Annotated in this window: 143 protein-coding genes, 4 tRNA genes and 1 pseudogene; 92 read left to right on the forward strand and 56 right to left on the reverse strand. The window is 52.1% G+C overall.

Annotated elements, in window-relative coordinates:
- Positions 1-418 precede the first annotated feature (418 nt).
- A tRNA-Arg gene (locus tag NAI64_RS05940) sits at positions 419-495 on the reverse strand.
- A 220-nt stretch (positions 496-715) separates the two neighbouring features.
- On the opposite strand from NAI64_RS05940, the gene NAI64_RS05945 reads away from it, so the two are divergent.
- Together NAI64_RS05945 and NAI64_RS05950 are read left to right on the forward strand one after the other, a co-directional pair.
- Positions 716-2,494, forward strand: coding sequence for a tetratricopeptide repeat protein (locus NAI64_RS05945; RefSeq protein ID WP_269298732.1), 1,779 nt, complete (start codon positions 716-718; stop codon positions 2,492-2,494).
- A gap of 30 nt (positions 2,495-2,524) precedes the next feature.
- Complete coding sequence (locus tag NAI64_RS05950; protein ID WP_269298734.1) at positions 2,525-3,013, forward strand: dihydrofolate reductase; 489 nt, start codon at positions 2,525-2,527, stop codon at positions 3,011-3,013.
- A 42-nt stretch (positions 3,014-3,055) separates the two neighbouring features.
- Here NAI64_RS05950 and NAI64_RS05955 read toward each other — a convergent pair whose 3' ends face one another.
- Positions 3,056-3,367: a BON domain-containing protein gene (locus NAI64_RS05955; protein ID WP_269298736.1), complete on the reverse strand. Its 312-nt coding sequence runs from the start codon at positions 3,365-3,367 to the stop codon at positions 3,056-3,058.
- 535 nt (positions 3,368-3,902) lie between these two features.
- Here NAI64_RS05955 and NAI64_RS05960 point away from each other — a divergent pair.
- Positions 3,903-5,531, forward strand: a complete 1,629-nt coding sequence (locus NAI64_RS05960) for an AAA family ATPase (protein WP_269298738.1) — start codon at positions 3,903-3,905, stop codon at positions 5,529-5,531.
- 116 nt (positions 5,532-5,647) lie between these two features.
- Positions 5,648-5,923 (forward strand): hypothetical protein, encoded by a 276-nt coding sequence (locus NAI64_RS05965; protein ID WP_269298740.1) that lies wholly within the window; start codon positions 5,648-5,650, stop codon positions 5,921-5,923.
- 135 nt (positions 5,924-6,058) lie between these two features.
- On the opposite strand, the gene NAI64_RS05970 is transcribed toward NAI64_RS05965, so the two are convergent.
- Entirely contained in the window at positions 6,059-7,555 is a 1,497-nt protein-coding gene (locus NAI64_RS05970; protein WP_269298741.1) for a leucyl aminopeptidase, read from the reverse strand.
- Positions 7,556-7,590: 35 nt separating this feature from the next.
- On the opposite strand from NAI64_RS05970, the gene lptF reads away from it, so the two are divergent.
- From lptF to NAI64_RS05985, 3 genes are all read left to right on the forward strand, one after another.
- Positions 7,591-8,724: an LPS export ABC transporter permease LptF gene (lptF, locus tag NAI64_RS05975; RefSeq protein ID WP_269298742.1), complete on the forward strand. Its 1,134-nt coding sequence runs from the start codon at positions 7,591-7,593 to the stop codon at positions 8,722-8,724.
- Positions 8,721-9,869 (forward strand): LPS export ABC transporter permease LptG, encoded by a 1,149-nt coding sequence (gene lptG / locus NAI64_RS05980; RefSeq protein ID WP_269298744.1) that lies wholly within the window; start codon positions 8,721-8,723, stop codon positions 9,867-9,869. The genes lptF and lptG overlap by 4 nt, the downstream gene beginning before the upstream one ends.
- A 113-nt stretch (positions 9,870-9,982) precedes the next feature.
- Entirely contained in the window at positions 9,983-10,924 is a 942-nt protein-coding gene (locus NAI64_RS05985) for a CysB family HTH-type transcriptional regulator (protein WP_269298746.1), read from the forward strand.
- A 14-nt stretch (positions 10,925-10,938) separates the two neighbouring features.
- Here the strand turns inward: NAI64_RS05985 and hrpA are convergent, their stop codons facing one another.
- Positions 10,939-14,850: an ATP-dependent RNA helicase HrpA gene (gene hrpA, locus NAI64_RS05990; protein ID WP_269298748.1), complete on the reverse strand. Its 3,912-nt coding sequence runs from the start codon at positions 14,848-14,850 to the stop codon at positions 10,939-10,941.
- 117 nt (positions 14,851-14,967) lie between these two features.
- Between hrpA and argA the strand changes: the two genes are divergently transcribed.
- The 4 genes from argA to NAI64_RS06010 all read left to right on the forward strand — a co-directional run bounded on the left by argA (position 14,968) and on the right by NAI64_RS06010 (position 17,680).
- Complete coding sequence (argA, locus tag NAI64_RS05995) at positions 14,968-16,272, forward strand: amino-acid N-acetyltransferase (RefSeq protein WP_269298750.1); 1,305 nt, start codon at positions 14,968-14,970, stop codon at positions 16,270-16,272.
- Between the two features lie 48 nt (positions 16,273-16,320).
- On the forward strand, positions 16,321-16,593 hold the full coding sequence (locus NAI64_RS06000) for an oxidative damage protection protein (RefSeq protein ID WP_269298752.1): 273 nt from the start codon (positions 16,321-16,323) through the stop codon (positions 16,591-16,593).
- 80 nt (positions 16,594-16,673) lie between these two features.
- The gene (locus NAI64_RS06005; protein ID WP_269298754.1) at positions 16,674-17,159 is read left to right on the forward strand and encodes an Hsp20/alpha crystallin family protein; all 486 of its coding nucleotides are present in this window, start codon (positions 16,674-16,676) and stop codon (positions 17,157-17,159) included.
- Positions 17,160-17,197: 38 nt separating this feature from the next.
- Complete coding sequence (locus NAI64_RS06010) at positions 17,198-17,680, forward strand: YbhB/YbcL family Raf kinase inhibitor-like protein (protein WP_269298756.1); 483 nt, start codon at positions 17,198-17,200, stop codon at positions 17,678-17,680.
- Between the two features lie 79 nt (positions 17,681-17,759).
- Here NAI64_RS06010 and lon read toward each other — a convergent pair whose 3' ends face one another.
- Positions 17,760-20,171 carry an endopeptidase La gene (gene lon, locus NAI64_RS06015; RefSeq protein WP_407946916.1) on the reverse strand — a complete coding sequence of 804 codons (2,412 nt, stop codon included), beginning with the start codon at positions 20,169-20,171 and terminating at the stop codon, positions 17,760-17,762.
- A 10-nt stretch (positions 20,172-20,181) separates the two neighbouring features.
- Entirely contained in the window at positions 20,182-20,589 is a 408-nt protein-coding gene (locus tag NAI64_RS06020; RefSeq protein WP_269298758.1) for an Hsp20/alpha crystallin family protein, read from the reverse strand.
- A 342-nt stretch (positions 20,590-20,931) separates the two neighbouring features.
- On the opposite strand from NAI64_RS06020, the gene NAI64_RS06025 reads away from it, so the two are divergent.
- From NAI64_RS06025 to NAI64_RS06035, 3 genes are all read left to right on the forward strand, one after another.
- Positions 20,932-21,585, forward strand: a complete 654-nt coding sequence (locus tag NAI64_RS06025; RefSeq protein WP_269298760.1) for a phosphatidylserine decarboxylase — start codon at positions 20,932-20,934, stop codon at positions 21,583-21,585.
- Positions 21,586-21,645: 60 nt separating this feature from the next.
- Complete coding sequence (gene pssA / locus NAI64_RS06030; RefSeq protein WP_269298762.1) at positions 21,646-22,455, forward strand: CDP-diacylglycerol--serine O-phosphatidyltransferase; 810 nt, start codon at positions 21,646-21,648, stop codon at positions 22,453-22,455.
- 311 nt (positions 22,456-22,766) lie between these two features.
- Positions 22,767-24,284: a 2-isopropylmalate synthase gene (locus tag NAI64_RS06035; RefSeq protein ID WP_269298764.1), complete on the forward strand. Its 1,518-nt coding sequence runs from the start codon at positions 22,767-22,769 to the stop codon at positions 24,282-24,284.
- 69 nt (positions 24,285-24,353) lie between these two features.
- Here the strand turns inward: NAI64_RS06035 and NAI64_RS06040 are convergent, their stop codons facing one another.
- Positions 24,354-24,932, reverse strand: a complete 579-nt coding sequence (locus NAI64_RS06040; protein ID WP_269298766.1) for a hypothetical protein — start codon at positions 24,930-24,932, stop codon at positions 24,354-24,356.
- Positions 24,933-24,965: 33 nt separating this feature from the next.
- Complete coding sequence (locus tag NAI64_RS06045; protein ID WP_269298768.1) at positions 24,966-25,448, reverse strand: hypothetical protein; 483 nt, start codon at positions 25,446-25,448, stop codon at positions 24,966-24,968.
- A gap of 159 nt (positions 25,449-25,607) precedes the next feature.
- Between NAI64_RS06045 and rpsO the strand changes: the two genes are divergently transcribed.
- The 4 genes from rpsO (at position 25,608) to NAI64_RS06065 (ending at position 29,391) form a co-directional block, all read left to right on the forward strand.
- A complete protein-coding gene (gene rpsO, locus NAI64_RS06050; protein ID WP_269298770.1) occupies positions 25,608-25,877 on the forward strand; it encodes a 30S ribosomal protein S15 in 270 nt (89 codons plus the stop codon).
- A 186-nt stretch (positions 25,878-26,063) separates the two neighbouring features.
- Positions 26,064-28,187, forward strand: coding sequence for a polyribonucleotide nucleotidyltransferase (gene pnp, locus NAI64_RS06055; RefSeq protein ID WP_269298772.1), 2,124 nt, complete (start codon positions 26,064-26,066; stop codon positions 28,185-28,187).
- Between the two features lie 95 nt (positions 28,188-28,282).
- Positions 28,283-28,414 carry a hypothetical protein gene (locus NAI64_RS06060; RefSeq protein WP_269298773.1) on the forward strand — a complete coding sequence of 44 codons (132 nt, stop codon included), beginning with the start codon at positions 28,283-28,285 and terminating at the stop codon, positions 28,412-28,414.
- Positions 28,411-29,391: an NAD(P)H-quinone oxidoreductase gene (locus NAI64_RS06065; RefSeq protein WP_269298775.1), complete on the forward strand. Its 981-nt coding sequence runs from the start codon at positions 28,411-28,413 to the stop codon at positions 29,389-29,391. The genes NAI64_RS06060 and NAI64_RS06065 overlap by 4 nt, the downstream gene beginning before the upstream one ends.
- Before the next feature lie 15 nt (positions 29,392-29,406).
- On the opposite strand, the gene trmB is transcribed toward NAI64_RS06065, so the two are convergent.
- From trmB to NAI64_RS06080, 3 genes are all read right to left on the reverse strand, one after another.
- Positions 29,407-30,135 carry a tRNA (guanosine(46)-N7)-methyltransferase TrmB gene (trmB, locus tag NAI64_RS06070; RefSeq protein ID WP_269298986.1) on the reverse strand — a complete coding sequence of 243 codons (729 nt, stop codon included), beginning with the start codon at positions 30,133-30,135 and terminating at the stop codon, positions 29,407-29,409.
- A 191-nt stretch (positions 30,136-30,326) separates the two neighbouring features.
- On the reverse strand, positions 30,327-31,685 hold the full coding sequence (locus tag NAI64_RS06075) for a sodium/glutamate symporter (protein WP_269298777.1): 1,359 nt from the start codon (positions 31,683-31,685) through the stop codon (positions 30,327-30,329).
- Positions 31,686-31,962: 277 nt separating this feature from the next.
- Positions 31,963-32,047, reverse strand: a tRNA-Leu gene (locus tag NAI64_RS06080).
- A 194-nt stretch (positions 32,048-32,241) separates the two neighbouring features.
- Here NAI64_RS06080 and rnr point away from each other — a divergent pair.
- From rnr to NAI64_RS06105, 5 genes are all read left to right on the forward strand, one after another.
- On the forward strand, positions 32,242-34,626 hold the full coding sequence (gene rnr / locus NAI64_RS06085; RefSeq protein ID WP_269298779.1) for a ribonuclease R: 2,385 nt from the start codon (positions 32,242-32,244) through the stop codon (positions 34,624-34,626).
- 27 nt (positions 34,627-34,653) lie between these two features.
- Complete coding sequence (gene rlmB, locus NAI64_RS06090; RefSeq protein WP_269298781.1) at positions 34,654-35,400, forward strand: 23S rRNA (guanosine(2251)-2'-O)-methyltransferase RlmB; 747 nt, start codon at positions 34,654-34,656, stop codon at positions 35,398-35,400.
- 74 nt (positions 35,401-35,474) lie between these two features.
- Positions 35,475-36,224, forward strand: a complete 750-nt coding sequence (gene cysE, locus NAI64_RS06095; RefSeq protein WP_269298783.1) for a serine O-acetyltransferase — start codon at positions 35,475-35,477, stop codon at positions 36,222-36,224.
- A gap of 209 nt (positions 36,225-36,433) precedes the next feature.
- Positions 36,434-39,697, forward strand: coding sequence for a DUF748 domain-containing protein (locus tag NAI64_RS06100; protein WP_269298785.1), 3,264 nt, complete (start codon positions 36,434-36,436; stop codon positions 39,695-39,697).
- A 43-nt stretch (positions 39,698-39,740) separates the two neighbouring features.
- Positions 39,741-43,445 (forward strand): DUF748 domain-containing protein, encoded by a 3,705-nt coding sequence (locus tag NAI64_RS06105; RefSeq protein WP_269298787.1) that lies wholly within the window; start codon positions 39,741-39,743, stop codon positions 43,443-43,445.
- Between the two features lie 5 nt (positions 43,446-43,450).
- On the opposite strand, the gene NAI64_RS06110 is transcribed toward NAI64_RS06105, so the two are convergent.
- From NAI64_RS06110 to NAI64_RS06120, 3 genes are read right to left on the reverse strand one after another with little or no spacing between them, the layout of a single operon-like run.
- Positions 43,451-44,044, reverse strand: a complete 594-nt coding sequence (locus NAI64_RS06110) for a DNA-3-methyladenine glycosylase (protein ID WP_269298789.1) — start codon at positions 44,042-44,044, stop codon at positions 43,451-43,453.
- A gap of 32 nt (positions 44,045-44,076) precedes the next feature.
- On the reverse strand, positions 44,077-44,844 hold the full coding sequence (locus NAI64_RS06115) for a UDP-2,3-diacylglucosamine diphosphatase (protein ID WP_269298791.1): 768 nt from the start codon (positions 44,842-44,844) through the stop codon (positions 44,077-44,079).
- A 26-nt stretch (positions 44,845-44,870) separates the two neighbouring features.
- Positions 44,871-45,359, reverse strand: coding sequence for a peptidylprolyl isomerase (locus NAI64_RS06120; RefSeq protein ID WP_269298793.1), 489 nt, complete (start codon positions 45,357-45,359; stop codon positions 44,871-44,873).
- A 277-nt stretch (positions 45,360-45,636) separates the two neighbouring features.
- Between NAI64_RS06120 and cysS the strand changes: the two genes are divergently transcribed.
- From cysS to NAI64_RS06155, 7 genes are all read left to right on the forward strand, one after another.
- Positions 45,637-47,025 carry a cysteine--tRNA ligase gene (gene cysS / locus NAI64_RS06125; RefSeq protein WP_269298795.1) on the forward strand — a complete coding sequence of 463 codons (1,389 nt, stop codon included), beginning with the start codon at positions 45,637-45,639 and terminating at the stop codon, positions 47,023-47,025.
- Positions 47,026-47,670 carry a DNA-3-methyladenine glycosylase family protein gene (locus NAI64_RS06130; protein WP_269298797.1) on the forward strand — a complete coding sequence of 215 codons (645 nt, stop codon included), beginning with the start codon at positions 47,026-47,028 and terminating at the stop codon, positions 47,668-47,670.
- A 53-nt stretch (positions 47,671-47,723) separates the two neighbouring features.
- The gene (locus NAI64_RS06135) at positions 47,724-48,698 is read left to right on the forward strand and encodes an acetyl-CoA carboxylase carboxyltransferase subunit alpha (RefSeq protein WP_269298798.1); all 975 of its coding nucleotides are present in this window, start codon (positions 47,724-47,726) and stop codon (positions 48,696-48,698) included.
- A gap of 11 nt (positions 48,699-48,709) precedes the next feature.
- On the forward strand, positions 48,710-50,143 hold the full coding sequence (gene tilS / locus NAI64_RS06140; RefSeq protein ID WP_269298799.1) for a tRNA lysidine(34) synthetase TilS: 1,434 nt from the start codon (positions 48,710-48,712) through the stop codon (positions 50,141-50,143).
- 82 nt (positions 50,144-50,225) lie between these two features.
- The gene (locus NAI64_RS06145) at positions 50,226-51,479 is read left to right on the forward strand and encodes an aspartate kinase (protein ID WP_269298801.1); all 1,254 of its coding nucleotides are present in this window, start codon (positions 50,226-50,228) and stop codon (positions 51,477-51,479) included.
- Between the two features lie 84 nt (positions 51,480-51,563).
- A complete protein-coding gene (locus NAI64_RS06150; protein ID WP_269298803.1) occupies positions 51,564-52,403 on the forward strand; it encodes a universal stress protein in 840 nt (279 codons plus the stop codon).
- A 295-nt stretch (positions 52,404-52,698) separates the two neighbouring features.
- Positions 52,699-53,943, forward strand: coding sequence for a nitronate monooxygenase (locus tag NAI64_RS06155; protein WP_269298805.1), 1,245 nt, complete (start codon positions 52,699-52,701; stop codon positions 53,941-53,943).
- Between the two features lie 97 nt (positions 53,944-54,040).
- Here NAI64_RS06155 and NAI64_RS06160 read toward each other — a convergent pair whose 3' ends face one another.
- The 6 genes from NAI64_RS06160 to NAI64_RS06185 form a co-directional block, all read right to left on the reverse strand.
- Positions 54,041-54,454 (reverse strand): rubrerythrin family protein, encoded by a 414-nt coding sequence (locus NAI64_RS06160; protein WP_269298807.1) that lies wholly within the window; start codon positions 54,452-54,454, stop codon positions 54,041-54,043.
- 245 nt (positions 54,455-54,699) lie between these two features.
- On the reverse strand, positions 54,700-55,962 hold the full coding sequence (rho, locus tag NAI64_RS06165) for a transcription termination factor Rho (protein ID WP_269298809.1): 1,263 nt from the start codon (positions 55,960-55,962) through the stop codon (positions 54,700-54,702).
- 111 nt (positions 55,963-56,073) lie between these two features.
- The gene (gene trxA / locus NAI64_RS06170; RefSeq protein ID WP_269298811.1) at positions 56,074-56,400 is read right to left on the reverse strand and encodes a thioredoxin TrxA; all 327 of its coding nucleotides are present in this window, start codon (positions 56,398-56,400) and stop codon (positions 56,074-56,076) included.
- A gap of 326 nt (positions 56,401-56,726) precedes the next feature.
- Complete coding sequence (locus NAI64_RS06175) at positions 56,727-58,184, reverse strand: efflux transporter outer membrane subunit (RefSeq protein WP_269298813.1); 1,458 nt, start codon at positions 58,182-58,184, stop codon at positions 56,727-56,729.
- The gene (locus tag NAI64_RS06180; protein WP_269298815.1) at positions 58,177-61,377 is read right to left on the reverse strand and encodes an efflux RND transporter permease subunit; all 3,201 of its coding nucleotides are present in this window, start codon (positions 61,375-61,377) and stop codon (positions 58,177-58,179) included. Before NAI64_RS06180 ends, NAI64_RS06175 begins: the two co-directional genes overlap by 8 nt.
- A gap of 20 nt (positions 61,378-61,397) precedes the next feature.
- A complete protein-coding gene (locus NAI64_RS06185) occupies positions 61,398-62,711 on the reverse strand; it encodes an efflux RND transporter periplasmic adaptor subunit (protein ID WP_269298817.1) in 1,314 nt (437 codons plus the stop codon).
- A gap of 214 nt (positions 62,712-62,925) precedes the next feature.
- Between NAI64_RS06185 and NAI64_RS06190 the strand changes: the two genes are divergently transcribed.
- On the forward strand, positions 62,926-63,558 hold the full coding sequence (locus tag NAI64_RS06190) for a TetR family transcriptional regulator (RefSeq protein ID WP_269298818.1): 633 nt from the start codon (positions 62,926-62,928) through the stop codon (positions 63,556-63,558).
- Positions 63,559-63,567: 9 nt separating this feature from the next.
- Here the strand turns inward: NAI64_RS06190 and NAI64_RS06195 are convergent, their stop codons facing one another.
- The 3 genes from NAI64_RS06195 to pgi form a co-directional block, all read right to left on the reverse strand.
- Positions 63,568-66,147, reverse strand: a complete 2,580-nt coding sequence (locus tag NAI64_RS06195; protein WP_269298819.1) for a cation-translocating P-type ATPase — start codon at positions 66,145-66,147, stop codon at positions 63,568-63,570.
- 135 nt (positions 66,148-66,282) lie between these two features.
- Positions 66,283-67,218 carry a transaldolase gene (gene tal / locus NAI64_RS06200; protein WP_269298821.1) on the reverse strand — a complete coding sequence of 312 codons (936 nt, stop codon included), beginning with the start codon at positions 67,216-67,218 and terminating at the stop codon, positions 66,283-66,285.
- A 210-nt stretch (positions 67,219-67,428) separates the two neighbouring features.
- Complete coding sequence (pgi, locus tag NAI64_RS06205; RefSeq protein ID WP_269298823.1) at positions 67,429-69,072, reverse strand: glucose-6-phosphate isomerase; 1,644 nt, start codon at positions 69,070-69,072, stop codon at positions 67,429-67,431.
- Positions 69,073-69,406: 334 nt separating this feature from the next.
- On the opposite strand from pgi, the gene NAI64_RS06210 reads away from it, so the two are divergent.
- The 15 genes from NAI64_RS06210 (at position 69,407) to NAI64_RS06280 (ending at position 82,568) form a co-directional block, all read left to right on the forward strand.
- Positions 69,407-69,483, forward strand: a tRNA-Val gene (locus NAI64_RS06210).
- Between the two features lie 357 nt (positions 69,484-69,840).
- Positions 69,841-71,748: a threonine--tRNA ligase gene (thrS, locus tag NAI64_RS06215; RefSeq protein WP_269298825.1), complete on the forward strand. Its 1,908-nt coding sequence runs from the start codon at positions 69,841-69,843 to the stop codon at positions 71,746-71,748.
- 46 nt (positions 71,749-71,794) lie between these two features.
- Positions 71,795-72,316, forward strand: coding sequence for a translation initiation factor IF-3 (gene infC / locus NAI64_RS06220; protein WP_269298988.1), 522 nt, complete (start codon positions 71,795-71,797; stop codon positions 72,314-72,316).
- A 144-nt stretch (positions 72,317-72,460) separates the two neighbouring features.
- The gene (gene rpmI / locus NAI64_RS06225; RefSeq protein WP_269298826.1) at positions 72,461-72,658 is read left to right on the forward strand and encodes a 50S ribosomal protein L35; all 198 of its coding nucleotides are present in this window, start codon (positions 72,461-72,463) and stop codon (positions 72,656-72,658) included.
- 29 nt (positions 72,659-72,687) lie between these two features.
- On the forward strand, positions 72,688-73,047 hold the full coding sequence (gene rplT / locus NAI64_RS06230; protein WP_269298829.1) for a 50S ribosomal protein L20: 360 nt from the start codon (positions 72,688-72,690) through the stop codon (positions 73,045-73,047).
- 89 nt (positions 73,048-73,136) lie between these two features.
- A complete protein-coding gene (gene pheS / locus NAI64_RS06235) occupies positions 73,137-74,153 on the forward strand; it encodes a phenylalanine--tRNA ligase subunit alpha (RefSeq protein WP_269298831.1) in 1,017 nt (338 codons plus the stop codon).
- A 39-nt stretch (positions 74,154-74,192) separates the two neighbouring features.
- Positions 74,193-76,622: a phenylalanine--tRNA ligase subunit beta gene (pheT, locus tag NAI64_RS06240; protein WP_269298833.1), complete on the forward strand. Its 2,430-nt coding sequence runs from the start codon at positions 74,193-74,195 to the stop codon at positions 76,620-76,622.
- Positions 76,623-76,658: 36 nt separating this feature from the next.
- Positions 76,659-77,036 (forward strand): integration host factor subunit alpha, encoded by a 378-nt coding sequence (locus NAI64_RS06245; protein WP_269298835.1) that lies wholly within the window; start codon positions 76,659-76,661, stop codon positions 77,034-77,036.
- A gap of 24 nt (positions 77,037-77,060) precedes the next feature.
- Positions 77,061-77,468 (forward strand): MerR family transcriptional regulator, encoded by a 408-nt coding sequence (locus NAI64_RS06250; protein ID WP_269298837.1) that lies wholly within the window; start codon positions 77,061-77,063, stop codon positions 77,466-77,468.
- Between the two features lie 90 nt (positions 77,469-77,558).
- A complete protein-coding gene (surE, locus tag NAI64_RS06255) occupies positions 77,559-78,296 on the forward strand; it encodes a 5'/3'-nucleotidase SurE (RefSeq protein ID WP_269298839.1) in 738 nt (245 codons plus the stop codon).
- Complete coding sequence (locus NAI64_RS06260; protein ID WP_269298841.1) at positions 78,293-79,090, forward strand: protein-L-isoaspartate(D-aspartate) O-methyltransferase; 798 nt, start codon at positions 78,293-78,295, stop codon at positions 79,088-79,090. Before surE ends, NAI64_RS06260 begins: the two co-directional genes overlap by 4 nt.
- Before the next feature lie 34 nt (positions 79,091-79,124).
- Positions 79,125-79,946: a peptidoglycan DD-metalloendopeptidase family protein gene (locus NAI64_RS06265; protein WP_269298843.1), complete on the forward strand. Its 822-nt coding sequence runs from the start codon at positions 79,125-79,127 to the stop codon at positions 79,944-79,946.
- Between the two features lie 71 nt (positions 79,947-80,017).
- A complete protein-coding gene (gene rlmD, locus NAI64_RS06270; protein ID WP_269298845.1) occupies positions 80,018-81,373 on the forward strand; it encodes a 23S rRNA (uracil(1939)-C(5))-methyltransferase RlmD in 1,356 nt (451 codons plus the stop codon).
- A gap of 133 nt (positions 81,374-81,506) precedes the next feature.
- Positions 81,507-81,935: a peptide-methionine (R)-S-oxide reductase MsrB gene (msrB, locus tag NAI64_RS06275; protein WP_269298847.1), complete on the forward strand. Its 429-nt coding sequence runs from the start codon at positions 81,507-81,509 to the stop codon at positions 81,933-81,935.
- Positions 81,936-81,944: 9 nt separating this feature from the next.
- The gene (locus NAI64_RS06280; RefSeq protein ID WP_269298848.1) at positions 81,945-82,568 is read left to right on the forward strand and encodes a septation protein A; all 624 of its coding nucleotides are present in this window, start codon (positions 81,945-81,947) and stop codon (positions 82,566-82,568) included.
- A gap of 49 nt (positions 82,569-82,617) precedes the next feature.
- On the opposite strand, the gene NAI64_RS06285 is transcribed toward NAI64_RS06280, so the two are convergent.
- The 6 genes from NAI64_RS06285 to NAI64_RS06310 form a co-directional block, all read right to left on the reverse strand.
- Positions 82,618-83,445: an enoyl-CoA hydratase/isomerase family protein gene (locus NAI64_RS06285; protein ID WP_269298850.1), complete on the reverse strand. Its 828-nt coding sequence runs from the start codon at positions 83,443-83,445 to the stop codon at positions 82,618-82,620.
- Positions 83,446-83,455: 10 nt separating this feature from the next.
- On the reverse strand, positions 83,456-86,302 hold the full coding sequence (gene ppc / locus NAI64_RS06290; RefSeq protein WP_269298851.1) for a phosphoenolpyruvate carboxylase: 2,847 nt from the start codon (positions 86,300-86,302) through the stop codon (positions 83,456-83,458).
- Positions 86,303-86,768: 466 nt separating this feature from the next.
- Positions 86,769-87,668 carry a tetratricopeptide repeat protein gene (locus NAI64_RS06295; RefSeq protein WP_269298853.1) on the reverse strand — a complete coding sequence of 300 codons (900 nt, stop codon included), beginning with the start codon at positions 87,666-87,668 and terminating at the stop codon, positions 86,769-86,771.
- A 277-nt stretch (positions 87,669-87,945) separates the two neighbouring features.
- Entirely contained in the window at positions 87,946-90,669 is a 2,724-nt protein-coding gene (gene acnA, locus NAI64_RS06300; RefSeq protein WP_269298855.1) for an aconitate hydratase AcnA, read from the reverse strand.
- A gap of 72 nt (positions 90,670-90,741) precedes the next feature.
- Entirely contained in the window at positions 90,742-91,188 is a 447-nt protein-coding gene (locus NAI64_RS06305; RefSeq protein WP_269298856.1) for a hypothetical protein, read from the reverse strand.
- Between the two features lie 240 nt (positions 91,189-91,428).
- Positions 91,429-92,403 carry a 2-dehydropantoate 2-reductase gene (locus tag NAI64_RS06310; RefSeq protein ID WP_269298857.1) on the reverse strand — a complete coding sequence of 325 codons (975 nt, stop codon included), beginning with the start codon at positions 92,401-92,403 and terminating at the stop codon, positions 91,429-91,431.
- Between the two features lie 140 nt (positions 92,404-92,543).
- Here NAI64_RS06310 and NAI64_RS06315 point away from each other — a divergent pair, with 140 nt between their 5' ends.
- Both NAI64_RS06315 and NAI64_RS06320 read left to right on the forward strand, forming a co-directional pair.
- Complete coding sequence (locus NAI64_RS06315) at positions 92,544-93,419, forward strand: LysR family transcriptional regulator (RefSeq protein WP_269298859.1); 876 nt, start codon at positions 92,544-92,546, stop codon at positions 93,417-93,419.
- Between the two features lie 72 nt (positions 93,420-93,491).
- Positions 93,492-94,388: a 23S rRNA (adenine(2030)-N(6))-methyltransferase RlmJ gene (locus tag NAI64_RS06320; protein ID WP_269298860.1), complete on the forward strand. Its 897-nt coding sequence runs from the start codon at positions 93,492-93,494 to the stop codon at positions 94,386-94,388.
- A gap of 29 nt (positions 94,389-94,417) precedes the next feature.
- Here the strand turns inward: NAI64_RS06320 and NAI64_RS06325 are convergent, their stop codons facing one another.
- Both NAI64_RS06325 and NAI64_RS06330 read right to left on the reverse strand, forming a co-directional pair.
- Positions 94,418-95,179: an SAM-dependent methyltransferase gene (locus NAI64_RS06325; RefSeq protein WP_269298862.1), complete on the reverse strand. Its 762-nt coding sequence runs from the start codon at positions 95,177-95,179 to the stop codon at positions 94,418-94,420.
- Positions 95,176-95,793, reverse strand: a complete 618-nt coding sequence (locus NAI64_RS06330) for a Maf family nucleotide pyrophosphatase (protein WP_269298864.1) — start codon at positions 95,791-95,793, stop codon at positions 95,176-95,178. The genes NAI64_RS06325 and NAI64_RS06330 overlap by 4 nt, the downstream gene beginning before the upstream one ends.
- 100 nt (positions 95,794-95,893) lie before the next feature.
- Between NAI64_RS06330 and NAI64_RS06335 the strand changes: the two genes are divergently transcribed.
- From NAI64_RS06335 to NAI64_RS06455, 25 genes are all read left to right on the forward strand, one after another.
- Positions 95,894-96,394: a YceD family protein gene (locus NAI64_RS06335; RefSeq protein WP_269298866.1), complete on the forward strand. Its 501-nt coding sequence runs from the start codon at positions 95,894-95,896 to the stop codon at positions 96,392-96,394.
- Positions 96,395-96,483: 89 nt separating this feature from the next.
- On the forward strand, positions 96,484-96,666 hold the full coding sequence (gene rpmF / locus NAI64_RS06340; RefSeq protein WP_269298869.1) for a 50S ribosomal protein L32: 183 nt from the start codon (positions 96,484-96,486) through the stop codon (positions 96,664-96,666).
- A 118-nt stretch (positions 96,667-96,784) separates the two neighbouring features.
- The gene (gene plsX, locus NAI64_RS06345) at positions 96,785-97,894 is read left to right on the forward strand and encodes a phosphate acyltransferase PlsX (protein WP_269298871.1); all 1,110 of its coding nucleotides are present in this window, start codon (positions 96,785-96,787) and stop codon (positions 97,892-97,894) included.
- A complete protein-coding gene (locus NAI64_RS06350; protein ID WP_269298873.1) occupies positions 97,891-98,877 on the forward strand; it encodes a beta-ketoacyl-ACP synthase III in 987 nt (328 codons plus the stop codon). Before plsX ends, NAI64_RS06350 begins: the two co-directional genes overlap by 4 nt.
- 33 nt (positions 98,878-98,910) lie before the next feature.
- On the forward strand, positions 98,911-99,843 hold the full coding sequence (gene fabD, locus NAI64_RS06355) for an ACP S-malonyltransferase (protein WP_269298875.1): 933 nt from the start codon (positions 98,911-98,913) through the stop codon (positions 99,841-99,843).
- Positions 99,840-100,592 (forward strand): 3-oxoacyl-ACP reductase FabG, encoded by a 753-nt coding sequence (gene fabG / locus NAI64_RS06360; protein WP_269298877.1) that lies wholly within the window; start codon positions 99,840-99,842, stop codon positions 100,590-100,592. Before fabD ends, fabG begins: the two co-directional genes overlap by 4 nt.
- Positions 100,593-100,740: 148 nt before the next feature.
- Positions 100,741-100,980: an acyl carrier protein gene (gene acpP, locus NAI64_RS06365; RefSeq protein ID WP_005875666.1), complete on the forward strand. Its 240-nt coding sequence runs from the start codon at positions 100,741-100,743 to the stop codon at positions 100,978-100,980.
- Positions 100,981-101,017: 37 nt separating this feature from the next.
- The gene (gene fabF / locus NAI64_RS06370) at positions 101,018-102,256 is read left to right on the forward strand and encodes a beta-ketoacyl-ACP synthase II (protein ID WP_269298990.1); all 1,239 of its coding nucleotides are present in this window, start codon (positions 101,018-101,020) and stop codon (positions 102,254-102,256) included.
- A gap of 70 nt (positions 102,257-102,326) precedes the next feature.
- A complete protein-coding gene (locus NAI64_RS06375; RefSeq protein ID WP_331282611.1) occupies positions 102,327-102,821 on the forward strand; it encodes a protein YgfX in 495 nt (164 codons plus the stop codon).
- Positions 102,822-102,943: 122 nt separating this feature from the next.
- A complete protein-coding gene (gene rpoE, locus NAI64_RS06380) occupies positions 102,944-103,486 on the forward strand; it encodes an RNA polymerase sigma factor RpoE (RefSeq protein ID WP_407946917.1) in 543 nt (180 codons plus the stop codon).
- Between the two features lie 182 nt (positions 103,487-103,668).
- A complete protein-coding gene (locus NAI64_RS06385) occupies positions 103,669-105,126 on the forward strand; it encodes a DegQ family serine endoprotease (protein WP_269298882.1) in 1,458 nt (485 codons plus the stop codon).
- Positions 105,127-105,242: 116 nt separating this feature from the next.
- Complete coding sequence (ndk, locus tag NAI64_RS06390; RefSeq protein ID WP_269298884.1) at positions 105,243-105,668, forward strand: nucleoside-diphosphate kinase; 426 nt, start codon at positions 105,243-105,245, stop codon at positions 105,666-105,668.
- 63 nt (positions 105,669-105,731) lie between these two features.
- Complete coding sequence (rlmN, locus tag NAI64_RS06395; protein WP_269298886.1) at positions 105,732-106,895, forward strand: 23S rRNA (adenine(2503)-C(2))-methyltransferase RlmN; 1,164 nt, start codon at positions 105,732-105,734, stop codon at positions 106,893-106,895.
- 92 nt (positions 106,896-106,987) lie between these two features.
- The gene (locus NAI64_RS06400; RefSeq protein ID WP_269298889.1) at positions 106,988-108,001 is read left to right on the forward strand and encodes a helix-turn-helix domain-containing protein; all 1,014 of its coding nucleotides are present in this window, start codon (positions 106,988-106,990) and stop codon (positions 107,999-108,001) included.
- Between the two features lie 42 nt (positions 108,002-108,043).
- Entirely contained in the window at positions 108,044-109,276 is a 1,233-nt protein-coding gene (gene ispG / locus NAI64_RS06405) for a flavodoxin-dependent (E)-4-hydroxy-3-methylbut-2-enyl-diphosphate synthase (protein WP_407946918.1), read from the forward strand.
- Positions 109,277-109,294: 18 nt separating this feature from the next.
- Positions 109,295-110,659 (forward strand): histidine--tRNA ligase, encoded by a 1,365-nt coding sequence (hisS, locus tag NAI64_RS06410; RefSeq protein WP_269298893.1) that lies wholly within the window; start codon positions 109,295-109,297, stop codon positions 110,657-110,659.
- Positions 110,660-110,670: 11 nt separating this feature from the next.
- Positions 110,671-111,318: a YfgM family protein gene (locus tag NAI64_RS06415; protein WP_269298895.1), complete on the forward strand. Its 648-nt coding sequence runs from the start codon at positions 110,671-110,673 to the stop codon at positions 111,316-111,318.
- 4 nt (positions 111,319-111,322) lie between these two features.
- Positions 111,323-112,480, forward strand: a complete 1,158-nt coding sequence (gene bamB, locus NAI64_RS06420; RefSeq protein WP_269298897.1) for an outer membrane protein assembly factor BamB — start codon at positions 111,323-111,325, stop codon at positions 112,478-112,480.
- 3 nt (positions 112,481-112,483) lie between these two features.
- Positions 112,484-113,821, forward strand: coding sequence for a ribosome biogenesis GTPase Der (gene der / locus NAI64_RS06425; protein WP_269298899.1), 1,338 nt, complete (start codon positions 112,484-112,486; stop codon positions 113,819-113,821).
- A gap of 144 nt (positions 113,822-113,965) precedes the next feature.
- A complete protein-coding gene (gene hfq, locus NAI64_RS06430; protein ID WP_269298901.1) occupies positions 113,966-114,205 on the forward strand; it encodes an RNA chaperone Hfq in 240 nt (79 codons plus the stop codon).
- Between the two features lie 26 nt (positions 114,206-114,231).
- The gene (hflX, locus tag NAI64_RS06435) at positions 114,232-115,371 is read left to right on the forward strand and encodes a GTPase HflX (protein ID WP_269298903.1); all 1,140 of its coding nucleotides are present in this window, start codon (positions 114,232-114,234) and stop codon (positions 115,369-115,371) included.
- 27 nt (positions 115,372-115,398) lie between these two features.
- On the forward strand, positions 115,399-116,643 hold the full coding sequence (hflK, locus tag NAI64_RS06440; RefSeq protein WP_269298906.1) for an FtsH protease activity modulator HflK: 1,245 nt from the start codon (positions 115,399-115,401) through the stop codon (positions 116,641-116,643).
- Complete coding sequence (gene hflC / locus NAI64_RS06445) at positions 116,643-117,515, forward strand: protease modulator HflC (RefSeq protein WP_269298907.1); 873 nt, start codon at positions 116,643-116,645, stop codon at positions 117,513-117,515. Before hflK ends, hflC begins: the two co-directional genes overlap by 1 nt.
- Positions 117,516-117,577: 62 nt before the next feature.
- Positions 117,578-118,741 (forward strand): ATP phosphoribosyltransferase regulatory subunit, encoded by a 1,164-nt coding sequence (locus tag NAI64_RS06450; protein WP_269298908.1) that lies wholly within the window; start codon positions 117,578-117,580, stop codon positions 118,739-118,741.
- A gap of 8 nt (positions 118,742-118,749) precedes the next feature.
- Positions 118,750-120,051 (forward strand): adenylosuccinate synthase, encoded by a 1,302-nt coding sequence (locus tag NAI64_RS06455; RefSeq protein ID WP_269298910.1) that lies wholly within the window; start codon positions 118,750-118,752, stop codon positions 120,049-120,051.
- Between the two features lie 55 nt (positions 120,052-120,106).
- On the opposite strand, the gene NAI64_RS06460 is transcribed toward NAI64_RS06455, so the two are convergent.
- Complete coding sequence (locus NAI64_RS06460) at positions 120,107-121,240, reverse strand: serine hydrolase (protein ID WP_269298912.1); 1,134 nt, start codon at positions 121,238-121,240, stop codon at positions 120,107-120,109.
- A gap of 236 nt (positions 121,241-121,476) precedes the next feature.
- Here NAI64_RS06460 and smc point away from each other — a divergent pair, with 236 nt between their 5' ends.
- Genes smc through def form a run of 5 tightly spaced genes read left to right on the forward strand, consistent with a single transcriptional unit; the run spans position 121,477 to position 129,576 of the window.
- Complete coding sequence (gene smc / locus NAI64_RS06465; RefSeq protein WP_269298914.1) at positions 121,477-125,010, forward strand: chromosome segregation protein SMC; 3,534 nt, start codon at positions 121,477-121,479, stop codon at positions 125,008-125,010.
- A complete protein-coding gene (locus NAI64_RS06470; protein WP_269298916.1) occupies positions 125,007-126,116 on the forward strand; it encodes a cell division protein ZipA C-terminal FtsZ-binding domain-containing protein in 1,110 nt (369 codons plus the stop codon). Before smc ends, NAI64_RS06470 begins: the two co-directional genes overlap by 4 nt.
- 2 nt (positions 126,117-126,118) lie before the next feature.
- The gene (gene ligA / locus NAI64_RS06475) at positions 126,119-128,176 is read left to right on the forward strand and encodes an NAD-dependent DNA ligase LigA (protein ID WP_269298917.1); all 2,058 of its coding nucleotides are present in this window, start codon (positions 126,119-126,121) and stop codon (positions 128,174-128,176) included.
- On the forward strand, positions 128,160-129,044 hold the full coding sequence (galU, locus tag NAI64_RS06480; protein ID WP_269298919.1) for a UTP--glucose-1-phosphate uridylyltransferase GalU: 885 nt from the start codon (positions 128,160-128,162) through the stop codon (positions 129,042-129,044). The genes ligA and galU overlap by 17 nt, the downstream gene beginning before the upstream one ends.
- Before the next feature lie 7 nt (positions 129,045-129,051).
- Positions 129,052-129,576 (forward strand): peptide deformylase, encoded by a 525-nt coding sequence (gene def, locus NAI64_RS06485; protein ID WP_269298921.1) that lies wholly within the window; start codon positions 129,052-129,054, stop codon positions 129,574-129,576.
- A 39-nt stretch (positions 129,577-129,615) separates the two neighbouring features.
- Here def and NAI64_RS06490 read toward each other — a convergent pair whose 3' ends face one another.
- Genes NAI64_RS06490 through map form a run of 3 tightly spaced genes read right to left on the reverse strand, consistent with a single transcriptional unit; the run spans position 129,616 to position 133,771 of the window.
- Positions 129,616-130,362 (reverse strand): pseudouridine synthase, encoded by a 747-nt coding sequence (locus tag NAI64_RS06490; RefSeq protein ID WP_269298923.1) that lies wholly within the window; start codon positions 130,360-130,362, stop codon positions 129,616-129,618.
- Between the two features lie 20 nt (positions 130,363-130,382).
- Positions 130,383-132,953: a [protein-PII] uridylyltransferase gene (locus tag NAI64_RS06495; RefSeq protein WP_269298924.1), complete on the reverse strand. Its 2,571-nt coding sequence runs from the start codon at positions 132,951-132,953 to the stop codon at positions 130,383-130,385.
- Positions 132,950-133,771 carry a type I methionyl aminopeptidase gene (gene map, locus NAI64_RS06500; RefSeq protein ID WP_269298926.1) on the reverse strand — a complete coding sequence of 274 codons (822 nt, stop codon included), beginning with the start codon at positions 133,769-133,771 and terminating at the stop codon, positions 132,950-132,952. The genes NAI64_RS06495 and map overlap by 4 nt, the downstream gene beginning before the upstream one ends.
- A gap of 150 nt (positions 133,772-133,921) precedes the next feature.
- Here map and NAI64_RS06505 point away from each other — a divergent pair.
- Positions 133,922-134,012: transfer RNA gene (locus tag NAI64_RS06505), tRNA-Ser, on the forward strand.
- A gap of 751 nt (positions 134,013-134,763) precedes the next feature.
- Here the strand turns inward: NAI64_RS06505 and NAI64_RS06510 are convergent.
- The 4 genes from NAI64_RS06510 to NAI64_RS06525 all read right to left on the reverse strand — a co-directional run bounded on the left by NAI64_RS06510 (position 134,764) and on the right by NAI64_RS06525 (position 138,340).
- Complete coding sequence (locus NAI64_RS06510; protein ID WP_269298928.1) at positions 134,764-135,120, reverse strand: hypothetical protein; 357 nt, start codon at positions 135,118-135,120, stop codon at positions 134,764-134,766.
- Between the two features lie 402 nt (positions 135,121-135,522).
- On the reverse strand, positions 135,523-135,855 hold the full coding sequence (locus tag NAI64_RS06515; protein ID WP_269298930.1) for an MOSC domain-containing protein: 333 nt from the start codon (positions 135,853-135,855) through the stop codon (positions 135,523-135,525).
- Positions 135,852-137,240, reverse strand: a complete 1,389-nt coding sequence (locus tag NAI64_RS06520; RefSeq protein WP_269298932.1) for a DUF389 domain-containing protein — start codon at positions 137,238-137,240, stop codon at positions 135,852-135,854. The genes NAI64_RS06515 and NAI64_RS06520 overlap by 4 nt, the downstream gene beginning before the upstream one ends.
- Positions 137,241-137,407: 167 nt before the next feature.
- Positions 137,408-138,340: a transporter gene (locus tag NAI64_RS06525; RefSeq protein WP_269298934.1), complete on the reverse strand. Its 933-nt coding sequence runs from the start codon at positions 138,338-138,340 to the stop codon at positions 137,408-137,410.
- 388 nt (positions 138,341-138,728) lie between these two features.
- On the opposite strand from NAI64_RS06525, the gene NAI64_RS06530 reads away from it, so the two are divergent.
- The 5 genes from NAI64_RS06530 (at position 138,729) to NAI64_RS06550 (ending at position 146,663) form a co-directional block, all read left to right on the forward strand.
- The gene (locus tag NAI64_RS06530) at positions 138,729-140,144 is read left to right on the forward strand and encodes a DEAD/DEAH box helicase (protein WP_269298936.1); all 1,416 of its coding nucleotides are present in this window, start codon (positions 138,729-138,731) and stop codon (positions 140,142-140,144) included.
- A 58-nt stretch (positions 140,145-140,202) separates the two neighbouring features.
- On the forward strand, positions 140,203-143,667 hold the full coding sequence (gene dnaE, locus NAI64_RS06535; protein ID WP_269298938.1) for a DNA polymerase III subunit alpha: 3,465 nt from the start codon (positions 140,203-140,205) through the stop codon (positions 143,665-143,667).
- Positions 143,668-143,734: 67 nt separating this feature from the next.
- Positions 143,735-144,829 (forward strand): lipopolysaccharide heptosyltransferase II, encoded by a 1,095-nt coding sequence (gene waaF, locus NAI64_RS06540; protein ID WP_269298940.1) that lies wholly within the window; start codon positions 143,735-143,737, stop codon positions 144,827-144,829.
- Complete coding sequence (locus tag NAI64_RS06545) at positions 144,826-145,590, forward strand: glycosyltransferase family 2 protein (RefSeq protein ID WP_269298942.1); 765 nt, start codon at positions 144,826-144,828, stop codon at positions 145,588-145,590. Before waaF ends, NAI64_RS06545 begins: the two co-directional genes overlap by 4 nt.
- On the forward strand, positions 145,587-146,663 hold the full coding sequence (locus NAI64_RS06550) for a glycosyltransferase family 4 protein (protein ID WP_269298944.1): 1,077 nt from the start codon (positions 145,587-145,589) through the stop codon (positions 146,661-146,663). Before NAI64_RS06545 ends, NAI64_RS06550 begins: the two co-directional genes overlap by 4 nt.
- On the opposite strand, the gene rng is transcribed toward NAI64_RS06550, so the two are convergent.
- The 7 genes and pseudogenes from rng to NAI64_RS06585 all read right to left on the reverse strand — a co-directional run bounded on the left by rng (position 146,650) and on the right by NAI64_RS06585 (position 152,457).
- Complete coding sequence (gene rng, locus NAI64_RS06555; RefSeq protein WP_269298945.1) at positions 146,650-148,113, reverse strand: ribonuclease G; 1,464 nt, start codon at positions 148,111-148,113, stop codon at positions 146,650-146,652. The genes NAI64_RS06550 and rng overlap by 14 nt on opposite strands.
- Positions 148,110-148,730, reverse strand: a complete 621-nt coding sequence (locus NAI64_RS06560; protein WP_269298947.1) for a Maf family protein — start codon at positions 148,728-148,730, stop codon at positions 148,110-148,112. The genes rng and NAI64_RS06560 overlap by 4 nt, the downstream gene beginning before the upstream one ends.
- A gap of 6 nt (positions 148,731-148,736) precedes the next feature.
- Positions 148,737-149,207, reverse strand: coding sequence for a 23S rRNA (pseudouridine(1915)-N(3))-methyltransferase RlmH (rlmH, locus tag NAI64_RS06565; protein WP_269298949.1), 471 nt, complete (start codon positions 149,205-149,207; stop codon positions 148,737-148,739).
- Between the two features lie 87 nt (positions 149,208-149,294).
- Positions 149,295-149,648: pseudogene (rsfS, locus tag NAI64_RS06570) on the reverse strand (ribosome silencing factor); the annotation flags it as partial.
- Positions 149,648-150,301, reverse strand: coding sequence for a nicotinate-nucleotide adenylyltransferase (gene nadD / locus NAI64_RS06575; protein ID WP_269298951.1), 654 nt, complete (start codon positions 150,299-150,301; stop codon positions 149,648-149,650). The gene nadD and the pseudogene rsfS, both read right to left, overlap by 1 nt.
- A 77-nt stretch (positions 150,302-150,378) precedes the next feature.
- Positions 150,379-151,671: a phosphoribosylamine--glycine ligase gene (purD, locus tag NAI64_RS06580; RefSeq protein ID WP_269298952.1), complete on the reverse strand. Its 1,293-nt coding sequence runs from the start codon at positions 151,669-151,671 to the stop codon at positions 150,379-150,381.
- Positions 151,672-151,728: 57 nt separating this feature from the next.
- Positions 151,729-152,457, reverse strand: a complete 729-nt coding sequence (locus NAI64_RS06585; protein ID WP_269298954.1) for a YebC/PmpR family DNA-binding transcriptional regulator — start codon at positions 152,455-152,457, stop codon at positions 151,729-151,731.
- Between the two features lie 202 nt (positions 152,458-152,659).
- Here NAI64_RS06585 and NAI64_RS06590 point away from each other — a divergent pair, with 202 nt between their 5' ends.
- On the forward strand, positions 152,660-153,673 hold the full coding sequence (locus NAI64_RS06590) for a glucokinase (RefSeq protein WP_269298956.1): 1,014 nt from the start codon (positions 152,660-152,662) through the stop codon (positions 153,671-153,673).
- Here the strand turns inward: NAI64_RS06590 and ispH are convergent.
- Positions 153,666-154,586: a 4-hydroxy-3-methylbut-2-enyl diphosphate reductase gene (gene ispH / locus NAI64_RS06595; RefSeq protein ID WP_269298958.1), complete on the reverse strand. Its 921-nt coding sequence runs from the start codon at positions 154,584-154,586 to the stop codon at positions 153,666-153,668. The two genes, NAI64_RS06590 and ispH, sit on opposite strands and share 8 nt — an antisense overlap.
- Before the next feature lie 140 nt (positions 154,587-154,726).
- On the opposite strand from ispH, the gene radC reads away from it, so the two are divergent.
- From radC to NAI64_RS06625, 6 genes are all read left to right on the forward strand, one after another.
- Complete coding sequence (radC, locus tag NAI64_RS06600) at positions 154,727-155,401, forward strand: RadC family protein (protein ID WP_269298960.1); 675 nt, start codon at positions 154,727-154,729, stop codon at positions 155,399-155,401.
- Positions 155,402-155,638: 237 nt separating this feature from the next.
- A complete protein-coding gene (locus NAI64_RS06605; RefSeq protein WP_269298962.1) occupies positions 155,639-156,430 on the forward strand; it encodes a competence/damage-inducible protein A in 792 nt (263 codons plus the stop codon).
- Between the two features lie 216 nt (positions 156,431-156,646).
- Positions 156,647-158,062, forward strand: coding sequence for a type I glutamate--ammonia ligase (glnA, locus tag NAI64_RS06610; RefSeq protein WP_269298963.1), 1,416 nt, complete (start codon positions 156,647-156,649; stop codon positions 158,060-158,062).
- Between the two features lie 83 nt (positions 158,063-158,145).
- The gene (glnL, locus tag NAI64_RS06615; protein ID WP_269298965.1) at positions 158,146-159,213 is read left to right on the forward strand and encodes a nitrogen regulation protein NR(II); all 1,068 of its coding nucleotides are present in this window, start codon (positions 158,146-158,148) and stop codon (positions 159,211-159,213) included.
- A gap of 33 nt (positions 159,214-159,246) precedes the next feature.
- The gene (gene ntrC / locus NAI64_RS06620) at positions 159,247-160,725 is read left to right on the forward strand and encodes a nitrogen regulation protein NR(I) (protein ID WP_269298992.1); all 1,479 of its coding nucleotides are present in this window, start codon (positions 159,247-159,249) and stop codon (positions 160,723-160,725) included.
- A 225-nt stretch (positions 160,726-160,950) separates the two neighbouring features.
- The gene (locus NAI64_RS06625) at positions 160,951-161,487 is read left to right on the forward strand and encodes a C40 family peptidase (protein ID WP_269298967.1); all 537 of its coding nucleotides are present in this window, start codon (positions 160,951-160,953) and stop codon (positions 161,485-161,487) included.
- Between the two features lie 6 nt (positions 161,488-161,493).
- On the opposite strand, the gene NAI64_RS06630 is transcribed toward NAI64_RS06625, so the two are convergent.
- The gene (locus tag NAI64_RS06630; RefSeq protein ID WP_269298969.1) at positions 161,494-163,113 is read right to left on the reverse strand and encodes an NAD(P)/FAD-dependent oxidoreductase; all 1,620 of its coding nucleotides are present in this window, start codon (positions 163,111-163,113) and stop codon (positions 161,494-161,496) included.
- A 173-nt stretch (positions 163,114-163,286) separates the two neighbouring features.
- Here NAI64_RS06630 and NAI64_RS06635 point away from each other — a divergent pair, with 173 nt between their 5' ends.
- Positions 163,287-165,800 carry an ABC transporter permease gene (locus NAI64_RS06635; RefSeq protein ID WP_269298970.1) on the forward strand — a complete coding sequence of 838 codons (2,514 nt, stop codon included), beginning with the start codon at positions 163,287-163,289 and terminating at the stop codon, positions 165,798-165,800.
- 47 nt (positions 165,801-165,847) lie between these two features.
- On the opposite strand, the gene NAI64_RS06640 is transcribed toward NAI64_RS06635, so the two are convergent.
- The 8 genes from NAI64_RS06640 to NAI64_RS06675 all read right to left on the reverse strand — a co-directional run bounded on the left by NAI64_RS06640 (position 165,848) and on the right by NAI64_RS06675 (position 175,812).
- Positions 165,848-167,383: an amino acid permease gene (locus NAI64_RS06640; RefSeq protein WP_269298971.1), complete on the reverse strand. Its 1,536-nt coding sequence runs from the start codon at positions 167,381-167,383 to the stop codon at positions 165,848-165,850.
- 57 nt (positions 167,384-167,440) lie between these two features.
- Positions 167,441-168,391: a glutaminase A gene (gene glsA, locus NAI64_RS06645; protein ID WP_269298973.1), complete on the reverse strand. Its 951-nt coding sequence runs from the start codon at positions 168,389-168,391 to the stop codon at positions 167,441-167,443.
- A 54-nt stretch (positions 168,392-168,445) separates the two neighbouring features.
- A complete protein-coding gene (locus NAI64_RS06650) occupies positions 168,446-169,840 on the reverse strand; it encodes a glutamate decarboxylase (protein ID WP_269298974.1) in 1,395 nt (464 codons plus the stop codon).
- 410 nt (positions 169,841-170,250) lie between these two features.
- Positions 170,251-171,783, reverse strand: coding sequence for a lysine--tRNA ligase (lysS, locus tag NAI64_RS06655; protein WP_269298975.1), 1,533 nt, complete (start codon positions 171,781-171,783; stop codon positions 170,251-170,253).
- A gap of 42 nt (positions 171,784-171,825) precedes the next feature.
- Positions 171,826-172,930, reverse strand: a protein-coding gene (gene prfB, locus NAI64_RS06660) for a peptide chain release factor 2 (protein WP_269298976.1) whose coding sequence is annotated in 2 segments (ribosomal slippage) — positions 171,826-172,848 and positions 172,850-172,930 — 1,104 coding nt in all. Because the reading frame shifts where the segments join, the coding sequence is not laid out codon by codon here.
- Positions 172,931-173,064: 134 nt separating this feature from the next.
- Complete coding sequence (locus tag NAI64_RS06665) at positions 173,065-173,985, reverse strand: AEC family transporter (RefSeq protein ID WP_269298978.1); 921 nt, start codon at positions 173,983-173,985, stop codon at positions 173,065-173,067.
- Positions 173,986-174,068: 83 nt separating this feature from the next.
- Positions 174,069-174,836, reverse strand: a complete 768-nt coding sequence (xth, locus tag NAI64_RS06670) for an exodeoxyribonuclease III (RefSeq protein ID WP_269298980.1) — start codon at positions 174,834-174,836, stop codon at positions 174,069-174,071.
- 28 nt (positions 174,837-174,864) lie between these two features.
- Positions 174,865-175,812 (reverse strand): YeiH family protein, encoded by a 948-nt coding sequence (locus NAI64_RS06675; protein WP_269298982.1) that lies wholly within the window; start codon positions 175,810-175,812, stop codon positions 174,865-174,867.
- Between the last annotated feature and the right edge of the window lie 310 nt (positions 175,813-176,122).

The following is a 176,122-nucleotide window of genomic DNA, read 5'->3' on the forward strand; positions in this document are numbered from 1 at the left end:
GAGGCTATAGCTATCGTTTTCGGATCCTTTTTGTACAAGGAGAGTGATGTTTTTAATTGGTTTTATCGGGGAAGCTTTTATTTGAATGGAAAATCATGTGTCGATGATACTGAGATCAATCGATTTATGATGGCAGTTAGTTTTTTACTTGATATGCCAGTGTACACAGATCAGTAAGAAGCATTTGTGAAGTAATTGTGAAAGTCTCCGTTCATGGTTCGCATACAGAACAGGACCCAATGTGTGGATGATGACAGATTGGCTTTCTGCAAGACAATGAATCGGTGTGATTTGCAAGTCTGGATTGACGGTTGTTTGTGTCGCGAAACGGAAATGGAAATGCCGGATTGTTCTTGAAAGGGATGAGTCGTGCGAGAAGAATAAAAAAGGACCAGTATGAACTGGTCCTTTCTGAAACTGGCGCGGCTGGCAGGAATCGAACCCACGACCCCTTGGTTCGTAGCCAAGTACTCTATCCAGCTGAGCTACAGCCGCGAAAGATTTAATTATACCCTATTTTTTGATTTTGAGAATAGTTTTTTTCATTGTCGACGCAAAAAAAGAAAATTTTTTGTATGTTGATTGAAAGAACGGCAGGTAAAATGACGAGGATTGGAAAACGTTTTCGTCGATCTGGATTATGCGAACATTATTATATGGATGGAATTGTCGGCGCGTTATTTTCGTAGCCTTGTTAGGTTGGTTTGTTGTTACCATGCCTTCATTGGCCGGCCCTGCAGATCAGGATGGCTTGCAGACGGATGGCCAGCTTGTGCCTTCTGTACAGATGCCGCAGGATGTTGTGCCGCAGGTCGGTGATATTGTGGATACAAAGGAACAGGTTGAAGAAAAGTTGCCTCAGACGCGACTTACGAACGATCTGATGTATCAGATTTTAAGTGCGGATATTGCAGAACAGCGTGGTCTCGATATTTATGCTTACGAAACGATGCTGGATGTTGCCAAGGAAACGAAGGATCCGCGTTTGGCAAGACGTGCAGCCGAAATCGCGGTCAGCCAACGAAAGGCGGAAGAAGCATTGCGTGCTGTTCGTTTGTGGCATCGTTTGGCACCCGAATCACAAGAGGCAGAAAAGTACCTGTTCGGTTTCCTGGTTCTGGATAACCGACTGGATGAAGTCAAGGAAATCTTTGCATCCAAGTTGGCGGAAACGACTTCCTACGAAAAACGCGTCAGTTTGTTTTTCCAGCTTCAGCAGGTTTTGGCAGGTACGAAAGACAAGTCAGATGCTTTTGTTGTAATGGAAGATGTACTGACACCCTATCTGAATATGCCTGAAGCACATGTTTCGCTGGCGATTTCCGCATTGCTGAAAAAAGATTCCGTTCGCGCACAGGATGAGGCAAAAAAAGCGCTGGTATTGAAGCCTGATTCGGAAATGGCGGTCCTGACATACGCTCAGGCTGTGTCCAATACCACTGAGGCGTCTTCAATATTGTATGGGTTTCTTGAGAAGTATCCGGAGTCAAGGGAGGTCAGGACATCGCTTGCACGTTTGCTGGTCGGGCAGAAGATGTATGATCGGGCAAGACATGAGTTCGAGATATTGCTGAAAACGGATCCCAGCGATTTGACGGCCTTGTATTCGTTGGGGTTGTTAGCAATACAGCAAAACGATTATTCAGCTGCAGAGGGTTATTTTCAGTCATATCTGGAGAATGCCGGCAAATCACAAAAGGCAACTGAACACAAACAGCCAGAAGGGACACAAGTGATGTTCTTGTTATCGCAGATGGCTGAGGAACAACATCAGTATGACAAGGCACTTCAGTGGCTTTCGCAAATCACACTTGACGAGGATGATGAAGTTACGCTCGGTGTTGAAATACGCAGGGCATTGATTTATGCGAAAAAGGGTGATATCAAGCGCGCACGTTCGATTATTGCCGAACTTGAAAAGGAAAATCCCTATGAGCACGAAAGATTGTTGCTCACGGAAGCCCAGATTTTAAGAGAAGTCGGCAAGTTGCAGGAAGCCATGACGGTGTTGAAGGCAGGCTTGGATCAATTTCCTGACAATACCAGTATTCTTTATGATTACGCGTTGACTGCGGAAAATCTTGGGCAATATGAGTTGATGGAGGATCTGTTACGGCGGATCATTGCGATCGATTCTCATCATCAGCAGGCTTATAATGCGCTGGGGTATTCACTTGCTGATCGCAATATCCGTCTGGATGAAGCTTATGCCCTGATCGAAAAAGCGCATAAACTTGCTCCCGACGATCCGTATATCACTGACAGTATGGGATGGGTCCTGTTTCGACAGGGCAAGCTGGACAAGGCGGAACAGTATCTGAGACAGGCTTATGCAATCCGGACGGATAGCGAGATTGCGGTACATCTTGCAGAAGTGTTGTGGGCCAAGGGAGAATGTCAGGAGGCCAGGGCGTTACTCTGGCAGGTCAGGAAGAAGAATCCGGAAAACAAGTTGTTGCGTGAAACCTTGTCTCGTTTGGGAATCAGATTTTAGTCGGATGACTGTATTGCATCGGGGAAATAAATGGAGATAGCACATGTCGTTGCCATGGCGGAAAATCGTGTGATCGGGAAGAACGGTCGCATGCCATGGCATATACCTGGTGAACAGAAAATTTTCCGTAATCTGACGGTCGGCAAGGCATTGATTCTCGGACGTAAAACGCATGAGTCGATCGGACGGGTTTTGCCGGACAGGACGACGATTATTGTGACGCGCCAGCCTGATTATCACGTAGATGGTGCTTATGTCGTGCACAGTGTACAAGAAGGGCTCGATCTGGCAGGCAGGCTGGGATTCGATCAAGTCGTCATAGGCGGTGGAGGCGAACTGTTTGCACAGACATTGCAGGCGACAGACAGAATTTATCTGTCTGTCGTACATGCCGTTTTTGAGGGGGAAACATATTATCCGGAGTTGCCTGACAATATGTTTGCCGAAATATCGCGCAAGGAAATCGATGCATCGATTCCTTATGCTTTCGTGGAGCTCGAAAACGTCAGCAAACGGTAGGCCAGGGTTCCTTATACGTCTGTTTCATCCTGATGCATTCGTTCAGTTGACCTGAAGACTGCTTTTGACGTTTTTGACGCCGTCCACTTTCTTGACGACTTCGATGGCACGTTGTATCTGACTGGCCGACGGTACGAAACCACTGAGCAATACTTCTCCATGATATGTTTCGACATGAATGCCGGAAGAGCTCAGGTCATGAGTATCGAAAAGCGCCGCTTTTACTTTGGTAGTGATGACAGTGTCATCGATATATTCCGATGCACTCTGGTGTTGCCGTGAAGTGGCGCAACCTGTCAGGCCTGCCAAAAAGATTGCCATGCAGAGAACGGTAATCGGTCTGGAAAGTTTCATAAAATCCTCATTGTGTTTGATTGGTTGGTTGTCGGGGATGGTTTCGTCCGGTTATGGGGTATGGGTGTTGTGCATAATGTATCATCTGTCCAACCGGAACAGTGTTTTGCTTAAACGGACGGTTTTGCCGACTGTATGACCGTAGTTGAAGCAGATGCCCCGCCGATTGGAGACTTACGATCTGTCAATATGCATATTATCCTTTATTCCGGCAGAAGCATACTGTCAAAGAAGATACCGTTTCCGGAAACGGTTCGTTTGAGAATGCGCAAAAGCAGCGCATCATGACGAAACGGTATTGTCCCGTGTGAAATGATGTTCGTGAAACCGATCATTCATCGCAAGAAAGTGTCTTGTACCGACAGATTATGCTTTCACTGCAGGTTTCCGGAGAGATATCCCGGGCCGGCAATGGCTTTTTTCTTGATGTGCAAAAACGGAAAGGCATGAAAAGTCTTGTTAAAATAGGGATTGCCGGAAACCTGATGTTTTTCGGTCCATGTCCAACACGCTACATCAACTCTGGAGTGTCTGAATGAATTATGAAGAATCATCCCGCGGTATTTCCATCACGATTTCAGCAGCGATTGCAAGGGAAGCAAAGGAAAGTTTTGCACATGCCGACTGGGCCAAGAACATTCCGACCTATCTGCTTTTGAGAGGGGATGACGAGATCACGATTTCATACAATGATCTTGACGATATCGCCAAGGACTGGGTACTGGAAAAGTTGACGCAAGGTGGTCATCGTGCCATGGCGGGAACTGTGGCCAGTCTGAGAGCCGCGTCGAAGGATCCTGCCAATATTGTGATTTTCGATTTGATGGTGTTGGCGCAGGCGTTGGGTGAATATATCAAGCAGGATGCCATCGACGGCTGGTTGTATACCATTGGTGAAGACGGAGAACATTTGCCCTGGCTGGTGACCGATGTGGCTTATCAGGAAGCATCCAATGCTCCGCCTTGTGTTGCTGTCTATCTGACTGCCAACAGTATTCCGACAAGAAAGGACGATATGATCCGGCCAGCAACCAGGGTATCGTATTTTTTTGCGGAAGATGTGCAGTTCAAGAAAATTGCCGATGTACTGGCAATGAAGGGATATATGAAAGAATCGCCTGAATTGAAGGCAGCTTATCAGCAATCCCTGAAAGTGTTTTCTGAAATTTTGCCGAAGATGAACAGCCAGTTCTGGGCAACCGGGAGCGGCATGGAAGTCGATATGGATGAAAGAACGCATCATCCGGAGAGGGTGGTGTTCGATGCACCATGCCGTGTCATCAATGATGAAGGACTGTTGCACCGGAAATTCTTTACAAGAACCAATTCACCTTTCTGGGAAAGTTTCGGACTTGATTTCAATGAGATTCCCGTTCATCCGCAGATATTGTGTTTCAATCTGGAAACGCATACCAATATGTGGATTCACGTGGATAACCTGAAAGCGTACCAGTATGATGCCTCGCTCCGGGAAAAACTGATCTTGCCGGAAGAACATCGCGATCTGATCGATATCCTGACGCAGGATATGGATATCCTGATGGATGATATTGTGGCTGGCAAATCCGGAGGAACCACGATTTTGTGCAAGGGCGCTCCGGGTTTGGGCAAAACCCTGACGGCCGAAGTGTATTCTGAAGTTGTCGGAAGACCCTTGTACCGTGTGCATTCGGGACAGCTGGGCGTTATGTCTGAGAATGTCGAAAAGAATCTCGAACGAGTGCTGAAACGTGCACAGCGATGGGGAGCGGTCATGCTGATCGATGAGGCGGATGTCTATATCCGTCGCCGTGGCAACGATATCGATCATAATGCTGTAGTCGCGTCGTTTCTGAGAACGCTGGAATATTTTCACGGTTTGCTGTTTTTGACGACCAATCGTGTCGATGATGTGGATGATGCGATTGCATCGCGCTGTATTGCCACGATTCGCTATTCCGTTCCGAAAAAGGAAGACGCAAAACGTATCTGGAATGTATTGTCCACACAGTTCCAGTTTCCGTTGTCGGAAACGCTGGTAGACAGTCTGGTTGCACATTTCAGTGGTATTTCCGGTAGAGATATCAAGGAGTTGCTGAAGCTGACGGCCAAGTGGTGCCGTCAGAAGAATGTTGCACCGACGCTGGACGTGTTCAAGACATGCGCACAGTTCAGGGGAATGTAGCGGACTTGTTGAGTGTTTATTGCGGAGTATCAAGCAGGCATGCCGGGTGTTTTCTTATTCTGAGCTTGTTGTGTCACGGCAGGCACACATAACGTGAATTAATTTTTATGGAGCTCATGATGAAAAAAATATCCCATTCCGCACTGTTTGCCGTATTGTCGGTAATGGCTGGCGTCGCTTTTTCTGCCACCTATTATCCGCCGTCCGAAATTGTGGAAACCACCGATCCGGCAGCAGCGCAGGCCGTTATGCAACAGGCGCAGGAAATCCGGACGCAGGAATCCGGATCGGTGCCTCCCGCCAAACAGAAAGTGAAAAAGAGCAAACAAGGCAAGAAAAAAGCTGCAGCCAGACAGATGCAGCAGGATATGGATGATATGTCCGGCGAGTGATTGTGTTGCATGAGGGTGGCAAGGCATGAATCGGAAGGCGGGTGTCGAGGATACTTGCCATAGCAGGACAGAATGAACCGGCTGCTTTTTCAAAATATCGGATGTGGCTTCAGGCAAACGCCTGAAGCCATTTTTTTACTGTTCCCGCATGAACAGGTATGCACACAATAACGGGACCGGACGACCAGTTGCGCCTTTGGCGGATCCGCTTTTCCATGCTGTGCCGGCAATGTCCAGATGTGCCCAGGTGTATTTGCGTGTAAACCGTTCCAGAAAACAGGCTGCAGTGATGGAGCCCGCCGGCTTTCCACCGATATTGGCCATGTCGGCGAAATTCGATTTCAGCTGTTCCTGATAGGCGTCTTCGATCGGAAGACGCCAGACAGGATCGTTGAATTGTCGTGCAGCGGCAATTAAATCGTCGGCTAGTTTGTCGTGTGCTTCATCATGCCGCGTGAACAGGCCACTGTTGATGTGTCCCAGTGCGACGATACATGCGCCGGTCAGCGTGGCGATATCGATCACGACAGCAGGATTGAATTTTTCCGCATAGGTCAATGCATCGCACAGGATGAGGCGACCTTCGGCATCGGTATTGAGAATCTCAATCGTTTGACCGGACATGGATGTCACGATATCGCCCGGTTTGTTGGCATGTCCGGACGGAAGATTTTCACATGCGGGAATGATACCGATGATGTTTTGCCGTAATCCGAGTTCACCGATTGCCTTGAATGTCCCGAGAACGGCTGCAGCGCCACACATATCGAATTTCATTTCGTCCATGCCTGCGCCGGGTTTGAGCGAAATGCCGCCGGAATCGAACGTGATACCCTTGCCGACCAGAACGACAGGCAAATCCTTGGAATTGCCGTGCATATGCTTGAGAACAATGAACTTGGGTGGTTCGTCGCTTCCCTTGGCGACTGAGAGGAAACTGCCCATTTTCAGTGATTCAATCTGTTTTTTGTCGAGAATTTCAAGCTCGAACTTGTAGGTCTGCGACAGATCACGAGCTTGCTTGGCAAGATACGATGGTGTGCAGATATTGGCAGGCAGGTTACCCAGATTGCGGGCCAGTGTCATGCCAGCCATGACGGCTTCGGCACGGCGCAGCGCTTCTGTTGCCGTGGCTTCCTGTTCCGAAGGGATGTAAAATGACACCTTCCGGAGTGTTGCGGGTGGTTCTTGCGTACTTTTCAGTGCATCGCTGCGGTAAAACTGGGTGTGCAGTTCAGCAAGGATGTTGTAAATCGACCAGGACACGTCGCGACTGGATACCAGGTCAAGCGGCAATGCCAAGAGCATGTCGCCGACATTGAGCGGTTTGACGGTTTTGATCGCTGTATCGATAGCTTGTCTGAAATCTTTTTCAGCGGTCGGCTTTTTGCCGAGTCCCAGCAAAAGCAATCGTTTTGCTGCGATTTTTTCAGGAAAACCGACAAGCAGTGCAGAACCCGCCTTGCCGCTGATATCGCCGCTTTCCAGTGCGCGTGTAATGACACCGTTCGTGTCAAGTGCAATGGCAGCGTCGGTCAGCTTGTGGTCATCGTATATGCCGATAACGATACAGTCGGTATCGATCATGTCCAGAGAGTTTTTTTTGTCAGCTGTTTTTATGCTAAAGTCCATTTTTTGAAATCCTCCATGCTCCATTATAACTTCTCATGATTTTCCAACGTGCGCTTAAACGTGAGCTGTTCAGTACGGCAGGCGGCGTATTTTTGACATTGTTCACAATTACCATCACGATGATGCTGATTCGCATACTGGGACAGGCTGCGAAGGGAAGAGTTGCATCGGAAGATGTGATTGCGTTGATCGGTTTCACCGCTTTGAACTACATGCCGATCATCCTGATTCTGACAGGATTTGTTGCGGTATTGCTGGTTGTGACGAGAAGTTATCAGGATTCCGAAATGGTCGTCTGGTTCGCATCCGGACAGAGCTTGACGAAATGGTTACGGCCAGTACTGGAATTCGCATTGCCCATCGTGGTGCTGGTCGCGTTGCTGGGGTTCGTCGCGACACCATGGGCCTATCGGCAAAGCGCCGAATTCCGGGAAAGGTTTGAAAAACGTGAGGATATCGCCAGAATTTCTCCGGGAAAATTCCAGGAATCTGCAGCGGCACAAAGAGTTTTTTTCGTCGAAAAAATGTCTGACGATCTGAGTACGGTCGGAAACGTTTTCATCAACTCGATCAAAAACGGCGAAGTGATTACGGTGGTTTCGCAACACGGAACGATCGAAACGAATGATCAGGGTGAAAAATTCGTAGTGCTGGAAGATGGGGTGCGCTATGACGAAACGTTGGATCATTCAGATTTCCGCATCATGGAATTCGAGAAATATACCGCGTATATCGCCCCGAAAGGCGATGTTACCGTATCGGACGGATCGACGCGTTCCATGACGACGCTGGAGCTGTTGGAGGATACGAACAGCAAAAAACAGGGTGAGCTGGTATGGCGTATCGGTTTGCCGTTCATGTCGGTATTGCTTATGTTGCTGGCGATCCCGTTGGGATTCGTCAATCCGAGAGCCGGACGCTCTTTCAATTTGATCGTTGCGGTATTGCTGTACATGACGTACAGCAATCTATCGAGTTTCATGCAGGCTTATGTAGGGCAAAACAAACTGGCTTTTGGCCTGGGATGGTGGCCGTTGCATCTGGTGGTGGCACTGATCGTCGTCATGCTGTTCGCACTGCGTCTGGGAGTCAATAGCCGGTATCATCCCTATGCATTGCTGGCTGCCATCAAACACCGACGTTTGCAGGCGAAAGGGAAACGGTCATGAAAATCCTGCAACGTTATTTTCTGTCCCAGATCGTCAAGTCTGTCGTATTCATTCTGGTCGCTTTTCTCGGGTTGTTCGCTTTTTTCGACCTGATCGGCGAATTGTCGTCTGTCGGTCGTGGTGGATACCAGTTGCATCATGTATTTATCTATATCCTGCTCGGGTTCCCGGGATATATTTATGAACTGATACCGTTTGCCGTTTTGATCGGTACGATTTATGCCATGGCGCGGTTTGCGTCCAACTCAGAGTTCACGATCATGAGAGTGTCGTCCCTTTCGACAAGGGATGCCTGTGTGATGCTGGCCAAAGTAGGTGTACTGTTTCTGGCTTTCACCTTTCTGGTCGGTGAAATCCTGACACCGGTGTCCTCGCGAATGGCATCCGAATTCAGGAACGGCCTGATCGGCAAGAATATTTCAGACAAATTCCGTACCGGTATGTGGAGCCGCGATACGATTCGTGAAAACGGCCATGATGGAGATGTCGTCGGATCACGGTTCATCAACATAAAATCCATGCAAACAAATGGAACGATCGAGCAGATCAAGTTGTATGAATTCAATATGGATATGGAGCTGGTCAGAATCATTGCCGCGGACAAGGGTGTCTACCTGGGCAATCGGGAATGGCGGTTCGATGGCGTGACGGAATCGTGGGTCAAGTCTTCGCAGCGGAAGAAAGATGCACGTTTCCCGGACTCGGCCCCTCGTCTGGATATTCAAAAGTACGATACCATCAAGGTCATATCCGATGTAACACCGGATATTTTGTCGGTCATATCGGTCGATGCCAACAAAATGTCTGCCTATGAACTGGCTGTTTACAATCAGCATCTTGTTGAAAACAAACAGGATGCAACCAGTTATCAGATAGCATTCTGGAAAAAAATCATATATCCTTTCTCAGTCTTCGTCATGATGGCACTGGCATTGCCATTTGCGTATCTCCATTTCCGCTCGGGTGGGGTCAGCCTGAAAATCTTTACCGGTATCATGATCGGGGTGGCTTTTATTCTGATCAACAACCTGTTCTCTCATGTCGGGTTGCTCAATACATGGCCGCCATTTTTGACAGCTGTCATCCCAAGTCTGTTGTTCCTGATACTGGCTGTTTTCGCACTCTGGTGGGTGGAACGACATTGATTTTTTTGAGCCCGTTTACATGGATGGCATGGTCGCTGGTGTGACGCCGTCCCCGTAAGTCGGAATTTGGAGGTGTCAATCTGTGACCCGATTTAACCATAACGAGACTCAAAATGAATTTGCATCAGTTACGTTTTGTTCGTGAAGCGGTTCGTCAGAATTTCAATCTGACCGAAGCAGCCAAGGCGTTGTTCACATCCCAGCCGGGAGTTTCCAAGGCGATTATCGAACTTGAAGATGAGCTCGGAGTTGATATTTTCAGACGTCATGGGAAGCGTATTCGCGGATTGACAGAACCGGGCCGCATGATTTTGAATTCCATTGAACTGATCATGCAGGAAGTGGATGATCTGAAACGGATCGGCAAAGAATATGCCGCGCAGGATTCCGGAAGCCTGACAGTGGCGGCTACCCATACGCAAGCCCGTTATTTCCTGCCGAAAATCATTCCCGATTTCATGCAGAAGTATCCAAAAGTCAAATTGTCCCTGTTGCAGCGAAAAACGGATGATATCGCCGAAATGGTATTACTGGATCAGGCCAATCTCGCAGTCGTGACCGATTATGTTGCAGATCAGGACGGATTGATTACCTTGCCATGCAACCAGTGGGAATTTCATCTGGTCGTCAAACCCGATCATCCCTTGAATGATGTGAAGATGCTGACGCTTGAAGAAATCGCGAAGTATCCCATCATCACCTATGACAAGATTTTCTATGGCAGAAGCCGTATCGAACATATTTTTCAGCAACGCAATGTCAAGCCGGATATTTTGCTGGAAGTCATTGATGCTGATGTCATCAAAACCTATGTGGAACTGGGGTTGGGTGTCGGGATCATCGTCGGAATGGCATTCAATCCGGAACAGGACGTCAACTTGCGTTCCATTCCCGTCGGTCATCTTTTCGGAACCGGCCGTTCCAGCATCCTGATCCGGAAAAACGCTTATTTGCGCGGATACATCTATGCATTTATCGAGATGATTTCACCCAATCTGACGCGAAAACTTGTCGAAAAGGCCTTGCTCGACGAAACGGAAAATTACGAACTCTAAGCGAAAAACGGGGATTAACGTGCCAGTGTGTCCCAGATTTTCAGCAAGCGTTTGACTGAAACAGGATAGGGTGTGCGCAATTCCTGAGCAAAAAGCGAAACCCGCAATTCCTCAAGCTGCCAGCGATATTCTGCGATTTTTGGATCGTTTGTCGAGGGTTGCTGCCGGTGCTCTTTCAGAAACCTGAAATAGGGCGCAGCTGCCTGATGCCAGCTGGAGAGCTGGTTTTTGTCGCGTTGCGGATCATTGCGGCATTTGTCGATGCGGATGCTGCATGCTTTCAGATAACGCGGAAAATGTTTGAGCCGTTCCAGCGGATTGTCCGTGATGAATGACTTGTTGATCAGTCGCGCCAATTGTTCGTTCATATCAGACAAGGCCAAGTCATGCGCACGGATTGACGACAACTTTTTCTGGATGGTCTGGTATTCCGTCAGAATTTGTTGTACGACACGTGCGATTTCATTGCAGATCAGGCCGACGCGCGCCTTGCCGTCGTTTTTTCTTTTTTCAAATTCGGATGCACGGTCCGGCAAAGGCTGGTAAAGAAAAGCGGCGTCCAGCGACGCTTGCAAAATCTGGTCGCGTAATTCTTCCTGAGTGCCCAGCTTGATAAATTGCATGCCCATCTGGGTCAGTCCGTTGATATTTTTGCCAAGGAAACGTAGCTGGTCTTTTAGCTGCAAGGCGAACAGCCTGCGTAAACCGGCACGATGCAGGCGGATTGCAACGGCGGGTTCGTCGAATACCTCGATTTCGCAATGCGTGGTTTTATCCACCAGCGCCGGATACCCGATCAGGGATTGTTTCCCTCGTGTGATTTCAAGCAGTTCCGGCAGTGGTTCGAAATTCCATGTCGTGATTTTCTCGGCAGAAGACAATGTTTCAGCAGGTGTGGTTGCAGGGGAAATCGGTTGGTTTTTTCTTTGTGCAGCCGTTTTTTCTTTTGTAGCTGATGCGCGCAATTCCGCCAGTTGCTGGAATGCTGTACGTGCCTGCTTGCCAAGACCGGATTGCAGTGTTGCCAGATTGCGTGACATTTCCAGCATACGGCCATGTTCGTCCACGACCCTGAAATTCATGAACAGATGCGGTGGCAGCGTTTCCAGTCGGAAATCTTCTCTTTTTGCGACCGCATTGGTCTGTTCGCGGATATCGGCCATGATGGCATCGATCAGTGTGCCGGAGCCGAAAGCGCCTTTTTCGCGGATACGTGCGACAAACGAGGCGGCATAATCGGGTAGCGGAACGCAGTGTTTACGCAGTTTTTGCGGCAGAGACTTGATGAGCAGTTGTGTCTTTTCTTTCAGCATTCCCCACACCAGCCATTCACAACGTTCCGCACTGATCTGGTTCAGTGCATAAATCGGAATGGTCAGGGTGATGCCGTCCCTTACATTGCCGGGTTCGAAATGGTAAGTCAGCGGCATATCGATACCGGCCAGATGTAATGTTTTCGGGAACAGGTCTGTCGTGATGCCGGCCGCTTCATGGCGCATCAGATCGTCACGATTCAAAAAAAGCAGGCGAGGATGGTCTCTTGTGGCATCGCGGTACCATTTTTCAAAAGAAAAGCCGTTGATGATGTTTTCCGGCAGATGGCGGTCGTAAAAAGCGGCGATCAGGCTTTCGTCGATCAGCACGTCAGTACGTCTGGACTTGTGTTCCAAATTCTCGATTTCACGCATCAATCGCTGGTTATGAGCGAAAAACGGTGCACGTGTTTCAAAATCTCCGTTGACCAGCGCTTCGCGAATGAAAATATCGCGTGCTTCCCCGGGATGAATCTGGCCGTAGTGGATACGGCGCTGGTTATAGACCACCAATCCGTAAAGTGTTGCGCGCTCGAAAGCGGAAACCTGTGCTGGGCGTTTTTCCCAGTGTGGGTCGCTCCAGGATTTTTTCAGAAGATGGCTTCCGACACGTTCAAGCCATTCCGGCTGGATCTGTGCGATGCAGCGTGCATACAGGCGGCTGGTATCGACCAGCTCTGCGGCCATGATCCAGCGCCCGTTTTTGCGTGCCAGTGGCGATCCTGGCCAGATATAAAAACGGATACCGCGTGCACCGAGAAAAACGGCGGCGTCTTCCGTTTTGCAGCCGATGTTTCCCAAAAGACCGGTCAGCAATGCCAGATGCAATTGTTCATAGGTAGCATCCGATTCATTGAGTCGCCAGCCACGCTCGCGCACGATGGTCAACAGTTGCGAGTGAATATCACGCCATTCACGCAATCTCAAAAAGGAAAGAAACTGGTTATGACAGCTTTCGCGCAGCAGGCGGTTGGATTGTTTGTTTTTAAGCGCATCATCAAACCATTGCCAGATTTTGAGATAGGTGATGAATTCGGAACGGCTGTCGGCGAATTTGCGATGCGCGTTATCGGCGGCATCCTGTGCGTCGATCGGACGTTCACGCGGATCCTGAATGGACAATGCCGATGCGATGATCAGGATTTCTTTCAGGCATTGATGATCGCGAGCGGCCAGAATCATCCTTCCGATGCGAGGATCCAGCGGCAACATGGACAACTCGTGTCCGACCGGTGTCATCTGGTTGCGCTCGTCGAGTGCACCCAGCTCCTGAAGCAATTGGTAACCGTCTGCGATGGCGCGTTTGAGCGGCGGTTCCATGAACGGGAAAGTGTCGACATCACCCAGTTTCAGGGATTTCATGCGCAAAATGACTGAAGCCAGGGAAGAACGGAGGATTTCCGGTGCAGTGTAAGGTGGCCTGAGGGCGAAATCCTGTTCATCGTACAGCCGGATGCATATGCCTGATGCGATACGACCGCAACGGCCTGCACGCTGGTTGGCAGCCGCTTGTGAGATCGGTTCGATATGCAGCTGTTCGACTTTGTTGCGGTAACTGTATCGCTTGACACGGGCCAGCCCGGTGTCGATCACGAAATGGATGCCAGGAACAGTCAGGGACGTTTCCGCGACATTGGTCGCCAGAATGATCCGGCGTCCATTGGTCGGCCTGAAAATCTTTTCCTGTTCCTGAGCGGAAAGTCTGGCATAAAGCGGCAGAATCTGTACATGCGGGGGATGGTGTTTTCTAAGCGCTTCCGCCGCTTCCCGTATTTCCCGTTCGCCCGGCAAAAAAACGAGAGTGTCTCCCGAACCGGTACGGAACAGCTCATCGACGGCGTCGACGATGGCATCCATCAGGTCGCTGGTCTGGCGTGCGTCGGATTTGTCTTTCGTTTCATCCGGACGGCTATCCAGAATCGGGCGGTAGCGGATTTCGACAGGATACAACCTGCCGGAAACCTCGATCACCGGAACGGTTTCATGCTCGTTGGAAAAGTGACGAGCAAAGCGTTCGGCATCGATCGTCGCCGAAGTGATGATCAGTTTGAGATCGGGGCGTTTTGGCAACAGCTGTTTGAGGTAGCCCAGCAGAAAATCGATGTTCAGACTGCGTTCATGAGCTTCGTCGATAATGATCGTATCGTACTGTTTCAGCAGTCGGTCGTTCTGGGTTTCGGCCAGCAAGATACCGTCTGTCATCAGCTTGACGGATGCACCGGGACCGATTTTGTCAGTGAAACGTATTTTGTAACCGACGATTTCACCGGGAGGCGAATTCAGTTCGCGCGCGATACGGTTGGCCGTGGTGCTGGCCGCGATACGCCGGGGCTGGGTATGACCGATCAGACCTGTCTGCCCGCGGCCGAGTTCAAGACAGATTTTCGGCAGCTGGGTGGTTTTCCCGGAACCGGTTTCTCCGCAAACCACAACGACTTGATGATCGCGGATAGCTTGCGCGATTTCCTCACGCCGTCCAGAAACAGGCAGATCTTCTGGATAGACAATCGGCGGAACTGGGGTGCGTGTGGCTCTGTCGGGCACAGGCCTCGATGGACGGGAAGAACGTGGTTTTTTGGATAAAGATTCGGGAGCACTCATGTCGGTGCGCATTATAATCGTAAAGATGAGCGATTGTCTTTAAAAGGCAATTCGTTCCGGTTGCCGTCTGTCATATGGGCAGGCCCGTATCATGATGTACCGATAATCTGTTTGCTGGATGATCCGTTTATGGAAGAACAATTCGTTAAGTGGTTGCGTTCGGTTGCCCCCTATATTCATGCTTTTCGTGGGCAAACGTTCGTCGTTGCGTTTCCGGGTGAGTTGGTGAAAGCCGGAATGTTGCCGGTTCTGGCGCATGATATTTCGTTGTTGCATGCACTGGGAATCAAGGTCGTCATCGTGCACGGTTCTCGTCCGCAAGTGGAAGAACAGCTGGATTTGCGTCATGTCAAGAGCCGGTATTATAACGGGACGCGCATCACCGATCCGGAAGCGCTTGAGTGTGCGAAAGAAGCGGCCGGTGAACTGAGACTGGATATCGAAGCGGCTTTCAGCCAGGGTTTGCCCAATACACCGATGGCACATGCGGAAATACGTCTGATTTCAGGTAACTTCGTAACGGCAACGCCGCTCGGTATTCTGGAAGGTATCGATCTGCAGTGGACCGGCAAGGTCAGAAAAATCGCTTATGACAGCATTCATCCGATTCTGGCATCAGGCGATCTGGTGCTGCTTTCGCCTTTGGGTTATTCGCCGACTGGTGAAGCGTTCAATGTTCGCATGGAAGATGTTGCCGTTTCCGCCGCGTTGGCATTGCACGCGCACAAACTGATTTTTCTGACGGAAACGCCACTGGTTCATGATGCCGACGGCAATGAGGTTCGGGAAATCACATCGCAGCGCGTGGAGGGGTTGTTGAAGACAGGACATCTCTCGCAGGAAGCGGCCTCGTATCTTCGGTATGCCGCCAAGGCCTGTATCGGCGGTACGCCAAGAACACATATCGTTCCGTATGAAACGGATGGCTCGATCCTTTTGGAACTGTTTACTCACGACGGTATCGGTACCATGGTCACTTATGAGAATGTGGAATTCCTCCGGGAAGCGACAATCAAGGATGTCGGTGCGATTCTCAAACTGATCGAACCGTTCGAGGCCAACGGCACGCTGGTCAAGCGCGGTCGTGAATTGCTGGAACGGGAAATCGAATATTTTTCGGTTATCGAGCATGACGGCGTGATTTTCGGATGTGCGGCACTGTATCCTTTCCCCGCCGAAAAGATGGCGGAAATGGCGTGTCTGATCGTCGATCCGGAAATTCAGGGTGAAGGCGATGGCGAACGGATTCTGAATCATATGGAAGACAGGGCGCGTTCGCTGGGCTTCGACAAGCTGTTCATTCTCACGACCCAGACCGCACACTGGTTCTTGCGTCGTGGCTTTGTCTATGCCAGTGTCGAGGAGCTGCCGAAAGACCGACAGCGGATGTATAACTGGCAGCGCAAATCGCAAGTACTTATCAAGAAACTTTGACGGGCCGATCGGGCTCCAATACAAAACATATCATTTATGGAGGAGTGTATGACGCGAATCGTGCATTGCATCAAATTGGACAAGGAGGCGGAGGGACTGGATTTTCCACCCTATCCCGGAGAACTGGGAAAAAGGATCTACGAAAACGTGTCGAAAGAAGCATGGCAGGCATGGGTTCGTCTTCAGACGATGCTGGTTAACGAATATCGTCTGAACATGGCCGATCCCAAAGCGCGTGCCTATCTGAAAGAACAGATGGAAAAGCACTTTTTCGGCGATGGCGCCGACCAGGTTGCGGGATATACGCCTGAAAAGCAGTAAAACGTGGCCGGATTGCCGGTAAAGTACGTTATGATTGAATGGCAACAAGCGTTTTCTTGTAATGAGATCAGGAGGGATTTATGCTTGATTCTTTGAGGGAAGCCGGAAAAAGTATCGGACGCGAGCTCAATCGTGCCTGGGAAAGTCTTTCTGATGGCTGGCGTGAGTTGCTGAGCCGATGCAGTAATGCACTGGTTCATTTCGAACGCTCGGGAAACGGCAATGACGACCAGTTTCCACGCTGGAGCCTGATGAACGCCGAGGTCGAGGAAACACCGGCGGAGTTGGTCGTCAGGCTGGAAATGCCGGGAGTCGGCAAGGAAAGTTTCTCGATCAGGATCGTCGGCAACACGCTTTTCATTCGTGGCGAGAAACGGTGGTTGCGTGAAAGCGAAGGAAGCACTTACCATCTCGTCGAACGCGCCTATGGCACGTTCGAACGGACGATCGTATTGCCGAAAAATGTCGATAGCGAAAAATCGCAGGCAAGCTATGTCGATGGCATTTTGTCGGTTCGCTTGCCAAAGGCAGTCAGTGAAACTGTCAGAAACATTCCGGTGGAATGAATGGCAGGCCGACTGGTATGACAAGAAAGGAGTCACAGATGACAATGACGATAAGTTCACCTGCATTTGCACATAACGAAATGATGCCGGCGCGTTATACCTGCGAAGGAGACAATATTTCGCCGCCACTGGCATGGACGGCACCGCCTTCCGGTACGAAAAGTCTGGTCATGATTTCAGATGATCCGGATGCACCGGATCCGGCTGCGCCGAAAATGACCTGGGTGCACTGGGTGTTGTACAATTTGCCGCCGGTAGCCATGACCTTGCCGGAAGGTGTGGCAGACAGTGATTTGCCCAAGGGGACAGGTATCGGGATCAATGACCGTCAGTATGCAGGATATAGCGGTCCTTGTCCGCCGATCGGAACGCATCGCTATTTCTTCAAGCTGTATGCACTCGATACGGTATTGCCCGATCTCGGCAATACGACCAAGGCCGAAGTGGTCAAACGGATGGAAGGACACATACTGGCACAATCGGAAGTGATCGGGCTGTATGTCCGCAAGGAAAATGCCTGAGCGGAAAATATTCCCGCAAGGCAATGAAAAAGGCGTTTCCGTGATAACGGAAACGCCTTTTTCACTATGAACTAACGACTCATTTTTTTTCGGATGAGGCGCTTTTTCCGTTTTCGATCAGACCGCAGCGGATAGCGTCATCGACGGTTTCCAGAAATATGAATTGCAACTGGTTGCGCGCATCTTCTGGAATATCGTCGAGATCACGTTTGTTTTTGGCCGGAAGCATGACGGTACGGATACCGGCACGCAATGCAGCCAATACTTTTTCGCGGATGCCACCGACTGGCAATACCAGACCGCGCAAGCTGATTTCTCCTGTCATGGCATGATCGCTGGCAATCGGTTTGCCCATCATGACGGAAGCCAGCGCCAGAAACATGGCGACGCCGGCACTGGGGCCGTCTTTCGGAATGGCACCCGCTGGAACGTGGACATGGATTTCACTGTTTTCAAACTGTTCCGCGGGAATGCCGAGGCTTTCGGCATGTGCCTTGACAAGCGTCAGGGCAGCTTGCGCGCTCTCTTTCATGACATCGCCGAGCTGGCCGGTCAGTGTCAGTCTGTTGCGTCCGGGAACGCGGCTGGCTTCGATGAAGAGAATATCGCCGCCAACCGGTGTCCATGCCAGTCCGGTCGCGATACCAGGCATGCTGACCCGCATGGCGGTTTCACTGTCATAAACAGGCGCGCCGAGAATATCAGTGATATCGCCGGAATCGATAGAAACTTTTTCCGTATCACCTTCCGCGATTTTCATGGCCGCATGGCGAAATACGCTGCCGATTTGTCGTTCCAGCTCGCGTACGCCGGCTTCACGCGTGTAATGGCCGATAATATCGCGGATGGCTTGTTCAGTGATCTGGCAGTTTTCCTGTGTCAGACCGTTTTCGGAAAGTTCACGCCGGATCAGGTAACGCAAGGCGATCTGGGTTTTTTCCTGTTCCGTATAACCCGGGATCTGGATCATTTCCAGTCTGTCGCGTAAAGGTCCCGGGATGGTATCTGGCATATTGGCGGTGCAGATGAACATGACCTTCGACAGATCGAAAGGCACGCCCAGGTAGTTGTCACGGAATGTATTGTTTTGTGCCGGATCCAGCACTTCAAGCAAGGCTGCAGAAGGATCGCCCTGGACACCGCTGCCCAGCTTGTCTACTTCATCCAGAAGGACAACGCAGTTGTTGGTTCCCGCACGGCGGACCGCCTGCATGATATTGCCGGGAAGCGCACCGATATAGGTACGCCGGTGGCCACGGATTTCCGCTTCGTCATGTACGCCCCCCATGCTGACCCGCACGAAACGGCGTCCTGTCGCTCGGGCGATACTTTGTCCGAGCGAAGTCTTGCCGACGCCCGGAGGGCCGATGAAACACAAAATCGGGCTTTTGCCTTCCGGATTGAGCTTGTGGACGGCCAGAAATTCCAGGATACGTTTCTTGATTTTTTCAAGACCGTAGTGATCCTCGTCGAGAATACGGCGCGCTTCGCGGATATCGGTCCTGTCTTCGGAAGATACAGACCATGGCAATTCCGACAGATATTCCAGATAGTTTTGCAGCATGGAATATTCGCTGGCCGAATCAGGCATGTTTTTCAGACGGTTCAGTTCCTTGAGCGCATGGGTATGTACCTCTTCCGGCATACCGGCTTTTTCGATTTTTTCTGCCAGCGCTTCGGTTTCGGATGAAGAATCATCTATTTCACCAAGCTGTGTCTGGATGGTTCTGAGTTGTTCGCGCAACAGTGCTTCACGCTGGCGATCATCAAGCCGGTTACGTGTTTTTTCGTCAATATCACGGCTGACGCGAAGTACCTCGAGCCGGTAGGACAGTCGGGATAGCAGTTTGTCGATCCGTTCTTTCAGATCAACAGTTTCCAGAATGTCCTGTTTTTCCGCAGTCGTCAGATCCATCAGTCCAGTCATCAGATCGGCCAGCAGTGCAGCCGAGGTGACATTGCTGATGGAATCCGACAATTCCTGCGGAATTTGCGGCAGCATTTGCAAAATATCGAGAGCGCGTTGTTTGAGTTGAACCATTCGCCCTTCGATTTCCACATTGTCTTCCGGTTCTTCCGGCAGTTTCTCGATACGCGCGACAAGAAACGGGTACCCCGGCAGCAATTCAAGCAACCGGAAGCGGCACTCGCCCTGACAGACGATATGGTGTGCCTCGGAAGAGGCCGCCACATAACGCAGGATACCTGCGGTTGTGCCGACAGGGTACAAATCTGCCTGTGCTGGATCGGCGGTTTCCGGGTTGCGCTGCAAGACGATACCGATCTGGCGATCCGCCTTCATGGCGGCCTGTGCCGCCAGCAGCGATTTTTCGCGTGCGATGGTGACCGGGACGACCATACCCGGAAACAGCACCATGTTCCTGACAGGAATGATGATAATGGCATCCTCAGGGACGGGAGGTATTGTGCTTGTCGTACCGGAATGATCTTCAGGTAACGGAGATAGAGTGTCGATTTCTGGCATAGTCATGATATAGGGATTATCCGAGTTTGTTCAATGTCAGGCGCAGGCAGCCGTTTTTGACGACGTTTTCCAGCAATTGGAAATGTCCATCCGGCAGGTCGATCCTTTTTTCGAAACGGCCGTAAGGGATCTCAAGCCGCCGGATGATGGTGTTTGCAGGCAGGCTTGCCTGTCGTGCTCCTATGACATGGATACGGTTGTTTTCGATGGAAACCGTAATGTCCGATGCATCCACACCCGGAAGGGCAATGAGAATTTGCAGGTAACGGCCGGTTTCAAGTATGTCGGCTGGCGGTTCCCAGACCGGTCCTTGCGCAGCCGGTTTTCCCAGCTGGAAAAAGCGTCGGTGGAGCTGGTCGGCCTGTTCCAGCATTTTCAGTGCCTGAAGCCACATGGCGCCGGCCGGATCGCGAAACTTCGTCATCGTGTTTTCCGTTCAGAGAAATGATATGAAAAAGAAAGGGACGTTTTGCAGGTGCGAAATCACGATTGTCCGGATAGTTTCCGGTCATGGAAAAAGATATGCCATCCGGCAAAGGTTTTAATCATGAATAAAAAACGCCATAATGCATTGTATGGCATCATATTTTGCAAGTCGTCCTGTTTTCAGGATATATGGTTCCATTTTATGATTTATCAAGGGCCGTGTGTTGTGCCAGACCGGATAAACCGTGCAGGCCTGATCGAATGGCTGCTTGCTGGTTTCAACGCAGGAAGTTTGATACTAGAATACGCATCTTGATTGTTTGGCGTTCCGGAGTCGCGATTGAAAAATTATCCTCATCCCGTTATTGCACGTGAAGGCTGGTTTTACATTTTTCTTTCCTTTGCCGTTACGGTAGCCGTTACCTGGCTGTGGGGTGTCTGGTCGTTGCCGTTGTGGCTGATCAGCCTGTTTGTCCTTCAGTTTTTCCGTGATCCGGCACGGACGGTCCCCGATATCCGCAATGCCGTCGTGTCTCCCGCAGACGGACGCATTGTCGTGATCGAGAAAACACAGGATATCTATGGACAGCGCGAAGCCTTGAAAATCAGCGTTTTCATGAATGTGTTCAATGTCCATTCCAACCGTTTTCCGGTCGACGGAAAAGTGCAAAGCGTCCATTATTTCCCGGGCAAGTTCGTCAATGCCGATCTGGACAAGGCATCATTGGAAAACGAACGCAATGCCGTCATTATCAGGGCGGAAAACGGTCAGATGGTGACCTGTGTCCAGGTGGCAGGCCTTATTGCACGACGGATTCTTTGTTATGTGAAGGGTGGTGAACAGTTGCAAAAAGGGCAGCGTTTCGGTTTCATCCGTTTCGGTTCACGGGTGGATGTCTATTTGCCGCTGTCGGCCAGACCTTTGGTGACAGTGGGTGACAAGGTGTATGCGACGGAAACCGTATTGGCGGAATTGTCGCAATCGGCAGACTGAACCGATGCACGATGTTTTGAAAAAGCGATACACTGTTTCCATTCTTGTCGGAGAAGGTGCATGACACAGCAGGAACAACCCGTAAACGATATCAATTCAACCCGCGCGAAATTGCGTCGTCGCGGGATTTATCTGTTGCCGAACGCCATTACGATTTCTTCGTTGTTCTGCGGTTTTTACGCCATTGTCATGTCGCTGAATCTGGAGTTCAAGCAGGCGACGGTCGCCATTTTCATATCCATGGTGCTTGACAGCATGGATGGCAGGGTCGCGCGACTGACCAGAACGCAAAGCGAATTCGGTGCGCAGCTCGACAGTCTGGCAGACATGGTGGCATTCGGTGCAGCACCTGCACTCGTGGTCTATGAATGGTCGCTGAAGGGAATGGGGCGTATCGGCTGGGTATCGGCTTTCGTTTTTTGCGCCTGTGCGGCATTGAGGCTGGCGCGTTTCAATACCAATATCGCCATTGTGGACAAGCGTTATTTCCAGGGCTTGCCCAGCCCGGCTGCGGCTGCACTGGTAGCAGGTTTTATCTGGCTGATGGATGATGTCGGTTTTTCAGGCAGCGATTTTTACTGGACATCATGGATTCTGACGCTGTATGCCGGCCTCACAATGGTCTCGAATGTTCCGTTTTACAGCTTCAAGGTGATGGATATCCGTAAATCGGTACCGTTCATCGCCGTCATTCTGGTGGTGCTGATATTTGTCACGATATCGTTCGATCCGCCCAAAGTGCTGTTCGGCTTGTTCGTGATTTATGGCGTTTCGGGTTATGTCGTGTATATGTGGCGGAAAATAAAAGGAAAACCTGTCAGCATCGTCCAGACGAAAGAAGATCATCATGAGCAGAAAAACAGGGAATGATGTACACTTTGCTTTTTGATGGCAGTGCTGCATATTCCCGGCATGGAACCTGCCCGAAAAATATTGCATGAATTGAAAAAGGGGCTTATAGTTTTTCCCATGAATGTCAAAATGTTCAATTCCTTGTCCCGTTTCTGTGGCGATATGCCGTCCGGCCTGTCGCTACTGTTCGTTCTAGCGCGCCAGGCGTGCTGATATCTTTTGTCCACATATCCGTTGTTTTTTGGTCTTTGCCCACGAGGCAGAGACAACCGGAGGCGTTTCCGGTCTAACTGAATGAAATCTAATCGAATTATCCAAAGGAGCACATCATGGTCGGCACACCGGCAGACTCGGCAGAAAAAATCATCATATTTGACACCACATTGCGCGATGGCGAACAGGTTCCTGGCAGCCAGCTGAACACGCTTGAAAAAATCGAAGTTGCCAGAGCGCTGGAAGATCTGGGTGTCGACGTTATCGAAGCCGGTTTTCCGATTTCCAGCCCGGGTGATTTCAAGTCGGTTGTGGAAATTTCGAAAGTGGTTGAAAAACCGGTGATTTCCGCTTTGACCCGTGCGATCGAGAAAGATATCGATGTGGCTGCCGAAGCGCTGAAATATGCCAAGAGGGGACGTATCCATACCGGTATCGGCACATCGCCCTACCATATTTATTCCAAGTTGAACTCGACGCCGGAACAGATTCTGGAACGTGCCGTCAAGATGGTGAAATATGCAAAAAAATATGTCGATGACGTCGAATTTTTCGCCGAAGATGCGGGACGAAGCGACAATGAATATCTGGCACGGGTTGTGGAAGCCGTCATTGCAGCCGGCGCCACAGTCATCAACATTCCGGATACGACCGGTTACTGCACGCCTTACGAATACGGTGCCAAGATCAAGTATCTGAAAGACCATGTCGCCAATGTCGATCGTGCGACCCTGTCTGCACACTGCCACAACGACCTGGGTATGGCGACGGCCAATGCGCTGGCCGGTATCATGAACGGTATCCGTCAGGTTGAATGTACGATCAACGGTATCGGTGAACGCGCCGGCAATACCTCGCTGGAAGAAATCGTCATGATTCTGAAATGCCGCAAGGATATTCCGGCCTATACCGACATCGACACGACCAAGATCATCCGGACATCGCGTCTGGTTTCCAATCTCATGCGCATGCCGGTCCAGCCGAACAAGGCGATTGTCGGTCGTAACGCATTCGCGCACTCCTCGGGCATTCATCAGGATGGCGTGCTGAAAAACCGTGAAAACTACGAAATCATCGATCCGGCCGATATCGGCGTGAGCGATTCTTCGATTGTGCTGACCGCACGCAGTGGCCGTGCCGCACTGGATCATCATCTGCGTCGTCTGGGATATGCGCTCTCGCATGCCGAACTGGATGTGGCATACAGCAAATTCCTGGTGCTGGCCGATGCGCAGAAGTCCGTTTCCGATGAAGACCTTCGCCATCTGGCAGGCACCGGAACCGTCGAAGATGCACGGCGTATCAAACTGGACTACCTGCAAGTCGTTTGCGGCAAGGATGCCATCCCGATGGCGACGGTTCGCCTGATCATCGACGGTGAACCCTGTATCGCCACTGCAGCAGGCAACGGTCCGATCGATGCCTCGATCAATGCAGTCCGTCAGTTGATTACCCAGAAAGTCACACTGGAAGAATTCCTGATTCAGGCATTTACCCGTGGTACGGACGATGTTGGCAAGGTCCATATCCAGGTGGAAAACAAGGGCAAGGTTTATTACGGCTTTTCGGCCAATACCGATATCATTACGGCATCGGTCAACGCCTATATCGATGCGGTATCCAAGATCATCTAAAATCCGGATACTCAGGATATCCGATAAAAAAAGGATGCGTTTTACGCATCCTTTTTTTTACCGGTTTCTTCAGAATCCGATACCGATTCCGGCGCCGCCTCCGACGCCCCGCGTTCCGCCACCGATTCCGATACCGAAACCGCCGATGCCGCCGAAAAAGCCATTGTCACGCAGATACATTGGATCCTGGCCGTTTTCAATACCACGCACGATACCGCTGGAATCGAAATAAATGTGCATCATGGAATTCCAGATGCCTTCTTCCCTGTAGCGATATGACCAGACTTCCTGTTTCTTCAGCGGAAGATAATCGGTTTCCGTCGGGTGGCCGACCGTACGCAACACATCGTTTTTGTTGAACTGGTTGACCTGGATGGTTCCGAATTTTTCACGTGTCCGGACGTTTTCATAGGAAATCAGTTTGCCATCCGGTCCGACTCGTGCCATGTAGGCGTATTGTGACCATTCACCGACAGGCCACTCCAGCAGCCGTGTATTGCCATCCGGATATTCGATGGCGGGGGGACCGTTGTAGGCGATGACCTGTTCGACCGGCATGCCGGGTGTGAATTGCGGCCCCATGAGAGAGGCACAGCCTCCCAGCGTCAGCAGTCCGGCCAGCGCCAGCGCGGAAAATGAACGTTTCATGACAGCCTCCTTTTTATTGTCCTGTCAGGGCAGTCAGTTAGCACGAAGATACATGGGATCCATGCCGTTTTCCATTCTCCTGACGATGCCTTGTGAATCGAAGTAAATGTACATCATGGAATTCCAGATGCCTTCTTCCTTGTAGCGGTAGGCCCATACTTCACGGTCGATCAATGGCAGATAATCGGTTTCCGTCGGGTGGCCGACCGTTTGCAGTACATCGAGTTTAGTGAAACGGTCAATCGGAATGGAACCGAATTTTTCGCGCGTCAGTACCTGTTCGTAGGATACCAGCTTGCCATCCGGTCCGATTTTTGCCATATAGGCGTATTGTGACCATGCGCCCACAGACCATTCCAGAAGTCTTGAGTCACCGATCTGATAGACGGCATCTGGTTGACCTTTCAGCGCGATCACTTCCTGCTCGGATATGCCGGGTTGCGGTGTGGTGAAAATGGATGCACAGCCAGAAAGCAGCATGGACAGGGAGAATACCAGCAATATCAGTCGTTTCATGATCATCATCCTGAAAAAAGAAGCGGTTACAGTACTTATTGTACAGAAAACACTTTTCCGTTATACTGCCCTTCCTGTCGATTCGACAGGAATTTTTTGTAACGTATTCACGGCAAGAGGGGTCAAGACTCCATTTGTCGCATGTGAGAGGTTAATATTATGGCATTGCTCAAAGAAGACAAAGCGGCTATCGTGTCCGCAAACGCACGCAGCCAGAACGATACCGGTTCGCCGGAAGTTCAGGTTGCATTGTTGACCGCCCGTATCAATGATCTGAACGGTCACTTCAAGGTTCACACCAAGGATCATCATTCCCGTCGTGGATTGATCAAGATGGTGAACCGCCGCAAGAACCTGCTGGCGTACCTGCGCAAGAAGGATATCAACCGTTATCGTGATCTGATTGCGAAACTCGGCCTGAGAAAATAATCGTTGTTGCGAGCCGGAAGTTTTTTGTGAAATGCCTGCGCCAGTGTCTGTCGCGGGCATTTCGTTATGAGCGTCACCTGCGGTAAAGTATGAAAAAGCGGAAGATTGTCGTTATCGAAAGTTGTTTGTCGTTATGAGGCGAACGGCAGCGCCTGAAAACCTGCCGGAAAAAATGAAAGGAATTACATGTTCAATAAAGTAAGCAAGACATTCCAGTACGGTCAGCATACCGTGACGCTGGAAACAGGTGAGATTGCGCGCCAGGCCAGCGGCGCTGTGATGGTATCGATGGACGATACCGTAGTGCTGGCAACCGTTGTCGCCAAGGATGATATCAAGCCGGGTCAGGATTTTTTCCCCCTGACGGTGGATTATATTGAAAAGAGCTATGCCGCCGGCCGTATTCCCGGCAGCTTTTTCAAACGTGAAGGTCGTCCTTCCGAAAAAGAAACCCTGACCTCGCGTCTGATCGATCGTCCGATTCGTCCGCTGTTCCCGGACGGCTATTTCAATGAAGTCCAGGTCATCATCCATGTATTGTCGGTCAATCCGGAAATCGATCCCGATATTCCGTCCATGATCGGTGCATCAGCAGCCTTGTGTGTTTCCGGAATTCCTTTCAATGGGCCGCTGGGTGCCGCTCGTGTCGGTTATATCGATGGTCAGTATGTCCTGAATCCGAATGCATCCCAGCTGCCGCTGTCGCAGCTGGATCTGGTCGTCGCCGGTACCGAACAGGCGGTTTTGATGGTCGAATCCGAAGCGAAAGAATTGCCGGAAGACGTCATGCTCGGCGCTGTCGTATATGGTCATGAACAGATGAAAGTCGTCATCCAGGCCATTGACGAACTGGTACGCGATGGAGGAAAGCCGGAAGTCGAATGGGAACCGCCGGCCAAAAACGAAGCACTGATCGCTGAAGTCACGCGGATTGCCGAAGACGAATTGCGCAAGGCATATCAGATTCGCCAGAAACAGGCACGTTCGACCGAATTGCGCCATATTTATGAAAGGGTCAACCAGACGCTGGCCGCCGAAGCTGAAGCAAAAGGCGAAGCGGCACCGGATACTGTCGAAGTCGGCAATATCCTGTTCGAACTGGAAGCACGGATTGTCCGTTCCCAGATTCTGGACGGCGAACCCCGTATCGACGGACGTGATACCCGTACGGTACGTCCGATCACCATCCGTACCGGTGTGCTGCCGAGAACGCACGGATCTGCGCTCTTCACGCGTGGTGAAACGCAGGCATTGGTCGTCGCTACACTGGGTACTTCACGCGACAACCAGAAAATCGATGGACTGATGGGCGAATACAGCGATGCATTCATGATGCATTACAATATGCCGCCGTTCGCAACCGGTGAAACGGGCCGTGTCGGTACCCCGAAGCGTCGTGAAATCGGTCATGGTCGTCTGGCAAAACGCGCACTGGTCGCCTGTCTGCCTTCTCAGGAAGAATTCAGCTATTCCATCCGTCTGGTATCGGAAATCATGGAATCCAACGGTTCCTCGTCGATGGCATCCGTTTGCGGCGGTTCGCTGGCATTGATGGATGCTGGCGTTCCGGTCAAGACGCATGTCGCCGGTATCGCCATGGGGCTGATCAAGGAAGGCAACAAGTTCGCGGTTCTGACCGATATTCTGGGCGATGAAGACCACCTCGGCGATATGGACTTCAAGGTCGCCGGTACGGAAAAAGGCGTGACAGCCTTGCAGATGGATATCAAGATCCAGGGCATTACCAAGGAAATCATGCAGGTCGCGCTGGCACAGGCACGCGAAGGCCGCATGCACATTCTGGGCAAGATGCAGGAAGCGATGCCGCACTTCAAGACAGAATTGTCCGACTTTGCACCGCGTCTGATTACGATGCGTATCAATCCGGAAAAAATCCGTGATGTGATCGGCAAGGGCGGTGCCGTCATCCGTGCGTTGACCGAAGAAACCGGCGCGCAGATCGATATCAGCGATGATGGTGTCGTCACGATTGCATCCGTCGATGCGGCAGCCGGTCAGGAAGCCAAACGCCGTATTGAAGAACTGACGGCTTCTGTTGAAGTCGGCAAAATCTATGACGGTACTGTCTTGAAATTGCTGGATTTCGGCGCTATTGTTCAGATATTGCCCGGTCGTGATGGCTTGTTGCATATCAGCCAGATTGCAAACGAACGTGTCAATGCCGTATCGGATTATCTGGAGGAAGGACAGTCGGTTCGTGTCAAGGTTCTTGAAACGGATGACCGTGGCCGGATCAAATTGTCCATGAAAGCCGTCGCTGCAGAAGAAAACAACGCTTCGGCAGAATAAGGATTGCTCCGTTTCTGGCGCATGTGCCGGACGCAGTCCTGAAAAATCCTCCCGGTATTCTCCGGGAGGATTTTTGTTTGACCGGAAACGGTTTGATGAATGAAATCGAAAGAAACACGGTAAAAGGGTATATTGCCATGGCGACGTCCTGTATCCGGAATATCATGTCGGGCGTTTGGGTATCGGGTTTCTTTCAGGATATCCCGAAAGGGGAAAAGAACAGATGAAAGCGATTGAAATTATCGACCAGGGGTCGAAGGGTTATCTTCAACTGGCAGAAAGACCGGTTCCGGTAGCGGGGCCCGGTGAAGTATTGATCCGCGTGCATGCTGCCGGCATCAACCGTCCTGATGTGTTGCAGCGTATTGGCCGTTATGTAGTACCGAAAGGCGCACCGGATATTCCGGGTCTTGAAATCGCCGGTGAAATCGTCGGCGGCGATCTGTCAGGCAGTGACTTCAAGGTCGGCGATATGGTTTGTGCGCTTGTACAGGGGGGTGGGTATGCCGAATACTGTACAGCCTGCACCAGACTGTGTTTGCCGATTCCGAAAGGACTGACACCGATCGAGGCGGCATCGTTACCGGAAACCTATTTTACGGTCTGGAGCAATGTCTATGATTTCGGTAGATTGAAGGAAGGTGAAAGTCTGCTGGTTCAGGCAGGCGCTTCTGGTATCGGCGTTACGGCTATCCAGATGGCGCAGGCGATGGGGCATCGCGTATTCGCCACGGCACGGACGGAAGACAAATGCCGTGCCTGTGAAAAGCTTGGTGCCGAACGGTGCGTCAACTCGACCACGGAAAATTTTGCCGAATATATCAGGCAGGCGACGAATGGCAGGGGTGTCGATGTCATTCTGGATATTATCGGCGCGGCCGTTCTCGACAAGGAAATCGACTGTCTGGCCGATGAAGGACGTCTCGTTCTGATCGCGTATTTGGGCGGCCGTCTCGGTACTGTGGACCTGGCACAGATCGTACACCGGCAGTTGATGGTCACCGGTTCGACACTTCGCCCGCGTTCAAATGACTTCAAAGCGGAAATCGCGGCCAATCTGAGAAAACATGTCTGGCCACTGATCGAAGCAGGGAAGATCAAACCGGTCATTTACCGGGTATTCCCGCTGGCGGAAGCCATGCAGGCCCAGAAACTGATGCAGTCCAATACCCATTTCGGGAAAATCGTGCTGCAGGTGATCTGAAACTGCTGATTTGTTTCAGGCAGGATGGCGTTTGCGGAAAACCAGATCCCAGACGCCATGTCCGAGCCTTAAGCCGCGTTTTTCAAATTTGGTCACCGGCCGGTAATCGGGACGCTGTGCGTATCCGGATGCCGTATTTTGCAGGCCGCGTTCTCCACCCAGTACTTCCAGCATTTGTTCCGCGTAATTCTGCCAGTCTGTCGCACAATGCAGGTAGCCGTTGTCTGCAAGACGGCTGACGAGCAGGCGGACGAAATCCGGCTGTATCAGACGTCGTTTGTGATGGCGAGCCTTGTGCCATGGATCCGGGAAGAAAATATGTACGCCATTGAGTGAATTTTCGGCAATCATGTTTTCCAGTACTTCGACGGCATCATGCTGGATGATCCGTATGTTGGACAATCGTTTTTCCCCGATCTGTTTGAGCAGGCTACCGACACCGGGTGTATGGACTTCCACGCCGATAAAATCCAGCTCCGGCAGGCTTTCGGCGATTGTCGCGGTGGTCTCGCCCATCCCGAAACCGATTTCCAGAATGACCGGCGCCGTTCTTCCGAATGTTTTTGCGTAATCGAGCGTTTCCCTGGCAAATGGCAGACAATATGCAGGTCCAAGTTCACGAATGGCGCGTTCCTGTCCTGTGGAAAGGCGTCCGGCACGCGTGACGAAACTTCGGATGCGACGTGTTTCCGGATCGAAAAACATGGGTTTCCCGGAAGAATGCATAACAGGCTGGTCTGGCATAATCGGCTGTGTCATCAGGTAAAACGGAATGAGAGCGTCATTTTACGCAGGTTTGAAAAGCTTGGGAACCGACATTTCAGGCTGTCTGGCGTTTGGCAGACGCATCGGAAACATGTCGCTACTTCCGGAATGCCATATATGGATCGGAAACCGTGCGGGATACTGCACGGTACATATATGGATTGGCGGAATCAGCGTTTTTTCGTATAAAAAAACAACAGCCAGCATGCCAGAAAGAACAGCAACAGTACGATGGAGAGACACCATACCACCATGCCTTGCCCCAGCATGACCAGCGGAACGGCAAGTGATGTCCAGAAACCACCGCCCATGATCGGTTCATGAAGCAGTTGTTTATAACCGAAAGCTTCCGCAGCGACGGTTTTGTTGTCGGGATCGACTGTACGTAACAACATCAGCCCGGTGGCGGTTACACCGGTTGCCTGTCCCAGTTCGGCGATCGAACGCTCGAACCATGCCTGATCGAAAATGCGTGGACCGATGATCAGGACAGCGCAAATATTCCAGAGCATGCCAAAAGCGATCAGAATACACAATGGAGCCCAATAGGAAAGGACGAATTCCACACGGATGGATGCGATGGCGGCGACGACCAGAAAATCCAGCGCGGCACCAGTGACACGTTGCATCTGGCCATGATCGGCCAGTTTGTCCAGTCCTGTTTTTCTCAATGCGATCTGGAGCAAAACGCCGCCGATCATGCATAATGGGAACAGCGGCAGACTTTGCATGATTTTCATCTCATGAAACGATGCCGGCGTGATATGTTCGGTCAGGATCAGCGCTTCCTTGATGCCGTATCCGATCAGTATGGCGATACCGACGAGCGCGATATGCAGTGCCAGAGAATCGACAGAAGCGGAATAGACGGTCTGCCATCCGGCCGGCGGACGTTTGTCGCAGGGATAGATGCCGATACGTTCCATCCGTGTTTTGTCGGCGAATGTCCGGATATCGCTGATGTCACCGCGTCGTACGGCAATATTGATGAGAATCATGCCGGTGACAATGCCCAGTACCAGACCGCAAGTCGCCACCGTGTAACCCAGGTCGGCGCCTGCAGGCCAGCCAAGTTCTGCGAAAGTTTCCGACAGGCCGCCGACTGTTCCATGACCGCCTTCAAAGCCGATTTCCAGCAGATTGCCGAAAACATCCGGTACGTTGAAAAACGGTGCCAGCAGAAAAAAGACCAGTCCCAGGCCGACGACATATTGCCCCCAGGCAATGATTTGTCCGAAACAGAACTGGGGTGCGGTCAGATGCCATATTTTTTTCAGGGATGTCGGAGATATACCGAGAAACAGGCCGGCAAAAACGATGTTTATCAGAAATCCCGGCAGCTTGCCGAAAGCGATGAACCAGTCAGGTGAAATGACGTGTCCCAGCGTATTGATCGCTGCCAGTCCGATGAAACCGCCGATGACGGAAGACGGGATGAAAAGGCGCTGGAAGATCGGAAAAAAGGACCGGATGGCCATTCCCGCTGCCAGAAGAACGCAGATGGCGCAAAAAGACATGATGGCTGTCATGAGAGGCTTTCGTATCGGATTCGTCCGGAAACAGGGTCGCCGGCGGAAAAACACGGTGACAGGTGATGCCGGCCTGGATAATACAACAGCGGCAGTCAGACGAGACCGTAAGGAAATAATGCATCATCGGAATCATTTTCTCATGATACGGATCAGTTATCATGCGATTTTCGGTATATGAGGGCATGCGCTGTCGCGTACAGGAGACGTGCTCGTATTGCCTGTATGAGACAGGCAACAAAAAACCCGCCTTGCGCGGGTTTCGTTTTTGCGGATCTGGTGCCCACGGAGGGATTTGAACCCCCACACCTCGCGGCACATGGACCTGAACCATGCGCGTCTACCAATTCCGCCACGTGGGCATTTGCTGTATCTGCTATTATACAAGTTTTCGACCGTTTTGACCAGTCATTCCGACTGTGAACTCAACTGCCGAAACAGGTTTGCTATTATAACGTGATACAAAGATATGTCAACAGTCTTGCGTAATCCGGCAAAAGAAAGGATGATGAGATTGTTGTATTGCCGCGATGAACCCTTTTGATCAAGAAAACTTTTGAAAAAATATCCTTACCCCATTCCCAGTCGGGAAGAAATTATCGAATCCCTGCGTCAGACAAGCAGGGGACGGAGTGCCAAAACCATTGCACGGGAACTTCATGTCAAAAAAGCAGGCATGGAAGGCCTGTTGAAACGTCTGGAAGCCATGGAACGTGATGGCCAGCTGATGTGCGATGCCAAGGGCAATTACAAGATCAATACCGCAACCCATTTCATCACCGGTTATGTCCATTCGCATCCGGATGGATACGGTTTTGTGATCCGAGATGACGGCGGGGAAGATATTTTCCTGTCCGAGAATGAGATGCAGAAGGTCATGCACAATGACAGGGTGCAGGTTCGTGTCGTGAATACGGATCGCAAGGGACGTCAGGAAGGCGTCATTGTTTCTGTGACGAATCGTGCACATACCCATATTGTCGGGCGGTTGGTCAATGAAAACGGTGTCTGGCTGATCGTTCCGGAAGACCGTCGCATCGTTCATGACATTCTGGTGGATGGTTCTCCCGGCAAGGCCAAAGCCGGCCAGATCGTCAACGCGCAGCTGGTTTCGCAACCGTCACGCTATACCCAGCCGGTGGCGCGGATTGTCGAAGTCCTTGGTGATATCGATGATCCGGGAGTGGAAATCGAAATCGCCGTGCGCAAGTTCGGCCTGCCGCACATATTTTCCCATGAAGCCTTGTCGGAAGCGGAACGTCTGCCGGATCAGGTATTGCCGGAAGACTTCGAGGGACGTGTCGATTTGCGGGATATTCCACTGGTGACGATTGACGGAGAGGATGCGCGCGATTTCGATGATGCGGTGTATTGCGAGCCTGTGAAACTGGCGGGTGCTGATGCCTACCGGCTGATCGTCGCGATTGCTGATGTCAGTCATTATGTGAAACCGAATGCTCCGCTGGACAAGGATGCGCTTTTGCGTGCGACGTCGGTGTATTTCCCGCGCCGTGTCATTCCGATGTTGCCGGAGAAATTGTCCAATGGCTTATGTTCGCTCAATCCGGATGTGGATCGGCTTGTTCTGGTTTGTGATGCACTGGTCTCATCCGAAGGGGAAGTGAGCGCTTACCAGTTTTATCCGGCGGTGATGCATTCGGCTGCACGCATGACCTATACGGAAGTCGCTGCGATTCTTGCCAACCAGAGAGGACCTGAAGCCGCGATTTATGCCGGTCTGGTGCCGCATCTGATGGATCTTTACGGATTGTACAAAGTACTGGCGGCTGCACGCGAAAAACGGGGGGCGATCGATTTCGAGACGGTCGAAACCTATATCGTCAGCAATGAAGCCGGAAAAATCGAGAAGATTTTGCCGCGTGTGCGTAACGATGCGCACAAGCTGATCGAAGAGTGCATGCTGGCGGCCAATGTCTGTGCGGCCGATTTCATGAAACGTTCCCATCATCCTGGGACTTATCGTGTACATGCACAGCCCAATGAACAGAAACTCGAACAGGTCAGAACGTTTCTTGCGCAGATCGGGTTGTCGCTGGGAGGCGGCGATTCACCGGCTCCGTCCGATTATGCAGCACTGATCAAACAGATCGAGTCGAGGCCCGATGCACCGTTGTTGCAGACCATGTTGTTGCGTTCGATGCAACAGGCCATGTACAGCCCGGACAATATCGGCCATTTCGGTCTGGCATATGAAGCATATACGCATTTCACGAGCCCGATCAGACGGTATCCTGATTTGCTGACGCATCGTGTCATCAAGGCAGTTCTGGCAGGAAAACGTTATGTCCCGCAGGGTATCGACCGACGCATGCTCAATACCCAGGTTCCGGGTTCGATACGCAAGCAGATGTTGCAGGAAAAGACAGGCAAGGCAAAAAAAGCCAGTGCGGAGGAAGCCATCTGGGAGGCGCTGGGTTTGCATTGTTCAGCCAATGAACGACGTGCCGATGATGCCTCTCGGGATGTCGAGGCATGGCTCAAATGTTATTTCATCCGGGACAAACTGGGTGAACATTTTACCGGCACGATTTCCGGTGTGGCCGGTTTCGGTATTTTTGTCCAGCTTGATGATTTGTTTATTGAAGGGATGGTACATGTTGCTGATCTGGGAAGCGACTATTACCATTTCGATGAAATACGTCATGAATTGCGTGGCGAACGTACCGGTGTCCGTTATCAGCTGACGGATCGTGTGATCGTACAAGTCAGCCGTGTCGACATGGATGCACGCCAGATCGATTTGCTGATCGTCGATGGACCGTTCAGGGCTACGGATGCTGCCGGCGAAAAAGGACCGGCCAGCCAGCCCGGACAGCATGTCATATTCGACAGGTACAAAAAACGGAATATCGCTGCGTTGACCGACAAGGATGCCAGAATAGAGCCTGTGCATGCGGGACGACGCCAGCGGTCGCGGTGAACGGAATTTTGCAATATCGGAAACAAAATGAAAAACAAGGTTATATTCGGTTTTCATGCCGTGACATCACGTTTGCGTCATGAAGCGGCATCGGTGGAAGAATTGCTGGTCGATTCGGAACGCAATGACCGACGCATGCAGGATTTGCAAAAGATGGCGAAAGAAGCCGGTATCCGTATCATTGCAGCGGACAGTGCAAGGCTGGACAAAATGGTGGGGACGCGGCGTCATCAGGGAGTGGTTGCGATCGCCTCGCCGTTGTCGCTGGCGAAAAATCTCGATGAATTGCTGGATGCGATCGAGGGGCCGCCACTGCTGCTGGTACTGGATGGTATTACCGATCCGCATAATCTTGGCGCCTGCCTGCGGGTGGCAGACAGTGTAGGTGCGCATGCAGTCATTGCGCCGAAAGACCGTTCGGTCGGGATCAACGCCACAGTGGAAAAAGTGGCAAGCGGTGCTGCGCAGACTGTGCCCTATATTACCGTTACCAATCTGGCACGGACGCTTCGCCAACTCAGGGAACGGGATATCTGGGTCGTCGGAACTTCCGACGATGCAGGGAAAAGCCTTTATGAGGTGGATTATGCAGCCGGAACCGCTTTCGTGATGGGATCGGAGGGGGAAGGCATGCGGCGTCTGACCCGGGAAACCTGTGATGAGCTGGTCGCGATTCCGATGTTCGGTTCCGTCGAGAGCCTGAATATTTCCGTAGCGTCCGGTATCTGTCTGTATGAAGCACGCCGTCAGCGGCTCCTGAAAACACCATCATAAAGCCGGCAGGCTGTGTACATTTTTCCGGAAACGGTTATCATCTTGTTCCCGGATTGTTAATTATTGTCTTGAACATGTTTCGTCATTTACGCGAAGATATCAAAAGTATCATTGAACGCGATCCTGCCGCGCGCAATACCTGGGAAGTGTTGACTTGTTATCCGGGATTCCAGGCCATTCTCGTTCATCGCGTTTCGCACTGGTGCTGGAATCACGGGCTGAAATGGTTCGCCCGTTTTTTCTCGCATCTGGCGCGTATCGTGACGGGCATCGAAATTCATCCCGGAGCAGTCATCGGCAGGCGTGTTTTCATTGACCATGGATGTGGTGTCGTCATCGGTGAAACGGCTGAAGTCGGAGACGATTGCACGATCTATCAGGGGGTGACGCTGGGTGGTACTTCGCTCAGTAAAGGTAAAAAACGGCATCCGACGCTTGAACGGGGTGTCATTATCGGTGCTGGCGCCAAGGTACTGGGCAGCTTTACGGTCGGCGAGATGGCCAAGGTCGGTTCCAATGCGGTAGTCGTCAGACCGGTGCCAGCCGGTGCGACGGCTGTCGGCAATCCGGCACGGATTATCCAGAAAGATGAAAAACGCGATAAAACCGATGCCGCCAGCGTTCTTTTTTCCGCTTACGGCATTACGCCAAACGAGGATGATCCGCTGATCAAGGCCTTGCGCGGGCTGATCAATAATGCGGCGGCTCAGGAACATCAGCTCAAAAATATCATCGCCGCACTGGAAGCTGCGAAAATTCCGCTTGAAACATTGCCTGAAGAAGACAAGGTCAGTCCGGAACAACTTAACAAGCTGGTGGAATAAGTCATCATCTGAATGACTGTTTTGCCGGAATTTGGCAAACAATCCACGCTGTTGCAAGTTTTACATCTTTTTCCTTCCGAACGGTTTATTTCGTCGACAGATTTATTTAACATGAACGCAAGGCCCGTCATGTGATGGTCGCCATGAAGACTGTTTGTCATTGTCGATGGCACGACAGCCGGAATTTCCCTGTCGGAAAGGAGAAGGCGATGCAGAATCCCCTGAAAAAAGTGAATCTGGCCCATTATTGGCGAAAAGCGTTTGTCAAATGGGGTGTTGCGATTATTGCGTTGCTGATCGTCGTTTATGGCGTGGTCGGTTTTTTCGTCGTGCCTGGCATATTGCGTGACAAGGCTCAAGCGTTTGTATACGAAAAGTTCGAACGAACGCTGGCGATGTCGGATGTGTCGTTCAATCCATTTACCCTGACGGCAGAAATCGACGGCATGCGACTGTCGGAACACGGGCGTGACGATCCTTTCCTGACGTTCGATCATTTGACACTCAATGTATCGGCGCAGTCGATTTTCCGGATGGCGCCTGTCATCGAGGAAATCAGGCTGGTCAATCCTGTGGTACGTCTCGTTCGGACGGACAGCCATCATTACAATATCGATGACTTCGTGGCTTTCGCCATGGAGCCGAAAGAAGACGATTCGCCGGCACGTTTTTCCATCAACAATATCCAGATCGAAAATGCGACGATCGAATTCGACGATCAGCCGAAAAAGAAACGGCATGTGCTGAATGAACTGAATGTAACCGTTCCTTTTGTCTCATCCATTCCGTCGCAGGTCGATATTTTCGTCGATTTGGCGGTCAGCGGAAAATTCAATAACGAAAATATCGCGCTGACCGGCAAGGCACGTCCCTTTTTCAGGGAAAAGGACGGGATGTTTACGGTCAATCTGGACCGGATCGATTTGCCCGTTTATGTGGACTATTTGCCGTTTACCCCGAAATTCGCGCTGAAAGACGGAAAAGTTTCCATTCATATGAATGTCGGTTTCGGGCAAGCGGAAAGTGGCAAGCCCGGCCTGACGATGGCGGGCAATGTGCTGCTCGAGTCGCTGGTGCTGGACGGGGCAGACGGCCATCCGGTTGCCAGAATTCCTTCTCTCGGCGTTGATCTGGCTCAAAGCGATATTTTGTCGGGCAATATCGGTATTGACCGTATCGAACTCAAATCGCCTGAACTGTATCTGGACAGAAATCGTGCTGGCGTATGGAATGTTTTGCAGCTGGCCGATTTCCCGCAGGATAAAAAGACGGACAAAGCGGTGAGTGCCGGTGAAGACAATGCAGACAAGACCGGTATTCCCTGGCATGTCACCCTGAAACAATTTGTTGTTAGGGATGGTATGTTCCGTATCAATGACCAGATACATGTCGTACCGGCGAATTTCTCGGTCGACCATTTCGGCCTGAATGTCGAAGGTGTCGTACTGGATGTTCCGGGACGTCATGTGATGGTGGAAAAAGTCGCATCAGAAGGGACGGATATCCGTTTCTTGCACGGAAAACTGAAATGGCAGCAGCAAGCACGTACACCAGCAAAGGCGCTTCGCCAGGCAGCCAGTGAAGCGGGTGAAAAAACGGGTTTCGGTTTTCAGGTCAATCGTGCGGAAATCAGGGACTGGTCCATTCATTTCGAGAACCGTGATGCCGGCATGAAGGTCGTCACCGATGTCGATGGACTCACGGTCATCGTTGACAATCTGTCCAGCGAGCAGGACAGGACGGTACAAGTGGCACTGGATGCAAAAGTCAACCAGCGTGGGACATTATCGCTTGCCGGAAACCTGAATCTGTCGCCGCTGAAAGGAGATATCGACCTGGACTTCCGGAATGTAGATGTCCGTTTCGTACAGCCTTATATTGAGGATTTCGTCAATTTGTCGGTCAGACAGGCGGATTTGACCCTTCAGGGCAAATTGCAGCTTACGCAGACGAAAAACCAGAACTTGCAGGCACGTTTTACCGGCAATGCCGGTATCGGTAGGCTGGTGACGGTCGATCAGTTGAGCAAACAGCCCTTTGTCAGCTGGAATGATTTGTCCCTTAAAGGTATCCGGTTTGATCTCAAGCCATTGTCGGTCGTTGTCGATCAGGTCAGACTGAACAACCTGGCTGCGCGCGTGATCCTCGGTTCCAACGGTCGTCTGAACCTTCAGGACATTATGAGGAGCGAGACGGGAGGCAGAAAAAGTCTGACTGATGCAGAGGAAAAAGGCATAGCGACGACAGCGCAGGCAGCATCAGCCGACACAAATGCGGAGACTGCACGGAAAAAACGGCCGGATTATTCTGTCAGAATCGGAAAATGGTTGATAAACAACGGAAAAATCCGTTTCTCGGATAATTTCATCCGCCCGAGATATACGGCAAACCTGGTCAATTTGCAGGGGTCGGTTTCAGGGCTCTCGACGGCCGTGAACAGACAGGCTGCCGTCAATATTCGTGGACGTGTCAACGGCGCGCCGCTGGTGATCGCAGGATCGTTCAATCCGTTCGGCAGTCTGGCGCTCGACATCAAGGCAAAAGTCAAGGGAATGGAACTGGCACAGTTCAGTGCCTATTCCGGAAAATATATCGGGTACGGTATCGAAAAAGGCAAGTTGTCTTTCGATGTTGCTTACAAGGTGGAAAACGATCAGCTTTCCGCAGAAAATTCTTTGATTCTCGATCAGCTGACGCTGGGCGAGAAGGTGGAAAGCGAGTCTGCTGTCAATTTGCCGGTCAGTCTGGCGTTGTCTTTGTTGAAAGACAGAAATGGTGTGATCGATATCAATTTGCCGATCGGTGGTTCGCTCAATGATCCGGAATTTTCAGTCAGTGGAATCGTTTTGCGTGTTATCGTCAATCTGATCCAGAAAACGGTGACTGCGCCGTTTTCACTGCTTGCTTCGTTGATCGGCGATTCCGAAGAACTTTCGTGGTTGCCGTTTGATCCGGGAAGCTATGCTATTTCTGCCGATGGTGAAAAGAAACTCGGTTTACTCGCCAGAGCACTGGAAGAACGTCCCGGACTGAGTCTGGAAATCGCGGGAAGATACGATCCCGCTATCGACAGCGAAGGACTGGGCAAAATGACGATCCTGCGCAAGATCAAGACCGAAAAGGCGCGCAAAATGGGACAGACGGTCGCCGTGAAAGATATCGTTCTCAGCGAAAAGGAATATGCCGATGGTGTGAAACGGCTGTATGGTGATGAGGATTTCGACAAGCCGAGGAACTGGATCGGGTTCAGCAAGTCGCTGCCCCTGCCGGAAATGGAAAAACTGTTGTCGCGGCATTATGCGGGCAAAAAAGACGACATGATCCGTTTGGCGGACAGACGGGCACAGGCTGTGAAAAACTGGCTGGTGGAACAGGGCAAGGTTCCTGAAGAAAGACTTTTCGTGATGGCAAGCAAGGCACGGGAGAGTGCCGGGGATGAATCGGGCAATCGGGTGGATTTCTCCCTGAAGTGACAGTGGCATTCTGGCGGAAACACAATAACGGGTGGCGGAACCGATGACTGAACAAAAAACAAATGCAGACAAGACCGGAAAGCGTGTCTGGCCAAAGCGCATACTGATCGGCTTTTTGTCGGTTCTGGTATTGCTGGTGGTGGTCGTGGGTGCCGGTATCGTGTTTCTTCCGGATATCGTCCAGTCCAAAGCACGCGATTTCATGGCCGAGAAGTTCGATCGAAAACTGGTGATCGGCGACATGAGCATGAATGTGTTCAGCCTGAAGATGGAAATGAAAGATGTCAGTTTGTCCGAACCTGGCAGCGACAGGACATTTGCGTCATTCGATTATTTGCTCGTCGAACTTTCGCCCGAAACGTTGACTTCATTCAAACCGGTGGTCAGACAGATCCGCCTGACGAAACCGGAGGTTCATATCGTTCGCGATCGTGATCGTGTTTTCAATATTGCCGATATGGTGGGCTATTTCTCGCAGAAGGATGAAAAAGATACCGGAAAAACGCTGTTTTCCATCAACAATATCCAGGTCGAGAACGGGACGATTCGCGCCGATGACGAAGTGCGGAACAAGCATTTGCTGGTCAATGACATGAATATCAGTTTGCCGTTCATCGCCAATATGCCGTCAGATGTCGATATATTCGTCAATTTTGCAGTCAGTGCACGTATCAACAAAGACAAAATCGAGCTGATCGGCAAGTCGAAACCGTCTCGTGATCGGAAAGGTGGCAGGATCGGTCTCAAACTGGAACGGTTCGATTTGCCGACTTATCTCGGGTATTTACCGTTCGATCCGGGATTCAAACTCAAAAGCGGCAAGTTTTCAGCCGATCTGGATATTGTGTTCGCCAAAAGGGAAGGAGATAAGCGTCCGGTTTATGTCGAAGGAAATGTGACGCTGGATTCCGTGTGGCTGACCGAACCGGATGGCGCAGATATACTTCGTTTTTCGGAACTGAAAGTCGATATTGCCAAAAGCGATATTGTGTCCAGACAGATCGCGATAGATCGTATCGGCCTGAAAAATCCCGGTGTTGTCCTGGATCGCAATGCAGCAGGCCAGTGGAATGTTTTGCGCTTGCTTAGCGGTTTGCCGGGGAAAAAAGCATCACAAACCGGCGAGGCAGACAAGGCTGGTCAGGCTTCGGCAAAACGTCCACTTTCCGTAGATGTCGGCGAACTGTTCATTAATGGCGGGAAAGTCAGGCTGACCGACCGTATATCGGGTATTCAGCTCGACAGCGGCAATATGTCGACGAAGCTTGGCGTGCATCTGGATGTGATACCAGATGAAATGCCGAGGCTTGTCGTCGGTGGCCATGTGACGTTGAAGGGAACGGGCCTTTCCGGACTGAAAAACCGTACATCCATATTCCGGTTGTCGGAATTGAAAATGGATGTCGGGAGAAGCGATATATTGTCGGGCAAGATCGGAATAGAAAATATTGGCCTGAAAAACCCGCAGGTTTTTCTGGCGCGTGATCGTGCAGGCCAGTGGAATATCGGTTCGCTGCTGAATGCAGGGAAAGGATCTTCGCAAGGATCGGATGCATCGGGCAGTCATTCGACAACCAATGGTATGCCGCTGATGGTAACGCTGGGATCGTTGACGGTCAGTGGCGGACAGTTGCAGTTTACGGATCGAGCCTATGCGAAACCGGTCAGTATAACAGCCGGCGGTTTTGGGCTGAATGTCGAGAAACTGTCGCTGGATATGAACAGCCGTTACCTGTCTGCGGACAAAGTCGTTTCTTCAGGCACACAAGTGCAGATGATCCACGATTTGCCTGAACTGATCGCCAGCTTGCAGGATAGTGACAAGGCAAAAGCGACTGAAAAAGTGGTGGATGCGGCATCAAGGCATACCGGTTTCCGTTTTATGGTGAAACAGGCGGGTATCAAGGGATGGTCGTTGCATTTCGAGAATCGGCATGAACGACAGCCAGTCGTGACGGATATCAGACAACTGGATGTGATGCTGGAAAATTTGACAGAGGCCATGGATAAACCGGTTCCGTTACGCTTGCAGGCCAAAGTCAATGATCGGGGATCGGTTGCGGTAAAAGGGAAAGTGACGGTATCGCCCCTGAAAGCCGAACTGGATGTAGATGTCAGGGATGTGGATATCCGTTTTGTGCAGCCATATATCAACGATTATGTGAACCTGAAGTTGCGGCAGGCGGATTTGTCGGTTAAAGGAAAACTGCAAGCCCATCAGAACAAGGCAGGCGTTCTCCAGGGACAGTTCAAGGGCGGGGTGTCATTAGACAGACTGGCTGCGGTTGACCAGTTGACTGGACAACCGTTCGTCAGCTGGAAAGAGCTGGCTTTCGAAGGGGTTACGGTGGATCTGTCTCCGCTTGCCATTATCGTGGACAAGGCAAAGATGAGCGATATGTCCGCAAGGATTATCCTGTCCTCTGAAGGACGGCTGAATCTGCAGGATATTCTTCGCAGCAAGGCAGGTGGGCAAAAGAGTCTGACCGATACCGAGGGAATACAAAAAAACCGTGGACATGCCACAACGGCGAAGTCCACCGGTAAAAAACGGAAACAGCATCGTTCGATTGCATCGGATAAACCGCCGTTTTCTGTCGTCATCAAACGCTGGCTCCTTCGTAACGGAAGTGTTCGTTTTACCGACAATTTCATCAAGCCGCGTTATACCGCCAATCTTCTCAATTTGCGAGGCGGTATGCGGAATATTTCGAGCAATCCGTCCACACAATCTCGAATGTGGCTCAAGGGACAGGTCAATGGCGCGCCGCTGGTGGTTTCCGGTTATATCAATCCGTTGAGCGATTCGCTTTCGCTTAATATCAAGGCACAGGTAACGGGCATGGAACTCGCCCAGTTCAGTGCTTATACCGGAAAATATCTGGGTTACGGAATCGAAAAAGGAAAATTGTCATACAAGGCATCTTACCGGATCAGCAATGGCAAACTGGCGGCAGAGAACTCGCTGGTTCTCGATCAATTGACGCTGGGTGAAAAGGTCAAGAGCGACGAAGCAACCGATTTGTCCATCGAGCTCGCACTGGCATTGCTGAAAGACAGTAATGGAGTAATTGATATCAATGTCCCGATTTCCGGTTCTCTGAGTGATCCGAAGTTTTCGCTGGGCAGTATTATCGGTACAGTGATCATGAATGCCCTGAAAAAGGTCGTGACGGCACCGTTCTCTTTCCTTGCGTCGCTCAACGAAAAGGAAAAGGAACTTTCCAGCATGACATTTGCGCCAGGTAGTGCGGAATTGACGGAAAAAGGTGTGCAGCGTCTGGAAAGGATGGCACAGGGACTGGCGAAACGACCGCATATCAAGCTCGAACTCACGGGACGTTATGATGATGTCGCAGACCGTGCCGGATTGGGTGAAATGGTACTGAACTGGAAGTTGCGTGCACTCAAACGGAAAAAACAGTCGATTCCTTCTTTTGAAGAAGTGACGGTGTCGCCTGCCGAATATCCGGCGCTGTTACATGAGGTTTACCGGAACGAATCTTTCGCCAAGCCGGAAAATGCGTCCGATGCAGAGATGGAGAAACTGTTGGTACAGCATTACGCCAAACGGGATGACAATCTGGTCTTGCTGGCGAACCGGCGTGCGGAAGCTGTCAAGAACTGGCTCGTTCTGAAAGGCAAGTTGCCGGATGAGCGGATTTATTTGCTGGCAAGCAAAAAAGGCGAGGCGGAAAAAGACCGGCCGGCCCACAGGGTTGACTTCAATTTACGCTGGAAAAATTGAGCGTTTCAGCTGCGAGAGTCGGTAACCGGTCGTCGGGAAAAAGTTTTGCTCAGAAAAGGGGAACCGGCCAGACCGAATCGCCATGGCGTTTCTTTTGCGCGTGAAATGCCGATACGTGGACCTGAGACGATGGTAAGGTGTCGTGGTGCCGGTTCAAGATGGCAAAAGGCTGAATCCAGCGACAGGCCGTTTTCGTTTTTTGTGATGCCGAGTGCCTGACACAACCGTCCGGGGCCTGCGCATAACAGGCGTATATCGGTCATATTGCGTCGCTTTTGCATGAGCGGAATACCTTCAATGGGTTCGATGGCCCGAATCAGTACCGCAGCGCCATGCCCGGACTGGCGACAAACGAAATTGACACACCAGTGAATGCCGTAGGAACGGTAAACGTAAAGGTGTCCCGGCGGGCCGAACATGACGGCGTTGCGCGTCGTCGGACCGCAAAAACTGTGCGATGCCGGATCGTTTTCGTCATAGGCTTCGGTTTCGACGATAATACCGCCCGTACCCCGATAGGAGAAAAAAGTGCCGATCAACCGTTGCGCCAGCGTTTCAGGCGGCACGGAAAAGTCGATTCCGCCAAAAACGTGTGTCATGCCAGATCCCGACGGAAATTGGAAAAGTCGGTTTAGCAGGAATGCCGGATGAGCGCGCCATCCGGTGTCAGTTCGATCCAGTCGCCACGTTTCGGTTCTGCATCCAGATTCCAATCTGACAATACCATCCGGGTACAGTCGATGTTATTCGGGCGGTGAACATGATCACCGGGATGATGGGTGTGTCCGTGAATCAGGACGGTCGCGCCGGTTTGTGTGAACAGCGCATCGATGGCGGCAGCATTGACGTCCATCATTTGCATGGATTTTTCACGGTTGCCCTTCTGGCTATCTTCGCGCATACCGGCGATAAGCGCCTTGCGCTGTGCCAGCGGCATGCCGAGGAACTGTTTTTGCCAGAGCGGATTGCGTACCATTGTCCTGAATTGCATGTAGGCCTGGTCGTCGGTGCATTGGGCGTCGCCATGCACCAGCGCGATTTTTTTCCCGGCAAGATCGACGACGGCCGGTTCCGGCAAGGCTTGCGCACCTGTGGCCTCGAGAAATCGGTTGCCGGTCAGGAAATCGCGGTTGCCGCAAATCCAGAAAACAGCCGTACCGCTGTCGGCCAATGAACGAAGCGCGCCGACAATGGTTTTCAGATATTCCGAATCCATATCATCATCACCGGCCCAGTATTCGAACAAATCGCCGAGAATATAGAGCCTTTCGGTCTGTTGTCCCTGCGTTTTCAGAAAATCCAGAAAAGCACGTGTCGTTTCCGGCAAGGCCGGTTGCAAGTGCAGATCGGAAATGAAAATGGCTTTTTGCCGGGTATTCGTTTGAGCTGGCTGGTTCATGGATGGATCCGGAATGGTTGAATAGGTCAGAGTTCTTCGGCTTTCTCGATGATGACGTCTTCCAGCGGTACATCGGCATGCATGCCGGCCCGACCGGTTGCCACTCTTCTGATACGATCCACGACGTCTTTTCCGTCCGTTACCTTGCCGAATACGCAATATCCCCAACCATCTTGTCCGGGATAGTCCAGAAAGTCATTGTTGTTGACGTTGATGAAAAATTGCGCGGTCGCGGAATGCGGATCGGGTGTTCTGGCCATTGCGATGGAATATGTTTCGTTGGACAGTCCATTGTTGGCTTCGTTTTCGATCGGCGGGTTGGTTTTTTTCTGTTTCATGCCGGGTTCGAAGCCACCGCCCTGAATCATGAAGCCGTCGATGACCCGATGGAAAATGGTGTTGTTGTAAAAACCGGAGCGGACATAAGACAGGAAGTTGTCGACGGTTTTCGGTGCGTTGGCCGCGTCCAGTTCAATCTTGATCGTGCCGAAATTGGTATGCAATGCGACGGTCATATTTTTCCTTTGATAGGTTAGAAAGAATCGGTATGCCAGTTGGCCCGTTCGGGCAACGGCGCCACCCCGATAGCGGCAAGTGGCGAAAAAAAGCACAGTGCGCTTTTCCATACGGGAAAACATTCTAGCAAACTCTGGATGGACGGGGGATATTGCTGTGGATTCAAATGCCGGTGTTTTGACGCAGTTTATTGTTTTTCTTGTGCCGGACAGACATGTCAAAATGGCGGTTACACAGTAAAATAACTGTTTATTTGTTTTCATTTCAAAGTCGAAGATGGACGAACTCCAGATATACAACAGCCTGACGCGCAGCAAGCAGGTATTCATTCCCATCGAACCGGGCAAGGTACGTATGTATGTATGCGGTATGACGATTTATGATTATTGTCATATCGGGCATGCCCGCATGATGATGTCATTCGATATCGTGTACCGCTGGCTGAAGGCGCTGGGTTATGAGGTGACCTATGTTCGCAACATTACCGATATCGATGACAAGATCATCCGGCGAGCCGGTGAAAACGGCGAAACCATATCGAGTCTGACGGCACGGTTTACACAGTACATGCACGAAGATACGCAGGCGCTGGGCATATTGCCGCCGGATCATGAACCGCGTGCCACCGAGTATGTTCAGGAAATGCTGGAGCTGATCGGCAAGCTGGAACAAAACGGGCTGGCGTACCAGTCCGATGACGGGGATGTGAACTATTCCGTCCGCGATTTCGAGGGATACGGAAAACTTTCCGGCAAGTCGCTGGACGATTTGCGCGCCGGCGAACGGGTCGATATCAATACGGGCAAACGCGATCCGCTGGACTTCGTGTTGTGGAAGTCGGCCAAACCCGAAGAACCCGAAGAAGCCAAATGGCCTTCCAAATGGGGTGTCGGTCGTCCGGGCTGGCATATCGAGTGTTCGGCCATGTCCAGCAAATTGCTGGGAGACCATTTCGATATCCATGGCGGAGGTGCCGATTTGCAGTTCCCGCATCACGAAAACGAAATTGCCCAGTCGGAAGGTGCAAGCCATCATCCCTTCGTCAATTACTGGATGCATAATGGTTTTGTGCGTGTGGATAACGAAAAGATGTCGAAGTCGCTCGGCAATTTCTTTACGATCCGTGACGTATTGCAGACCTATGATGCCGAAGTCCTGCGTTTCTTCATCGTCCGTTCACATTACCGCAGCCCATTGAATTATTCGGACGCACATCTCAATGATGCACGTTCGGCGCTGACGCGCCTTTATACGGCATTGAAAGATGTGGACGTGCAGGAAGGGCCGGTCAATTGGGAAGAAGCGCATGCCGTACGTTTTGCCAAAGCCATGAACGATGATTTCAATACGCCGGAAGCCGTGGCGGTATTGTTCGATCTGGCCAATGAAGTGAACAGGACACATTCGCCGGAAATGGCACGTCAGCTCAAGGCGCTCGGGGGCGTGCTCGGACTGCTGGAACGCGATCCGCGCCAGTTTCTCAAAGGAGATGGCAGTATCGATGCTGGCGAGGAACAGTGGATCGAACAGCAGATTCAGGCACGGCTTGAAGCACGGAAAGCAAAAGATTTCGCGACTGCCGACAGGATTCGTGGCGAATTGCTCGAAAAAGGTATCGTGCTGGAAGATCGTCCAGGCGGCAAGACGGAGTGGCGGCGTCAGTGAATGACTGCCATGCAGCGGGTATCGCTCGACAATGCGTCCGTATGGGATTTGGCCTGCAAGGAGCTTGCGCGGCGTGATCCGGTGATGGCGGAAAGGATCCGTCAGGCAGGCAGTGAACGCTTGACCGGCAAGGGTGATCCTTTCAGGACGCTGGTACGTTCGATTGTAGGGCAGCAGATTTCCGTCAAAGCTGCGGATGCGATATGGCGGCGCCTGATGGTGGTTTGTCCTGATTGTCGGCCGGCAGGCATTGCGGCGGCCGGTGAAGCTTCACTGGCTTCTTGCGGGCTGTCTAAACGGAAGATCGATTATCTTCAGGATTTGGCGTTTCATTTTCTCGCGCGTAAAATCCGCATCGATTGCTGGAAAGATATGAGCGATGAGGAAGTGATCGCCGATCTGGTGCAGGTGCGCGGAATCGGACGCTGGACGGCGGAAATGTTTCTGATTTTCAACTTGCTGCGTCCCGATGTGCTGCCGCTGGATGACGTCGGTTTGCAAAAGGCAGTCAGTGCGCTTTACTTTTCCGGGCAATCGGTTTCACGCAGTGAAATACGGAAAATCGCCACAAACTGGGTTCCATGGCGTACTGTCGCGACCTGGTATTTGTGGCGCAGTTTGACACCACTTCCGGTAGAATACTGAAAAATTCAATTTTGCGACTGCAAAAGCCCTGCGGTCGGTAAAAAGGAGATAGTGTGGCTAAAACAACTTTTCTCAGTTTCGAACAGCCTATTGCGGAACTGGATGCCAAGATCGAGGACTTGCGTAATGTCCAGGATGATTCGGCTGTCGATATTTCTGACGAAATCGCCAAACTGGCGCAAAAAAGCCGGCAATTGACCAAGGATATTTATTCAAAACTGACGCCATGGCAGGTTTCACAGATCGCGCGTCACCCGAACAGGCCCTATACACTGGACTATATCAAGGGCATTTTTACCGATTTTCATGAATTGCACGGTGATCGTGCTTTTGCGGATGATCCGGCCATCGTGGGGGGGCTGGCACGTTTCAACGGTATGCCTTGTGTCGTGATGGGACACCAGAAAGGGCGCGATATCAAGGAAAGAAGTTTCCGCAATTTTGGCATGCCGCGTCCGGAAGGCTATCGCAAGGCGCTTCGTCTGATGCGGCTGGCGGAAAAGTTCAATTTGCCGATTTTCTCCTTTGTGGATACTCCGGGCGCATTTCCGGGGATCGATGCGGAAGAACGCGGACAGTCGGAAGCGATCGGGCGCAATCTGTTTGCCATGGCCGATCTGAAAGTGCCGATTATCGCCACCATCATCGGGGAAGGCGGTTCCGGTGGTGCACTGGCGATAGCTGTGGCCGATACCGTGCAAATGTTGCAGTATTCGGTATATTCCGTCATTTCGCCGGAAGGTTGCGCCTCCATTTTGTGGAAGACGGCGGAACGTGCCAATGAAGCGGCAGAAGCATTGGGACTGACGGCGCAACGTCTGAAGGAAATCGGCATGATCGACCGGATCATCGAAGAACCGCTGGGTGGCGCGCATCGGGACATGAACGGCATGATCGCCATTCTGAAACAGGCACTGGCCGAATCGTATGAACAGCTCAGGAATGTGCCGCTGGCCGATTTGCTGGAAGCGCGTCGTGAAAAATGGCTGAATTACGGCAAATTCAAGGATACGGCCCAAACGAAATAATCGAGGCCATTTTGCACAAGCTGGAAAACGAATTCGAACGCGCATTGGAATCTGTTCTGATGCGCGTTTTTTCAATGGAAAAGGGTATCGGTATATCTTCCGGTGAAAAACTGCGTGAGAATATGCCGCCGGTAGCCGTCGCGTACAGCGGCGGGCTGGATTCGACAGTTTTATTGACACTGTCGTCACGTATTGCCGAAAAAAAAGGCTTTCCGTTGCTGGCTTTTCATGTCCATCATGGACTGAATCGTGAGGCAGATGCATGGCTTGCGCATTGCCGCAAAATCTGTGCGGAACAGAATATCGGTTTTGACAGCTGTCGCGTTGTCGTTGACCGGAAAAGCGGACAGGGGATTGAAGCGGAAGCCAGACGGCAACGTTATATCGCGTTGAACACATTATGCAGGCAACATGGAGTTCAGTTGCTATTGACGGCGCATCATCAGGATGATCAGGTCGAAACGGTGTTGCTGCAGTTGATGCGCGGTACCGGTATCGCCGGTATGGCAGGCATGGCACCGGTTGCGAAAATGCCTGAATCCTCGTCCGAAAACAGATATCTGGGGCGCCCGCTGCTGTCGATTTCCCGGGAAAGGCTTGCGCAGTGGGCGCATGCAGAAGGCTTGACGCATGTCGAGGATGATTCCAATGACGATGTGCACTATACACGCAATGCGATCAGGCATGAACTGGTTCCGGTTCTTTCCCGAATTTTTCCGGGATTCGGCAAACGTCTGGAACAGACGGCACAGCATATGCGTTATGCGTTGGATATCCTGAACCATACCGGTATGCTGGATTTGCAGGCATGTACGACAGAAACCGGAACGCTGGATCTGGCAAAAGCGTCAGTGTTCGATGTCGGCAGGATGGATAATTTGCTGCGTTGCTGGTTAGCGGCAAACGGATTGAACATTCCGTCGGTGGCATGGTTTGAGCAGATGAAACGACAGCTGCTGTGTGCGCGTCCGGATGCCGCGATCGAATTGCCGCTGGACAGGAAAATCATCAGGCGATACAGAACGGAAGCCATTGTCGGCATGTCCGCAGAAGAAGATGACGACGGCAATAAAACAGTTGATATACGCTGGAACGGAGAAGAGGTTTTCGTTCTGGCTGCCTGGCGTGGAAAGTTGTTCTTCGATTCTGGAGAGAGCGGGATCGATCCGGTATGGCTGAAAAAGCAGACTTTGCAAGTGCGGCCTTATTCAGGTAACGCGATGCTGAAATTGCCGAAACGTCCGACGCGGAAACTGAAACTGTTGTGCCAGGAAGCAGGGATCGCACCATGGCAACGAAAAGAAATGCCACTGGTTTATATCGGGGATACACTGGTGTTCGCAGCCATGCTGGGCCAATCGGTCAAATATGCCGAAAAGGGGAAAAAAGGTATCCGGTTACGTTGGGAATGTCAGGAACAGGTGTCTTTTAAACGCCAATCCTAAGCGATGCACTTGTGCATTTCCAACCCAAACTGTAAAGTTAAAAACAGGACTTTTATTTACTTTTCAACACAAGAATAATTGTATGGCTTTAGTTGTTCACAAATATGGCGGCACGTCGATGGGTTCTGTTGAACGCATCAAAAACGTCGCACGACGCGTCGCCAAATGGCATAACGCAGGGTATCAGGTTGTCGTCGTTCCGTCGGCTATGGCGGGCGAAACCAACCGCCTGATCGCGCTGGCACGTGAAATCATGCCTGAGCCGGATCAGCGGGAACTCGATATGGTGACATCCACGGGCGAACAGGTTTCGATCGGACTGTTGTCGATGGCATTGATGCAGCTTGGAAAGGAAGCGGTTTCCTTTACGGGCTGGCAAGTACCGGTCAAAACGGATGCATCGCATACCAAGGCGCGCATCCAGTCCATCGATGATAAAAGAATCCGTGAATGTCTTGATCAGGGCAAGATCGTCATCATCGCCGGTTTCCAGGGAATCGACGAGGCAGGCGACATCACGACGTTGGGGCGTGGCGGTTCCGATACTTCGGCTGTGGCGATGGCGGCCGCGCTCAAGGCTTCCGAATGCCTGATCTATACGGATGTTGACGGTGTCTATACCACTGATCCGCGTGTGGTATCGGATGCAAAACGACTGAAAAAAATCACTTTTGAAGAAATGCTGGAAATGGCGTCACTGGGCTCCAAGGTATTGCAGACTCGTTCGGTGGAACTGGCAGGCAGCTACCATGTGCCAACACGGGTACTGTCGTCACTGACCGATCCGGAAATGCCGCTGGACGAAGAAGCACGCTCCGGCACACTGATTACTTTTGAAGAAGAAAATACCGATATGGAACAAACTGTTATTTCCGGAATTGCATTCAGCAGGGACGAAGCGAAGATTACGGTGCTGGGTGTGCCGGATCGTCCGGGTATCGCTTTCCAGATTCTGGGTGCGATCGCCGATGCCAACATTGAAGTGGATATGATTATCCAGAACCAGTCGGTAGGCGGAAAGACCGATTTTACGTTTACCGTACCGCGTCCGGATTATAACCGTGCGATGGATGTGCTGACCAACAAGGTCAAGGCGGAGGTCGGGGCGACCGATATCATCGGGGATGCCAAAGTTTCCAAGGTATCCGCCATCGGTATCGGGATGCGCAGTCATGTCGGTGTGGCATCCAAAATGTTCGGTACACTGTTCGAGGAAGGTATCAATATCCTGATGATTTCGACGTCCGAAATCAAGATTTCGGTCATCATCGATGAAAAGTATATGGAACTGGCCGTCAGGGCATTGCACAAGGCTTTCGGGCTGGAAAAAGTGTAATGCGGAATGCATGTTCCGGCGAGTAGGCCGGCGGGCAGCGGTACTGGCGAGATGATTCGGCATACAACGAATTCGGAGACGAACATGTCATACAAATCGATACTGGTTCATCTGGACAAGAAAACGATTGCGGAACGTCGGATACGTATCGCTGCCAATCTGGCCAATGCTGAAGAAGCTTGCCTGCTCGGCGTTGCCATGATCGGTATTTCGACACAGACATTCCAGCAGGCACAGATAGACAAAAAAGACCCTGTGCTGGCATCGCACCTGAAGTTTCTCCATGAGCGCGCCGCCCGTTTCGTGCGCGAATTCGAGACGATTGCCAAAAGGATGGGAGTCGAGTCCTATGAAGGCAGGGTTGTGGATGAAGAAGCCAATCAGGGGGTCAGTCTGCTTGCGCGTGTGGCCGATCTTGTCGTGATCGGGCGTACCGATCTGAATGCGAGGTCGCCGATCGTCTCTCCGGATTTTCCGGAATATGTCATGATGAATGCCGGGCGGCCGGTATTGATCATTCCGCCGGAATATGACAAGGATGTTGTCGGCAAAAGGGTTATGATTTGCTGGAATGCCAGTCGCGAGTCGATACGTGCTGTAGTCGATGCCATTCCGATTCTCCGCCGCGCTGATCTGGTACAGATCGTCATGTACAATGTCGACAATGAACCGGATGTCAATGCCGAACTGGCAGGAAGCGATATCGCGCTTTATCTGGCGCGTCACGGTATCAACGTGGAAGTGTTGCCGCCTCAAAAGAGCAAACGTATCGGCGATGCATTACTGGCTTTCGCAAGGGAACATTCGACGGATCTGCTTGTCATGGGCGGATACGGCCATACACGATTCCGTGAGTTTTTGCTCGGTGGTGTAACGCGAACGGTTCTTGCTGAGTCCGATATTCCGATTCTCATGTCGCACTGACCGGCAGACAGATGGCAGATACACACAACCGGAACAGGGATATTTTACGTGATGTTGCGTATTTCATGGTTCTGTCTTGCAATATCACAAGGTAAAATTATAATGGTGCAGTTTGGCTTGTCGTGCCTCGATCAGGAAGGGCAATGTGCGTGTTTTCAAGACGGAATGCGTGCGTTTTTCCGAAAATTAGGGCTATTTATGCACAAGTTCGACGCAGTTGAGTATTTTTGGCTCCATTTTCTCCAGAAGAAACGAAAGCAAGGCGCCCAACTTTAACAGTAGTCCAAGGATAGCGATGAAATGTGTTGATGATTTCCGGCTGGTTTTTAACGGGAAGGAGTATGTCCCGATCATTATTGGTGGAATGGGGGTCGATATTTCCACTCCACAACTGGCGCTGGAGGCTGCCCGGCTGGGCGGCATAGGACATATTTCCGATGCCATGGCAGTGGATACTGCCGACCGTTATTTCGGTACGCATTTCACTCGTGATAAAACACGCCAGTACAAGGATTTTATCAAGATTCAGGACAAGACAGATATCCACTTCGATCTGGGTGCGGTCGAGGAAGCGACGAAGCTGCATGTCCGGAACGTCATGGAGAAAAAACGCGGTGACGGTCTGATCTTTACCAATTGCATGGAAAAGCTGACGATGAACGCATCGCGCGATACCTTGCGTGTCCGCTTGCGTGCTGCACTGGATGCCGGAATCGACGGGATTACGCTGGCAGCCGGATTGCATCCCAATTCATTCAGACTGATCGAAGATCACCCTCGTTTTCGCGATGCCAAACTGGGTATCATCGTTTCCTCGCTGAGAGCGTTGCAAATCTTTTTGCGACGTAATGCCAAGCTGAATCGTTTGCCGGATTATGTCGTCGTCGAAGGGCCACTTGCCGGCGGGCATCTCGGTTTCGGTATGGACTGGGCGAAATATGACCTGAAAACGATTGTGGCGGAAATTCTCGAATTCCTGAAAAGAGAAAATCTTTCCATTCCGCTGATTGCAGCTGGGGGGATTTTCACCGGTTCCGATGCGGTTTCGTTCCTCGAAAACGGTGTCGCGGGTGTTCAGGTCGCGACACGCTTTACCGTATCGAAAGAAAGCGGATTGCCTGACGATGTCAAACAGGAATATCTGAAAGCCAATGCGGATGATATCGAAGTGAACCAGATATCTCCGACAGGCTATCCCATGCGGATGCTGAAACAGTCGCCCGCAATCGCCAAAGGGTTGCGTCCGAATTGTGAATCCTATGGCTATATTCTCGAAAACGGGAAATGCGAATATCTGAAATCGTATTATCGTGAGCTGGAAAGTCATCCTGATGGCAAGAATATCTGCATCAAGGACAAGACCTGTCTGTGTACCCACATGCGTAATTACAATGTCTGGACATGCGGGCATTATACTTACCGTCTGAAGGATACGACCCGGAAGTTGCCCGACGGAACATACAGAATTGTCAGTGCGGAACATATTTTCCGTGATTACCAGTTCAGCAAGAATCAGGAAATCATGCTTCCGGAAGAGTGAGGCATTTTCAAACGAGGTTGTTTGCCATAACAGAACAGGCCGCAAGATTGTTTCTTGCGGCCTGTTCTGTTATGTGGGGAAAACGATGAATGGGATTTCAGTCCAGGAGCGTTTTCAGGGCTTCTTCATACAGTTTCGCTTCCATACGTTCTGCCTTTGCCAGGGTATCGAACCAGTTTGCGATGTCTTCCAGATTCTCGTCACGAGCCGTTTCCGCCATTTTCGGGTAAACATCATGGTAAAGGCGGGTAGCGTTTGTAATAGCCGATTGGAGGTTCAGGCGGGTGATATTGTTGCGCAATCCTGTTTGCGGATTTTTTCCCAGCAATTGCATGTTGCCCATGGCGTGCCCACGACGGATGGATGCGCTGGCACGCAGTTTGGTGATGATGTCGTTGTGTCCTTCAACATCGGCACGATAGGCCGCATAATCGAAAGTCAAGGCTGACTGGGTTTCATTGAGAATAGCCTCGATAATGTTTTTTTCAGTTTTTGTTCCCTTGATATCCATATCATTGACTCCCTGATTGATTTTATGGCAGGTATTCCGGCTGATTCACAATAGCAAAATCCCGTGCCTTTTCATAACGATGATTCTATTATCTGCTATCTTCGGAACGGAGAAAACCTTTATTACAAAATAATAATCCGGTGAACCTTGCAGGATTGATTATGCGTTTTTCAAACGGAAAACGGTTATCGCTTTGCTTGCGATAACCGTTTTTGAAAGGAAAACCGAAGGATCTGTTTTCGGGACTAGCCGCCACGACGCATCAGATCGAAAAAATCGGCGTTGTTTTTGGTAGCTTTCATTTTGTCGAGGATAAATTCCATTGCCTCGATTTCATCCATGCCGTAAAGCAGTTTGCGAAGGATCCAGATTTTCTGCAACTGATCCGGTTTGATCAGCAATTCTTCACGACGTGTTCCCGATTTGTTCAGGTTGATAGCGGGATAAACACGTTTTTCGGCCAAACGGCGTTCGAGATGGACTTCCATGTTGCCGGTACCCTTGAATTCCTCATAAATGACGTCATCCATACGGCTGCCGGTTTCGACCAGTGCTGTGGCGATAATCGTCAGAGAACCACCTTCTTCCACATTGCGAGCCGCACCGAAAAAACGTTTCGGGCGCTGGAGGGCGTTGGCATCCACACCGCCGGTCAAAACCTTGCCGGAAGCGGGAATCACGGTATTGTAGGCACGTGCCAGACGGGTGATGGAATCCAGCAGGATAACGACGTCCTTTTTCATTTCCACAAGCCGTTTGGCTTTTTCAAGCACCATTTCGGCTACCTGGACATGTCGTGTCGCCGGTTCGTCGAATGTGGAGGCGATCACTTCTCCACGAACCGAGCGCTGCATTTCCGTCACTTCTTCAGGACGTTCATCGATCAGCAAGACAAAGAGGGTGACATCCGGGTGGTTTGCGGTAATGGCATGGGCCATATGTTGCAGCATGACGGTCTTGCCGGATTTCGGGGATGCAACCAGCAAACCGCGTTGTCCCTTGCCGATCGGTGCGATCATGTCGATGATACGGCCGGTGATGTTTTCCTGTGCACTGATGTCACGCTCCAGTTTGAGCGGTTCATCGGGGTGCAAAGGGGTCAGGTTTTCGAACAACATCCGGTGCTTGGAGGCTTCCGGCGGTGCACCATTGACCTTGTCAACCTTGACCAGTGCGAAATAACGCTCACCATCCTTGGGGGTTCTGACTTCGCCCTCGATCGAGTCGCCCGTGTGGAGATTGAATCGGCGTATCTGTGACGGGGAAATATAAATGTCATCCGTCGATGCCATATAGCTGGCATCCGGCGAACGCAGGAAACCGAAGCCGTCCGGCAGGATTTCAAGCGCACCGTCACCATAGACCTGTTCTCCGGCCTTGGCACGTTTTTTCAGAATGGCAAACATGAGTTCCTGTTTGCGCATGCGGGCGGCGTTGTCGATATCGAGATTGAGTGCCATGTCCAGCAGGGCAGACACGTGCATGGACTTTAATTCGGATAAATGCATAATCTAAAACTTAAGGGTTCACAACCAGAGAAAAACGAGATGTGCGTTGCAGCTGATAGGCGATGACGGTGTATGGCATGGCGGCAGGATATGCCGCCATGTGGCTGGCGGTCAGATGTTGCTGTCGATAAAAGCGATTAACTGGCTTTTGCTCAGTGCGCCCACTTTCTGGGCGGCAACCGTGCCGTTTTTGAACAGGATCAGTGTCGGAATGCCGCGAATACCGAATCGGGCCGGAGTCGCCTGGTTGGAATCGACATCCATTTTGGCGAAAGTGACTTTACCTGCGTATTCTTTTGAAACTTCGTCGAAGATCGGCGCAACCATTTTGCATGGCCCGCACCATGTCGCCCAGAAATCGACCAGAACCGGTTTGTCGGACTTGAGTACATCTGCATCGAAAGATGTGTCGCTGATAGTCTTGATAGTGTCTGTCATAATATCTTCGGTAAGTGAAGGGGATATCTGTCAAAAAGCCGTCGTATCGGATAAATGCATCTGCAAAACCTTGCCTGTGCCAGTTCAAGTGAACGGATGAAGGATGAGTGCGGCAAATGAATACCGGTAGTGCAAAAAATCGCTGTATTTGAATAAAGCGGTATAGCGCATTATTTTAACGGATACCGGATGCAAAAGATAATGCCGATATCAATAAACAGCGGATTGATTATAACCAAAAACAGGGAAGATGATATATCAATGCGTTTTTTTCTGCAGCGTTCAGGCCGCCTTCTGGATATATCGCCAAAAGGCGGCCCGGGTTTTCATTGAGCGAAATCCTGCTGTACTTCCTGTGTCGCCACGGTTTCTTCCGGTGTGCTTTCCGGTTTGACCAGTCCACCACCCAAGGCACGATACAGCTCAACGGCATTGACCAGTCGCATCAGCCGTGCATCGACCAGTGACTGTTCGGCGGCAAACTGCTGACGTTGTGCATCGAATACTTCCAGCGAGCTGGCGATACCGTTGTCGTAACGAGCCTGCGACAGTCTCAGACGATCCGTTTCAGAAGCGAGGACGGCAGCTTGCGCCTTGACCTGCTCATTGAGCCAGTCGCGTGCCATCAGGGCATCAGCCACTTCGCGGAATGCGACCTGAATAGTTTTTTCATATTCGGCGACGGCGATGTTCTTGCGTGCTTCGGCAAGATCAAGGTTGGCGATATTGCGGCCTGCGTCGAAGATCGGCAGTGTCAGTGCGGGCGTGAAGGTCCAGGCACCGGTACCGGCGTCGAAAAGACCTGACAGGCTCGGGCTGGCGGTACCTGCGAATGCCGTCAGTGTAATGCGCGGGAAAAAGGCAGCACGGGCAGCACCGATATTGGCATTGGCCGCTTTCAGAAGTTGCTCGTATTGCCGGATGTCCGGACGGTTTTCCAACAGGTCGGAAGGCAGTCCTGCAGGAATGTCCTGGAGGATGTCGTCTTCAGATAGGTCATGTGCCGGCGGCAAATTTTCGATACGTTTTCCACCGATCAGCACGACCAGCGCATTTTCAGTCTGTGCACGTTCCCTTTGCAGGGCAGATAGCGAAACCATGGCGGATTGCATCAGTGTCTCGTACTGACGTAATTCCAGCGCGGATGATGCTCCGACTTCATAGCGTTTCTGCATCAGTTCATACGATTGCTTGTACGATTCGTACGATTTTCTGGCCAGCTCGATCTGCTTGGACTGAGCGCGTTCGGTCAGGTAGGTTTTTGCGACTTCGGAAACCAGACTGATATAGGCGGAACGCTGCGCTTCTTCGGTTGCCAGATATTCGGCCAGTGCGGCATCGGTCAGGCTTTTGACGCGGCCGAAGAAATCCAGTTCGAACGCAGAGATACCCAGTCCGACGCGATAATTGCCCTGGGTGATCATGGCATCGGCATCTGAAAGACCACCGAGCGTTCTGGAGCGTGCGGCTTCGCCTTCGACCTGGAAAGTCGGCAGTCTGTCGGCCCATTGTACGTTATATAACGCACGGGCTTCTTCAATGCGCAGTGCGGCAATGCGCAGATCGCGGTTGTTTTCGATTGCGGCCGCGATCAGGGCACGCAGCCGGGGTTCATGAAAAAATTCGTTCCAGCCGATTTTTGATGCAGGTGTCTGTGCGGAAGCATCGGATTTTACGGGGAACTGTTCCTCGACTGGCGCATCCGGACGGACATAAGTGGGTGCCATACTGCAACTGGAGAGAATACCGGCGGCAAGCAGGGCCAGCGTACACTTTTTAATCATCTGTTTTGTCCTTCTTGTTTGCGCGAGTCAGGAAATCCAGTGCGACTTTCCAGGGTTTTTTCCGGTCTTGTGTATTGTTCCGTGCGTACATGGCCTGCTGGCGTTTGTTGTCGCTGAAAATGGAACGTACCACGATAAAGAAGATCGGTACCAGGTAAACAGCCAGTACGGTTGCCGTGATCATGCCGAACAGCACACCGGTACCGATGGCCTGCTGGGATGCAGCACCGGCGCCGGATGCAATGGCCAGCGGAATGACGCCCAGAATGAAAGCCATGGATGTCATGATGATCGGACGGAAACGCAGACGTACGGCCTCCAGTGTCGAGCGGATCAGCCCTTTGCCCTGAGCCTGGAGATCTTTCGCGAATTCGACGATCAGAATGGCGTTTTTCGCGGACAGACCGATGGTTGCGATCAGACCGACCTTGAAGTACACGTCATTTGGCATGCCGCGCAAGAACATGCCAGCCAGAGCGCCGATGACGCCAAGCGGTACCACGAGCAGGACGGCGACCGGAATCGTGGTGCTTTCATAGAGTGCAGCCAGACAGAGGAACACAGCCAGAAGCGAAAGTGCATAAAGCATCGGTGCCTGTGAACCGGAAGTCTGTTCTTCCAGTGACTGACCTGTCCATTCGTAACCGAAACCGGACGGGAGCTGTTGCATGAGCGATACCATTTCATTCATCGCATCACCCGTGCTGTACCCATCTGCAGGCATACCGGTGATACGCATTGCAGGATAGCCGTTGTAACGGATCAACTGGATCGGTGCCTTGTCCCATTCCGTCGATGAAAAGGCGGAAAACGGTACCATGGTGCCGGATGCGTTGCGGACATAGATATTTTTGATGTCATCAGGTGTCATACGTTCGTTTGCTTCAAGCTGGACAATGACACGCTGCTGACGTCCGGTACTGTCGAAGTCGTTGACATAATTGGAACCGAGTGCCGTCGAAAGGGTGGTATTGATGTCTTCGAACGAAACTCCCAGCGCATTGGCCTTTTCACGATCGATCTTCAATGAAAGTTGCGGTGCATTTTCCATACCGTCGAAACGAACGTTTTTCAGTACCTTGCTTTCATGTGCGAGCTGAAGCAGCTGGTCTCGTGCGGCTGTCAGCGCCTTGTTGCCATGGTCTGCACGATCCTGCAAACGGAAGACAAAACCGGTTTGGTTACCCAGTTCGCGGATCGGTGGAGGATTCATCGGGTAGACAATGGCATCACGGATTTGCGAGAAACGTGCAGCAGCGCGTTTGACAATTTCACTTGCCGAGTTGTCGGAATCGCGTTCACTCCAGTCCTTGAGGGTGACGAACGCCAGACCACCGTTTTGTGCACTACCCGAGAAACTGTGGCCGACAACCGTCACGATACCGTCGATGCCGGATTCCTTCGAGAACTGGTCTTCAACCACCTTCAGAACTTCCAGTGTTCGTGCCTGTGTCGCGCCGGCAGGTAACTGGACGTTGGTGTAGAGATAACCCTGGTCATCGTCCGGCAGGAAGGCAGTTGGCAGTTTCCAGAACATGAAAGCGGTACACAAAACGATCGCGCCGTAAATCACGATGTAGCGAGTGATTTTGCCGAACATTTTCGAGACCTGACGTTCATAAGTCATGGTCATGCTGTGGAAACGACGGTTGAACCAGCCGAAAAATCCTTTTTTCTCGCTATGCGCATTCGGATCGACGGGCTTGAGGATCGTTGCACACAATGCCGGTGTCAGTGACAACGCGAGAAAAGCGGAGAATATCATCGACGCGACAAGCGAGATGGAGAATTGCCGGTAAATACGACCCACCGAGCCGCTGAAAAATGCCATCGGGATGAAAACGGCGGTCAGCACTGTCGAAATCCCGACGATAGCGCCGGTAATCTGTCCCATTGCCTTGTATGTCGCTTCACGTGGGGACAATCCTTCCTCGGTCATGATACGTTCCACGTTTTCCACGACGACGATCGCGTCGTCAATCAGAATACCGATCGCCAGAACCATACCGAACATGGTTAGCATGTTGATCGAGAATCCCAGTGCTTTCATGACGATGAAGGTACCCATCAATGCGATAGGAACCACAATGGTCGGAATGATCGTGTACCGGAAGTTTTGCAAAAACAGGTACATGATGACGAAGACCAGGAAAACACCTTCGAGAAGTGTCTTGACCACTTCATGAATGGATGCACTGACGAATTTCGAAGTATCGTTCTGGATACTGTAAGTCACGCCTTCAGGGAAATACTGGGACAGTTCCTTCATTTTTTCCCGGACAGCGGTCATGGTCGCAATCGTGTTGGCGGTTGCGGTCGGCTGGATACCGAAACCGGAAGACGGTTTTCCGTTCAGGCGGGTATATTTTTCATAGGTTCTGCCGCCCAGCTCGATACGTGCGACGTCTTTCAGACGGACAACCGAACCGTCTGTATTGGCACGCAAAATGATGTTTTCGAATTCTTCAACAGTTTGCAACTGACCATGAACATCAACGTTCGCACTGAAGGTTTCCGTCCCGACGTTGGGCGGGAATGCGGTGGCACCAGAGGAGACGACCGCGTTCTGGTTTTTGATGGCATTGGCGACGTCACCTGCCGTCAGATTCAGACCGGTAAGCTTGATGGGATCGATCCAGACACGCATGGCCTTTTCGGTACCGAACACGGTTGCATCGCCGACACCAGGAAGACGCTTGATTTCGTAAAGGACGTTACGGTAAATGTAGTCACCGAGATCAATAGGCGTCATGCGTCCGTCTGTCGAATACAGATTGATGATCGCCATGAAGTTGCTGCGTGATTTATTGATGGTGACCCCTTGCTGCATGACGGCGTCCGGCAGTCGGGATTCAACACGTTTGAGTCGGTTCAGCACATCGACGGCTGCCAGTTCGACGTCGGTTTCCGGAGTAAAGGACAGGGTGATTTTACCGGTACCGGTCGCACTTTCCGATTCAAAATACTGAAGACCGGTTGCACCGTTCATTTCCAGTTCGATGATCTGGATGACACTGTCTTCCACGGTTTTGGCTGTAGCGCCCGGATAGGTTACAGAGACGGTGACCTGCGGCGGAGCTACATCCGGATATTGCGAAATCGGCAGATTCAGGATGGACAATATGCCACCCAGCGTAATGAAAATTGCGATAACCCACGCAAAAATAGGGCGGTCGATAAAAAATCTTGCCATAGGAAATTCCCTCTTTTTGCCTATTCAGCCTTGGGCGTATCGGCAGATGTCGCAGGTTGCCCGTTTTGCTGGGGTACAGCCGGTGTCTGTTGTGTTGCGGGTTGCGCAGCCTGTTGTTCTGCATTGTTGCCGGATGTCGCCGTATCGCTGCCGTTCTGGATGGCGGCTTGCGGTTGTTGTACCGGTTCCGCTTTGGGCTTGAGCGGATCTTCCCATGGAACGGCGCGTACCGGTGCGCCGGCCTTGATTTTTTGCAGGCCTTCGACGACGACACGATCACCCGGTTTCAAACCTTCCAGCACTTCCCATGAAGCGCCGACGGCCGCTCCGGTCTTGACCTTGCGGACTTCCACCTTGTCTTCATTGTTGAGCACCATGACGGAGGAACCGTCATTGGCGCGGATGACTGCCTGTTGGGGAACTGTGATGGCGTTTTCGTTGATCGCCTGTTCCATCCGTGCACGGACATACATGCCGGGAAGTACCATGTTCTGAGGATTGGGGAACAGGGCACGGATAGTCAGTTCACCGGTAGTCGGATCGACGGTGATATCTGAAAAGAGCAATTTGCCGGTATGGTCGAAGATCGTACCGTCTTCCATAACCATGGTGACTTTCAGCCCGGACTTGTCGGTATCCTTGAGTGTACCGGCATTCATCATCTGGCGCAGTCTGAGCAGTTCTGCGCTGGACTGCGTCAGGTTCAGATAAATTGGATCGATCTGCTGGATGGTAGCCAGCAGCGTTGCTTCGTTCTGGCCGACCAGAGCGCCTTCCGTCACCATCTGGCGACCGATTCTGCCTGAAATCGGGGCGGTCACACGGGCATATTCCAGATTCAGGTTGGCTCTGACCAGTTCGGCCTTTGCTGCATCCACATCGGCAGCCGCCTGTTTCTGTGCGGCGACGGCGTCATCATATTCCTGTTTGCTGACGGCATTGATCTTGACCAGCGGTGTGTAACGTTTCAGTTTCAGATCGGCCTGGACCAGGTTGGCTTTTGCACGTGCCAGCGTAGCCTTGGCGCTTTGTACGGCGGCCTGATAGTCGCGTGGGTCGATCTGGAACAGAAGTTGTCCCTGTTTGACATAGGAACCTTCTTCAAATGCGCGTTTGAGAATGATGCCGGGTACCCGTGCACGAACTTCGGCTGTACGGAAAGACTCGATTCTTCCGGGCAATTCATTTTCGATCGCCATTTTTTCAGGGGTGATCGTAACAAAAGCCGCTTCAGGCAACGGAGCAGGTGGTGCTTCTTTTTCACCGCAGGCAACCAGCAATGTGGCGGCGATGAAAACGGTACTTGCATTTCTGAAAATGGAAAAAGGTTTCATGGGTCTTCAAAAGAAAATGAATCCATTTCCCGTCGGAACAGGGATCTGGAAATGCTTGTGTGTAAACAAATAAAATGCATCGCCTCACATGACGGAGACGGAAAAATAACATACAATCATGAATGTATTTAAACGATTCTGCGCATTATCGGTCAGAAATGCTTTTCTCGCAATAAGCTTTATAATTTGTTACATATTGTAAATCAGGAGTCTTATGGAACGCGCCGGCAGGAAAAAGACGCTGGAAACCCGTGATCGTATTCTGGATGCGGCAGAAGATGTATTCAATGAGTCCGGATATTCCAATACGACCCTAAACGAGATTGCGGAAGCTGCGGGTGTGACCCGTGGCGCGATCTACTGGCATTTCAAGAACAAGGAAGACCTGTTTCAGGCCATGTGCTTGCGGATACGGGTTCCGATGGATGCGCTGATCGAGGGGATCGTCGAAAAGGGTGTGAACGATCCTATCGCCCAGCTGAGCAGGACACATGAAACCATCATGCTGGAAGTCATCAACAACCCGCATTACCGGAAGGTGTTGAATATCCTGTTCCATAAGTGTGAATTCACGCGTGAGACGGACCAGATCGTCATCCAGCAAAAGGAATGGCATACCTATTCGAGAAACATTATCCGGACGATTCTGGTCAATGCACAGAAAAAGGCGCAATTGCCAGCTGATCTCGATATCGAGCTGGCGTGCAATTTGCTGGGGTTCATGTTCCGTGGATTGCTGGCAGACTGGCTGTTCATGCCGGACAGTTTCGACCTGATCGAAAATGCCCGGAAAGTGAACGATGCCGTGTTCGAACTGATGCGAACTAGCGTACACCTGAAAAAATGAAATTCCGGTTCAGAATGCTCTTCTGAAAAAACGGAGGCATGAGATCAGACCGGTGAAACAGGCGGTTGCACCGATCGCGATCAGAGTATCGACCAGTCCGACTGCCCCAAAATGGAACAACGCCTGTATTGGCGGAATGAAAATACCCGCCAGCAGGACAGCGACCGTGACAGCCAGCACCGACCAGAGGATGCTGTTTTTTTGTCCAAGCGATGCGATGAATGAACGACTCCAGGATCGGTTGACCAGAATCAGCCAGATGTCGCCTGCGATCATGGCGGTGAAGGTCAATGTTCTGGCCTGTTCCGTGTCGAAACCGTACAGGTGGGCGGCCCAGTAAACCAGGACGACCCATGCCAGCAGGGCGATACCTTGTTTGACGCCCAGCCACAGGATCGATTTGTCGAAGATGCGTGCATTTGTCGGACGCGGTGGCCTTGTCATGACGTCTTTTTCTTCCGGTTCATTTTCAAATGCGACAGAGCAGATCGGATCGACCATCAGCTCGAAAAAGACGATATGGATGGGCAGGAGCATCAATGGCCAGCCCAGCATGACCGGAATCAACGACAATCCGGCGATGGGGATATGAGCCGCCACGATAAAGACAACGGCCTTCCGGATGTTGTCGAAGATGCGGCGACCGAGTCTGACGGCACAGACGATAGAGGAAAAATCGTCGTTTAGCAGAACCAGTGCAGCTGATTCGCGTGCGACATCGGTTCCGCGTTCTCCCATGGCGATACCGATATGGGCCGATTTCAGTGCCGGAGCATCATTGACGCCATCACCGGTCATGGCGACGATTTCGCCGTTTTCTTTCAGCGCGTTGACCAGTTGCAGTTTTTGTTCCGGCGTAGCGCGACAGAAAATATTGCCATTTTTGACGCGTTCACGCAGTTCGCCAGGTGGCAGCGTTTCCATTTCATGTCCGGCAAGAACCTTGCCGCTGGCGTCCAGACCTGCCTCCTCGGCGATTTTCCGGGCGGTAGCCGGGTAGTCACCCGTAATCATCATGACTCGTATACCGGCGGCAAGACATTCTCTGACGGCATTCGGAACGGCAGGACGAAGCGGATCGGACAAGCCGATGATACCCAGGAATTCGAAATGAAAATCATGCTGTTGCGACGGCAGTTCGCCTTGCCGGAATGCGGCACGTGCCACAGCCAGTACACGCAAGCCTTGACGTGCGAGTGAATCGACCTGTGCCGAAATGACAGCTGTTGTTCCTGCATCGAGGTGGCAAAGGTCGATGATGGCTTCCGGTGCACCCTTGGCGGCGATGACATACTGGCTCAGATCGGGAGAACGCCAGACACGGGAGATAGCGAGCAATTCACGAGAAAGGGGATATTCCTCGACCAGACTCCAGCTGTCGTGGATATGTTCCGTTCCGGCCAGAACCTGTCGTCCTGTTTGCTGGATGGCGCTTTCCATCGGATCGAATGGATCGCGCTGGCTTGAGAGCATCGCGAATTCCAGCGTTTCATGGAAGTGTTCGGGAAAATTGTCATGTTCCAGCGACGCGGCATCTTCGAAAATATAGGTTTGCCCATCTACCATGATGTGGGAAAGCACCATACGGTTTTGCGTAAGCGTACCGGTCTTGTCCACGCACAATACCGTGGCGGCACCCAGCATTTCGATCGCCGGTATCTGGCGGGTCAGCACTCTTTTTTTTGCCATGCGCCATGCGCCAAGACCGAGAAAAATCGCGAGAACCAGCGGAAATTCCGCTGGCATGATGCTCATGGCGAGGGTAAGACCGGCAAGAATGCCGTGCAGCCAGTCATGTCGTGTCATGCCGTACCAGACTACTAGCAAGATGACCAGTGCGGTGCTGGCGGTGGCGACGACACGGACGGCCTGTCGTGTTTCGGCCTGTACGCGGCTGGTTTCCGTTTTTTGTGTGGAAATCGCCTTGCCGATTTTTCCCAGTTCGGTGTTTTCGCCGATGGCGGTGACTCTGGCGATACCGGTTCCCTGAACGACGAGCGTACCGGAAAACAGATAGGGCAGATCGTCGCCACCCGGTTTGACGGCAGGCAAAGGGGTATCCGGAGCGATGATCTGTTTCCTGACAGGGACTGATTCACCGGTCAACAGCGATTCATCAACCGAAAGGCTTTGCGTTTCCAGCAAGAACGCATCTGCCGGAACACGGTCGCCCTCCGACAAAAAGACGATATCATCTGTGACAACATCCCGTCCGGCGATCCGTTTTTGCATACCGTCACGCAATACCAAGGCACGAGGGCTGCTCAAATCGCGCAGGGCTTCCAGTGTCCGTTCGCTTTTGCGCTCCTGCAAAAAACTCATGGTGACGATGATGCAGACCGATCCGAGCAGAATCAGCGCATCTTCCAGACTGCCGATAATCAGATAAATGATGCCGCAGGACAACAGAAGCAGGAACATGGGTTCCGAGACGACATCCCATGCGATGGACAGGATCGAGTGGGGTTTGGATGATGACAGCTCATTCGGTCCTTCGCGAAGATGTTTTTCCTGGGCGGTTTTTTCGCTCAGTCCTTCGATGGGCAGGTCTGGTGTCGTCCGGCTTTCGTTCTGTGGGAAAGATGGCATGGTTGTCAGCGAAATAAAATTGTCTTGTGTAACCCAAATGAGAACGCGTCCTATTAAGACGGGTTCCAAAACCACAAATGGTGTTTTCCCCTGAAGGGAAAACACCATTTGTGAAAAAACGATATATGTAAAGTATCAGCGAAGTTCGTCGATCATTTTCTCCAGTTTGACGGTATCGGCACAGAAAAGCCGGATACCTTCCGAGAGTTTTTCGGTTGCCATGGCATCGTTGTTGACGGAGAGTCGGAAGGTTTTTTCATTGTAGGATACTTTTTCGACAGGATCCATGGACGCCTGTTCAGGAGACAGTTTCCGTTTGACAGGAGTATCCGAGTCGGAAAGTTTCTGCAACAATTCTGGACTGATCGTCAAGAGGTCGCAACCGGCCAGTTCGATGATTTGCGATGTATTGCGGAAGCTGGCACCCATGACTTCCGTGGCATATCCGAACTTGCGGTAGTAATTGTAAATCCGTTTGACGGATTGTACACCGGGGTCTTCAGCGCCGGTATATTCGTTGCCCGTCTGTTTTTTGTACCAGTCATAGATACGTCCGACGAACGGTGAAATCAGCTGGACATTCGCTTCGGCGCAAGCCACGGCCTGCGGAAGCGAAAACATGAGGGTCATATTGCAACGGATGCCTTCTTTTTGCAGGACTTCGGCCGCCCGTATACCTTCCCATGTTGAGGCGATCTTGATGAGAACACGTTCGGTGGGAATACCTGCGCTGTTGTACAGTGCGATGAGCTCACGCCCTTTACGGATACTGCCTTCCGTATCGAATGACAGGCGTGCGTCCGCTTCTGTCGAAACGCGTCCTGGAACGATTTTCAGAATTTCGACACCGAATGCGACCAGCAGGCGATCCATGATTGCTTCTGTGGATTTGTCGCGGTTGTCCCGGACGGTTTTTTCGAGCAGTGCATGATAAGTATCTTTCTGGACGGCACGCAGTATCAGTGACGGATTGGTCGTCGAATCCTGCGGCGAATAACGTTGGATCGATTGGAAATCTCCCGTGTCGGCGACGACAGTCGTATATTGTTTCAGTTGGTCCAGCTGGCTCATAAATGTCCTCATGCAATGGGTTGAACGGGAAAGGGACAATCGATATTAAATCATATTATGAGGATGGCGGGAGCGGGTTTTCGAGATATGGCAATCCCGCTGTCACAAAAGGCGAAAATGACACGGTTCCGGTATCGGATTCAGTCCGTCCTGTTCTGATGCACAGTGTACGCGTGCCGGTACATCTGATGAAACCGGTACCGTCGCGACTTATTTCATGGCGGCTTTTGCCAGTGCGATCAGTCCTGCAGTCGAACTGTCGTGCATTTGCTCAGGCTGGCCTTCCAGTTCGTTCTGGATCGTTTTTGCCAGAATCTTGCCCAGTTCGACACCCCACTGGTCGAAACTGTTGATGTTCCAGATAACGCCTTCGACGAACGTTTTGTGTTCGTACAGAGCAATCAGCGCTCCCAGCGTTTCTGGACGCAAGACGTTCATGAGAATGGTATTGCTCGGGCGGTTTCCGGGGAAAGTGCGTTGCGGAATCTGGATGGCCATTTCTTCCGCATCCATATGCTGGGCTGAAAGTTCGTTTCTGACCTGTTCGGCTGTTTTTCCGCGCATCAGTGCTTCGGATTGTGCGAAACAGTTTGCCAGCAGGGCAGCGTGATGTTTTGGCAGGGTATGATGCGGTGTCAGGGCAGTGATGAAGTCGACGGGAATGATATCGGTTCCCTGATGCAGCAACTGGAAATAGGCATGTTGCCCGTTGGTGCCGATATTTCCCCAGATGACAGGGCAACTGTCATATTCTACGGGTTTGCCGTTTTTTTGGGTTTGCTTGCCGTTGCTTTCCATTTCGAGCTGTTGCAGATAATTCGGAAAACTGAACAAATCCTGCAGGTAGGGGGCGATGGAAACGGAAGAAAAACCCAGGAAGTTCCGGTTCCAGATGGCGATCAGTCCGAGAATCACTGGCATGTTCGATGCCAGCGGCGCGTACCGGAAATGAACGTCCATGGCGTGTGCGCCTGCCAGAAATTCCGTGAAATGATTGTAGCCGATGGCCAGCATGACAGGCAGGCCGATGGCAGACCAGACGGAATAGCGTCCGCCGACCCAGTCCCAGAAAGGGAACAGGTTTTCGGCAGGGATGCCGAATCGTGCGACAGCTTCCGTATTGGTGGAAATGGCGATGAAATGCCGGTACAGGTCGCGGACGGTGCCGTAATTGAGAAACCAGCTGCGCGCCGCATGGGCGTTGAGCATGGTTTCCAGTGTCGTGAACGTTTTGGATGCAATAATGAACAGGGTCGTTTCCGCGTTGACTTTTTGCAGGATGGCATCCAGATCGTGGCCATCCACATTGGCGACGAAATGGACGTTGATGCCCTTGACATGGAAAGGGCGCAGTGCCTGACAAACCATGCGTGGTCCCAGATCGGAGCCGCCGATGCCGATATTGACGATATCGGTGACGGGCTTGCCTGAATAGCCTTTCCATTCCCCTGCATGAACTTTTTCGGTAAACAGGCGCATCTTTTCCAGTACCGACTGAATATCCGCAATGATGTTTTTGCCATTGAACATGACCGTTTCGCTGCGTGGCGCACGCAATGCCGTATGCAATACGGCACGATGTTCCGACGTATTGATTTCATCGCCGGCAAACAATGCTTCACGCTTTTCTTCCAGATGACATTGCCGCGAGAGTTCGATAAGCAACCCCATCGTTTCGTCCGTCAGAAAATTTTTCGAGAAATCGAGAAACAGTCCGCCGGCTGTCAGGGTCATGGCGGGAAAACGGTCCGGATGATCGGCAAAAAGTGCTTTCAGCGACCATGTGCGGGCATCTTCTGCATGTCGGACGAGTTTCTGAAATACGGCGGTATGGACAAGGCTGGTTGTATTCATGGCAAACGGCAGGATAAAAAGTTGTCGCTGTGAATGCGGGAAAAGTTTTACAACAATCATTTGACACTATAAACCGGATTTGGCATGACGCGGCGTTATAACGGGAAAACCTGTCGAAAAAACAGGGATTGCCGCTTGAATCGGCCAAACAGTTATGGTTGTACGGAAGAAAACCGTAAAACACGGCAATAGGCAAAATGAAGGTAAAAAGACCCGAAAAGCATTTGTCTGATGAGCCGAAAAAACGTGGTATGGAGAAAAACTGTTGTTTGCTGGCAACGATTACTGAAGGGTATTGTGTTGCGAATAAATTTGCGGCTATAATGACATTTTTAGGCGCGTAGCTCAGCTGGTTAGAGCACTACCTTGACATGGTAGGGGTCGTTGGTTCGAGTCCAATCGTGCCTACCAGATTTCCGAAAATGCCGTGCTCGATAGCACGGCATTTTTTTTGGCATGGTTTTGGCCGCGAGTTGATTCCTTGATTTTTTCAGGTGTATTTGTGGCAAGGTGTGTTACTGGAATCGTTAATCGTCGGTAGGCGGTGTGCCGTGCCAGGAGTCGCGTGTTGCCGTTTTTTCGTTTCGGGTGTGCGGTTTCTGTGCTAAAGTTGGTACTTTGTGATGCCGATCCGGAAAAGCGGGTTTGTCTGTATGGATGCCGGTTGCGGGTGATCGGCGAGCGCGGCGGTGCCGCGTTTGTTTTTTGTGTTGCGGATGGTTCATGACGGTCTTGTGCCGTCTTTTTGTGTTGGATTTGGAGATCAAGATGATTTCAGTTCGGCTTCCCGATGGCTCGAAACGGGAATTCAGCGAGCCGGTGACGGTTGCACAGGTAGCGGCTTCCATTGGCAGCGGATTGGCCAAGGCCGCTGTGGCAGGCAGGGTAAACGACAAGCTGGTCGATACATCCTACATGATCGACAAGGACGTCGATCTGGCGATCGTGACCGATCGGGATGCGGATGGGGTGGATATCATGCGGCATTCGACCGCGCACTTGCTGGCCTATGCTGTCAAGCAGCTGTATCCGGATGCGCAAGTAACGATCGGGCCGGTAATCGAAAACGGTTTCTATTACGATTTTGCGTACAAGCGGCCTTTTACGCCTGAAGACTTGCAGGCGATTGAAAAGAAAATGACCGAACTCGCTCGCAAAAACGAACCGGTCGTTCGTAAAGTATTGCCACGTGACGAAGCTGTTGCCTATTTCAAGTCCATCGGGGAAGATTACAAGGCGGAAATTATCGAGTCCATTCCGCAAAACGAAGATGTTTCTCTTTATACCAGTGGTGCATTCACGGATTTGTGTCGTGGTCCGCACGTGCCATCCAATGGCAAACTGAAGGTTTTCAAACTGATGCGTGTCGCTGGCGCATATTGGAGGGGTGACTCCAAAAACGAAATGCTGCAGCGTATCTATGGTACGGCATGGGCCAAAAAGGAAGATCAGGATGCCTATCTGCATATGCTGGAAGAGGCTGAAAAACGCGACCATCGCCGTCTGGGGCGAGCGCTGGATTTGTTCCATTTCCAGGATGAGGCGCCGGGGCTGATTTTCTGGCATGCCAAAGGCTGGACGATCTGGCAACAGGTAGAACAGTATATGCGAAAGGTTTATCAGGATAACGGCTATCAGGAAGTCAAGGGGCCGCAGATTCTGGATCGCTCGCTGTGGGAAAAATCCGGCCACTGGGACAACTACAAGGAAAACATGTTCACCACGGAATCCGAAAACCGTGTGTATGCCATCAAGCCGATGAATTGTCCTGGACATGTCCAGATTTACCGTTCAAGCCTGCATTCCTATCGTGAATTGCCGTTGCGCTACGGTGAATTCGGTCAGTGCCATCGTAACGAGCCATCCGGTTCGCTGCACGGCATGATGCGTGTTCGCGGTTTTACTCAGGACGATGGTCATATTTTCTGTACGGAAGACCAGATTCTGGATGAATGTGTGGCCTTTACCGATTTGCTCAAGAAGGTTTATCGCGATTTCGGTTTTACCGACATTATCTACAAGGTGGCGACACGTCCTGAAAAACGGGTCGGTTCCGACGAGGCATGGGACAAGGCGGAAAACGCACTGATCGAGTCCCTCAAACGTTCGGGTTGCGACTATGAACTGTCTCCGGGGGATGGTGCGTTCTACGGGCCGAAGATCGAATATACCTTGCGGGATGCCATCGGCCGTATGTGGCAGTGCGGTACGATTCAGGTCGATTTCTCGATGCCGATGCGACTGGGTGCCGAATATGTCGCTGAAGACAACACCCGCAAGATACCGGTCATGATCCACCGTGCGATTCTGGGATCGCTGGAACGGTTTATCGGGATTCTGATCGAAAACCACGCAGGTGCGATGCCGTTGTGGTTGGCTCCGGTTCATGCGGTTGTTCTGAATATTTCGGATGGCCAGTCGGAATATGCGAAAAGTGTTGTTGAAACAATGAAAAAAGCAGGTTTCCGGGTCGAGGCTGATTTGCGAAACGAAAAAATTACCTATAAAATACGCGATCATTCCGTAAACAAGGTGCCTTATTTGCTGGTTGTCGGCGATAAGGAAAAGAACGGGAATACGGTTGCTGTTCGGGCGCGTGGTGGTGTTGATCTGGGTGTGATGAAGGTCGATGAGCTGATGGCGCGCATGGATAATGAAATCAGGGCCAAACAGTGATTTGGACGGGAACAGCTTTTTTTGATTTGACAAGCGGGGAGTCAACATAGCTACTGACAAGTCTCATCGCATCAACGGCGAAATTACGGCTCAGGAAGTCCGCCTGCTGGGCGTGGACAATGAGCAAGTGGGTATCGTAAACCTTCAGGAAGCGTTCCGGCTGGCTGAAGAAGCCGATGTAGATCTGGTGGAGATCGCACCGAATGCCCGTCCTCCTGTGTGCCGTCTTATGGATTACGGCAAGTTCAAGTATGCCGAACAGAAGAAGGCGCATGAAGCCAAGTTGAAGCAGAAGGTGATTTCCGTCAAGGAAATCAAGTTCCGTCCGGGTACGGATGAAGGGGACTACAATATCAAGCTGCGCAATCTGGTCAAGTTTCTGGAAGACGGCGACAAGTGCAAGATCACGTTGCGTTTTCGTGGACGTGAAATGGCGCATCAGGATATCGGTTTCAGAATGCTGGAGCGACTGAAACAGGATCTGGAGCCTTATGGCCAGGTCGAGCAGTTTCCGAAAATGGAAGGTCGCCAGATGGTGATGGTGCTGGCACCCCGTAAAAAGAAATAGGATCTGTTTCCGTCGCCGGCAGGCGGCGGAATGGAGACAGCGGTTTCGCTGTAAAACAAGTGTGAGCAGGCATGCAAGTGCAACAGGTGTGTTGCCACCTGCGATCATATAAAAATGGAGCTGTCCGGGAGGACAGGAATTGATATGCCAAAAATGAAAACCAAAAGCAGCGCGAAAAAACGTTTTCGCGTTCGTCCGGGTGGAACCGTCAAGTGCGGCCAGGCTTACAAACGCCACATCCTGACCAAGAAAACCACCAAAGTCAAACGCCAGTTGCGTGGAATGACCAATGTCAATGCGAGCGATGTCGCGTCCGTATTGCGCATGATGCCAAGCGCCTGATCCGTTAACACGAAAAACAAGGAAAGAATATGTCCAGAGTAAAACGTGGGGTCACGGCACGGGCCCGTCATAAAAAACTGCTTGCCGAAGCCAAAGGCTATCGTGGTCGTCGCAGCTCGGTATATCGTGTCGCAAAAGAAGCCGTCATGAAGGCAGGTCAGTATGCCTATCGTGATCGTCGTAACAAAAAACGGGTATTCCGTGCACTGTGGATCACCCGTATCAACGCTGCAACCCGTGAACTGGGAATGTCTTACAGCGTCTTTATGAATGGTCTGAAGAAAGCAGCGATCGAACTGGATCGCAAGGTACTGGCCGATATGGCAGTTGCAGACAAACCTGCTTTCGCTGCAATCGTCGATCGGGTCAAGGCAGCTATCGCCGCTTGACCTGCTTGCAGGATGCATAGAACGGAGCGGGGCAAGACATTGACTTGCCCCGCTTTTTATTTTTCCGTTGTCCGACAGGAAGACATGGCATGGATTCGTTAGAACAGTTGATTTCTCTGGCACAGCAGGATTTCCGGAATGTTTCCGATCCGGTATCGCTTGAAAACGCCAAGGCAAAATATCTCGGCAAGACCGGGTTGATTACGGCAGAAATGAAAATGCTCGGCAAGATGGCGCCGGAAGAGCGCAAGGCGCGCGGTGCGGTCATCAATGCAGCCAAAAGCAAAATCGAAGCTGCGCTCAATGAAAGACGTCAGGAACTGGCCAATGAGAAATTGCAGGCGAAGCTCAATGCCGAAGCGATCGACGTGACCTTGCCGGGGCGCGGCAGAGGCAAGGGAGGTATTCATCCGGTCATGCGAACCTGGGAACGGATCGAACGTATTTTCGGTTCCATCGGCTTTGATGTTGCGGATGGCCCTGAAATCGAAACGGACTGGACCAATTTCACGGCTTTGAACAGCCCGGAAAACCATCCGGCACGTTCCATGCAGGATACGTTCTATATCGAAGGCAAGGATACCCAGGGCAAGCCATTGCTGTTGCGCACTCATACAAGCCCCATGCAGGTTCGTTATGCACGTTCGCACGAATTGCCGGTCAAGGTAATTGCACCCGGAAGAACCTATCGTGTGGACAGCGATGCCACGCATTCCCCAATGTTCCATCAGGTAGAAGGCTTGTGGATCGATCGTGATATCAGCTTTGCCGATCTCAAGGGGGTTTATCTGAATTTCGTGCAGGCTTTCTTCGAAACGGACAATTTGCAGGTTCGTTTCCGTCCATCATATTTTCCGTTTACCGAACCATCTGCCGAAATCGACATTGCTTTCGGTTCCGGTCCGCTGAAGGGCAAATGGCTGGAAGTGTCGGGCGCAGGCCAGGTACATCCGAATGTGCTGAAGAACATGGGAATTGATTCCGAACAGTATATCGGATTCGCTTTCGGTTCCGGTCTGGAAAGACTGACCATGCTGCGTTACGGCATCAATGATCTGAGGCTGTTTTATGAAGGCGACTTGCGTTTTCTGAAGCAATTCAATTAAGCGTTTTTAACTGTTACCGTATTTTTTCTTGGGCTGATCATGCAATTTTCTGAAAACTGGCTTCGGACCATGGTGAATCCGGAGATGACAACGGATGAACTGGCGCACCTGATGACAATGTCGGGACTGGAAGTGGAAGAGGTGATGCCTGTCGCCAAACCTTTTTCAAAAGTCGTCGTCGCAAAAGTGCTTGAAGTGGCCAAGCATCCCAATGCAGACCGTCTGAGTGTTTGCCAGGTGGATGCCGGTACCGGAACGATTCTGAATATCGTGTGCGGTGCGCCGAATGTTCATGCCGGTATGAAAACCGGTTGTGCACTGGTCGGCGCCGTGCTGCCTCCTGGCGAAGATGGCAAACCGTTTTCCATCAAGAAGGGCAAGCTGCGCGGCGTGGAATCGAACGGCATGTTGTGTTCCCTGCGCGAATTGCAGTTGTCTGACGACCATTCCGGTATTATGGAGTTGCCCGAGGATGCTCCGGTCGGTACCAGTTTGCGTGATTACATGGAGCTGGAAGATTCGGTTTTCGATATTAAACTCACGCCGAACAAGGCGGATTGCCTTTCATTGCTTGGCGTCGCCCGGGAAGTATCTGCATTGACAGGTGCTCCGCTGACCTATGAAAAGGCTTCGCCGGCCGTCGTGACGTCCGATGTCCGTCAGGAAGTCAATGTTCTTGCTCCTGATCTGTGCGGTCGTTTTACCGGACGTGTCATCCGTAATATCAATGCACGTGCCGAAACGCCGGAATGGATGAAACAGCGTCTTGAAAGAAGCGGGCAGCGTTCCGTATCCGTGTTGGTCGACATTTCCAATTATGTGATGCTGGAATGCGGTCAGCCGAACCATATTTATGATTTGGACAAAATTTCAGGTGCCTTGAATATCCGCTGGGGCCAAAAGGGTGAACAGGTCAATCTGCTCAATGGCATGACAGCTGAAGTAGATGAATGGGTCGGTGTGATTGCAGATGACAACGGACCGGAATCGATGGGCGGCGTGATGGGTGGCGAACGGACATCCATTTCACTGGATACCACCAATATTTTCATCGAAGCCGCATTCTGGTGGCCTGACGCTATCCGTGGCCGCGCTCGCAGGTACAACTTTACGACGGATGCGGCACACCGTTTCGAAAGGGGTGTCGATTATGAACTGACGACCGCCACGATCGAACGTATTACGGAACTGGTTCTCGACATTTGCAAGGTAGAAGGCAAGACGGTTGTCGGCCCTGTCGTTGACAAGGTGGTCAATCTCCCGGTTCGCAAGCCGGTCGTCCTGCGCAAGGAAAGAGCGGAAAAAGTGATCGGTATTGCATTGACGACCGATTTGATCGCGGATATTTTCAAACGCCTTGATCTGAAATTCGTTCAGGATGGTGAAACCTTTACGGTCACGCCGCCATCGTATCGTTTCGATATCGAAATCGAGGAAGATCTGATCGAGGAAATCGCGCGGGTGTACGGTTTCGAGCGTATCCCGGCATTACCGCCGGTTGCGTCCAATGTCATGCGTATCCGGCCGGAAAATGTCCGTTCACTGTTTTCGATCAGGCAACAGATGGCCGATCTGGATTATCAGGAGGTCATCAATTACAGCTTTGTTGACGAAGTATGGGAAAAGGATTTTGCGAACAATTCCGATCCGATCCGACTGCTTAATCCGATCGCAAGCCAGATGAGCGTCATGCGTTCCAATATGATCGGCAATCTGGTTGCAAATGTCCGTTATAATCTGAATCGCAAGTTTTCAAGAGTACGCCTGTTTGAAATCGGTGCGGTTTTCATGAGAAATGCGGAAGTGCAAGACGGTCCATTGACGGTCGCAGGATATGAACAGCCAAAACGGCTGGCAGCCATCGCTTATGGACTGGCCGATGAAGAGCAGTGGGGGTTGCCTGACCGGCAGGTCGATTTTTTCGACGTGAAGGCCGATCTGGAAGCCATGTTCTCGCCGGTACAGCTGCGTTTTTCCAAGGCGACTCACCCGGCGCTGCATCCGGGACGCTGCGCGAAAGTGGAATGTGGTGGCAAGGAAATCGGTATCATTGGGGAATTGCATCCATCCTGGCAGCACAAATATGATTTGCCGCATGCACCGGTTCTCTTTGAAGTGGATGTGAGTGCATTGCAGGCTGTCGGTGTGCCGGCATATACGGAAATCGCACGTTTTCAGCCGGTGACGAGAGATATTGCGCTGGTGGTCGATTCATCAATGCCCGTTCAGGAAATCATTGACAGATTTTACAGGGAAAAAGATAATAACCCCCTCTGTGGTATCATGCAAGCTGTTGTTTTGTTTGATGATTATCGTGGCAAGGGGTTGGGTGCCAATGAAAAGAGCCTGGCATTCCGCTTTACCTTGCAAGATGCCAATAAAACCTTGCAGGATGAAGCCGTGGATGCCGCTATCGGAGCGTTTGTAGCGGCAGCCGAAAAAGACTTGGGAGCGCGTTTGCGTGCCTGAGTTTCCGAATAGATGTCTGGTATTTTTATAGCAAGAATGAAACGATCCACCGATTCGCAATTGACTGAAAAGACGGAATCCGCTTCTTTGAAAAAAGTCGCAGCGTCGAGTTCCGACAAGAGTACATCGACGCTGACCAAGGCAGAACTGACAGAGTTGCTGTATGAACAGGTCGGACTGAACAAGCGTGAGGCCAAGGAAATGGTCGAGACCTTTTTCGAGGAAATCTGTTCCGCGCTGGAACGGGGGGAAATGGTCAAGCTGTCAGGCTTCGGCAATTTCCAGTTGCGCGACAAACCACAGCGTCCCGGCAGAAATCCCAGAACCGGCGAGGAAATTCCGATTACGGCCAGACGGGTCGTGACGTTTCATGCCAGTCAGAAATTGAAATCGATGGTTGAATCTGCGGAATAATTTGACGAGTAGCGTGCTATTTCCATGAACGAACGGATCCAAAAATCTGAGTCAGTCGTTTTACCGCCCATACCGGCCAAACGATATTTCACGATCGGCGAGGTCAGTGAATTATGCGGTGTGAAGCCGCATGTATTGCGATACTGGGAACAGGAATTCGCGCAGTTGAAACCGGTCAAGCGTCGGGGTAACCGTCGTTATTACCAGCATCATGAAGTGTTGCTGATCAGAAGAATCAGGGAACTGCTGTATGAACAGGGATTCACGATCAGCGGCGCGAGAAACAAGCTCAATGAACGCGGTTCCCGGAATGTGGTGGTCGAGGAAATGCCGGTCGAAAGGGTGGTTACGGTGTCTTCTCCGGTGGATGTGGATGCGATCCGTTCCGAACTGGAAGCAGTTTTGGCGTTGCTGACACCGCCCAAAGAATGAAATTCTGTTGTAAAGCACCGGACAGGAATATGTGCTGTCCGTAGCGGGACAGGGTTGCCGATCCGGTGCCGTGATAAGTGGTTGGGTCTGATGCGAATATTGATCAGTAATGATGACGGATATCTGGCACCGGGAATCAGTGCGCTGGCACGTGCGCTGGAACCGATTGCGGAAGTCGCTGTCGTTGCACCGGACAGCAATCGTTCCGGTGCGTCGAGTTCGCTGACGCTTGAGCGTCCCATTTCCGTCTATCAGGGCAGCAATGGTTTCACCTATACGACCGGTACACCATCCGATTGCGTACATATTGCGGTGACCGGTGTCTTGCCATGGCGTCCTGATCTGGTAGTCACCGGCATCAACCATGGCCAGAACATGGGCGAGGATACGATTTATTCCGGAACGGTAGCTGCCGCTATGGAAGGTTATCTGTTCGATATCCCATCCATTGCCTTTTCGCAAGTCAACAAGGGTTGGGCAGAGCTGGAAAGTGCCGCACTTGTCGCACGTGATGTGATTTTGCGGGTTTTCGACAGATTGCCCAAACCTTTCTTGCTCAACGTCAATATCCCGAACAAGCCTTATGCCGAGCTGAAAACGTTGCGTGCAACCCGTCTCGGACGACGCCACGAGTCGGAAGCGGTTATTCGTGAAAAGGATCCGTTCGGTCGCGAGATATTCTGGATCGGGCCTTCGGGGCCGGTGAGGGATGCAGGTGAAGGTACCGATTTCCATGCAATCCGGAATGGGCATGTGTCGGTGACACCGCTGCAACTCGACTGGACGCATTTATCCGTGCTTGATGACCTGAAAAAAATACTGGCATGAACAAGAAAACGAAATCGTTCCCTTTGCCATTGTCCAGTGTGATGGGACGGTCTTCGTTTGAAAAACCGATGCGCTCAGATGCAGGATGGCCCACCAGCACACTGACAGGCGGTACAGCGCAGGTTGTGACGCCAAAAATGGCGCGTCATGAATTGCCGTTGTCGCGATCCTTGCAGTCAATGGTGGAAAGACTGGCATTGGCCGGGATTCGTGACAAGGTCGTTCTGTCGGCGATGGGGCAGGTTCCCAGGCATCTTTTCGTCGATCCTGGGTTGTCAGGACAGGCCTATGCGGATGTTGCGTTGCCGATCGGCGCACACCAGACGATTTCGAAACCTTCTACCGTTGCCAAGATGATGGAAGCATTGCGGATGGGGCAGGAAGCGCGGCTGATGCAAAAGATTCTCGAAATCGGCACGGGATGCGGTTATCAGGCGGCGATTCTCGCTAAAATAGCGAAAGAGGTTTATTCTGTCGAGCGGATAAAAAGTTTGCATGAGCTGGCGCGACACAATCTCCGGTCGCTGCGAATCGGCAATTTGCGTTTGCATTATGGTGACGGTATGCTGGGGTTGCCACAGGTGGCGCCTTTTGACGGTATCATTATCGCCGCTGCAGGACTGGAAATACCGGATGCGTTGTTCGATCAGCTGGCTGTCGGAGGCAGGCTGATTGCACCGGTCGGCGGAGAACAGCAAACCTTGCAGCTGGTCAGGCGTGTGGCGAAAAACAAATGGGAGTGCATGGTGGTGGACGATTGTCATTTTGTGCCACTGCGGCAAGGTACGGTCTGACCAGGCAGTACGAACAGAATTTGGAATACGATAAATGAAAAAGACGGGTTATCCTTTACTGATGATTATCTGTGCCGGTTTGTGCGCGTGCAGCAGTCCGCAGAGAACGGCGCCGATTTCCGACAGGTCCACCATTACCAGTTCGTCCTATGAGGCGCCTATCGACAGGAATACGGTTCGTTATACCGTGAAAAGCGGGGATACGCTTTCGCAGATTTCGCGTCGATCGGGACACAGTGTTGCCGAACTGGCGGCATGGAACCAGATCAGCGATCTCAATGATCTGAAAGTCGGTCAGGTGATATGGGTACAGGCGCCGACGGGAGAAACTTCCGGAGTGCAGACAGCCAGTGTGGGTACATCTTCGCAAGTGGAGGTACGCTCGATCGATTCCGGAAGCAAAGGATCCCAAACAGCACCTGCGTCGTCCGCCAAAAGTACGACACAGACTACTGCTGCCGCTTCCGTATCAGGTGGTGTAAAGGAAGTCGATGGTATCAACTGGAGCTGGCCAGCTAACGGAAATATCATTGCATCGTTTGCAGCAGGAAAAAACAGGGGAATCGATATTGCCGGAACGAAAGGGCAGAAAGTGCTTTCAGCCGCTGATGGTACGGTTCTGCACAAGGGCAGCATGAACGGTTACGGCAATCTCGTCATTATCAAGCACAGTGACAACGTCTTGTCGGCCTATGCGCACAACGACAAGATTCTCGTTCAGGAAAAACAGCAGATCAAACGCGGTCAGCAAATTGCCGAGATGGGCAGTACCGACAGCGACAGGGTCAAGCTGCACTTTGAAATACGCTACCAGGGCAAGCCGGTCGATCCGGTAAGATATCTGCCTGCCCGCTGACGGGCGATTTCATTTTCTTTTTGTAACGCATATTTGACGAATATGCGTTACATGCTTTTCAAACATCATTTATGTCTGCTCATATCATTTCAATCAAGGCACTGGATGCCGAAGGACGGGGTGTCGGCTATTTATCCAATGAAGATGGCACACCCGGGAAGGTCGTCTTTGTCGAGGACGCCTTGCCGGGAGAAACAGTCCGGTGCGAGATTCTGAAAAGAAAAAGCAAATGGGAACTTGCAAAGGCCGTTTCGCTGATTCACGAATCGGCGATGCGGGTTCGGCCGGCATGTCCCAGTTTCGGGATTTGCGGCGGGTGTTCCATGCAGCATCTCGAGCCTGCCGCACAAGTTGCCATCAAGCAGCGTGTGCTGGAAGACAATTTGTGGCATATCGGCCGTGTCAGACCGGAACGGATATTGCGCCCCATTCATGGGCCCTACTGGGGGTACCGTTTCCGTGCGCGGCTGTCGGTCAATTATGTACCGAAAAAAGGCGGCATACTGGTTGGTTTCAGGGAAAAACAGTCGCGGTATATCGCCGATATGAAGCAGTGTCCGGTATTGCCTGCACATATTTCCGATATGCTGGTACCTTTGCGCGAGCTGATCGGTTCATTGTCCATTTTTCGTCAGATACCGCAAATCGAAGTGGCGATCGGAAACGACAAAAACGGGATCGTGACGGCTTTGTTGTTGAGGATCATGGCGCCGTTGACAGCTGCGGATGAGCAAGCATTGAAAGATTTTGCAGACAAGCACCATGTCCAATGGTGGTTGCAGTCGAAAGGTCCGGATACCATCAAACGGTTTTATCCTGACGAAAACCGGTTGCAATACTGGTTACCGGAATTCGATGTCGAAATGCCGTTCAAGCCGGGGGATTTTACGCAGGTCAATTACCGGATCAACCAGGTATTGGTATCGCGAGCGATTCGCTTGCTTGGCATCGAGGTAGGACATCGGGTTGCCGACCTGTTTTGCGGACTGGGCAATTTTTCCTTGCCGATGGCACGGTTTGCCGGAGAACTTGTCGGGATCGAAGGAAGCGACACGCTGACGCAACGCGCAAGAGAGGCGGCCATTCGCAATGGCTTGCAGGACAAGACCCGTTTCGAAACACGTAATCTGTTTGAGATGACGGAAACAGACTGGGTTGCGCTGGGTGCGTTCGATCGTGTACTGATTGATCCGCCGAGAGATGGTGCGGCATCTGTTTGCCAGTCGATTGCAGCGCTGGATGATGAACACAGGCGTTTTCGTCCGGAACGGATCGTGTACGTATCGTGCAATCCGTCCACATTGGCGCGTGATGCTGGCATTCTGACGGGTAGCGGGCATTACCGGCTGATGGCCGCAGGTGTCGTGAACATGTTTCCACATACCTCGCATGTGGAATCCATGGCAGTTTTCGAACGGAAAGACTGATCGGGCGTCGTACGCGTTTTCCTGAAATAGTGTATGGTTGTCAAAAAGTGGCGTTGGTATGCCGGATAATGACCTGACGGGGACAAGCCACTTTTCGTGATACGTCGGGTTCTCAGAAAATACGGGAGCGTTCATGAACAACCGAAAGAAAATACACAAAACCGATGCCGAATGGCGTGCCTTGCTGTCTCCGTTGGCCTATGAAGTTACACGGCAGGGCGGAACGGAATATCCTTTTACGGGACAGTACTGGAATCATGACGAAACGGGAGTATATTATTGTGTGAATTGCGGAACACCCCTGTTTTTGTCGGATACCAAATTCGATGCCGGTTGCGGCTGGCCAAGTTTTTTCAAACCGGTCGATCCGGATAATGTCACAGAAAGAGTGGATACCCGTTTGGGTATGGTTCGTACGGAAATCCTGTGTGCTGTATGCGATGCCCATCTGGGGCATGTATTCAATGACGGGCCGCCGCCGACAGGGTTGCGGTATTGCATCAATTCTGTCGCATTGCGGTTCGAGCCTTTGCAGATCGGCAGGCAATCTACTGCTAAATGATTGAATAAAATGAAGTTTCTATTTGACTTGTTTCCAGTTATCCTGTTTTTCGGCTCGTTTTCATGGGCGAAGAAAAATCTGGCGGCTGCCCAGGCAGTCGCCGACCGTTATTTGTCTGCTTTTGTGGCAGGACCACAGATTCCGGAATCGTCGGTGCCGATTCTGATCGCAACCGCGCTGGCGATTGTGGCCAGTGCCTTGCAGATCATCTACCTGTTGTTGAGAAGAAAGAAAATCGAGGCGACCTTGTGGGTGTCGCTTGTCGTGATCACGATTTTCGGTGGCGCTACCATTTATTTCGGCAGTGAGGAATTCATCAAGTGGAAGCCGACGGTTCTGTACTGGCTGTTCGGTGGCGCGTTGTTGCTGGCACAGCTGATATTCAGGAAAAATCTGATCCGTGCCATGATGGAAAAGAAAATCCAGTTGCCTGATGCCATATGGAAAAAACTGAATATGGCGTGGGTCCTCTTCTTTGTATTTATGGGGATTCTCAATCTTTATGTCGCGTTCTGGGGGGGGTTCGAAACATCGACATGGGTCAGTTTCAAGCTGTTCGGCGGGATGGGACTTATGCTGGTGTTTGTTATCGGACAAAGCGTTTATTTGTCGCGGCACCTGAAAAATACCTGACAAAATCGCATGTCACATGAAAAAAGCGTGAAGAAAATTTCACGCTTTTTTATTTTCCTTCGAAATCGGGAAGGGATCGGTTGATGAAGGCATGGTATCCCTTACTGTAATCGGTCGTGTCGAAACAGTCGAAACACTCGTCATATTCCTGGGGCGTGACAGGGGAAGGATCGGCCAGTCGGCGGATGAAGCGTTTATGCCAGCGTGTGGCCAGCGGGGCACCTGATGCGATATCGGAAACGGATTGGCGGACGGCATCGGCCAGTTTTTCATCCGGCAGGACACGTGTGACCAGATGGCGTTCAAGGGCTTCACGGGCATTGAAAATCCGTCCTTCCAGCAATATTTCCATGATGACATCCGGACTGGTCAGCCTCAGCAGCGGTTTCAGTTCGGGGTAGGCCATGACCAGCCCCAGATTCTTGATCGGAGCGCCGAAACGTGAAGATTCGCAGCAAAGGCGGATATCGCAGACGGCAGCAAGTTCAAGACCGGCACCGACACAGAGACCGCGTATTTCCGCGATGACGGGAACAGGGCAGTTTTCGAATGCTTCCAGCGTCCGGTGCATTAGTTCACCATATTCACGTGCCTGTGCCTTGTTTGCCCGGCAGACAGAAAATTCATGGATGTCGCAGCCCGGGGAAAAGGCTTTAGGTGATGTACTGCGCAGGACGATGCAGCGCAAGGAAGTGTCGGCGGACGATGTCGTGATGGCCTGATACAGGCGCATCCACATATGACGGGTGATGGCGTTGAGTTTATCTGGACGGTTCAGGACGATGGCGGCGGTATGTCCGTCGCGTTCCAGATACACCGGTTCGTTCCTGTCGTCCAGCGGAAACGAACCGGCGGAAAGTGCAGACGATATGTCCATGCTGCGTATATCAGCCCGTATTACGCATACCGGCCGAAATACCGTTGATGGTCAGGTGGATGCCGCGGGTCGCACGGGCATCGAGGTTTTCCGGATTGTTGCCCGGATTACGGTGCCGTTTGATCAGTTCCACCTGCAAGTGGTTCAACGGGTCGATATAGGCCAGACGGTCTTTCAGCGCTCTGGCCAGCGTCGGGTTGTTGACCAGCCGTTCTTTTTCATGGGTGATGATCTCGAAGCTTTCCAGTGTACGCTGGTGTTCGGCACAAATTTGCGAGAACACAGTGTCGCGCAGATTACGGTCTGTTACCAGTTCTGAATAGCGGTAGGCAATTGCCAGATCGGCCTTTGCAAGCACCATATCCATATTGGAAAGCATGGATTCGAAGAACGGCCATTCCTTGTACATGGATTGCAACAGGGCGATTTTCCTGTTTCTGACTTGCGGATCGTTTTCATCAAGCCATTCGATGATAGCCGATCCGAAACCGTACCAGCCCGGCAGCAGAACGCGGCATTGTCCCCACGAGAAGCTCCATGGAATGGCTCTCAAATCTTCGATACGGCGTGACGATTTGCGCGATGCCGGGCGTGAACCGATGTTCAGTTCCGCGATTTCGGCAATCGGGGTGGACTGGAAAAAGTAATCGGTGAATCCAGGCGTTTCATAGACCAGATGACGATAGGCTTTGTAGGCCAGTGCGGAAATTTCTTCCAGCGCCGTTTCAAAGTCATGCATCTTGTCGGCGTATTTCTTGTTCGGGTCTTCCGGCATGAGGCTGGCTTCAAGAGTGGAAGCGACCAGCAATTCAAGATTACGGCTGCCGATTTCGGCATGCGAAAACTTGGACGCGATCATTTCACCCTGTTCGGTCAGACGGATTTGTCCGTTGACGGTGCCGTGTGGCTGCGCCAGGATCGCTTCATAGGTCGGACCGCCCCCACGTCCGACGGTACCGCCACGTCCATGGAACAGACGCAGTTTGACGCCCATTTCGTTGAACAGTGCGACAAGCTGTTTTTCTGCCTTGTAGAGTTCCCAGTTGGAAGTCGTGTAGCCACCATCCTTGTTCGAGTCGGAATAACCGAGCATGACTTCCTGAAGATCGCCCTGTTTGTGGATCAGCTTGCGGACGAATGGAATGCTCATGGCCTGTTTCATGATGGTGGAGGCCAGTCTCAAGTCGGGAATCGTTTCGAAAAGCGGGATGGCCATCAGATCCAGTTCTGCATCGTCCCACTGGTGGTTGATGCCGCCCGTGCCGTTGCGTTTCGGATGCAGCAGGCCGGATTCCTTTTGCAGAAGGTACACTTCCAGCAGATCGGATACCGTTTCGGTATGCGAGATGATGTAATTGGTGATGGCACGTTTTCCGTATTGTTCACGGATATAACGGGCGGTCCGCATGATTCTGAGTTCGGATGTGGTTTCTTCCGAATATTGCGCAAAAGGAGAATACAGCAGACGCGGTTTGCTCAGTTCGCTGATCAGCAGTTCGACCTTCTTTGCTTCGGAAAGTCCGGCGTAATTCGGTTCAACCTGTGCGGCGGCGAAAATTTCCGTCAGGACACGTTCATGCACATCGGAGCTTTGCCGCATGTCCAGGGTCGCCAGATGGAAGCCGAAAATATCGACGGCGGATTTCAGAAGGCCAAGCCTTGGGCGGACGATCAGTTCGCCGGCATTCTGGTTGAGCGAATCGATCATGACCTGCAAATCGGCGCTGAATTCTTCCGGTGAGGCATAGGGTTCACCAACACCGACTTCGCTGCGCGAGAGGCTTGTCATCCCGTAATCACGTGCGGTGGCAGCCAGTCGTGAATAGATGGAAATCAGGACACGGCGATACGGTTCATCGACACGGTGCATGGAGGTATCGGCCGATGCATCGGCCATTTTCTGCAGTTCGGGGCTGACATGATTGAGCAGCGATGACATGGACAGCTCTGCCCCCAGATTGTGGATTTCTTCCAGATAGAATTCCATAATCAGATGTGATTGCCGTTCCAGTGCATGCAGCATGGTATCAGCATTGACATTGGGATTGCCGTCACGGTCGCCGCCGATCCAGCTGCCCATTTGCAGATATTTGCTTTCGGAACCGGGTGAGGGGATACCGTCGGCATTTTCAGGATATCTTTCTTCGATTTCTTCCTGGATGGTTCGGTAGAGTTCAGGCAGCTCCCGCAAAAAGGTGATCCGGTAATAGGAAAGCGCATTGTTGATTTCATCGGCGACAGACAGGCGGGTATAACGCAACAGCCTGGTTTGCCAGAGTGCTGCAATGCGAGCATACAGCATTTCGGTATTGTGCTTGCGTTCCTTTGGTGTCATATCGGCATCGTGTTCAGCAAGCAAACGTGCGATTTCACGTTCGCTGTCCAAGGTGCTTTTGCGCTGTACTTCGGTAGGATGTGCCGTCAGCACCGGTGAAATGAAAGTTTCGCGAAGCAGTTTCTTGATGTCGGATCCGGAGACGCCAGCCTTGTCGAGCATGTCCAGTGCATAAGTCAGGCTGCCTTTTTCAGGTGCTTCACCTGCGATTCTGGCAGCTCTGTATGCAAGATTGGCATGCTTGTCGACTGCGATGTTCGCAAGATGGGAAAAGTAGGAAAAGGCTCTGACGACTGAAATAGCATGGTTGCGGCTCAAGTTTTTGAGCAGGTTGTTCAGGGTATCGGCTGAATACAGATTGGGATTGCGCCGGAAACTGACAGCCGTGCGCCGGATTTTTTCAACCAGATTGAAAATTTCTTCGCCTTCTTTTTCCCGGATGACATCGCCGAGCATGCGTCCCAGCATGCGGATATCTTCTTTTTCCGGTGCTTCCTGTAAGGATTGATGCAGATCTGCCATAGTGATAATAAGGTCAGGTAAAACAAAAATTCCGGCCACTGTCAATGGCCGGTTTCATGATTTCCAAAAGGTTTGATTGTCGTCAAATTTCCTGAAAAGCGGGAATGCAGACTTTTCGGACGGAACCCGGAGCCGGTACCGTCGCATCCTCATGACTTGTTCAGACGGGCATATGAACGGACTCGTTCATTTCCATCATGCATTACAGCATGTGACAGTCTGTCGCATGCACATGCATTTGCACAAATAAAGGAGTATACCTTTTTTTTGTGCTAATCCTAAATTTTGCAGGGGATTTTCCTGAAAAAATGATGGTATGACAGCGTAATGTACCGGTTTGGCAAATCATTGCGCCGATATTCGTGACAAGACAACGGTCAGCTTGAAAGGCATGCTGGCATGCATGTGACATGGCGGACGGACCGGAATCCTGTGTGATGATGCCGACAGTCCGTCGGACCATATATCAGGAGGCGGCACGCAATATTCTGAGCCGTTTTTGTGCATCGGTATTTCCTTGCGCAGCAGCCTTGCGGAACCAGCCGATGGCTTTTGCCTTGTCTGCCGGGACGCCCCTGCCGTTTTCATACATGATGCCCAGATTGTATTGCGCCTTGTGATAACCTTTTTCCGCCGCACGCGTGAACCATTCGACAGCCGCAGTTTCGTTTTTGGCTACACCATTGCCAGACTGGTACAAAACGCCCATTTTGTTTTCGGCTTTCAGATAGCCCTGTTTGGCGGCTTTGCCGAACCAGAAAGCGGATTGCTCGTTGTTCTTCGCGACACCAAGACCTCTGGCATACATGACGCCAAGACCGTATTGTGCTTCCGGAAGCTGGTGCATGGCGGCACGGCGGATCCATTTGATGGCTTCATCGAAATCCTGGCGAGTGCCCTTCCCCTGGGCATACATGACCCCCAGATTGTATTCTGCATCTGGAAAATGCTGGACCGCCGCTTTACCGTACCACTGGAAAGCTTCCAGATCGTTTTGTTCGACACCGTTTCCCTCATAGTAAAGCACGCCCAGATAATTTTGCGCGCGAGCGAATCCGCGGTTGGCCGATTGCGTGATGAGGGATATGCCGCGCTGGATATCCTTGCCGACACCGATACCGTTGAAGTAGATCAATCCCAGAACATATTCGGAACGATGATCTTTCTGGCTGACGCCTTCTTTTAACAGGGAAATAGCCTGTTCGTATTGCCGGTTTCCGAGAAGACGAATGGCATCGGCGAAATCATCGGCGAGCGCATGTCCTGGAAAACAGGTAATACCGGCGAGAAACAAAACCGGCAAAAAAAGCCGGGAGAACGAAAGCGAGCGATTTTTCAGGTATTGTCTGACCGTTTGGGTATCCATCGGAACCTCTTTTCGTGTCGTACAGTGCAACAGGATTACTTTAATATAAAAATAACGATTTTTTCACGTATTTTTTACGGTCCGGCTTATGCGGAATGTGTCGGGATGGTATGGGCGTGGCAAGAAAAACACGCTCAGGCGTTCCTTGCGGAAAATGGAAATGTGGTGTCGGTGGCTGTATTGATAGGGGCACGAAGGATGTTTTTATCGTATAGAGGTTTGCAGACATCAAAAAGGGCAGCGAATGCTGCCCTTTTGCAATGTTGGTCAATGGCGATCAGTCTGCCAGCAGTTGACGCAATACGTATGGCAGGATACCGCCGTGGCGGAAGTAATCAACTTCGATCGGGGTATCGATACGCAACAGCAATGGAACTTCGGTAGTGGTGCCGTCGGTACGGTGGATGACCAGTGTAGCGTCCTGCAAAGGCTGGATGTCGTCCAGTCCCAGCAAGTCGAAGGTTTCGTCGCCGCGCAATCCCAGCGAAGCGGCACTGTCATTGCCTGTGAACTGGAGTGGCAGAACTGCCATGCCGACCAGATTGGAACGGTGAATCCGCTCGAACGAACGGGCGATGACAGCCTTGACGCCCAGAAGTTGGGTGCCTTTCGCCGCCCAGTCTCGCGAAGAACCGGTACCGTATTCTTCACCACCGATGACGATGGTCGGTACGTTTTCTTTCTGATAACGCATGGCGGCATCGAAGATTGACATTTCCGCTCCGTCCGGCTGATACAGCGTGTAACCGCCTTCCCGCCGACTGCCGTCAGGTGCTGCTGGCAGCATCAGGTTCTTGATGCGGACATTACCGAAAGTGCCACGCATCATGACTTCATGGTTGCCACGGCGGGAACCGAAAGAGTTGAAGTCGGCCTTGGCGATACCGTGTTCGCGCAGCCACTGGCCTGCCGGGCTTTTTTCCTGAATGGAACCTGCAGGCGAAATGTGGTCGGTCGTGATGGAGTCACCGAAAAGCGCCAGTGCGCGCGCCCCGGTGATATGAGCCGAAGCCGGACCTGCTTCCATGGTGAAACCGTTGAAGAAGGGCGGTTCAGCGATATAGGTCGATTGTGGCCAGTCGTAAACGTCGCCCGTGGCGAAACCGGAAATCTGTTGCCAGAGTTCGCCGGGAGCGGACTTGATAGCGCTGTAATTTTTGCGGAAAGTCGGAGCGTCCAGCGCCAGCGGTACCAGTTCTGCCACTTCATGTGAAGTCGGCCAGATGTCTGACAGATAAATGTCTTTGCCATCCTTGCCTTTGCCGAGCGGTTCGGTCGTCAAATCACGATTGACATTTCCGGCGATAGCGTAGGCTACGACCAGGGGAGGCGATGCCAGGAAATTCGCGCGGATATTGGGGTGGATACGTGCCTCGAAATTGCGGTTGCCCGAGAGGACAGCGGCCGCGACTACATCGTTTTCGATGATGGCTTCGTTCATGGCAGGCGTCAGGTCGCCTGCGTTGCCGATACAGGTCGTGCAGCCATAGGCGGCGACGGTGAAGCCGAGTTTTTCCAGATAAGGCAGCAATCCCGCTTTTTCCAGATAGCCAGTGACGATACGCGATCCAGGAGCAAGCGAGGTCTTGATGCGCGGAGAAACTTCCAGACCGGCTTCGACAGCCTTTTTCGCCAGAAGACCCGCAGCCAGCAATACGGCGGGATTGCTGGTGTTGGTACAGGAGGTAATGGCGGCGATCAGGATATCGCCATTGCGCAGTTCTTCGCCATCGCGTGTCCGGTAGGTATTGGCCAGTTCGTCCGCCTTTTTGTTGAAACCGCCATCGGAAACCGGCAGGCCGAACAGTTCGGTGAAGCGTTTTTTCAGGTTGCCCAGTTCGATTCTGTCCTGCGGCCGTCTCGGACCGGCGACCGAGGCGGTGACGCTGCCCAGATCCAGTTCGACGACACGGGTGTAGTCGATCTGGCCGGCTTTCGGAATGCCAAACATCCCTTGTGCCTTGAAATAGGATTCCAGTGCCGAGACTTCTTCATCGGTACGTCCCGTATTGCGGAAATAACGGATCGTGGCATCGTCGACAGGGAAGAAGCCGACGGTGGCGCCGTATTCAGGGGCCATATTGGCGATGGTGGCACGATCGGTTGCGGACAGCGATGCAGCGCCTTCGCCAAAAAATTCGACGAATTTACCGACGACTTTTTCCTTGCGCAGTCGTTCGGTGATCGTCAGAACCAGATCGGTTGCCGTACAGCCTTCGCGGAGTTTGCCGCTCAGATGCATGCCGATGACGTCAGGCGTCAGGAAGTAAACTGGTTGCCCCAGCATGCCGGCTTCTGCCTCGATACCCCCGACACCCCAGCCGACGACACCGACACCGTTGATCATGGTGGTATGAGAGTCAGTTCCGACGAGGGTATCCGGATAGTAAACGTTGCCGGTTCCCGCTTCGTCTCGTTTGTGGACGCCGGGTGCCAGATATTCCATGTTGACCTGGTGGACGATGCCGAAGCCTGGAGGTACGACACCGAACGTATCGAATGCTTGCATGCCCCACTTCATGAACTGGTAACGTTCACGATTGCGGCTGAATTCCAGTTTCATGTTGAGATCAAGTGCATCGTTACGGCGGAAATAGTCGATCTGTACGGAGTGATCCACAACCAGATCGACCGGAACGAGCGGTTCGATTTTTTTCGGATTCTTGCCGGTACGTACCGCGACGTTCCGCATGGCAGCCAGATCGACCAGCAACGGAATACCGGTGAAATCCTGAAGGATCACGCGTGCGACGACAAACGGGATTTCATGGGTGCGCTCTTCACCCGGTTTCCAGTTCGCCAGCTGGCGGACATGTTCTTCAGTGATTTTCTTGCCGTCGCAGTTGCGCAATACGGATTCAAGAACGATACGGATGGAAACAGGCAGGCGTGACAGGTCGATGCCCAGGGTTTTTCCCAGTTCGGGGATAGAGTAAAAGTAGCCTTGCTTATCTTTCGAGACCGGGAATGTCTTGAGGGTATTCTGGAAAACGTGGGACATGAAAACTCCAAAACGAATGGCCCTGACAGGGCCATTCGTTATTCATACAGAAAAAAGGTTACAAACGATGGATCAGTTGGGTTTTGCAGCTGCCAGCGCTTTGCGCTGTTCAGTATTGCGACATTCATTGGCCAGCTGACTTCCCTTTTTGATATCCAGCAACATGCTTTTTGCCGGAATGTTGATCCAGACCAGACCGGTCTGCTTGTCTTCGTAACGGTCGGCTCCGGTTGTTGTCGCTTTGCGAAGCATGCGATGCATCTTGTTGCGCCATTGCAGGTTGATGAAGCTCGGGTCATCGGACTTCTTGTAAACGGTAAACTTGTTGCCCAGTTCACAGCTGTACTGTGAACTGGTCAGTCCCGCTACACTGATGGCTTCCGAATCCTGGGTTGTCGTTGCAGCCTGTCTTGCAGGTTTCTTGGCGGTTTTGCTGACAGGCTCAGCCTGTGCAACACCGTAAGTCAGCGGAAGCGTGAAACCTGCAACAACGAAAAAGGCAGCCAGAAATTTTTGCATAATTGTAGCCTCGTTCAAAGAGTGGATATGCGGAATTCCGCATACCACTATAATAATAGGCATGCGGCTAATATCGCAAGCGCTGGCATGGTATTTTCCTGATTTTTTTCCGTTTCGGGATAAATAAATCAAAAAGCGGGGAATTTGACGGAAGATGCGGCAGTTACGGCCGTTGCCAAGGGATTCAGTCCCACAAAAACCTTCCGGATTGGCTCCGGAAGGTTGAGGAAAAAACGGTTTTCAGTATAACCCGGCGATCTGGCCGCGTGTCTGGACAAGCGCAAGCAGGATGTCGATGGTCGGCGTGGGGGTGCCGGTCAAACGTCCCAGTTCCTGTACGGCAGTAACCAGTGCGTCGATTTCCATGGAACGGTTCCGTTCGAGATCCTGAAGCATTGACATCTTGTGGCCGACCGCCTTGCCAGCGACGTTGAGCCGTCGTTCGATCATTTCTTCAGGAATGAAAATATTGAGTGCTTCCGTAACCGCCTTGGCTTCATAGATGGCTTTCTTGCAGACTTCGCGCAGTGCACCTGATGTGATCTGGTCCAGTGTCGCATGCGTCAAGGCACTGATCGGATTGAAACAGACATTACCCCATAGCTTGAGCCAGACATTCCAGCGGATTGCATTCCGGATCGGTGCGTCGAAGTTCGCTTGTTTCATGGCGTCAGAGAGTTTTTTGACGCGTTCCGATTCCGTGCCGTCTGGTTCGCCAAGGATGAAGCGGTTGAATTCATGGTGTTCAATGACACCTGGGGCGATGACTTCGCAGGCAGGATCGACCACGCAGCCGATGGCTCTTTCTGGGCCGATCAGGTTCCACTGGCGTGCCCCCGCGTCGACCGATTCCAGATGGCGGCCTTCGAACGGGCCTCCTTCCTTGTAAAAATACCACCATGGAATACCATTCATCGCGGTGACCATCGCGGTATCGGGGCCAAGCAGGGGAGCGAACTGGGCTGCCGATTCATGTGACTGGTGTGCTTTCAGGGCACAGATCACATAATCCTGTGGCCCGAAATCAGCCGGATTGTCGCTGGCCGGAATTTTCACGTTTTTTTCCTTGCCATCAATCAAAAGCGTCAGGCCGTTTTTCCGGATGGCTTCCAGATGGGAACCACGTGCGATGGCACAAACATCATTGCCAGCCAGAGCCAGTTCAACAGCCAAGTAGCCACCAATGGCACCTGCACCGAATATACAGATTTTCATATCGCCATCTCCTTGTATTTTCTGCAAAAAATAACGGAATAACCGTAACAGTTAACAGTATACACAGCAGATATTTATATAAAAAATACTTTTTAAGTTTATAATTCATACTTAATAAATATATATTGTACAGGTAAGTCATGGATATACGTCAGCTTCGGTATTTTTGTGCCATTGCGGAAGAAGGGCAGATCAGTCGTGCGGCACAGCGCTTGCATATTGCGCAGCCGCCGTTAAGTTACCAGCTGAAATTGCTGGAAGAAGAACTGGGCGTCAAACTGGTGGATCGCAATACGCGCAGTTTGTCATTGACACAGGCAGGACGTGTGTTTTATCAGCGTGCCGAACAGATTCTCGGCATGTTGCAGGCAGCGGCCAGTGAAGTGAAAGATGTCGAATATGGCGTCAATGGCATACTGGCGATCGGCAGTCCGCCCGCGATCGGCAATATGTATATTCCGGAGCGGATCGCGCGCTTTCATGAGGAATATCCGTATGTCCGTTTCCAGTGGCGTGAAGGCAATACATTCCGCGTTCTTGAATTGCTGGAATCCGATATGATCGAGTTCGGCATCGTTCGGTTGCCGGTACCGGCGGGTGCTTATGAACAATTGCCGTTGTTGACGGAATCCTGGCTGGCGGTCGCTCGTCAGGATGATGCGCGATGGCAGGGCAAAAATGCGCTGACGCTTGAAGAGCTGGGCGCTGTTCCGCTGATCCTGATGCACAGACAGGCAGGTATTTATTGCCATGATATGGTCGTCGACGAGATGAAAAACAAGGGAATATCGCCGGATATCGTTTGCGAGAGCGACAATATTTCAGCCATACTGGCGTTGGTTGACAAGGGAATCGGGATGGCGATTTTGCCGGAATCGACCTTGTCGGTCAGACCCGCTGAAGATTTTCACAGGATGGCGATTTCCGGATGCCAGCTTGAATCGTCTTCGGCGATTATCTGGAAGAAGGAAAAACGTCTGTCACGTGCCGCCAAACTTTTTCTGGAACTGTTTTGAACGGTACGGCAAATTGTGGGAGCGGCGTTAAAATAACCAACCTTTTTATCTTTTTCAGACCAGGATTTTGCCATGTTCAGCTACCGGCACGCTTTCCATGCCGGCAATCATGCCGATGTTTTGAAACACGTTGTACTGGTGCAGACACTGGTGCGTGCATGCCAGAAGGAAACGCCGGTTTTTTATATCGATACCCATGCGGGTGCAGGAGTGTATGCACTGGATGGGAAAGCGGCGATGAAAAACGCAGAATTCGCATCCGGTATCGGCAAACTGTGGCATGAAGCGCATTTGCCGGAGCCACTGGTACAGTATTTGTCGTATGTGCGTGCCCTGAACACAGACGGAAAGCTTGCAATATATCCGGGATCGCCGTTCATTGCCGATGCAATATTGCGCAGTCAGGACAGGTTGCGTCTTTTCGAGTTGCATCCGACCGAGATCGGGATGCTGGACAGAAATATGACTGAATTGGCACGTGACAGGCGGGAACGGGGATTGCCGCCAGTTCGCGGCAAGCGGACGATTGTCGAAAAAAAGGACGGATTCGCTGCACTCAAGGCACAGCTGCCGCCACCATCGAGACGTGCGGTCGTTCTGATCGATCCGCCCTATGAGGACAAGGCGGATTACAGGAAAGTGATCGAGGCCTTGCAGGACGCCATCAGACGTTTCCCGACGGGAACCTATCTTGTCTGGTATCCTGTGTTGCAAAGACCCGAGTCACGCAGGTTCGCCAGTCAGCTCAAACAGGCGGTTTCACGGGAATGGTTGCATGTCACGTTGCGCGTTGCCAGCCCTGTCCCGGATGGAACGGGTTTTGTCGCCAGTGGCCTGTTTATCGTCAATCCACCATGGAAACTGGCGGAATCGCTGAAAGAAGCGTTGCCGTTGCTGGTGCGATTGCTGCAAAAGGATGCAGGGGCAGGTTTTACACTGGAAGCCGGTGTTGCGGCACCGTCCCGCTGATTGCGGCAGACGGTGCACAACAGCATATGTCAGTCAGGCGAGTTCGCCAGCAGCAGAAAGACCGTCGGTTTTTTCTGGAAATCCGGCATTTGTCCTTTTTCGATCCGTTTTTTCCAGGCAGCCACGGGCAAGGTCTGAATGGATTCTGCAGACAGAGTCAGATCGGTGGCGACACACAATCGGGTATCCGGTTTGCAGGACGTGCAAAATGCCTTGAGCAAAGTGTCGTTTCGGTAAGGCGTTTCGATGAAAATCTGGGTTTGCCTGTCATGGCGCGAGCGTTCTTCCAGCGAACGGATACGTCGCTGACGCTGTTCGGTATCCGTCGGCAAATAGCCATTGAAAGCGAAACTCTGGCCGTTCAGTCCGCTGGCCATCAATGCCAGCAGCAGGGACGAAGGGCCGACCAGCGGTTTGACGGTAATGCCCTTTTCATGGGCAAGGCGTACAAGATCGGCACCCGGATCCGCGACAGCCGGGACGCCGGCTTCCGAGATCAGGCCGCCATCCTGTCCCGACAAGAGCGGTTCGAGCAATTCGGGAAGTCTTGACTTGTCTGTTCTGACGTTGAGTTCAGCCATCCGGATTTGCTGGAGCGGTTGCCCGAGATGATGCATTTTGTCGACCCGTTTCAGATGGGCACGTGCGGATTTCGCGTTTTCGACAATGAAATAATCCAGGGATGCGGTAATTCTTGCGACAGTTTCAGGCAAAATGCCGAAAAGGGCATGGCCGTCGGATTCTTCTCCCAATGTATTGGGAATCAGATACAGTGTGCCTTTTCGTGTCATGATTTTTTCGGGAAAAAGGTGACGCCGCAGCGTCGCAACATGGTGGTCAGCGCGATCAGGGGCAATCCGGTCAAGGCAGTCGGATCGTCGCTTTCGATTTTTTCCAGCAGCACGATACCCAAAGCTTCGTTTTTTGCGCTGCCGGCACAATCATAGGGTTCTTCTGTTTTCAGATACGCCTGAAGCTCGTCATCCGGCAGATTGCGGAACGTGACACAGGTATCAACCGTCGTTTTTTGCAGGGTATCGTCCGGACAGGCGTCACGTCCGTTCCATACACACAGTGCTGTATGGAAAACCACCTTTTTGCCGCGCATTTTTTTCAGTTGGGCGAATGCGTTTTCGAACGTGCCGGGTTTTCCGATGGCTTCCCCTTCGCATTCCGCGACCTGGTCGGAACCGATGACGACGGCATCCGGAAACTGTTTGCCGATCGCCTTCGCTTTCAGGCATGCCAGACGCAGTGCGGTTTCCGCCGGTGATTCGGAAGGAAGCGGCGTTTCGTCTATGTCAGGGCTTGCGGTCGTGAAAGGCAAACCGAATCGGGTGAGCAATTCCTTGCGGTATTTTGAGGAGGAGGCGAGAACGAGATGCAATGGGAAATCGGATAACATGTTGGCACAAGAAGTGGCTAAAATGCAGATAGTGTACTAAAGCTTTGACGTATAAGAAATATTGTTGTTAAAATTATGAATTTTACGCTCTGGTCGAGCTATGGATTCTTTTCTGATCGATCCCTTTGCGTTTTGCAAAAACGGTGAACGTATTGGCGGGCATACGCCTGTTTCCGGTCTGGAAAGGCTGGCGGCAGTTTGCGCAAGCCAGGCAGGTGAACTGTCGTGGGAGGTGGCGGGTTTTCTGGATAACCGTCAGAAACCGCGATTGCTCATACATGTTTCAGGAAACATGCCGCTGGTATGCCAGCGGTGTCTGGAAGTTCTGGTTTGCAAACTGGATTCCGAAACCGTCGTGGCGGTTGCACGCACGGAAGAGGAAGCGGACGAGATGGAAGAATCGTTTGAGGACGGTGAGGCTGTCGAGGTGATCGTCACGGACGGAAAGGTGGATGTCAGGGATCTGGTCGAAGACGAGGCGCTTCTGGCGTTGCCGCTGTCGCCAAGACATGAGGTCTGCCCAGATACCTCGGCCGGCAAGTGGCAGGAAAAGCGCGAATCACCGTTTTCGGCGTTGAAAGCCCTCAAAACAAAAGGTTGACAACAAAAAAACAATAGGCATTCCATTTTGTGACAATATGACAGGATGGATGTGTTAGAATTTTTCGAAATTTTGATTCAGGAGTAATTATGGCAGTCCAACAAAACAAGAAATCGCCTTCGAAACGTGGTATGCATCGCTCTCACGATGCGCTGGAAGCGGTCCAGTTGTCAGTCGAACCGACATCCGGTGAAAAGCATCGTCGCCATCATATCAGCCCAAGCGGTTTTTATCGTGGCAAAAAAGTATTGAATACTAAAAACGATCAGTAAGCATCCGGAATGCTGATGAAATCAATGGCGCAATAGGTTATCTACCTGGCGCCTTTTTTATTGCTATTTTTGCGAGACTGGGTATTGCAGGGGGACGGAGAAAAAATCCGGTTTGAGCGTGCTTGAGAACGAAACAAAAACTGTAAGAATTTCAATTGATTGCATGGGCGGAGACCATGGATTGAGTGTCACGATTCCGGCATCTCTTTCCTTTCTTGGACAGGAACAGACCGCACATCTCATACTGGTTGGCCAGCAGGATCTGATAGAGGCAGAACTGAAAAAACACAAAGCCGAAAATCATCCGCGTATCACGATAAGACATGCTTCCGAACTCGTCCGGATGGACGACAAGATTGAAGTTGCGCTCCGCCGCAAAAAAGATTCATCCATGCGTGTGGCGATCGAGCTGGTCAAGACCGGCGAGGCGGATGTCTGTGTCTCGGCAGGCAATACCGGTGCGTTGATGGCTGTGTCCCGCTATGTGCTCAAGACCATGCCGGGCGTCGACAGGCCGGCGATCTGCGCCATTTTGCCAAACCAGAAAAACGGACCGACCTATGTGCTGGATCTGGGAGCCAATGTCGGTTGCGAAGCCGAACATTTGCATCAGTTCGCGCTGATGGGGTCGGCATTGTTTGCCAATATCGAAGGTGATCCCCATCCGAGAATCGGTCTGCTCAATGTGGGGACGGAATCGATCAAGGGGAACGAGGTCGTAAAAAAGGCTGGCGAGCTGCTCCACACGGAACACGACAATGGTACACTTAATTTTTGTGGCAACGTCGAGGGCAACGATATATTCGAAGGTACATGTGATGTGGTTGTCTGCGATGGGTTTACCGGCAATGTCACGCTGAAAGCCATTGAGGGACTCGGACGTTTCTTCCGCGATGTACTGGTTTCGGAGCTCAAAAGCAGTTTCGTCAGCATGCTGGGTGCGCTTCTTGCAGGCAGAGCGCTGAAATCAGTGCGGCAGCGTCTCAATCCGTCAAGATTCAATGGGGCATGCATGCTCGGGTTGCGCGGGCTGGTTTTCAAAAGTCATGGCGGAGCCGATGTCTATGCTTATGGATGTGCTATCCAGCGTGCGCATGACGCCGTCAAGCGTGGTGTTTTGCAAAAAATCTCCAATACCATGGCCGAGTTGCTACGGAATTCGCAGGATCATCAGGCAGCAGGAAAATTCAAAAAAGAAAACGGGATACAGGAACAAGAAACAGTATGACCATCTACGGAAAAATAATCGGTACTGGCAGCTACTTGCCCCCCAAACGTGTTACCAATGATGAACTGGCAGCCATGCTGGCTGAAAAAGGTGTCGAAACATCGGATGAATGGATAAGGACCCGCAGCGGGATTTTGTCGCGCCACTATGCCGATCAGGGAGTGGTATCCAGTGATCTGGGCGCGAAAGCAGCGGAAAAGGCCCTGGAAATGGCAGGGTGTCAGGCCAACGATATTGAAATGGTGATCGTGGCGACGTCCACTTCCGATTTTTTCGGCGGGTTTCCGAGTACGGCCTGTATGGTCCAGAAAAAACTGGGTATCACCAGCAACTGTGCCGCATTCGATGTACAGGCCGTGTGCAGCGGTTTCCTGTATGCCCTTTCGGTAGCGGACAGTTTCATCCGTGCCGGTACGTACAAAAAGGTGCTGGTCGTCGGCGCTGAAACCTATTCGCATATCATTGATTACAACGACAGGACGACGTGTGTGCTGTTCGGTGACGGTGCCGGAGCGGTCGTGCTGGCAGCGTCTGAAGAGCCGGGTATTCTGTCCACGGCATTGCATGCCGACGGACATTATGGGGATATCCTGAGTTTGCCGGGACATCTCAATAACGGTGCTATCGACGGCAAGGGATTCGTTTATATGGACGGCAAGGCCGTCTTCAAGCTGGCGGTGACCTGGCTGGACAAGGTCGGCATGGAAGCTCTGGAAAAAGCAGGACTGAAAAATACGGATGTGGACTGGATGGTACCGCACCAGGCCAATCTCCGGATCATGCAGAGCTCCGCCAAGAAACTGGACATTCCTTCAGAGAAGATTATCGTAACGGTCGACCAGCATGGCAATACATCGGCGGCATCCATTCCGCTGGCGATCGATACCGCAGTGCGTGACGGCCGTATCAAACCGGGACAGCATATCCTGCTCGCCGCTATCGGTGGCGGACTGACATGGGGTGCTGTGGTCATCAGAATGTAAGATTGTTTGACGATTGATAGAAGAGACGGAGCTATGCCTAAATTTGCTTTTGTTTTTCCGGGACAGGGGTCCCAGGCTGTGGGAATGCTGAACGGCTTTGCCGGTAATACAGTCGTACAGGAAACCGTTGCCGAAGCGTCCGATGCTCTCGGCTTCGATCTGGGCAAACTGATTGCCGAGGGTCCGAAGGAAGAACTGGATCTGACGACCAACACGCAACCGGTCATGCTGACGTCATCCGTTGCTTTTTACAGGGCATGGATCGCGGCCGGCGGTGCTGTTCCGGAAGTGATTGCGGGACACAGCCTCGGTGAATTTTCCGCATTGGTTGCAGCCGGCGTCATTCCGTTTGCGGATGCGGTCAAACTGGTCCGTTTCCGTGCACAGGCCATGCAGGAGGCTGTGCCTGTCGGTGTAGGCGGTATGGCAGCTATTATCGGTCTGGACAGCGATTCGTTGAAGACGGCATGTCAGGAAGCAGCCCAGGGTGAAGTGGTCGAACCGGCCAATTTCAATTCGCCGACGCAGATCGTGATTGCCGGACATAAAACCGCGCTGACCCGCGCATGTGCCGCTGCGAAGGCCAAGGGTGCGAAACGCGCACTGATGCTGCCGGTGTCGGCACCGTTTCATTCTTCCCTGCTGAAGCCTGCTTCGGATCGTCTGGCGGAATATATGGCCAACCTGACTTTCTCCGCTCCGAAGATTCCGCTGATCAACAATGTGGATGTCGCGATCATCGACGATCCGCAGGCCATCAAGGATGCGCTGGTCCGTCAGGCAGCCAGCCCGGTTCGCTGGGTGGAAACCATCGAAAAAATGGCATCCATGGGAATTACCCATATCGTCGAATGCGGTCCCGGAAAAGTGCTGGCAGGTCTGTGCAAACGGATCAACAGCTCGCTTACGGGTGAAGCTATCGTGGATCAGGCATCCCTCGACAAAGTGCTGGAGGCGCTCAAATGAGTGAAAATCTGAGTGGAAAAATCGCGCTGGTAACCGGTGCATCACGTGGTATCGGTCATGCCATTGCAATGGAACTGGCCGCACATGGCGCAACCGTGATCGGTACCGCGACATCCGAAGCCGGTGCTGCGCATATTACGGAAGATCTGGCGAAAGTCCGTCCGGATGCCGGAAAGGGTATCGTGCTGGATGTCCGCGATGCGGAGCGTTCCCGTCAGGTCGTCGATGAAATCCAGAAGGAATACGGCGCCATCCACATTCTGGTCAACAATGCCGGGATCACGCAGGATCAGCTGGCCATGCGCATGAAAGACGAGGAATGGGACAAAGTCATTGCAGTCAACCTCACAGCAGTTGCCCGTCTTTCCCGTGCCGTCTTGCGTGGCATGATGCGCGCGAAAGGTGGCCGGATCATCAATATCACATCGGTTGTCGGTTCGATCGGCAATGCGGGACAGATGAACTATGCGGCATCGAAAGCCGGCGTGGAAAGCATGAGCCGCGCACTGGCGCGTGAAGTGGGCAGCCGAGGCATTACCGTAAACTGTATCGCACCGGGTTTTATCGATACGGATATGACGAAGTCGCTGAGCGAGGAAGTCACAGGCAATCTGCTCAAACAGATTCCGCTGGCACGTTTCGGCAGTCCGGAAGATGTTGCGGCTGCAGTCGCCTTTCTGGCATCGCCGCAGGCATCATATATCACCGGAACGGTGTTGCATGTCAATGGCGGTATGTTCATGAACTGACCGTGCCGGTCGTTGGTTGACAGAATTTTTGACTATAATGTGCTTCACATAGCCGGAACTTAACCTGTGCAGTGAAATTTTTTGCGCAAACCTGTTAAAATGCGCGCACTTTCTGAAATTTGTGTTTTTTATTAACTGGAGCCAAGAAATGTCCGATATCGAACAACGTGTAAAAAAAATCGTTGCTGAGCAATTGGGAGTTGCTGAAGATGAAATCAAACTGGAATCGTCCTTTGTCGACGATCTGGGTGCAGATTCGCTTGATACTGTAGAACTCGTCATGGCACTCGAAGACGAATTCGAAATTGAAATTCCGGACGAACAGGCTGAAAAAATCACGACCGTCCAACAGGCCGTCGATTATGCCAAAGCCAATATGCAGTCCTGATAAAACATACTGAAACAGGGAGAACAGCTTGAGCCGTATGGGACAACGCCGGGTCGTTATTACCGGACTGGGATGTATTTCGCCTGTAGGCAACAATGTAGCTGATATGTGGAATGCAGTAACATCGGGTAAATCCGGTATTGGACCCATCACCCGATTCGATGCTTCCGCTTTCAGCACGACCTTTGCCGGCGAGGTGAAAAATTTCCAGCTGGAAGATTATATTCCAGGCAAAGAATCGCGCCACATGGATACGTTCATCCATTATGGGATGGCAGCGGGTATCCAGGCTATCGAGGATAGCGGGTTGGTCGTTACGGAAGAAAATGCAGACCGTATCGGCGTCAATATCGGATCGGGCATCGGTGGCTTGCCCATGATCGAAAGAACGCATGCTGAACTGGAAAAACGCGGTCCGCGCCGGATCAGCCCGTTCTTCGTACCATCCTCGATCATCAACATGATTTCCGGCTTCCTCTCGATCCGTTATGGATTCAAGGGGCCGAATCTTTCGATTGTTACGGCATGCTCGACGGGGTTGCACTCCATCGGGTTCGCAGCACGTATCATCGCTTACGGTGATGCGGATATCATGATCGCCGGTGGTGCCGAATCGACGGTATCGCCGCTGGGTATCGGTGGTTTCGCGTCCGCACGGGCGTTGTCATCCAGAAACGATGACCCGGCAACGGCATCCAGACCGTGGGATCGTGATCGTGACGGTTTTGTTCTCGGTGAGGGTGCCGGTGTTCTCGTTCTTGAAGAATATGAACATGCCAAGGCACGCGGCGCCAAAATCTATGCCGAAATCGTCGGTTTCGGTATGAGCGCCGATGCCAATCACATGACCGCTCCGCTGGAGGATGGAAGTGGTGCCAGCCGTTGCATGAATGCAGCGATCAATGATGCACAGATCAATCCTGATCAGGTCAATTACATCAATGCGCATGGCACTTCCACGCCGTTGGGAGACAAGGCCGAAACGGTAGCGGTCAAGCGTTCGCTGGGTGAACATGCCAAGAAGATCGTGATGAGTTCATCCAAGTCGATGGTCGGTCACCTGCTGGGTGGCGCCGGTGGACTGGAATCCGTCATTACGGCGCTGGCTGTTTACAATCAGGTCGCGCCTCCGACGATCAATATTTTCAATCAGGATCCGGAATGTGATCTGGACTATTGTGCCAATACGGCAAGAGATATGCGTATCGATTACGCATTGAAGAACTCTTTCGGTTTTGGCGGTACCAATGGTTCGCTGATATTCGGCAGGATTTAAGACTTCAGGGTTTTGGCAAAGCCACATTCACGTCAGGTGAATGTGGCTTTTGTTTTTCCGGTTATACACGATGTCCATTGCTGTTTCCGTACAGATAAAATCTTCACGATACCTTTCCATACTTATGGCGGCAATGGCTTTCATTTTTTTTCTGACGGCTGTACTGGTTTTGTTCGACAGGGCAGGTACTTTTGTTTCATATGGGAAAGCGGTGCTGGTTTGTGCATTCCTGTCGGCGGGTGCACTGCTGGTTATCGCACTGTTCAGAACGGGAAAAACGTTCACGCTTGATATTTACGGAAACGGACAAATCCGTTTGAAGCAAGATAAACGGTATGAGTTCGTGACTTCTGCGAAAAAAAATCCTGATTGTGAAAACGGTATCCTGAGATTGGCGGATCATTCGACGATCTGGCCATGGTTGCTGATTCTGTACCTCGAAACGGAATCCGGCGAGACGACCAGACTGATTGTTTTGTCCGATTCGGTACAGCCCGGGGCGTTCAGAAAACTCTACGTCGCATGCAGGTGGCTCGATGCTCATAAAAAAACAGGTTTTTCATGAACACTTTGCACTGATGTAACGTACGACGGTTACGGACAGTTGCATGAAATGAGGTATCCATCGTGGCGACTGAACGTGACATAGACAAACGGCTTGTCGAACGTGTCCTGCAAGGCGACAAAATGGCTTTCGATATGCTGGTGACAAAATATGAGCGGAGATTGTTCAGACTTGTCGTACGGCTCGTCAGCAATCAGAGCGAAGCGGAAGATGTGGTGCAGGAAACGTTTATCAAGGCCTACCGTGCATTGCCGCAGTTCAGGGGGGATTCCGCGTTTTATACCTGGCTGTACCGAATCGGAATCAATACCGCACGCAATTTTCTGGATGCCCGTGGAAAGCAGGTTCCGTTATCGGTCGATATGCGTGCTGAGGATTTTGCTTTTCATGAAGAAGGAGAGTACCTCAGGGATATCGAAACGCCTGAATCGCTGCTGGCCTCCAAACAGGTGGCGCAGACAGTCAGTATGGCGATGGATGAGTTGCCAGATGATTTGAGAACGGCATTGTCGCTCAGAGAAATAGAAGGCTTGAGTTACGATGAAATCGCCTCGGTCATGGCATGTCCGATCGGTACGGTCAGAAGCCGTATTTTCCGTGCGCGTGAATCTATCGCGACAAGGTTACGCCCATTACTGGGCACGCCTGAGCATATACGCTGGTAGTCGTCTCTTCTGTGATTGTGTCGGCAATTGTTTCCGATGGATATGAGAAAGACGGTATGCGGTCGGTGCAGATTGATTCCTTGCATGTAAAATACCGACAATATATCCGCTATGGTTATCCGTTTTGTTGTGGCCATAATCCGGGTGTGTTGTTACGCAGGCGTTTTTCTAAGGCTCGAGTCATGAAAGTACAAAATTTCCGTTTTTTTCGCAGGCTGATATGCCTTTTTGCAGGTGTTCTGGTATTGGCGATGCCGATGCAGACAGTTTGTGGCGCTTCGGCAGGGATGGTAAACGGTTTGCCGGATCTGACAGCGCTGGTTGAAAAAGTGGGACCTGCCGTTGTCAATATCAGGACGGTGGAAAAGATTCAGGCAAGGCGCAATCCTGTATATGAGATGGATGAAAATTTCCAGGAATACCTGTTCCGCTTTTTCGGCGTGCCTCGTCCTGACAGTCCGCAGGCACAGCAGCAACAAAGAGAACACATACGTCGCGGGATGGGGTCCGGATTCATCATCACGCCGGACGGATATGTCCTGACCAATCACCATGTCATCGACAATGCGGATGAAGTTTTCGTCAGACTGACGGATAACCGTGAATTCAAGGCCAAAGTCGTCGGTTCGGACAAACGGACAGATGTCGCCTTGCTGAAAATCGACGGCAAGGATTTGCCATGTCTGAAAACAGGAAAATCATCGGCCATTCGTGCCGGTGAATGGGTTCTGGCGATCGGCTCGCCGTTCGCACTTGAAAATACCGTGACGGCCGGCATCATTTCCGCCAAGGCAAGAGATACAGGGGACTATTTGCCGCTTATCCAGACGGATGTCGCGGTCAACCCAGGCAATTCCGGTGGCCCGCTCATCAATATGGCAGGCGAGGCGATCGGCATCAATTCGCAGATTTACAGCCGTTCCGGCGGATATATGGGAATTTCATTCGCGGTGCCGATCGACGAAGCGCTTCGTGTATCCGAACAGCTCAAGACACAAGGAAAAGTGACGAGAGGCCAGATCGGGGTACAGGTCGGTGAACTGAATGAGGAAACCGCCAAGGCACTGAATTTGCAGAACAGGCAGGGTGCGCTCGTCGTGCGCGTCGATGAAGGATCGCCCGCCGGGAAGGCAGGGCTCGAAGCCGGTGACATTATCCTGAAATTCAACGGTCAGACGATCGACAAGATCTCGGAATTGCCAAGACTGGTCGGTGAGACGACGCCTGGCAAGACGGTAGAACTGTCCGTATGGCGCAAAGGAAAAACCATGACGATGCCGGTAACGGTTTCCGCCATGGAATCCGATTCTTCCGTTACAAAACAAAAGGGCGGTGATAATCGCAATCCGGCACTTGCATCGCAGGTACTCGGCTTGTCTGTAGCTGATATGACGGCATCGCAGAAGAAAAGTTATGGTGTGAAACAGGGGGTTATGGTGACTGCGGCGGGCAATCCGGCAGCCGCCAGCGGTATCCGCCGCGGAGATATTATCTTGCGCGTCAATAATACGGATGTTGGCAGCCAGAGTGATTTTCAGCGACTGGTTTCGGGTCTTGACCGGAAAAAGGCAGTCGTTTTGCTGGTCCAGAGAAACAACATGATTTCTTATGTCACCGTCAAACCGGAAGGCAATCAATGATTCCCTTGCGGGACCACCGGTAAAGGTTGGGGCCGTTATTTTGCGTGGTATCCGTGCTAAAATGAAAAGCTAGTCTTTTTTTGGATTTCTATTTCAGATAGTGGAGTTTTGTCAAAATGGCAGTTGAACGTACCTTGTCAATCGTTAAGCCCGATGCAGTCGCCAAGAATGTGATCGGCAAGATTTATACCCGTTTTGAAGAAGCGGGACTGAAGATCGTTGCAGCACGCATGGTTCAGTTGTCCCGCCCGGAAGCTGAAGGTTTTTATGCTGTTCACAAAGAACGTCCTTTCTTCAATGATCTGGTCGAATTCATGATTTCCGGCCCTGTCATGGTACAGGTTCTGGAAGGCGAAAACGCCATCGCGAAAAATCGTGAACTGATGGGGGCAACAGATCCCAAGAAAGCGGAAAAGGGAACGATCCGTGCCGATTTCGCTGATTCGATCGATGCCAATGCAGTACACGGTTCGGATGCACCGGAAACCGCAGCCGTTGAAATCGCCTATTTCTTCCCGTCGATGCAGATTTGCGTCCGTTGATCTTGTCATCTCCTGTATTCGCCATAAAAAAGGCGGATGCAGGACATAGTGTCAGGTATATCCATGAATGAAGCGTGCACAAACTTGTTGGGTTTCAGCCCTGACCAGCTGATTGAATACTGCAAGACGCTGGACGAAAAACCCTTTCGTGCCAAACAGCTTCAGCGCTGGATTCACCAGTTCGGTGTGAGTGATTTTGCGCAGATGACCGATCTGGCGAAATCGCTTCGCGGCAAACTGGAAAAATGCGCCGAGATCAGGGCGCCGGTCGTTATTCGCGACCATACTTCAGCTGACGGTACACGGAAATGGTTGCTCGATGTAGGTCAGGGCAATGCCATCGAGACGGTTTATATTCCCGAGGACAACCGCGGAACATTGTGCGTTTCCACACAGGCGGGCTGTGCCGTCAACTGTCTGTTCTGTTCGACTGGCAAGCAGGGATTCAGCCGCAATCTGACGCCTGCGGAAATCATCGGCCAGCTCTGGATGGCCGAATTTGCATTGCGTCGGGCGAAAAACATGCCGGAAGGCAAGGGTGAACGTCAGATTTCCAATGTCGTGATGATGGGCATGGGGGAACCTCTTTTCAATTTCGATGCCAGTGTCAGTGCATTGAAACTGATGCTTGACGACAATGCCTATGGTTTGTCCAGACGCAGGGTGACGGTATCGACCAGCGGCGTCGTTCCCATGATCGACAGACTGGCAAGGGAGTGCCCCGTCGCACTCGCGGTTTCGCTGCATGCGCCCAATGACAAATTGCGCGATATGCTGGTGCCGCTCAACAGGAAGCATCCGCTATCGGAGCTGATGGCGGCCTGTCGCCGTTATCTGGAATATGCACCACGTGATTTCATTACATTTGAATATTGCATGCTTGATGGCATCAACGATACGGATGCGCATGCCAGGGAACTGGTGCAACTGGTTCAGACGGGTTCCGATCCGGTATCATGCAAGCTGAATCTGATCCCGTTCAATTCCATTCCGATGCCGGGACTGAAGCGTTCCAGCGACGAGCGTATTGCAGCTTTTGCGAAAATTCTTCAGGATGCAGGTATCGTGACGACGGTACGCAAGACGCGGGGAGAAGATATCGATGCTGCCTGCGGGTTGCTGGCAGGCGAGATCAAGGATCGGACCAGAGTGAAAGAAAGAATGGCTGAAAGCGGGATGATGCCCGTATCGATTGTTCAAAATTACCGTTTTCAGAGTAATTGCTGAAACGGCACCGGAAATATCGCTGTTGTCCGTCGGACAACGATATGGATTTTCTCACGATTGACGCAAGTGCTTTTTCTAGGATGGTGCTTTAAATGGACAACGTACAGAGCGATAAAACAGAAAAAACTTCACAGCAGACCGTCATGGAAACAGGGCCGGATGCCGGTGCGACACCGGAAGGGGTCGATAAACAGAAGCCTGGTGCTATCCTGGCAGCCAAGCGCAAGGCTGCAGGCATTGCCGAAGAACAGATTGCATCAAGGCTCAAAATGACATTGCGACAGCTGCAGGCGCTTGAGGCGGATGATTACGATGCTCTGCACGGAATCGCTATTTCACGTGGCTTTGTCCGTGCTTATGCGCGTGTTCTGAAAGTCGATCCGGAACCGCTCGTCGCCATGTTCCGCGAAAGCAATCCATATGCAACGCTTCCCGGCAAGGGAGTTTCGACGCGAGCGGGAGAACCGTTTGTGCAAAATCAGGTTTCTTTCCGCAAGAAAGGCAGTCTGACGGGAAAGATCATCATTGTACTGATCATACTGGTAATCGCGGCGATAGTCGCCTGGAACATGAAGCTGTTTTCATCAGACCGGCAGGCAGTGAAGACGGATAAGCAGCCTGCCGTATCCGCTCCGGCAACACCTTCAGCACAGGAAATGCAACCGGAAACGAAGGGACAGGAACAGAAGACACTGGAAAATACGCAGATTGCGCAAGAAAAAGGGCAGGAAAGCCAGCAGGCAAGTATTGGTGGCGGTAATGAAAAAACGGCAGCGCCGACAGCTGCGGTTGTACAACCATCCGACAGCAAGGTCGGTCAGCAGCTGTCCGGACAGGCTTCGGGTACCGCAGCTGCCGTATCGAATGCCGCATCACGACTGGATATGAATTTCAGCGGAAAATCCTGGGTTCGGGTTCAGGGGCAGGATGGTACCGTGCTGGCGGAATATATGGGTTTGCCGGGTGAACAGCGTTCGCTGGATGTAAATGGTCCGGTAACGGTCATAGTCGGTTATGCACCGGGGGTTCATATGACGTTCAAGGGAGCGCCTGTCGATCTCGAATCCAGGGCCGTCAATGCGGTGGCACGAATCAGTCTGAAGTAGTCTGAAATGGATATTCGCTCCGAACCGCTCGTTGCCGGCATGATGCCAAGGCGACAAACATATGGCGTACAGATCAGATATCGTGCGAATACCGTGAATATCGGTCATGGTGCACCGGTTGTGGTGCAATCCATGACCAATACCGATACGGCTGATGTGGACGCCACGGTTCGTCAGGTGATGGCGTTGGCAGACGCTGGTTCCGAACTGGTACGCATGACGGTGAATACGCCGGAGGCTGCACAGGCCGTGCCGTCGATTCGCGAGCGGCTGGATGCGGCAGGTTACGATGTTCCGCTGGTTGGTGATTTCCATTACAACGGACACTTGCTGCTGATGCAATATGCGGAATGTGCGCAGGCGCTGTCGAAGTATCGTATCAATCCGGGTAATGTCGGTCAGGGGGCGAAAAGAGACCTTCATTTCGCCGAGATGATCGAGGTGGCCTGCCGTTATGACAGGCCGGTTCGTATCGGTGTGAATTGGGGCAGTCTCGATCAGGGATTGCTGGAACGGCTCATGGATGAAAATGCACGACGTACGAAACCCTGGCCGGTCCAGAGTGTGATGTATGAGGCATTGATCTCATCGGCCATCGAAAGCGCGGACAGGGCAGTGCAATGGGGATTGCCGGCGGATCATATTGTATTGTCATGCAAGGTATCAGGCGTGCAGGATCTGATCGCGGTTTATCGGGAATTGTCACGCCGTTGCCGTTACGCATTGCATCTCGGATTGACGGAGGCAGGCGTGGGCAGCAAGGGCATCGTTGCTTCGGTAGCGGCGTTGTCCGTGTTGTTGCAGGAAGGAATTGGCGATACAATCCGCATTTCGCTGACACCCGGTCCGGGGGAACCACGGACGAAAGAAGTCGTTGTGGCGCAGGAATTGCTGCAAACGATAGGGTTGCGCAATTTCATTCCCATGGTGGTATCGTGTCCGGGATGTGGCCGGACTTCGTCCGATCTCTTCCAGAAACTGGCCGACAATACCCAGAATTTCCTGCGAGAACAGATGCCTGACTGGAAACGGCGTTTTCCGGGGGTGGAAACGATGCGTGTGGCGGTGATGGGATGTATCGTCAACGGCCCGGGTGAATCGCGTCATGCAGATATCGGCATCAGCCTGCCCGGAAGAGGCGAATCGCCTGCCGTTCCCGTTTTTGCCGACGGCAAAAAAACGGCGACTTTGCGCGGCGACGATATTGACAGGCAGTTTCAGCAAATGATTGTGGATTATGTCGAATCCCGGTTCGGGAAAAAGCTAACAGATTGAAGAAAAACAGTTAAAAACATGTCGGAAGAAAACAAGACAAAAAAGGTCAGGAAAATCCTGGGGATCAAGGGAATGAACGATATTCTTCCCGATGAATCTCCTCTTTGGGAATTGCTGGAAAATACCGTCGAATCGGTGCTGAAAAGCTATGGCTATCAGCGTATCAGGACGCCTATCGTTGAAGAAACAGCGCTTTTTGCGCGCGGACTGGGTGCGGTGACCGATATTGTGGAAAAGGAAATGTATTCCTTCGAGGATTCCCTCAACGGTGACCAGCTGACGTTGCGTCCGGAATGTACCGCAGGTGTCGTGCGAGCCGTACTGGAACACAATCTGACATACAATGGCCCGAAACGCTTGTGGTATACCGGTCCGATGTTCCGGCACGAGCGTCCGCAGCGTGGTCGCTATCGCCAGTTTCACCAGATTGGTGCCGAAGCGGTTGGTTTTCCCGGGCCGGATATCGATGCCGAACTGATTTTGCTGTGCCGTCGTTTGTGGGACGATCTCGGACTGGACAATATCCGGCTGGAACTCAATTCGATCGGCAACGCCGAGGAACGCAACCGTCACCGCAGCGACCTGATCGCCTATTTCGAACAGCATCTGGATCTGCTGGATATGGATGCGCGGCGCAGGTTGCACAGTAATCCTTTGCGGATTCTGGATACGAAGAATCCGCACATGCAGGATATGGTCAATGCCGCGCCGAAACTGCTGGATTATCTGGGACCGGATTCTCTGGCACATTTCGAAGGTGTCCAGAAGATTTTGCAACGCAACAATGTACCTTTCACGATCAATCCGAGACTGGTCCGCGGAATGGATTACTATAACCGGACCGTTTTCGAATGGATCAGCGAGGAACTCGGCGCACAGGGTACCGTTTGTGGCGGTGGCCGGTATGATCCGCTTTTTGAAATGTTCGGAGGGCGTCCTACGCCATCCTGCGGTTTTGCCATGGGTGTCGAACGCCTGATCGAGTTGCTCAAGGCCAAAGGCGATATGAACATATCCAACCAGGTTGATGTGTTTATCGCCCATCAGGGAAATGATGCGTTGCTGGAAGCCACGGTACTGGCGGAATCGCTGCGCAATACCGGACTGGATGTCATGCTTTATTGTACGGCGATGAATTCCGGTGGCAGTTTCAAGGCGCAGATGAAACGTGCGGACGAAAGCGGTGCCGCATTTGCCGTTCTGATCGGCGAAGATGAAATCAGGAGCGGTCAGGCCAGTGTCAAGGCATTACGTGCCGGCAAGGAAGGCGATAACCAGTCTGCCGTGCCGTTCGAAAAGGTCGCCGATTATCTGGTCGAACAGATTGTCGGCGAATGCGATTGTGGTGACGATCATTCGTCACATGGTCATTGTATTCATTGATCGGAACGAAAATGGCTTACGATTTGGAAGAACAGGAACAACTGGAATCCATCAAGGCATGGTGGAAAAAGCATGGCAACTGGATTACCTGGGTGCTGATTATCGCCCTGGGTTGCTATGCCGCTTATGCCTATTGGGGATATTACCAGCGCAAACAGGCGGCACAGGCATCCCAGCTGTATTACGAAATGCAAAATGCCGTCATGGCTGATGACAATGAAAGAGCCTTGCGTGTCGCGAAAGATACCCAGGAAAAATTCGGCAGTACGGCATATGCGCCGATGGTCACGCTGGTTGCCGCCAAAATGGCATATGAGGACAACAATACCGATGTGGCCAAGGAACAGCTCAAATGGGTGGTCGATAATGCCAAACAGGATGGCTACAAGGCGATCGCTCGTATCCGGCTCGCAGGTATCCTGCTTGACGAGAAAGCCTATGACGAAGGCTTGAGCCTGCTTTCGGCCAATTTCCCGACTGCTTTCGCAAGTCTTGTCGAAGACCGGAAAGGAGATTTCTATGTGGCACAAAACAGACTGGATGAAGCCAGAACAGCCTATCGTGCCGCACTGGACAAGGCGGATCAGAACGATCCGGGAAGGCAGCTGATCCAGCTCAAACTGGAAGAACTGGGTGTTTCACCTGATGCCAAAGGATGATTCCGTGAAAAAGCAGTTGAGATCGATACTTGTATGGGCAAGCATGGCATTGTCGCTGTCGTTGGGCGGCTGTGCCATCTATGACTGGTTTTCGGACCCGCCGCCGAGAAATCCGCCGGCGGAACTGGTGCAGTTTTCGCCGTCGAAGACCCCTCATCGCCTATGGTCAGTCAATGTCGGATCAGCGGGAAACTATGTTTTCGAACCGGCTGTCGTTTTTGACGCAGTTTATGCAGCCGCGGCGGATGGTACCGTAGTCAGGGTCGATCCTTCAAATGGTGCTGAAGTCTGGCGCCGCGATGTCGATACGGATCTGACGACCGGTGTCGCAACTGACGGAAATACGGTAGTGGTTGCCGGTGTGAAAGGTTCGCTGATTGCACTGGATTCCGGTGGCAACGAAAAATGGAAGGTACCCGTCTCTACGGAAATTCTGACGACACCGATCATCGCACATGGCCTGGTGGTCGTGCGCAGCATGGACAACAAGATTTCGGCCTACGATGTCGATACCGGCGAACGTCGCTGGATCGTACCATATCGCGCACCGGCGCTGATGTTGCGCGCTTCTCCGGGTATTGCGACTGTCGGCCCGACGGTGATCGTTGCCTTGCCAGGTGGACGCATGATCTCGATGATGATCAATACCGGTGCTATCCGCTGGGAAATACCGATCGGAGATCCGAAGGGGGCGACGGAGCTGGAACGCATTGCGGACATGTCCGGCACACCGGCCATATACGGACAGGGGGTTTGTGTCGCCGCTTATCAGGGGCGGATGGGATGTTTCGACGTTGTGTCCGGCTCGACTTTCTGGGTCAAGGGATTTTCGAGCAAGGTCGGTGTCAGCATCGATGAAGAACACGTTTATGCTGTCGATACAAACGACAAGGTATATGCATTTTCCAACTTGCGCGGCCAGAGTGTCTGGCGCAATGACAAAATGACCTACCGCAGTCTGACGACGCCCGTGCCGTACCGTTCGGATGTAGCGGTCGGAGACGGTCAGGGATTTATCCATTTCCTCTCGCGTTATGACGGTTCGTTCGATGCAAGGATCGAAACGGATGGCTCGCCCATTCTGGCGACACCTGTTGTGATGGGCGAACGGTTGATTGTGCAGACACGTGATGGGTCGTTGCAGGCGTTTACCCTGGATTGAAAGATGAAACCTGTTATCGCTTTGGTGGGCCGTCCCAATGTCGGCAAATCCACGCTATTTAACCGGCTGACACGCTCAAGGGCAGCGCTGGTCGCCGATTATCCCGGTCTGACCCGCGATCGTCACTATGGTGAAGGAAAGATGGGGGACAGGCCTTTTCTGGTCATCGATACCGGTGGCTTCGAACCTGTCGTCAAGGAAGGTGTTTTGCAGGAAATGGCAAAACAGACGAAACAGGCGGTGGCAGAGGCCGATGTGGTGGTTTTCATCGTCGATGGACGTCAGGGGATTACGCCGCATGACAAGGCCATTACCGATTATCTGCGCAGATGTGATCGTCCCGTCATTCTGGCGGTCAACAAGGCCGAAGGTATGAAATATACGGCTGTCGTGGCCGATTTTTATGAACTGGGGCTTGGCGATCCGCTCGTGATTTCGTCGGCACATGGCGACGGTGTCTATACATTGCTTGACGAGGCGCTGAAAAGGGTACCGGAAGCTGTGCATGAGTCGGATGAAGAAGCGCAAACGGAACAGTCGTCAATCAGGCTGGCGATCGTCGGGCGTCCCAATGTCGGCAAGTCAACCATGATCAATGCCCTTCTCGGTGAAGATCGGGTCATCGCATTCGACTTGCCAGGAACGACACGCGATGCGATCGAAATACCTTTCGAGCGCGATGGAAAACACTATACGCTGGTCGATACGGCAGGCTTGAGAAAACGCGGGAAAGTCTTTCAGGCAATCGAAAAATTCTCGGTTGTCAAAACCTTGCAGGCCATATCGGAAGCGAATGTCGTACTGTTGCTGCTCGATGCACGACAGGATATATCGGAACAGGATGCACATATTGCAGGGTTCGTGCTGGAAAGCGGTCGTGCGCTGGTCGTCGGTATCAACAAATGGGATGGCCTTTCTCAGGACAAACGCAAGGAAATTCGTTCCGAGGTCGAGCGCAAGCTTCATTTTCTTTCTTTTGCAAAATTCCATTATGTCTCGGCGCTGAAGGCGACGGGTATCGCTTCACTGATGCGTTCTGTCGATGCAGCGTATGCCGCAGCCATGGCGAAATTGCCAACGCCACGTTTGACAAGAGTTCTGGAAGAAGCGGTCGCTCACCAACAGCCACCACGTCGCCAGGGGTCCATCAGACCGAAATTGCGCTATGCCCATCAGGGTGGCCAGAATCCGCCCGTGATCGTGATTCATGGCAACAGTCTGGAAAATGTCGGCGACGATTACAAGCGTTATCTGGAAAAGCATTTCCGGGATGCCTTTTCGCTGGTGGGTACGCCTTTGCGCATCGAATTCCGTTCAGGAAAGAATCCGTTTGCAAAATAATCGGTTTCTGCATGGTGCAAACCATAATTTCGGGAAGCAAATAGGGTATAGTTGACCTGTTTCGATGTATGGTTTTATTTGCGGCACAACGAGCCGTATTCAGTCTCCAATATCCAACAACAATTATTATTCATGGAGTCAAATATGAGTGTGAACAAGGGACAGATGTTGCAGGATCCTTTTTTGAACATCCTGCGCAAGGAGCATATTCCTGTTTCCATTTACCTGATTAACGGCATCAAGTTGCAGGGACAGGTCGAATCGTTCGACCAGTATGTCGTCTTGCTGCGCAACAGTGTGACGCAAATGGTTTACAAGCATGCCATTTCGACGGTGGTACCTTCCCGTGCGATCAGCCTGGGGATGGATGAGGAAAATGCCTGATCTTTTCCTGAAAGCGGGTTGCTGACATGACGAAAGCCATTCTTGTCGGTGTGGATTTCGGAAAAGGTGATCATGCCGGAAGTCTTGAGGAACTGACCCTTCTGGCGCGTTCGGCCGGTGCGGAACCTGTTTTTACCGTGACCGGCAAGCGCTCCAGTCCCGATGCCGCATTCTATATCGGCAGCGGCAAGGTCGACGAGGTAGCGCAAGCGATTCATCTGTACGGAGCCGAGCTGGTGATTTTCAACCATGCGCTTTCGCCCGCGCAGCAGCGCAATCTTGAAAAACGATTGCATATCAATGTAGTGGACAGAACCAGTCTGATTCTGGATATTTTTGCGCAGCGCGCCAAAAGCCATGAAGGGAAAGTCCAGGTGGAACTGGCCCAGTTGCAGCATCTGATGACACGTCTGGTTCGCGGATGGACCCATCTGGAACGGCAAAAAGGCGGTATCGGTTTGCGTGGGCCGGGTGAAACACAGCTTGAAACAGACCGCCGTCTTATCGGTGAGCGGGTTCGCATGCTTCGGACACGTCTGTCGAAATTGCAGCGGCAACGTGAGACACAGCGGCGCTCGCGCAATCGCAACCAGATATTTTCGGTTTCGCTGGTTGGCTATACCAATGCCGGCAAGTCAACGTTGTTCAATACGATGACGAAAGCGGGTACTTACGCCGCTGATCAGCTTTTCGCTACGCTGGATACGACATCCAGACGGATTTATCTGGAAAACGTCGGCAATGTAGTGATTTCGGATACCGTCGGTTTCATCCGCGAATTGCCGCACCAGCTGGTTGCCGCGTTCAGAGCGACGCTGGAGGAAACCATTCATGCCGATCTTTTGCTCCATGTGGTGGATGCTGGCAATCCGATGCGCAATGAACAGATCGAACAGGTCAATCTTGTGCTGGAAGAGATCGGCGCAGACAGGATTCCGCAACTGCTGGTCTGGAACAAGATCGATGTGGCCGGCCTGAAACCGGGTATCGAGCGGGACGAGTATGGTAAAATCAGACGCGTCTTTGCCAGCGCAAGAACCGGTGAAGGGCTGGATTTGTTGCGAGAAGCCATCGCCGAATATGCCAAAGACGAAAAAGACGCCCGTTCAGGTGATATGGATGAAAGAAACAGACCTGACAATCATTCCGATATTGCCAGTATTTGATTTGAACCATCTCACATAGTGTTTAGCATGCAGCCTTCACCATCATCCGATTTGCACAAACCGGAGCCGTTTCGTGACGATCTGTTTGGACATGGGCAGGGTTTCGGAGACGAGAAACCACCTGATGTCGAAAAGATGTGGAAGGATTTCAACCGCAAGTTGAACAATCTTTTCAAATGGGGAAAGAAACGCGACAGGCAGGAAGATCCGGACAATGATCCCTACAATGACCGGGACACGCGTCCGCGTGCGCTCAAGATCGCGTTTTGCCTGATTCTTTTCATCGCGATCGTTTTCTGGGCCGGTACCGGTTTTTATTCAGTACAGGAAGGCCAGACGGGCGTGGTCATGACGTTCGGCCGTTTCAGCGGCTTCACTCAGTCCGGTATCAACTGGCGTATGCCATGGCCAATACAAAGCCATGAAGTCGTCAATGTTTCGCAGGTACGTACCGTCGAGGTCGGGTATCGCAACAATCTTCGCAACAAGCAGCTCAACGAGGCGTTGATGTTGACGAACGATGAAAATATCGTCGATATCCAGTTTGCGGTCCAGTACCGGTTGAAAAATGCGGCTGACTGGGTGTTCAACAATCGCGATCAGGAAGACATGGTCAGACAGGTGGCCGAGTCGGCTATCCGTGAAGTTGTCGGGCGCAAGAAAATGGATTTCGTGCTGTATGAAGGTCGTGACCAGATCGCGACTGAAGCGCAGCAGATCATGCAGCAGATTTTCGACCAGTACCATTCAGGCGTGATGGTCACGAATGTGACCATGCAGGGTGTGCAACCCCCCGAACAGGTACAGGCGGCATTCGACGACGCAGTCAAGGCCGGACAGGATCGGGAACGTCTCAAGAACGAGGGACAGGCCTATGCCAACGATGTGATACCGAAAGCAAAGGGTGCTGCAGCCCGTCTGAAAGAAGAAGCAGAGGCATACCGGCAAAAAGTGATCGCCAATGCCGAGGGCGATACATCGCGTTTCAAACAGATTGTCGCGGAATACCAGAAAGCGCCAGCGGTCACACGAGACAGAATGTATCTGGAAACGATGCAACAGATTTTCGCCAATACGACCAAGCTGATGATCGATACCCGTGCGGGCAACAATTTGTTGTATTTGCCGCTGGACAAGCTGGTTTCTCAGACCGGTACGACTGATTCCGGTACGGATACAGCATCTTCCACGGTGTCGGCGGAGTCGCCGGCATCGAACGGTCGCGTCGAACGGGAGCGTGCGCGTGATGACCGCTCAAGAGGAGGAAGATAATGAAGTACGTTATCGGCTTTTTCATTTTTGCCGTCATGGCGCTGACAGTGGGAACGGGGCTTTTCGTGGTGGATCAGCGGCAGTACGCCATCGTCTTCGCCATGGGTGAAGTCAAGGAAATCATTGAGGAACCCGGCCTGTATTTCAAGTTGCCTGCACCGATGCAGAACGTACTGTTTCTCGACAAGCGGATTTTGTCCACCGAAACCCATGAGCCGGACAGGATCATCACGGCTGAAAAAATGAACATTCTGGTCGATTCCTATGTCAAGTGGCGCATTGTCGATCCGAAGCTGTTTTATGTCAGTTTCGGCGGGGACGAGCAGCGGACACAGGACCGGATGGCACAGATCGTCAAGGCGGCGCTGAATGACGAGATCACCAAACGCACGGTCAGCGAAGTGATTTCAGGCAATCGCGACGAGATGATGGCAGCCGTGAAAAACAAGATGGCACGCGAGACGGAACATATCGGTGTGGAAATCATTGATGTACGCCTGAAGCGTGTCGATTATGTCGAGCAGATCAATCATTCCGTGTTCGAACGCATGAAATCTGAACGTACCCGTGTGGCCAACGAATTGCGCTCGATCGGGGAAGCCGAGTCGGAGAAGATTCGTGCGGATGCAGACAAGCAACGGACGGTCATTCTTGCGGAAGCGTTTCGCGATGCGGAGAAAATAAAAGGGGAAGGCGATGCCAAGGCGGCGCGCATTTATGCGAGTGCGTTTGGCAAGAATCCTGAGTTTTATCGTTTTTATCGCAGTCTGGAAGCCTACAAGGAAAGTTTCAAAAACAGGAAAGATATTCTGGTCGTCGATCCGAGCTCCGAATTTTTCCGTTACATGAAGCATCCGAAAGGCGCAAAATAATCTTTTTTGCGTACAAAGCGCTTCTTTGTATTATCATTAAAATTTTTTGCTGAATGTGAATCATGCCTAACTGGCTTTTACCGGAATTTATCGCGGACGTGCTACCGTCCGAAGCACGCAAGATGGAAGATTTGCGGCGTGTCATTCTTGATGAATTCCGTTCGTACGGTTATGAACTCGTCATTCCGCCCATGCTGGAGTATCTTGAATCACTCCTGACCGGTGTGGGACAGGATACGGAAATTTATACCTTCAAGCTGATCGACCAGCTGTCCGGCCGTACCATGGGGGTTCGTGCCGATATGACGACACAGGTTGCCCGGATCGATGCACACTTGCTCAACCGCAATTCTGTGACGAGATTGTGCTATGCAGGCAGTATCCTGCATACCCGTCCATCCGGATTGCAGGCGACGCGAGAACCCTTGCAGATCGGAGCCGAAATATTCGGTTACCAGGGTATCGAGGCGGATGCCGAAATACAGGCACTTGCCCTGTCGTCCCTGAAAGCCGCGGGTATCGCGGGGGTCTGTCTGGATCTGAGCCATGTTGGCGTACTGAAAGCATTGATCGCCAGCGATCCGCTTGCGCAACTCTTTGAAGCACAACTTTTCGATCTTCTGGAAACGAAAGATATGCCAGGGCTGATCGAATTGACAAGAGATTTCCATGCCGATACCAGAAAGGCATTGCTGGCATTGCCGGATATGTATGGCGATACCAATGTACTCGATGAAGCGCGCAAGGTCTTGCCGGATACAGAAGGAATCGCCAAAGCACTTGGCGAGCTGGAATATCTGGCCGAACAGGCTGACAGCAAGCGTGTGACGATCGATCTGGCAGACATGCATGGCTATCATTATCATAACGGTGTCATGTTTGCGGCTTACGTACCGGGTCTGCCCAATGCGATTGCACGAGGCGGGCGTTATGACCATGTCGCCGAGGCTTTCGGGCGTTCACGGCCTGCGACAGGTTTTTCCATGGATTTGAGGGAATTGGCGCGGATATTGCCGTCAGCCGAAAAACGTCATGCCATTCTGGCTCCATGGAATAATGATGCATCGTTGCAGCAAAAGATCAGGGAGTTGAGGGCATCGGGAGAAATCGTTGTTTACGGATTGCCGGATTCACGGTCGGAACATGATGAATTTGTCTGCGACCGGTATCTGGTACAGGAAGCGAATGGCGGTGGTTGGATTGTAGAAACAGCAAGTAACGAATGAGTGGAGATATGGCCAGAAACGTAATAGTAGTCGGAACTCAATGGGGCGATGAGGGTAAAGGTAAGGTTGTCGACTGGTTGACAGACCATGCCCAGGGCGTTGTCCGTTTCCAGGGTGGCCACAATGCAGGCCATACACTGGTGATCGGCGGTCAGAAAACGGCATTGCAGCTGATTCCGTCCGGTATCATGCGTCCGGGTGTCGCCTGCTATATCGGAAACGGATGTGTGCTGTCCATTCCTGATTTGCTAAGGGAAATCGACAAGCTCGAGGCGCTTGGTGTCGAAGTCATGTCACGACTGAAAATTTCCGGAGCCTGTCCGCTGATTCTTCCGTACCATACCGCACTCGATCTGGCACGTGAATTGAGAAGAGGCGATGCCAAGATCGGTACGACCGGCAAGGGTATCGGCCCGGCCTATGAAGACAAGGTCGCTCGCCGTGCCATCCGTGTCGCCGACCTGCTCAATCCGGAACGCTTCGCAGAAAAGCTGAAACAGAACATGGATTATCACAACTTCGTTCTGGAACACTATCTCAAGGTCGAACCGGTCAATTACCAGAAGACCCTCTCGGATGCACTGGCAGTGGTACCGCGTATCAAACCGCTGATCGCTGATGTGTCGCTGGCGCTCAATCAGGCATATGAATCCGGCGCCAACCTGCTTTTCGAAGGCGCTCAGGGCAGCATGCTCGATGTCGATCACGGAACCTATCCGTATGTCACGTCCAGCAATTGCGTGGCGGGCAATGTTTCGGCCGGTGCGGGTATCGGGCCGGGGATGCTCAATTACATTCTGGGGATCACCAAAGCCTACACGACCCGTGTCGGTTCAGGTCCTTTCCCGTCGGAATTGTCCACCGACGAAGGTGTCGGCAAGCATTTGTCCGTGGTCGGCATGGAGTTCGGTACCGTAACCGGACGGCCGAGACGTTGTGGCTGGTTCGATGCAGCCCTGTTGCGCCGTTCCGCACAATTGAACGGCTTGAGCGGTTTGTGCCTGACCAAGCTTGATGTGCTTGACGGACTGGATACCATCAAGATTTGCGTCGGTTACAAGCTTGATGGAAAGGAAATCCCGATTTTCCCTGCCAATGCGGAAGATGCCGGACGCTGCGAACCGATCTATGAAGAATTGCCAGGCTGGAAAGAAAACACGATCGGCACGAAATCCATGGATGCACTGCCGAAGAATGCACAAGCCTATATCAAGCGTATCGAGGAACTGGTCGGCAAGCCGATCGACATGGTATCGACCGGTCCGGATCGCGAAGAAACGCTGGTTTTGCGCCATCCGTTCAAGGTTTGATCCAAACGGATATAAAAAAGCCGGCATTTGCCGGCTTTTTTGTTGCGGTAATGGATCAGACATTCGGGTCCGGATGGATTGAATCAGGATGGGTCAGCCAGTTGTGGATACGTTGTGCGTCTGCCAGACGTGCTCCCTTGCCCTTGGAGTCCAGAAAAACCATGACGATAGGACGTCCCTGGATAATAGCTTGCATGACCAGACATTGTCCTGCCTCGGAAATATAGCCGGTCTTCTGCAGGCGGATGTGCCAGTTCGGATTGTGAACCAGTCCGTTGGTATTGCCGTAGTGCATTTCGTGCATACCGTCATCGACGGAATAGTACGTATCGGTCGAATATTGCCTGAGGATCGGATGCTGGGCGGCAGCCATGACGAGTTTCGCCAAATCACGTGCGCTGGCCATGTTGCCGCTGGAAAGCCCGCTGGAATCGACATACTGCGAGTCCGACATTCCCAGCATTTGTGCCTTGATGTTCATGGCATCGACAAAAGCGGGTAACCCACCCGGATAATTTCTGCCAAGTGCTGCCGCAGCGCGGTTCTCGGAACTCATGAGCGCAAGATGCAACAGGTTGGCGCGGGTCATTCGGGTACCGACCTTCAGGCGCGAGCTGGTATATTTCTTCGTATCGACATCGTCTTCCGTGATTTCGAGAACCTCATTCATGTCCTGCATGGACTCGACGACGACCAGACCGGTCATCAGTTTGGTGATCGAGGCCATCGGCAGAGCGATATTGCCGTTTTTCTCGAACAGGATTTCCAGGTTCGATTCATCCAGAACCAGTGCGGCGTTGGATTTCAGGGATAACGGATCGTAGGTGTCTTTGAGACCGGCCAGATCACCGAAAGAATATCTTGGAGCAACCGGTGCTGTGCGTCTGAATGAAACTTTCCGGTAAGTCATCCTGTTTTTTCCACGCAGGTTGCGTTTATCCAGCGAAGCCAGTTTTTTGGTGCTGCGACCGTTTTTCGTCGAGACAATGCGTGCCTTTCTGTTTTTTGATTGGGCGGTGTTTTGTCGTGCGACAGGAGATGTGCGGTTACTTTTGCGTTGCGGAGCGGTTTTAGCCGCTGTTTTTCGTGCAGGAGCCTTTGCGGTTTTTTGGGAAGCAGCCAGTCCGGGGGTGGCTGTGAAAACGCACAAGATGATCAGTGACAATAATCCGCTTATGATTTTGTGCATGATAACGCTCCTGTAGACAAGGCTTTCAGTATACCCAAAAAGTCAGTTGGCCAGAACGGAAAAAATGTAAAAACTGAGAAATGGCAAGCAGTTACCGTCAATAGTTGTTTCATTACATGTAGAGAGCGGCATTTCGTTGGTCAACGGATTACATTACGGTTCTGCTATATGCGGACGACGATTTTCATGACCGGTGGATGTTATGATTATGACTTTATGAAAGGGTTTTTTATCCGGTGCGTTTAACGTCGATCAAATTGTCGGGTTTCAAATCGTTTGTCGATCCAACGGTGATCCGGATCAACGGGCAGCGGATCGGTGTGGTGGGTCCGAACGGATGTGGCAAATCGAACATCATCGATGCTGTACGCTGGGTGCTTGGTGAATCGCGTGCATCCGAATTGCGTGGTGAATCGATGAAGGACGTGATTTTCAACGGAACGACACAACGCAAACCGGCCGGAAGAGCCTCTGTCGAACTGGTATTCGACAATAGCGATGGTCGTGTCGCCGGTCAATGGGGCCAGTATAACGAGCTGGCAGTCAAACGTATCCTGACCCGTGAGGGTGGTTCCACCTATTACATCAACAATTTGCCGGTACGTCGCCGGGATGTGCAGGATATTTTTTTGGGAACCGGTCTGGGGCCGAGAGCGTATGCGATTATCGGTCAGGGGATGATTGCACGCATTATCGAGGCGAGACCGGATGAATTGCGAGTTTTTCTGGAAGAGGCGGCAGGCGTTTCGAAATATCGCGAAAGACGTCGTGAGACGGAAAACAGGCTTTCCGACACACGTGAGAATCTGAATCGTGTGACCGATATTTTGCATGAACTGGACCAGAACCTGGAGAAATTGCGTCTTCAGGCCGATCTGGCGATGCAATACCATAACCTCGTGTCGGCGAAGAAGCGGCAGCAGGAGTGGTTGTGGCTGATGCAAAAGCAGGCAGGCGTACGAGAACAGGCGGAACTGGCGCAGGAAATCGCTCAGGCGCAAACGAAACTGGAAGCCATGACGACAGAGTTGTTCAAGCGTGAAGCGGAGCTGGAAAAAATTCGGGAAGCGCATGATATGGCGAACCGTGATTTGCATGTCGCGCAGGGAGCGCTTTATCAGACCAATGCGGAAATCGGCAGTATCGAGGCGCAAATCCGGTATGTACAGGAAACGAAAAAGCGTTTGCAGACGCAGTTGCGCTCATACCATAACCAGAAAGACCAGTGGGCAAGGCAGATCGCATCTTTTTCGGACGAATTGGCTGTCGTGAAAGAACGACTTTCCGAAGCGAGTCTCCATGAGGAGGCGGCACGTGAATATTTGCTGTCGCGCGAACAAGAATTGCCTCAGGCTGAGGAAGCTGTCAGCGCAGTGCGTGAGCAAGCGCATGATATTCATGAGCATATCGTGCAGATACGTCAGCAGATTGCCGTTTCGTCGGCCGGACATAAAAATCTGTACGATGCCATACAGGATTGCAAGGTGCGACGGGAAAAGCTGTTGCAGCAACAAAATCAGGCTGTTCAGCCGGATATGGATGAACTGAACGTATGGCGTGAAGAACTGGCGGAACTGGAATGGCTGCTTGAGGAAATGCGTGAGAACATGGAGTCATCAAAATCGCGTATTCCCGAACTGGAAAAACAATACCGGCTCAGGCATGAACAGTTGAACGCTTGTCATGCGCAATGCATGCATGGTCAGGCCCGTCTGGATGCCTTGAAACAATTGCAGGAAAAAACACAGTCCGGTGGCAAGTGGCATGACTGGCTGGAAAAACAGGGACTGGCGGGATTTCCTCCTTTGTGGCAGTCTGTTCATATCGAAACAGGCTGGGAAACCGCGCTGGAAGTGGCTCTTGCGGAAAGAATGCGGGCACTGGAGATTTCATCGCTTGATCGCACGTTACTCTTTGCTGACGGAGTGTTCCCCGCAAAAATCTGTTTTTTTTCGGTATCACAGGGATGTCATACCGGAAAAATGGAAGAAAACCAGTGCACATTGCCTCGCCTGTCCGACATGCTGCAGTGTGACAAGCCCTCTGTTTTACAGATATTGCGTTACTGGTTGTCGCATGTATATGCGGCGAACAGTCTTGAAGAAGCGTTGCGCAATCGTGAAATGCTGTCTGATGGTGCCTGTATCGTGGTGCCGGCAGGTCATGTGACGGACAGATACAGTATCAGGTTTTTCGCTGCCGAATCCGAACTGGATGGCGTATTTGCAAGACAGCAGGAAATCATGCGTCTGGAGCAGAAGCAGCGCGAACAGGATGCAGCATTGCTTGATGCGGAACGGCAATGTCGTCATGTCGAAGCGGATATCGAGGAAGTCAAGACGCAGGTCGGTGTATGGCAGGAGCAGGCAGTTTCGTTCAATGAACGTATACATGAGAGCCGGCTAGCCATTCTGAAACGGGAAGAAGCAGCCAGGTTGTACCATGAGCAGTCGGAACGGATAGAAGCCGACTTGTCCGAATTGCTGGAATTGATGCGCGACAGGGAAATGTCTTTGCTGGAAGAGGAAAAGAAACTTGAGGAACTGGATTCGCATCTGGCACAGTGGCAGGAACAGGAAGTCATGTTTCATGACAAGGTGAGTGCAGGGGAAGAAAATCTCAGGCGTTTGCAGGAAACGATACGACAGGCAGAGCGCAAGGTACAGCAAAGCGGCTTCGAACATGAGTCGCTTCTCAACAGAATGGCGGAACTCAAGCGTCAGATCGAGGCAGCAGAAAGCCAGATACAAAGGATTGCCGGAGAACTGGGACAAGGACAGCTTGAATTGCAGGAACTGGACGATAGTGGTGCACACGATGATCTTCAGGAACTGTTGGATACGCGTCTTGCGCAGGAAGCCTCGCTGGCCGAAGCCAGATCGCAACTGGATGAACTTGCGCAAACATTGCGGAATTTGCTGGAACAGAGATTGCGGCTGGAAAGAAGTTTGCAGCCGCAGCGGGATAAAATAGTTGCATTGCAGCTCAAGGAACAGGCTGCGCGGCTCAATATCGAGCAATATGACCAGAAACTGTCGGAAGCTGGTGCCGATATAGTGGAACTGGCGCGCACGCTGCCGCCACAGGCGAAAATACAGGCCATGCAGGCTGAAATCGGTCGTTTGTCGGTTGAGATTGAAAAACTGGGCGCAGTCAATCTGGGGGCGGCAATGGAACTGGAAGAAGGGGAGAAAAGACGGCGCTATCTTCAGGAACAGTACCAAGACTTGAATGATGCCATCGTAACGCTTGAAGATGCCATCAGACGGATCGACAGGGAAACACGCATGTTGCTGAAAAATACGTTCGACCAGGTCAACCAGTCGTTCAAGTCACTTTTTGCCATGCTGTTTGGCGGGGGAAATGCGCAGTTGCTGATGACCGGAAACGAGATTCTGGATGCAGGTGTCCAGATCATGGCACAGCCGCCCGGCAAAAAAAATACCACAATTCACCTGTTATCCGGTGGAGAAAAAGCCCTAACCGCGATAGCATTAGTCTTTTCGTTATTTCAGCTGAATCCGGCACCTTTTTGTCTGCTTGATGAAGTGGATGCACCGCTGGATGATGCCAATACGGAACGTTTCGGCAATATGGTGAATACCATGTCGCAACAGACCCAGTTCCTGTTCATCTCACATAACAGAATCGCTATGGAGATGGCGGAAGAACTGGTCGGTGTGACGATGCAGGAACAGGGCGTTTCACGGATAGTGACAGTGGATATCCAGGATGCGGCGAAATTTTCAAATGAGGTCTTAAGAGCATGACGGATTTACAGATAAGCCTGATCGGTATCGGTATAGCGATTGTCATCGGGGTCATTGCCTATAACAAATGGCAGGAATATCGTGCGAAAAAGCATGTCGAACGGGCGTTTTCCGATCCGGTTGAAGATGTGTTGATGGGATCGGCACAGACGGAAAACAGGACGGAGCGCAAGGAACCGGTACTGGACGGTACGATCCAGACGGAAAAAACGGTTTCTTCCGCGGAAAACGAGCCGACGTTGTCACCGACTGAGGGTGAAGACATGGCAGGCGAGCCAGTCATTGTGCAGAAGGTACCGGAAATGCCTGTGGACGAGCTGATAGAACTGCCTGTGACACTGGTGATGGAAGAAAGCCTGCGTGCCGAAAAAATATTGCCGCATCTCCAGTCATTGCGTTATACGGGCAACAAACCGGTCCGGTTTCTGGGAATGCCGGATGGCGAGGATGTCGGAAAAGACTGGCAGGCAATTGTGCCGGGTCAGAGTTATCGCCAGATCAGGGCATGCGTATTGCTGGCCAATCGCAATGGTGCATTGAACGAGATCGAATATTCCGAATTGCTGATGCGCCTGCGCCAGATCGCCGATGCCATCGGCGCGGAACCTGAAATTCCGGAAATGGCGGAAGTGATCGAAAGAGCCAGACAGCTTTATCAGTTCGTATCGGATCATGATGCTAAACTGGGCATCAGCATCCGCAGTAACGGTGCGCCCTGGCAAATGGTTACACTGACGACTGCACTGGAAAAACAGGGATTCGAAGCGCGTCCTGATGGTCTGTTTGTCATGAAAGACAAGGAAAAGGGAGCCGTTCTGTTTACCCTTTCCACCAACGAACTGGCTGCTTCCGAAACCGCGACACGACTGACGTTGCTGATGGACGTTCCCTGCGTCGCACAGGAACTGGACGGTTTCACGCAAATGATCCAGTGCGGAAAAGCGTTGTGTATCCGTCTGGACGGTGCGTTGATTGATGATGGCAACCAGTTGCTCACGGACAAGTTTATCGAGGAAATCGCCGGACAGGTCAACGATTTTTACCGTGATATGCAAAAAGGTACCATACCGGCCGGTTCATATCGTGCGATGAGATTGTTCGGTTGATCATGCAGACCGACTTGTTCAGCACAGGGCAGGATCAGGAAGAACCTGAAAAACGTGCAGAGGCCTTGCGCCGTGATCTGGCGCGGTATGGTCATGCCTATTATGTCCTGGATGCACCGATCGTTCCCGATTCAGAATACGACCGCCTCTTCGCCGAATTGCAGGCGCTTGAAGCCGCTCATCCGGAACTGGTGACGCCGGATTCACCGACTCGACGGGTGGGGGGAACGCCGCTTGCGCAATTCGAAAAAGTGACGCACCGCGTTCCCATGTTGTCGTTGCAAAACGGCTTTTCCGAAGCGGATGTGGCGGCGTTCGACCGGCGTATCGCAGAGGAGCTGGGTATCGGCAAGGTGGAATATGAAGCCGAGCTCAAGTTCGACGGACTGGCGGTCAATTTGCGGTATGAAAAGGGCATACTGGTTCAGGCCGCGACGCGCGGAGACGGTACCAACGGAGAAAACATTACGGAAAATATCCGGACGATTCGTTCCATCCCGTTGCGCCTGCTGGATCTGGCTCCGCCGGATATTCTGGAAGTACGTGGCGAAGTGCTGATGTTCAAGGAAGCTTTTCGTGATCTGAACCGGCGTCAGCGCGAAAGCGGACAAAAGGAATTCGTCAATCCCCGCAATGCGGCGGCAGGCAGTCTGCGGCAGCTTGACTCGCAGATTACGGCGTCCAGACAGCTCAAATTTTTTGCCTATGGGATCGGAGAACTGGAGGGAGTTCCGTTACCGGAGACACAGGGCAAGATGATGGAATGGTTCATGCAGATGGGGATTCCGGTCTGTAATGAGCGTAAAGTCGTCCGTGGTCTGGCCGGGCTGATGAAATTTTTCGGTGAAATCGGTGCGAAACGTGATACGTTGCCCTATGAAATAGACGGTGTGGTTTACAAGGTCAACCGTCGCTCGGAGCAGGAAGCATTGGGATTTATCTCCAGGGCACCGCGGTTTGCGCTGGCACACAAGTTCCCTGCACAGGAAGTCATGACGGAAGTGACCGGTATCGATGTGCAGGTCGGGCGTACCGGCGCGATTACGCCGGTCGCTCGTCTGAAACCGGTATTCGTTTCCGGCGTGACGGTGACCAATGCTACCTTGCATAATGAAGACGAAATCAGGCGAAAAGATATCCGGATCGGCGATACGGTGATTGTCAGACGTGCCGGAGATGTCATCCCGGAAGTGATCGCCTCCGTGCCTGAAAAACGGACGGCTGATGTCAGAGAATTCGTCATGCCGGTGGAATGTCCTGTGTGCGGTTCGCCGATCGTGCGTTCTGCAGACGAAGCGGTTGCACGTTGTTCCGGAGGGTGGATCAATTGCCCGGCGCAAAAGAAGGGCGGTTTGCAACTGTTCGCGTCCCGAAAAGCCATGAATATCGAAGGACTGGGCGAACAATTGATCGACCAGCTGGTGGACAAGGAAATCATTTCCGATGCGGCGGACTTGTACAGACTGGACAGGGAAACTTTGTCGGGACTCGACAGAATGGCGGAAAAGTCAGCAGACAATCTGCTGGGAGAACTGGACAAGTCGCGACAAACGACACTGGCACGTTTTCTGTATGCACTGGGTATCCGTCATGTCGGAGAAACGACGGCACGTTCGCTGGCGGCACATTTCGGCAATCTCGACGATCTGATGCAGGCCAATGAGGAGCAGTTGCTGGCAATAGACGATATCGGGCCGGTGGTGGCGGATTCGTTGATCCGTTTTTTCGCCGATGAACGCAATCGCGCGTTGATCGGGAAACTGAAAGCCTGTGGTATACAGTGGCCGGAACAGACCGTAACGGAAAAACCGGTGGTATCGCCTTTGCAGAACCTGAAATTCGTATTGACCGGTACCTTGCCGTCATTGACGCGTGAAGAGGCTGCTGAAATAATCAGGCAGTATGGCGGTCAGGTTGTGAGTGCGGTATCCCGGAAAACCGATTATGTGCTGGCAGGCAAGGAACCTGGCAGCAAACTGGCGAAAGCGCAGGAACTGGGAATCCGCATTCTGGATGAGGATGCTTTTTTGCGACTGGTGAAACATGACGAAAATAACTAAAGCCGTATTTCCGGTTGCCGGGCTGGGCAGCCGTTTTTTGCCTGCGACGAAAGCGCAGCCGAAAGAAATGTTGCCCATCGTGGACAAACCGTTGATCCAGTATGCTGTGGAAGAAGCAGTATCTGCCGGAATCAACGAACTGATTTTCATTACCGGACGCAACAAACGGGCGATCGAGGACCATTTCGACAAGGCCTACGAACTGGAAACCGAGCTGGAAGCGGCCGGAAAAACCGGATTGCTGGAACAGATCCAGAAAATATTGCCGAAAAACGTGACGTGTATCTATATCCGGCAAGTACAACCGCTGGGTCTGGGCCATGCTGTTTTGTGCGCCCGTCCGGTTGTCGGCAACGAACCGTTTGCCGTATTGCTTGCGGATGATTTCATGACGGTCGATGAAGGTCGGCCATCGGTTTTGAAACAGATGGTGGATTTGTATGAGAAGGAGTCCTCCAGTATTCTGGCTGTCCAGAATGTCGCGCGGCAATATACCATGCAATACGGGATCGTCGATGCCTTGCCGTATCGCACGGGGCTGGAGCATGTCAAAGCCATTGTCGAAAAACCGGTACCTGAAAAAGCGCCTTCCACACTGGCGGTTGTCGGACGTTATATTCTCAATCCGGCCATTTTCGGGTGCCTTGAAACGCTTGGGAAGGGATCGGGAGGAGAAATTCAGTTGACCGACGGAATTGCGAAACTGATCGCCAGGGAAACAGTGTGTGCCTATCATTTCGAGGGACAGCGATTCGACTGTGGTTCCAAGGTCGGTTATTTGCAGGCGATGGTGACAATGGGCCTGAAGCATCCGCAAGTACGTGAGGAGTTCAGGCAATTTTTGTGCGATTTGCATTTATCGGAATGAATATCCTATGGCTGTACGAAAAATCCTGAAGATGGGACATTCCCGTTTGTTAAGGGAATCCGAACCGGTTAAAGTGTTCAACACACCGGAACTCCACGATCTGATCGCCGATATGTTCGATACCATGTATGCAGCGGATGGTGCGGGATTGGCTGCTCCTCAGATCGGTGTACTCAAACGGGTGGTGATTTTCGGTTACGATGAAAACAACCGGTATCCTGACGCACCGCCGGTTCCCAAGACAGTACTCATCAATCCGGTCATGACGCCATTGACCGATGAATTCGACGAGGGATGGGAAGGATGTCTGTCAGTGCCGGGTATGCGCGGGGTTGTGCCGCGCTGGAAAAAAATCCGCTATGAGGGATTTGACCAGTTCGGCAACAAAATCAGTCGTGAGGCAGACGGTTTCCATGCACGGGTCGTCCAGCATGAATGCGATCATCTCGACGGTATTTTGTATCCGATGCGGATGCCCGATCTCGATCTGTTCGGTTTTTCGGAAGCCTTCGACGAAGACGAGGACGAATGATCCCTTGCGGCCTGGAGCAGGAGAAACGGTTTTGACGGATCAGAACGTTTCGTCCGGACCGAGGTAACGCCACTGGCCGGGCGGAAGATTGCCCAGTCTGACCTTGCCGATACGTATCCGCTTCAGACCGACGACTTTCAAACCTACCGCCTCGCACATCCTTCTGATTTGCCGTTTTTTGCCTTCGCGCAGGACGAAGCGCAACTGATCCTCGTTTTGCCAGTTCACCTTTGCCGGCATCAGCGGTTTGCCGTCGAGTTTCAAACCGTGCCGCAAGCGTTCAAGGTCGCTATCAGGCAAACGGCCGGGTTTCAGATAGCGTACGCGTACCAGATATTCCTTGTCGGTAGTGGATTGTTCACCGATCAGTTGTTTGGCAATACGTCCATCCTGCGTCAAAACGAGCAGGCCGACAGAATCAATATCGAGCCGTCCTGCCGGTACGAGATGGCGCAACTGTGACGGCCTGAACTTTTCTTTCGACGGGTCGTTTTTCCAGTGAGTCGCTTCGGAAATCAGGGAAACGGCCGGTTTGTAGCCATCCTCAGCCTGTCCGCTGACATAGCCGACAGGTTTGTTGAGCAAAATCGTCACTTTCCCGGCCTGTTCGCGGGAAGCCTGTTTGTCGACAGTGATTTTCTGGTGGGGCAGTACCTTGCTGCCCAGTTGCGAGATAATTTGCCCGTCAACCCTGACCCATCCTTTTTCGATCCATTCATCGGCTTCACGTCTGGAACAAAGGCCCAGTTCTGACATGCGTTTCGAAAGGCGGACAGGTTCATTCATCGTATTTTGCCCATAACATATCAGTCGATTTTCAGAATATCGATCATATCCGTTTCAAATTGGATTTGCGCACGGGGATGCTGGAGCATTTCGCTGTCTATCAGGAAAACGTCCTCGATCCGTTCACCCAACGTCATGATTTTCGCCGTATGCAGATTGACCTTGTAGCGGCTGAATACCTGTGCGATCGAATAAAGCAGGCCCGTCCGGTCGTTGGCGGTGATAGACAGCACAAAACATTTGCCGCTGGCATCAGGTCGCAGATCGAGTGTCGGTGAGACAGGGAAAGAACGTGACTTGCGTGACAGACGTGGTTTGGAAGGTGGTGGCAGTTCGCTGGGTGACTTCAGCAATTCCGTCAGTTCATGTTCGACCAGCGAAATGATGTCCCGATAGTTTTTTTCGAACCCCTGACGTGTGACCAGAAAGGTATCGAGTGCATAATCATGAATTGTGGTGTGAATCTTGGCATCCAGAATGCTGAAATTTTTCCTGTCGAAATAGCTGCATATCCGTGCGAACAGGTCGGCGCGATCGAGCATATAGACTGTGACCTGCAATCCTTCACCTATCGGCGACAGACGGCACTTGACCACCGGTTCCGATGAATTGGCTCGCCAGTACAGCGTCCGTGTCTGCCATGCGATATCCGATGCATCATGCCGGAGAAAATAGACAATATCGAGCTGTTTCCAGAAGGCGACGTGTGCATCTTCGGGCAAGCCGTACAGGCGCAAGGTCGCCAGCGCTTCTTTCTGGCGTTTTTTCAGTTCGTGATCGACAGAGATTTCTTCGCCACCCAGTACCCGCAATGTCAGATGGAACAGGTCTTCAAGCAGTTTGCTTTTCCATGCGTTCCAGATTTGCGGATTGGTTCCGCGAATATCGGCGACCGTCAGCAGATACAGTGCTGTCAGGTAACGTTCGCTACCGACACGTTCCGCAAAATCGCGGATGACATCCGGATCGGACAAGTCTTTTTTCTGTGCAACCTGTGACAAGGTCAGATGCTCGCGAACCAGAAAGACGATCAGTTCGGTATCGGCCGGACTCAGGCGATGCTGTTTGCAGAACCGTCTGGCGTCCTGCATGCCGAGAAGTGAGTGATCACCACCGCGTCCTTTCGCGATATCGTGAAACAGGGCGGCGACATACAATAGCCAGGGTTTGTCGAAACTGGTCATCAGCTGGCTGCACAGGGGATTTTCATGCGCATACTCCGCCAGCGAGAAACGGTGCAGGTTGGCGATCACTGTCAGAATATGCTGATCGACAGTATATTGATGGAACAGGTCATGCTGCATTTGTCCCACGATTTTGCCGAAATTGGGCAGATAGCGCCCCAGTATGCCCAGTTCGTTCATATGTTGCAGGGCTCGTGCCGCGAAACGTGGTGATTTCAGTATGCGCAGGAAAAAGGACTGGTTGGTCGAATCGTTGCGGAAAGTACGGTCGATATGGATTCTGGCATGCCACATCGCACGCAAGGTCCGCGCCGTCATGTTCTTGAGATCCGAGCGTTGGGAAAGCAAATAAAATACTTCGAGCAATGCAGACGGATGATCGAGAAACACCTTGTCGTTCGTGATATCGACATGGTTGTTGACTTCATTGAAGCGGTCGTTTATCCGTACGGGCAGGCTGGGTTTCGGGAACAGCCTTGCGTGCAGGTTTTGCAAGAGGATGATGTTGAGCTGTGTAACGGTATGTGCGGCGCGATAGTAACGCTGCATCATGTATTCGCTGGCCGCACGGCGGTTCAGCAGCTCTCCGTTTTTGCTGAAACGGAAGGTTTCGGCTACCGGCATTTGCAGATCGAACAGCAACCTGTCTTCACATCGTTGTGCCTGAATGTGCAGGCGGATCCGGATATCCTTGAAAGCCCGTTCTTTCTTGCGGAGCTGTTGCGCTTCGGAAGGTGTGATCAATCCGCGTTGTGCCAGTTCGTTCCATGAGTTGCCCAGTTTCGCTGCTTTGGCCGCCCACAGAATGACTTGCAAGTCGCGCAGCCCGCCAGGACTTTCCTTGCAGTTGGGTTCCAGACTGTATGGCGTATCGCCCAGCTTGACGTGACGTTGTCGTGTCTCCAGCATTTTGGCGATGAAAAACGCTTGTGCGTTCATCTGTTCGTCATAACGTGTTTTCATCCTGCGGAACAGTTGCCTGCTGCCCGTTACATAGCGCGCTTCCAGAAGGCTGGTCTGGATCGTGATGTCGTGTGCCGATTCTTCGAGACATTCTTCAATGGTCCGGACACTGTGGCCTATCGTAAGACCCAGGGACCAGAAACACTGGATAAGCGACTCGATTTTCTGCTGCAATTCACTGTCGGGTGTCCGGTTCAGCAAAATCAGGACATCGATATCCGAATAGGGATACAGCTCGCCACGGCCATATCCTCCCACTGCAACCAGTACGTGTTCGGACGGCAGGCCGGTTTGTTGCCATGCCTCGATCAGAATACGGTCGACATGTTTGCACAGCGTCTTCAAAAGACGTTGCGGATGCGGTGCGTCTTTGTAGGCACCGATTGCGGCATTGCGCAGGGTGCCAAGACGTTCTTTCAGTGAATTGTCGGCAGGTTTCGTCACTGTGGCTGGTTTTTCTTTTTGATGAAATGGGGCGGATGCGGCATTTCCGGAGAAACCGTCAGCACTTCATAACCCGTATCGGTGACCAGTACGGTATGTTCCCATTGTGCGGAGAGGCTGCGATCTTTTGTCCGGATCGTCCAGCCGTCAGGCATGGAACGAATCGCCTTCCCACCGGCATTGATCATCGGTTCGATGGTAAAAATCATGCCGGGTTTCATTTCTTCCATGGTGCCCGGACGACCGTAATGCAAAACTTGCGGTTCTTCATGAAATTCGATGCCGACGCCATGGCCACAGAATTCGCGTACCACACTGTAACCGGCATCTTCGGCATATTGCTGGATGACGTGTCCGATATCGCCGAAGTGCGCTCCGGGTCTCACAGCATCGATCCCCAGCCACATGCTTTCATATGTGATTTTCGAAAGCCGTTTTGCCATGATGGACGGTTCGCCGGCGAAATACATCCGGCTGGTATCGCCATAATAGCCGTCCTTGATGACCGTAATATCGATATTCAGGATGTCGCCCTTTTTCAGCAATTTGTTGAAATTCGGGATGCCATGGCAAACCACGTCGTTAAGCGAAATGCAGGTTGCCTTCGGATATGGTGTATATCCGGGCGGGCAATAGTTCAGCGGTGCCGGAACGGCGTCATGATCGGTGATGAATTCATGGCAGCGCTTGTCCAGTTCGCCCGTACTGACGCCGGGTTTGACAAACGGTGCGATATAGTCGAGTACTTCGGCTGCCAGTTGACTGGCCTTGCGAATGCCTTCGATCTGTTCGGCATTCTTGATATAAATCTTTGCCATTGTGGGTTGCGTGTCTGTCAGATAGGAATATGAAGCATTTATTATAAGCCAGGCATCATCGCAAGAAACACAACAGATGCAATAATAGTTATGAAATAAACAGTATTTCTGCTATAATAATCAATTCAACCTGCCTGTAGTTCAGAATTCGGAAAGGTGGCAGAGTGGTCGAATGCGCCGGACTCGAAATCCGGTATACGGTAACCCCGTATCGAGGGTTCAAATCCCTCCCTTTCCGCCAAATCAAACGGCTAAAATGCCGTTTTTTTATCTTCCCGTTTTGCCGTGCCCGTCTCCCTTGTTTGCCATGAATCTGGAAGGAAAGGTTTTTCACGTCCTGTCGCGCCGATACCTGCCAGTATCCCTGTTGCAAGGGTGTTCGGAAAGATCGGGGTTTTTGTACACGTAAAATAACCGGAAGTCATGTAATGACAGGCATGCACAAAACCCGGGCAATCTGTTGAATATGGCGTCAATAAACGCTTTCCGGCTTTTCTCCACAAGGTTATCCACAGGTTTGCGTGGATAACGGAAAAGTCAAGCGGTTGCGGTTCCAACTGTCGAAATTTGTATACAAACCTTTTCCTTGACAGGGAAAACAGGATGGATTATGGCGTGATGATATCTGCGCAAAATGTAACCGTTTAAATCAAGTATATGAATTTTAACGAAAAAATCTGGTTGTTCCATGACTTTTCCACAGAAAATGTGAAAAAGTACAATGTGGCATGTTTGACTGGGAATATCTGGCGATATGTCATGCTGCGGTCACAACATTGGAAATTTGTGTGGAAAGTCAAGGCAATAGCCGGAAGTTTTCCACTGACTGGAAAAGATGTGCTGGGTAAGTAATGGTATGGAAAGCAAGGCGCCATATCGTTGGATAGGGCGTCTTGTATTTGTCAGGAGATGCCAGTGGAAAGTGTCGCAGGACAGAAAGATGTGCCTGAAAGGATATTCCGCCTTCAGGCCGGTTGTTCATGCATCGGACATCAGATGGTTGTGGCGTCGACAGTCTTGCGAATCGCTTCCAGTTCAGGCGGCAGTTCACCTGTGGAAGCTGCGGACTCTTCCGCAATCGTTTGCCAGTTTTTTTTGCCGCGCAGCATATCGAGCTGAATTTCCAGGTTGTTCAACAGGTTGGCAAGCTGGAACAGGATGTCTTTCTGGACAGGTTCCTTGAGCAGTTTGGCGAATTCTTCATCCCATACCGACAGGAAACCGGTCAGGTCATTGTGATCAAGCGTACCCTGCATGGCTTCCCAGTTGACTGCATATTCGGCCAGTGCCTGTGAGATGCGTTTTTTCACCTGTTCCAGTTTTGCGGAGAGATTGGCGGTGTCGTGCATGGATGATCCTTTCCGAATTAAAGTAGGTAGCGGTGTGTTTACCGGTACCGCGCGCAGTTTAAATCATTCGCATGGACATGGGCAAGATGGTTACTACCGGCTTGCGCGGCGCAGCTCGTCGGCTGTGGCATGCAAGGACATCGGTTCAATATCCGGTGTCTTCCGGATGTCCTGTTTCCAGCCGTTTGCTGAAAAGGTTGCGACAGACAGGAGAAAGTCCCGGAAGCTGTCCCGGGGCTTTTAGAATCTGCCGCTCCATGGATTTGCCGAAAAGGTAGTGCTGGCGCGTGCGACAGTCTATTCCGGTTGCTGTCGCTTCGTGAGAAAAACGAAATCGCCCGCTTGTGCGAAGCTTTCTTTCAGTACACGGTAAAACCAGCCGTTGTATGAAAGACGGTGCATTTAACTGGCCATATCATTTCGTCCGAAACGCTCGTTCATGGTGTGGCATGCCTCACGTCCGAAGGAGACTTGTACCAAAACATGACGGATACGGAAAATATCTCCGATGCAGACGATATGTTCGGTCATGCCCTGTGATGCGATGTTTTCGCTGAATGTGACGGGACTTTGTAAAAGCGATGTACGGTCGGGCAGGAATTTTATCCAGCAGGGATAAAGGTCGCTTGCATGCGTGAATCCGGGCGGTTTGCCTGTTCCGGCAAAGTGGTGCTCCCTGGCAGTCAGGTATCCGGAAGTGGGATCGATGTGGCTGCCCGTTTCCGCAGACTTCAACTGTTGACGAAAACCACTTCCAGATTTTCTGCTGCCATGCGCAGTCTGAGCCATTGCCTGATTTTTGTCTGGATATCTTTTTTCAGGGTTTTTTTGCAGACCACGATAACGGCGGGTATTTCCTGAACGCCCAAGCCGTTTTTCTGGCGAGAAACATAGGCGTCGGAAAAGAACAATTCGGCGACGTCAGGGTACTGGACATAAACTTCGCTGGCGATGCCGGCGTAGCGTTTTTCTTTTTCCGCCTTGGCACGAAGTGTGGCGGATTGTGCTTCTTCCTGAAGTGCCTTGAGGATTTGTTCTTTTTTCTCTGCTTCCTGCTGGTTGTTCGCCAGTATGTCTTTGGTCAGCGATGCCTTGATGGCGTTCAGGTCTTCCTGATGGAAACCGGCTTGCTGGAAAACGAGGCGTGTCCCGGAAAGACCGTATCGGGGCAGGCTTTTTTCGATTCCGGATAGCGTTGTTTCGTCGAGTTGTTGCCCGACCAGTACGATGTCGATGGTTTTGTCACGGTAGGATGCCTTGTAACTGATCGGGAAAGTTTTTTTGAAAACCAGTTCATGGTTGATGAAATTGGTGACGTTCCGGCTGAATATCTGGTTGTGGACGAAATGGACGGCAATGAATACGCTGGGTACGAAGCTGACGAAAACCACGGATATCAGAAACAGCCGGAGTCTGAAGCGGCGTTTGTCATCTATCTTGCGTCGCGAGATCGGCCGGATGAACCAGACGATCAGAATGGAGGAAACGGCGATATAGATGCAGTTGAGCAGATACAGATACATCGCTCCCAGAAAATAGGCGATATTGCCATGTACGAATCCGTATGCCGCGGTACATAACGGCGGCATCAATGCGGTTGCGATGGCGACCCCCGGTATGACATTCGATTTTTCCTTGCGGGTAACGCCGATAATGCCAGCCATTCCACCGAACAGCGCGATCAACAAGTCCCATAATGTCGGAGAAGTTCTGGCCAGCAATTCAGACTGCGCCGTATCCAGGGGTGAAATGTAAAAGTACAGGGCAGATGTGATGAAGCTGATGACGGTGGCGATGACCAGATTCTTGAGTGCGCGGTGGATCAGCCGGAAATCGTAGATGCCGACGCCATAACCGATGCCCATGATTGGACCCATGAGTGGCGAAATCAGCATGGCACCGATGATGACAGGGGTGGAATTGATATTCAGCCCGATCGAAGCGACCAGTATGGCGCACATCAATGTCCAGAGATAGGTACCGTTGAGTTCAATACCGTCACGGATGTTCTTGTCGATTTCACTGTCGTCTGCCTGATCCATGCGCAGGCTGAAACGTTTGACCAGCGCATTTCTGATTCGCTGTGTCCACTGACCGATGTCCGGGGTGACTGGGTTCATGATATGTTTTCCGGTAAAACCGTTTGACGGTGTGCTTTCATGATGGACAAAAAAAGAATTTCATGCAAACGACATGGCTGTCCGTTTTCAAAAGGAATTGACGGACAACAAAAACCATGTGGCAAAACAGGACGTTTGCGACAGGAAAGATTTGCAGAATGCAAATATCAGGTTTCTTTTTGAATAGTTTGTCCCGCTTCTTCGTTTTTACGCTGTTTCCAGAGTTGCCATGAATTGATAATGTTTTGCCAGACGACATAGGAACCGGCACCGATGGCGGATATGGGCGTCATGTACACGTGTGCCATCCAGATCGCGAGGATGGTGTTCTTTTGTCCCAGCGACTGGCCACCGCTGATGCGTTCCTGATAACGGGCACCGATTCGCTTGCCGATGAAAAATTGCAGACAGCATACGACCATGGCTGCAAGCGCGATCCAGATTTCAGTCATGCCGTCTTCCGGTTCATTGATCAGGGTATTGACGGTCTGCGCCATGACGACAATAAGGGCGACGGCCCAGAGATAGAAGGCTGCTTCATGGTAACTGGTCATTTTCGCATGCAGTTTCGGCAGATAGCGCCGGATGATCATGGCTGTGACAAATGGACAGATCAACAAGGGAAATACCTTTTTCAGGATGATGAGAAATGATGTGAAAAAGCCGATGTTTTGTCCCAGCGGATGGATCAGCGGAAAAAGCAATGGCGCTGCGATCGCCGTTCCGATATTGCCCAAAAGCGTGTAGCTGGTCAGGCTTGCCGCACTGCCGCCGAGTTTGTCGGTAATGACGGCAGCAGCCGTGGCCGTCGGTGCGATGACGCAGATGAAGGCACCCTCGGCCGCGAAAACATTGAAGGGTCTGAGTGACAGATAGACCAGTACTGCGCCACCGATCTGTACAAGCAACAGCCAGAGATGAACCGGTTTGAAATGAAGATCGCTGAAAGGAACCTTGCAGAAGGTCAGCAAGAGCATTGTGAAGATGAGCCAGGGAGTGAGAAACGACAGATGTATGAAAACCGGATAGCCTGCTGCGCCGGCCAGCATGGCCAGCGGCAATGCCCAGTTTCGCAAAAAACGCAAGAGTACGGAAAGCATGGTGTACCGGAATGAGCCTGAAATGATACTGTGCCGGTTTGAACGGGTTCCGCCGACGGTGCGTGATTCGAATAACCGGCTCCCCGAATCATTTTATACCCCCATGCACTGGAGGAAAAGAATATGCAATGTATATGGCGTACCGGAAATTCATAGACGATGACATATGGCCGGAAGCAAGCAGTCTTTTCCTGATTTACGGGTGATAAACCAGGTTGAGCAATCGGTCGGTATGTGTCATGAATATGGCGGAAGCGGAAAAACAGGGAACTGTTTTTGGTATTGGTATATCGTACAATATACGTTTCGGAAGACCCGTCGCGAGGAATGTGCATGCAGGACATGTCGAGGCGTTCGGGTGATGTCATTCATTATCAGGTTGGGATTTATGGCAGATAATCAGCAAAAGGTGGCTGCGGATGCTTCTGGTGTGAAATTCGGTGATTTCGGGCTTTCGCCGGAATTGTTGAAGGCACTCGATGATCTGGGTTATACCTCGCCGACGCCTATCCAGCTCAAGGCGATTCCTTATGTCCTGAATGGAAAGGATGTCATGGGGGCGGCCCAGACCGGTACCGGAAAAACGGCGGGATACTCATTGCCGATGTTGCAGTCGCTGCTTTTTCATGCCAATACGAGCATGTCGCCGGCACGTCATCCAGTCAGGGCGCTGGTACTCGTACCGACGCGCGAACTGGCCGATCAGGTCTATGAAGATGTCAGAAAGTATGCGAAATATACCAGCCTGCGTGTGGCGGTTGTTTTCGGCGGGGTAGATATGGCGTCGCAGACGGATGTACTGCGTGCAGGTGCCGAAATCCTGATCGCGACGCCCGGACGTCTGCTTGATCATGTCCAGCAGAGAAATGTCAATCTGGGACAGACGCATATTCTTGTACTGGATGAGGCCGACAGGATGCTGGACATGGGTTTTCTGCCGGATTTGCAGCGGATCGTGAATCTGCTTCCGAAAAAACGGCAGAATCTTCTTTTTTCGGCCACGTTTTCGACCGAGATACGAAAACTGGCGAAAAGTTTTCTGGACAATCCCGTGTCGGTCGAGGTAGCACGCAAAAATGCCACGGCAGACAATGTCAGACAGACTGTTTACCATGTCGATGAGGCGAGCAAAAACGAGGCGATCGAGTTTCTGTTGCGACAACATCGTCAGGAACAGGTGCTGGTTTTTTCCAACACGCGTGCCGGCGCATCCCGTCTGGCAAGGCAGCTGGAAAGAAAAGGCAGGAAAGCATCAGCCATTCACGGTGACAAGACACAGGCTGAAAGAATGGCAGTACTGGAAGCGTTCAAGGAAGGAAAGATCGAGGTGCTGGTCGCGACGGATGTGGCAGCGCGTGGCTTGCATATTGAGGAATTGCCCTGCGTGATCAACTTCGATCTGCCTTTCGTCGCTGAAGATTATGTTCACCGTATCGGCAGAACGGGGCGTGCCGGTGCGACGGGGGAAGCCATTTCACTGTGTTCGGCCAAGGATGAAAAACTGTTGGGCGAGATCGAAAAACTCATCGGGAAAAAATTGCCGCTCAATACGATTCCGGAATTCGGGATCGTGAAAGAGGATGTCCGGAAATCCGATCTGGCCGGGTCCGGCAAGCGTTCCGAACGCAGTCCCTACAAGTCGGTGGGGCTGGAGAAAAAACGGCATGATCCATGGTTTGATCGTCCTTATGTTCCGGAAACGCCATCCGGACAAGAAACGGCGACCAACAGGCCGGATACACCGAAAATGGTGAAAAAACCGCTGGCAGCCTTGTTGGGCGGTATGCCGAAAACAGGAAAATAATGGGTATCCGTCCGTTTTCAGGACCTTACCTTCTATATCCATCTGGGTTGATAGTTGCATGAAGCACACGCAATTTGTTCATCTTCGCATGCATTCGGAGTATTCCATCGTTGATGGACTGGTGCGCATTGACGATGTAGTCGCCGCTGCTGCGGGAGATGAACAGCCGGCAATGGCGTTGACCGATCTGTCCAACGTGTTCGGACTGATCAAGTTTTACAAGGCTGCGCGCAAAAAAGGCATCAAACCGATTGCCGGATGTGACGTCTGGATCACCAATGACCTGGACAGGGAAAAGCCATCACGCTTGTTGTTGCTGGTCAAGGACAGGACAGGGTATCTGAATTTGTGTGAATTGCTGACGAAAGCATGGCTGGAAAACCAGTATCGAGGTCGCGCCGAAGTCAGGATCGAATGGTTGGAAGAACTGTCGGAACGCCAGAAAGATATGGGACTGATCGCCTTGTCAGGGGCACGGCAGGGCGATATCGGCATGGCGCTGGAATCGTCGGGCATGGACAGCGCAGAAAAATCGGCGATGCGCTGGGCGAAGATTTTTCCGCGCAACTTCTATATCGAAATCCAGCGTACGGGCCAGCTGGGGATGGAGCAATATCTCCATCGTGCTGTGGAACTGGCGGAAAAGCTGTCGTTGCCTGTCGTGGCGACGCATCCGATCCAGTTTCTGACCGCAGATCAGTTCCGGGCACACGAAGCCAGAACTTGTATTTCCGAAGGCGAAGTGCTTTCCAACAAGAAGCGGGCGCATCTTTTCAATGAACGGCAGTGTTTCCAGACGCAGCATGATATGGCGGCATTGTTTGCCGACTTGCCGGGAGCATTGGAAAATGCAGTCGAGATTGCGCGCCGGTGCAATCTTGTACTGGAACTGGGACATCATAAATTGCCACTGTTCCCGACACCGGACGGTATGACGCTGGACGAGTTCATGGCCAGCGAGGCGAGACAAGGTCTGGAAAAACGTCTGGAAGTACTGTTCCCGGACGAGGAAGAACGCAAGGCCAGACGTCCTGTTTATGACGAACGGCTGAATTACGAAATCGATACCATCGTCAAGATGGGATTTTCAGGATACTTTCTGATTGTGGCGGATTTTATCCGGTGGGCGAAGAACAATGGTGTGCCTGTCGGGCCGGGACGCGGCTCCGGTGCCGGTTCTCTGGTGGCCTATTGCCTGCTGATCACCAACCTTGATCCGATTGCCTACAATCTGATTTTCGAACGTTTTCTGAATCCGGAGCGTGTCTCTATGCCGGACTTCGACGTTGATTTCTGCCAGCATGGACGAGACAAGGTCATCCAGTATGTAAAGGACAGATACGGCAAGGATGCCGTATCGCAAATTGCCACGTTCGGTACGATGGCAGCCAAGGCAGCAGTCCGTGATGTCGGTCGGGTGCTGGATCTGGGATACAACTTCTGTGACGGTATTTCCAAACTGATTCCGTTCAAGCCAGGCAAGCAGGTCACGATTGCCGATGCCAAAAAGGAAGAACCGATTCTGGCAGAGCGTGAGCAGTCGGAAGAAGAAGTCAAACAGTTGCTCGGATTGGCGGAACAGGTGGAAGGCATTACCCGCAATGTCGGGATGCATGCGGGTGGCGTGTTGATCGCGCCCGGCAAGCTGACCGATTTCTGTCCGCTTTATACCCAGGATGGAGAAGCAGGTGTCGTTTCACAGTTCGACAAAAAGGATGTCGAGGAAATTGGGCTGGTCAAGTTCGACTTTCTGGGACTGACGACATTGACGATTCTTGATCTGGCGATGAAATATATTCATGGGCTGGATCCGGAAATGGCGGATTTCACACTTGATACGATTCCGCTGGATGACAAGGAAACGTTCAAGTTGCTTACTGACGCGAAAACGGTGGCGGTGTTCCAGCTGGAAAGTCGTGGCATGCAGGGCATGCTAAGAGATGCCAAACCCGACCGTTTCGAGGACATTATCGCGCTGGTGGCGTTGTACCGTCCGGGACCGATGGACCTTATTCCGGACTATTGCCGTCGCAAGCATGGCGAGGCTTTCGAATATCCGGATGAACGGACGAAAGGTATTTTATCCGAGACGTATGGCATCATGATCTATCAGGAACAGGTCATGCAGATGGCGCAGGTCATCGGTGGTTATACACTTGGCGGTGCGGACCTGTTGCGTCGTGCGATGGGGAAAAAGGATGCTGCGGAAATGGCACGGCATCGCCAGATTTTCCGCGATGGTGCTGCAAAAAACCATTTGTCTCAGGAAAAGGCCGACGAGATTTTCGACCTGATGGAAAAATTCGCCGGATACGGTTTCAACAAGTCACATGCCACGGCATATGCATTGCTGTCGTATCAGACGGCTTACCTGAAAAGGCATCATGCCGCCGCGTTCATGGCAGCCAACATGTCGCTGGCGATGGACGATACAGACAAGGTGAAGGTGTTGGTGGAAGACTCCGTCAATGTCTGCGGTCTCGAAATGCTGCCGCCGGACATCAACCAGTCCGATTACTATTTCAAACCTGTCAGGGATGTATCGGCTGGAAGCGGAAATCAGGCAAGACAGATACGTTATGGTCTGGGTGCGATCAAGGGTTCCGGTGAAAGCGCTATCGAGGCGATCGTCCAGGCACGACAGAATGGTCCGTTCAAAGACCTGTTCGATTTTTGCGTCAGAGTGGACAAGCATCAGGTCAACCGCCGTACGATTGAGTCGCTGATCCGTGCGGGTGCCTGTGACTGTTTCGGAGAGGACAGGGCCGTATTGCTGGCATCGGTGCAGCTGGCGCTTGAGGCTGCCGAACAGGCCGAGGCTTCTGCCAACCAGGTCAGTCTGTTCGGTGATGATGATACGGTACTCAGTGCCGTTGAATATGTCAGGGTGCCGCACTGGACAGACAAATACCGCTTGTCGGAAGAAAAAAGCGTGCTGGGTTTCTGTATGTCGGGGCATCTGTTCGATGCCTATTCCAAGGAAGCGCGCAATTTCTGTCCGAACCGTATATCCGAGCTTGACAGCTCGCGTGAACCGAAATGGGTGGCAGGCATGATCGCCGCTGTCCGGACACAAATGTCGCAGCGCGGTAAAATGATGATCGTTTCGCTGGATGACGGAACCGCCATGATTGATGTGACGGTTTTTTCGGAATTGCTCGAGGAAAAACAATCCCTGTTTAAGGAAGATGAGTTTGTCGCGGTATTCGGCAAGGTATCGGAAGACCGTTTTTCGGGAGGTTTGCGGATGACGGCTGACGATGCTCTCGATATCGTCGGCGCACGGCTCCAGTTCGGTCAGTATTTGTCTTTTGCATTGCAGGAAAAAATCAGCGTGCAGGAACTCAAGGCCTTGTTGCAACCGTATGCCGTAAAGGAACGCGGTTTCCATCTGATTGCGGAATATGCTTCCGGAGGTAATGCCTGCCGGTTCGATTTCGGAGATGACTGGCGGATCATACCGGACGATGCATGCCTGAACGATCTGGCGCAGCGTCTGGGAAAGATGCAAATCGTATATTGAATGCTATGGGCCATCGGAACAGGAAATGAAACAGATGACGGGAATGGATAACAAGTGATGGACCTTCATGAATAGAACGGCAGCACGGATACTGGTCATATCACCGAACTGGATCGGCGATGCCATCATGGCGCAGCCTTTGTTGCAGCTGCTCAAACAGCAGGATGCAGCAGCGCTTGTCGATGTGCTGGCGCCAGCATGGGTGGCGCCTGTCTGGGAGGCCATGCCTGAGGTCAATCAGGTTTATGCCACACAATTCAGGCATGGCAAATTGCAGCTGGGGGAACGGTGGCGTCTGGCGCGTTCTTTAAGGGAAGTATCGTATGACAGGGCCTATGTGTTGCCGAATACCCTGAAATTCGCATTGATTCCCTGGATGGCTGGTATTCCGAAACGGATCGGTTATCTGGGTGAGAAACGCTACGGTTTGCTCAACGTCATTCACCATGACAACAAGGATTCGCCACGACCGATGATCCCGTTTTATGCGGCACTTGCCGGTCCGCCTTCCGGTACGGTGCAAGGCAGGGAAGCGTATCCGGTACCCCATATGGTTGTCGAAAAAGAAAAGGCGGAGCGTGTACTGGAAAAGCTGGGAATGGATACCGGCAAACGGATCGTCGCATTCGCACCCGGTGCAGAATTCGGCCCCGCCAAACGCTGGCCGGTTCATGGTTTTGCCAGTCTTGCCAGACGGATACTGGCAGATTTCGATGATGTCATTATCGTTCTTTTGGGATCACCCAACGACAGGCCGGTTTGTGACGAGATTGCGGCACAGGCGCAGGGAGTCAGGAATCTGGCAGGCAAAACGACGCTTGCGGAAGCGATCGCACTGATTTCGCAAATAGATGCCATGGTGACGAACGACTCCGGTCTGATGCATGTCGCGTCGGCTTTTGAAAAGCCGGTCATCGCCATATATGGTTCGACTGATTACCATCATACGCCACCATTTTCCAAATACTCGGAAATCGTGTCGCTGGATTTGCCGTGTGCGCCTTGCCAGAAAAGGGAGTGTCCGCTGGGGCATCACGACTGTATGGAAAAACTGGGGCCCGACAGTGTGTACCGGGCGTTGAAAAAGTATCTTGCCGATTCTGTTGCCATCGACCGTAAGCAGAACAGGCAAATGGCGGGAAATGAAAGAGGAAAGCCATGACACCGATTAGCGGATTGGTGATTACATTGAATGAGGCGCACAATATCGTCGATTGCATTCGTTCCATGAAACAGGTTTGCGACGATGTGGTCGTTGTGGATTCCGGCAGTACGGACGGCACGATCGAGCTGGCGCGCGAGCACGGCGCACTGGTCATCGTGCAAAAACCCTTTCTGGGAGATGGCCCGCAACGTTCACTGGGGCTGCCGCATTGCCGTCATCGCTGGGTGCTGAATCTGGATGCGGATGAGCGTCTCGAAGATGATTTTGTCGAATATATCCGGCAAACCGATCTGGATTCATTGGGTGTCGATCTGGTGGAAACGCGGCGGCGGAATTTTCTCGGCAGCCGTTTCACACCCTATGCTGGACAATATCCTGATTATGTCAAACGTCTGTTCAATCGGGAAAAAGCCGATTTCAAGCCGGTCGTGGCACATTCCCATATCGAGGCAATATCTTCGAAGAAAGTACCGGTTCATATTACGCATTTTTCTTACCGTGACTATCCCGATCTGGTTGCCAAAAGCCGGTATTCGGGATGGCTGGCCAAAGATCTGGCAGAAAGCGACAAACCCTTGCATGTCTGGCAACCGATATTGCATGGTTTGTGGGCGTTCATCCGTCATTACCTCATTCAGGCAGGTTTTCTGGCCGGTCTTGACGGCCTGACGATTTCATTGTGCAAGGGGCTGAGTTCCTATCTCAAATATGCCCATGCCATCGAATTGCGACGCAGCCGGAAAAAGGAAAGCTCATGAATACATTGCCGGGTATCAATCTTGTCTGGCATTCGATTCGTCCGCAGGGAGGAATGGACAGACATGTACTGGATCTGATTAACGGATTTTCGTCACGTGGTATTCCGATGCGCGTGATCGCGCGAACGGTCTCCTGGCCCGGAGAACAGCCTGCTGGTGTGGAGTTTGTCGTTTTGCCTGACAGGACCCCTTTCCAGCGTTTCAACAACAACCGTTTCGAGCACAAGGCATATGAGTACATTAGGCAAGGATGGCCAGTCATCGGCATTTCGAGAATTACCGGTGGACAGGTTGATTTATCCATTTCGGGCGGCACACATCCAGCGCATCTGGTTGACAAGGGAAAAGCAAAACCGGGTTATTTCGACAAACAGGTGATCGCCAATGAACGTGCGCTTTATACGAATTCGAGAGCGATCGTGACGCACTCCGGAAGGGTACGAGACGAGATCGTGCGAGATTATCAGATTGATCCTGCGAAAATCCATGTGCTGTATCCGCCCATCGATACAACGTTTTTCAATCGTGGATTGGAAGCGGAACGTGATCGTATCAGACAATCGTTGGGCGTCGGCAAAGGACAGTTTCTCTTGTTGTTTCCGTCCAATAATCATGAATTGAAAGGCGCCGATCTGATTCTGGAAGCATTGGAAAAACATGAAGGGGATTTTGTACTGGCTGTCGCAGGCAAAAAGGAACTGAAACATCCGCGTGTTCTGAATCTGGGGTTCAGACAGGATATGCCTGCGCTTTATACAGCAGCCGATGCTACGATATTGGCCTCAAAATATGAGGCATTCGGTCTGGTCGGGCCGGAATCCATTTCATGCGGTACGCCGGTACTATTTGCAGATACGATTGGCGCGACCGAAGTGCTGTCCGAACCGGGGTGCTACCGCTTCAAACGGAATGCAGATGATCTCGAAAAATTGCTGACCCAGATGAGTAAGCGCTTTCATGAGGGTAGTCTGAGAGTGGAGATACCGTCGGAATGTATTCATTACCCATATGTGTTCGACGATTATCTTGATGAATTGATCAGACTGATCAGGATGCCGCCTACATCAGGATGACGTCGTACTGGTTTTGCATATAGGCCGATTCCACCTGAAGGGAAACCGGCTTGCCGATCAGATCACCCAGCGCGGCGAGGTGCTGTGATTCTTCTTCCAGAAAGCGGTCGATCACGGTCTGGGATGCCAGAATCCGGAATTCTTTCGGACTGAATTGCCGCGCTTCGCGCACGATGTCCCGCATGATTTCGTAGCAGATCGTTTGCGATGTCTTGATTTGTCCGTGACCATGACATACCGGACAGGGTTCGCACAGGATATGCGCCAGCGATTCGCGGGTTCGCTTGCGGGTCATTTCCACAAGACCCAGTGCGGAGAAATCGGAGATGGATACTTTGGTTCGATCGTTGGCGAGGGTTTTCCTGAGTTCATCCATGACGGCATTACGGTGCTCCGGTGTCGTCATGTCAATGAAATCCAGAATGATGATGCCACCCAGATTCCGCAGCCGAAGTTGCCGTGCGATGGCATGTGCCGCTTCCAGATTGGTCTTGAAAATCGTATCGTCGAAGGTTCTGCCGTTGACGAAACCGCCGGTATTGACGTCAATGGTCGTCATGGCTTCCGTCTGGTCGATAATCAGGTAACCTCCGGATTTGAGATTGACCCGTCGCGACAGGGCTAGCTGGATTTCTTCCTCGACGTTGTAAAGATCGAAGAGCGGGCGGTCGCCTTCGTAGCAAGACAGGCGGTCGAGGATGTCGGGCATGTAAATGCGGGCGAATTCGTGCAGCTTGAGATATTCGTCGTAGGAATCCACCAGAATCCGTGTTGTGTTTTCGTGGACGCAATCTCGCAGGATGCGTTCGGACAGGGTGAGATCTTCATACAACAGTGCAGGTGCCGCGGTGGTATAGGCCTTGTCCTTGAGAGAGTGCCAGAGTTTTTGCAGGAAGACGGCATCTGCCTCAAGTTCCTGATCCGAAGCATCTTCCGCCATGGTACGGATGATGAAACCGCCTTTTTCATCATCGGAAAGCAGTTGCTGTACCCTGTTTTTCAATGATTCCCGTTCTTTTTCGTCCTGGATACGTTGTGAGATGCCGATATGCTTTTCCTGCGGCAGATAAACCAGCATGCGGCCGGCGATGGAAATCTGGGTGGAAAGCCGTGCGCCCTTGGTTCCCAGTGGATCCTTGATGACACGTACCATGACCGGTTGTCCGTCGGTCAGCATCCGTTCGATCGGGATCGGCTTGCCCGATGGCGTATCGGCCTGATGGGCTTCCAGTATGTCGTCGATATGGAGAAAAGCGGCACGTTCCAGACCGATATCGACAAATGCGGATTGCATGCCAGGCAAAACGCGGACAACCCGGCCAAGATAGACGTTTCCTGCCAGTCCGCGGGTTTGCGAGCGTTCGATATGCAATTCCTGGGTGGCACCTTCTGAAACGATGGCGATCCGCGTTTCCTGCGGTGTGATATTGATGAGGATGTCTTCTTTCATGGGATGCACACTCCCGCTTTTCTCAAAAGTACAACCGTTTCATACAAGGGAAGTCCCATGATACCGGAATAACTGCCCTGTATGCCGGAAATAAATTTGCCTGCCATTCCCTGAATACCGTATCCGCCGGCCTTGTCGTAAGGCTCACCTGTATCGGTATAGGCGGAAATCTGTTCCGGCGTCAATGTGGCGAAAGTGACATCCGAGGTCCGGACGGCTTGCCACAACTGTTCATCGTAGATGACGGCAACGGCGGTCAGCACCTGATGGGTACGTCCGGAAAGACATGAGAGCATAGCGAACGCTTCATCCTTGTTTGCGGGTTTTCCGAGAATTTGCCTGTCGATTGTGACGGTGGTATCCGCAGTCAGGATCGGATAGCGTCTTTTGTCCGTCGAAACGAGAAAACGCCATGCGTATCGTGCCTTTTCACCAGCCAGACGACTGACGTAATCGAGTGCGTTTTCATCCGGACGGACGGTTTCGTCGATCATGTCGGCATGTACCGTATCCTGTGCAGGGACTTCCAGTACACGAAAACGTATGGCGATCTGGTTGAGCAGTTCTTGCCGTCTCGGACTTTTGGAGGCCAGATAGATCATGTCGTCGGTTGCCATGGTGTATCAGCTCCGGTGGTAAGGGTGGTTTTGCAGAATCGTGGAAGCACGGTAGAGCTGTTCTGTCAGCAAGACACGCACCATACCGTGCGGCAGGGTCAGCGAAGAGAGGCGAACCAGCATGTCGGCCTGTTTTTTCAGGGCGGCATCAAGGCCATCGGCACCGCCGATGACAAAAACGATATCCCGACCGTCCTGCAGCCAGTTTTTCATATAAGCAGCCATCTGGACGGTCGTCAGGTCTTTGCCGTGCTCATCCAGTGCGATGAGCCGTGCGTTTTTCGGGATGACGGCACGGATTTTGGTGGCCTCCGACGCCATGACGGTTTCTGCACTCCGGTTGCCGGCACGTTCGACAGGTTTCAGTTCCCTGATGTTGAAGTGCCATTCAGGAGGCATGCGTTTGGCATATTCTGCAAAACCGTTTTCGATCCAGCCGGGCATGCGATGGCCGACTGCAATTACCGTGACCTGCATGGGCTGTCACCCTGCCTTGGTTCTGTCGCCCGTTTCGGTACCTGTCTGCGCCTTTTCTGACTTTTTACGCGATTTCACGCCGGATGCACCAAGCGATTTGGCGGTATCCAGATCAATGGGGGTTTCTCCCCAGATCTCTTCGAGATGGTAATAATTCCGGATAGGCGGTTGCATGATATGAACGATCAGGGCACCGAGATCGACAAGCACCCATTCGCCGGTATCTTCGCCCTCGATACTGATGACATCGCCGCCCGCTTCGCGAATCTTGTCTCTTACGGATGCAGCCAGCGCTTTTGTCTGGCGATTGGAAGTACCGGATGCAATGATGATCCGTTCAAAAAGACTGGTCAGTTTGGATGTATCGAACAAGACGATATCCGATGCCTTGACATCTTCCAGCGCGTCGATAACCAGAGCCTGTAATTTTTCAATATCCATCAGTTTCTGTACAGATTGTTTTCCTTGATATAGTTCAGAACCGGTGCCGGTACCAGCGCCGCGGGACTTTGACGGTTTTGCAATGCCGTCCTGATTTCGGTTGCAGAAACATTGATCTGCAAATCCCTGGCAAGATAGGTCAGTCCGGCCGGTGTTTCGGTAATCTTTTCAGGATCGGCGAAACGGCGTGAAAATTCGTCGGCGATCGCTTTGGGAATCAGGGTCAGGGAGTTGGAAAATCCGGGACGTGCCGAAACGGCGATATTGGCCAGTTCAAAAAGCTGTCGCCAGTTGTGCCAAGTATCCAGACGCAAAAGCTGATCGGCTCCCATCAGGAAAACCAGGGATACATCATCGCCGACTTCGGCACGGATGGCATTGAGCGTGTCGATGGTGTAGGTCGCACCGGGACGGTCGATTTCCTGGGTATCGATCGTAATGGACAGACCGAGCGGTTCGAAAGCGCATTTGAGCATGGCAATACGCTGTTCAGGAGTCGCTTTCAGCAAGGGTTTCTGCCATGGATTGCCTGCCGGAATGAGCCGCAATTCATCTGTGCCGAACAGACGGCAGAAATACTTGCCAAGCTCGACGTGTCCGATATGTACCGGATCGAAGCTGCCGCCTAAAAGAATGATGCATCGTTTTGTCAAATCAACTCCGTTTCGGCTCGGGTCGCCTGCCAGTCCGGTAAGGCCTGCCGGCAGGCAACGTGTTCACATTCAGGCGTTTATGACGCCGATCCCGTCTTGTATGATTTCAGCGCACGCCATCCGATATCATGCCTGTATTGTACGCCTTCGAAATAAATGGACTCAACTGTATCATATGCTGTTTTCTGGGCCATACGCATGGTATCTGCCAGACCGACGACACACAAAACCCGTCCGCCCGAGGTCAGCAACCGGCCTTCGTTGTCCAGCCGTGTCCCCGCATGGAACACGATACAGTTTTCGGATTCGTCCGGGATACCGGAAATGACAGAACCCTTGCGAGGGTTTTCCGGGTATCCTGCAGCCGCCATGACGACACCGAGTGCGACACGCCGGTCCCATTCCAGCTCGATGGAATCAAGCGTACCGTTGACGGCATGTTCCAGCACGAGGGCCAGATCGCTTTTGAGACGTGACATGATCGGTTGCGTTTCAGGATCACCCATGCGGCAGTTGAATTCCAGCGTTTTGGGATTGCCATTCTTGTCGATCATCAAACCGGCATACAGAAACCCCGAATAGGGGATACCGTCCTTGCGCATGCCGTTTACGGTCGGAATGATGATTTCGCGGAGAATGCGTGCATGCAATGCCGGTGTGACGACAGGTGCGGGGGAAAAGGCGCCCATACCGCCTGTATTGGGTCCTTCGTCATGATCTTTTAGCCGCTTGTGATCCTGACTGGTCGCCAGCGGCAACACGTTTTTGCCGTCCACCAGTACGATGAAACTGGCTTCCTCACCTTCCAGAAATTCCTCGATGACGACCCGAGCACCGGCATTACCGAAACGGTTGTCGGAGAGCATCATGTTGACGGCTTCGTGGGCCTGTTGCAGCGTAGTGGCGACGATCACGCCCTTGCCTGCGGCCAGACCGTCTGCCTTGATGACGATAGGCGCACCCTGTTCATCGATGTAGCGGTGCGCTTCTGACGGATCGGTAAAGGTCCGGTAACGTGCAGTCGGAATGCCATGGCGAGCCATGAAGGATTTCGCGAAGTCCTTGGAACTTTCCAGTTGCGCGGCTTCGCGTGTCGGGCCGAAAATTTTCAGTCCGCGTTCGCGGAACAGATTGACGATACCGGCCGCCAGCGGCGCTTCCGGACCGACTACAGTCAGTGCGATGCGGTTGGCTGTTGCGAAATCAGCCAGTTCGGCGGGATCGGTAATGGCAATGTTTTCGAGCCGCGAATCCAACGCGGTTCCGCCGTTTCCGGGGGCGACATATACCTTTCCTACCCTGACGGATTGTGCCAGTTTCCATGCGAGTGCATGTTCACGACCACCCGAACCGATAACAAGAATGTTCATCAAATCGAAAGCCTTCAAAAATTGGTCTGACATTGTTGGGACGGCATCGCGGCCGTCTTATTCTTCTTCGATGACAGCGTTCGTATAGACTTCCTGCACATCGTCGAGATTTTCCAGCGCATCCAGAAGTTTCTGCATTTTTTCAGCTTCGGCGCCGGTAAATTCGGTTTCGGAATTCGGACGCATGACGATTTCCGCCATTTCCGGTTTGAAACCCGCTTTTTCAAGAGCTTCCTTGACCTGCGCGAAATCAGCTGGAGCGCAAATGACTTCGAAACCGCCTTCCTCATCGCTGATGACGTCTTCCGCACCTGCTTCCAGCGCAGCTTCCATCAGTGCATCTTCATCCGTTCCGGGGGCGAAAAACAGCTGGCCACAGTGTTTGAACTGGAAGGAAACGGAACCTTCCGTTCCCATGTTGCCGCCGAATTTCGAGAAGGCGTGGCGGACTTCCGATACGGTTCTGACGCGGTTGTCGGTCAGACAGTCCACGATGATGGCTGCGCCGTTGATACCGTAGCCTTCATAACGGACTTCTTCATAATTGACGCCGTCAAGCGTTCCGGTGCCGCGTGCGATGGCACGCTGGACGTTTTCTTTCGGCATGTTGGCTGCTGCAGCCTTGTCGACTGCCAGGCGCAGACGCGGATTGCTGTTGACGTCGCCGCCGCCCATACGTGCGGCAACCGTGATTTCCTTGATCAGTCGCGTCCAAATTTTTCCGCGTTTGGCGTCAGTGGCTGCTTTTTTGTGTTTGATATTGGCCCATTTACTATGTCCGGACATGGTGTTCTTTCCATCAAAGGTTATCTGAATCAATACGGGATTTTACCATACTGGATGAAGCTGAAAAAATCTCGTTTCCCGCCATTTGCCCGAAATTCGCTTTCGCGGATGGCGACTTGCCAGGTTCCTGTGTATTTTTCCGCTTGCCGTGAATCGGATGCGGCAGCCATAATGGGAAAGGGAAACATTTCAAGGCAGGAAGATGCAGACAGAACGACCGGATATGAAATACCGCTTCCCGTGCCTGATCGGCGATGTGGGTGGAACCAATGCGCGTTTTGCCATCGAAACCAAAGCAGGGCGTTTCGAAGCGGCGGCAGTGTTGTCCAATCGTGATTTTCCGGATTTCGAAAGTGCCTTGCATCATTATTTGCAGCGTTCCGGATCACTGGCGGCAGGTTCTCGTTCGGTTCGAAGTGCGGCGATCGCCATTGCCAATCCGCTTGATGGCGACAGAGTGAAAATGACCAATTCAGGCTGGGCTTTCTCGATCGAAGCTGTCAGACAGACTTTCGGTTTCACGATATTGCGTTTTTTCAACGACTTCACGGCGCTTGCCATGGCCATTCCGTATTTGCCGCCACAGGCGTTGATACAGTGCGGTGGCAATGTACCACGCAAGGACAAGGCAGTCGGCCTGATCGGCCCCGGAACAGGGTTGGGCGTATCGGGACTTGTGCCTTGCGGACGGTATTTTTTCCCGCTGGAAACCGAAGGCGGGCATGTTTCGTTTTCTCCGTTCAGTGAACTGGAAATGGAGATTTTGGCGCTGGCGAAAAAACACTATGGCCATGTGTCGGCCGAGCGGCTGATTTCCGGTCCCGGTCTGGAGTGGCTGTACAGGCTTCTGGCCGAAATAGGTGGTGAAACGCCGGAGTCGCTGAGGGCATGTGAAATCACGGAAAAAGCACAGAAACAGCCCGGTTCGCTGTGCGACCGGACTGTCGAGGTATTTTGCCGGATGCTGGGAACTGTAGCGGGCAATCTGGCGCTGACACTGGGCGCGCAAGGTGGCATCTATATCGGGGGCGGTATTGTGCCGCGTATCGTGAAGCGTTTTGAAGCGTCCGGTTTCAGGGAACGTTTCGAGGCGAAGGGACGTTTTTCGGAATATGTCTCCCGGATTCCGGTTTTTGTGCTGATGGATACCTTCGCAGCATTCAAGGGGGTTTCTGCGATGATGGAACGATATTTTCAGGGAGAACCGTTTATTTGAGTCCCTTGGGGAGGGGAAAAACCAGTGTTTCTTCCATGCCTTGCATTTCGGTGACGGATTCGGCGCCTTCCTGCACAAGTCTGGCGATGACTTCCCGAACCAGAATTTCCGGCGCGGATGCGCCGGCGGTGATGCCAATGGTTTCATGTCCTTTCAGCCAGCCGGAATCGATTTGCGAGGCATTGTCCACCATATAGGCGACTGCGCCGTTTTTTTCTGCCATTTCGCGCAGACGGTTTGAATTGGAGCTGTTTTGGCTGCCGACGACGATGATCAGGCTCGTTTTTTCAGCCAGTTCGCGAACAGCCGTCTGGCGGTTGGTCGTCGCATAACAGATATCCGCTTTTTTGGGTTCGGCAATGTCTGGAAAACGTTTCTTCAACTCCGAAATGATGGTTGCCGTATCGTCGACGGACAGGGTGGTCTGCGAGACATAGGCCAGTTTTTCAGGCTGTGTAATTTTGAGTTTGTCGATATCTTCCAGATCGCTTATCAGATGCATGCCGGTATCCGATTGTCCGAGCGTGCCTTCCACTTCCGGATGTCCCTTGTGTCCGATCACGATGATTTCACGGTGGTCTTGCCGTTGTTTGGCGACTTCGACATGCACCTTGGTAACCAGAGGACAGGTGGCATCGAACAATCTGAAACCCCGTTTTTCGGCTTCTTCACGGATGGCGCGTGATACGCCATGTGCCGAAAAAACCAGAATGCTTCCCTTGGGGACTTCATCAAGTTCCTCGACGAAAACTGCGCCTTTTTCCCGAAGCCTGTTAACGACATAAGTGTTATGGACGATCTCGTGGCGGACATAAACCGGTTTTCCAAAGCGGGCCAGTGCGCGTTCCACGGTTTCGATAGCGCGTTTGACGCCCGCACAAAAGCCACGTGGCTGGGCCAGAATGATTTTCATGAGTCAACAATAGGCAAACAGAAATGGCAGATATGCCGTTTTTGTACGGCGGGATAATTTGAACTAGAATTTTCAGGCCGGATGGTGTGAACCGGCGGCTGCTTTTTTATATTATCAGATAGACCGGGAGAATTCAGACCATGGCGATCACAGACTGGCCTGCGCATGAAAGGCCGCGCGAACGTTTGATAAAGGGTGGTCCGGCACAGCTTTCCGATGCGGAATTGCTGGCCATTTTCCTGAGAACGGGTGTCAACGGCAAAAGCGCTGTGGATCTCGGGCGGGAAATCATGATGCATTTCGGTTCACTCTCAGGATTGTTTGCCGCACGACTTGAGGATTTCTCGGCATTAAGCGGTATAGGTCCCGCGAAATATGCACAGCTTCAGGCCATTATGGAGCTGGCCAGACGCCTGTTGGCTGAAGATATGCAAAAAGGAGTTGCACTGACAGCATCCGACAAGGTGAAGGATTATCTCAGGCTGTATTTCAGTCGCCAGTCACATGAATCGTTTGTCGTCCTGTTTCTGGATGTCGGCAACAAACTGATTGCCTGTACGGAAATGTTTCGCGGGACGCTCTCGCATACCAGTGTGTATCCACGGGAAGTGGTCAAGGCTGCCCTGGCATGCAATGCCGCCAGTGTCATTTTTGCACACAATCATCCGTCCGGAACCGTCAAGCCGAGCCAGGCTGACAAAACATTGACCCATTTGCTCAGACAGGCGCTTGGTCTGGTCGATATCCGGGTGCTGGATCATGTCATTGTCGCCGGCAATGAAACGTTTTCCTTTGCGGAACATGGCCTGATGTAACGAGGTTCGATTTTTTCTGAACGGGACATTATGTGTCCGTTTCAGAAGTATCAAAGATGATGTATCGCACAGCATGTCGCCACATATGTATCGTGCGGTGGTCATGCAGTATTCAAAGGGCGGTCTGTACGCCATATTCGCCTGAAATGGTGCGGGCGGGGCTATCATCTTGCGCAAATTATGTCAGAATTCGGAATCGGTATTTTTGTGCTTCTTTCAATCAGGTGTGAATCGGCTATGGCAATAGGACTTATTATTATCGGTGATGAAATCATGTCGGGAAAAAGAAGCGACCAGCATTTTCCGAATGTCGTCCAGATTCTGAAAGAACGCGGCCTGTCGCTGGACTGGGCTCGCTATCTCGGAGATGAACCGGAGCGCATCATCGCTGTTTTGCGGGAAACGCTGGCCAGTTCCGATATCGTTTTCTGTTGTGGAGGAATCGGCTCCACGCCGGATGATCATACGCGGCAATGCGCCTCCATCGCGCTGGGAAAACCGCTGGAATTGCATCCCGAAGCGAAAGTGAAAATTTACGAGCGTATTGCCGAAACAGCAAAAGATCCGAATCATATCGATTACAATTCGCCGGACAATCTCAGACGTCTGAAAATGGGCGAATATCCGTCCGGTTCTCGCATCATTCCCAATCCGGTCAACCGGATTCCGGGTTTTTCCTATGGAACCCACTATTTTGTACCGGGTTTTCCCCAGATGGCCAAGGCCATGATTGCCTGGGCGCTCGATACCTATCACAGTGCCTTGTTCCATCAGGTCGAGTACGGTGAACGCTCTGTCGTGGTCTATGGCGCAGTCGAGGCGAAAATGACGCCATTGATGGAAAGTATCGAAATGAGTTTTCCGTCTATCAAGGTTTTCAGTCTCCCGCATATGGGTAATACCCGGTTGAGCAATTATGTGGAAATGGGGGTCAAGGGACATCCGGGCGATCTGGAAGAAGCTTTCAGAATGCTGATAGATGGACTCGACGATATCGGGGCGCAATATCAGCTGAATGAACCGGTATAGTGCGATCAGGCGGAATGTACCGTTATGGTGCATGAACACACGGTATAATGCACCGGATCGGTGCATTTCCTTTCATGGCGATAGGCGAAGCGGCATATTGATCCAGCAAGTGGCGAAGGCAAAACTGGCACGGAAAATGCTTTTTTGCAGACGGGTATATACAGCGCCAATATCAAGGAATGGGCCAAACGGAACAAGCTAACAAAGGAGAATGGTATGTCTAGGACAGCGGAAGATGTCTTGAAAATGATCAGCGAAAACGAGGCCAAGTTTATTGACCTTCGTTTTACCGATACCCGTGGCAAGGAAATGCATGTCAGCGTTCCTGCATCGGGGTTCGATATCGACAAATTTGAAGAGGGCCATGCATTCGACGGTTCTTCCGTTGCGGGATGGAAGGGTATCGAGGCATCGGACATGTTGTTGTTTCCTGATCCGTCGACGGCCAATATTGACCCGTTTATGGAAGACACGACCATTTTCATGCAGTGCGATGTCGTGGAACCTTCCGACGGCAAGGGATATGACCGCGATCCGCGTTCTATCGCCAAACGTGCCGAAGCGCACCTGAAGTCGTCAGGCATTGGTGATGTTGCCTATTTCGGACCGGAACCGGAATTTTTCATTTTCGACAGCGTTCGCTGGGATCACGGCATGTCGGGCTGTTTTTTCAAGATCGATTCCGAAGAAGGTTCCTGGTCGAGGGGACTCAAGATGGAAGGCGGCAACAGCGGACACCGTCCTGCTGTCAAGGGCGGTTATTTTCCGGTACCTCCAGTCGACAGTTTTCAGGACATGCGTTCGGAAATGTGCCTGCTGATGGAGCAGATGGGTATTCCTGTCGAAGTCCATCACCATGAAGTCGCCGGTGCGGGCCAGAACGAAATCGGTACCCGTTTCTCGACGCTGGTCGAACGTGCCGACTGGACGCAGAACATGAAGTACATCATCTGGAATGTTGCGCATACCTATGGCAAGACGGCTACCTTCATGCCCAAGCCGATTGAAGGCGACAACGGTTCCGGCATGCATGTTCACCAGTCGATCTGGAAAGACGGCAAGAACCTGTTTGCCGGTGATGGTTATGCCGGTTTGTCGGAATTCGCCCTGTATTACATCGGCGGTATCATCAAACATGCACGAGCACTGAATGCCATTACCAATCCAGGTACCAACTCTTACAAACGCCTCGTTCCAGGATTCGAAGCGCCGGTCAAACTGGCATATTCGGCTCGCAACCGTTCGGCATCCATCCGTATTCCGCATGTTTCGAACCCGAAAGCACGTCGCGTCGAAACGCGCTTCCCGGATCCGCTGGCCAATCCGTATCTGTGTTTCGCCGCCTTGCTGATGGCGGGTCTGGATGGCATCCAGAACCGGATCCATCCGGGCGAACCGGCTTCGAAGGATCTGTACCATCTGCCACCGGAAGAAGATGCCATGATCCCGACGGTTTGTTCCTCGCTGGAACAGGCGCTGGAAGCGCTGGACAAGGATCGTGAGTTCCTGACTCGCGGCGGTGTGTTCAGCAACGTCATGATCGATGCCTATATCGAATTGAAGATGCAGGAAGTCCAGCGTTTCCGCATGGCACCGCATCCGGTTGAATTCGATATGTATTATTCGCTGTAAATATCCGGAAGGTTCAGGAAAAAGGCGAAAATGGCGACGTTTTCGCCTTTTTTGTCGGGTCATGCCGGGAAAGGGCAAGCATCATGGAAACACTGTGCGGACTGGATTTGCTGGCTTCGGCTGTCATGATACTCGATCGAGACAGGCGGATCATGTATGTCAATCCGGCAGCCGAGGATTTGCTGGAATATTCGTCCAAGGTTTTGTTGTATCAGCGACCTGAACAAATATTTCTGAATGGCGATGTGTTTGACGATATATGCCGCCAGGTGATAGCGCATGATCCTGCCGAAAAAAGGCAGGAACTGGTACTTGACCGGCTCGGCAGGTCTGCGCTTCATGTCTATTGCATCGTCAAGGCGATTGATTTCCCGGATGCTTCCGTACTCGTCGAGTTGCGTGAAAATGTCCAGCAGCTCAGACAGGATCGCGAGAAACGGTTGATGGACCAGAATCAGGCGAATCTGGAACTGGTGCGCAATCTGGCGCATGAGATCAAGAATCCGCTGGGTGGTATCAAGGGGGCGGCACAATTGCTGGAAATGGAATTGCCCGACAGGAACATGAAGGACTTGCGTGAGTATACGCAAGTCATCATCCGTGAATCGGAGCGGCTCCAGAAACTGGTGGACAGAATGCTGGTACCCGGGAAGCGTCCTCATATCGTCAATGATCTCAATATTCATGAAGTATGCGAACGGGTCCGCAGTATCGTGCTGGCGGAATATCCGCACGGACTGACGATCCGGCGTGATTACGATCTTTCGTTGCCTGAAATAGCAGGGGACAAGGAACAGCTGATACAGGCGGTATTGAATATCGCGCAAAATGCCGTTCATGCGCTTGCGGACAAAATCCGTGAGGGCAATGCGGAGCTGGTGTTCAAGACGCGTGTTTCCAGACAGGTCACACTGGCGAAAGTGCGATATCGTCTGGCATTGAACTTGCATATCATCGATAACGGGCCCGGTATCGCACCGGATATGATCGAAAAGATTTTTTTTCCACTGGTCTCGGGGACCGAAGGCGGGAGCGGTCTGGGACTGACATTGTCGCAAACGATCGTGCGACAGCATGGCGGCCTGATCGAATGTGAAAGCCGTCCGGGACATACGGAGTTTCTGATCAGGTTGCCGATTGCCAGAGCCTGATACGCTTATCGAATGGACATAATGGGGTTGAATATGAAACCGGTCTGGATAGTGGATGATGATGAGTCGATCCGTTGGGTGCTTGAAAAGGCACTTGCACGGGAAAACATTCCGCTGAAAAGTTTTTCGTCGGCAGATGAAGTGCTTGAGGCCATGGAACGGGAAACGCCGCAGGTGCTCGTCTCCGACATACGCATGCCAGGCAAGTCGGGTCTGCATTTGCTGGAAGAAACCAAAAAACGTTTTCCGCATTTGCCGATCATCATCATGACGGCTTATTCCGATCTGGATTCGGCTGTTTCCGCATTTCAGGGGGGCGCGTTCGAGTATTTGTCCAAACCGTTCGATCTGGGACGTGCCGTTGATCTGATCAAGCGTGCGATGAAAGAGAGCGAAGCGAAAGCGGTCATGGAAAAAAGTCTTGACCACGTGCCTGAAATCATCGGGCAGGCACCGGCCATGCAGGAAGTTTTCAGGGCGATCGGCCGTCTGTCGCATTCCAATGCCACCGTGCTGGTTACCGGCGAGTCTGGAACCGGCAAGGAACTGGTCGCCAGAGCCTTGCATCGCCACAGCCCGCGTGCATCGCAGCCGTTCATCGCGCTCAATATGGCGGCCATTCCGAAAGACTTGATGGAATCCGAATTGTTCGGTCATGAAAAAGGTGCGTTTACCGGCGCGCAAGTCATGCGTCGCGGGCGTTTCGAGCAGGCAGAAGGCGGTACGCTGTTTCTTGATGAAATCGGGGATATGCCACTTGACATGCAGACCCGGTTGCTTCGGGTACTCTCTGACGGACATTTTTATCGTGTCGGAGGCAACCAGTCGGTGAAGGCCAACGTTCGTGTGATTGCCGCAACGCACCAGAATCTGGAAAGACTGGTGAAAGAAGGCGCATTCCGTGAAGATCTGTTTCACCGTCTCAATGTCATCCGTTTGCGCTTGCCGAGCCTGCGTGAACGGGCCGAAGACATTCCCGTACTGGCTCGCCATTTTCTGAAGCAGAGTGCTGCGCAACTCGGCGTGGAACCAAAAATACTTTCCGAAGAAGCGGCGGCGTTTCTGTCGCGATGCAAGCTCACAGGCAATGTCAGACAGCTGGAAAATATCTGCTACTGGTTTACGGTCATGGTGGCAGGGCAGGTTATCGACGTCAAGGATATGCCGGCAGAGTTGCTTGAAGAAAACGGGCAGCCTGAAAGAACGGTACCTGTCGTGATGGCGGCAGACGAAACATCTGCGGTGACGGTACCATATTCCGATACCATGCAGGTTCAGACACCTTCATGGGAAATTTCCCTTGAAAAAACCGTTGGCGCATTGCTTGAAAAAGGTGAAAGCGATCTGATGGACAAACTGGGAAAACAGTTCGAGAAAATCCTGATCAGAACCGCGCTGAATCGCACGAAAGGACGCAAAAACGAGGCAGCGATACTTCTGGGTATGGGCAGAAACACGATCGCACGGAAAATACAGGAACTGGGACTGGAGAATGAATCGGCAAACGGCTGATACCGAAGCGTGAATTTGTAACAAAATTCCCGGAACTGACAAGAATTGGCTGAAAAAACAGTCAATTCACGTCATCTTGGGGGAATATGCTTTGACAATAATGTCATATTCGCTTAAAGTTTTGGCTGGTCAGTCAGCAACGGGTTTTGAACAATGTCGCCAGAAAGGTACACGTTTTTCCGGAGGTTCTGTGCTTGTGCCGCGATGGCGGGGTGCCTGTTCGGAATGACTGATCAAGCCATGGCGCAAAAGGCGGGAAATCGTGCCGATGATACATCGGCGCCGGCCATGACGCAGATTCACAATTTCACGCATCGTGCTACCGAACTGGCCATGACGGCCATGACCCTCATCGGGGTACATTACAAGTATGGTGGCAATTCGCCGGAAACCGGTATCGATTGCAGTGGTCTGGTCCGATATGTTTTCAAGGAAGCATGGGGGACGACACTGCCTCGCACCTCACTTGAACTGAGCCGAGTCGGTGAGGAAGTCGAACGTGACGAACTCCAGCCAGGCGATCTTGTGTTTTACAATACGCGCCGTCGCAATTATTCGCATGTCGGTATTTATCTGGGGGACAACAAGTTCATCCATGCACCGTCGTCTGGAAAGACCGTCCGGATCGACAACATGGAACAGGGTTACTGGAAAAACCGGTTCAATGGTGCAAGACGTATTTCCGATCCCGGAACACAACGGCAATTCGCCTCCGAAAAGGAAAGAATCCTTCAGGCTTTCCGCGATGACGTCGATGAATGAGACCGGTCAGGACGGTTGACTGGTTTTTTTCACGATATCCTGTGCAATCGCTTCGGCGACCATGATGCCATCCACTGCGGACGACAGAATGCCGCCTGCATAACCGGCACCTTCTCCGGCCGGATACAATCCCCTGACATTGACGCTCTGGAAATCGTCACGGTTACGTGTGATGCGCACCGGAGATGAAGTGCGTGTCTCGGTACCTGTCAGCACAGCATCTTCCAGCGCGAATCCGGGGATCGATCGTTCGAAGGCGGGAATGGCCTCACGCAAGGCGTCGATGGCGTAACCCGGCAATGCCTGCGACAGGTCGCAGGGTGTGACGCCGGGTTGGTAAGATGGAATGACGGAGCCCAGCCGTGTGGACGGTTTTCCCTTGAGAAAATCGCCGACGAGCTGGCAGGGTGCGTTGTAGTTGGAGCCGCCCAGCTCGAATGCTTTTTGTTCCAGTTGCCGCTGAAAGGCTACACCCGCCAACGGATGTCCCGGATAGTCCTCAGGCGTGATATCCACGACGATGGCGGCGTTGGCGTTGCGTTCATTACGGGAATACTGGCTCATACCATTCGTGACCAGCCGGCCGGGTTCGGATGCAGCCGCGACGACTGTTCCGCCCGGACACATGCAGAAACTGTAAACGGAACGACCGTTTTTGCAGTGGTGAACCAGTTTGTAGTCGGCAGCGCCGAGCAGCGGATTGCCTGCGTTCGGACCGAGACGGCAGCGGTCGATCAGCGATTGGGGATGTTCGATACGGAAACCGATGGAAAAAGGTTTCGCCTCGATTTGTATGCCGCGCCGGTAGAGCATATCGAAAGTGTCGCGCGCACTGTGTCCGGGTGCCAGCACGATATGGTCGGAAAAAATCGTTTCGCCGTTCGACAGGACGACGCCTTTTGTTTGCCCGTTTTCGATGAGCAGGTCATCGACACGGCTCATGAAACGGAATTCGCCGCCCAGCGCGATGATGTCTTTGCGCATTTGTTCGATGATACGAACCAGACGGAACGTTCCGATGTGCGGTTTGCCGATATAAAGAATTTCCTCGGGAGCGCCCGCCTTGACGAATTCCGAGAGTACCTTGCGGCCATAATGTTTCGGGTCGCGTATCTGGGTGTGGAGCTTGCCGTCCGAAAAGGTGCCTGCACCGCCTTCGCCGAACTGGACGTTGGATTCCGGATCAAGGCGACGTTCACGCCAGAATCCGAAAGTGTCCTGCGTTCTCTCGCGGACATTTTTGCCTCTTTCCAGTACGATGGGTTTGAAACCGCTTTGCGCCAGAATCAGGGCGGCGAACAGACCGCAGGGACCGCATCCGATGATGAGCGGGCGCATGAACGGCACGTCGGGCGCACGGGTGACGAACCGGTAAGTCATGTCCGGCGCGAGCCGGATATGGGGATGATTCGGAAAACGTGCCAGAACGGCCTGTTCGTCGGCGACACTGACATCAAGCGTATAGGAAAACATGATGGCCGTTTTCTTGCGGGCGTCGTAATTGCGGCGATATACGGTAAATCCCGATATCGCATCGCCGGATAAATTCAGTCGGTCGCAAATGGCTTGTTTCAGGTCATCCGGATGATGGTCAAGCGGCAATCGGATATCGGTCAGTCGAAGCATAACGGTCAGGAGGCAGATAAAATCATGCCGTTTTTGCAGGCATGGCATAAGCTGATGTTTCAGGGCGTTATTTTACTCTGCCATGCAATCTGCATCTATCTTTGTATGATGTTGTTTGCGGGATAATGGCAATGCTACGGAGACAGGTTCCGTTTTCCGGAGGTGACAGCCTGATGTTTTCGTTTTTTTTGCATGCAATCAGAATGATGCTGCGGGACTGGCGCGCAGGTGAATGGCGTTTTTTGCTGGTAGCGATGAGTGTCGCGGTAGCGGCATTGTCGTCTGTCAGCTTTTTCGTCGACAGGATGCATGCAAGTCTTCGCGGCGAAGCAGCCGTTTTTTTGGGTGCGGATATGCAGATCATATCTGACAGAGCGTTCGATCAGATATGGTATGACGAAGCGGAAAGGCAGGGGCTGTCATCGGCACAAACGCGCCAGTTTCCCACGATGGCGTTGCCGAAAGGAAATGGCAAGACAGTACCGCGACTGGTGTCGTTGAAGGCGGTATCCGAAGGATATCCGTTGCGTGGTGCATTGCAGCTTGCCGGAGAAGCAAACGGCAAGGTCTTGGAAGCCGAGGGCATTCCGGAGGTAGGAACGGTCTGGGTAGACCAGGCATTACTGGCAGAACCGGGCACCGGAATCGGCGACAACATTCAACTGGGCAATGGCAGGTATCGTGTGTCGCACGTTATCGTTTCAGAACCCGACAGGGGAATATCATGGGTCAATCTGGCACCTCGCGTCATGATGTCCTTGCAGGATCTTGAAAAGACCGGTCTGGTACAACCGGCTTCACGTGTATCGTTCAGACTGTTGCTCTCGGGAGCGCCCGATGGAATCGAACGGTTCAGACAATGGGCTGAAGAACGGATCGTTACGGACAACCTGCGTGGTATGCGAATCGAGACGGTGGAAAACAACCGTCCGGAAATGAAAACCACATTGAACCGGGCACGTCAGTTTCTGGCATTGATCGGTCTCTTGTCTGCCGTGCTGGCGGCAATAGCCATTGCCATGGGAACGCGCCGTTTCGTGAAGCGGCACATGGATACATGTGCCATATTGCGCTGTTTGGGGATGAAGGCAAAACAGATCGTGCTGGTTTATCTGACCGGTTTTATAGTGATCGGGCTGTTGGGGTGTTTCATCGGTCTGGCGGCAGGCTATGGTGGACATTTCGCGCTGATCGCTATTTTGCGGACGGTTTTGCCACAACAGATGGCATCTGCAAGCTGGATGACGATGGCGAAATGTCTGCTTATCGGGATGTCGTTGTTGTTGGGATTTGCATTGCCGCCGATTTGCAGTTTGCAACGGGTACCTGTCATCCGCGTTATCCACCGTGATGTCGGCAGTGCTGAAATATCGGGGGGGTGGGCATATGTTCCGGGCGTGGCTGTTTTTTTCGGCCTGTTGTGCTGGCTGACAGGTGAGTGGTGGATGGGATTGTGGATGCTGTGCGGATTTTTGGCAATCGCTGCCGTGATCGCCTTCTTGGGGTGGTGTGCTATCAGGGCGCTTGTTTTCGCAAGAATCCATATGCAACAGGGCAGTTTGCGTTTTTGCCTGTCGGTACTGGAACGGAAACCGGCGACAACGGTACTTCAGATTGTCGCGTTGTCGGTCGGTCTGATGGCGATGCTGTTGCTCACGGTGGTCAGGAACGATCTGATCGGTGCATGGCAAAAGGCTTTGCCGCCGGATACGCCGAATCATTTTGTGGTCAATATTTTGCCGGATCAGAAAGAGACGGTACGCGACAGACTGGTTCATGCAGGTGTGGCAGCACCGGTTTTGTATCCGATGATTCGTGGCAGGCTCGTATCGGTAAACGGAAAAGCCGTCAGCAGCAGGGATTACGATGACGCACGTGCCAAAAGGCTCGTCGATCGTGAATTCAATCTGTCCTGTATGACGGAATTGCCGCCGCAAAACCGGATTGTCGAAGGCAGCTGGTTCGGGAGCCGTCATGCCGAGGCATCACTGGAAGAAAGACTGGCGAAAACGCTGGGAATCGCAACGGGCGACAGGCTGGTTTTCGATGTGACCGGTATGCCTGTCGAAGTGACGGTTACCAGTTTGCGCAAGCTGGACTGGAGTTCGGCACGTGTCAATTTCTTTGTCATCACGCATCCGGAAGACATGCAGGAGATGCCGGCGACATGGATTACTTCTTTTTATGCCGATGTATCGCAAAAAAACGCCATCGACAAAATGGTGCACGAGTTTCCGAATCTGACGGTCGTCGATATCGGTTACCTTGTCGCGCAGGTCAAATCCATACTGGAACGGGTCACGCTGGCTGTCGAATTCCTGTTTTTGTTTACGCTGACGTCTGGTGTGCTGGTATTGCATGCCGCACTGGTCGGTACGCAGGAAGAACGGATGCATGAAGCCAGCATTTTGCGTACGTTGGGCGCCACACGCAAGGAATTGCGACGCATGCAGCGTATCGAGCTGGTCTTTATCGGTGCCATGAGCGGTTTGCTAGCGGCATCGGGTGCAAGTCTCGCGGGATGGGTGCTGGCGGTGCGTTTTCTTGAATTTGACTGGACGTTCAATCCGCTGGTCTGGGTGTACGGTGTGGCTGGCGGGATTTTTTGTGCCTGTGCAGGCGGATGGTTGGGATTGCGCAAGGTACTGAATACGCTGCCAGTCCAGTCGTTGCGCAGGCTCTCATGAAAAAGCTTTCCCGTAACGGGAAAGCCTTTGGAGAGATATCGTCCGGTTCAATCTGCAGGTGTATCGTCTTTCAGATTCTGGTAGGGTGCGGAATAGGCTTCGGTTTCTTCTTTCGGCGTCACCGCCCAGTCCGGCTTCCGTACGGCGTAGAAAATAAAGGGCGGTGCACCAGTCAATACCAGCCCGGCGACCAGAATGCCGATATATTCCAGTACCGGCATGTTGCTGAACTGGCTGGGAGGAATCAGGCCGAAAACGATCGCCAGAACCGTTGCCGCCAATCCCAGACCGCACCAGAAATGCAGACCTTTCAGAATGAAGCCGCGTTTGACGTCGGGCTGCGTTTTTCTGAGTTTGATGGCGGACATGAACATGAAAATATAGATGATCAGATACATCAAGGCCGCCATGGCAGAAAGCATCCAGAAGGCATCCGAGACATTGTCGATGAACACATAGGCTGTCGAAAGGATTGTGACCAGAATGGCTTGCAAAATCAGGATGTTCTGCTGGACCCCGTTTTTGTTGACCTTTTGCAGGATAGGCGGGAACATGCCGGATTTTCCGACAAACAACAGTCCTTTGGACGGTCCTGCTGTCCAGCCCAGTACGCCGCCCAGCGCACCGATAATCAGCAGAATACCGAGAACGGGAGTGACCCATGCGATGTCAAAAGCATTGAAAAAGGCGGCATAGGCCTGAATGACACCGGCGGTCAGGCTGGTGGAGTCGGCAGGTACGACCAGAGAGATCGACAGTGTCGGTGGAATGAAAATCAGCACGATCATGATGACGGCCAGAAGAATGGCGCGCGGCATTTCACGTTGGGGATTTTTCAGTTCACGCGCATGAATGGCGTTCATTTCGATACCGGCATAAGCCAGAAAGTTGCTGACGATCAGAACCAGTCCCGCAATACTGCCGGTAAAGGCTTTCCAGTAATCCTGATGCAGATGATGTGCGCCTGCCAGGGTTTGTCCGTGTTCACGGAAAACGGAAGGAATCAGTGCGCTCCATGACATGTCAGCGGCAGATGGATTGCCCATGAGCAGCCAGATGATGCCTAAAATAACCAGACAGGCAGCAGGAAGCGCCGTTCCCAGCAGCATGAACCATTTGGTGAATTTCGAGATGGTATCGAAACCACGCATTGCCAGAAGCGTCGAGGCCCAGTAAAAAACGATGATGATGATACAGGTGAAAATCCCGTTGTTTGCCAGATCGGGATTGAACATATAGGCCAGTGTGCTGGCCGCGAATCCGAGTACACTGGGATACCAGACAACGACTTCGATCCACAAAAACCAGATCACGAAAAATCCGAGCCGTTCTCCATAAGCTTGTTTGACCCAGCCGTAAATACCGCCGTTCCAGCCGGTGCCGAGTTCGGAGGCGACCAATGCGACCGGTATGAAAAAAACGACTGCCGGGATCAGAAACAGCATGATCGAACCGAGACCGTAAACGGCCATGGCAGGCAGGGAACGGATGCTGGCCACGGCAGCCACCATCATGAAGGCAATGGTCAACCAGGTGATGTAAGTGCGTTTTTTTGTATTTCGGGTATTTTTATCAGTAGCCATGAAAGCCTCTCTGGTGAAAAGGGGACTTCCCCTTGACGAAAGTCCCGGTTCCCTTTTTTATTTTTTGAACAGATTCCAGCCCAGTATTTCACTGAGGAAGATGCCTGCTTTCTGGCCTCTGACACTATTGCCGTGAACGTCAAGCGGTGGTGCGAAAGCAGCCAGCGCACAGATGCCCGGAACGATAGCCAGAATGCCGCCGCCGACGCCGCTCTTTCCGGGAAGTCCGGCACTGTAGAGCCAGTTTCCCGTGTTTTCGTACATGCCGTTCATCATCATTTCAGCAAGGATCGGCGGAACGTTTTCTTCCTTGATGACCCGTTTCCCGGTAACGGGATGAATGCCGCTGTTTGCCAGTGTTCCGCCCATGATGGCGAGATCGCGGCATGTGATAGCTACCGAACATTGCCGTGTGTAAATGTCGCAGGCGTGATCCGGATCGACTTGCAGGCTGCCACTGCTTTTAAGCAGCCATGAAATACCGCGATTGTGTGCATTGGTGTCGGATTCGGAACGGTAAACCGCATCATTGACCGTCAGTTCACGTCCGGCGAACCGGTTGTATGTTCCGATGATCTTGTTCCATCGCTCTTCAGGAGAAGCAGCCCCGATCAGTCCCACGGTAGCGATAGCGCCGGCATTGTCAAAGGGATTGTAGGGATGTTCATCGTGCAGTTCGAGATCGATGACGGAATTGAACGGTTCACTGGAAGCGTTGCTGCCGATTTTCGATTTGAAAGTCTCTTTGTCCATTTCTTCCAGCACGCAAGCCAGTGTAAATACCTTGGAAATGGATTCCATGGCGAAGTCGTAGCGGGTATCGCCGACTTCCAGTATTTCGCCGTCGGTAAATGCCAGGGCGATACCGAACAGGTTGGAAGGTACCGAAGCCAGATACGGAATGTAGCTGGCGTTCGCGCCTTCGTTCACGGATTGCAATGTCTGGTGTGCCGTTTTCATGGCGTCCAGAACATGTTGTCTTTTCGTTGGGAGTTGTTGGGTACTCATGGATGGATTCCTGTGTATATGATGCATTTTGCTTTGTCTTCGCGCAGGCCGGAGTTACCGGCCTCCGTGATTGCCCATGCGTGCTTCATGACCGACGAATCCATGCGGCTGGTGGGTATGGAAGAAATCGATGGAGCGTTTGAAGTCATCCAGCAGCAGGGTCGCCATGTCGGCGGACAGTCCCTGTCTGACCAGAATACGCTGGACGATGATATGGTCGGCATCGGGTTGCAGGGGATAGGCAGGGACTTGCCAGCCTCTGGTTCTCAGGTGGTCCGCCAGGTCGTAAAGGGTGTAGGGGGTGTCTGCATCCTTGCGGATACGCCAGGTGACCGCCGGAATGCCTTTCTGTTCACGTCCGCTGTGGATCATTTCGAAGGGGCCGAGCTGTTGCAGACCGTCGGCGAGCATTTGTGCCGTGTCGTAACAGGCAGCATGGATACGGCGGTAACCTTCGCGACCGAGCCTGAGCAGGTTGTAATACTGGCAGATGATCTGGCCGGCTGGTCTGGAAAAATTGAGCGCGAAAGTCGGCAGATCGCCACCCAGATAGTTGACATGGAAAATCAGGCCTTCCGGAAGGTCTTTCGTTTCACGCCAGACAACCCAGCCGACACCCAATGGTGCGAGGCCGAATTTGTGGCCGGATGCACTGATGGATTTGACGCGCGGCAGCCGGAAATCCCAGAGAATGTCTTTCGCGCAAAAAGGTGCCAGAAAACCGCCGCTGGCGGCATCGACATGAATGTCGATATCCAGTCCGGTATCTGTCTGCAGTTTGTCGAGCGCGTCGGAGAGTGGCTTGACCGGTTCATACAGTCCTGTAAAGGTCTGGCCGAATGTCGGGACGACGAAGATCGTGTTTTCGTCGATCATCGGGAGCATGTCTTCCGGCGACATGACGTAATGGTTTTCCGACATGGGCATTTCCCGGATTTCGATGTCCCAGTAACGTGCGAATTTCAGCCAGCAGACCTGAACTGGTCCGCATACCATATTGGGTTTGTCGTATGGTTTTCCGGCCGCTTTTCTCTTTTCGCGCCAGCGCCACAATGCCGCCAGACCACCGAGCATGCATGCTTCGCTGGAGCCGACCGTGGATGTGCCGATCGTACCGGTGGCATCCGGAGCGTTCCAGAGGTCGGCCAGCATATGGACACAGTAATTTTCGATCGCTGCCGCCTGCGGGTATTCATCCTTGTCGATCATGTTTTTGTCGATGGACAGATCCATCAGCCGGTGTACTTCATCTTCTTCGAATGTCTGGCAAAAAGTTGCCAGATTCTGGCGTGCATTGCCATCCAGATACAATTCATCGTGTACGACCTGATAGACGGCGCCGGCATTTTGTTCGCTGTCGGGAAAGGTTTTTCTGTTGGCTGGTCGCCCGGTGAACGATGAACCGAAAACCGGATCGTTGCGTGTCATGTCGGTACTCAGATAAGCCATGGTTGCCTCCGTTTTGTCGGGCTGATGACCCGAAAGTGAGAAATATCCCGTTACCTGTCCTTTTCGCACGGTGCAACGCGATTTGTCATGCTGAGTCGGACAGGTATGGTGTTTGACCAAACGGTTCCAATGTACCTGCACGCACAGCAGGGGATTTGAGCTTCATTAAAGGGATTGTGATTTGCGGCGGTCGTTCGGTACGGCCGTCCGTCGTGCAGGCTGGTCGGAAATGGAGCGGGTGAATGCAGACGGCATTCCGTATCGTGCAACGGGTGTGCCATGACAGCCAAGAGAGAGAATGGTTCCGGTGCGTGATGTCGCCGGTTTCCTGTGTTTGTGCAGGCGCAGGGGTATGGACATGAAAAAGGCCGGCGGATGCCGGCCCACATGGCTAGTCCGACGAAAAGGACTCAGTCTTCACGCCGCATGTGCGGGAAGAGAATGACATCGCGGATATTGGGCGAATCGGTCAGCAGCATGACCAGACGGTCGATACCGATACCGCAACCGCCCGCCGGAGGCATGCCGTATTCCAGCGCACGGATATAGTCCGAATCGTAGTACATGGCTTCTTCGTCGCCTGCATCCTTGGCCTCGACCTGTTTCATGAAACGTGCCGACTGGTCTTCGGGATCGTTCAGTTCGGAAAAACCGTTGGCGATTTCACGGCCGACCATGAACAGTTCGAACCGTTCGGTAATGTCGGGACGGGTATCCGATGCACGTGCCAGCGGAGAGACTTCGACAGGGTAGTCAATGATGTAGGTCGGTTCCCACAGTTTGGCTTCGGCCGTTTCCTCGAACATGGCCAGTTGCAAGGCGCCGATACCGGCTGTCGGCAGCAGTTCGACACCGAATTTTTTCAGTTCGGCACGCATGAAGTCCGCGTCGTTGAGCTGTTCGGTCGTATATTGCGGTGCGTATTTTGCGATGGCTTCCAGAATCGTCAGACGATGGAATGGTTTGGAAAAATCCAGTTCCCGTCCCTGATAGGTGATGACCGGTGTGCCATAGGTATCGAGCACTGCCTGACGGATCACGGTTTCGGTGAAGTCCATCAGCCATTTGTAATCGGCATAGGCGGCATAGAATTCCATCATCGTGAATTCGGGATTGTGCCGTGGTGAGACCCCTTCGTTGCGGAAATTGCGGTTCAGTTCGAAGACACGGTCGAACCCGCCGACCAGAAGACGTTTGAGGTAAAGTTCCGGTGCGATACGCATGAACATCTGCATGTCCAGCGCGTTGTGATAGGTGATGAAAGGTTTGGCTGCAGCACCACCCGGGATCGGATGCAGCATCGGTGTTTCCACTTCCATGAAACCATGTTCGCTCATGAAACGGCGAATGGATGCGATGGCTGCGGTTCTGGCCTTGAAAGTGCGGCGGGTTTCATCGTTCATGATCAGATCGACATACCGCTGGCGATATTTGATTTCCTGGTCGGCCAGTCCGTGGAATTTGTCCGGCAGAGGACGGATTGATTTCGTGATCAGGCGCAGCGATGTCACACGAACCGTCAGTTCACCCGTTTTGGTTTTGAAGAGCGTTCCTTCGGCACCCAGAATGTCGCCGATGTCGTAGCGTTTGAAAGCGTCATGCGCTTCCTTGCCGATGGAATCGTTGGAAATGAAAAGCTGGATACGTCCGTCAGCACGCGGACCGGAAGCATCCATCAGGGTGGCGAACGAGGCCTTGCCCATGACGCGTTTGAGCATCATGCGTCCTGCGACGCAAACGTTGACGGCAGCCGGTTCCAGCGTGTCGTTGTTCTGGCTGTCGTATTGCGCATGCAAATCAGCAGCCTTGTGGCGTGGACGAAAATCATTGGGATAGGCGACACCTTCCTGACGCAGGGCGGCCAGTTTGGCACGGCGCTCTGCCATGATGGAATTTTCATCGGCAGCTGTTGCCGGTTCGTTTTTCTTTGTTGGCGAAGTCATGATGCAAGATGGATTCGGAATGGATGAAAATAGTCTGGTAACTTATATGCCCTGCTTGAGCGATTCGGTGATGAAATCGTCGAGATCGCCATCCAGTACGGCCTTGGTGTTACCCGTTTCGTAATTGGTACGCAAGTCCTTGATACGTGAAGAATCAAGGACATAGGAACGAATCTGGTGTCCCCAGCCGACATCGGTCTTGGAATCTTCCAGTTTCTGTTGTTCGGCCATGCGTTTTCGCAGTTCCAGTTCGTACAGACGGGACTTGAGCATTTCCCAGGCGTCGGCACGGTTGCGGTGCTGGCTGCGGTCGTTCTGGCACTGGACGACGATACCTGTCGGCATATGAGTCAGACGGACGGCTGAATCGGTCTTGTTGATGTGCTGGCCACCGGCGCCGGATGCACGGTAGGTATCGACACGGACATCGGCAGGATTGATGTCGATATGGATGGAATCGTCTACTTCCGGATAGACGAACAGACTGCAAAAGGATGTGTGTCGTCCGTTGGCGGAATCGAAAGGCGATTTGCGAACCAGCCGGTGGACACCTGTTTCCGTACGCAGATAACCGTAGGCATAATCGCCTTCGACCTTGATCGTTGCGGTCTTGATACCGGCGACTTCACCGTCGGACTGTTCCAGAATGGTGGTTGAAAAACCCTTGCGTTCGCAATAGCGCAGATACTGACGCATGATCATGGATGCCCAGTCCTGTGCTTCGGTGCCTCCGGCACCTGCCTGAATGTCGATGAAACAGTTGCACGGATCCATCGGATTGGAGAACATGCGTCGGAATTCCAGTTTTTCGATCTGGTCCTGCAGCGCCGTTACATCGGATTCTACGGCCTTGAGGGTGTCGTCATCGTGTTCTTCCTTTGCCATTTCGAAGAGTTCCGCGGCATCGTTCAGCCCGGATTTGATGTGGCGTAACGACAGGACGACGTTTTCAAGCGATTTTTTTTCACGGCCGAGTTCCTGGGCTTTTTTGGGGTCGTTCCAGATGTCCGGATCTTCCAGTTCGGCGTTTACCTGCTCAAGTTTGTCTGACTTGGCAGTGAAGTCAAAGATACCCCCGTAAGGCTGTCTCGCGATCGGTCAGGTCGGCGATACGGTGGGAGATAGAATTGATACGTTCTGCTTCCATGATGGTTTTATGCTTTATGGCGTTGATACAAATATGAAATTATACCCTGAGGGGGCGTGGATGCGTGCCATTTTGATTTTTTCATGTGTCCGAAGGGCATGAATTTGTATCCGATAGGCCATGGATACGTTTTTTCAGGTTTTCATGAAAAGTACCAGTCCCGTCATGATGACGAGGCTGAACAGGATCGATATGGACAGTGTCAGGCTGGAAAGTGCGCCGTCGCTTTGGCAGCGGATGGTATAGATCGGTGCGATGGACGAGACCGGTGCGAAAGCGACGACAGCCAGTACTTGCCGGATTTCCAGCGGAAACGGAAGGAAAAAGTACAGCAGCGCGGAACAGGCTGCACCGAAGAACAGACGCATGCCGATGACGGAGAACATGGTCCGGTATTTGTCGGCACGTGTCCTGAATTCGAACATCATGCCGATGAGCAGCATGGCGACGAACGCATTGGCGTTCGCGACCGGTTCGATGAGCGTCAGGACGGTGTCGGGAACAGGGATGCCGAACAAGACCAGCAACAGCATCAGCATGTAGGTATCGAACGGAACGGATCCGATGAATTTTTTCAGCAAGGTTCCGGCAGTCTGTTTTTCACCGGGATTTGTCTGCAGGAATGTCGAGGTGAAAGCGAAGGAACCGCCGGTGACCATGACGGCATTGCCGATGTCGAAAAGACAGGCGACGATCATGCCGCCCGGGCCGAAGAAATTTTGTATGAATGGCAGGGAAAAGGCACCGATGTTGAAACCGGTGACGTTTATCATGGCAAAAGCGCGTTTTTCCTTGCGTTGTCGCCAGCTTGCCAGATAGACGAGCATCATCGGGATGAAACTGCACAAAAAGCCGAGCAGGACGATGAAAAACAGGGAAGTGTCACGACTGAACTGGCCGAATGCATGAATGACGGTTGCCGGCAAAGTGATATTGAGCAGGACGAATGCCAGCAGCCTCTGGGGTGCAGGATCCCTGAAAAGCAGTTTCTTGAGGATGTATCCTGTCAGGATGATCAGGATGAAGGATAGTGCCTTGAGCAGAACGGTACTCATGAAACGCCTGTCAGAATCCTGATGTGTAAAGAAAATATATCCGGATAAACAAGTGTCCGGTGAACGTGTCTGTTTTCATCATGTCAGATATCCAGTTCGGCTACAACCGGCGTGTGGTCAGATGGCTGTTTCCATGCGCGAGGTGTCTTGTCGATCGTACAGTTTCGGCATCTGGAAGCGAGCGGGCCGGAGAGCAGGATATGATCGATACGCAGGCCGCGATTGCGTACGAAGGCCATTTGCCGGTAGTCCCACCAGCTGAAAGTACGTTCGGGTTGGTCGAAAAGACGGAATGCATCGACGAAGTCCATGTCCAGCAATGCATGGAATGCGGCACGTTCCGGTACGGAGACGAGTATGCCGTCTTTCCATACCTGTGGGTCGTGAACATCCCTGTCGTCGGGGGCGATATTGTAGTCGCCCAGGAGTGCCATGTACGGATGGGAGGTTTTTTCCTGCGACAGCCACTGACGCCATGCCTTCATCCAGTCGAGTTTGTAGCGGTATTTGTCGGAATCGACGGCCTGTCCGTTCGGAATATAGGCGCAGACGATGCGGACATTGTCGCAGGTACCCGTGATGAGGCGTTGCTGCTCATCGGGAAAGAGAGGATTGTTTTTGACGACGTCTGACAATGGTTTACGCGAGAGAATGGCGACACCATTATAGGTTTTCTGTCCCGTGAATGTGGCATGGTAACCGGCGGCTTCTATTTCCATGACCGGAAAACGGTCGTCCGTCAGTTTGGTTTCCTGAAGGCAGAGAATATCGACGGGATTGTCGTGCAGCCACTGGAGAACCTGTGGCAGCCTGACTTTCAGGGAATTGACGTTCCATGTGGCCAGTTTCATGTTCGTGTCTCTCAAACAGGGATATTTGTTACAGCAGGGTGATGACGATAAAGCTCAGGAGGCTGATGAATGCCCATAATATTACGCCGAACAGGATGGAACGGACGCCGACGGTACGGATGATCTTGAGCGAAAGATCGGTTCCGATCAGAAACAGGGTGACGGCAAATCCTTTTTTCGCCAGCCAGAGGATATTGCCCGTGAGGATTTCCGGCATCGGCAAAAACGTGTTGGCGACCATGGCAAGTGCAAAAAAGAGAATGAACCAGGGTTTGTAGATTTTGCCGGATTGGTGTCTGAAGAAAAAGGATGTCACGAGCGCGACGGGAATGATCCACAGCGCGCGTGTGAGCTTGACGGTCGTGGCGATTTTCAGCGCCTCCTCTCCATAAGCAGCACCGGCGCCGACGACGGAAGAAACATCATGAATGGCGATGGCCGCCCAGGTACCAAACTGGCCTTGCGGCATATGGAAGGCGTGTCCCAGTACCGGGAAGATGAACAGGGCGATGGCATTGAGAATGAATACCGTACCGATCGAGACCGAGATTTCGGTTTCCTTTGCCTTGACAATCGGTGCGACGGCGGCAATCGCGCTGCCGCCGCAGATCGCGGTTCCGGCGGAAATCAGGTAGGCGATGGTTTTTTCGAGCTTGAACAGCTTGCCCAGTACGATGCCTAAAAGCAGGACACCGAAAACGGAAACGATAGTGAAAAGAATGCCTTCCTTTCCTGCTTTCAGCGCTTCGAAAAGGTTCATGCCGAATCCCAGTCCGACGACTGATATTTGCAACAGATACCGGGATGTTTTCTTGCTGAGGTCAGGGTAGGGATTTCGAAACAGGATGGCGAAAGCCAGTCCCATAAACAATGCTGCGGGAATGGAGACGTAAGGTGTCAGACAGAGCAGCAAAAGGATGAAAAACGCCAGTTTCTGAAGACGTGGCAAAGACTGGCTGGCTGTGGATTCATTCATGATGGAAATGCGGTGGTTGTATCTTGTCCAAGATGCTTGCGCAGTACAGCGGCGGGCATGACGATGGTTTTGCGCAAGTTGCCATTATCGGAAAATTCTGTCCTGGCATTTTGCACCGGCATTATATACAGCATTTTTTTGTGTGTCGTACAAGTAGCCGGATGTGCAGACGTGTTACGGTATTGTTTTATGTCCTGTGCGTGAGTATGAAGAAATCCGTTGACGGGGAAGCGGGTATTTCCCCGGAATGGGGGTATATCCGGCCGATGGCGTTGCCGTTTCAGCAATGGATTGATGCAGCATATCGTGT

It is taken from the genome of Oxalobacter paeniformigenes (assembly GCF_027158465.1).
Classification (GTDB): domain Bacteria; phylum Pseudomonadota; class Gammaproteobacteria; order Burkholderiales; family Burkholderiaceae_D; genus Oxalobacter; species Oxalobacter paeniformigenes.

Excerpts from the sequence above, each read along its gene's own strand:
- NAI64_RS06585 (WP_269298954.1), bottom strand. The coding sequence starts at position 152,457 with ATGTCCGGACATAGTAAATGGGCCAATATCAAACACAAAAAAGCAGCC.
- NAI64_RS05985 (WP_269298746.1), top strand. The coding sequence starts at position 9,983 with ATGAATTTGCATCAGTTACGTTTTGTTCGTGAAGCGGTTCGTCAGAAT.
- ligA (WP_269298917.1), top strand. The coding sequence starts at position 126,119 with ATGCAGACCGACTTGTTCAGCACAGGGCAGGATCAGGAAGAACCTGAA.
- NAI64_RS06250 (WP_269298837.1), top strand. The coding sequence starts at position 77,061 with ATGAACGAACGGATCCAAAAATCTGAGTCAGTCGTTTTACCGCCCATA.
- NAI64_RS06530 (WP_269298936.1), top strand. The coding sequence starts at position 138,729 with ATGGCAGATAATCAGCAAAAGGTGGCTGCGGATGCTTCTGGTGTGAAA.
- NAI64_RS06640 (WP_269298971.1), bottom strand. The coding sequence starts at position 167,383 with ATGGCTACTGATAAAAATACCCGAAATACAAAAAAACGCACTTACATC.
- NAI64_RS06560 (WP_269298947.1), bottom strand. The coding sequence starts at position 148,730 with ATGGCAACCGACGACATGATCTATCTGGCCTCCAAAAGTCCGAGACGG.
- rlmN (WP_269298886.1), top strand. The coding sequence starts at position 105,732 with ATGAATGAAGCGTGCACAAACTTGTTGGGTTTCAGCCCTGACCAGCTG.
- argA (WP_269298750.1), top strand. The coding sequence starts at position 14,968 with ATGGAAGAACAATTCGTTAAGTGGTTGCGTTCGGTTGCCCCCTATATT.
- NAI64_RS06160 (WP_269298807.1), bottom strand. The coding sequence starts at position 54,454 with ATGGATATCAAGGGAACAAAAACTGAAAAAAACATTATCGAGGCTATT.
- NAI64_RS06590 (WP_269298956.1), top strand. The coding sequence starts at position 152,660 with ATGCAGACAGAACGACCGGATATGAAATACCGCTTCCCGTGCCTGATC.
- NAI64_RS06150 (WP_269298803.1), top strand. The coding sequence starts at position 51,564 with ATGTCATACAAATCGATACTGGTTCATCTGGACAAGAAAACGATTGCG.
- radC (WP_269298960.1), top strand. The coding sequence starts at position 154,727 with ATGGCGATCACAGACTGGCCTGCGCATGAAAGGCCGCGCGAACGTTTG.
- rpmF (WP_269298869.1), top strand. The coding sequence starts at position 96,484 with ATGGCAGTCCAACAAAACAAGAAATCGCCTTCGAAACGTGGTATGCAT.
- rlmH (WP_269298949.1), bottom strand. The coding sequence starts at position 149,207 with ATGCAGGTCACGGTAATTGCAGTCGGCCATCGCATGCCCGGCTGGATC.
- NAI64_RS06460 (WP_269298912.1), bottom strand. The coding sequence starts at position 121,240 with ATGCACAAAATCATAAGCGGATTATTGTCACTGATCATCTTGTGCGTT.
- NAI64_RS06005 (WP_269298754.1), top strand. The coding sequence starts at position 16,674 with ATGCTTGATTCTTTGAGGGAAGCCGGAAAAAGTATCGGACGCGAGCTC.
- NAI64_RS06330 (WP_269298864.1), bottom strand. The coding sequence starts at position 95,793 with ATGTTATCCGATTTCCCATTGCATCTCGTTCTCGCCTCCTCCTCAAAA.
- NAI64_RS06130 (WP_269298797.1), top strand. The coding sequence starts at position 47,026 with ATGACTGCCATGCAGCGGGTATCGCTCGACAATGCGTCCGTATGGGAT.
- NAI64_RS06265 (WP_269298843.1), top strand. The coding sequence starts at position 79,125 with ATGAAAAAGACGGGTTATCCTTTACTGATGATTATCTGTGCCGGTTTG.
- NAI64_RS06490 (WP_269298923.1), bottom strand. The coding sequence starts at position 130,362 with ATGAATGAACCTGTCCGCCTTTCGAAACGCATGTCAGAACTGGGCCTT.
- NAI64_RS06115 (WP_269298791.1), bottom strand. The coding sequence starts at position 44,844 with ATGAACCAGCCAGCTCAAACGAATACCCGGCAAAAAGCCATTTTCATT.
- fabD (WP_269298875.1), top strand. The coding sequence starts at position 98,911 with ATGCCTAAATTTGCTTTTGTTTTTCCGGGACAGGGGTCCCAGGCTGTG.
- NAI64_RS06315 (WP_269298859.1), top strand. The coding sequence starts at position 92,544 with ATGGATATACGTCAGCTTCGGTATTTTTGTGCCATTGCGGAAGAAGGG.
- NAI64_RS06280 (WP_269298848.1), top strand. The coding sequence starts at position 81,945 with ATGAAGTTTCTATTTGACTTGTTTCCAGTTATCCTGTTTTTCGGCTCG.
- rpoE (WP_407946917.1), top strand. The coding sequence starts at position 102,944 with ATGGCTTTCGATATGCTGGTGACAAAATATGAGCGGAGATTGTTCAGA.
- NAI64_RS06350 (WP_269298873.1), top strand. The coding sequence starts at position 97,891 with ATGACCATCTACGGAAAAATAATCGGTACTGGCAGCTACTTGCCCCCC.
- NAI64_RS06155 (WP_269298805.1), top strand. The coding sequence starts at position 52,699 with ATGAAATGTGTTGATGATTTCCGGCTGGTTTTTAACGGGAAGGAGTAT.
- NAI64_RS06605 (WP_269298962.1), top strand. The coding sequence starts at position 155,639 with ATGGCAATAGGACTTATTATTATCGGTGATGAAATCATGTCGGGAAAA.
- rlmB (WP_269298781.1), top strand. The coding sequence starts at position 34,654 with ATGAAAAACAAGGTTATATTCGGTTTTCATGCCGTGACATCACGTTTG.
- ispG (WP_407946918.1), top strand. The coding sequence starts at position 108,044 with ATGCCAAGGCGACAAACATATGGCGTACAGATCAGATATCGTGCGAAT.
- NAI64_RS06545 (WP_269298942.1), top strand. The coding sequence starts at position 144,826 with ATGACACCGATTAGCGGATTGGTGATTACATTGAATGAGGCGCACAAT.
- NAI64_RS06385 (WP_269298882.1), top strand. The coding sequence starts at position 103,669 with ATGAAAGTACAAAATTTCCGTTTTTTTCGCAGGCTGATATGCCTTTTT.
- lptG (WP_269298744.1), top strand. The coding sequence starts at position 8,721 with ATGAAAATCCTGCAACGTTATTTTCTGTCCCAGATCGTCAAGTCTGTC.
- glnL (WP_269298965.1), top strand. The coding sequence starts at position 158,146 with ATGGAAACACTGTGCGGACTGGATTTGCTGGCTTCGGCTGTCATGATA.
- NAI64_RS06045 (WP_269298768.1), bottom strand. The coding sequence starts at position 25,448 with ATGAAACGACTGATATTGCTGGTATTCTCCCTGTCCATGCTGCTTTCT.
- xth (WP_269298980.1), bottom strand. The coding sequence starts at position 174,836 with ATGAAACTGGCCACATGGAACGTCAATTCCCTGAAAGTCAGGCTGCCA.
- NAI64_RS06625 (WP_269298967.1), top strand. The coding sequence starts at position 160,951 with ATGACTGATCAAGCCATGGCGCAAAAGGCGGGAAATCGTGCCGATGAT.
- map (WP_269298926.1), bottom strand. The coding sequence starts at position 133,771 with ATGGCAAAGATTTATATCAAGAATGCCGAACAGATCGAAGGCATTCGC.
- NAI64_RS06325 (WP_269298862.1), bottom strand. The coding sequence starts at position 95,179 with ATGACACGAAAAGGCACACTGTATCTGATTCCCAATACATTGGGAGAA.
- pgi (WP_269298823.1), bottom strand. The coding sequence starts at position 69,072 with ATGAATACAACCAGCCTTGTCCATACCGCCGTATTTCAGAAACTCGTC.
- NAI64_RS06520 (WP_269298932.1), bottom strand. The coding sequence starts at position 137,240 with ATGAACCCAGTCACCCCGGACATCGGTCAGTGGACACAGCGAATCAGA.
- rplT (WP_269298829.1), top strand. The coding sequence starts at position 72,688 with ATGTCCAGAGTAAAACGTGGGGTCACGGCACGGGCCCGTCATAAAAAA.
- pnp (WP_269298772.1), top strand. The coding sequence starts at position 26,064 with ATGTTCAATAAAGTAAGCAAGACATTCCAGTACGGTCAGCATACCGTG.
- NAI64_RS05955 (WP_269298736.1), bottom strand. The coding sequence starts at position 3,367 with ATGAAACTTTCCAGACCGATTACCGTTCTCTGCATGGCAATCTTTTTG.
- ispH (WP_269298958.1), bottom strand. The coding sequence starts at position 154,586 with ATGAAAATCATTCTGGCCCAGCCACGTGGCTTTTGTGCGGGCGTCAAA.
- NAI64_RS06175 (WP_269298813.1), bottom strand. The coding sequence starts at position 58,184 with ATGATTAAAAAGTGTACGCTGGCCCTGCTTGCCGCCGGTATTCTCTCC.
- NAI64_RS06105 (WP_269298787.1), top strand. The coding sequence starts at position 39,741 with ATGACTGAACAAAAAACAAATGCAGACAAGACCGGAAAGCGTGTCTGG.
- thrS (WP_269298825.1), top strand. The coding sequence starts at position 69,841 with ATGATTTCAGTTCGGCTTCCCGATGGCTCGAAACGGGAATTCAGCGAG.
- NAI64_RS06190 (WP_269298818.1), top strand. The coding sequence starts at position 62,926 with ATGGAACGCGCCGGCAGGAAAAAGACGCTGGAAACCCGTGATCGTATT.
- rlmD (WP_269298845.1), top strand. The coding sequence starts at position 80,018 with ATGTCTGCTCATATCATTTCAATCAAGGCACTGGATGCCGAAGGACGG.
- fabG (WP_269298877.1), top strand. The coding sequence starts at position 99,840 with ATGAGTGAAAATCTGAGTGGAAAAATCGCGCTGGTAACCGGTGCATCA.
- NAI64_RS06010 (WP_269298756.1), top strand. The coding sequence starts at position 17,198 with ATGACAATGACGATAAGTTCACCTGCATTTGCACATAACGAAATGATG.
- NAI64_RS06180 (WP_269298815.1), bottom strand. The coding sequence starts at position 61,377 with ATGGCAAGATTTTTTATCGACCGCCCTATTTTTGCGTGGGTTATCGCA.
- ndk (WP_269298884.1), top strand. The coding sequence starts at position 105,243 with ATGGCAGTTGAACGTACCTTGTCAATCGTTAAGCCCGATGCAGTCGCC.
- NAI64_RS06295 (WP_269298853.1), bottom strand. The coding sequence starts at position 87,668 with ATGGATACCCAAACGGTCAGACAATACCTGAAAAATCGCTCGCTTTCG.
- NAI64_RS06400 (WP_269298889.1), top strand. The coding sequence starts at position 106,988 with ATGGACAACGTACAGAGCGATAAAACAGAAAAAACTTCACAGCAGACC.
- NAI64_RS06260 (WP_269298841.1), top strand. The coding sequence starts at position 78,293 with ATGAACAAGAAAACGAAATCGTTCCCTTTGCCATTGTCCAGTGTGATG.
- glnA (WP_269298963.1), top strand. The coding sequence starts at position 156,647 with ATGTCTAGGACAGCGGAAGATGTCTTGAAAATGATCAGCGAAAACGAG.
- hflK (WP_269298906.1), top strand. The coding sequence starts at position 115,399 with ATGCAGCCTTCACCATCATCCGATTTGCACAAACCGGAGCCGTTTCGT.
- NAI64_RS06060 (WP_269298773.1), top strand. The coding sequence starts at position 28,283 with ATGAATGAAATCGAAAGAAACACGGTAAAAGGGTATATTGCCATGGCG.
- NAI64_RS06675 (WP_269298982.1), bottom strand. The coding sequence starts at position 175,812 with ATGAATGAATCCACAGCCAGCCAGTCTTTGCCACGTCTTCAGAAACTG.
- NAI64_RS06075 (WP_269298777.1), bottom strand. The coding sequence starts at position 31,685 with ATGACAGCCATCATGTCTTTTTGCGCCATCTGCGTTCTTCTGGCAGCG.
- NAI64_RS06335 (WP_269298866.1), top strand. The coding sequence starts at position 95,894 with ATGGATTCTTTTCTGATCGATCCCTTTGCGTTTTGCAAAAACGGTGAA.
- NAI64_RS06145 (WP_269298801.1), top strand. The coding sequence starts at position 50,226 with ATGGCTTTAGTTGTTCACAAATATGGCGGCACGTCGATGGGTTCTGTT.
- NAI64_RS06110 (WP_269298789.1), bottom strand. The coding sequence starts at position 44,044 with ATGACACACGTTTTTGGCGGAATCGACTTTTCCGTGCCGCCTGAAACG.
- lysS (WP_269298975.1), bottom strand. The coding sequence starts at position 171,783 with ATGACTTCGCCAACAAAGAAAAACGAACCGGCAACAGCTGCCGATGAA.
- ntrC (WP_269298992.1), top strand. The coding sequence starts at position 159,247 with ATGAAACCGGTCTGGATAGTGGATGATGATGAGTCGATCCGTTGGGTG.
- NAI64_RS06375 (WP_331282611.1), top strand. The coding sequence starts at position 102,327 with ATGTCCATTGCTGTTTCCGTACAGATAAAATCTTCACGATACCTTTCC.
- pssA (WP_269298762.1), top strand. The coding sequence starts at position 21,646 with ATGACACAGCAGGAACAACCCGTAAACGATATCAATTCAACCCGCGCG.
- NAI64_RS06525 (WP_269298934.1), bottom strand. The coding sequence starts at position 138,340 with ATGCTTTCCGTACTCTTGCGTTTTTTGCGAAACTGGGCATTGCCGCTG.
- NAI64_RS06040 (WP_269298766.1), bottom strand. The coding sequence starts at position 24,932 with ATGAAACGTTCATTTTCCGCGCTGGCGCTGGCCGGACTGCTGACGCTG.
- glsA (WP_269298973.1), bottom strand. The coding sequence starts at position 168,391 with ATGAGTACCCAACAACTCCCAACGAAAAGACAACATGTTCTGGACGCC.
- NAI64_RS06665 (WP_269298978.1), bottom strand. The coding sequence starts at position 173,985 with ATGAGTACCGTTCTGCTCAAGGCACTATCCTTCATCCTGATCATCCTG.
- lptF (WP_269298742.1), top strand. The coding sequence starts at position 7,591 with ATGATTTTCCAACGTGCGCTTAAACGTGAGCTGTTCAGTACGGCAGGC.
- NAI64_RS06310 (WP_269298857.1), bottom strand. The coding sequence starts at position 92,403 with ATGAAAATCTGTATATTCGGTGCAGGTGCCATTGGTGGCTACTTGGCT.
- rng (WP_269298945.1), bottom strand. The coding sequence starts at position 148,113 with ATGAAAGAAGACATCCTCATCAATATCACACCGCAGGAAACGCGGATC.
- pheT (WP_269298833.1), top strand. The coding sequence starts at position 74,193 with ATGCAATTTTCTGAAAACTGGCTTCGGACCATGGTGAATCCGGAGATG.
- NAI64_RS06635 (WP_269298970.1), top strand. The coding sequence starts at position 163,287 with ATGTTTTCGTTTTTTTTGCATGCAATCAGAATGATGCTGCGGGACTGG.
- hflX (WP_269298903.1), top strand. The coding sequence starts at position 114,232 with ATGACGAAAGCCATTCTTGTCGGTGTGGATTTCGGAAAAGGTGATCAT.
- NAI64_RS06630 (WP_269298969.1), bottom strand. The coding sequence starts at position 163,113 with ATGCTTCGACTGACCGATATCCGATTGCCGCTTGACCATCATCCGGAT.
- waaF (WP_269298940.1), top strand. The coding sequence starts at position 143,735 with ATGAATAGAACGGCAGCACGGATACTGGTCATATCACCGAACTGGATC.
- NAI64_RS05965 (WP_269298740.1), top strand. The coding sequence starts at position 5,648 with ATGATGAAAAAAATATCCCATTCCGCACTGTTTGCCGTATTGTCGGTA.
- hisS (WP_269298893.1), top strand. The coding sequence starts at position 109,295 with ATGTCGGAAGAAAACAAGACAAAAAAGGTCAGGAAAATCCTGGGGATC.
- acpP (WP_005875666.1), top strand. The coding sequence starts at position 100,741 with ATGTCCGATATCGAACAACGTGTAAAAAAAATCGTTGCTGAGCAATTG.
- surE (WP_269298839.1), top strand. The coding sequence starts at position 77,559 with ATGCGAATATTGATCAGTAATGATGACGGATATCTGGCACCGGGAATC.
- lon (WP_407946916.1), bottom strand. The coding sequence starts at position 20,171 with ATGACTATGCCAGAAATCGACACTCTATCTCCGTTACCTGAAGATCAT.
- NAI64_RS06305 (WP_269298856.1), bottom strand. The coding sequence starts at position 91,188 with ATGCAAAAATTTCTGGCTGCCTTTTTCGTTGTTGCAGGTTTCACGCTT.
- NAI64_RS06120 (WP_269298793.1), bottom strand. The coding sequence starts at position 45,359 with ATGACCGTCGCATTGCATACCAATTTCGGCACGATCAAGATTGAACTG.
- rho (WP_269298809.1), bottom strand. The coding sequence starts at position 55,962 with ATGCATTTATCCGAATTAAAGTCCATGCACGTGTCTGCCCTGCTGGAC.
- hflC (WP_269298907.1), top strand. The coding sequence starts at position 116,643 with ATGAAGTACGTTATCGGCTTTTTCATTTTTGCCGTCATGGCGCTGACA.
- cysS (WP_269298795.1), top strand. The coding sequence starts at position 45,637 with ATGGACGAACTCCAGATATACAACAGCCTGACGCGCAGCAAGCAGGTA.
- NAI64_RS06000 (WP_269298752.1), top strand. The coding sequence starts at position 16,321 with ATGACGCGAATCGTGCATTGCATCAAATTGGACAAGGAGGCGGAGGGA.
- NAI64_RS06510 (WP_269298928.1), bottom strand. The coding sequence starts at position 135,120 with ATGCACGACACCGCCAATCTCTCCGCAAAACTGGAACAGGTGAAAAAA.
- cysE (WP_269298783.1), top strand. The coding sequence starts at position 35,475 with ATGTTTCGTCATTTACGCGAAGATATCAAAAGTATCATTGAACGCGAT.
- NAI64_RS06650 (WP_269298974.1), bottom strand. The coding sequence starts at position 169,840 with ATGGCTTATCTGAGTACCGACATGACACGCAACGATCCGGTTTTCGGT.
- NAI64_RS06450 (WP_269298908.1), top strand. The coding sequence starts at position 117,578 with ATGCCTAACTGGCTTTTACCGGAATTTATCGCGGACGTGCTACCGTCC.
- NAI64_RS06470 (WP_269298916.1), top strand. The coding sequence starts at position 125,007 with ATGACGGATTTACAGATAAGCCTGATCGGTATCGGTATAGCGATTGTC.
- NAI64_RS06455 (WP_269298910.1), top strand. The coding sequence starts at position 118,750 with ATGGCCAGAAACGTAATAGTAGTCGGAACTCAATGGGGCGATGAGGGT.
- der (WP_269298899.1), top strand. The coding sequence starts at position 112,484 with ATGAAACCTGTTATCGCTTTGGTGGGCCGTCCCAATGTCGGCAAATCC.
- NAI64_RS05970 (WP_269298741.1), bottom strand. The coding sequence starts at position 7,555 with ATGGACTTTAGCATAAAAACAGCTGACAAAAAAAACTCTCTGGACATG.
- NAI64_RS05945 (WP_269298732.1), top strand. The coding sequence starts at position 716 with ATGCCTTCATTGGCCGGCCCTGCAGATCAGGATGGCTTGCAGACGGAT.
- def (WP_269298921.1), top strand. The coding sequence starts at position 129,052 with ATGGCTGTACGAAAAATCCTGAAGATGGGACATTCCCGTTTGTTAAGG.
- NAI64_RS05960 (WP_269298738.1), top strand. The coding sequence starts at position 3,903 with ATGAATTATGAAGAATCATCCCGCGGTATTTCCATCACGATTTCAGCA.
- acnA (WP_269298855.1), bottom strand. The coding sequence starts at position 90,669 with ATGTCCCACGTTTTCCAGAATACCCTCAAGACATTCCCGGTCTCGAAA.
- NAI64_RS06065 (WP_269298775.1), top strand. The coding sequence starts at position 28,411 with ATGAAAGCGATTGAAATTATCGACCAGGGGTCGAAGGGTTATCTTCAA.
- rpmI (WP_269298826.1), top strand. The coding sequence starts at position 72,461 with ATGCCAAAAATGAAAACCAAAAGCAGCGCGAAAAAACGTTTTCGCGTT.
- NAI64_RS05950 (WP_269298734.1), top strand. The coding sequence starts at position 2,525 with ATGGAGATAGCACATGTCGTTGCCATGGCGGAAAATCGTGTGATCGGG.
- fabF (WP_269298990.1), top strand. The coding sequence starts at position 101,018 with ATGGGACAACGCCGGGTCGTTATTACCGGACTGGGATGTATTTCGCCT.
- purD (WP_269298952.1), bottom strand. The coding sequence starts at position 151,671 with ATGAACATTCTTGTTATCGGTTCGGGTGGTCGTGAACATGCACTCGCA.
- ppc (WP_269298851.1), bottom strand. The coding sequence starts at position 86,302 with ATGGCAGATCTGCATCAATCCTTACAGGAAGCACCGGAAAAAGAAGAT.
- dnaE (WP_269298938.1), top strand. The coding sequence starts at position 140,203 with ATGAAGCACACGCAATTTGTTCATCTTCGCATGCATTCGGAGTATTCC.
- trxA (WP_269298811.1), bottom strand. The coding sequence starts at position 56,400 with ATGACAGACACTATCAAGACTATCAGCGACACATCTTTCGATGCAGAT.
- NAI64_RS06195 (WP_269298819.1), bottom strand. The coding sequence starts at position 66,147 with ATGCCATCTTTCCCACAGAACGAAAGCCGGACGACACCAGACCTGCCC.
- NAI64_RS06245 (WP_269298835.1), top strand. The coding sequence starts at position 76,659 with ATGAAACGATCCACCGATTCGCAATTGACTGAAAAGACGGAATCCGCT.
- NAI64_RS06100 (WP_269298785.1), top strand. The coding sequence starts at position 36,434 with ATGCAGAATCCCCTGAAAAAAGTGAATCTGGCCCATTATTGGCGAAAA.
- galU (WP_269298919.1), top strand. The coding sequence starts at position 128,160 with ATGACGAAAATAACTAAAGCCGTATTTCCGGTTGCCGGGCTGGGCAGC.
- pheS (WP_269298831.1), top strand. The coding sequence starts at position 73,137 with ATGGATTCGTTAGAACAGTTGATTTCTCTGGCACAGCAGGATTTCCGG.
- NAI64_RS06320 (WP_269298860.1), top strand. The coding sequence starts at position 93,492 with ATGTTCAGCTACCGGCACGCTTTCCATGCCGGCAATCATGCCGATGTT.
- tal (WP_269298821.1), bottom strand. The coding sequence starts at position 67,218 with ATGAGCCAGCTGGACCAACTGAAACAATATACGACTGTCGTCGCCGAC.
- NAI64_RS06185 (WP_269298817.1), bottom strand. The coding sequence starts at position 62,711 with ATGAAACCTTTTTCCATTTTCAGAAATGCAAGTACCGTTTTCATCGCC.
- msrB (WP_269298847.1), top strand. The coding sequence starts at position 81,507 with ATGAACAACCGAAAGAAAATACACAAAACCGATGCCGAATGGCGTGCC.
- NAI64_RS06285 (WP_269298850.1), bottom strand. The coding sequence starts at position 83,445 with ATGGACATATCGTCTGCACTTTCCGCCGGTTCGTTTCCGCTGGACGAC.
- NAI64_RS06550 (WP_269298944.1), top strand. The coding sequence starts at position 145,587 with ATGAATACATTGCCGGGTATCAATCTTGTCTGGCATTCGATTCGTCCG.
- hrpA (WP_269298748.1), bottom strand. The coding sequence starts at position 14,850 with ATGCGCACCGACATGAGTGCTCCCGAATCTTTATCCAAAAAACCACGT.
- trmB (WP_269298986.1), bottom strand. The coding sequence starts at position 30,135 with ATGCCAGACCAGCCTGTTATGCATTCTTCCGGGAAACCCATGTTTTTC.
- NAI64_RS06020 (WP_269298758.1), bottom strand. The coding sequence starts at position 20,589 with ATGACGAAGTTTCGCGATCCGGCCGGCGCCATGTGGCTTCAGGCACTG.
- hfq (WP_269298901.1), top strand. The coding sequence starts at position 113,966 with ATGAGTGTGAACAAGGGACAGATGTTGCAGGATCCTTTTTTGAACATC.
- rpsO (WP_269298770.1), top strand. The coding sequence starts at position 25,608 with ATGGCATTGCTCAAAGAAGACAAAGCGGCTATCGTGTCCGCAAACGCA.
- NAI64_RS06035 (WP_269298764.1), top strand. The coding sequence starts at position 22,767 with ATGGTCGGCACACCGGCAGACTCGGCAGAAAAAATCATCATATTTGAC.
- NAI64_RS06415 (WP_269298895.1), top strand. The coding sequence starts at position 110,671 with ATGGCTTACGATTTGGAAGAACAGGAACAACTGGAATCCATCAAGGCA.